Origin of the sequence: Roseateles aquatilis, from assembly GCF_002205645.1 — a bacterium.
GTDB lineage: Bacteria > Pseudomonadota > Gammaproteobacteria > Burkholderiales > Burkholderiaceae_C > Roseateles > Roseateles aquatilis.
Genome location: NZ_NIOF01000001.1, coordinates 1 through 230,686 on the forward strand (window position 1 = coordinate 1; position 230,686 = coordinate 230,686).

Sequence of the window (230,686 nt, forward strand, 5' to 3'; positions counted from 1 at the left end):
GTGTCTTCGCGGCCGGCGACGTGCAGGACCACGTCTATCGCCAGGCCATCACCAGCGCGGGCACCGGCTGCATGGCCGCCCTGGACGCGCAGCGCTTCCTGGAGCAGGAAAGCGCCTGAGCGACGCGGCCCGCGACCGCCCCGCCTCCGGGCGATGCGCGGGGACGCCGATGCCATGACGGGCCCGCCTTTGCGCGGGCCCTGCTGTTTGTGCTACAGTCTCCGTTTTTCCGAACGACACCCTGTGAAGGGCTTCGGTCGGGGAAAGATGGGTTACCGCCACCCTATTGGCGAGGTGAGGCCGCCTTCCGCGGACCGGCAATCAGGCCGGATCGATGGAAGGTCGCTGGATGACAAGTATCGGAGTGTCCTCATGGCACGCGTCTGCGAAGTCACGGGCAAGAAGCCCATGGTCGGAAACAATGTTTCCCACGCCAACAACAAAACCAAGCGCCGGTTCCTGCCGAACCTGCAATACCGCCGTTTCTGGGTCGAGAGCGAAAACCGCTGGGTCCGTCTGCGCATCAGCAACGCAGCCCTGCGCCTGATCGACAAGAACGGCATCGAGGCCGTGCTGGCCGACCTGCGTGCTCGCGGTCAAGCCTAATCACTGAATCAGGAGCGACACCATGGCATCCAAAGGCGGACGCGAGAAGATCAAGCTGGAATCCACTGCCGGCACCGGTCATTTCTACACCACGAACAAGAACAAGAAGACCACGCCCCAAAAGCTGGAATTCATGAAGTTCGACCCCAAGGCACGTAAGCACGTGCTGTACAAGGAAACCAAGCTGAAGTAATTCAGCCGGTGCGCGGGGCCAAAGCCCTGCCCTCCTTGTCAAAAGAAAACCCGCCTCTCGGCGGGTTTTCTTTTTTTCAGGTCGGCACCTTCTTCACATGACCCGTGCCGACCGATCGAATGCAGCCGCCATCAAGGCTTGGCCGCGACACGATCCTTGCCCACCAAATCCTTCTCGACCCAGTCGTCCAGCAGCTTCTTCTCGTAGCGCATCGGCTCGGTATCGAAATAGCGATTGGCGGACATCTGGTAGTTCAGATCGCGCAGCACGGCCTTGCCGGACTTGAGCTCCTTGCCGTTCTCGCTCAACGTGTAGTTGAACTCGAGACGCGGGATCGTCGCCGAGCGCAGCACCCGCACGCGGTCCATGTTCCCGCCGCGCGGCTCGATCTCGCCGGCCAGGTCCACATCGGTGAACTCCACCTTCAGCTGCTTGCCAGGCAGTTGGCGCGCAGCCAAGGCCTCGATGTGATCGGCCAGCTGCTTCATCGCGGTGTCTCGATCGCGGCTGTTTTCACCGATGTCGCTGAAGTTCTCCGGCTTGGTGAACTTGACCTCGGCCTGCGCGTGCGCGGCAGCCGCCAGCGCGCTCAGCGACAGCGCCACCAGCCCGGCGCCCATGCCGCGGATCAGCAATTTCGAGGCAGTCATGTCAGTCTCCTTGTGTGACGATTCCGACAAATTATGGGCGCTCCAATGAAAAAAGGCGCCCGATGTGGGCGCCCTTTGCATTCGTTCATCAGGTGCTCGGTGTCGGCCATCACTCTGGACGACCTCCAAGCCCCGGCAGCGGATCAGGCACGCACGGCGCGCAGGCCCATCGCGAACGACTTCAATTCGGCGATGCCGCTTTCCTCGGCCTTGCGGCACCAAGCTTGCAGATCGTGCACCAGCTGCTCAGCCGACACGTTCGTGCGCGTCCACAGCTGACGCAGCTCTTCGCGCATCGTCACCAGCTTGTCCAGCACCGGGCTCGCGGCACGGGCGCCTTCCAGTTGAGCCTGGAACGCCGCCGGGATCTTCTCGGCATCACGATGCAGCCAACGCTTGGCCATCTTGAACTGGTGGAACTTGACGCTGTGCTCCTCGCCAGCCGCCTTCAGATGAGCCAGCTCCGCCTTGCAGGCGCCACGCAGCCCACGGGCGTAACGCGCCATCACTTCATAGCGGTTGGCGATGATGGCCTCCAGCGTGTCCTTGTCGGCCACCGCCTTGATTTCGCCAGTGCGCATCTGCGGCGCGGTCTTGCGGACCTTGGCCCAGCCGATCATCTCCATCGCGCGGATGTAGCCCCAGCCGATGTCGAACTCGAAGGGCTTCACCGAGAACTTGGCCGACGTCGGGTAGGTGTGGTGGTTGTTGTGCAGCTCCTCGCCGCCGATGATCAGACCCCAGGGCGACACGTTGGTCGACGCGTCCTGCGCCTCGAAGTTGCGGTAGCCCCAGTAATGGCCGACGCCGTTGATCACGCCCGCGGCCCAGATCGGGATCCAGGCCATCTGCACCGCCCAGACCGAGATACCGATGATGCCGAACAGCGACACGTTGATGATCATCATCAACACGATGCCCCACACCGAACGGCGGGAGTACACGTTGCGCTCCATCCAGTCGTCCGGCACGCCGTGGCTGAACTTCTTGATGGTTTCCTCGTTCTTCGCCTCGGTGCGATAGAGCTCGGCACCACGGGTCAGGACGGTCTTGATGCCACGGGTGATCGGGCTGTGGGGGTCTTCCTCGGTCTCGCACTTGGCGTGGTGCTTGCGGTGGATGGCGACCCACTCGCGCGTGACCATGCCGGTGGTCAGCCACAGCCAGAAGCGGAAGAAATGCGACGGGATCGGTCCCAGATCCACCGCGCGGTGCGCCTGGGCACGGTGCAGGAAGATTGTCACCGCGGCGATCGTGATGTGCGTCACCACCAGCGTGTAAACCAGCACCTGCCACCAGCTCGCGCCGGTCAGGCCGTCGATCAGCCAGCTCAGGATGGCGTCGTGCACAGTCATCAAAACGTTCATTAGGTCCTAACCCTGCTCGCGAGGAGCCAGTTGTCCACAGGAAGGCTCGATTGTAGGCGAGGCACTCTAGATTTCGCCCACGATCAAGGTCGCAAAGATGACGGTCTTTTGACGGTTCCGGACCGGAACCCCCTGACGGCGTGATTGATTGGGCGCCTGATTTCCCCTCGATTCCATGGGGCTTTCGCCCGAACAAGCCCGGGACGGACGCTCCACCCGGGCAATAGTTCGTTAGCAGAATCCCCTTCTCCGGAGAATCCCGCAGCACCGCAAGAGCTTATTTCTTGCGTTCCCAGACCGCGGCGAAGAAGCCATCGCTCTGATGCCGGTGCGGCCACAGGCGCAGATAGCCGTTCTCGGTCAGTTGACCGGCCTGTGCCGGATCGACCTGCGCATGCGCCAGAACGTCCTGGGCCGGCAGTAGCGTGAAGTCCGGATGCGCCTCGGCAAAGGCCTGGGCCACTGCCTCGTTCTCCTCGTCCAACAGGCTGCAGGTCGCGTAGACCAGGCGACCGCCCGGCTTCAGCATCCGCGAGGCGCTGTTCAGGATCGCGAGCTGCTTGTCATGCAGTTCCGTCACGCCGGCGGCGGACTGGCGCCACTTCAGGTCGGGATTGCGGCGCAACGTGCCCAGGCCGGAACACGGCGCGTCCACCAGCACCCGATCGATCTTGCCCACCAGGCGCTTGACGCGGTCGTCGCGCTCATTGGAGATCTGGACCGGGTAGACGTTGGACAGCCCACTGCGCGCCAGGCGCGGCTTGAGCTTGTCCAGCCGGTACCCGGACACGTCGAACGCATACAGCCGGCCGGTGTTGCGCATCGCCGCGCCCAGCGCCAGCGTCTTGCCGCCCGCGCCGGCGCAGAAGTCCACCACCATCTCGCCGCGCTTGGCCTCGGTGAGCAGCGACAGCAGCTGACTGCCCTCGTCCTGCACTTCCACCTGACCGCTGGTGAAGACGTCCAGCTTCTGCAGCGCCGGCTTGCCTTCCAGACGCAGGCCCCACGGCGAATACGGCGTCGGTGTCGATTTGAAGCCCTTGGCCTCCAGCGCCGCCTGCACGTCCTCGCGCTTGGCCTTCAGCGTGTTGACTCGCAGATCCAGCGGCGCGGCCTCGTTGACGGCATCGGCCAATTGCCAGAACTGCTCGTCGCCCAGGCGCTGCTGCAGCGGCTCGACCAGCCATTCGGGCAGGTTGTGACGCAGCTTGGCGGGCAGCTTGGCACGGTCGATGGACTCGACCTGCTTGAGCCAGTGCAGCTCCTGATCGTTCAGCGCACCGCGCAGGAAGGAATCGCTGCCGGCCCAGGCCAGGATCGCCAGCCGCCGGGACATCGGCCCACGGCCGGACTGGGCCAGATGCTGCAGCAGCGCGCGCTTGCGCAGCACCGTGTAGGCGGTTTCGGCCAGGGCATGGCGCTCGCGCTGGCCCAGGGTCTTGCGGTTGCGGAAGAATTCGGAAACCAGGGAGTCGGCTGGCTTGTCGAACAGCAGCAGGCTGTCCACCAGTTCGGCGCAGAGTTCGAGAAGGGCATTAGGATGCATCCCCGGATTATCCCCGGGTCCGCGCGGTTCCCCCGCCCCCTCGCTTTCTCCGCCTCCGCACCGACCATGAGCGCTGTCACGCCCGCCGACGATTCGAAGCCCGCCGAGACCGTCGCGACGGACCCTACGGCGCATGGCGCCGGCGATCCGCTCGCCCCGCTGCCCGAGGCGCCACCGGGACGCTACCGCCACTACAAGGGCGGCGAGTACGAAGTGCGCGGCGTCGTCCGCCACAGCGAGACGCTGGCGCCGCTGGTGCTGTACGCGCCGCTCTACAACGACAGCGGACTGTGGGTCCGCCCCTACGACATGTTCTTCGGCAACGTCGAGATCGACGGCCGCGTCCAGCCCCGCTTCGCGCGGCTGCCGGACTGAGCCGCCCGCCATGCCGCTGCTGCACCAGATCCAGCGCCGCCCTCGCCTGCTGATCGGCGCCGCGATCGGCGCGCTGCTGGCGACCTGCTGGCCGGTCGAGATCCCCTGGCACACCCGCGCGCTGCTGGGCTGGAGCTCCGGCGTGTGGAGCTACCTGCTGATGCTGGGCTGGATGATGTACCGCACCAGCGCCGAGGATGTCGAGGAGCAGGCGCGCGCGCTCGCCGACGGCGTCATCACCGTGCTGGTGCTGGCGACGATCGGCGCGGCGGCCAGCATGGCGGCGATCGCGCTGGAGCTGGCGCAGGTCAAGACGGCCGGCCTGGTCGCGGCCTGGCCGCACCTGCTGGTGGCGTCGGCGACGCTGACGGGATCCTGGCTCCTGCTGCCGGTGGAGTTCGCCCTGGCCTACGCGGCACTGTTCCACAGCGGACCGCAGGCGCCCCATGGGCTGGAATTCCCCGGCGACGAGGAAGCCCCCGACTACACCGACTTCGTCTACTTCGCCGTCACGGTCGGGGCGACGTCCCAGACCTCCGACGTGCAGGTCAGTTCGCGCCCGATCCGCCGCCTGGTGCTGGTCCAGGCGGTGCAGGCCTTCGTGTTCAACACCGTCGTGCTGGCGCTGACGATCAACTTCCTGGCCGGGATGCTGGGCTGAGCCTCCGACCCCGCTGGATCGGCGAGCCCCTCTGGATCGGCTGGATCAGCTGAACATCTGCGGCTCGCCGCCGCGATGGCGCACGCGGGCGCCGTCGACCGCCAGCTTGTCCTCCACGAACCATCGCACCACGCTGGGATACATGCGGTGCTCCAGCGCCAGGATGCGCGTCGCGAGCGCTGATTCGTCGTCCCCATCCAGCACCGGCACCACGGCCTGCGCCACGATCGGACCGTGGTCCAGCTCGGCGGTCACGAAATGGACGGTGGCGCCGGCGACGCGGCAGCCGGCCTCGATCGCGCGCCGATGCGTGTGCAGGCCCGTGAAGGCCGGCAGCAGCGACGGGTGCACGTTGAGCATGCGGCCCGCGTAATGCGCGGTGAAGCCCGGCGTCAGGATGCGCATGAATCCGGCCAGCACGACCAGGTCGGGGTCGAAGCCGTCGATCACGCGCTGCAGCTCCGCGTCGAACGCGACACGCGCCGAATCACCCTTGCCGAAGGCCTGATGGTCGACGACGGCGGTCGCGATGCCGTGCGAGCGGGCGAATGCCAGACCGGCCGCGTCGGGCCGGTTGCTGATCACCGCGGCGATGCGCGCCGGCCAGCCGCCGGCGCCGCAGGCCTTGACGATGGCTTCCATGTTGGAGCCTCGCCCGGAGATCAGGATCACGATGTTCTTCATGGGGCGGCAGTATAGCCAAGGCACCGGCCGGGCCCAACGGCACGGGACGCGCGGCGCGGCGATCCCTACAATCGCCCTCCCGCCGCCCAGCCACCACCCGGCCGCCTCGCCGCCGCGGAATACCCCGGACCTCGCGCCCATGACCGATCTCGCCCCTTCCGCCCCTCGCCAGCGCGTGCTGTCGGGCATGCGCCCCACCGGCGCATTGCACCTCGGCCATTACCACGGCGCGCTGAAGAACTGGGTGCGGCTGCAATCGGCGTACGACTGCTTCTTCTTCGTCGCCGACTGGCACGCGCTGACGACGCATTACCAGCACCGCGAGGGCCTGGAGCAAAGCGTCTACGACATGGTCGTGGACTGGCTGGCCGCGGGCATCGATCCGGCGCAGGCGACGCTGTTCATCCAGAGCCGCATGCCGGAACACGCCGAGCTGTTCACCCTGCTGGCGATGAGCACGCCGTCGAGCTGGCTGGAGCGCATGCCCAGCTACAAGGACATGGTGGCGGAGAACCGCGAGCTCGCGACCTACGGCTTCCTCGGCTACCCGCTGCTGCAGGCGGCGGACATCCTGATCTACAAGGCCGCCTTCGTGCCGGTGGGCGAGGACCAGGCGCCGCACGTCGAGGTCACGCGCGAGGTGGCGCGCCGTTTCAATCACCTGTACGCGCCGTTGCTGCCCGAGCCGCAGGCGCTGCTGACCGAGACCTCGCGGCTGCCCGGCCTGGACGGCCGCAAGATGAGCAAGACCTACGGCAACGCGATCGCGATGCGCGACGCGCCGGAGGTGGTCGCCGAGAAGGTCCGCCGCATGCAGACCGACCCTCAGCGCGTGCGTCGCGGCGATCCGGGCGAGCCCGAGCGTTGCCCGGTGTGGGCGCTGCACAAGGTCTATGCCGACAGCGACACCCGCGCCTGGGTCGAGTCCGGCTGCCGCAGCGCCGGCATCGGCTGCCTGGACTGCAAGCAGCCGCTGATCGATGCGATCCACGACGAGCAGGCGCCATGGCGCGCCCGTGCCGACGAGTTGCTGGCCGATCCGAAGAAGGTCCACTGGATCGTCGAGGTCGGCACGGAGCGTGCCCGTGCCGTGGCACGCAAGACGCTGCGCGAGGTGCGTGGCGCGATGGGACTGGACTACTGACCGCATGGCCGGACTGCACATCACCGACATCGAATCCGCCATCAACTGGTGGCGCCGGCACGCGCCCGGCGACGGCGTCGAACTCACGCCGCCGTTGCATGCGCTGGCGGAGGTCTACGCGTTGATGGTCCACCACCACGAGACCACCTGCGACGAGGACACCATGCCGCACGCGGCGCGCGACGCCTGGCTGGCCTGGTACGACACGACGCCCGACGCGCCCTGCATCGCGATCTGCTCGACCAGCCAGGGCGACGAGCTCTGCAAGGGCTGCGGCCGCAGTTTCGACGAGGTGCAGAACTGGCCGGTCTTCACGCCCGGCGAGAAACGCGAGACGTGGCGCCGCATCACGCTCGAGGGCACCGCGTGGCGCTTCAACCGCTATGCGGAACGGGCGATCGAGAACCGCGGCACGACGTCCGGCGCGTCCGGCGCGACGTCCGGCGCGGCGTCGGGGATGACGTCCGGCGCGGCAACAACGGCGCCGTCAGCGGCGACGCCCAGTGATGGCGTGCCCTCCGGAGCGCCCGCGCCCGCCGGCCCGGGCAAGGACCCGGCTTGAGCGCGCGCCTGCAGAGCCTGCGCCAGATCCTGCCGCTCGCCTGGCCGGTCTTCGTCGGCCAGTTGGCGGTGCTGGCGTACTCGACGATCGACACGCTGCTGGTGGCCCGGCATTCGGCGACCGACCTGGCGGCGCTGGCGGTCGGGTCGGCGGTCTACACGTCGGTGTTCGTCGGCCTGATGGGCGTGGTGCTGGCGATCTCGCCGGTGGCCGGCCAGCTGTTCGGCGCCAAGCGCATGGCCGAGGCCGGCGACAGCCTGCATCAGGCCGCGTGGCTGGCCCTGGCGCTGACGGTCCTCGGCGAACTGGTGCTGTGGTTTCCGCAGCCGTTCCTGGCGATCTCGCAGGTCAATCCGGAGATCGCCGCCAAGGTGCGCGACTACCTGCGCATGCTGGGCGTCGCGCTGCCGGCGGCGCTGCTGTTCACCGCTTATCGCGGCTTCAACACGGCGGTGTCGCGACCCAAGGCGGTGATGGCGCTGCAGATCGGCGGGCTGGCACTGAAGTTTCCGGCGAGCGCGTTGCTGATCGGCGGGTTCTCGATCGGTCCCCTGCAGGTGCCGGCGCTGGGCGCGGTCGGCTGCGCGATCGCGACGGCGATCGTGATGTGGAGCCAGTTGCTGATCGCGCTGCTGGTGCTGCGCCGCGATCCGTTCTACGCGGACTTCGGCTTCGCGCGCACCGGCCTGCACCGCCCAAGCAAGGACACGCTGCTGCGGCTGACCAAGCTGGGTGTGCCGATGGGCGCGTCGGTGCTGATCGAGGTGACGGGCTTCACCTTCATGGCGATCTTCATCGCGCGGCTGGGCACGACGCCGGTGGCCGGCCATCAGCTGGCCGCCAATCTGGTGGCGATGATGTTCATGATGCCGCTGGCGCAGGCCAACGCCTGCAGCACGCTGGTGGCGCAGGCGCTGGGCGCGCGCGACCACGCGGCGGCGCGGCGCCTGGGCTGGCACGGCCTGGAGATCGCGCTGGCGATCGCCTTCGTGATGGGGGCGCTGATCTTCACCCTGCGCGGGCAGGTGCTGGGGCTCTACACCAGCAATGCCGCCATCGTGGCCGCGGCACTGCCACTGCTGGGCTGGTTGTGGCTCTTCCACGTGGCCGACGCCGGACAGACGGTGGCCGCCTTCGTGCTGCGCGCGCATCACATCGCGACGGCGCCGATGCTGATCTACGCCTTCGCCATCTGGGGCCTGGGGCTGGGTGGCGGCTACTGGCTGGCCTTCGGCGACCATGCCATCGCGTTGCCGGCCTTCATGCGGGGCGCGATGGGGTTCTGGAGCGCGGCCTCCGCCGGATTGGCCGCCGCCGCGATCGGATTGGGGGCGCTGCTGGCCTGGGTGCACAGGCGCGAGGCATCGGCCTCTCGCTGACGCCCGGCCGGTCAGATCTCGATCGGACCGGGATCCAGCCGGAGGCTCGGACCGGCCCTCGTCTCCTGCCATCGTCGCAGGTCGTTGTCTTGGGCCGCGTTGTTTTCGGCCGTTGTTCCAAGTCGTCAGATCAGGCCATCACCTCGCGCCGTTACCTCGGGCCGTCGCCTCAAGCCGTCGCCTCGGGCGCTCGCCTCAGGCCGTCGCGAGCGGCAGATCGACGACGAAGCAGCTGCCGCCGCCTTCCCGCGCCTCGCAGCGTACCGTGCCTTGATGGGCGGTGGCGATCTGCTTGACGAGGTTCAGGCCCAGCCCCACCCCGCCCGACACTTCCGCGTGACCGGGCAGGCGGAAGAAGGCCTCGAAGATGCGCTCGCGCATCGGCTCGGGCACGCCCGGGCCGCGGTCGCAGACCTGGATCTCGATGCGCTGCTGGCCGGCACGGCGCAGCTTCACCTCCACCACCGGGCCGCCGTAGCGGCGCGCGTTCTCCAGCAGATTGCGCAGCGCACGGCGCAGCAGCCGGTCGTCGGCATTCAGCGTCAGCTGCTCCAGGCCGGGCTCGACCTCCAGCTCGGCGCCGGCCTGCGCGGCGGACTCCGCGGCGATGGCGATCAGGTCCACCGGCTCGCGCCGCAGCGACTGCGCGCCGCCCTCCAGCCGGCTGGCCAGCAGCACTTCCTCGACCAGCGCGTCCAGTTCGGCGATGTTGGTGTTGATCTCCTGCCCCAACCGCGCGCGCTGCGCGGGGGACGCGTCGTCCAGCATCGCGAAGGCCATCTTCATCCGCGCCAGCGGTGACCGCAGCTCATGGCTGGCGTTGGCGAGCAAGCTCTTGTGAGAGCGCAGCAGCGTCTCGATCTGCTCGGCGGCGCGATTGAAACTGGTGGCCAGCGCCGCGACCTCGTCCTTGCCAGCGTCCTGCACGCGGAAGCTCAGGTCGCCGCCGCCGAACTGCTCCATGCCGGCCTTGAGCGATTCCAGCCGACGCGTCAGCCGGCGCACGACCGGGAAGGCCGCCCCGGCGACCGCCAGGAAGAGCACGGCCAGCAACACCGCCAGCGCCTCGCCGCTCGGGCGCGGGAACCAGCCGGGGAACCATGAGCCGTTGGCCGCTTCCTCGCGGCGCTGCTGCTCCAGCCGGTCCAGCATGCGCTGGCGCATCGATTCGGTTTCGGACCGGGGCTCGCGCTGGACTCGCTCGCGCGCGACAGGCGGGGGACCCGCCCCGTCGATGAACGGATCACGCGGGCCGAAGCGACGCGGCCCGCTCGCGCGACCGCCAGGCTCCATCGCCACGCCCTGACCTGCCGGCGCCGAGGCTCCGGGCGGACGCGCCAGGCGCAGGAACAGCAGGTGCCGGCCGTCGTCCAGCGGAATGCGCTGGATGCGCGTGCCGGGCAGGTCCTCGCGGCGCTCGAACAGCGGCGACGCGCCGATGCGGCGGCCGCGCGAGTCCTCCAGCGCCAGCGCCATGCGCAGCCGCTGGCCCCAGTCCTCGACCGCGTCGGCCTGCTCGTCGGAGGAGGCGGTCGCGGGCGGCAGCGCGCGCTGCACCAGCACCGCCAACGCGACCAGCCGCTCCGAGGCGGCCTGCTCGAAAGTGCCGCGCTCCTGCTCGATGCGGCCCTGGAAGAGCCACGCCGAGCCGAGCGCGAACGCCAGCAACACCACCACGACGGTGATGTAGATCCGAAGGTACAGCGACTTCACTGATTCACTCGAAGCCTTCGGCGTCCTGCTTGCGAGCGAACACGTAGCCGGCGCCGCGCACCGTCAGCACGCGCCGCGGGTTCTTGGCGTCGTCCTCGATGACCGACCGGATGCGCGAGATGTGCACGTCGATGGAGCGGTCGAAGGCTTCCAGCGGATGTCCCTTCAGCGCGTCCATGATCTGGTCGCGCGACAGCACGCGGCCCGGGCTCTGCGCCAGCACGACCAGCAGGTCGAACTGGTGGCTGGTCAGGTCGCAGGCATTGCCGTCCAGACGCACCTGGCGCGCGGCCAGGTCGATCTCCAGGCGGCCGAAGCGCAGCACCTCGTCGCCCATGGCCTGCGGCTCGGTGCGGCGCAGCAGCGCCTTCACGCGGGCCTGCAGCTCACGAGGCTCGAAGGGTTTGGGCAGGTAGTCGTCGGCACCCAGTTCCAGGCCGAGGATGCGATCCATCGGCTCGCCGCGGGCCGACAGCATCAGCACCGGCAGCCGGCGCCAACGCTTGTCGCTGCGCAGTTGCCGGCAGAACTCCAGCCCGTCGCCGTCGGGCAGCATCAGGTCGAGCACCAGCAGCTCGAACTGGCCGCCCTCGAGCTCCGTGCGGCCCTGCGCGAGCGAGCCGGCGAAGCTGACGTCGAAACCGGCGCTGCTGAGGTAGTCGCCCAGCATGGCCGTCAGGCGGGCGTCGTCGTCGATCAGGAGCAGTCGTGGATTCATCGGTCGTTGCGAAGCAGCCACCGCCCTGGCCTGATCGGCCAGGGTTCGAGCCGCGGACTCATCGAAAGTCTGAAGCATAGCTGGCCTTCCCGCTCAACGTTCGGTGAAAGGAGCCGGCAGGGGGTTGTCCGGATGCTGGGACGCATCCTTGCGGTGCTCCATGCGTTGCTTCATGCGGTCCTTCATCTTTTCCTGGCGCTGCTTGATCAGCGCCGCGATCTTGACGCGCTGGTCGGGGCTGAGCACGCGGGACGCATCGATCATCGCCAGGCTGATGCGCTTGGAGGCCACGTCGCGCTGCGCGGCGATCTGCTGGCGGACCTGCTCGACGGCGTTGGCGTCGACGTTGGGCGCGGTGAACAGCGCCTGGGCGCGTTCATGAAGCTGGCGCATCGTGTCGCGCTGGCCCTTCAGGTCATTGCGGGCGGCATCGAAGATCTGCTTGATCTGCGCGCGCTGGGCATCGGAGACGCCGGCTTCCTTCAGCAGACGGCCGTCCATCATCGGGCCGTGACCGCGGTGCATGCCGTGCATGCCGGGAGGCGGGGGCGGCATGCCGGCGCCAGGAGCGGATTGGGCCTGGGCGGACAGCGCGGCCAGGCTCACCATCGCGGCGATGCCCAGCATCTTCAGGGGGTGGGAGAAGCGCTTGACCATCTCTGTACTCCAGTTTGTTCGGGGGTGAAGAGATCGTCGCCGGGTGACGTTAGGAGGCCGTGGGCGCCCTGTAAAGAAACTTGAAATGAATCGAAGAGACTTGACGCGCGCCCCGGTCGTGGACACGAAGGTGTCGCGCCGGTTGCGGGTCAGGTCTTTCCCGACAGGTTCGGAGACCTGGCCAGACGGTGCTCAACGTCCGTCATCGGGCCGCATCGCCCACAGCGCGTTGAAGCCGAAGTTGGACAGCAGCACCAGCGCGGTGACGATCGGCTGCGCGACATACGGATGCAGCCCCAGCCGCAGCAGGCCCCACATGCCCAGCGCGTTCAACATCCAGCCCAGGCTGGCGACCGCCGCGAAGCGCGGCGCATGGTGGCCGTGCCGGCCGCGCACGCCGAAGGTGAACCGCGCGTTCAGCACATAGCTGGCGATCGCGCCGACGAAGGCGCCGCCCGCCGACGCGGCGACCGCGCCCCACCCCGCCAGATGCAGCAGCAGGAGCGCGACCAGGTAATGCACCGCGGTCGCGGCGCCGCCGACCAGCACGAAGCGCCCGAAGCGCCCCAGGGACAGCGCGTGCCATGCCTGGCGCGCCGCGGGCGCTTCGTGGGGTGTCGGGGACGGGGAGTCCGCCATCGCGTCGTTCCTCGGCCGCGCCGGACGGTGCGGCCTGGTGGACAGCCCGGGAGGGCGTCAGGCGATGGGCTTGAAGCGCACGCGCTTGGGACGCGCGCCTTCCTCGCCCAGGCGCTTCTTCTTGTCGGCTTCGTACTCGTGGAAGTTGCCGTCGAAGAAGAACCACTGCGAGTCGCCCTCGCACGCCAGGATGTGGGTGCAAATGCGGTCCAGGAACCAGCGATCGTGGGAGATCACCATCGCCGAGCCGCCGAACTCCAGCAGCGCCTCTTCCAGCGCGCGCAGGGTTTCGACGTCCAGGTCGTTGGACGGCTCGTCGAGCATCAGCACGTTGCCGCCCTGCGCCAGCGTCTTGGCCAGGTGCAGGCGGCCGCGCTCGCCGCCGGACAGTTGGCCGACCATCTTCTGCTGGTCGTTGCCCTTGAAGTTGAAGCGGCCGATGTAGGCGCGCGACGGCATCACGAACTTGCCCACGATGATGTTGTCCAGACCGCCGGAGACGTCTTCCCAGACCGTCTTGTTGGCGTCCAGGCTCTGGCGGCTCTGGTCGACGAAGGCCAGCTTGGCGGTCTTGCCGATCTTGACGGTGCCGCTGTCCGGCTGCTCGACGCCCTGGATCATGCGGAACAGCGTCGATTTGCCGGCGCCGTTCGGGCCGATGATGCCGACGATCGCGCCGGGCGGCACCTTGAACGACAGGTTGTCGATCAGCACGCGGTCACCGAAGGACTTGGTGACGCCTTCGAACTCGATGACCTCGTTGCCCAGGCGCTCGGCCACGGGGATGAAGATCTCGTTGGTCTCGTTGCGCTTCTGGTATTCGACGTCGCTCAGTTCCTCGAAGCGGGCCAGACGCGCCTTGCTCTTGGCCTGACGGCCCTTCGCGTTCGAGCGCACCCACTTCAGTTCTTCCTTCATCGCCTTGGCGCGCGCGTCCTCGGACTTCTGCTCCTGTTCCAGGCGGCGTTCCTTCTGGTCCAGCCAGTCGGAGTAATTGCCCTTCCACGGGATGCCGTGGCCGCGGTCCAGTTCCAGGATCCATTCGGCGGCGTTGTCCAGGAAGTAGCGATCGTGGGTGATCGCGACGACGGTGCCGGGGAAACGCGACAGGAACTGCTCCAGCCACTCGACCGATTCGGCGTCCAGGTGGTTGGTCGGTTCGTCGAGCAGCAGCATGTCGGGCTTGGACAGCAGCAGGCGGCACAGCGCGACGCGGCGCTTCTCGCCGCCGGACAGCACGCCGATGTTGGCGTCCCAGGGCGGCAGGTTCAGCGCGTCGGCGGCCAGCTCCAGCTGCAGGTCGGTGTTCTCCGAGCCGGCGGCGGCGATGATGGCTTCCAGCTCGCCCTGCTCGGCGGCCAGGGCGTCGAAGTCGGCGTCCTCCTCGGCGTAGGCGGCGTAGACCTCGTCCAGGCGCTTCTTGGCGGCGAGCACGCCGCCGATGCCTTCCTCGACCGCTTCACGCACGGTCTGGTCCGGGTTCAGCTGCGGCTCCTGCTCCAGGTAGCCGATCTTGATGCCGGGCATCGGCACGGCCTCGCCCTCGATCTCCTTGTCGACGCCGGCCATGATCTTCAGCAGCGTGGACTTGCCCGAGCCGTTCAGGCCCAGCACGCCGATCTTGGCGCCGGGGAAGAAGGACAGCGAGATGTTCTTGAGGATGTGGCGTTTGGGAGGAACCGTCTTGTTGACGCGGTTCATCGAAAAGACGTATTGAGCCATGGCGATGGTTCTTCAGCGTTTCGTGGGTTACCGGGGCCGGTCGGCGGCCTGCGAAAGAGGCGCCGTGGCGAGCATGGGCGCAGCGTCGCCCGGGCAATAGTCGCGCATTGTCGCAGCTTCCGCCCCTGCCCCTAAACTCGATCGCCTCGCCCCCTGCCTCCCCCGGCCTCTCCCGCCCCGCCACCGAGATGTCCACCATGCCGTCCCCCTCCCTCTCCGCCCGTTCCCACCGCCGCGCAGGTGCGGCGGCGCCCGCGCTGGTCGCGACGCTGTGCGCCGCGCTGGCCCTGTCCGCCGGCGTCCAAGCGCAGACGCTGCGCTGGTCGACCCAGGGCGACATGCAGACCGCCGACCCCCACGCGCAGAACGAGATCATCACCAACGCGATGAACGGACAGGTCTATGAGCGCCTGGTCTCGCGCGACCGCAACCTCGCCCTGGTGCCGGGTCTTGCCACCGAGTGGACGCAGGTCAAGCCGACGCTGTGGCGCTTCAAGCTTCGCCAGGGCGTGAAGTTCCAGGACGGGACGCCCTTCACCGCCGACGACGTGGTGTTCTCGGTCAACCGCGCCAAGGACCCGAACTCGCAGATCAGCGTCTACGCCGAGGCGGTGGGGACGCCGCGCAAGATCGACGACCACACGGTCGAGTTCCAGCTCGCCAAGGTCAATCCGATCTTCCTGCAGCACATCGACCTGCTTTTCATCATGAGCCGCAAGTGGAGCGAGGCACACAACGTCGCCAAGCCGCAGAACTTCAAGGACAAGCAGGAGACCTACGCCGCGACCCACTCGAACGGCACGGGCCCCTACGCCATGGTCAGCCGCGAGCCCGGCATCAAGACCACCTTCAAGCGCAACCCGGCGTGGTGGGGCAAGTTCGAGGGCAACGTGCAGGAGGCCGTCTACACGCCGATCGGCAACGACGCGACGCGGCTGGCCGCGCTGGTCTCGGGCGAGATCGACTTCGTGCAGGACCCGGCGCCGCGGGACATCCCGCGCCTGAAGCAGACGCCGGGCGTGAAGGTGCAGGAAGGGCCGGAGAACCGCATCGTCTTCATCGGCATGGACCAGGCCCGCGACAAGCTGCTGTACGGCAAGGTGCCCGGCGACAGGAACCCGTTCAAGGACCTGCGCGTGCGCCAGGCGCTGTACCAGGCGGTCGACATCGAGACGCTGCGCGCCAAGCTCATGAACGGCCTGAGCCTGCCCACGGGCGGGCTGACGCCGTCGCCGCTGGGCGCGTTCGGGGATCCGCAGCTGGAAACGCGGCTGCCCTTCGACCTGGCCGCGGCGCGCAAGCTGATGGCGGACGCGGGTTATGCCAACGGCTTCGAGGTCACGCTCGATTGCACCAACAACCGCTACATCAACGACGAGCGCATCTGCCTGGCGCTGGCCTCGATGTGGGCGCAGATCAAGGTGAAGGTCAACGTCAACGCGCAGCCGCGGGTGCTGATGTTCCCCAAGCTGGAGAAGCTGGACACCAGCCTCTACCTGTACGGCTGGGGCGGCAGCATCACCGACGCCGAGACGGCGCTGACGCCGCTGATGCGCAACCGCGGCGACAAGTCGGTGGGCCAGTACAACTTCGGCAACTGGAAGGACGACCAATTCGACCAGTTGGCCGCCGCCTCCAGCGAGGAGGCCGATCCGGCCAGGCGGCAGGCGCTGATCAAGAGCGCGCTGCAGGCATTCCGCGCGCAGGTGCACCTGATCCCGCTGCACCGCCAGATGATCCCGTGGGCGACGCGGGCGAACGTCACCGTTGCGCATCGCCCGGACAACTGGTTCGAGCTGAAATGGGCGAGCGTGGCGGCGAAGTGACGCCGGCCACGCCCGATCGCCCGATCGCCCGACCGCTCGATCGCTCGATCGCTTGATCGCTTGATCGCGCCCGAGCGGGCCTTGGGCGCGTGCCCCGAACGCGGGCCTGGAGCGACGGGCCTTTGAGCCTGCCCCTGAGGCCCGAGGGCCCGAGCCACTCGCGGACTCAGGCCGGCACGGCGACGCCGGCGATCGTGTCGTTGCTGCTGCCGGAGCCGCTGGACGAGGCGGCCGCGGTGCCGATCGTCGAGCTGCCCGTCGAGCTACCGGACGAACTGCCCGACGACGAGGACGAGCCGCCGCCGTGATGGTGGTGATGCCCGTGGTGCCCGCGCGCACCGCCCGCGCCACCGGGACCGCCCGGCCCTTGCTGGCCCTGCTGGCCCTGCTGGCCGTCCTGCGCGACCTGCGTCGACGGGCCCGCGCCGTCCTTGGCCGCCTCCAGCACCTGCTTGAAGGCATCGATCTCGTCGCTGCCGAGCTTGCCGTCGCCGTTCGTGTCGATAGCGTCGAACAGCTTCTTCGCGGCCTCCTGAAGCGAGATCGAGTCGGACGACGACGCGGTGGACGACGTCGCCGCCGCGCCGCTGGTCGCTCCGGTCGCATCGCTCGACGGCGACGAAGAGCTCCCGTCCGACGCGCCGTTGGACGCGAACTGCTGCGTGCTCAGGAACATCAGGAACTCCGGCGGCGGGCCCGACGGCGGACCGGACGGGCGGCCATCCCGCGCGTCGTCTGCGCTGTCCGTGGGTTGCGAGCCACCGGTGCTCGCGGTGGCGGCGGTCGAGGTCGTGGCGGCGGCGCCGCCGACGTTCAACCATTGGCCGGCACGCTGCCAGCCACCGCCCGAGGATGAGGTCACGTTCATCAGGGAACTCCTACGCGGTGAATGGTCATGGACACCTGCCCGCACCGCGACGGCGGCAGCATCCTCTCGGCCAGTGTTTCGGCCGATCGGGGAACCCGTTGATGGCGAAGATGTAGCGGCGCCGTGTCCAGATCGACACAAACCCGCGCGCCGGCCGTCGCGAACGGCCCGCGCGCGCGGCTACCGCAGCGGCGGATCGAAGAGATACCCGATGCCGCGCACCGTGCGTATCAGCGGCGAGCTCGGGTCGTCGTTCAGCTTCTGGCGCAGCCGCGAGACCATCAGGTCCACGCTGCGCTCCAGCGCCGTGACACCGTCGCCGCGCGCCAGGTGCAGCAGCTCCTGGCGTTGCAGCACGCTGTGCGGGCGCTCCAGGAAGGCCCGCAGCAGCTTGTATTCGCTCTGCGAGAGCACCACGCAGAACCCGCCCGGGCCAGTCAACCGCCGCGTCATCGGCTCCAGCCGGAAGCGGCCAAACAACAACACCTCCGCCGCGTCGCCCTCGCGGGGCCGCAGCAGCGCGCGGATGCGGGCCTGCAGCTCGCGCGGCTCGCCGTCCTTGCCCAGCACCGAGTCCGCGCCGCGCTCCAGCGCCAGCACCCGCTCCAGCGTGCTGTCCTGCTGCAGCAGCACGATCACCGGCAGCCGCGATCGCTGCCGCAGCCGGGTCAACGCGCCCCAGCCCGCCTCGCGGGCATCGCTGGGATCGAGCAGCGCCAGGTCCACCGGCAGCAGCGGCACGCGGTCCAGCAGCGCCGGCTCGCTGCTGTCGGTGACACGGTAGCCCCAGGCCCGCAGCAGCGCGGCGCACCGCAGGCGCGCATGGCTGTCGGGGTCCAGCAGCAGCAGGTGGGTACCCGCGGCGGGATCGGGAAACGGGGCGGTCATGGGCAACTGCTTCAAGTGGGCACTGGCGCAAGACTATGCCGCCGCAAACCCGCCGGAAGCTCGATCTGGACGGGCCTCGCGGTGCTTTTTACCCGCGCTTAACCGACCTGAAACACGGCTGCGGACGCTGACACGTCGCGCCCCCGAACGAGGCGTTTTTTGCCCGATCCACCCTGATCGGCGCCTTGCGCGCGGCTTGCGCGAAGCTGTCCGCGGCCGATTCACGCGGTCCATGCCGACGGCGTCACGCGACGGCGATCGGCATGGCGCCGCGTCGCCGCCTGGCCTGGGATTTCCTGCGCGCGCGCCTCCATGGGCGGCAGGCCTTGACACGGCGCGACGGACCCCGCTCGGCTACAATGCGCCCCATCGCCGTGGCTCAGTCTTGCCACGGCTTTCATGTTTTTGAGCTCACGCTCCCACGGCAGCCGAAGACTGGCGTCGCTCCTCCCCGGACCGACGTGCTGCACAAAAGCTCTCTCGAGCAAAGAACAAAGCGGCCTATGAGTTTTGATGCACTGGGACTGTCCCAGCCTATCCTCCGCGCGATCGCCGACGCCGGTTACACCTCCCCCACCCCCATCCAGAGCCAAGCGATTCCCGCCGTCCTGTCCGGCGGCGACCTGATGGCCGGCGCCCAGACCGGCACCGGCAAGACGGCCGGCTTCACCCTCCCCGTCCTCGAGCGTCTGTCGGCCGGCAAGCCGATCCGCGATGCCCGCGGCCGCACCGCGATCCGCGCGCTGGTGTTGACGCCCACGCGCGAGCTCGCCGCGCAGGTCGAGGAAAGCGTGCGCACCTACGGCAAGTACCTGCCGCTGACGAGCATGGTCATGTTCGGCGGCGTCGGCATGCAGCCGCAGATCGACAAGCTGCGCAAGGGCGTCGACATCCTGGTGGCCACGCCCGGCCGCCTGCTCGACCACGCGCAGCAAGGCACGCTGGACCTGTCGCAGGTCCAGATCCTGGTGCTGGACGAAGCCGACCGCATGCTCGACATGGGCTTCATCCACGACATCAAGAAGGTGCTCGCGCTGCTGCCCAAGAAGAAGCAGAGCCTGCTGTTCTCGGCCACCTTCAGCGACGACATCAAGGCCCTGGCCGACCGCCTGCTGGACAAGCCGGGCCTGATCGAGGTCGCCCGCCGCAACGCGACGGCCGACACCATCGCGCAGAAGATCCACCCGGTCGACCGCGACAGGAAGAAGGACCTGCTGGCCCACTTGATCCGCGAGCAGGACTGGCATCAGGTGCTGGTGTTCACGCGGATGAAGCACGGCGCCAACCGTCTGGCCGAGTTCCTGGACAAGCAGGGCATCACCGCGATGGCGATCCACGGCAACAAGAGCCAGGGCGCCCGGACCAAGGCGCTGGCCGAGTTCAAGAGCGGCGACCTGCAAGTGCTGGTGGCGACCGACATCGCCGCGCGCGGCATCGACATCGACCAGTTGCCGCACGTCGTCAACTACGAGCTGCCCAACGTCGCCGAAGACTACGTGCACCGCATCGGCCGCACCGGCCGTGCCGGCGCGCAAGGCGAGGCGCTGTCGCTGGTCTGCATCGACGAGGAAGGCTTCCTGCGCGACATCCAGAAGCTGATCAAGCGCGAGATCCCGCGCGAGGTCGTGCCTGGCTTCGAGCCGGATCCCAACGCCAAGCCCGAGCCGATCGTGCTGGGCCGCATGGTGCTCAACGGCGGCCTGGGCAAGTCGTCGGGCTCGCCGCGTCCGTCGGGCGGCGGCGGTCGTCGCGGTGGCGGCGGTGGCGGTGGCGGCCGTTCGCAGGCGCAGGGCCAGGGCCGTCCGCAAGGCGGCGGCCAGGGTCAGGGCCAGCAGCGTCAGGCCCAGGGCGGTCAACGCCAGGGCGGCCAGCCGCAAGGCCAGGGCCAACGTCAGGCGCAAGGCCAGGGCGGTGGCCAGGGCCAGGGCCAGGGCCAGCGTCAAGGTGAACGCCGCGGTGGCGGCGGCCATGGCAACCAGGGCAACCGCCCGGCCGGTGCCGCGCTGACCCGCCCCAAGTCGAACTCCTGATCGACCGTTGCCGCGTTCCGGGCCGGACCCGGGCGCGGCATACTCGCGGCCACCTCATGAGCTCATGAAGACCGCGCCCATCGTTCCAGCCCGCGTCGATTTCTCCGGCGCCGCGGCTCCCCACTCCCCCGATTTCGACGACGTGTATCACGCGCCGTCCGGTGCCTTCACGCAGGCGCGACACGTCTTCCTGGACGGCAACGGCCTGCCGGGACGCTGGGCGGGCCGCACGCGTTTCGTGGTGCTGGAAACCGGTTTCGGACTGGGCAACAACTTCCTCGCCACCTGGGCCGCCTGGCGCGACGATCCCCGGCGCTGCGAGCGGCTGGTCTTCCTCAGCGTCGAAAAACATCCGCTGACACGCGTCGATCTCGCGCGCGCGCATGCGGCGTCGCCCGAGCCCGGGCTCGCCCGCCAGTTGCTGGACGCCTGGCCCACGCTGACGCCCAACCTGCACACGCTCGACTTCGAGGCGGGCCGCGTCCGGCTGATGCTGGCCTTCGGCGATGCCCGCGACTGGCTGCCGGAACTGGTGGCGCAGGCCGACGCCTTCTACCTGGACGGTTTCGCGCCCGCGAAGAACCCGGAGCTCTGGGACGAGACCGTGTTGAGGCAGGTCGGCCGCCTCGCCGCGCCCGACGCCACGGCGGCCACCTGGAGCGTCGCCCGCAGCGTGCGCGACGGGCTGACCGCGGCGGGCTTCACGGTGAAGAAACGGCCCGGCTTCGGCGGCAAGTGGCAGATCGCCACGGCCGTCTTCGCGCCGCGGCATCGCGTGCCGGTGGCACCGGGCCGCATGCCGATCGCGCCCGACGCCAGGACCGCGCTGATCATTGGCGCCGGACTCGCCGGCGCGGCCTGCGCGCGGGCGCTGTCGCGCGCGGGATTGCAATGCACGGTGCTGGAGGCCGGCCCGTCCGTGGCGGCGCAGGCCTCGGGCAATCCGGGCGGCCTCTTCCACGGCACGCTGAACGCGGACGACGGCATCCATGCCCGCTTCAACCGCGCCGCGGCGCTCGCGACCGAGCGCGAACTGCGCCGCGTCGCCCCCGCCCTGCCCTGGCTGCAACGGGGCCTGCTCCGCGTGGAGCGCGAGTCGGACGCGCTCGACGCGATGCGCGCGTTGCAGGCCCGATGCGGCCTGCCTGACGACTATGTCCAGGCCCTGAGCGCCGAGGAGGCCAGCGTGCTGGCTGGGGTCGCGCTGGCGCGGGCCGCCTGGTTCTTTCCCGGAGGCGGCGCGGTGTCGCCGCCGGCGCTGGTTCAGGCATGGCTGGACGAGACCGCCGCCATGGGAACACTCGACCTTCGATTGAACACGCCGGTCTCGACGCTACGCCGCGACAAGGCCACCTCGCGGTGGTCGGCGCTGGGGCCCGATGGCGAGGTCATCGCATCGGCGGATGCGGTCGTGGTGTGCGGGGGCATGACCAGCGCCGCCGTGATCGCCGACATGACCGCGGGGCCGGCCTGGCCCTGGGTCTCGCAGCGCGGTCAGCTCAGTTGGCTCTCCAGGGACCAGTCACCGCCGACCTTGTCGATGCCGGTCGCGGGTCTCGGGTATGCGCTGAGCCTGCCGGACGGCGGCCTGTGTTTCGGCGCCAGCGCCGACGCGGGGGACATGGAACGCGCGCTGCGCGAGGCGGATCAGGCGCAGAACCTGGCGCGGCTGCGGCAGTTGCTGCCCTCGGCGTCGCTGCCCGATCACGCCCCGCTCGCGGGTCGCGTCGGCTGGCGCAGCCTCGCGCCGGATCGCTTGCCGATCGTCGGCGCCATCCCCGCCGAGGAGCCCGCGCGACGCGCGGAGCAGGCGCGGTTCTGGCCGCGTCAGCCGGGGCTGATGGTGGTGAGCGCCCTCGCCTCGCGCGGGCTCACCTGGGCCACGCTCTGCGCGGAGCTCGTCACCGCGCAATTGACCGGAGCCCCCTGGCCGGTCGAGGCGAGCCTGGCGGAAGCGGTGGATCCGGCGAGGTTCGGGGCCCGAGCGGTGCGAACCCAAGGCTGACCCTCCGCGTCACTCCAGCTCGACCTCATCGGCGGGCTCGCTCAGCGCCACCCTCAGGTGCGCCGGAGCGACCCGCGTCACCGAGAAACTCGCGATCGCCAGCCCGACCGTGCAGAAGGTGAGCATCAATCCAATCAACCAACGCGCGGTGCGGGACTGCCCTTCCCGCAAGCCCTTCAACTCGTTGTTCACACCGATCAATACCTGATTCACCTCGGCGCGCAAACCGTTGATCGCCAGGTTCATGTCGGTGCGGACCTTGCCGATCTCGTCCTTCAGCTCCAGTCGGACTTGAACGATGTCCCCCTTCAGTTCCGTCCGCAGCGACCCGACTTCTTCCTTCAACTGCGCGCGCGTGGCCAGGGTGGGAATCACGAGATCCCATTTCATCTCCAGGCTCTTCAACCGCTCCGACGTGTCCACGTCTCGCGCCTCACGCACCTCGCGCCTCGTCAGCTCCTGATCACACCTGTCCATCGACTGCTCCACCGCGGGCCCCTGCCCACGCAGACCCGTCACTCTGCCAGCGCCAGATCCGCCCAACTGCAAACTCGCAGATTCACAACAGCCGCATTCGCTGATTCCTTGCGCATCGTCAACTGTCGCCTGCAACCCGCCCACAACCCCGATGAACACGGGGATCCGCGGCCTCAGACCTTGTCGGCGTCCAGCGGCTTGCCATCCGGTCCGGTGTGGACGACATAGCTGGTCACCTCGCGCGAGACCAGCATCGGAATGATCGTGCCGAAGCCCAGTCGCTGGAAATGCCCGGAGGCGCGGTGGTCGTCGAGCCCGCTCGCATCGGTGTACTGCTCCAGGATCACGAAACGGTCCGGATCCTGCGGCGAGCGATAGAACGCATAGGCGAGGTTCTTCGCCTCCCGCCGCGTGGCCGTGGTCAGTTCCGCGAGCAGCGCGGCGACCTGATCGCCCAGGCCGGGCTTGACGTGGTAATGGGCGATCACCTGCAGGAAGGCGGCGCGTCGATCGACATCGCCGTTCGTGACAGGAATGAGGTTCTGGTCGGACATGCGCACACCCGGTCGTGAAGGATGCCGCATTGTGCGAGGCCCCGGCGGACCGCCGTTTAAGTTTTCACACCCACCGTCGATAGAGAGCGGAAGCGCCCGCAAAGGTCGCGGACATCACATCTCTGGGGACATTCATGATTCATCTCGTGGCGGGCCGCTCCATCGGCCAGCGACTCGGTCTGGTGCTGGGCCTCGTGCTGCTGATCTCGTTCGTGGGCTCCGGCCTGAGCTATGTCGCGCTCGGCCGCGTGGCCGTCGAGACGGACACCATGCTCAACCAGGACCTGGCCGCCGAACGCACCGCGTCGGACTGGCACCGCAACATCACCAACGGCGTCAACCGCACCAGCGCGATCGCCGTCAGCGCGGACCCCAGCCTGGCGCAATTCTTCGCGGCCGTCTCCGCCGAATCGACCAAGCAGTCCGGCGAACTGCAGAAGAAGCTCGAGACCTACATGGTCACGCCCGAGGAACGCAAGATGTTCGACACGCTCAGCGAGGCCCGCAAGGGTTACCTGAGCACGCGCGACGCCGTCTCCGCCGCCAAGAAGGCCGGCGAGGCCGACAAGGCGCGCGAGGTCTTCGACCGCGAGTTCCAGCCCGCCGCCGCCAAGTTCCAGGAGGCCATCCAGGCCATCGTGCAGCACAAGCGCACGCTGCTGGACGACGCCGCCCGGCACCTGGACACGACCAATTCCCGCGCGCGCACCGCGCTGCTGGTGTTCTCGCTGGTCGCGCTGGCCCTGGGCCTGTGGTTCCTGGTGATGCTGACGCGGTCCATCACCCGTCCGCTGCAGGGCGCGGCCGACGTCGCCGACGCCATCGCCAACTTCGACCTCAGCCGCAACGTCCCCAAGGGCGGTGGCGACGAGACCGGCAAGTTGCTGGGCTCGCTGGGCGGCATGCAGGAGCAACTGCTCAAGTTGATCGGCGAGGTGCGCGGCTCGGCCGAGAACATCGGCACCGCCAGTGCCGAGATCGCCACCGGCAACCATGACCTGAGCGCCCGCACCGAGCAGACGGCCTCCAACCTGCAGGAAGTGGCTGCGTCGATGACGCAACTGACTGGCACCGTGAGGCAGACCGCCGACTCGGCGATGACGGCCAACCAGCTGTCGAGCTCCGCCGCCGAGACCGCGCAGCGCGGCGGCTCGGTGATGAGCCAGGTGGTGAGCACGATGGGCGAGATCAGCAACAGCTCGCGCAAGATCGCCGACATCATCGGCGTGATCGACGGCATCGCCTTCCAGACCAACATCCTGGCGCTGAACGCGGCCGTCGAGGCCGCCCGCGCCGGCGAGCAGGGCCGCGGCTTCGCGGTGGTCGCGAGCGAGGTGCGCTCGCTGGCGCAGCGCAGCGCCGAGGCGGCCAAGCAGATCAAGACGCTGATCGGCGCGAGCGTCGAGCGCGTGGATTCGGGCTCGCGCCTGGTGCAGGACGCCGGCGGCGCGATGACCGAGATCGTTGCCAGCGTGCAGCGCGTGGCGGACATCATCGGCGAGATCAGCGCCGCGGCCCGCGAGCAGAGCGACGGCATCAACCAGGTCAACGCCGCTGTCGGTCAGCTCGACCAGATGACGCAGCAGAACGCGGCCCTCGTCGAGGAATCCGCCGCCGCAGCGGAGAGCCTGAAGGACCAGTCCCAGCGGCTGGCCACGGCGATCTCGGTGTTCCGGCTGCGCTGAGGCGGGGGGCTCGCCGCAGCGCGTTCGAATGCGCGTTCAAACGACGACGGGGCCGAGGCCCCGTTTTTCGTTGGCCAGGGATTCAAGCCTGGAACGGCCTGCCCGGCGACGCGACGCTCAGAACGTCAACGTCCTGACGCCCTGCCCCGTCCCCAGCAGGCAGACGCTGGCCTTGTTGCGGGCGAAGACGCCGACGGTGACCACGCCGGGCCATTGGTTGACGTCCGCCTCGAAGGCCGCCGGATCGGTGATCCGCAGGCCCTTCACGTCCAGGATGTGGCAGCCGTTGTCGGTCACGCAGCCCGCGCGCAAGGTCGCCTCGGCGCCCATCGCGTGGAAGCGGCGCGCGATCTGCGCGGCGGCCATGGGGATCACCTCGACCGGCAGCGGGAACTTGCCCAGCGCGTCGACCAGCTTGCTCTCGTCGGCGATGCAGACGAAGGTCCGGGCCAGGTCCGCGACGATCTTCTCGCGCGTCAGCGCGGCGCCGCCGCCCTTGACCATGTAGCCCCGGCCGTCGATCTCGTCGGCGCCGTCGATATAGACCTGCAGCGCGTCGACCTCGGCCGCGTCCAGCACCGGGATGCCCAGCGCCTTCATCCGCTCGGTGCTGCGCGACGAGCTCGACACCGCCCCGGCGATCCGGATCCCGCTGGCGGCCAGCGCGTCGATGAACTTGTCCACCGTCGAGCCGGTGCCCACGCCCACCACCGTGTCCGGCGTCACGTACTGCAATGCGGCCTGGCCGACCAGGGTCTTCAATTCGTCTTGGGTCATGGGAGCAAGCTCGGAGCTGGAAGCTGGAGGAGGAAGCCGCGATTATCTCCGCCGCCTCCGCCGACCGCCCCGGTCGCACGCCTGGCCGACGCCTGGATCGCGCGCCCGGCCCGGCATCTCTGGCCAGGCAAGGGCGCCAATGCCCATGCCCATGTCCATGTCCGGCACGGCGCCCCCGCCCCGGACCCGGTGCCTCAAGCCGGATAGAAGCGCCCGTGAAATCCCAGCGGCGCCCAGTACGGCAACCACGCCCGGGCCAGCGGACCGTCGGCGAGCCGCTGCGCGTCGAACACCGTCGCGAAGCTGCGCTGGCGCTTGACGTCGTAGCCCAGGCCCAGCAACCAGCCCTCGCCCTCGCGCGTCGAGCCGGGTCTGGGCACCAGCAATTGCTCCTCCAGCAGCACCTGCTCGTCGAACTGGAAGCGCTGCCGCGCGCCAGTGTCCAGGTCCAGGCGCATCACGCCGTCGAAACCCCAGCGCGACGGGTCGTCGATGCGCACCGGGTAGTAGACGAAGCGATGCCGCCGACCGACCACCCGCGGGTCGACGACGGGGAACTCCACCGCTTCGTCGCGCCGCTCCAGGCGCGGCTCGCCGCCGCTCAAGGGCAGGCGCAACAGACGCGGCTGCGACGGCGCCTCGACCAGGCGGCGCCCGGCCATCAGGTTGGCGATGCGCGCGTTGAATTCGGGCAGCGGTGGTGCCTCCACATAGTCCAGCGCCAGCTCGTCGCCGTCGTCCCAGGCATTGCCGAAGTGGAAGACCAGGCTCGCCGGCAACTGGAACCAGCGCGGCGTCAGCGTCGCCTTGTCCAGCACCAGCACCCGCGTGCCCTGCTCCGGCCGCCACCGCATCGCGGCGGACATGCTCGATCCGGCGCGCACCTGTGCCATGTCCAGCGAGATCGGCGCCAGCAGGAACGTCAGGAAGCGCTGGGACACCGCGAAATCATGGACCATCGCCGCCATCGGCAGTTCCAGCAGCTGTTGCCGGGCCAGCGCGCCGTCGCGCCCGATGCGGTAGATGAGCAGATGCCGCGAGGTGGTGCCGAAGTTCCAGACGGTGCCGTCCGGCTCCACCTTCGGATGCGCGGAGAACGGCATGCCGCGCAGTTCCGGCGACCAGGCCTTGGGACCGACCGTGGCAAGCGACCCGGCGTCCAGCTCGTAGGCGCTGCCGCCCTCCCAGAGCGCATAAAGACGGTCCTGCAGCCGCAGCACGCTGGTGTTGGCGACGTTCAGGCTGTCCGAGCCGGTCACCGGGCGCTGCGGCGGAATCGCGGTGCCCAGCGCCGGCAGCAGGAAACGGCCCGCCTCCTGCTCGGCGCGGAACTTGGCGGTCCGCACGAATCGCGCCTGGTGGCTGGCCCGGCCGTCCTCGAAACGCCAGGCCTGGATCAGGCCGTCGCCGTCGAACCAGTGGCGGTAGCGCTCGCCGGCGCGGCTCATCAGCCCCGGCCCGTTGCGATAGAGCGTGCCGCGCAGCTCGCGCGGCCAGCGGCCCTCGATGCGCAGCTCGGTGGCGGCGCGGTCCTCGCCGTCCCAGCCGCGCAGCGGCAACAGCTCCGGCGCGGTGGCCAGGGCCCGTTCGAAATCCTCGGCGCTGAGCGCCGCGGCGCCGTTGACCAGGTGGGCGCTGGTGGCCAGCGCCTGGCCGGCCCGGGCCAGCGCGGTGGCGGAAGCGAGGTCGGTCAGGCCGACGGCGGTCAGCGCCGAGGTGGCGCCGGCACGCAGCAGATGGCGGCGGTCCATGGTGGGCTCCTCAGGGCGCGGGCAGGCGGATCGCGTGGCGCGTGACGCCGGCTTCGAGCACGGCCTGCTCGAAGCTCGGCGGCCCGAAGTTGCCCTGCGCCTGGCGCGAGAACGCGAACGGCTCGATGGGCATGCCGATCATGTTGCTGTCGAGCTTGCCGTTGCCGTTCATGTCCTGGAAGACGGTGATCGCCACCGGCCCGGCGGGCAGCCCCGTCAACCGCACCGTCACGACTCCGCCGCGCGCGTCGGCCAGCGCGGCCTTGCCGGTCGCGACCGGCTGCTTCAGCCAGCTCGACGCGCTGGAGAAGGCGGCGACCATCACCTGCCCGGCCGGCGCGGCGGCTTGCACGGGCGTCAGGCCGCTGATCTCGACCTCCAGGTCCGCGGCGAAGGCCGGCACCCCGGCCGCGGCGAGCAGGATGCCCAGGGCCACGGCGCGCGAAGCCACCGCCCGCGACATGGCGGGACGGCGGGGATGCTCGGCGGCGCGGTCGGGACGGACGGACTTGGCGAATGGGATCGGCATCGGTGGCTCCAGGAAATGACCCCGGCTGGGATCGATGGAGGCACTCTAGGCAACCGAAGCCGCACGGGCCGCCGCGTTGAGACGAAACGCTCCGCCGTGGCGCGAGTGGTCAGCGCGCGTCGCGAACGGCACGGGCCGCGAGAGGGAGAGGGAGAGGGAGAGGGAGAGGGAGAGAGCGAGGGACAACCAGGACGCCGCCACGGCTCACGGCGCACCGCCCCATCGACGGCTCCGTGCCGCGGGCCCCGCCCGCCGTCCGCCGCCAGCTCAGACGACGGCGATCCAGCGTCCGCAGACGATCACCGTGACCCACAGTCCCAGGGACAGCAGGCACTGCCATCGCGCCATGCGGTCCTGCGCGCGCACACCGCCGCGCCAGTGAAACCACAGCGCGTTCGCGCCCGCGATCAGGATGAGCGCCATCTTCAGGCGCAAGGCGTTGCTGACCCAGAGCTCGTCCGCATGCGCGGAAAACAGCGCCACGCCGGTCACCGCGCACAGCGCGAAACCCGCCAGCGCCACCGGCACCGACAGCCGCGCCAGCGCCGACGGATCGAGCGCCGTGGCGCGGCCCAGCATGCGCAGCTCGAAGATCAGCAAACCGCCGAACAGCGCGGCCAGCCCCATCAGGTGGAGCGTCTCCAGCGCCGGATAGATCCACGGATGGGACAGCACCAGCGCCGCCAGCCCGTTCCACAGGCTCACCATGCGTCAGCGGGCTCGGCTCATCGGCGTCCTCGACTCTGCGCGGGCGGCGGGACCGGTCAGGCCGCCCGGCGCTCGCGGCGCTGGCGCACGGCCTTGGCCAGATCGCGCAACAGCGGCTCGGTCTGGCTCCAGCCCAGGCAGGCGTCGGTGATGGACACGCCCGGCCGCAGGTCGGCCTTGGTCTGGCCCTCCAGCAGGTCCTGGCGGCCCGGCTGCAGGTGGGACTCGACCATCACGCCGGTGATGCGCGCGTCGCCACCGGCGATCTGCGCGCCGACGTCATGGCCGACGTCGATCTGGCGCTCGTACTTCTTCGACGAGTTGGCGTGCGAGAAGTCGATCATGAGCTGCTCGCGCAGCCCGGCCGCCTTCAGCACCTCCGCCGCCGCCTGCACCGAGGCCGCGTCGTAGTTGGGCGCCTTGCCGCCACGCAGGATCAGGTGGCAGTCGTCGTTGCCGCGGGTCTCGAAGATCGCGGCCAGGCCCATCTTGGTCATGCCCATGAAGGCGTGGCTGGCGCGCGCGGCCAGCACCGCGTCGGCGGCGATCTTCACCGAGCCGTCGGTGCCGTTCTTGAAGCCCACCGGGCACGACAGACCGGAGGCGAGCTGGCGATGGCTCTGGCTCTCGGTGGTGCGCGCGCCGATGGCGCCCCAGGCGATCAGGTCCGAGATGTACTGCGGCGACAGCAGGTCCAGGAACTCGGTGCCCGCCGGCAGGCCCAGCGCCGTCACGTCCAGCAGCAACTGGCGCGCCAGGCGCAGGCCCTCGTTCATGTGGAAGCTGCCGTCCAGGTGCGGATCGTTGATGTAGCCCTTCCAGCCGACGGTGGTGCGCGGCTTCTCGAAGTAGACGCGCATCACGATCAGCAGGTCGTCCTGGAGCTCGTCGCGCAGGTTCTTGAGCAGGCGCGCGTAGTCCATCGCCTGGCCGTGGTCGTGGATCGAGCACGGGCCGACGATGCACAGCAGCCGGTCGTCCTGGCCGTGCAGCACGGCGCTGATCTCGTGGCGGGCCGACTCGACCACCTGCTGCGACGCCTCGGGCAGCGGCAACTGGTCCAGCAGCAGCGCGGGCGAGATGAGCGGGCGGACCGCATCGATGCGGGTATCGTCGGTGCGGGTGTCGTCGCGGGTGCTGTCGGCGGTGCCGACTTCGCGATCGTGCTGCGGATGGTCGAGGTTCTTCATGGCGTCGGGCGCGCCCCGAAAGGAGCGGTGAATTAGCCAGGGATTATCTGCCCGCGCGCGTCATCGAGGCCAGTCCCACCGCAATGGCCGTCAGAACGAAGCCGGCGACCGACAGCGCGCCCAGGTGCTCGCCCAGGAACGCGGCGCCCATCAGCGCCGAGACGCCGGGGACCAGGTAGAACAGCCGCGCCACCGCGCCTGCCTGCCCGCGCCGGATCATCACGAACATCAGGCTGAACGCGCCGATCGAGTTCACCAGCGCCAGCCACAGCGTCGAAGCGATCAGCTCGACGCTCCAGTCCGGCATCGCCTGCTCGCGCCACAACGCCAGCCCGAGCACCGCCAGCGTCGACACCGTCATCTGGATGCCGCTGCCGGTGCGCAGGTCCATGCCGGCGCAGTAGCGCTTCTGATACAGCGTGCCGGCCACCAGGCCCGCCAGGCCGAGCAGCCCCGCGCCGTAGGCTTGCCACGCGCCGCCGCCCATCGGCCGGCCGGCGATGACCAGCGCCACGCCGGCCAGCCCGCCCAGCAGCCCCAGCCACTGGCGGCCGGCGAGCCGCTCCGACAGCCACAGGTGCGCGCCCAAGGCCGTGGCCAGCGGCATCAGGCCGATCATCAGCGCCGCGATGCCGGCCGGCAGCCCCCATTGCAGCGCCGCGTAGATGCCGGAGAAATGCAGCACCTGCATCAGCAGCCCGACCACGGCCAGGTGGCCCCACTGCCGCGCCGTCTTCGGCCACGGCGCGCGCGTCACCACCGACACGGCCAGCAGCACCAGCGCCGCCAGCCCGAAACGCAACGTGAGCAAGGTGAAGGGGCCGGCGTGCGGCAGCGCCAGCTTGCCGGCGATGTAGCCGGTGCTCCAGAGCAGGATGAACAGCACCGGCAGGCTGAGCGCCACCAGCGCGGCCAGGCCACCGGTGCCGAACGCCTGCGACGACGCCCCGGCCGCCGGCCGGGTGGACATCCGGGTCGTCGTCCGGTTCAGCATCCTGGTTGGCGTCGGGCTGACGGCGGCGCCGCCGGCGTCGCGCCCCTCACGGAACGCAGCGGTCACGGGGACGGCGGGGGTCGGTGGACGGGGAATCGAGGAGATCGAGGGGATCGCGGTGGTCGACATGGCGGGCTCCAGGAAATGAATGCCGTGGATCGCACTCTAGGAAGGACGCCTTCAGGACACAATCCGGCGTTCATTCGTTATAGAGTTTCCAGATCGAGAACAATCAGCCACCGGCCGCGGATCCCTCGCGGCCGTCGAGGAGACGACGGATGGGACGACTGGAAGACTTGCAGGCCTTTGCCCGCGTCGTCGACGCGCGCAGCTTCTCGGGGGCGGCCAAGTTGCTGGGCGCGACCAAGTCCGCCGTCAGCAAGCAGGTGGCCAGGCTGGAGCAGCAGCTCGGCACGCGCCTGCTGCACCGGACCACCCGCAGCATCAGCGCCACCGCCGAGGGGCGCGGCGTCTACGAGCGCGCGCTGCGGCTGATCGAGGAGGCGCAGGCGCTGGACGCCGAGCTCGCCGGCCAGCGCGAGCAGCCACGCGGCGTGCTGCGGCTGAGCACCTCCACCGCCTTCGGCAACCTGCAATTCACCGCGCTGCTGGTGGAGTTCTGCGCCCGGCATCCGCAGCTGCAGGTGGTGCTGGGGCTCAACGACCGTTACGTCGACCTGGCCGAGGAAGGTTTCGACGTCGTGTTGCGGCTCACCGGCCGACCCAGCCCGGGGCTGGTGGCGCGGCGGCTGGCGGACATCCGCTTCGTGCCCTGCGCGTCGCCCGCTTATCTCGCCGCGCAGGGCACGCCGCGGGTCGTCGCCGACCTGGCCGATCACCGCTGCCTGCGTTTCGGCTACCTGCACGCGCCGGAGCGCTGGCGCTTTCGCCATGCGGTGGACGGCGAGGCGGAGGTGGAGATCTCCGGCACGCTCCGCTTCGAAAGCGGCCTGACCGCCAACAGCAGCGAATCGCTGCGCGTGGCGGCGCTCGCCGGCATGGGCGTGGCGGTGCTGCCGACCTATGCCATCGGCGCCGACCTGCGCGCGGGCCGCCTGACCGCCCTGCTGCCGGACTGGACGCCGCTGGGCGGACCGGCGGAGGCGAACGTGCTCTACGCGGTCTACCTGCCCAGCCGCTTCCCCAGTCCGAAGGTGCGCGCGCTGATCGACTTCATGGTCGAGCAGTTCGGCGACGTACCGCCGTGGGATCGGCCACCGAGCGACGAGCCCGGCGTCGATCGGGCCGCGGCGCCCGGCGCGGGCTGAGAAATCCCGCCGCGTCAAGCCTGCAACGGCCCGAACGAGCTAGGGCGAGTCCCCCATCACCGTTCGCACGCCGTGAGTAGCCGGGCGACGGGCGATCCAGGGGCCGATGAGACAATGCCGCCCCATCATGTCTCTGATTCCCTACGGCCTCGCCCGTCCCTTCCTGTTCGGCATGGATCCCGAACATGCCCACGAATTGACGCTGGGCAGCATCGCCCGCCTCCAGAACACGCCCGCCCAGTGCGCCTGGGCGCAGGCCCGGGTACAGGACCCGGTCACCGTCGCCGGCCTGACCTTCCCGAACCGCGTCGGCCTGGCGGCCGGGCTGGACAAGAACGGCCGCTGCATCGACGGCCTGGGCGCGATGGGCTTCGGCTTCATCGAGGTCGGCACCGTCACGCCCAAGGCGCAGCCGGGCAACGACAAGCCGCGCATGTTCCGCCTGCCCGCCCGGCAGGCGCTGATCAACCGGCTGGGCTTCAACAACGAGGGGCTGGACGCGTTCATCGCCAACGTGAAGCGCTCGCACAGCTTCCGGCATCACGGCGGGCTGCTGGGCCTGAACATCGGCAAGAACGCGGCCACGCCGATCGAGCGGGCCGTCGACGACTACCTGATCGGCCTGGAAGGCGTCTTCCCGCACGCCGACTACATCACCGTCAACATCTCCAGCCCCAACACCAAGAACCTGCGCCAGCTGCAGAGCGACGAGGCGCTGGATGCGCTGCTCGGCCCGCTGCAGACTCGCCGGCTGGCGCTGCAGGACGCCAGCGGCCGCACGGTGCCGCTGTTCGTGAAGATCGCTCCCGACCTGGACGAGGATCAAGTGGCCGTCATCGCGGCCAGCCTGCAACGCCACGGCATCGACGGCGTGATCGCCACCAACACGACGATCGCCCGCGACGCGGTGCAAGGCCTGCCGCATGCGAACGAAACCGGCGGCCTGTCCGGCGCGCCGGTCTTCGAGGCCAGCAATCGCGTCATCCGCCTGTTGCGCTCGGCGCTGGGCGGCGGCTTCCCCATCATCGGCGTGGGCGGCGTGCTCAGCGGCGAGGACGCACGCGCCAAGCTGCAGGCCGGCGCGGACCTGGTCCAGCTCTACACCGGCCTGATCTACAAGGGCCCGGCGCTGGTGCCGGAATGCGCGAAGGCGCTGGCGCGGCTCTGAAGGCGGCCCGCTGACACCTCGTCGCGGCGAGCCGAGCCGAGCCGAGCCGAGCCGAGCAGGATGCCATCGCGGCATCACGGCATCACGACGAGCAGACGACCTCAACGGAAAACGCCGGCGCAAGGGCCGGCGTTTTTCATGGGGCGAGGCCCGGCCGCGAGGATCAGCCGGTGATCAGGCGCAACGGCTTCTGCATCACGTCGGCCGGCTTGCCCTTCTTCGCGCGCTTGCCTGCGAAGGCAGCCAGCGACACGCCCTTGAGCATCTCGTCCTTGGGCTTGCCGCCACGCGCGGTGCCGCTGACCAACAACTGCGTCGTGAAGGCGGCCACGCTCAGGAGCAGGTCCTTCGCGTCCAGGTCGATCAGCGTCAGGCCACGCCCGCCCTTGGGCTGGTGCTTGAGCTCGTCGATCGCGAAGGTCAGCAGACGCCCCCCCACGGTGAGGCAGGCGACCTGCACGCCGGCGACCGCGCCGGCGGGCACCACGGCCGGCGGCAGCGGACGTTCCTCGCCTTCCAGGCTGAGGAAGCTCTTGCCGGCCTTCTGCCGGCCGACCAGGTCGCCGACCTCCGCCACCAGGCCGAAGCCGCCGGTCCCCGCCAGCACCAGCCGCTGCGTCGCCGCGCCGGCGAAGTAGTGCGCGATCTGCGAGCCCGACTCCAGCTCGATCAGCGTCGTGATCGGTTGGCCGTCGCCGCGCCCGCCCGGCAGCGCCGAGACCGGCACCGAGTAGGCCCGGCCGTTGGTGCCCAGCACCACCAGCGGATCGACGCTGCGGCACGGGAACACGCCGTACAGCGAGTCGCCCGACTTGAAGGCGAGCGCCGCCGGATCCACCTCGTGACCCTTGAGCGCCCGCACCCAGCCCTTGAGACTGACGACGACCGTCACCGGCTCGTCGACGATGCGCACCTCGGCCACCGCGCGCTTGTCCTCCAGGATCAGCGTGCGGCGATCGTCGCCATACTGCTTGTGGTCGGCCTCGATCTCCTTGATCACCGTGCGGCGCAGCACCGACGGATTGCCCAGGATCTCCTCCAGCTTGCCGGCTTCCTCGCGCAGTTGCTTGAGCTCCTGTTCGATCTTGATGAACTCCAGTCGCGCCAGTTGGCGCAGCCGGATTTCGAGGATGTCCTCGGCCTGGCGCTCGCTGAGCTTGAAGGTCTCGATCAGCGCGGGCTTGGGCTCGTCCGAGTTGCGGATGAGCGCGATGACCTCGTCGATGTGCAGCAGGATCTGGTGGCGGCCTTCCAGGATGTGGATGCGGTCACGCACCTTGTCCAGGCGATGCTGCGTGCGCCGCGTCACCGTGTTCAGCCGGAAGCCGATCCACTCGGTGAGGATCTTGCGCAGCGTCTTGGGCATGGGCCGGCCGTCGTCCCCGACCATCGTCAGGTTCATCGACGCCGAGGTCTCCAGGCTGGTGTGCGCCAGCAGCGTGTTGATCAGCTCCTGCTGCTCGACCGCACGGCTCTTGGGCTCGAACACCAGCCGCACCTTCGCGTCCTTGTTGGACTCGTCGCGCGCCTTGTCCAGCACCGCCAGCACCGAGCCCTTGAGCTGCAACTGCTCGGCGGTCACCGTCTTCTTGCCGGTCTTGACCTTGGGATTGGTCAGTTCCTCGATCTCCTCCAGCACCTTCTGCGTGCTGACGCCGTGCGGCAGCTCGGTGACGACGAGCTGCCACTGGCCGCGCGCCAGGTCTTCGATCTTCCAGCGCGCCCGCAGCTTCAGGCTGCCCCGGCCGGAGTTGTAGGCCGCGCGGATCTCGTCGGCGGAGCTGATCAGCTGACCGCCGCCCGGATAGTCCGGGCCCTTGATCTTGTCGAACAGCTCATCGTCGCTGGCGTCGGGCCGCTTGAGCAGCAGCACCGCCGCCTCGGCGACCTCCCGCAGGTTGTGGCTGGGGACTTCCGTCGCCATGCCCACCGCGATGCCCGACGCACCGTTCAGCAACACGAACGGCAGCCGCGCGGGCAGCTCCCGGGGTTCCTCGAAGGAGCCGTCGTAGTTGGGCTGGAAGTCGACCGTGCCCATGTCGAGCTCGTCCAGCAGCAGCCGCGCGTAAGGCGACAGGCGCGCTTCCGTGTACCGCATCGCAGCGGCGCCGTCACCGTCCCGGCTGCCGAAGTTGCCCTGGCCGTCGACCAGCGGATAACGCTGGCTGAAGTCCTGCGCCATGCGCACCAGCGCGTCGTACGCCGCCTGGTCGCCGTGCGGGTGGTATTTACCGAGCACGTCGCCCACCACGCGGGCGCTCTTCACCGCCTTGGCGCCGCTGGTGCCGGAGAACACCAGCCCCATGCGCTCCATCGTGAACAGGATGCGGCGCTGCACCGGCTTCTGGCCGTCGCTGTAGGCCGGCAGCGCGCGGCCCTTCACCACCGACAGCGCGTACTCCAGGTAGGCCTGCTGCGCGTACTGCGCCAGCGTCAGCGCATCGCCCGACGGCGATTGACCGCCGGGTCCGCCCGCGCCGCCCTGCGTCTCGAAATCAAAAGTCTCTTGGTTCATCTCTCTCTTCATGCCGGCCGGGACCGGTCGTTCGAATCTCTCTAAGGGCGCCGCCTCAACGCTGCGGGACGACGACCATGGTCATTTGCTTGGCCTGCGCGCCCAGGCTGCGCTGCAGCAGCGCCCAGTACAGCTCCAGCACCAGATGGACGTGAGCTTGCGTCTCGTCGATGTCGGGCATTTGACCGCCAGCCCGTCGCACCGCGCCCTCGCCGGCGTTCCAGGCGGCCAGCGCCGCGTCGATGCGGCCGAATCGCCGCGTCAGGTCGGCCAGCATGCGCGCGCCGATCAGCACGTTGGTGCGGGCCTCCAGCAGCGGCGCCGGGCGGCGCAGTTCCTCGGCCGTCGCGTAACGCTGCGCCGTCGCGGGCGTGATCTGCATCAGCCCGGTGGCGCCGCGCGGCGAGACCGCGTCGGCCTTGAAGCCGGACTCCACCGCGATGATGGCCTTGAGCAGCTCCACATCCACGCCGGTGGCCGCGGCGGCCTCGCGCAGGTAGGGCTGCACCGCCTTGGCCTCCGGCGCGATGTCCAGCCAGGTCAGCATGCGCTGGCCATGGTCGGTCTTGCCCGGCACGCGCTGGATGCCGCCCAGCGCCCCCATCACCGGCTGGAAGCGGCTGTCCACCTGCATCGGCGCGAAGTGGGCGATGCCGTCGGCGTCGACGTAGCCCCACAGCTCCGCATGCGCCGGCGCCGCGCCGGCCGCGAAGGCGGCCGCGATCGCGGCCGCGAGGCGACGTCGGCGGCTCATGCCTGCCCCAGCCCTTGCGCGAGGCGCGCCTCGTACTCGCGCCGCAGCAGCGACATCACGATCAGGTCGTCATAACCCGCGCCGTCGCCGATGTCGCCCTCGGCCGGCTCGACCCGCACGCATTCGCGCAGGCGACCTTCCTCGACATACCCCTCGCTGCGGTACAGCGCCTGCGCGCGCGTGTTGCGGCCCTTCACATCCAGCCAGAAGCGATGCGCACCGAGCTGCTCGAAGGCCATCTTCTGCAGCAGCCGCACGCAGCGTCGACCGATGCCCTGCCCCTTGGGACCGAGCACGATGCGCTTGAGCTCCACCGAGTGATTGGGGTTGCGACAGCCCTGCAGGATGACGAAGCCGGTGCGTTGCGCATCCAGCTCCACGATGAAATGCCGCGCGTCCGGAAAACGGATCGCGCCCTCGTGCTGCGTGCGCTCCCACGGCGTGATGAAGGGCCGGTTGCCCGCGTCCTGCTCCACGCCGACGACGAAGTCCAGGTCGGACAGCATCGTCGGGCGCAGGGTGACGCGGTGGGCGGTCATCATGGTCGTCAGACGTCGACCTCGATGGCGTCGCCGTGCAGCTCCATCAGCTCGCGCCGCGCCGCCGCCTCGCCCTTGCCCATCAGCTTGTTGATCGCGCCCTCGGTGTCGCCGAAATCGAAATCGCCGTAGCGCACCTGCAGCAGCCGGCGCGTCTCGGGATTCAGCGTGGTGTCCCACAGCTGCTCGGCGCTCATCTCGCCCAGGCCCTTGAAGCGGCTGATGCTCCAGCTGCCCTCGCGGGCGCCTTCCTTGCGCAGCTTGTCCAGGATGGCGGTCTGCTCGCCCTCGTCCAGCGCGTAGAGCTTGGCGGCCGGCTTCTTGCCACGCGCCGGGGCGTCGACGCGGTACAGCGGCGGACGCGCCACGTAGACGTGGCCGGTGGCGATCAGCTTGGGGAAATGGCGGAAGAACAGCGTCAGCAGCAGCACCTGGATGTGGGCGCCGTCGACGTCCGCGTCCGACAGGATGCAGATCTTGCCGTAGCGCAGGCCGGAGAGGTCCGGGTCGTCGTTCTTGCCGTGCGGGTCGACGCCGATCGCCACCGAGATGTCATGGATCTCGTTGTTGGCGAAGAGCCGGTCGCGCTCCACTTCCCAGGCGTTCAGCACCTTGCCGCGCAGCGGCAGGATGGCCTGCGTCTCCTTGTCGCGACCGAGCTTGGCGGAACCGCCGGCGGAGTCGCCCTCGACCAGGAACAGCTCGTTGTGCAGCAGGTCGGTGCTTTCGCAATCGGTCAGCTTGCCGGGCAGCACCGCCACGCCGGAGCTCTTGCGCTTCTCGACCTTCTGCGCCGCGCGCTGGCGCGTCTGCGCCTGCTTGATGACCAGCTCCGCCAGCTTCTTGCCGTGCTCGACATGCTGGTTCAGCCACAGCTCCAGCGCCGGCTTCACGAAGGCCGACACCAGCCGCAACGCGTCGCGCGAGTTCAGCCGCTCCTTGGTCTGGCCCTGGAACTGCGGGTCCAGCACCTTGGCCGACAGCACGAAGCTGGCGCGCGAGAACACGTCCTCCGCCATCAGCTTGACGCCCTTGGGCGCCAGCGCGTGCATCTCGATGAAGCCCTTGATGGCGCCGAACAGGCCGTCCTTGAGCCCGGACTCGTGCGTGCCGCCGGCCACGGTGGGGATCAGGTTGACGTAGCTCTCGCGCATGACCTGACCCTCCTCGGTGAAGGCCACGCACCAGGAGGCGCCCTCGCCCTCGGCGAAGTTCTCGCTCTCGGAGGCGGTCGCGTACTGCTCGCCCTCGAACAGCGGAATCAGCGGATCGGCCGGCAGCGACTGCATCAGGTAATCGCGCAGGCCGCCCTTGTAGATCCAGGTCTGCGTCTCGCCGGTTTTCTCCTGCGTCAGCGTCACCGTGACGCCGGGCATCAGCACGGCCTTGGAGCGCAGCAGGTGCACCAGCTCGCCCTTGGGCAGGTCGGCGCTCTCGAAGTACTTCGGGTCCGGCCAGACGCGCACCGTGGTGCCCTGCTTGCGGTCGCCGGAGCGGGGCTCGGCCTTGCGGGTCGCGACCGGCTCGACCACGTCGCCGCCGGAGAAGGCCAGCGTCGCCACCTGGCCCTCGCGGTAGACCGTCACCTGCAGCCGCTTGGCCAGCGCGTTGGTCACCGACACGCCGACGCCGTGCAGGCCGCCGGAGAAGCTGTAGGCGCCGCCCGAGCCCTTGTCGAACTTGCCGCCGGCGTGCAGCCGGGTGTAGACGATCTCCATCACCGACACGCCCTCCTCGGGGTGCAGGCCGAAGGGGATGCCGCGGCCGTCGTCCTCGATCGTGACCGAGCCGTCGGTGTGCTGGATGACCGCGATGCGCTTGCCGTGTCCGGCCAGTGCCTCGTCGGCCGCGTTGTCGATCACCTCCTGGATGGTGTGCAGGGGGTTGTCGGTGCGGGTGTACATGCCCGGGCGTTGCTTGACGGGCTCCAGGCCCTTGAGGACGCGGATCGAGCCTTCGCCATAACTGCCTGGGGCGCTGCCGGGGGTCGTGACTGCTTTGGTTGCCATGGGGCGCGATTCTATGCAGGCCGGTCCGGCCTGCCGATGCTTCTCCCTCCCCAGATGGATTCGAGGGGATGCCGGGGGGATTCCAGCCCGCGGACGCGCACCAGCATTCCCCCGCCGCCACTCGAAGCCCCCCCTCGATGCCGTCGCATCGCAAGCATTCGTCCGCGCCGCGCACGGATGCGGCGCGATGGCACGTCCGGTTACCTCCAGGAGGGGAATGGGCTTGTCATGCTGTCGTAGCATCCGCGGCTACTTTCCCGGGGAGGCCCGTGGCGCGACCGCGCCCAGGCCCGAGCTTGCGCGCCTGCGAGGGCGGCCCGGACGGACGACAACGGACACGGATTGATGCACGACTCGATGCACGGAATGCTGCGCGCGCTGGGCGCGGCGGCGATGGCGCTGGCGGCGGTCCTGGCGGGCCCCGCCCCGGCTCGCGCCGAGGATTACAAGGCCAGCCCGGCGATGGCGATGGAACTGCGCCATGCGCGCTGGTTCGACGGCGAGAAGCTGCAGAGCGGTTCGCTCTACGTCGAGGACGGGCGTTTCGTCGCCCAGCGCCCGCGCAAGGTCAACCGGCTGCTGGAACTGCGCGGACAGACGCTGGTACCGCCACTGGCCGACGCCCACAACCACAACCTGCAAAGCACCTGGGGCCTGGAGCGCTTCGGCCAGGACTACCTGCGCGACGGCGTGTTCTATGCCGCGATGCTGTGCGCCGACCCGGCCGCCGTGGCACCGCTGCGCGAGCGCATCGATCAGCCGGAAACGCCGGACGTGCTCTTCGCCACCGCCTGCATCACCTCGTCGGACGGCCAGCCGCTGGCGATGCTGCAGTCCGGCCAGCCGCCGATGACGCTGGAGCAGATCGTCGACAAGGCGGTGCTGATCATGGACACGCCGGAGCAGGTCGGCCAGAAATGGCCGCTGATCCAGGACCGGCGCAGCGACCTGGTGAAGGTCATCATGAGCTATCACGACCGCCCCGAGTTGCGCCAGCAGCCGGAGCAGCGCGGCCGGCTCGGCGTGACGCCGGAGGTGGTCGCCGAGGTGGTCCGCCGCGCCCATGCCGAGGGTCGCCGCGTCGTGGTCCACATCGAGAGCGCCGCCGACTTCGAGGCCGCCGTGCGCGCCGGCGCCGACTTCATCGCCGAGTTGCCCGGCTACTTCCCGCAGCACGGCGAAGACCCCGAGACCCACCTGATCCCGCCCGCCGTCGCCGCGCTGGCCGCCGAGAAACAGATCGGGATCATCACCGCAACCGTCGCGACGCGGCTGTTCCTGCCGGTGCCCGAGCTGCTGGCGCGCATCGAGGCCGTGCAGAAGCAGAACCTGGAGCGCCTGAAGGCGGCCGGCGCGCGGCTGCTGGTCGGCTCCGACCTGTTCACCGGCAACGCGTTGAACGAGGTCCATCACCTGGACCAGCTCGGCGTGCTGGACAAGGCGACGCTGTTGCGCCTGGCCGCCATCGACACGCCGCGCGCGCTGTTCCCTCAGCGCCGCATCGGCTGCTTCCAGCCCGGCTGCGAGGCCAGCTTCCTGGTGCTGGCGGGCAATCCGCTGGAGGACCTGGACGCGCTGGACAAGCCGCTGCTGCGCATCAAGCAGGGCCGCGTGCTGACGCAGCTGGAGGACGTCGCCGCCACGGCGGGCGACGCGGAGAACGCACTGAACGGCAAGGCCGGCGCGTCGTCCAAGGCCAAAAAGGCGACCGGCAAGAACGCGGGCGCCAAGGGCAAGGCCGGCGGCGCGACCAAGGCCAAGCCGAGCTCGTCGGGTAAACCCGGAACAAGCGGCAAGGCGACCACGAAAAAGGCGACCACCGCCAAGGCCCAAGTCAAGAAGGCGTCATCCAGCGCTTGACGAAGCCGCTACATTGGCCGGATGAGCGCCTCCCCCCTCTCTTCTTCCCGGCCCGCGCGCGCGTCTCCGGCCCTGACGATGCGGCAGGTACTGATCTGCGGCGCCGCGATCGTCACGCTGTCGATGGGCATCCGGCACGGCTTCGGGCTGTGGCTGACGCCGATCACCGTCGACCGCGGCTGGACACGCGAGGCGTTCTCGCTGGCGCTGGCGGTGCAGAACCTGGCCTGGGGCGTGGCCGGACCGTTCGCCGGCATGCTGGCGGACCGCTTCGGCGCGCTGCGGGTGCTGATCGCCGGCGCGCTGTTCTACGCGGCGGGGCTGGCGCTGATGGCGGTGTCGTCGTCGGCGGCGGGCTTCCTGGGCAGCGCCGGGGTGCTGATCGGGCTGGCGCAGTCGGGCACGACCTACGCCGTGATCTATGGCGTCATCGCACGCAACATCGCGCCGGAGAAACGCTCCTGGGCGATGGGCGTGGCGGCGGCGGCCGGGTCCTTCGGGCAGTTCCTGATGGTGCCGGTCGAGAACTGGCTGATCGGCTACACCGGCTGGCAGAACGCGCTGTTCGTGCTGGCGCTGGCCGCCTGCCTGATCGTGCCGCTGGCCTTCGGCCTGCGCGAGCCGGCCCGGACCAGCGCCCACGGCGGCCCCCACCAGAGCATCGGCCAGGCCCTGCGCGAGGCCTTCGGCTACCGCAGCTTCCAGTTGCTGATGCTGGGTTACTTCGTATGCGGCTTCCAGGTCGTCTTCATCGGCGTGCACATGCCCAGCTACCTGAAGGACCACGGCCTGTCGCCGCAGGTCGCCACCTACGCGCTGGCGCTGATCGGGCTGTTCAACGTCTTCGGCACCTACGCGGCCGGCACGCTCGGCCAGCGCTTGCCCAAGCGCCATCTGCTGTCAGGCATCTACCTGCTGCGCTCGATTGCGATCGTGATCTTCCTGAGCGTGCCGCTGACGCCCGTCAGCGTCTACGTCTTCGCGGCGGTGATGGGGGTGCTGTGGCTGTCCACGGTGCCGCCGACCAACGCCATCGTGGCGCAGATCTTCGGCGTGCAGCACATGTCGATGCTGGGCGGCTTCGTGTTCCTGAGCCACCAGATCGGCAGCTTCCTGGGCGTGTGGCTGGGCGGCAAGCTGTATGACGCGACCGGCTCGTACGACGTGGTCTGGTACCTGGCGATCGGGCTGGGCGTGATGGCGATGCTCGCCAACCTGCCGGTGCGCGAGACCGCCATCCCGCGGCAGCCCCAGCCCGCCGCGGCCTGACAACGCCTGACACCGCGCGAGACCCCATGACGCCACGACACGCCGGCCACGCGCCCCTCCCCCAGGCGCCCCGCATGAAACCCACCCGCCCCTGGCGCCGCGCCGCGGCCTGGACGGCGGCGCTGCTGGTGCTGGCGGCGGTGTTCCTGGCCTACACGCAGCCTTCGTTGATGCAGCAGATGGCAGACCGGCTCTGGGCCTGTTTCTGACCCGGTACCGGTTCTTGCCCCTTCACTCCCGGCCCCGTTCCAGGGAACGGCCAGCCTCAGCAACCCACACCCCGAAGAGGGCGGAGACAACATGGTCGTGATCATCACCGGCGCCTCGGATGGCATCGGCGCCGAACTGGCGCGTCAATGGGCGCGGCGCGAGGGAGCCAAGCTCTCGCTCGTGCTGGCGGCGCGCAGCGTCGACAAGCTGGCCGCGGTGGCGGCGCAGTGCGAGGCGCTGGGCGCGCGCACGCTGGTGCAGCGCTGCGACGTCGAGTCGCAGGAGGACTGCCAGGCGCTGATCCACGCCGCGCTGGGCGCGTTCGGCGCCATCGACGTGCTGGTCAACAACGCCGGCATGTCGGCGCACGCGCTGTTCGACCAGGTCAAGGACCTGGCCTGGTACCAGCGCCTGATGCAGATCAACCTGTGGGGCTCGGCCTGGTGCACGCAGGCGGCATTGCCGGCGATCAAGGCCAGCCGCGGCCGGATCGTGGCGGTGTCCAGCCTGGCCGGGCTGCTGGGCATCCCGGGCCGCACCGCCTACAGCGCCAGCAAGTTCGCGATGACCGGCTTCTTCGAGGCGCTGCGCACCGAGGTCGCGCCGCACGGCGTCAGCGTGACGATCGCCTACCCGGGTGTCGTCGACACGCAGATCCGTTATCGCGGCTTCAACGCGCAGGGGCAGGCGTCCGGGCTGAGCAGCCTGGACGAGCGCGGCGCGATGACGGTCGAGGAATGCGCGCGGCTGATCCTGGACGGCACGCTCGCCCGCGAGCGCGACATCGTCATGACCGCCAAGGGCAAGCTGGGCCGCTGGCTGAAGCTGCTGGCGCCGCGGATGGTGGACCGGATGGCGATGAAGGCGCTCAAGAAGGAGCAGCGGCCCGCATGAGCGCGACCGCCCCACCCTCCTCCGCGCCGCCGACCCCGCGGGCGCATGGTGCCAGCGCCCCGAGCGACTGGGTGCTGCGCTGGTCGCAGGCCTGGCGCGACCGCCCCGGCGCGACCGCGCTGGACCTGGCCTGCGGGTCCGGCCGCCATCTGCGGCTGCTGGCCGGCGCCGGGCTGCACGTCACCGGCGTGGACCGCGACGCGGCGGCGCTGGCGGCACTCGCCGCGCAGGCGCCGGTGCCGGACGGCGACGGCCCCACCGGGCTCGTCGAGCTGGTGGAGGCCGACATCGAGCAAGACCCCTGGCCCCTGGGCGAACGCCGTTTCGACCTGGTCGTCGTCACCAATTACCTGTGGCGCCCGCTGCTGACGCGCATCGGCGAGACGGTGGCGCCGGGCGGCTGGTTGCTTTACGAAACTTTTACTGATGGCCAGCAGACGATCGGGCGGCCGTCCAGGCCCGATTTCCTCTTGCGCCCCGGTGAATTGCTCGGCGCCTTCGACGGACTGCGCATCGTGGCTTACGAGGACGGTTTCCTCGACGCCTCGCCGGGTGACGCGACGAGCGGCGGGGTGGGCGGTGCGGTCAACGGGCGCCACGTCCAGCGCGTTGCTGCCGTTCGCGAAAGCCGGCCGCCCGAGACCCCGTCCGGGAGCCCTTCGCCTGGGGTCTACCCGCGTTATCGACTGCTCTGAACGCGGAGCCCCGGAAGCGCGTGCCGCTTCAGTAGAATCCGCCGATCCAGAGGAATCCTGAATGAACGCAATTGTTGGCAGCATCGTCGCGCTGGTCACGCCGATGCATGAAGACGGCCGCATCGACTTCGATGGGCTGCGCGGCCTGATCGACTGGCACCTCGACCAGGGCACCGACGTGATCGGCGTCGTCGGCACCACCGGCGAATCCCCGACCGTGACGATGGAAGAAAACCGCGAGGTCATCCGCGTCGCCGTCGAACACGTCAAGGGCCGCAAGCCCGTGCTGGCCGGCACCGGCGCCAACTCCACCGCCGAGGCCATCGAGCTCAGCCGCTACGCCAAGCAGGTCGGCGCCGACGCCACGCTGTCGGTCGTGCCCTACTACAACAAGCCCTCGCAGGAAGGCATCTACCAGCACTTCAAGGCGATCGCCGAAGCGGTGGCCATTCCGATGATGCTGTACAACGTGCCCGGCCGCACGGTCGCGGACATGGCGCCCGAGACCGCACTGCGCTGCGCCTCGCTGCCTGGCGTGTTCGGCGTCAAGGAAGCCACCGGCAACATCGAGCGCGCCGCCTGGCTGATCAAGAACGCGCCCAAGCACTTCGGCATCTATTCCGGCGACGACGGCACCGCCATCGCGCTGATGCTGCTGGGCGGCCGCGGCCATGTGAGCGTCACCGCCAACGTCGCGCCCAAGGCCATGCACGAGATGTGCCTCGCGGCCATCGAAGGCCGCGTGCGTGAAGCCACCGAGCTGCACTTCAAGCTGCTCGGCCTGCACAAGCAGTTGTTCTCCGAGCCCAGCCCGGCCCCCACCAAATGGGCGCTGAACCAGTTGGGCCGCTGCGGCAATCACTTGCGCCTGCCCCTGACGCCGCTGACCGGTGCCGGCCAGCCGCTGGTCGAGGCTGCCATGCGCGAAGCCGGCCTGCTCTAATCACGGCCGGCGCCTGCCTCGTCGGCTGTCCGCATTTGCTGTTCCCATTCGTTTTCCTGCCAGCGGCCCCGGGCCGCAGTGAACTACCTCGGAGATGTCTAGCGTGACTCGTTCCCTTATCGAAACCGGCGCCTCCACCCCGGTGCGCGTGGCCTGCCTGATGGCGGTGGCCTCGCTGACGGCGTGCAGCACGTTCGACAGCATGACCTCCGGCGACAAGGTCGACTACCGCACCCAGGCCCGTCAGACGACCGGCCTGGACGTGCCGCCCGACCTGACCCAGCTCCCGCGCGAGAACCGCCCCACCGGCCCGATCAGCGCCGCGCAACTGGCCGCGCAACCGACGGCGCAGCGCCAGGTCGTTTCGGCCGGCTCGCCCAACTCGATCGCGCTGGACAAGGCCGGCGTCGTCGAATACCAGCGCCTGGGCAATGCCCGCTGGCTGCACAGCAGCCTGCCGCCAGAACAGCTCTGGCCGCAGATCAAGGCCTTCTGGCAGGAACGCGGCCTGGTGGTCGAATCGGAAGATCCGGCTGTCGGCGTGATGGAAACGAACTGGGCCGAGAACCGCGCCAAGCTGCCGCAGGATTTCATCCGCAAGACGCTGGGTTCGCTGCTGGATTCGATCTACTCGACCGGCGAGCGCGACAAGTACCGCACCCGCCTGGAACGCAACGACAAGGGCGGCACCGACATCTACGTGACGCATCGCGGGATGGTGGAGGTCTATACCAACTCCCAGCGCGACGAAACCGCCTGGCAGCCGCGGCCGTCCGATCCGGAGATGGAATCCGAGATGCTGTCTCGCCTGATGCTCAAGCTGGGCGGCAAGGAAGACGACGCCAAGGCGCTGGCCACCGCCAAGCCCGAGGCGCAACCCGGCCTGACCGACACCGGCCGCGCCGGCCCCGTGCCGCGCTCGCTGGCCGAGGTGCCCGACCAGTTGCAGATCAACGAGGACTTCGACCGCGCCTGGCGCCGTGTCGGACAGTCGCTGGACCGCCACGGCTTCACCATCGAGGACCGGGACCGCAAGCAGGGCCTGTTCTTCCTGCGTTACGCCGACCCCAACCAGGCCGGCAAGGAAGAACCGAACTTCTTCCAGAAGCTGTTCGGTGCCACCGGCTCCGCCTCGGCCGTGCGTTATCGCGTGTCGGTCAAGTCCGAAGGCAGCAAGTCGACGGTCAGCATCCTGGACGACAAGGGCCAGCAGCAGACCAACGAAATGGCCAAGCGCATCCTGCAACTGCTGATGGAAGACATCCGCTGAGGCGGCGACTTAACCGTACGGCATCAGTTTGCGCCAAACAAAACGCCACCCTCGGGTGGCGTTTTTCATTGCTTCGCAGGAACCGGCAATATCCAATCGAATATCTCCGGTCGGTCACCCCACGCAGAAACAAACGAGCAAAGAAAAAGCCGCAAGGGCGAACCCATGCGGCTTCTTCAGGACGAAAAAAGATCGTCTTAGTTGCTGGCGGCCGAAGCGGGAGCCGAAGCGTCCGAGGCAGCCGAAGCTTCCACGGCAGGCGCCGAAGCTTCCACGGCGGGAGCCGAAGCTTCCGGAGCCGGGGTCGCCACGGGAGCGGCTTCTTCCTTCTTGCCGCAAGCGGTCAGTGCAACAGCGGCCAGCAGGGAGGCCATCAGGATCGACTTTTTCATACTTGTCCTCAAGTAACTTTTAGACGAACAATCAATTACCGGTAATTAATGAAGTCGTACCAGAGTACGAGTACGAGCTTCAGCAGACCAAGACGTGAGAAACCTCGAGCGCTTCCCTCGCCTAGCCCGCAATTATAGCCACCAGTTTGTAATCTCCTTACAACCCTAGGGTGCTGCTGGCGAACGATGTGGCAGACCGTTGCTCAATTGCGTCAAACCACTCACGTGCCATGGCTTCTTCCCGTGCGTCGCGCAGGCTGAGCGAGGCGCGCACGGGCGTCCACAACTTCATCACCAGCAAGCCGGGTGCCAGCACCACGCCCTGCGGAGAAGGCTGGCTGCGCTCCAGGGCGTCCGCCGGATCATAGGCGCCGGCGGTGATCACGTGATCGTGGAACTGGCGCCACTGGACGAAACGAGGATGGACACGGCGCAGCGGTTCGTAGTCGGTCGCCAGCAGGTGCAGGCGACGATGCGGCAGGGCCCACCGGCTGAGCGCCTCCAGCAAGGCCGGATCCGACAGCGGCCATGTGGCGAAGTCCGCATCCAGCCAGCACAGCTCCCGGCCGCCCTGCTCCGCCGCGAGCAGCAGCGCTTGCCGCAGCATTTTCCGAACTTCCTCGGCCGATTCGACGATGCCGGCTTGCGGCTCTTGAGGCGCGGTGGATTCGAGCGACATGGCGGGGATCTCCTGTTGCGTGCGAAACGGACGAGGCAAAAACCAGGCAGGCGATCAGGCCGGCTCGACCCAGCCGTCCTCGGCCCATTGGTCGAGCAAGTCGCGTGCGCCCTCGCTGAGGCGGGCCACGTCGGCCGCGGCGAGCGATCGCTGATCCGCCAGCCGGCGCATCAGCGTCGCGTCGCGCCCGCCGGCGCGGAACGAGGCACCGTTGATGAACACATGCGCGGCGTCGTACATCATCCGCGTCCGGGCGACGAGGTGCGCCCCCTGGCCTTTCGGCAGCGCCTGGCCGGGCTCGAAGAACACGCGTGGCTTGGGTTCGGTCAGCGCCTCGCCGAGCGCACGTTCCAGCGCCAGCGGCTGCGCGGCGGCCTTCAATACCGCCTCCCGGGCGAATGCCAGCAGCGCCTCGGGAATCCGCCCCGGCTCGTCGGTGGCGGCCTGACGGGGATCGACATACATCTTGTCGCCACGCGGGGCTTCCTCGTCGTCGGTCAGGCGGACCAGCATCTCGTTGGCCAACTCGCTGCGCCACGGCGAGCGGAAGCCCACAGACGCCGTCATGCAGTCGCCGCCGACGGCCACGCCATCGTGCGCCCAGCCGGGCGGCAGGTACAGCATGTCGCCAGGCTCGAGCACGAATTCCTGCTCCGGCTCGAAGTCCGCCAGCACCTTCAACGGTACGCCCTCGCGCTGCGCGCCGGTGGTCGACACACCCAGCCGGCCGATGCGCCAATGGCGCTTGCCGCTGACCTGGATGAGGAACACGTCATACGAATCGAAGTGGGGCCCGACCCCGCCGCCCTCGCTGGCATAGGACAGCATCAGGTCGTCAAGGCGCGCCTCGGGGACGAACCGGAAGCGGCTCAGCAGTTCATGCGCGGCCGGGACGTGCATGTCCAGCCCCTGCACGAGCAGCGTCCATCGCGGCCTGCTCCAGGCCGGCAGCTTGGCGATGGGCCCCTGGCGCAGCGTCCAGCGGTCGCCGGCCTGCTGCGATACGAGCCGCGACTCGACCTCGTCGCTGGCCGCCAACCTGGCCAGGCCCGCGCGATCGATGGGGGGGCGCACGCCCGGCAGCGCCTGACGGACCAGCAACGGCTGCTTCTGCCAATGGCGCTTCATGAACTGCGCGGGGCTCAGGCCGCCCAACAGCGGTGTCTTTTCGGCGATGGCGATCGGCATGGCGGGGGTGGAGGATGTCGAGGGAGTCGCGGTCATGGGGGCGCATTGTCCTTCGGCTCGGGTCGGTTCGGCGCGATGGCCGCTCGTGTCAACAAGGACCCACGGCCGCAACGGTCCGGCCGCTGATGCGAGAATCGCGCGATGCAAATCACTGCCCCCTGCGTCGTCTCCCTGACCTGGAGACTGGAGGACGCCCAAGGCCAATCCGTCGAGGTCCTGGACCCGCCGATGGAATTCTTCTACGGTGGCGAAGACCTGTTCGCGAAGGTCGAGGAAGCTCTCGTCGACAAGGTCTCCGGCGACGAAGTCAGCGTCGCGCTGCAGCCCGAGGACGCGTTCGGCGACTATGACAGCGCCCTGGTCTGCTTCGAGCCGCGCGATGTATTCCCCGACAACGTCGAGGTCGGCATGCAGTTCGAAGGCCTGCCCGAAGGCGCCTCGACACCGGACATGCCTGCGGATCGGATTTATTCGGTGACCGAGGTCTATCCGGCCCACGTCGTGCTGGACGGCAATCATCCGCTGGCCGGCATCGGCCTGCGCATCCACGTGACCGTCTGCGACGTGCGCGAGGCAACTGAAGAAGAGATCGAGGCCGGCACGCTGGGCGACTCGGGCTTCAGCGTCACGAACGGCCCGCCGCCGGACGAGCCGATTCATTGAACGGTCTCCGAGCATGACAAGGCCCCGCGATGCGGGGCCTTGTTGCTTGGGGGCACGTGCGCCTGGAACGCCATGCCGAAGACAAGCCGGACGACTCACCGTCCCTGATATTGCCGTGCGGATCGACTCGGGCTCAATCATCGACGCCCCGAGCGCCGCAAGAAGAATCGGTATTTGACAAGACCGCTTCGGCTGCCCGAATTGCCAGGCGATCCCGAAACTCCCGCTGATCCCATGCCGACGGCGGTCGTACCACCGGGGCCGCTGACATCAAAACTCACGCAGTTCCGATGCCATGACACCGCCCGAATCCCGCGAGCACAGCCGCCGATAGAGATCGAAGATCTTTGCCTCGAGTTCCAACGGACTGCCGCAGGCCCGAGCACCGATCAGGCGCGCGCGGTAGTTGTGAATCTGCTCGCGGACCGCATGCGACCAGCTGTGCCCGCTCGGCGTCAGATCGAAGGTGCTGGAGCGCAACACATGCAACCACCCCAGCAGCACGTCATGAGGGAAGCCGGCGAACACGTCGGTGAGCGTCGTTGGCGGACGTTCCGCTCGGGCATAAAGGCGCTGGAGCGTCAGCAGCCGGATCACCAGCGCGGGATCCGCCGCCGCGGCCATCGCCAGCGCATCGTGCGGCACGCCCTGGCGCGCGAGCTTGTAGAGCCGCGTCAGCGTGTCGACGTCGCAACTCGGTAGCGCGCGGGGCGTTTCCTCCTGCGCCGGGGTGATCAGGTCGCCCTGGAAATAGCGCAGGCCCAGCGCCTTGAGGCGCAGGTAGTCCGTCGGATCGGCGAGCCGGTCGGCGATCGGCACCACGCCGGCCTGCCTTGCGAGCGCCAGGAATGCGGGCCACCCGGCCGGCGAGGCCAGCGACACGTCGAGCTTCGCGAACGACATCATCGGCAGCCACTCGCCGCGTGGATCCTCGGGCGCCGCCACGTCGGCGAGCGCGAAGCGATAACCGCGCGCGTGCAGTTGAGCGATGCGACGCGTGATCGGCTCCTGCACCGGCAGGTCCGAGGAAAGCTGGATCACGCCGAGGTGGCCGCACAACACTTCCGCGATCGGGCTCAGCAGCGTGGGGCCGTCCATCTCGACGAACAGGCAACCGGGCCGCCGGTGCGCGAGCCCACCATCGAGCAGGGCCTGGCTCAGCAGCATGCTGGTCGCATAAGGACTGGGCGGGGGCTGCGTTCGACGCGGGCCGTCACTCCAGCGGAAGGACAGCTCCTGCCCCATCGGCTCGACGGAGCCATCGACGATGGGCTGACGCGCGAAGCGCACGCGAGCCGGTTCCGGACGGATCAGCAAGCGGGCCAGCGCGACGCCGCTGCGGGAGGGACGGGAGGTGTGCATGGCCGGAGCTGAAAACCGGTAGGCCCGGGGGATCGGGCGGGTACCCAGTATTTCCAGGATCGGCCTGGCGTTCGATGGCTCAGCTCAGTGGCATTGCGGGCGCGGCCCACTGGGAACTGTCGCCGACCGACTCGTTTCCCGGACTCGCGGTCGTCAGCGGCAGGCGCAGGCGGGTGCGGGCCCCCTGCGACGTGCGCTCGAAATGGAAGCAGCCACCGATGCCCTCCGCGCGACGCCGCAGCCCCGACAGGCCGCTGCCGCCAGAGAGCGGCGAGTCCGCGCGCCCGCCATCGCAACCATCGACGAAGGCCGGCTCCGCGACATCGGCCTGACCGTTGTCCTCGATCAGCACTTCGAGGACCTCGCCGTGGATCACCGCCATCCGGATCGACAGCCGGCTGGCGTTGGCGTACTTGATGGTGTTGGCCACCGACTCTTCGACGATGCGCATTACCTGCTTGGACAGATCGGTCAACAGCACGATTTCAGGGCCCTCGGAGATGTCGTACTCGATCTGGAAATCCGCCCGGCTGAGCGATTCGTCGAGGTTGCTGCAATAGGTGAACAGTACGTCGTGGATGCTGCGCTGTTCACGGACCTCCGTGACCGAGATGATCTCGCGCAGATCCCGCAACGCGTCCATCAGATGCGACTCGAGGCGGGGATGATCGATGTCGCGATCACGCACGCTGAACAGCGTCGTCACGAGCTTGGAGCCGATGCCGTCGTGCAGGTCGCGATAGATGCGATCGCGCTCGGTCTGCGCGGCGGCCTCGTTCTCCATCTCACGCTGGCGGTTGTAGCTGACGAGCAGCTCGCGCTCGCGCTGCTGCAGGGTGTCCGTGAGGATCCGGTTGTTGTCACGGATGCGCTTCACGTTGGACTGGAATTTCGCCAGCAGGATCTGCGCGACGACAAAGAGCAACAGCGGCACGCTCAGGTGGCTCAGGAACACCGGCGTCACCAGCAGGTGCGACAGCGACCAGCCCGCGTCCGGCATCTGGAAGCTGATCAGATGCAATATCGCGTTGTGATCGCGTAGCGCGAAGACCTGCGCCAGCACCGACTGGAACAGCAACGACATTGCCGTGCGCGATCGCGTCCGCGCCACGTGCAAGGCCAGCCGCGAGCAGGCGGACAGGTGGAACAGCAGCAGCACCGGCAACCAGTACGCATCGAGCCACTCGCGCCCCTGTAGCCCCAGCAGCGGATATGCCAGCGCCGCAGCGCTCGCGGCTCCGAACAACGCGATCCGCCTGGCGCCCCCCAGCGGCTCGCCGACGAAGGCGAAGATGAACAGGGTCAGCACCGCCACCACCGCGCCCAGGCAGGCGTACTGGGCCCAGGTCCACAACGAGACGAGGCCCGCCGGCACGTAGGGCATCAGGATCAGCGAGAACAGCACCGACCACAGCACCGTCGTCGCGCCGGCATGCAGGAAGATGGCACCGTCCTTGCGGCTGGCCAGCCAGGCGCCCAGCATGAACATCCCGGCCAGCAGGCAGAAGACGTTGGAAGCGTTGGCCAGCGACGAGCCGATGAAGTAGGTCAGCTCGTAGATGTAGGCGACGGTATCGATGTCGCCGAGATAGATCGGCGCCAGCTGGATGTAGGGGTCCCAGGTGGTCAGCTCGATCGTCAGGACGTTGCCTTCCGGCTTGAGGAGCCGACGCGCCAGCGGTGCCTGCAGCGGCCGATACCACTTGTAGCGGGCCGTCGCGTCGGACTTGGGCAGGCCGCCGATCCAGACGTCGTTCAGGTAGACGTCCATCCCGTCGAGCGCCTGGCTGACCAACAGGCTCTTGCGCGGAATGCGTGCCTGGCCGCGCGGGAACGGGTCGCAGCACGGCGCGGGACGATCAAGGTAGCGATCCAGGTCGATGCGAAGGCGGATCCGCTTGAGGCCGTCGACCTGGCTCACGTCGCGGAAGTAGGGGAGCGCGACCTTGGGCTCGTCGGCGACGAAGCCGCCCTGCAGACGCGGTGCCTCGGGCCCCGCATCACGCGAGTCCGGCGCGGCGCGCACGATCTCCAGGTCCTGTGCGCCCTCGATGCGGTGGACCCGCGTCGCGAGGCTGCTGGTGGCCACCACCAGCAATGCCAGGATGAAGAAGGTCAGCCAGAAGCAGACCGACTTCAGCGACCCGCGCCTGCGGTTATTCATCGATCAACCCGTGGACCCGCGCGGCGTTGGCGGCCATCGCCCGCGACTTCACCCCGAGCTTGCGGTAGACGCTGCGCAGGTGCTGATTGACGGTGTGATGGGAGATGCTCAGCCGCCGACCGATCTCCACGATCGGCAACCCCTCGGCGAGGTGATGCAGGACTTCCCACTCGCGTTCGCCCAGGCCCAGTTCCTTGAGCACCTTCTGCCGGTCGACCTGCGGCCGCACGTTGTTCTCTAGTGAAGCGATCCGGTCCACCACCAGTTGAGCGACCGCCGGGCTGAGCGGGGCCTGCCCGTTGTGCGCGCTGACCAGCTTGTCGACCAGCGAGGGATGGATCTCCTCCTTGAGCAGGTAGCCGCTGGCGCCGGCGCGCAGGCTGCGCATCACATGCTTGCTGTCGCCGAAGGTGCTGACGACGACGCTGCGCGCCTCGGGACACTTTTCCCTCACCAGCCGGATCAGGTCGACACCGTCCACGTCTGGCAGGCCCAGGTCGACCACATACAGATCGGCGCGGTTGGCAAGGATCGCGGCAACCGCCTCGCCCCGGTTTCTTGCGATACCGACCACTTCACAGAAACTGCTCATTGAAATCACGTCCACCAGTCTTTTCATGATGGTTTGATCGTCTTCGATGATCACGACGGCGATGCTCATGGGTTTTGCTCCTTCTCACTCGTTGTCCCGTTGCCCAAAAGGCGGGCTCAGTTTCGCGGGCGAGCGGAAACGGACAATCACCGAAGCAAGTAAACCCGAAATCGCCAGACTGCAAATTCAATGGTGGTCGAAAACACGTGGCGCGCGCTGCTTCCAACCGGGGTCGTCAGCCTGCGAAGCCCGGCGCCGTCGGGCTTTCAGCCAGGATTCGACGGTGGCCGCCAAACACATCGTCAGCAGGATCAGACCGCCGGCACCCAGCAAGTAACCAATAGCAGTCAGCTCATATGAGGGACCCACAGGGATGACTCTCTCGATCAAAGTGCTTGCGACACCCGCAGCGATCAGCCCCAAGGACACGGCGTACATATTTCTCATGGCATAAATCCATCCGCAAACTCCACGCCAGTGTTGCCCACCGACATCCGATTGCTAATCACCCATAACAATCACATTTCTACTCAAACTTGCTATCGCATCAGGAATTCCGTGAAGAAACCCACGCCAGACATCGGTCGGTCGGAATATCAAGCCGGCGATGTTGACAATTGACAATCTCGGCGATCAGCGATTGGGCTTCGAACGGAAAACTCGCTGCCAAATGCGCGTGCCGTGGAATTCGTGGGCGTTCAATTCCCCTAACGAACCGGCCGTGCGAGGGGCCGGGCTGGCCATTGCAAGTGAAATATACACGGACAAGTGATAAAAATGATACCCAGGTCGGTCGATCACTGAGATTTGTCAGCTGCGCTTGTCTGGTGAACGACGGCGGTCGAATCTGCACCGACCGGCATGCCTCGGGTCGAGGAGCCGGACGACCGCCGCCAGTTGGCAGGGTCACGCCTGGGCGACCCGTCCGTGAGTACCGAGCCCCTGGAGGCTGGACGACACATTGCGCCACCCGCGGCCGCAGGAAACCCGGCGCGGGACACGCGCTTCGCGAACCGGCGGCGCGGTGCGGATGAACAGCCAATGACGATCAGGCCGCCTCCCTCCCGGGAGCGGCCCTGCGTTCGCGACTGCGGTGCTGAAAGTCCGAGGGCGACGATCGATCGCCCGTGGCGTCCGGGGACAAAGCCCCGGCGCCTTCAATGGCAGTCGGTGAGGCGCTCGAGGGCGACCTGGTACTGGTGCCCGGCGAGTTGCCCGCGCACCGGCTGCACCCAGGCGCCGGGAACGCCGGTGTACAGCGACTTCAGCGCGAGCACCTTGACGACCTCGGCCTGGCTCGGCTGCTTGGGGTCCAGCGACCACCAGCCGTCGGGCACCACGCAGGTCATGCCAGGCCCCACCCCATGCGTCGCCTCGGCCCGAGCGGGCGCCGAGGCGGTCAAGTTGCCGGCGGCGATTACTTCAGCGGAAGCGGCAGCGCCGGCCATCTGGGGGCCCAAGGCCACGGCAGTGGCCAGAACCGGCCCCAACAAAGTCAAACGCACGACATCTCCCCAAGAAAGCTAACGAATGTAAGTGAGGCGACACCTTCGTAACTGGATGGAATCACGGCAACCGCCCAGGCGTGCCCCCCTTGTTCAAGGGGTCAGGTCTGACCACCGCGGGCGAACGGCCTGCCGGTCAGCCCCAGCGGCGTCGGGCTCTTCCGAGTGGTGGATGGCAAGCGACATCCCTTCTCGGTACATTGGTTGGTTTTCCCCGGGCCGACCACATCGCCGCCCGGCGCCGTGCCGCCCTTCTCGCCACTGGAGACCACCATGTCCCGCAAGACCCCCATCGAGCACTACCGAAACATCGGCATCTCGGCGCACATCGACGCCGGCAAGACGACGACGACGGAGCGCATCCTGTTCTATACCGGGGTCAATCACAAGATCGGCGAAGTCCACGATGGCGCCGCCACGATGGACTGGATGGAGCAGGAGCAGGAGCGTGGCATCACCATCACGTCCGCGGCGACGACCTGCTTCTGGAAGGGCATGGACCGCTCCTATCCCGAGCATCGCATCAACATCATCGACACCCCGGGGCACGTCGACTTCACCATCGAGGTGGAGCGCTCCATGCGCGTGCTGGACGGCGCGGTGATGGTGTACGACTCGGTCGGCGGCGTGCAGCCGCAATCCGAGACCGTCTGGCGCCAGGCCAACAAGTACAAGGTGCCGCGGCTGGCCTTCGTCAACAAGATGGACCGCGTCGGCGCGGACTTCTTCCGCGTGCGCCAGATGATGGTTGACCGCCTGAAGGCCAACCCCGTGCCCATCGTGCTGCCGATCGGCGCGGAAGACCAGTTCAAGGGCGTGATCGACCTGCTCAAGATGAAGGCCATCTATTGGGACGACGCCTCGCAGGGCATGAAGTTCGAATACAGGGACATCCCGGCCGAGCTCAGGGCGCAGGCCGACGAGTGGCACGAGAAGCTGGTCGAGGTCGCCGCCGAGGCCGACGAGGAGCTCATGAACAAGTACCTCGAGTCCGGCACGCTGACCGAGGAAGAGATCCGCCGCGCGATCCGCCAGCGCACCATCGCCGGCGAGATCCAGCCCATGCTGTGCGGCACCGCCTTCAAGAACAAGGGCGTGCAGCGCATGCTGGACGCGGTGATCGACTTCATGCCGTCGCCCATCGACATCCCGCCGGTGCACGGCACCGACGACGATGAGCAGGACACCGTCCGCAAGGCCGACGACAACGAGAAGTTCAGCGCCCTCGCCTTCAAGCTGATGACCGATCCGTATGTGGGTCAGCTGACCTTCGTGCGGGTGTACTCGGGCATCCTGAAATCGGGCGACGCGGTCTACAACCCGACGCGCGGCAAGAAGGAACGCATTGGCCGCATCCTGCAGATGCACGCCAACCAGCGGGAGGAGATCAAGGAGATCCTGGCCGGCGACATCGCCGCCTGCGTGGGCCTGCGCGACGTCACCACCGGCGAGACCCTGTGCGATCCCGAGGCCATCATCACGCTGGAGAAGATGATCTTCCCGGAGCCGGTGATCTCGCAGGCGGTGGAGCCCAAGACCAAGGCCGACCAGGAGAAGATGGGCATCGCGCTGGGCCGCCTGGCCGCGGAGGATCCGTCCTTCCGCGTGCGCACCGACGAGGAGTCCGGCCAGACCATCATCTCCGGCATGGGCGAGCTCCATCTGGAAATCATCGTCGACCGCATGAAGCGCGAGTTCAGCGTCGAGGCCAACGTCGGCAAGCCGCAGGTGGCCTACCGCGAGACCATCCGCAAGCGGGTCGAGGACGTGGAGGGCAAGTTCGTGCGCCAGTCCGGCGGCAAGGGCCAGTACGGCCACGTCGTCTTCACCGTCGAGCCGCAGGAGCCGGGCAAGGGCTTCGAGTTCGTCGACGCGATCAAGGGCGGCGTGGTGCCGCGCGAGTACATCCCGGCCGTCGAGAAGGGCGTCATCGACACCCTGCCCAACGGCGTGCTGGCCGGCTATCCGGTGGTGGACGTCAAGGTGACGCTGACCTTCGGCTCGTACCACGATGTGGACTCGAACGAGAACGCCTTCAAGATGGCCGCGTCCATGGGCTTCAAGGAAGCCTGCCGGCGCGCCAGTCCGGTGATCCTGGAGCCGATGATGGCGGTCGAGGTCGAGACGCCCGAGGACTATGCCGGCACCGTGATGGGAGACCTGTCCAGCCGTCGCGGCATGGTGCAGGGCATGGACGACATGGTCGGCGGCGGCAAGACCATCAAGGCCGAGGTGCCGCTGTCGGAGATGTTCGGGTACTCCACCTCGCTGCGTTCGGCGACGCAGGGTCGCGCGACCTACACGATGGAGTTCAAGCATTACAGCGAGGCGCCGAAGAACGTCGCCGACGCCATCGTGACATCGCGGGCGAAGTAAGCCGTCCACCTCGCTTCATGAAGGGCGCCGCGCGCAAGCCGGCGCCCTTTTGTCGCGCCTCACGCGCGCTGTCGCACGCCCATCGCACCGCCATTCGTCATGCCCAGGCAAACCCGGTCGGGGTCGCGCCGGGGCGGCGTCTATGCTGCCGGCACTCTTCATCCCAGGGTGCCCCATGCCGAACAAGACGCTCACGAAGCGGGCCGCGATCTCTTCTCTTTCGACCCGTTTCTCGACCCGCTTCCCCGTCACGCCCGCCCGCGCGGGCGTGATCGCTTTCGGCCTGGTCCTGCAGGCCGGTGCCGCCTTCGCGGCCGAGAGCCCGTCGGCCACGCCAACCACCACGCCCGCCACCGCGGCCTCGGCGCCCGCGGCCAAGTGGAACGTCAACCAGCCGCCCGGCGAGAAGCGCATCGCCCAGCTGGACGTGCGCACCGGCACCTGGATGTCCGTCGACGTGAGCCCGGACGGCAAGCAGGTCGTGTTCGACCTGCTCGGCGACCTGTATGTGATGCCCATCGCGGGAGGCGAGGCCAAGGCGCTGACGCATTCGATCGCGTGGGAAATGCAGCCGCGCTTCTCGCCCGACGGCAAGCAGATCGCCTACGTCTCCGACGCCGGCGGCGGCGACAACATCTGGGTCATGAACGCCGACGGCAGCAACGCCCGCGCGCTGACGACCGAAGACTTCCGCCTGCTCAACAACCCGGTCTGGCATCCGGGCGGCAAGTACATCGCGGCACGCAAGCACTTCACCGGTACCCGCTCGCTGGGCAGCGGCGAGATCTGGCTCTATCACGTCGACGGCGGCAAGGGCCAGCAGCTCAACGAGAAGCCCAACTGGCAGAAGGACCTGGGCGAGCCCGCCCTGTCGCCCGATGGCAAGTTCCTGTACTACTCGCAGGACAGCACCCCGGGCCGCACCTTCGAGTACAACAAGAACAGCACCGGCGAAATCTTCCGCATCTACCGCCAGGACCTGAGCGACGGCACGACCGAGTCCTTCGTCAGCGGCCCCGGCGGCGCGATCCGCCCGACGCCCTCCCCCGACGGTCGCTACCTCGCCTTCATCCGCCGCCTGCGCAACGACGCAGGCAGCCAGACGACGCTGTTCCTGAAGGACCTCAAGACCGGCCGCGAGTTCCCCGCCTGGACCGGCATGGAGCGCGACCTGCAGGAGTCGTGGTCGGTGCACGGCGTCTATCCGGGCATCGCCTGGATGCCCGACAGCAAGCAGGTCGTGGCCTGGGCGCAGGGCAAGCTGTGGCGCATCGACCCGTTCAAGTCGACCGTCGCCGAGATCCCCTTCCATGTGAAGGACGAGCGCCAGGTCACGCCCGCGTTGCGCTTCGCGCACGAGGTCGCGCCGGCGACCTTCGAGTCGCGCATGATGCGCTGGGTCAAGGTGGCGCCGGACGGCAAGCGGGTGGTGTTCTCGGCCGCCGGGTATCTCTATGTCAGCGAGTTGCGTGACGGCCTGCCGGTCGGCGAGGCTCGCCGGCTGACGAAGCAGACCGATCGCTTCGAGTACTTCCCCGCGTTCTCTCGCGATGGCGGGCGGATCGTCTACGTCAGCTGGAACGACACCGAGCAGGCACGCGTGCGCACGCTCGATCTGGCCAGCGGCCGCGAGAGCGTCGTCACGCCGGAGCCGGGCAAGTACCTGTCGCCGGCGTTCTCGCCCGACGGCAAGACCATCGCCTATCAAAAGGCCAGGGGCGGCTACCTGACTTCCCCCTGGAACAGCCTGGAGCCCGGCATCTACGTCGCCTCCGCCGACGGCAAGGGCCAGCCGCGCCGCGTGACCAAGGACGGCGAAGCGCCGCAGTTCGGCGCCGACAACGACACGCTCTACGTCACCCGGTTGCAGCGCACCGGTGAGGTCGATTCCAACCATCAACTGATCCGCCTGGGCCTGACGGAGCGCAGCGAGCTCGCCGTCGCCAAGAGCGAGTTCGCCACGACCTTCACCGTATCGCCGGACGGCCAGTGGCTGGGCTTCTCGGAACGCTTCCACACCTACATCACGCCGCTCGCGCCCAGCGGCAAGCTGCAGACCATCGGCCCCAAGGCCGACGCCATGCCGGTGAAGAAGCTGGACGTCAACGCGGCCGACGACCTGCAGTGGTCGGGTGACAGCAAGTCACTGCACTACGCGCTGGGCAATGAGCTCTTCAGCGTGTCCATCGAGCAGGCCATGAAGCCCGGCTTCAAGCCCTCGGAACACGGCGCGAAGATCGCCCTGACGCTGACCGCGGACAAGCCGCGCGGCCGCGTCGCCGTCGTCGGCGCGCGCATCGTCACGATGAACGCGCAGCGGCCCGACGAGGTCATCGAGGACGGCGCCATCCTGGTGGAGAACGACCGCATCGTCGCCATCGGGCCGCGCGCGTCGGTGACCCTTCCGGCCGGCACCGAGGTGATCCAGGCCGCGGGCAAGACGGTCATCCCCGGGCTCATCGACGCGCACTGGCATGGCACGATGGCGGAGAGCGAGATCATCCCGCAGCAAAGCTGGATCAATTACGCCTCGCTCGCCTTCGGGCTGACGACGCTGCACGACCCGTCCAATCGCACCAGCGATATCTACACCCAGTCCGAGATGCAGCGCACGGGGCGCGTGGTGGCGCCGCGGATCTATTCCACAGGCACGGTGCTGTACGGCGCGAAGGCGGACTTCTCGGCGGTCATCAACAACCTCGAAGACGCGCAAACCCATCTGAAACGGCTTCGGGCGGCGGGCGCAATCAGCGTCAAGAGCTACAACCAGCCGCGACGGGATCAGCGCCAGCAGGTGCTCGAAGCCGCGCGCGGGACCGACATGATGGTCGTGCCGGAAGGCGGGTCGCTGTTCCAGCTCAACATGAACATGATCGTCGACGGCCACACCGGCATCGAGCACGCGCTCCCCGTCGGCAAGGTCTATGACGATGTGAAGCAGCTGTGGCCGCAGACGCAGGTCGGCTACACGCCGACGCTCAACGTCGCCTATGGCGGCCTCGACGGGGAACACTACTGGTACGCCCGCACCGATGTCTGGCGCCATCCCATCCTCAGCCGCTATGTGCCCAAGGCCGTGCTGGAACCCCGCAGCGTGCGGCGCGAAACAGCACCCGAGGAAGACTTCAACGTCATCCAGGTCGCCAGGACCGCGACAGAACTCCAGCGTGCCGGCGTGCCCGTCAATATCGGCGCCCATGGGCAGCGGGAAGGTCTCGGGGCGCATTGGGAAATGTGGATGATGGGCCTCGGTGGAATGACCTCGCTGGAAGCCATCCGGACCGCAACGCTCAATCCGGCGCGCTACCTCGGGCTGGACAAGGACATCGGGTCGTTGGAGCCAGGGAAGCTGGCCGACCTGGTCATCCTCGATGGGGACGTGCTCAAGGACATTCGGCAGAGCGACCGCATCAGCAAGGTCATGCAGGGGGGGCGTGTCTTTGACATCCCGTCAATGAACGAGATCTGGCCGGTGAAGAAAAACCGGCGGCCGTTCTTCTTCGATGGGGTGAATGCTAGCGCGCCAGTGGATGCGGATGCGGCTGGGGTGGAGACGGGTCACGGGCATGGGGATTGATGGGTTCTTCCCCCCCCTCTTTCGCTTTTGCCAGAGCCCGCCGGGATTTCGCCCCGGCGGGCGAGTCCCTTTCTGGTCGCGCCCAGAAAGGAACCAAAGAAGCGCTTGGACTCCCGGCGAGCTTGCTCGCTGACACGCGGTCCGTCGCTCGTCACTGCGCTCCGAGACTCGTCCAGCACTGCTACTGGAACCCCCACCACTCGCTGACGTCCCACCGCCTCGCTGCGAAGGCTTGCCCGCTTTCGCGGGACGCGCCCACCGAGCTAATCAGCACCTCGCTGGCGCGCATTCGCCTCTCTGCAAATACTGGCTGCGGTGTGGGCGGCCATTGAGCGGTCGAGCCTCTCGCTGCGGTTCGTTCGACTCGTGGCAGCGTGGGCTGCGGCGCGGGGCGCGGCCCGCGTCAAGCCTGGCTCGTCTCAGGCTTTGCCGGTCGAGCCGAAGCCGCCCTCGCCACGCGCCGACATGTCGAATTCTTCGACAACCCGGAAAGCCGCCTGCACCACGGGCACGATGACCATCTGCGCGATGCGCTCCATGGGCTGGATCGTGAACGCGTCCTTGCCGCGGTTCCACACGCTGACCATCAACTGACCCTGGTAGTCCGAGTCGATCAGGCCCACCAGGTTGCCCAGCACGATGCCGTGCTTGTGGCCCAGGCCGGAGCGCGGCAGGATCATCGCGGCCAGGCCAGGGTCGCCGATGTGAATCGCCAGGCCGGTCGGGATCAGCGTCGTGTCGCCAGGCGCGAGCACGATCGCGTCGTCGAGGCAGGCGCGCAGGTCCAGGCCGGCGCTGCCCGTCGTCGCGTAAGCCGGCAGTTGCTCGGCCATGCGGCGGTCCAGCACTTTCAGGTCGATGGTGGTCATGAGGTCGGGAGGGAAATACGAATGAGCCGACGCCGCCTGGGGCCGGCGCCGGAAGAAGGCCTGCGGATTCAGGCGTTGTAGGTCGTCAGCCGCTGCGCGATCTCGCGCACCAGCTCGCGGGCCAGGGTCAGCTTGTCGGCGCGAGAGAGCTCGCGTTCGCCGCGGGCGTCGACCAGGGTCAGGGCGTTGTCGTCCTGGCCGAAGGTGGCCGGTCCGACGTTGGCCACGATCAGCGGGACGTTCTTGCGCTGGCGCTTCTCGCGGGCATGCTTGATCAGGTCCTGGCTCTCGGCCGCGAAACCCACGCACATCGGCGGATGCGGCAGCGCCGCGACGGTCGCCAGGATGTCGGGGTTCTCGGCCAGTTCCAGCCCGGGCGCGACAGCCTCGCCCGCCTTGGCGTTCTTCTTGATCTTGTGTTCGTGCGTCTGCGCGGGCCGCCAGTCGGCCACCGCCGCGGTGGCGACGAAGGCGTGATGCGACGCCGCCAGCGGCAGCACGGCGTCGAGCATCTCGCGCGCGCTCTGCACGTCGATGCGCCGCACGCCCAGCGGCGTCGGCAGGTGGACCGGACCGGCGACCAGCGTCACCTCGGCGCCCGCCTCCGCCGCGGCGCGCGCGACAGCGAAGCCCATCTTGCCGCTGGAGCGGTTCGTGATACCGCGCACCGGGTCGATCGCTTCGTAGGTCGGGCCCGCGGTGATCAGGACCTTGCGGCCCACCAGCACCTTGGGCTGGAAGTGCGCCACGACGTGCTCCAGCAGTTGCTGCGGCTCCAGCATGCGGCCGTCGCCGACCTCGCCGCAGGCCTGGTCGCCAGACCCCACGCCCAGGACCTTGGCGCCGTCGGCCTCGACCTGCGCCAGATTGCGCTGCGTCGCCGGGTGGGCCCACATCTCGCGGTTCATGGCCGGGGCCAGCAGCAGCGCGCAGCGCTGGGCGGGACGCGCCAGCGCCGTCAGCGACATCAGCTCGTCGGCGCGGCCCTGCGCCAGCTTGGCGATCATGTCGGCGCTGGCCGGCGCGATCAGCATCACGTCGGCCTCGCGGGTCAGGTTGATGTGCGCCATGTTGTTGTCCGGGCGCGCATCCCATTGGCTGGTGAACACGGGACGGTTGGACAGCGCCTGCATGGTGACCGGCGTGATGAAGGCCTGCGCGGCCTCGGTCATCAGCACCTGCACCGTGGCGCCGGCCTTCACCAGCAAGCGGGTGAGCTCCGCGATCTTGTAGCAGGCGATGCCGCCGGAGAGCCCCAGCAGGACATGCCGGCCGGCCAGTGAATTGGATTCGGACATGGGGCGGAACTCTACCAGCGGCCACCGCGCGGGGCGGCGCCGCACGCCTTCGCCCCCACCGCGGTCCTGACCTTCGTCATGCGCCGGGCGCGTCGGCCTTGCGCCGGAATACCAGGTCCCACACCCCATGCCCCAGCTTCAGGCCACGGTGCTCGAACTTGGTCAGCGGGCGGTAGTCCGGCTTGTCCGAGTAACCGTCGGCGCGCGCCGACGTGTTGACCAGGTCCGGATCGGCGCTCAGCACCTCCAGCATCTGCTGGGCATACGGCTCCCAGTCCGTCGCCAGGTGCAGGTAGCCGCCAGGGGCCAGGTGTCGCACCAGCTTGGCGACGAACTGCGGCTGGACCAGCCGACGCTTGTTGTGGCGCTTCTTGTGCCACGGATCGGGGAAATAGATGTGCACGCCCGCCAGCGATCCCGTGGGAATCATGCCGTCCAGCACCTCGACGGCGTCGTGCTGGAAGATGCGGATGTTGGGGATCTCCTGCTCGCCGATCAGCTTCAGCAAGGCGCCGACGCCCGGCTCGTGCACCTCGCAACCGATGAAGTCGTGGTCCGCCAACGTGCGCGCGATCTGCGCCGTGGGACCGCCCATGCCGAAACCGATCTCGAAGACCACCGGCGCCTTGCGCCCGAACGTCGCCTCGAAGTCCAGCGGCTCCGCCTTGAACGGCAACACGAATCGCGGCCCGAGCTCGGCGAGCGCCTTGATCTGCCCCGTCCCCATGCGCCCCGCGCGGACGACGAAGCTGCGGATGCGCGCGCGCGGATGCGATGCCCCTTCCCGACCCGCATCCTCGTGATCGCCCTCGCCAGCACCCGCATCGGCGTCATCGCTGTTGTTGGCGACATCGCCACCGGTGGCGTCTTGATGGGGCTGGGCGGGGTGATTCATGGCGAAGGTTGGAAGCGCTGGAGGGGCGAGAGACATGCGAGAAGCGAGAGCGTTTCGGTCGGAGGGATCCCAAAGGGCGCCCGTCCGATCCTGGGACTTGTGAGGACGGGCGCCTCCGGACTCCGGAGACGTCTCGGTCTATCCGAGTTCCGCCATCACCAGCGAGGGAGCCTTCCACGGCGCCCCGGCGTCCGCGATTGTCACAGCAGCCGTCACCTGCGCGATCGCCCGATCGGCGGCCGCCTCGTCGGCGGCGTGGACGAAGGCCATCGGCTGGCCGGCGGAGAGGACTTCGCCGAGCTGCGCCATCCGATCGAGCCCGACACGCATGTCCAGCGTATCGCTGGGCAGGCGTCGGCCGCCGCCGAGTTCGACGATGACCAACCCGATGTCACGGGTCTGCATGCCCGTGATCCGGCCGGCGCGCGGCGCGGGCACGGGTTTCACGACCGGCGCCGAAGGCAGGTAGGCCTGAGGGCGTTCCAACAGATCGACCGGCCCACCCAACGCCGCGACCATCCGGGCAAAGCGTTCCGCCGCGGCGCCGCTGTCCAGCGCCGCCTGCAGCTTCACGCGCGCGGCGCCCACATCCGGGGCCAAGCCCCCCAGCACCAGCATCTCCGCGCACAGCGCCAGGGTCAGCTCATGGGTGCGAGCCTCTCGTGGCTTGTCGCCCTTCAGGTAGTCGATGACGCCCTGCACCTCCAGCGCATTGCCCACTTCCCGGCCCAGCACCTGGTTCATGTCGGTGATCAACGCGCGGGTACGCAGCCCGGCGCCGCCGGCGACCTCGACGATGCTCCGCGCGAGTTCCTGGCCGAACTCCGGCGTCGCGGCGAAGGCGCCGTTGCCGCACTTGATGTCCATCGCCAGGCCCTGCAGGCCGGCGGCGAGTTTCTTGGAAAGGATGCTGGCCGTGATCAGCGGCACGCTCTCGACCGTCGCGGTCACGTCGCGGGTCGCGTAGAAGCGCTTGTCCGCGGGCGCCAGATCGCCGGTCTGGCCGATGATGGCGCAGCCCAGCGTGCGCACGATGCGGTCGAAATCGGCCGGCGCCGGCGCGGTCGAGTAGCCGGGGATGGCCTCGAGCTTGTCCACCGTGCCGCCGGTGTGTCCCAGGCCGCGGCCCGCGATCATCGGCACGTAGCCGCCGCAGGCCGCCACCATCGGCGCCAGCATCAGGCTGATCTTGTCGCCAACGCCGCCGCTGGAGTGCTTGTCCAGCACCGGGCCCGGCATGTCGGGCCAGCTCAGCACGCGGCCGCTGTGCATCATCGCGCGCGTCAGCGCCACGGCCTCGGCGCGGTCCATGCCGCGCAGGAACACCGCCATGCCCAGCGCCGCCACCTGGCCCTCGCTCCAGCTGCCGTCCACCAGGCCGTGCACGAAGTGCTGGATCTGCGCCTCGTCCAACGCCTTGCCCTCGCGTTTGGTGCGAATGATTTCCTGAACCAGCATGGTGCCTTCTGTCCTTGTGATCGCCGCGCCCACGCGCGACACGTCTCGTCTGTTCTGTCTCGCCGCCGTGTCGGTCGCGCGCGCCACCTCGCGACGCCGCGTGCCGGGCCTCGGCCCGGTGGCGTCAGTACGCCGAGCTCACCGCCGCGCTGTCCTCGCCGGCCAGCACGGCCTCGATGTCGCTCAGCAGGCCGCTGGCGCCGAAGCGCATGCGTTGCGGCGTCAGCGCGTCGATGCCGAGCTCGGCGGCGGCAAGCTGCAGATAGCCTCTCGCATCCGCCACCGAGCGGATCCCGCCCGAGGCCTTGAAGCCCGCGTTGCCCAGTCCGCTGACGGCGATCTCATGCAACATCGTGGCCGCCGCCGCGGGCGTCGCCGACACCTTGGACTTGCCGGTGCTGGTCTTGACGAAGTCCGCGCCGGCCATCAGCGCCAGGCGCGTCGCCTCGGCGATGCGCTCGCGCGAGGCCAGCTCGCCCGATTCGATGATGACCTTGAGCGTCAGGGGTCGCGTGGCGTGGCGCACCTCGGCGAGGAACTCCGCCACGTCGCTCGACCGGCCCGCCATCAGCGCGCGGTACGGCAGCACCACGTCCACTTCCTGCGCGCCGTCCTGAGCGATGCGGTCCACCTCGGCCAGCACGCGCGGCAGGTCCAGGCCGCCGTCGGGGAAATTCGCGACCGCCGCGACGCGGATGTCCGCCGGCAGCGCGGCGCGCGCCTGCGCGACGAAGCGGGGCCAGACGCACACGGCGGCCACGTGGCCGCGCGACGGCGCGCCGATGGCACGCACGCACAACGCGTCGATGTCGGCGGCGGTGTCGCCGTCGTTGAGGCTGGTCAGATCCAGGCACCGCAGCGCCAGACGCGCCGCTTGTTCGAGACTCATGTCGGTCTTCATTTACTGCTCCCTGCTGCTTGACTGCGTCGATCCCGCGCGCGCGGATCGACATGGCGCCGAGCGGGCGAGGCGGCCCCGGCGGCGCTCACGCCGCGACGCATCGCGACATGCCGCCCGGGCCTGCCGGCCCGATCTTGCGCCGGCCGGATCAGGCCTTCACCGATGCCAGCGTCGCCAACGAGGCCAAGTACTGGCCCAGGAAGGCGGCGGCGCGCTCGCCCGACAGCTTGGCCTGCTGCAGCGTCAACGCGTGCGTCAGGGCCTCGTCGGACATGCCGGCGGCCATGTTGGTGATCAGCGCCAGGCCGGCGACGCGCAGGCCGGCATGGCGGGCCAGGATGGTCTCCGGCACGGTGCTCATGCCGACGGCGTCCGCGCCCCAGGCCGCGAACATGCGGATCTCGGCCGGCGTCTCGAAGTGCGGGCCGACGGCCCACACGTACACGCCCTCGGTCAGCACCATGTTGTGCTGGCGGGCGATCTTGAAGCCCTGCTCGCGCAGCTCGGCGTCGTAGGCGACGCTCATGTCGGTGAAGCGGTCGTTGCCCGGCAGGCCCGTCAGCGGCGAGCGCTGCGGCGCGTTGATGTGGTCCGCGATCAGCATGAGGCTGCCCGGCGGCTGGTGCGAGCGCAGGCTGCCCGACGCGTTGGTCAGCACCAGCACCTTCACGCCCCAGGCCTTCAGGCTGCGGATCGCGCCGGCCATGCCGGTGCAGTCGCCGCTTTCGTAGGTATGGGCGCGGCCGCGCAGCATCGCCACGCGTTGCTGGCCGACGCGGCCCACGGTGATCTCGGCGACGTGGCCCTCGACCTTGGGCTGCGGGAAGGCCGGCAGTTGTGCATACGGCAAGTGCTGCTGGTCCTGCAGCTGGTCGACGGCGCCGGACCAGCCGGAGCCCAGCACCACGGCGACTTCGGGAGCCTGCTCGCCGAAGGTCGACTTCAGGGTGGCGATGCTGGAGGTGATGGCGGCGTCGAGGGCCGCGCCTTGCAGGGGCAGTGACATGGGAAGTTCTCCTCGTCGCGGCGCGGGGGGCCGCGCATTGACGTCAGTTTTTCAGATGGTCCGGACCGAAGCTCGCCGGCAGCAGTTGCTCCAGGGTCCAGTGCGCGCGCACGCCGCTGGCGTCGCCCGCGATCACGATCAGGTCTTGCGGTTGCGCGAACTCGCGCAGCTTCTGGCGGCAGCCGCCGCAGGGCGTGATGATTTCCGAGCCGGCGCCGGTGACCATCACCGCCCGCGCGATGCGTCCGCCGCCCATGATCATGTGACCCAGCGCGTTGGTCTCCGCGCACCATCCTTGCGGGTAGGCGGCGTTCTCGATGTTGCAGCCGGCGTGGATGCGGCCGTGCTCGTCCAGCACCGCGGCGCCGACGTGGTACTTCGAGTACGGCGCGTGGGAGTGCTGGCGCGCGTCCAGCGCCGCCTTCAGCAGGCGCTCGACGACGTCCCGGGGCAGCGCGATCGAGGACAGGAGGTCGGACATGATCAGCGCTCCTTCACGTACGGCTTGCTGAGCGCCTTGGGCGCGATGGCCTGGCCGATGAAGCCGGCCAGCAGCACCACGGTCAGGATGTAGGGCAGCGCCTGGATCAACTGCACCGGCACCTCGCCGATGCCCGGCAGGGACACGCCCTGCAGGCGGATCGCGACGGCGTCCAGGAAGCCGAACAGCAGGCAGGCGCACAGCGTCGGCACCGGCTTCCACTTGCCGAAGATCATCGCGGCCAGCGCGATGAAGCCGCGGCCGGCGGTCATGTTGGGCGAGAACGAGGCGTTCTGCGCCAGCGTCAGATAGGCGCCGCCCAGGCCGCAGAGCACGCCGTTGAGCGCCAGCGCGGTATAGCGCAGCCGCGGCACGGACACGCCGGCGGCATCGACCATCGCGGGGTTCTCGCCGACGGCGCGCAGGCGCAGGCCCGGGCGCGTGCGCTCCAGGAAGAACCACACCAGCACCACCAGCGCGAAGGCCAGGTACACCAGCGCGTTGTGGCTCAGCAGCCCATGGCCCACCACCGAGGCGAACCAGCTGCCGGGCGCCGGCTCGGCCCATTGCGGCAGCAGCCCGGTGATGCGCTGCGCGGTGTCGATCGGCGGCGTCTGTCCGCCTTGCGCGAACCACGCGATGCCCAGCACCACCGTCAGGCCGGCGGCCACCATGTTCAGCGCCACGCCGGACACCACCTGGTCGCCGCGGTGCGTCACCGTCGCGAAGCCGTGGATCATCGACATCGCCACCGCCACGCCCATCGCGGCCAGCAGGCCCAGCGCGGTGGAATGCGACACGCTGGCCACCGCCGCGGCGGCGAAGGCCGCGCCGAGCATCTTGCCCTCCAGGCCGATGTCGACCACGCCCGAGCGCTCCGACAGCAGGCCCGCGAGCGCGGCGAACAACAGCGGCGTGGTGACGCGCAGCGTCGAGGCCAGCACCGACCCGATCAGCACCTCATCCATGGGTCTTCTCCCCGGCGGCGCGCCGTTGGCGGGCCACCATCGCATAGAGCTTCGCGAACATCGGCGCGCTCACCATCGCCATCGCGCCGGCGAACAGCACGATCAGGCCCTGCACCGTCACCACCATCTCGCGGCTGAAGCCGGGGACCTCGAAGGACACCTCGACCCCGCCCTGATACAGCGTGCCGAACAGCAGCGAGGCCAGCACGATGCCCACCGGGTGGTTGCGCCCCATCAGCGCCACGGCGATGCCGGTGAAGCCGGCGCCGGCGACGAAGTCCAGCGTCAGCTTGCCCTGCACGCCGGCGATCTCGTTGACGCCGACCAGCCCGGCCAGCGCGCCCGACAGGCCCATCGCCGCCAGCACCTGCCAGCGCGGCCGGATGCCGGCGTAATGCGCGGCGCCGGGATTGGAGCCGACGGCGCGCAGCACGTAGCCGGCGCGGCTCTTCCACAGGAACCACCAGACGAAGACGCAGGCCAGCAGCGCCAGCACGATGGACAGGTTGAGCGGCGACGACGGCCACTCGATGCCCAGCCTGGCGAGCAGCTCGTGCACGGCGGGGATGCGGGCGGACTCGGCGAAGGCGTCGCTCTCGACCGACATCGAGCCGTTCGGGCGCAGCCAGTTGACCAGCAGGTAGCCGTTCAGGCTGGCGGCCAGGAAGTTGAACATGATGGTCGTGATCACGACGTGGCTGCCGCGCCAGGCCTGCAGGTAGCCGGGCACCGCGGCCCAGGCCATGCCGAACAGCGCGGCGGCGACGACCGCCAGCGGGATCATCACGAAGGCAGGCAGGTGCGGCGCGAGCCACAGCGACAGCAGCGCCACGCCGATGCCGCCCAGCGTCGCCTGCCCTTCCCCGCCGATGTTGAACAGCCCGCCGTGGAAGGCGATCGCCACAGCCAGGCCGGTGAAGATGAAGGTCGTCGTGTAGTACAGCGTGTAGCCCAGGCCGCGGGCGCTGCCCAGGGCGCCGTCCAGCAGCACCGTCAGCGCCTGCGCCGGGCTGGCGCCGATCAGCAGCACCACGCCGCCGGCCACCAGCAGCGCGATCAGCAGGTTCCACAGCGGCAGCAGCACCAGGTCCATCCAGCGCGGCATTTGCAAGGCTTGGCTACTCATGGGGCGGTCGCCGCTTCGGCAGCGGTCTTGTCATGGGTCGGAGAAGCGGCCATCAGCAGGCCCAGGTTTTTCTCGGAGCACTCGTCGATGGCGAGCTCCCCGGTGATGCGGCCGGCGTTCATGACGACCACGCGGTCGGCGAGCGCCAGGATCTCGTCCAGCTCGCTGGACACGAGCAGGATCGCGCAGCCGGCGTCGCGCAGGCGGCGCAGCTGGTTGTGGATGAATTCGATCGCGCCGATGTCGACGCCGCGCGTCGGCTGGCCGACCAGCAGCACGGCGGGGTGCTGGCCGATCTCGCGCGCCAGGATCAGCTTCTGCTGATTGCCGCCGGAGAACTTCGACGAGCCCAGGTCCGCGTTGCGCGGCCGGACGTCGAATTGCTCCATCATCGTCGCCGTCTGCGCGCGCAGGTGGCGCTGGTCGATGCCCAGGCCGAAGGGGCCGGCGCGGTACTGCGCCTGCTCGTGATAACCGAGCGCGGCTGTTTCCCAGGCCGGGAAGCTCAGCACCATGCCCAGCGCGTGGCGGTCTTCCGGCACGTGCGCCAGCTTGAGGTCGCGCGCGGTGCGCGGGTCCAGCCAGGCCGCCGCGTGGAAGTCGCGGCCGGCCAGGTGCAGCGTGCCGGCGTCCGGCGCGCGCATGCCGGCCAGCACCTCCAGCAGCTCGCTCTGGCCGTTGCCGGAGACACCGGCCACGCCGACGATCTCGCCGGGCCGCAGGGCCAGGCTCGCGTTGCCCAGCAGGTGCACGCCGGAGCCCGCGTCGCCCGCGACGGTCAGGCCCTCGGCCTTCAGCACCGGAGTGTCCGACTGCGGCTTCGCCGCGCCGCCCGCCCGGCCCAGGTTGACCTTGCGGCCGACCATGCTCTCGGCCAGGTCCTCGGGACTGGTGTCGCCGATGGCGCAGGTCTTGATGACGGCGCCCGCGCGCATCACCGTGACCGCGTCGCACAGCGCCATCACCTCGCGCAGCTTGTGGGTGATCAGCAGGATGGTGGTGCCGCGCGCGCGCAGGCGGCGCAGCACCTCGAACAGTTGGTCCGTCTCCTGCGGGGTCAGGACGGCGGTGGGCTCGTCCAGGATCAGGATGCGGGCGCCGCGGTACAGCGCCTTGAGGATCTCCAGCCGCTGCAGCTCGCCCACGGGCAGCTCCGCGACGGTGGCGTCCAGGCGCACCGTCAGGCCGGTGTCGCGCATCAGCGCTTCCAGCTCCTGGCGCACCTGGCGCTTGGCGCGCGACAGGAAGAACGCCGGCTCCGCGCCCAGCATCACGTTGTCCAGCGCCGAGAGCGTGTCCACCAGCATGAAGTGCTGATGGACCATGCCGATGCCCAGCGCGATCGCCTGTTGCGAGCTGGCGATGGCCACGCGCTGGCCGTCGACCTCGATGTGGCCCTCGTCGGCGTGGTAGTAGCCGTAGAGGATCGCCATCAGCGTGCTCTTGCCGGCGCCGTTCTCGCCGACCAGGCCGTGCACCGTGCCGGGCGCGACCGCCAGGCTGACGGCCCGGTTGGCCTGCACCGCGCCGAAGCGCTTGGAGATGTCGCACAGACGGACCGCGGGCGCGGCGCCGCCGCGGGAGGACTCTGTCATGGTGGGGAAGAAGCTGGCGAAGCCCGAAGAAAGCTCGTGGGGATGCGGCCGGGGCCGGATCAGTTCTTGCAGGCGTTGTCCGCCATGTAGTCGGCAACCTTGATCTTGCCGGCGACGATGTCGGCCTTGTAGGCGTCCAGCTTCGCCTTGATCGCGGGCGGGATCAGCTTGGCGTTGTTCTGGTCGACGGCGTACTCGACGCCGCCTTCCTTCAGGCCCAGCACGCTGATGCCGGGCTTCCATTCCTTGAGCACGTTGTAGACGGCCACGTCCACGCGCTTGACCATGGAGCTCAGCATCGTGCCGGGCTGCAGGTGGTTCTGGTTGCTGTCGACGCCGATGGCGAACTTGCCGGCGTCCTTGGCCGCCTGGTACACACCCACGCCGGTGCCGCCGGCCGCGGCGAAGACCACGTCCACGCCCTTGGCGAACTGCGCCTTGGCGAGCTCGCCGCCGCGGGTCGGGTCGTTCCAGGCCGAGGCCGTGGTGCCGGTCATGTTCTTGAAGACCTCGGCCTTGGGATTGGCGGTCTTGGCGCCCTGCTCATAGCCGCACTCGAACTTGCGGATCAGCGGGATGTCCATGCCGCCGATGAAGCCGACCTTGCCGGTCTTGCTGGTCAGCGCGGCCAGCGCGCCGACGAGGAAGCTGCCTTCCTGCTCCTTGAACAGCACCGACTGCACGTTGGGCTGGTTGACCTTCTCGTCGATGATGACGAACTTGGTCTTGGGGAAGTCCTTGGCCACCTGGTTCAGCGCCGACGCCTGCGCGAAGCCGACCGAGATGATCGGGCTGGCGCCGCGCTCGGCCATGCGGCGGATGGCCTGCACGCGCTGGGTCTCGTTGGAGATCTCGAACTCGAGGTACTTGCCGCCGGTGTCCTTCTTCCACTGCTCGACGCCGCGATAGGCGGCCTCGTTGAAGGATTTGTCGAACTTGCCGCCCATGTCGAAGATCACCGCCGGGGTGGTCTGCGCGACCGCCGCGCCGGAGGCCATCGCCAGGAACAGGCCGGCCAGCGTGAACGAGGAGGACAGGGAAGGCTTCATCATTGCGGTCTCAATGCGACAAGTAGGGGACCCGCCAGCATGCACGATTCGGGCCATCGAAACCACCTCGACCTGCCGTGGCGGCAGGCGCGTCGGCAAGTCCAAGGGCTGTTCGAAGGGCTTGGGGCGGAGCAGCGGCGCATTCTAAGAAGGCGCGAGTGTAAGCGACCTCAAGGAAAACGCTAAACGTTTGCGACCTCGTCAAAACCAGAGGCCAGACCACCAATTTGAGTCATTGCGAACCTCGGCGACAGCCGATCTCGATCATTCCCACCGCGGCGACCGCAGTGCGCCCCAGGATTCACCGAAACATCACCTCGGCGAGTCAAAGCAAGTTGAGAATCACTATCATTTAGAATCTTCCGCTTCGCATGGTCCGCAGGCTTCCCCCGATATGAGCGCTGTCCTTCCCATCCCCACCCTCGCCCAGGCCGCCATCGGCCGGCCGCACCGCGTCAAGGCGCTGCTGGCGCCGGCCCACGCGCCGGAATGGAAGCAATGGCTGGAGGAGCTCGGCTTCGTCGCCGGGGAACATGTCGCCGTGCTGGCGCGCGCGATGCCCGGGGACGACCCGATGGTGGTGCGCATCGGCCAGTCGACCTTCGCGCTGCGCAAGGCGGAGGCGGACTGCGTGCAACTGCAGTCCGACATCGCGGCCGACGCCGACCATCCGGGAGCCGCCCGTGCGTGAGTCCGTCGTCCACGTCCACCCCGCCGGGCCGCTGCTGGCGCTGGTGGGCAACCCGAACTGCGGCAAGACCGCCCTGTTCAACGGCTTGACCGGCAGCCGCCAGAAGGTCGCCAACTACGCCGGCGTGACCGTCGAGCGCAAGGAAGGCCGGCTCAAGACCGCCGCGGGCAAACTGCTGCGCGTGCTGGACCTGCCGGGCACGTACTCGCTGTACCCGCGCTCGCCGGACGAGCGCGTCACTGTCGACGTGCTGGCCGGCCGGGCCCACGGCGAGAAGCGCCCCGACCTGATCGTCTGCGTGCTGGACGCGACCAACCTGCGCCGCAACCTGCGCCTGTTCCTGTCGGTGCAGCGCCAGGGCCTGCCCTGCGTCGTCGCGCTGAACATGGCCGACCTGGCCCTGCGCCGCGGCATCGAGATCGACACGACGCGCATGGCCCAGTTGCTCGGCGTACCCGTGATCCGCACGGTGGCCACCGACGGCGACGGGCTGGACGACCTGCGCGCCGCGCTGGACCAGCCCGATCTCTGGAAGGCCGCGCCCGTGGTGCCCGAGGGCGACGACACCGAGCGCATCAATCACATCCTCAAGGAACTCGGCCTGGACGCGCTGCAAGGCGAGCTGCCCAGCGACAAGATCGACCGCCTGGTGCTGCATCCGGTGGCGGGGCCGATCATCCTGGCGGTGCTGCTGTTCTTCCTGTTCCAGGCGGTCTTCGCGTGGGCCGAGGCGCCGATGGGCTGGATCGAGGCCGGCACCGGCTGGCTCGGCGAGCAGGCCGGCGCGCTGCTGCCCGAGGGGCACCTGCGCAGCCTCGTCGTCGACGGCCTGATCGCGGGCGTGGGCGGCGTGCTGGTGTTCCTGCCGCAGATCCTGATCCTGTTCTTCTTCATCCTGATCCTGGAGGAGTCCGGCTACCTGCCGCGCGCGGCCTTCCTGCTGGACCGGCTGATGGGCTCGGTGGGCCTGTCGGGCCGCAGCTTCATCCCGCTGCTGTCGAGCTTCGCCTGCGCGATCCCCGGGATCATGGCCACGCGCTCGATCGCCAACGCGCGCGACCGGTTGGTGACCATCCTGATCGCGCCGCTGATGACGTGCTCGGCGCGGCTGCCGGTGTACGCGCTGCTGATCGGCGCCTTCATCCCGCAGCGCGAGCTGTGGGGCGGCATCGAGCTGCAGGGGCTGGTGCTGTTCGTGCTGTACTTCGCCGGCATCATCGCGGCGATGGCGGTGGCCTGGGTGCTCAAGCGCTTCACCGATTCCGGCCGCCAGGTCCGTCCGCTGATGATGGAGCTGCCCAGCTACCACTGGCCGCATGCGCGCAATGTCGCCATCGGCCTGCTGCAGCGCGCGGAGATCTTCATCAAGCGCGTGGGCGGCATCATCCTGGCGCTGACCCTGCTGCTGTGGGTGCTCTCGACCTTCCCCGGCGCGCCGGAAGGCGCCACCGGCCCGGCGATCGAATACAGCTTCGCCGGCTACCTGGGCCGCGGGCTGGCGATGATCTTCGAGCCGATCGGCTTCAACTGGCAGATCAGCCTGGCGCTGGTGCCGGGCATGGCGGCCCGCGAGATCGCGGTGAGCGCGCTGGGCACGGTGTACTCGCTGTCCGCCACCGGCGACGAGGCCGCGCAGGCGCTGACGCCGCTGATCGCCTCCACCTGGGGCCTGCCGACGGCGTTTTCGTTGCTGGCTTGGTTCGTCTTCGCGCCGCAATGCCTGTCGACGATCGCGGCCGTCAAGCGCGAGACCGGCGGCTACAAGATCCCGGCGATCATGCTGACCTACCTGTTCATCCTGGCCTACGTGGCATCGTGGCTGACCTTCCACATCAGCCGGGCGCTGCTGACCTGATCGCCGGCTGATCGGGCCACCGCCGCGCGCGCCGCGGCAACAGCCAGGACACACGAGGGCGGCCGTCGCAACGACGGCCGCCCTTCGCTTTTGCGCCGCCGCGGCGACGGCTATGCTGGCGCCCCATGATGAACCGCCCCACCCTCTCCTCGATGACGCTGGCCGTGCTGGTGTCGATTGGCGCGATCGCGTCGATGGCCGCCGCGTCGGATGCGCGGGCCGCCGGCAATGCCGCTCCGGCCGCCAAGGCCGCAAGGACCGGCAACGCGGACGCGACGGCCGCGTCCGATGCGGAGCTCGACGCCGACACCCGCTTCCAGCGCCTGGCCAACGACTACATCGAGGCGCTGTGGCGCCAGGACCCGGACGCGGCCATCAGCGCCGGCCGCTATGAATTCGCCGACCGGCTCCCCGCGCCCGACCGCGCCAATCGGGCACGCGCCCTGGTCTTCGCCAGCCAGTGGCTCCAGCGCTTCGAGGCGGTGGACGCGAAGACGCTGAGCGCCGCGTCGCGCACCGACCTCGGCCAATTGCTCAACAAGCTGCGCGGCGACCGCTTCCAGTTGACCGAGCTGCGCGAGTTCGAATGGAATCCCTCCCTCGTCAACGTCGCCGGTCCGCTGGACTACATCCTGGCGACCGACTACGCGCCGCTGCCGGTGCGGCTGAAGGTGATCTCGGCGCGATTGGCGCAGGTGCCGGCGTACTACCGCGCCGGCGCGGCGCTGCTGAAGCAGCCGACGCTGGAGCACACCCAGCTCGCCATCGACCAGGCGCCGGGCGTGCTGAGCGTGCTGGACGAGATCGCCAAGGCCGCGAAGGGTCCGGACGCCGCCTCGCTGACGGCCGCCGAGCAAAAGCAACTGGCCGACCGCATCGCCGCCGCCAAGGCCGCGGTCGACGGCTACCGTGCGCAGCTGACGAAGCTGCTGGCGGACGGCAAGGCCAGCGGCAAGGCGCGCGGCTTCCGCCTCGGCAAGGCGCTGTACGAGAAGAAATTCGGCTACGACATCCAGTCGGCCCACACCGCCGCGCAGATGTACGACAAGGCGATGGCCGCGCGCGAGGCGCTGCTGACGCGCATGGACCAGCTGTCCGACGAGCTGTGGACGAAAACGCAGGGCGACGCGCCCAAGCCGTCGGATCGTTTCGCCAAGATCGGCGCGGTGATCGGCAAGCTGTCTGAGCAGCACGTCAAGCGCGAGGACTTCGTCCAGGAGATCCGCGCGCAGATCCCGCAGCTGGAGCGCTGGATCACCGACCACGACCTGCTCACGCAGGACGCCTCCAAGCCGCTGATCGTGCGCGAGACCCCGGTCTACCAGCGCGGCGTGGCCGGCGCCGGCATCGAGGCGCCCGGCCCGTATCGGCCACAGGACCGCACCTACTACAACGTCACCCCGCTGGACGACCTGACGCCCGAGCAGGCCGAAAGCACGCTGCGCGAGTACAACCGCTGGATCCTGCAGATCCTCAACATCCACGAGGCGGTGCCCGGCCATTACACGCAGCTGGTGCATGCCAACAAATCGCCGTCGCTGGTCAAGGCGTTGTTCGGCAACGGCGCGATGGTCGAAGGCTGGGCGGTGTATGGCGAGCGGATGATGCTGGAGTCCGGCTACGGCGACAACGCGCCGGAGATGTGGCTGATGTATTCCAAGTGGAACCTGCGCAGCGTCACCAACACGATCCTGGACTACAGCGTGCACGTGCTGGGCATGCGCGAGGACCAGGCGCTGGACCTGCTGATGCGCCAGGCCTTCCAGACCGAGCGCGAGGCCCGCGAGAAATGGCGCCGCGTGCAGCTCACGTCGGTGCAGCTGACGAGCTACTTCAGCGGCTACAGCGACATCATGGAACTGCGCGAGCAGCGCAAGCGCGCGCTGGGCGCGGCCTTCAAGCTGAAGGACTTCCACGAGCAATTCCTGAGCTATGGCAACGCGCCGGTGCCGGTGATCGCGGAGCTGATGTCGTCGCCGACACCGCCGCGATCCTCGCCCTGATCGCGGCCCGGCCGCATCGCCATCGTCCGCCCCCTTCGTCGCCGACCTCCACCATGCCGCTCCACATCGAAACACCGCTGATCGTCTCCCGCCCGCTGAGCCTGCGCACCGGCAAACAGGTCTGGCTGAAGCTGGACGCGCTGCAGCCGCCCGGCTCCTTCAAGCTGCGCGGCATCGGCCTGGCCTGCGAGACGCAGGCCGCGCGGGGCAAGCGGCGTTTCGTGTCCTCGTCGGGCGGCAATGCCGGCATCGCGGTGGCGTACGCGGGGCGTGAACTCGGCATCCCCGTCACCGTCGTGGTGCCGGAGACCACGACGGCCCACGCGCGTCACCTGATCGCTCAGGAGGGCGCGACGCTGGTGGTCCACGGCGCGTCCTGGCAGGAGGCGAACGCCCAGGCGCAATCGCTGCTCGACGCGGACACCGCGTTCATTCACCCGTTCGACGACCCGCTGCTGTGGACCGGCCACGCCACGCTGATCGACGAGGCGGTGCGGTCCGGCGCGCGCTTCGACGCGGTGGTGGTCGCGGTGGGCGGCGGCGGGCTGATGTCCGGCGTGATCGAGGGCCTGCGCCGCAATGGTCTGGGCCGCCTGCCGGTGGTGACGGTCGAGACGCACGGCGCGGACTCGCTGGCGCAGGCGGTGCGGGCCGGCGAGCGCGTCACGCTGGACGCGATCCGCAGCGTCGCCACCTCGCTGGGCGCCAAGCAGGTCTGCGAGCAGGCCTTCGCGCTGGCGCGATCGCATGACGTGCGCTGCCACGTCGTGACGGACGGCGCCGCGCTGGACGCCTGCGCGAAATTCCTGGAGGACCATCGCCTGCTGGTCGAGCCGGCCTGCGGCGCCGCGCTGGCGGCCGCGTACGAAGCGGACGCGCCGGCGCTGGCGGGCATCGAGGCGCCGCTGATCGTGGTCTGCGGCGGCGCCACGGCGACGCTCGATCAGCTCGCGGCGTGGCGCGCCGCCCTGCCGCCCGCGGCATGCCCGGCGACACCCTGAGCAGCCCGGAGACATCCGAAGCGTCCGGCGCATCCGGATGCGCCGGCGTCATCATCGATGTTCCAATCCGCCCCATGACCGCGATCGATTCTTCCCAGGCGCCCGACGCGGCGCCGACCGTCCATCAGCTCGAGGCCCGCATCACCGAGCTCGAGATCAAGGCCAGCTTCGCCGAGGACCTGATGGACCACCTCAACGCGCAGGTCGCGCGGCAGCAGGAGCAGATCGAGGTGCTGGTGCGCGAGATCACGCAACTGCGGCGCCAGGTCCCCGAGGGCCGCGGCGACGGCCAGGGCACGCTGCGCGACGAGCTGCCGCCCCACTACTGACGGACCTGCGCGCCGCGGCGCGCGCTTCGTTTCAGCGCTGACATAAAGACGATAAGCGCGCGACAAGCACGCTCTATCCAATGCGGGACATCGCATCCAGGCCCCCGGCCTTCGGAAGTCCCCATGCAGCCTCATCGCCACGCCGCCGCCGACATCGTCGCCGGCCCCTCCGCCGCCGCCCACGACCACCACGATCACGACCACGGCCTGGCGCATGACCTCGCGGTGCTGCTCCAGCGCCGCCGCGCGCTCGGCGTGCTGGCCGGCCTGGCGGGCATCGGCGGCCTGACGCTGATCGGATGCGGAGGCGGCGGCACGGATGCCGGCACCAGCGCGGCGGGATCCAGCAGTTCATCGGGATCGAGCGGCAGCGGCTCCACCGGCTCGGGCAGCAGCGCCGGCTGCAGCGTGATCCCCGAGGAGACCGCCGGCCCGTACCCCGGTGACGGCTCCAACAGCAACGGCAGCGGCATCGCCAACGCGCTGGCCCTGAGCGGCATCGTGCGCGCCGACATCCGCGGCAGCATCGGCACCGCCAGCGGCGTCGCGGGCGGCGTGCCGCTGACGCTGACGCTCAAGCTGGTCAACACCGCCAGCAGTTGCGCGGACCTGTCCGGCTACGCCCTCTACCTGTGGCATTGCGACCGCGAGGGCCGCTACTCGCTCTACAGCGCCAGCATCGTCAACGAGAACTACCTGCGCGGCGTGCAGAGCACCGGCAGCGACGGCACCGTCACCTTCACGACGATCTTCCCCGGTTGCTACGACGGCCGCATGCCCCACCTGCACTTCGAGGTCTACAAGAGCGCCAGCGCGGCGACCTCGTACGCCAACAAGGTCAAGACCTCGCAGATCGCCTTCCCGACCGACGTCTGCACGACGGTCTACACCACGGCCAGCGGCTACGGCGCCAGCCTGACCAACTTCAACCGGATCAGCTTCGCCACCGACAACGTCTTCAGCGACGGCTATTCGACGCAACTCGCCACGCTGACCGGCAGCGTGAGCGCCGGCTACGCGGCGACGCTGACGGTCGGCATCGCGGCCTGACGCGCGATGGGGCACGACGGGACACGACGCGGGACAAGGCCATGATCGACGACACCACCATCGGCCGCGCCTGGGGCGGCGAGCGCGCCCGCGACGGCTGGCGCCGCCTGGGCGGACCGGACGGCGATCCATCGCCGCCCGCGGTGCTCGCGCGGCTGCAGTCCGGCGCGGGCCGTGGGGGCGCTCGTGTATCGTGCGGCGCAGGGGCCGGCAGCGGGTCGGTCCCGGTCGTGGAGGAGCGCATGACGCGGTGCCTGGTGGTGGATGACGACGCGGAGATCCGCGACTCGCTGCAGGACTATCTGCAGAAGTTCGGCGTGACGGTGAGCACCGCCGCCGATGGGCGCGAGATGCGCCGGCTGATGACCGCGCAGGCCTTCGACGTCGTCGTGCTGGACTTGATGCTGCCGGACGAGAACGGCCTGACGTTGTGCCAGTGGATCCAGCAGCATCACGCCAACGTGCCGGTGATCATGCTGACGGCGCATGGCGATCCGATCAGCCGCGTGCTCGGCCTGGAGATGGGCGCCGACGACTACCTGTCCAAACCCTTCGAGCCGCGCGAGCTGGTGGCCCGCATCCATGCCATCCGGCGCCGCGCGCGGCGCGGCGAGAGCGAGTCGCAGACGCGGCGCGAGGTCCGCTTCGAGGGCTGGAGCTTCGACCGGCTGCTGCGCCAGCTGGTGTCGCCGCAGCAGGTCGTGGTGCCGCTCTCGAGCGCGGAGTTCCGCATGCTGACCGCGCTGGTCGAACGCCCCGGCCGCGTGCTCAGCCGCGAGCAATTGATCGAGCTGACCCGCGCCCCCGGTGTCGAGGTCAACGACCGCAGCGTGGACCTGACGATCTCGCGGCTGCGGCAGAAGCTCGGCGACTCGCCGAAGGAGCCGCGCCTGATCCGCACGATGCGCGGCGAGGGCTACCTGTTCGACGCCCAGGTGCAGAGTTGAGCGCCTCACCAGGGAAGTCGGCGCCGCCCGCGACGCCCGCCCCGTCGGCATCGGACGGCGGCTTGAAAGGCTTCCTTCGGTCGGCGGGCCGGCGCCTCGGGCGCGCGCTGGGCGACACGCTCGCGCGGCGCATCTTCCTCCTGCTGTGGGTCACGCTGGTGGCGGCGCAGGCGCTGGCCATCGGCATCGTGACCTGGGTCCGGGGCGACTTCATGGTCTACCGCGTGCCGGCCGCGCCCAGCCTGCCGCCGATACCCGGCCTGATGCGCGGTCCTCGTCCGGACCTGCCGCCGCGCAGTCCCAGCGACGCGCCGGGCGACGACCGCGCCGGTCCGGACTTCAACCGCCCGCACGCTCGCTTCGGCCACGAGTTCCGCGACGCGCCGCTGCCCGGCGACATGGTCGGCGAGCCCGGTCCCGACTTCCGTCCGATGCCGCAGGCCAGGCTTCCGGGGTTCCGCGGCATCACGACGAAGGAGTTGATGCTGGACTACGGCATCCGCCTGCTCGTCACCGGCCTGGCGGCGTGGCTGGCCTCGCGCTGGCTGGCGCGGCCGATGCGGGACCTGGTGCGGGCGTCGCAGGCGCTCGGACAGTCCCTGCATCAGCAGGAGAAGCTGCCGCTGCTCGACGAGCAGCGCGGCACGCTGGAGGTTCGCGAGTCCGCGCAGGTCTTCAACGCGATGGCGCGGCAACTGCGCCGCCAGTTCAACGAACGCGGGCTGATGGTCGCCGCCATCTCCCACGACCTGCGCACGCCGCTGACGCGCCTGCGCATGCGGCTGGAAACACTGGACATCGAGGAGATCCAGCGCCAACGCTCGGTGGAGGACATCCACGAGATGAATGCGCTGGTGGACGCGGTGATGGAGCTGTTCCGCGGCGACGGGCCGGCCTCCGCCGAGCCGCTGCAGGACCTGGACCTCCATGCGCTGGCGCAGGCGATAACGGACGACCTGCTTGAACAGCACCGGCCCGTGAGCCTCGCCGGCGGCCACGAGCCGGTGCTGGCCAAGGGCCAGCCGATGGCGCTGCGGCGCATCGTCGACAACCTGGTCGGCAATGCGCTGCGCTACGGTGGGCGCGCCGACATCAGCGTGGGACGCGACGCGCAAGGCGCCTGGCTGCGGGTCGCGGACACGGGGCCAGGCATCCCGGAGGCACAACTGGAAGCCGTGTTCCAGCCGTTCTTCCGGCTCGATGAATCCCGCAACCGCCACACCGGCGGCGCGGGCCTGGGGCTCTACATCGCACGGGAACTGGCGCTGCGGCAGAAGGGCTCGCTCGTGCTGTCGAACCGTCCGGAGGGCGGGTTGGTGGCGGAGCTGCGACTGGGCTGAAGTGCGTCAGCCTTCCATGCGGCAGCCGCTGTGCCAGATCCCTGCTCACGGTCCGTGTGCCAGTCCGCGGGCTGATCGGCCTGCCGATCCATGTGCCAGTCCGCAGTCCGTGCGCCGGTCGGTGTGCGGATCGGTGCGCGGGCCCCGTCGACGGCACGCCTGACGCGAGGCGCCACCCGGCGGACGATGCCCGGCGCCTCGGTCAGGCGACCAGACGCGGTGGCCCGGGAGGATTCGGCGGTATCTGCAACGCGAAGCCCCCGGCCCGCCGGCGCATCGCGGCCGGATCGACCTGCGGCGCCTGGGCCGGCCAGTCGAAGAACTTCTGGATCTCGCTGCGGCGCGCCAAGGTATCGGCCATGCCCAGTGTGATCAGCTCGTTGGTGTACTCGGGCTCGAAGAGCAGATAGCTGACCAGCGCCGAGCCGCTCGCATTGGCGCCCTCCCCGGACACGCCCACGCTGCGCAGCATCGCGCGGATCGGCGGCGGCAACGCGCCCTGGTGCTCCGCGGCGAGCGAATCGAGCGGCCGGCTGGGTGCGATCACCAGCGCCTCGATCGGCTTGAGCGGCGTGTTGCGCAGGGCCTCCTCGGGCAACAGCGCCAACGTGCTGTTGATGCGCTTGAGCCGCTCGATGTCGACCGCCAGGGCATCCAGGAAGATGTTGGACAGCGCGTGCCCGGCGATCTGCGCCAGGCTGGGGTGGCCGGTCGGCGTCGGTCCGTGATGGCCCTCGCCGCCGCTCTCGTGCATGCGGCCGGCGCCGATCACCAGCACCTTCTCCGCGCCCAGATGCACCGCCGGCGAGATCGGCGCCGTCTGCCGCATCGAGCCGTCGCCGAACCATTCCACCTGCCCGGAGAGCTCCAGCGGCTCGGCCGGAAAGATGAACGGGATCGCGGAGGACGCGATCAGGTGCTCTATCGACAGCCGCGGCGTGCGCACCGCCAGCCGCTGCGTGCGCACCCACGGCTCGCGCTGCTGATGCGTCTGGTAGAAGGTGACGTGGTGCCCGGACGTGTAGCTGGACCCGGTCACCGCGAGCGCATCCAGATGGCCCTGCGCCAGCATGTCGTCCAGCCGGTCCAGCTTGATCCACTGAGCCAGCAGGCCGCGCAAGGGCGTGTTGTCCAGCAGGCTGCGCGGTCGGGTCCTGCGCCACCGGTTCAGCGCCCAGCCCACGCTCATCATCGTCAACCAGCGGGCACCCGACCGGATGACGCCGAACGAATCGGCCGCGTAGACCTGCTCGGCATGGATGTTCTGCCAGATGTACATCAGGCCGTCGACGGCGGAACAGAAGTCGTCCGCCTGACAGGCCAGCGTCGCCGCGTTGATCGCGCCGGCCGAGGTGCCGGAGATGACCTGGAAGGGGTTGTCGCCCGTTGTGCACGCATCCCGCCGCAACTGCGCGATCGCAGCCAGCACGCCGACCTGGTAGGCGGCGCGCGCTCCTCCCCCCGTGAGGATCAGGCCGGTCTTGGGCTTGACGTCCATCATGGGCGGCAGCTTACGCCTGCACACCCCAATGAGTCATGGGAAATGCCCCCGCCAAACGGGGGATGGCGGGATCTCCTTCGCCCCCTATGGCGCTACTCAGCGCCGTTCACATCCGGTGCTGACGGAGAGGACGCGGCCGTTGTCGGGGGATTCTGAGGTTGGAGACCCATCGGAGCGGGGGATGCCCCCGATCACCCACCCGCGTCGTACACGATCTCCGCCGGCGCCAGCTTCTCCATGGCCTCGTCGCTGGGCCAGAACTTGCCCGCGCCGCCCAGGCCGAGTTCCGCCACCGCGCCGTCGCGGCGGATCGGGATGCGCAGTTCCAGGCCCTGGCTGAGCACGCCCTGCTCCGTCTCGACGCGCTTGGCTGGCCAACTGCGGATCAGCTCCAGCACGGCCGCCGCCGGCAGGTTGGGCGCCGTGCGCAGGTAGCGGCCGAAACGCGCCCGCGCCGCCGCCAGGCCGAAGACCTGCTGCACGTTCATCCGCAGACCGCCGGAGAACCGGTCGTTCTGCACCTTGCCGACGGCGATGATCAGCTCGTCCTCGGCCAGCAGCTCCTTGTTGGCGTTGAGCAGTTCCTCGTTGGCCACGGCCTCGATCGCGTGGGTCTTGTCGTCGATCTTGAAGATCGCCACCCGGCCGCGCTGGCCGTTGATCACGCGCATGTCGGACACGATGCCCGCCACCGTCGTCGGCTCGCGGCTGTCCTGCAGGTCGACGATGCGGCGCTTGACCATCTTGCGCAGCTCCGTCTCCGCCTGGTCGAACAGGTGGCCCGACAGGTAGAAGCCGAGCGCGGTCTTCTCCAGGCTCAGGCGCTCCTTGATGCCCCACTCGGGCACGTCGACCAGGTCCGGCTCCGCCGTCGACGAGCCGTGCGTGTCGGCGAAGTCGAACAGGCCGCCCTGGTTGACGTTCTGCGCCAGGTTGTCCGCGTAGGTGTAGCCCAGCCCGACGCTGGCCAGCAGCCGCGCCCGGTCGGGCTGCAACTGGTCGAAGGCACCGGCCTTGATCAGCGCCTCCACCACGCGCTTGTTGACCGCCTTGCGGTCGACGCGGGCGCAGAAATCGAAGAAGCTCTTGAACGGGCCGCCCTCGGCGCGCGCGCGCACGATCGCCTCGATCGCGCCGGCGCCGGTGCCCTTGATCGCGCCCAGGCTGTAGTTGATCTTGCGCGCACGCGGCGTGGTCCCGGCCTTGCCTTCCTTGGCCACCGACCTGGAGGTGCCCTCGTCCGCGCTCATCGGCTCGAAGCGGCCGACGCCCAGGTTGATGTTGGGCGGTTCGAACTCGATGCCGAACAGCTTGGCATCGTTCATCAGCACCTTGAGCTTGTCGGTGTCGTCCGATTCGATGGTCATGTTCGCGGCGAAGAACTCCGCCGTGAAATGCACCTTGAGCCAACCCGTGTGATACGCCAGGAGCGAGTACGCGGCCGCGTGCGACTTGTTGAAGCCGTAGCCCGCGAACTTCTCCATCAGGTCGAAGACCTCGTCGGCCTTGTTCTGATCGATGCCCTTCTCGGCCGCGCCCTTGCGGAACAGGTCGCGGTGCATGGCCATTTCCTCGGCCTTCTTCTTGCCCATCGCGCGGCGCAGCATGTCCGCGCCGCCGAGCGAGTAGCCGCCCAGCACCTGCGCGGTCTGCATCACCTGTTCCTGGTAGACCATGATGCCGTAGGTCTCGGCCAGCACCGGCTCCACCAGCGGATGCGGGTACTCCACCACCTCCTTGCCGTGCTTGCGCGCGACGAAGCTGGGGATCAGGTCCATCGGGCCCGGTCGATACAGCGCGTTCAGCGCGATCAGGTCCTCCAGGCGCGACGGTTTCGCGTCCTTGAGCATGCGCTGCATGCCGCTCGATTCGAACTGGAACACCGACTCCGTCAGACCGTCGGAAAACAGCTTGTAGGTCCGCTTGTCGTCCAGCGCGATGGTCTCGAACGCGAAGTCGGCATGCTCGGGATACCGGGCGACGATGAAGTCCTTGGCCAGCTCCAGGATGGTCAGCGTCGCCAACCCCAGGAAGTCGAACTTGACCAGGCCGATGGCCTCGACGTCGTCCTTGTCGTACTGACTGACCGCGGAGGTCGAGCCGGGCTGCTGGTACTGCGGACAGAAGTCGGTGATCTTGCCCGGCGCGATCAGCACGCCCCCGGCATGCATGCCGATCGAGCGCACCGTGCCCTCGACCCGCGCCGCCATCTCCAGCAGGCCGGCGACCTCCTCGTCCTGCTGCTCGCGCTGCTCGATCTCGGGCGACTCGTGGCGCGCGTAGACCATCTTGGCCTTGTCCGGATCGAAGTCCGGCGGCAACTTGGCCAGCGTCACCGTCTTGCCCGGGGGCGCCGGCACCAGCTTGGCGATCGAGTCGACATGGCCGAAGCCCATGCCCAGCACGCGCCCGATGTCACGCAGCGCGCCCTTGGCGGCCATCGTGCCGAAGGTGGCGATCTGGCTCACCGCCGGGCGGCCGTACTTGTCCTTGACGTACTCGATGACGCGGTCGCGGTTGCCCTGGCAGAAGTCGATGTCGAAGTCGGGCATCGAGACCCGCTCCGGGTTCAGGAAGCGCTCGAACAGCAGGTTGTACTGCAGCGGGTCCAGGTCGGTGATCAGCAGCACGTAGGCGACCAGCGAGCCCGCGCCCGACCCCCGCCCCGGGCCGACCGGGCAGCCGTTGTTCTTCGCCCAGCCGATGAAGTCGCCCACGATGAGGAAGTAGCCGGGGAAGCCCATCTTGATGATGGTCACCAGCTCGAACTCCAGCCGGTCGACGTAGCGCTGCCGCACCGCCTCGCGCTTGGCCTCGTCGGGATAGAGCAGCTTCAACCGATCCTCCAGCCCCTCGTACGAGAGCTGCCGGAAGTACTGCTCCATCGGCATCGGCTGGCCGTCGGCCTGGATCGGCGTCGGGAAGTTGGGCAGTTGCGGCTTGCCCAGCACCAGCGTCAGGCTGCAGCGCCGGGCGATCTCCACCGTGTTGGCGACGGCGCTGGGCAGGTCGGCGAAGAGCTTCTCCATCTCCGCCTGCGTCTTGAAGTACTGGCTCGGCAGGAAGCGTTTGATCCGCTTGGGGTTGGACAGCGTGTCGCCGTCGGCGACGCAGACACGCGCCTCGTGCGCCTCGAAGTCGTCCTCCTCCAGGAACTGGATCGGATGCGTCGCCACGACCGGCAGCTTCGCCTTCGCGGCCAGCGGCACCAGTTGGCGCAGCAGCGCCTCCTGCCCGGGCAGGCCGGCGCGCTGCAGCTCGACGTAGAAGCGGTTCGGGAAGATCGCGGACAGGCGCCGCGCCCAGTCCAGCGCGCGGGCCTCGTCGCCGGCGATCAGCGCCTGGCCGATCGGGCCGAACTGCATGCCGCCCAGGCAGATCAGCCCGGCGTTCAGCTCTTGCATCCACTCCAGCTTCAGCAGCGCCTGATTGCGCTGCACGTTCTGGATCCAGGCGCGCGACAGCAGCTCGCTCAGGTTCAGGTAGCCCTGGTTGTCCTGCACCAGCAGCAGCACGCGGCTGGGCGGCTTGTCGCTGGAGTCCGCCTCCAGCCAGACCTCGGTGCCCAGGATGGGCTTGACGCCCTGCTTGCGGCAGGCGTTGTAGAACTTCACTCCGCCGAACAGGTTCGCCAGATCGGTCAGGCCCAGGGCGACCTGGCCGTCCTTGGCCGCGGCCTTGGCGGCGTCGTCGATGCGCAAGGTGCCGTCGACAACGGAGAACTCGGTATGGATGCGGAGATGAACGAAAGACATGGGCGGGATTGTAGGGATGCGAGGCCGGGTGACCGGGCAAGGCCGGGCGCTATGCTGCACTCCCATCGAACACTCCGGAGCGGATGGATGAAGACCCTGCCCCTGCTGGCCACGATGGCCGCGATCGCCGCGCTGACGCTGAGCGCCCCCTTGCCGTCGATCGCCGCCGACGCCGCGCCGGCTCCCGCCGCGCAGAAGCCGGCGGCCAAGCCCGCCGCCAAGGCAGGCGCCCGCGCGGCCGCCAAGCCGGCGCGCTCCACCGCCGACATCATCGCCACCGCCCCCGCCGCGGACTGGCGTGACGTGGACCCGGACAACCTGCTGCTGATGACGCTGCCGCAGGGTCAGGTCTTCATCGAACTGGCGCCGCGTTTCGCGCCGGCCCACGTCGACAACATCCGCGCGCTGGCCCGCGGCGGTTATTACGACGGGCTGGCCATCGTGCGGGTGCAGGACAACTTCGTCACCCAATGGGGCGACCCGAACGCCGATGACGAGGACGCCGGCATCAAGGGCAAGGCCAAGCCCTTCCCCACCGGCGCCAAGGATCATCTGCCGGCCGAGTTCTCCATCCCGCTCAAGGGCGTGCCGCTGACGGTTTTGCCCGATGTCGACGGCTGGGCGCCGCGCGCCGGCCAGGTGGACGGCTTCCCCGCCGCCGCCGACCCCAGGACCGGCCGCGCCTGGCTGGCGCATTGCTACGGCAGTGTCGGCGCCGGCCGCGGCAACGCGGTCGACTCCAGCACCGGCGCCGAGCTCTACGCCGTCATCGGCCACGCGCCGCGCGGCCTGGACCTGAACATCACCGTCGTCGGCCGCGTGCTCAGGGGCATGGAGTTCCTGTCCTCGCTGCCGCGCGGCGGCGCGACCATGGGCTTCTACGACAAGCCCGAGCAACGGCTGGGCATCGAACGCGTGGCGCTGGCCTCGGCGCTGCCGCCGGACGAGCGGCCGGCGCTGCAGGTGCTGCGCACCGACACCCGCACCTGGCAGGAACTGCTGGAGGCGCGCCGGCACCGCGGCGGCTGGTTCGTGCACAGCCCGGAGCACACCGACGTCTGCACCGCCGCCGCGCCGGTGCGCACGCGACCGGTGGACGTCAAACTCAACGAGCCCAAATCGCCGGCGGTCAAGTCCTGAACGCCTGCGCGGGCGCCGGCGCGGTCCGGCCAGCGCCCCGACGCGGCCTACAATTGCCGGCTTTCGCTGATCCCAGGCGGGCCCGAACCCGCAGCGCCGGCATGACCAGTCCCGCCTCGCCCGAGCCCGCCCCGGCCTCCGTCCTCAACATCTCCTGCTACCTGTTCGTCGCCATCGAAGCGCCGCACGCGTTGCGGGATGCGCTGCACGAGCGCGCGCTGGCGCTCGGCCTGCGGGGCACGGTGCTGATCGCCGAGGAAGGCATCAACCTCTTCCTGGCCGGCCCCGGCGACGCGGTGCGCGCCTGGGTCGACACGCTGCGCGCCGACCCGCGCTTCGCCGCGCTGGCGCCCAAGGAAAGCTGGAGCGACACGGTCCCGTTCCGCAAGCTGCTGGTCAAGGTCAAGCCGGAGATCATCCGGATGAACCACCCCACCATCCGCCCCGACCAGGCGCCGCGCGCGCCCGCCCTGCCCGCCGCGACGCTGCGCCGCTGGCTGGACCAGGGGCATGACGACGACGGCCGGCCGGTGGTGACGCTGGACACGCGCAACGCCTTCGAGGTCGACGTCGGCGCCTTCGACGGCGCGATCGACTGGCGCATCACCAAGTTCAGCGAGTTTCCCGAGGCCGTCCAGGCCCATCGGGCCGAGCTGGCCGGCAAGACGGTGGTCAGCTACTGCACCGGCGGCATCCGCTGCGAGAAGGCCGCGCTCTACCTGGAACAGCAGGACCTGGACGCCAAGGTCTATCAGCTCGAGGGCGGCATCCTGAAGTACTTCGAGGAAGTCGGCGGCGCCCATTACCACGGCGACTGCTTCGTGTTCGACGAGCGCCGCGCGCTGGACCCGGCGCTGGCGCCGTCCGACGTCGAGCCCGCCGCCGACGCGCTGGGCCTGGCCGCGGCGCTGGCGCCCAAGGCCGCCTGAGCCCCCCCGCCACGTTGCACGATGCGCCGCAGCCCCTCCCGCGCATGATCGAACGCCCCACCCTCGGCGCCCGGCTGATGAAGCTGCTGGGCCTGGCCGTGCTCGCCACGGCGATCCTGGCGATGGCCTTCCGCGCACCGGACCGATCGCTGGAGAGCCTGGTGGCGCGCTGGGCGCCCCCGCCGTCGGACTTCATCGAGCTGAAGCTGCCCGGCGGTCAGACCCAGTTGGTCCATCTCCGCGACGAGGGTCCGCGGACCGACACCACCCCCATCGTGCTGCTGCACGGCACCGCCTCCAGCCTGCACACCTGGGAAGGCTGGGTGAAGACGCTGAGCGCCACGCGCCGGGTGATCACGATCGATCTGCCGGGGTTCGGGCTCACCGGACCGTCGTCCGTAGGCGATTACAGCGACGATGCCTATGGCCTGTTCCTGCAAACGCTGCTGAGCGAGTTGCAAATCAGCCGCATGGTGCTTGGCGGCAACTCGATGGGGGGCGCCATCGCCTGGCAGTACGCGGCGCGGCATCCGCGGCAGGTGGCCGCGCTGATCCTCGTCGACGCCGGCGGGCTGGACGTGCCCGGCGACGCGCTGCCTGGCGCCTTGCCGATACCGCCCTGGCGCGTGGTGCACGAGCTGGCCGGCGTCTTCCTGCCGCGCCCGCTGGTGGACCGCGCCGTGCGCGAGGTCTACGGCGACCCGTCCCGCGTCAGCGCGGCCGTGGTGGACCGGTACTTCGAGCTGACGCTGCGCGAGGGCAACCGCGCGGCGCTGGCGCAGCGTCTGTCGCAACGCCAGCCCGGCCGATACGCCGCGCTGCTGCCCGCCATCCAGGCTCCGACGCTGATCCTGTGGGGCGGCAAGGACCGCCTGATCCCGCCCGCCGCGGCCGAGGTTTTCCACCGCGCCATCCCGCGCAGCAGTGTGCAGATGTATCCCTCGCTGGGCCATGTCCCGCAGGAAGAGGACCCGGCGTCCACCGTCTCTACAGTCAGCACGTTTTTGCACTCTCTTTAACCCTGATGGCCGCCGCACGTGCGGCATTGCAACAATCCGGGCTTCGATCCGGCAATCACCGGCATCGAATCGCACCGGATCTGCGATTCCACGAATCCTGCTCAACACAAGGAGTCTTCATGCAACGACGACAACTGATCGCCCGCGCCGCCCTGACGGCCTGCGCCCTGCTGGCCACCGCCGGCGCGCAAGCCCAGGCCCCCGACTGGAAGAAGATCCGCATCGGCGTCGAGGGCGCCTACCCCCCGTTCTCCGAGGTCGGCGCGGACGGCAAGCTCAAGGGCTTCGAGATCGACCTGGCCAACGCCCTGTGCGCCGAGATGAAGGCCGAATGCACGCTGGTGCAGCAGGACTTCGACGGCCTGATCCCCGCCCTGCAGTCGCGCAAGATCGACGCCGCGATCGCCTCGATCTCGATCACCGACGAGCGCAAGAAGGTCATCGCCTTCTCCAACCCCTACTACAACACGCCGGCCCGCTTCACCGCCAAGGCCGACGCCAAGTTCGACTTCTCCCCGGCCGGCCTCAAGGGCAAGAAGATCGCCGTGCAGCGCGCGACCATCCATGAGAAGTTCGCGACCGAGACCTTCAAGCAAAGCGAGATCGTCCGCTACGCGACGCAGGACCAGGCCTTCCTGGACCTGAAGTCGGGCCGCGTGGACCTGACGCTGGCGGACCTGGTCGCCTCCGACCTGGGCTTCCTGAAGACGCCGAGCGGCAAGGGCTTCGCCTTCGTCGGCCCGAGCTACACCGACGTCAAGTACTTCGGCACCGGCAGCGGCGTCGGCCTGCGCAAGGCGGACGAGAAGACGCTGGGCAAGAAGTTCAACGACGCCATCGCCGCGGTGCGGGCCAACGGCACCTTCAAGAAGCTGAACGACAAGTACTTCGAGTACGACATCTCGGCCAAGTGAGCCGACGCGGGCGCTCCTTCCGCCCGCTTTCCCCCGCCGTCCGGCGCTCCGCCCGCGATCACCGTCGTCGTCGCGACCGCCGGGACACCGGACGGCCCCCAAGATTCCTGAACGTCCCCGAAGGACCGTCGAATGTTCCTGCACGGTTATCTGCCCAGCCTGCTCGAAGGCGCCGTTCTGACCCTGTGCGTGGCGGTCACCTCGATGGCGCTGGCCATGGTGCTGGGCCTGCTCGGCGCACTGGCGAAGCTGTCGAAGTGGCGCCTGGCCAAATGGATCGCCACCGTCTACACGACGCTGATCCGCGGCGTGCCCGACCTGTTGCTGATGCTGCTGATCTTCTTCGGTGGCCAGGTGGCGGTGAACCACATCGCCGCCTCGCTCGGCCATGACGAGTACATCGACATCAACCCCTTCGTGGCCGGCGTTTGCACCATCGCGTTCATCTTCGGCGCCTACCTGACGGAGGCCTTCCGCGGCGCCTTCCTCGCGGTGCCGCCCGGCCAGCGCGAGGCCGGCCTGGCCTTCGGCATGAGCCCTGCCCAGGTGGCCTGGCGCATCACCTTCCCGCAGATGTTCCGGCATGTGCTGCCGGGGCTCTCCAACAACTGGCTGGTGCTGATCAAGAGCACCGCCATCGTGTCGGTCATCGGGCTGCACGACCTGATGACGCGCGGCTCGCAGGCGGCCGGCAACACCCGCGAGCCGTTCGTGTTCTACCTGGCGGTGGCGGTGATCTACCTGCTGTTCACGTCGCTGTCGGAGCTGTTCTTCGACCGCCTGCACAAGCGCCTGTCCATCGGCGTGCGCCGCCACTCGCTGTGAGCGCGGCCACGACCGATCGCCACGGCAAGGCCGCGCCTCACGCCGCCGGCCCGCGCCGTTTCACCCGTCTCCCATCGGTCCCGCCGTCGCTGGCGGGCCGCACCTCGCCATGAACGTGGACACCATCGTCGAGAACATCCCGCGCTACTTCCAGGGCGCACAGACCACCCTGGCGCTGCTGGCGGTATCGCTGCTGATCGGACTGGCGATGGCCATCCCGCTGGCGGTGCTGCGCACGCTGCCCAACCGGTGGCTGTCCCGCGCGGTCTGGGTCTACACCTACGTCTTCCGCGGCACGCCGATGCTGGTGCAGCTGTTCCTGATCTATTACGGGCTGGGCCAGTTCGAGTGGATGCAGCAGAGCGCGTTGTGGCCGCTGTTCAGCTCGGCCTGGTTCTGCGCCTGCCTGACCTTCGTGCTGAACACCTGCGCGTACACGACGGAGATCATCGCGGGGTCCATCCGCGCGCTGCCCCACGGCGAGATCGAGGCCGCCAAGGCGCTGGGCATGAGCCGCGCGGTGATGCTGCGCCGCATCGTCCTGCCGGCGGCGCTGCGCCGCGCGCTGCCCGCCTACAGCAACGAGGTGATCTTCATGCTGCACGGCACGGCGCTGGCCAGCGTCGTGACGATCATGGACCTCACCGGCGTGGCCCGCGACATCAACGCCACCTACTACATCCCGTTCGAGGCCTTCATCACCGCGGCGATCTTCTACTTCGCGATGACGCTGGTCCTGGTCGGCCTGTTCCACAAGGCGGAGGCACGCTGGCTCAAGCCGCTGATGCCGCGCTGATCGTACCGAGATCGCGCTGATATCCCGCTGATATCCCGCGGCCATCGCGTCGATATCGGCCGCCCCGCCAATGTCCCGCTGAATCGAAGAACCGACGGATCCCGATGCAAGTCAGACAACACCCCCTGCCGAGCCCCGCGCCCGGCACCCGGCGCGAGCTGGTCTCGCTGCACTACGGCCAACCGGGCCAAGGACAGAAGGTCTACATCCAGGCCTCGCTGCACGCCGACGAGTTGCCCGGCATGCTGACCGCCTGGCACCTGCGTCGCCAGCTCGACGCGCTGGAGGCCGCCGGCCGCCTGGCCGGCGAAGTGGTCCTGGTGCCGATGGCCAACCCGATCGGGCTGTCCCAGTGGTGGCTGCAGTCGCACCTGGGCCGTTTCGAGAGCCTGTCCGGCGAGAACTTCAACCGCCACTACCCCGAGTACATCGAGGCCGCCGCCCACGTCGCCGAGGCCCGCCTGGGCGCGGACCCGACGCAGAACGTCGCCGTGCTGCGCGCCGCGCTGAAGACCGAGGTCCAGTCCGCCCCCGCCGACACCGAGCTGAAGGCGCTGCGCAAGACGCTGATGCTGCTGGCCTGCGACGCCGACGTCGTGCTGGACCTGCACTGCGACGCGCAGGCGGTGATGCACCTCTACACCGAGACGCCCTGCTGGCCGCAATGCGAGCCGCTGGCCGCCTTCCTCGGTGCCGGCGTCACGCTGCTGGCGACGGACTCGGGGGACAACCCGTTCGACGAGGCCTGCTCGCAGGTGTGGTGGAAATGGGCGCGGCACTTCGGCGACCGATTCCCGATCCCGCAAGCCTGCCTGTCGGTGACGGTGGAACTGCGCGGCCAGCAGGACGTGCACCACGACCTGGCCGAGAAAGACGCGCAGGCGATCGTGGACTTCCTGACCTGGCGCGGCGTGATCGCCGCCGACGGCGCGGCGCCGGTGGTGCCCGCGGCCGTCGGTGACGCGCGGCCGCTGGCGGGCTCGATGCCGATCCAGTCGCCGGTCGCCGGCGTGCTGACTTTCCTGCGCGAGGTCGGCGAGACGGTGCGGGCCGGCGACGTGATCGCCCATGTCATCGATCCGATCACCGCATCGGTCACCGAATTGAAGAGCCCGGTCGACGGGCTGCTGTTTGCTCGCGACACGCTGCGCCTGGTCACCACCGGCGCGCGGGTTGCGAAAGTCGCCGGTCGCGAAGCGACCCGTATCGGAAAACTGTTGGGAGCGCGTTGATGTCCGCGGCCAGTCTCGTTGTTGAAAATCTGCACAAGCGCTACGGCGATCGCGAAGTGCTCAAGGGTGTCTCCCTGTCCGCCCGGACCGGGGACGTCATCACGCTGATCGGGTCCAGCGGCTCGGGCAAGAGTACCTTCCTGCGCTGCCTGAACCTGCTCGAACAGCCGCACGAGGGCAGCTTGCGCCTGGGCGGCGACGAGCTGTCCCTGGTGCGCGACCGCGACGGCAGCCTCAAGGCCGCCAACGCGGCGCAGCTGCAGCGCTGGCGGGCGCGGCTGGCGATGGTGTTCCAGAACTTCAACCTGTGGGGTCACCGCACGGTGCTGGAGAACGTCATCGAGGCGCCCATCCACGTGCTGGGCCAGCCCCGCGCGCAGGCCATCGAGAAGGCCGAGGCGCTGCTGGCCCGCGTGGGCGTGTCGCACCGCAAGGATGTCTACCCGGCGCAGTTGTCCGGCGGCGAGCAGCAGCGCGTGGCGATCGCCCGCGCGCTGGCGGTCGACCCCGAGGTGATGCTCTTCGACGAGCCGACCTCGGCGCTCGACCCCGAGCTGGTCGGCGAGGTCCTGAAGGTCATGCGCGACCTCGCCGCGGAAGGCCGCACGATGATCGTCGTCACGCACGAGATGGGTTTCGCGCGCGAGGTCTCGACGCACACGATGTTCCTGCACCAGGGACGCGTGGAGGAGCAAGGCAACCCGCGCGAGGTGCTCGCCAAGCCGCAGAGCGAGCGATTGAAGGCGTTCCTGAGCGGCGGGTTGAAGTAGTCTCCGCCGACTTGAAACGAAGGACGGCCCGGGCATGCCCCGGGCTTTCTTCATCCTGCGTCAGAAGACGGCGCGCACCCCTCGGTCGCGCAGGATCCGCAACAGCCTCAAGGTCGGGCCTTTCGGCTTGTTGAACCCCTGCTCCCAGCGCCGCAGCAAGCGAGGCGACGTGTTCAACATGTCCGCGAAGGTGTCGAGCTCGAGGTTCTCGCTCTCTCGGATCGCACGCACCTCCTCGGGAAGCAACGGGTCGGGCGGCTGCATGCCGACCCATTCCCATTGACGCATGTCTTCGTCACCCATCATGCCGCAGGCACGCCAGCGACGGCCCATTCGGAGCATCTGCTCAATTGCTTCGGACTTCCGTTTTCGCATCACAGTCCACCTCTTTCAATTCGCCTTCAAGCAACGCACTCTGTCTTTCGCCACCAGTCATTGCAGTCAACCTCATCGCGGCCATGCGACGCAGTCTGAGCTGCTTCTCGCTGACGTTCGCCCGACTACTCTTGGCGAAACCATCGATGAAAAACCACGCGCCTCCACGACGATTGGCGACCAGGACTCGATATCCACCACTCTTGCCCGCGCCAGATCTCGCCACTCGCTTCTTGAGCAGTCCACTACCGAGATCCGCGTCGATCAACCCGCCGGCCATTTCGGCCACAGCGCGGCACAGATCGATATCGCGCAAGACTTGCCTGCGCATCCATCGGCGGAATCCTTCGACCACATACACCGGCTCGGCCATGTCGACCTCCACGCATCGCTGCGATGAAGATCAGTGCCAGGTCTTGCTGTCCTGATTGGCGTCCCGAAGTGGGCCTTCCGATGGGGGATCGCGAATGTCGATGAATCGACTGAAGACAGCTGAATGTCAGCGTCGGAGCCGAGACCACCATTGGTCACCCTGTCTCACGGGAAGACCGATTCGATCCCTCTGTCCCGGACCATCCTCAACAGCCTCAACTCCGATCCCTTCGGGCGACCGAAGCCTTGCTCCCAACGGCGCAGTTGCCGCGCTGTCGTGTTGAAGATGCGCGCCAGGATGTAGACATCAAGATCGGACTGTTCACGCAGGATGCGGATGTCCGCGGGAAGTAGCGGCTCGGGCGGCGACATGCAGGCTCGCTCATACAGTCGCATCCTTTCGTCGCTGATGATGCCGATGGCATGCCAGTCCCGGCCTTCGCGCAGGATCCTGGTGACCAACTTGGATTTACGCTTTCGCATCACACTTCACCTCTTTCAGTTCACCGTTTGATAGCGCCTCGGAGATGTCCGTCGCGGACATCGACAACAGCGACGCGGCATGAACGCGACACAACGCCAATGCCATCCCGTCGACGCTGTCTCGCTCACTCTTCGCGTACCCCTGGACAAAGAACCAAGGCCGGTCGCGACGATTCGCGACGACGGCTCGGTAGCCCCTGCTCTTGCCAGCGCCGGATCTTGCGATTCGCTTCTTGAGCAGTCCACTACCGAGATCTGCATCGATCAGCCCACGTGTCATTTCGGCCACGGCTCGACACAGGTCGAGGTCGCGCAGGACCTGCTTGCGCATCCATCGATGGAATCCCTCGATCACATACACCGGCTCGGCCACATCGACCTCCACGCATCGCTGCGATGAAGGTCAGTGCCAGGTCTTGCCCGAGCGATTGGCGTCCTGAAGTGGGCCCTCCGATGGGGGCATCGAAGCCTCGGGAATCTGCATCCCGATCCGCATCTCGAATCGACGCCGCGAATCGGAAAGAAGAAAGCCGCGCATCAGCGCGGCTTTCTCATGAAGCGGAATGAATCGGCGCGGACCGCCTCAGTCGTAGACCGACACCTCCGGCCGCCGCGCCAGCACCGCGATCGGGGGCGCCCAGCGCTCGCCGCGCGGCTTCTTGCTGGTGACCAGCGTGATCTCCGACGGCTCGAAGACCTCGACGTTGTGCGTGATCGGCGTCGTCAGCAGATACTGCGCGCGCGTGCTCTTGAGGAAGTGGCCCACCAGCTGAATGTTGCGCACGTCCAGATGCGCGAAGGGCTCATCGATGAAGACGAAACCTCCGGCGGCGTCGTCGTCCTTCATCAGTCCCACCAGCAGGATCAGGCTCTTGAGCACCTGCTGGCCGCCGGAGGCCTCGCCGTCGTTCAGCCCCACCTCGCCCTTGCCGTCGAAGTTGAACTTCACGTGCAACCCCGCCTGGGCCAGCACCGTGTCGTCGTTGTCCAGATGCGGCAACTCGGCCTGCGCGTGCACGCCGGCGAGTTCGCCCAGCTCCTGGACATTCTTCTTGTAGCGCCGCACCGTCGCGCGCAGCACGTCGATGTAGCGCTCGCGCGCGTTGAACGCGGCGATGCGGGCCATCTCGTTGCTGGCGCGGCGGTCGTCGAGCTGCGTGGTCTGTTCCAGCACCGCCATCTGCATGCGCGCGTGGCGCTCCTGCACCTGCGGGTCGGTTTCCCAGACGCCGGTGTCCAGCTCCTGCTGCACGTGGCGAGACGCGATCTCCGCCTGCTTGGCGTTCTCGAATTCATCGCGCAACGCGACCAGCCGCATCGGATGCACCCAGGCTGCGGGGAACTGGCCCTTCGCCTCGCGCGAGGCGCGCGCCAGGCCCAGCAGGTCGTCGCGCCGCGAGGCCCAGTCGCGCTCGGCGCGCAGCACGTTCTCCTCGCTGGCCTTCAGGCCTGCCTGTGCGGCTTCGTAGTCGCGCTCGGTGCGCGTGGACGCGGCCACCGCGCGATCATGCGCCTGGTCCAGCGAGCCCATGCGCGTCGCCGCCTCGATGCGCGCCTGGCGCAGGCCCGGCAGGCGTGCGCGCGCCTCGGCGAACTCCTCCGACCGCTCGGCCAGCTCCTGCGCCGCCTTGTGGCCTTGCGCGGCCCGCTGCGCGTCCTTCAGCTGACGCTCGATCTCCAGTTGCTCCTTGGCGAGCTTGGACAGCTCCAGGTCGTAGCGCGTCAGTTCCTTCTCGAGCGAGGCCCGGCGCGCGTCCAGCGCGGAGTCGCCGAATTGATAGTCGCGCGGCTCGACCCACAGGCTGCGGCCGCCGCGGCCGTCGCGGTAATAGGCATCGGGCGTGATCCATTCGCCGCCGGCCTGCGCGCCCTTCTCGGTGTCCCCGACGCAGCGGATGGACGCCAGCTGGCGCAGCAGCCAGCCCGGCGCCTTGGCGTTGAGCTTGAGGACCGACAGCAGGCTGTCCTTCGGGCTGACCGTCGGCGCGTGCTCGGCGTCGGCGACGACGTAATGCCGGTAACGCTCGCGCGAGGCGATGCGATAGGCCTGGCCCTCGTCGCCGGAACGCGCCAGCACCACCACCCAGCGCGACGGCCGCAGGAAGCCCTCGGCCGCGGCGCGCCAATGGTCGTCGGCGATGTCGATGCAATCGGCCAGCACGTGATGCGCGATGCCGGCCTCGTCGAGCGCCTTGCGGAAGCGCGTCACCTCCACCGGCGGCGGCGGCAGGCGTTGCCCGGTCAGATCGTCGAGCGCGGCTTGCGCCTTGCGCTGCTGGTCGTTCTGACGCGTGAAGCCCTCGCGCAACTGATGCTGGCGCGTGCCCAGCTCCTCCAGCTTGGCGGTCAACGCGGCGCCGTCGGTCTCCACCGCGGCCAGCGCCTTCAGGTCCTCCTCGCGCTTGGCGAGCTGCTCCATCGGCCGCTCGCCGTCACGCGCCGCCTCGAAGGCCTGGCGCGATTCCTTGCGCTGCGTCTCCAGCTCCGACAGCTTGTTCCGGGCCGCGTCCTGGGCCTGGAACAGCGCCAGCAGGTGCGCGCGCTTGTCGCTGATGCCGCGCTCGTCGGAGCGGGCGAACAGGCGCTGGCGGTGCATCTCGCGCAGTTGCTGGGCGGTGCGCAGGCGCTGCTCGCTCCACTGCAGCACCGGCACGACCTCGGTCGCGAGCCGCTCGCGCTCCTTCAAGCGCAACTGGTACTGCTGATAGCTGGTGACGCGGTTGGCCAGGTCGGACAACTGCGCCTGCGCGTGCGAGAGCTCGTGCGTCGACTGGTCGACTTCCTTCAGCAACTGCTGCTGGTGATTGCGCGCCAGCTCGTAGCGATCCAGCACCTCCTGGTCGCCGAAGACCTCGAAGACCAGCCGCAGCAGCTCCTTCGACGACAGCTCGCACAACCGGTCGGTCTGGCCCTGCTCCAGCGCCAGCACGCGACCGATCGCGCGCGTCAGGCCGGCGGCCTCCAGGCGCTTCTTCCAGGCCTCGATGCCGAGCCAGTCCTTCTCGGGCCGCGTCTCCAGCGCCTCGATCTCCTGGACGCCGTCGGCGACGACGTAACGGCGCACCCAGTCGCCGCCCTGACGCGAGATGCGGCAGGCCAGCGTCACCTGGTCGGCGTACAGCAGCGAGCTGGAGAACGGCCGGCTGCTGTTCTGACGCCCGCGCGGCCGGTTGTCCACCAGCGCGCGCAGCCAGGCGGTCTCCGCGTTGGCGTGGCGCGCATAGGTCTTGTAGGTCCGTCCGCCGGAACACTCCAGGCCCAGCAGCGTCCGCATCGCGTCGAGCAGCGTCGTCTTGCCCGAGCCGTTGGGCCCGGCGATGGTGATGATGTTGCCGTCCAGCGGCATCGAGACGCGGCGGCAGTAGTCCCAATGCAGCAGTTCCAGGGATTGCAAATGAAACATCAGGCGTCGCTCAGGTCGGATTCTTCGTTGTGGCGGGCGGCCAGGATCGCGGTCAGCATCGGGCCGGCCTCGCCGTCGGTGCTGCGGGCCAGCACGTCGGCCAGCGCGCCGTCCAGGATGCGCGGCGCCAGCGTGTCGTAGTCGAGCAGCAGATCCAGCAGCGGCCCTTCGGCGATGTCCTCGCCCTTGCGGGTGATGAACCCCTGGCGCTCCAGCAGCTTCAGGTTGGAGTCCAGCCGCATCTTCTTGCCCAGCTGGTTGCCGAAGTCGACCAGCAGGCTGCGGTAGGACAGTGTCGGCGCGCTGCTCGCGGCGCTGGGCAGGGGCTTGTCGGTCGCGAACATCTCGCCCTGCCCCTCGGCGGCCTCCTCGGCGCGCGCGAGCTGGCGCTGGCGCTTGGGCAGCACGATCAGCGCCCACAGCACCACCAGCAGCGCGACGCCGTCACGCGGCAGGTCGAGGTTGTTGTTGGCCGCCAGACCGGTCTCGCCGAACACGGCGACCTCGGCCGGACGCAGCATCGCCAGGGTGATGTGGTCGGCGTAGACGTTGTCCACGATGCGCAGGCCGACGGCGGACAGGCGCTCGTTCACGGCGCGCCAGAGCTCCTGGTCGATCAGCGCGCGCTTGACCAGCGGCTGGTTGCGCGGCAGCCAGCGGCGCGCCAGCAGTTGGGCCGCCAGTTGGGCGGCGTCGTCGAGTTGGTTGCTCATGCCTGGGAAGGAGTGTCGGCGGCGGCGTCATGACGGGCCGCGTCGGTCGCGGCCGCGTCGTGCATGTCATGCGCGCCATGCGCCTCGGCCATGGCGGCCGATGTGTCGGAAGGCGCGACGGCCTCGGCCGTCGCGGGAGAAGAGGCGTCATCGCCGGCGGCGGCGTCACCGGCCGTGGCGGCGACCGTGCTCGCGGCGGTCTTGCGTCGCGAGCGCTTCGGCGGATCGGCCGCGGGCGTCGCCTTGGGCTCGGGCTCCGGCTCGACCGGCGGCTCGACATCGGTCGAGTGCAGCACGCCCTGGCTCATCCAGGAGACGAACTCGTCGGTCACCGGCCCCTGCTGCGCGGACCAGCGCACGCGCCAGGGCTGGCGCGCCATGTCGCCGGTCGCGCCGGCCAGATGCTGCGCCTGCGGATCGCCGAGCAGCGGCAGCAACTGCGCGCGATACGCCGCGCGCGCGTAGCTGCCGCCCAGCACCGCCGGCCGCAGATCGTTGGTCGACACGCCGTCGCCGGTCCAGCGGCCCAGCATCGCCTGCAGCAGGCCCATCTCTGGCGGCAGGCTCATCACGGCCAGCTCACCCTCCGGCGCGGCCATGCCGGCGGGCAGCGGCTCGGGCGCGGGCGGCACCGGGCGGTCGCGCTCGAACTCGGCCTCGCAACCGTCCAGCAGCTCATGCTGCGCGACGAAGATCGGATGCACCGGCCGAGACAGCGCGCCCAGCGCGAGGTTCTCCAGGAAGGGCACGTCCTGCAGCCAGCGCCGCACGTCGGTCGTCGTGATGCCGGTGGAGCCCAGCGTGACGCGTTGGCGGTCGGCCTGCTGCAGCGCGCGGTTGAACTGGCTGGCCATCGCGAGCAATCGCGCCTGCGCCAGGCCCAGCTCGCGCGCGAGCCGCTCCAGCCGCGCGTTGCCCTCGGTCTGCGCCTGCTGGATGATCGCGGAGAGCGCGTCGCCGGCTTTCTCGACCAGCTTCAGCGCGCGCTCGAAACGCATGCGCGCGCGACGCAGGTGGAACTCCGAGCCGGACGCGATCGCGTCGGCGAACTCGTTGTACAGCCGCGAGAGCTGCGCCAGCAGATGCTGCAACTGCGCGGGTTCCAGCGTGCCCAGCTGCTGCGCGCCGGCCACGTTGGCGAGCAGCCCGGCCAGATCGCCGTCGTGACCGGGGCCCTGCGTCAGCGGAGACACCACCGCCATCAGCTGCTGAGCCAGCGGCGTCACGCCGTAATGCTGGTTCGACGGGTCCCAGGCCAGCAATTGCGCGTCGCGCAGGCGCTTGAGCACGAGCTCCAGCGCCTCGTCGCGCAGCACGTGGAAATGGCGGTTCAGGTCGTCGCGGGTGAGCCGCGAATGCGGCAGGGACATCAGCTCGATGAACACCCACACGCGCAGGCGCACCAGCGTGGCCGGGCCGTGGAACAGCGCGCGCTGCGCCGTCACCAGGGCCTCGTTGCGTTCCAGCTGCCACCACAGGAGCGAGTCCTGCGGCAATTGGCCCTCGCGGAAATAGTCTTCGAAGGATGGTTCGGGGAGATCGTCGCGCAGAGCCTCGTCCGCGCCTCCCGGGATCGCTGTCATAGCCGGCGATTATCCCAGCCCCCGACCCCTCCCCCGCTCACCCGAGAGCGGGATAACCCGCAGTCCGGACAACACGGCGAAACAAGCGACATCGAAGGAAAGAATCATTGACGACCGGCCGCGCGCGGGACCACGCGATGCGCCGGGACGGCATCAGACGGGCCGCAGCGTGCGACGCATCAGGTGCGCGTCGGGACCGAAGCTGGCGAGCTTGGCGGCCACCGCCGGCGACGACGCGTCGGACTCCTGGAAGCCCTGGCGCCGCCAGTACTCGCGCGAGCCCTGCACCGCGATCAGCGCGACCTGCGTCAGGCCCATGTCCTGGGCACGCCGCACCACCTGCTGCACCAGCTTGTGGCCCAGGCGCTGGGCGCGGCCCGCCGGCGACACCGCCAGATCGTGCAGGTACAACGTGCGCGGCGCGCGGGCTGGCGCCACCGACGATGCGTCGAGCGCCGGCAGTTGACCGTCGTCCACCGGCAGGCTGACCACGTAGGCCAGCGGCTCGCCGGCCTGGACCGCCAGGAAGGAGCAATGCAGATGACGGGCCGCCTGCAGCTTGGCCTCGAAGGCCGCGGCGCTTTCCAGGAACTCGGGCCCATAACACTGGGCCTGCAAGGCGAGCACGGCGGGCACGTCGGCCGTGTCGATGATTTTCAGCTGCAACATCAGACGGAGAAGCCGCCCAGTCGCGCGTTCCAATGGTCGGAGAGCCCGGAGAAGAACGGCGACAGCAAGGGCGTGTAGAGAAAAATGAAGCCGAGGATGTTGAGGACGACGCTCAACCAGAACACGCGCCGGAAGCCCGGCTTGGCGCTCTTGTGCCTCAGCAAGTGCTGTGCCAGCAATGCGCCCGGCCAGCCGCACAGCAACGCCAGGCCGTGCAGGGTCGCCTCCTTCACGCGCCACTGGCCCAGCCGGGCCGCGCGCTTGTCCAGCGCGTAGACGATGAAGGTCGCCAGGCTCATGGCCATGTAGAACCCCCAGAGCCCGCGCGGCAGGGGCCAGGCCAGGTGCGTCAGCAGCACCAGCAAGGCGAACGCCGGCACGAGCCAGAGCGCGGCGCCGGTGTCCGCGGAAGCGGCGGAAGAGGACGAGGGAGAAGAGGAAGCGGCGCGCGGAGCCGGCGCCGGTCGGGAGCGCCGCCCCGCACGGGACGGCGTGTCGGCCTGTGGCGGCGGGCCGGCGGGGGCCGGCTTCGCCTCGAGGCTCTTGATCTTCAGCGCGCGGGGCTTGCCCTGCGCGTCGGTGCCGGGCTCGTAGCTGACGTGCTCGCCGACGTAGGGTCGGCGAGGCCGCAGACCGAAAGCGCCGATGTGCGCGAATCGCTTCGGTCCGCCGTCGGACGGCGCGATGAAGCCGTAGCCCTTCGCGTCATCCCACTGGACGATCCGACCCTCGATGCGCATCGGTCAGTTGCCGCCGATCTCGTCAGTTCCGTGGCCGCGAGCGGCTCAGAACTTGCGCGGACCCTTGCGGGCCTGGAAGCCGCCACGGTCGTCGCCGCGGTCGCCACCGGCCGGGCCTCGGCCCGGACCCTTGCCGAAGGCCGGCTTGGCCGGACGGCCTTCGAAACGGGTGTCGCCGCCCTTGCTGAAGGCCGGACGCTCGGCACGCGGGGCATAGCGGTCGTTGTTGTCGGCCGAGCGGTCGAAACCACCGGCGTTGCCGCCGAAGTCGCGCTGCGGACGGTCCTGGAAGCCACCGTCGCGGCGTTGGCCGAAGCCCTGGCCGTCACGCTGCGGACGGTCGCCGTAGTTCGGACGGTCACCGAAATTCGGGCGGTCGCCTTGCGGGCGATCACCGTAGTTCGGGCGCTCGCCGAAACGCGGCGCGTCGTTGCGACGCGGCTCGAAGCGGTGGCCCCCCTGCGGGCCTTGACCGCCGCCGAAACCCCCTTGCGGACGATCGCCGAAGGCCGGACGGCCTTCCGGACGCTCGAAGCGGGCGGTGTTGTCGAAGCGGTTGTCATTGCCACGATAGCCGCCGCCTTGCGGACGGTTGCCGCCGAAGCCGCCACGATTGCCGCCGCCGAAACCGCCGCGGTCGTTGCCACGATAGCCGCCGCGATCACCGCCACGGTCGCCGCGATCGGCATAGCCGCCCGGACGCGGCGGGAAGATGCGCGGCTCTTCGTTGCGCGGCTCCAGGCCCGTGATGCGGGACACCGGGATCGGCTGCGTCGTGAACTGCTGGATGCGCTTGATCATCGACAGGTCCTGGCGCTCGGCCAGCGTCACCGCGATGCCGGAGCGGCCGGCGCGGCCGGTGCGGCCGATGCGGTGGACGTAGTCCTCCGCCTTCATCGGCAGGCCGAAGTTGATGACGTGGGAGATCGTCGGCACGTCGATGCCGCGGGCGGCCACGTCGGTGGCGACCAGCACGCGCAGGTCGCGACGGCGCAGCGCCATCAGCGTGCGGGTGCGCTTGCCCTGCGGCATGCCGCCGTGCAGCGCGGCGACACGGTGGCCGATGGCGGCCAGTTGCTCCGCCAGCCACTCGGTGTCCTGCTGGGTGCTGGTGAAGACGACGGCCTGGTCGACGTCACGCTCACCCAGGATGTGCTCCAGCAGCTTGCGCTTGTGCTGGCCATTGTCGGCCCAGTGCAGACGCTGCTCGATGCTCTCGTGGGTGTCGGTATGGCCCGACACGTCGATGCGCTGCGGGTCCTTCATCAGCTGCGACGCCAGGCGGCCGGTGTTGCCGGCGAAGGTCGCGCTGTACATCAGCGTCTGGCGCGTAGCCGGGATTTGCTGGGACACGAACTCGATGTCCTCGATGAAGCCCATGTCGAGCATGCGGTCGGCTTCGTCGAGCACGAACATCGTCACGCTCTCCAGCTTGCAGCGGCCGCTGTTGATGTGGTCCAGCAGGCGACCCGGGGTCGCGATCAGGATGTCGAGCTGGCCGGCCAGCGCGCGCAGCTGCTGCGCGTAGGGCATGCCGCCCAGCACGGTGGCCACGCGCAGGCCCTGGATGTGGCGGCCGTAGGTCATCGCGGACTTGGCGACCTGCATCGCCAGCTCACGCGTCGGGGCCAGCACCAGCACGCGCGGGCCGACCACCTTGGTCTTGTCGCCGGCGGCACGCGCGGCGCGGGTGTTCAGCACCTGCTGCAGGGCGGGCAGGATGAAGGACGCGGTCTTGCCCGAGCCGGTGCGCGAGGAAACCATCAGGTCCTTGCCTTCCAGCGCCGGCGGGATCGCGCGGCCTTGCACCTCGGTGGCGTTCTCGTAGCCGGAATCCTTCACGGCGCGCAGCAGCGCGTCGTGCAGGCCCAGCGTGGCGAAGGCGACGCCGGTGGGCTCCGCCGCGGCTTCCGTCTCCACGGTGTCGACGGTCAGGTCAAGCTCGACGTCGTTTTGTTCGATGTTCTGGGCGTCGGCGTTCAGGTCGTGTTCGAAACTCATATGCAGTCCAAGAGCGCGCAGCAACGCATATGCCGAGGTCATCAGCATCTGCGCCGAAGCGCTGTTCCACCGCGCGAAATCAAAGGCGTCGCGGCGGAAAGTGATGTCGCTGGGAGAAAGCTCGCGTCGATCACCAGAATGGAAAGCACATGCGCGGCGCGGCTCGCAAGCGGCGGAACGGCATGACGGGCCTGGTGAGGCGCCGGGGAACAGTCAAGCGACGGCATCGCCGCCGACCGAACCCGAGGGTATGCAGTGCACGGTCCCAGGCGATGGGAGCGCGGCAGCGGCAAGGTGCCGGTGCCTGCGTGGTGCTCGAATTCGAGTACCGGCGCAGCGGACTGCAAGAGGTCAGAGGAGACGTACGAAGCACCGCCCGTAGCGGTGAAGCCCACGACTATAACGCAGTTTGGGGTTTTCACCTAGCGCAAATGCAGAAGGGCTCCCAGGCCACCTGTCGCGCCCGCTTGGGGGATGGTCTGATCACCTCCCACGCCCGCCACAGCCTCACTTCGGGCGCCCCGCGGCGTTGCGGCGCATCGCGAATCGGCGCCGCGTCAGCCGCGGCAAGTCATGCAGACCTTCCCTAAGTCGAATGGATCCATTCCGGACTTAAACTGGTATTCGATTGGACTCTCTCGAAGTCCACGACACCGTTCGGGGAGACGACGGATGGACAGACGGCGATTCTTGGCGGCGGGCGCGGGCGCGCTCGCCAGCGGGTGGCTGGCCGGATGCGGCGGCGGGGGCGGCGCCGCCGGCACGCCGGTCTCGCCGCCGGGCACGCCGCCGACATCCGGCGGCCCGGACTGGAGCGCGCTCCGGCCCCAGCTGCAAGGCCAGTTGCTGTTGCCGACGGACGTGGACTTCAACACCCTGCGCCTGCCCGCCAACGCGCGCTACGACGGCACCGTGCCGCTGGCGCTCGCGCGCTGCGCGCGCACCGAGGACGTGGCGGCCGCCCTCGCCTTCGCCCGCGCCAGCCAGTTGCCCTTCACCCCGCGCAGCGGCGGCCACAGCTACCTCGGCGCGTCCACCGGCACCGGCCTGATCGTGGACACCGGCCCGATGGACGCCGTCCGCATGGACGGCGACATCGCTGTCGTCGGCGCCGGCGCGAAGCTCGCCGACGTCTACCGCGCGCTGCTGGCGCTGCCCTCGCCGCGCGTGCTGCCCTCGGGCAGTTGCGTGACCGTCGGCATCACCGGCATCGCGCTGGGCGGCGGCTTCGGCTACTTCCAGCGCCTGCACGGACTGACTTGCGACGCCCTGGTCGGCGCGACCGTCGTCGACGCGAACGGCAGGTCCCTTGTCTGCGACGCCACGTCCAACACCGACCTCTTCTGGGCCCTGCGCGGCGGTGGTGGCGGCCAGTTCGGCATCGTCACCGAACTGCGTTTCCAGACCCGGCCGGTGACCGCGATGAGCTCGGCATCGGTCTCGTTCGCCGCCGTGGACGCGACCCGGGCGCTCGCCGCCTGGCAGGCATGGAGCGCCGCGCAGCCCGACACGGTGTGGTCGCAGGGGGTGCTGGGCGTCGACTTCACCGGGACCTTGGGCCTGGGCATCAACGCCGTGGCGATGGACACCGCCGATGCGCTGCAGGCGACCTGGGGGCCCTTGCTGACGGCGATCGGCGCCATGCCCGTCGCCCGGACCGCGCCTCAGGCGCTGACGGCCCAGGCGCTGCTGCTCGCGTCCTGCAACGGCCTCACGGCGACGCAGTGCCATTTGTCCTCGCAGGTGCCGGGCGGCGTGCTGCAGCGCGTGGCGATGTCCGCCAGCTCCGACTTCTTCAACCAGCCGCTGCCGGCCGCCGGCATCCAGGCGCTGACCGATGCGCTGCTGGCGCGCGCACGCGCCGGCCGGAACAGCGCGGTGATCCTGGACCAGATGGGCGGCGCGATCAGCCGCGTGGCGGTGGACGCCACCGCCTTCCCGCATCGCGCGGCGCGCTTCAGCGCCCAGTACCTGACGGAGAGCATGCGCGGCACGTCGGCCGACCTGCTCGACGCCGACGCGAGGTGGGCCAACGGCATGCGCGACACGATGAAGTCCTGGTCCAGCGGCGGCGCCTACGTCAACTACCCGGACAAGGCCATCGCCAATCCCGGCGATGCCTACTACGGCGGCAACCTCGCGCGGTTGCAGTACATCCGCGCGGCGGTCGATCCGAACCGGGTCTTCAAGTCGGGCGTGGTGTCGCTCTGACGTCTCCCACGCCCCCGACCGCTCACAGCCCGTCGAGCAGCGCCGGCAGCACGTCCATCAGCGCCTCGAGCTGATCCGCGTCCAGCCACGCGGGCGCGCTGTCCAGCCAGGCCGGGAAGGCGATGCCTTCGCGCTGCGCGCGCAGCATGGCCGCATCCAGCGACCCGTCGATCAGCAGCAGCGCCGACGGCACCCCGCAAGCGTCCCCGCCACGGAGCGCATCCAGACGCGCGCCGAGCACCTCGGCGCGCCACGGCAGGTCCGCGTGCACGATGGCGACGCGATCCTCGACCAACGCATCCGCGTCGAGGCCGCCCAACGCGTCGTCGCTGGCCAGCAGCACGCCGGCCTCGGCCGCGCGCCATGCCGACAGCGCGGCCTCGCGCACCTCGGGCGAATCGCCCGCACGCAGCCGCTGCGGCGGCAGTCGACGCAGTTGTGGCGACATCGACAAGCTGTCCAGCAACGTCTCGGAGCGCGCGCAGACGACCAGGCGCGCGGCGGCCGGCACGGCGCCCTGGATCCATTCGCGACGCAGCGCGAGCACCGCCTCCGCCTTGGCGGCCAGCGCCTGACGAGACGCGGGCGGCAGCAGGGCCAGCGCTTCCAGCAACTGCTGCTGCTCGGCGCTGCCGAGGTAACGCAGCGCCGTCCAGCGCTCGATCAGGTGGCGCAACTGCTTGAGCGGCGCCGCAGGCAGGCTGGCGCCGGCGGCTTCCAGCCACAGCGGCGTCAGCAGCGCGCCTGGCAGGCTGTCGGTCAGCTCACGCTTGCGGCGCGACAGGACGACCGATTGCAGCGCTTCACGCCGGTGTTTCTTGCCGGCGTCGGCGGGCAGCGCACGCAGTTGCGCGAGCGGTCCGCGGCGGGCGTCGTCGAGCCAGTCGACCCAGGCGTCCAGGCGCGCGTCGCCCAGTGGCTCCTGATGCGCGATCAGCAGCAGGTGCGCGGCGGGCAGCGCGCACAGCGCGGCCAGGCGCTCCGCGTCGACCGTCTCGATGCCGTCGACGACGAGCAACCCCGGCGCCAGCCTGGCCGGCGGCTCGACGGCCAGTGCGACCGACGTCGCCTCGTCGCCGAGCCAGCGCCTCAGGTCACGACGCCATGCCGCATGCGCGGCCTCGGGCGCCACTACCAGCGCCGGCTTCACGCCGAAGAGCTCGGACCACAGGCGGATCGCGGCGATCGCCGCACCACGCTGGCCCAGCCCCAGGTCGTCGGCCACCAGCGCCCGGCCGGCGCAGACGGCGAACAGCGCCGCTTCCCAGGCATAAGCGGGCAGCTCGTCGCGCAGCAGCGCACGCATCGCCACGCCGTCGCTCATCAGCGATTCCAGACGCAGCACGCGTGCCTGCGCATCGCGACCGCAGGACAGTTGCGGCCACACCGGCGCGTCGACGCGCAGTACCACGCCCAGCGCGCGGGCCTCGGCCAGCACCTGCTGCAGCCAGGCATGCGAGCCTTCAGCGGCGCGGCGCTGCTGCCGGTCCAGGCCGGGCTGATCGCGCAGACGCTCGGGGACATCGCGGCCGCAGACCCATTGCACCTGGCGCGCGGCGCCCGGCACCAGCCAGACTTCGGCCTCGCGCGCGGGCCAGCCGGCGTCGAGCGCCTGTCGCTGGGCTCGATCGAGCAGTGCCAGCAGTTGCTCGCCGTGCTCGCACGCGCCCTGCTCCAGGTAGCCGGCGCAATCGCAACGCCAGGTCTGGCGGCCGAGCAGCCGCAGGCGGAAGGTGCCGCCGGTTTCGATGTGACGCAACTCGTAGTCGCCGAAGACGCCGTCGTCCTCGCGCGGGCCCAGCGTGAAGCGTGGCGGCTCGGGTGGCACGACGGGAACGGCCTCGATGGCGTCGATGGGCGCCTCGCCATCCAGGCCTTGCTCGGTGTTCTCGGCTGACTCCGCCTGCTCGGTCGAATCCGTTTTCGCCTTCGTCCTTCGACGCCCCTTGCGGGCCGGCGCGCCCTCACGCGCCAAGTCGTCCGCCGTGGCCGAGGCCTCGCTCACCGGCGTTGCCGTGGCAGCTTCACCGGTCTGGTCGACCCCCTCGGCTTGGCCGATCCTGGCGGCATGGTCGGCCCGGTCGTCCTCGGCGGCTTGATCGGCCGGGTCGGCCCGGTCCACCTGATCGGTCTGGCCAGTCAAGAGAGGCTCGACGGGGTCGACCGCCGCATCGGCGTCGACGATCGGCGCACGCTCGGCGGCACTCGCGCGCTTGCGGGCAGACCTGGATTTCGTGGCGCGTGGACTCGGCCGCTCGTCGCCGGATTCGACAGCGGCCGTACCGCCGTCAACTGCCGCATCCCGCGCGTCGGCGGCACGCGCAGCCTGGGCGGGGTCGGTGGCATCGACGGCGTCGATGGCGGGCTCGCTCGCCCGACTCCGGGAGGCGGGCGAGGTCCATTTTGTCCAGGACACGGGCGCTTCCTCGGGCTCGTCGGCGATCGGCTCGGCGGCCGATTTGTCGGGCACCCCCGGGGCCGATTCGCCGGTCGACTCGCTCGGCGCCTCGTCAGCCACGGCCGGCACGCTGGCGCGGCCCCTCGGCGCACGCTTGCGCGCGGGTTTCGGAGCAGGAGCGGCTGCGGGCTCGGCCAGGACCTCGGGCATCGGCGCGGTCGCCGTCTCGGCGGCGGCGGCCGTCGCGGCCTCGACCGCGGCGTCCGTCGCCGGCGCGTTGCTGGCGTCAGCCTCGCGGGTCGTGCGGGTCTTGCGCGCCGCCGGGCGGCGCTTGGGAGAAGTCGTCATGAAGATCCTCGTGCCGCAGCCGCGCCTCGCGCCAGCCCCGGACACTGTTGAAGATGGCGAGCGCATGCGCTCGCCGCAAGTCGTCCAGGGTCAGTCGCGCCTCGCGCAGCCGGCCCTGTTCCAGCAGTTCCTCACGCAGCGTGCCGGGCAGCAGGCCGGCGTCGACGCGCGGCGTCAGCCACGGCCCGTCCGGCTCCCGCCGCAGCGCGAGGTTGGTCAGGCAGCCTTCGGTCAGCTCGCCGTCCCGGTTGAAAAGCAGCACGTCGAAGCAGTCCGCCGGCTTCGCGTCCAGGAAGGCCTGGTACACCTCGCGGCGCGTCGTCTTGTGCTGGATGAATTCAGCGGCCGGGCCACGCGTGTCGATCGGCGTCGCGGCCAGCGCCACGCGCACGGGACCGGTCTCCGCGACGGGCAGCGCCTGGACCGAGTCCGTCAACGCGCCGTCGCGCGCCAGCGTCAGGCGCACGCGCCAGGCGCCGCGCGGATGCATCGCCGCCAGGCTCACCAGACGCAGCTTCACCGCATCCACCTGCCAGACCAGCCCGAAGTGCCGCGCCGTGCGCTGCATCCGCGCCACGTGCCGCGCCGCGTGCTCGAAGACGCCGTCCTCCAGGCGCAGCGTCTCCAGCGCCTCGACCGGCGCCTGCGCGCGGGTCAGGAAGCGCGACTTGGCGCGCCACTCGTCGATCTCGTCGCGCGACGACGAATCGAGCGTGATGCCACTGCCGACACCGCAGCGCAGCGCGGCGCCCCGCTGTTCCACCGTGCGGATCGGCACGTTGAAGCTGACCGCGCCGCCGGGCTGCAGCAGCCCGAGCGCGCCGCAGTACCAGCCGCGCGGGCCGGGCTCCAGCTCGTCGATGACTTCCATCGCGCGTTTCTTCGGCGCGCCGGTGATCGAGCCGCACGGGAACAGCGCGGCCATCACGTCGTCCAGCGCCAGGCCGGCGCGGCTGACCGCGCTGATGGTCGACGTCATCTGCCAGACCGTCGGCAGCGCATGCAGCTCGAACAGCCGCGGCACGCGCACCGATCCCGGCACCGCCACGCGCGACAGGTCGTTGCGCAGCAGGTCCACGATCATGAGGTTCTCGGCGCGCTCCTTGGCGCTGGTGCGCAGGTAGGCCTGCGCGGCCTCGTCGCCGGCGCGGTCGCGGCCGCGCGGCGCGGTGCCCTTCATCGGTTGCGCCGACAACAGCCAGGTGTGGCTGGCCTGGGGTTGTTCCGGCAACGGGCGCCAGTCGAAGAACAGTTCCGGCGACACGCTCGCCACCGTGCCGTCCTCGGTCCGCATGAAGAGCGCGAAACCACCCGGCTGCGCCGCGTGCAGGGCGAAGAAATGGGCGGCGGCATCGAAGCCCTCGCCCGCCTCGGCGTGCAATCGCGTCGTCAGATTGACCTGGTAGCAGTCGCCCGCGCGGATGTACTCGCGGATGTGCTCGACCTGCGCCTGCTCGCGCGCGTCCGTCTGCTCGTCGCGCCAGGCCGACATCGCCTGAGCCCGCCGCGCGCCCTCGGCCGCGAGTTGATCGGGCCACGGCCGCGGCGGCTCCTCCCAGACCAGGAACTCCGCCAGCGGCGCGTCGCCCGCGGGCCGAGTCCGCAGCGCCGGCTCCAGCGCGCCGGCCGCCTCGTAACGCAAGCCGCCGAGCACCCAGGCACCGGCGCGCGCCGCCATGTGAGCCAGGCGCAGCACGGTGCGCAGGCGATCCGGATCGCGCGCGATCAGGCGCTGCGCGGGCGGCGCGAAGAAGACGCCGCGCACGCGTTCGCCGTCCTCGCGCGCCAGCGGATGGCGCGGAAAGTCGAAAGCCGCCCACAGGTCCTGGGGGCGGTGCGAGGTATCCATCGGGGTCTCAGTCGCGCGGTGGGCGGTGCGTCGGATCGGCCATGGGGCCCGGCATCCGGGCGATCAGTCCAGCTTCAGGAAGCGTTCGCGGTAATGGATCAGTTCTTCGATCGACTCGTGGATGTCGGCCAGCGCGGTGTGGGCCTGCGCCTTCTTGAAGCCGTCCATCGCGGACGGCTTCCAGCGGCGCGCCAGCTCCTTCAGCGTGGACACGTCCAGGTTGCGGTAATGGAAGAACGCCTCCAGCTTGGGCATGTAGTTGGCCAGGAAGCGGCGGTCCTGGCAGATCGAGTTGCCGGCCATCGGCGACTTGCTGGCCGGCACGTAGGCCTTGAGGAAGTCGATCACCTGCTGCTCGGCGTCGGCCTCGGAGACCGTCGACGCCTTGACGCGGTCGATCAGGCCGCTCTTGCCGTGCGTGCCCTTGTTCCAGGCGTCCATGCCGTCCAGCGTCTCGTCGGACTGGTGCACGGCGAAGACCGGGCCTTCCACGCGCACGGTCAGTTGCGGGTCGGTCACGACGACGGCGATCTCGATGATGCGGTCCTTGTCGGGGAACAGGCCTGTCATTTCCAGGTCGATCCAGATCAGGTTCTGGTCGTTGAAGGCAAGCGTGGGCGCCGCGGCGCCGGCGACGGTGGTGGCTGTCGTCATGGAGGGTTGTCCTTTGCGTTGGGCGCGATTGTCGCCGAGCCCGCGAGCCTCCGACGAGGAAACCCCGCGAGGTCCACCCCTCTACACTCCGGCCCATGCAAGTCTCTTCCGCGCTGCTGACGCAGTCGCCCCTGATCCTGACCGCCGCGTTCGTCGCGGCCGTGATCCTGTCCTTCCTGCTGAAGCTGTGGCTGTCCTCGCGGCAGATGCGGCACGTGGCCCGGCACCGCCGCGAGGTGCCGACGGCCTTCGTCGGCACGGTGCCGCTGTCGGCGCACCAGAAGGCCGCCGACTACACCGTCGCGCGCGGCCGTTTCGGCACGCTGCACCTGGCCTGGGACACCGCGCTGCTGATCGGCTGGACGCTGCTGGGCGGGCTGGACCTGCTGAACCAATGGGCGCTGACGTGGCTGCCGCACCTGGGGCCGATGGGCTACCAGCTCGGGCTGCTGACCGCGTTCGCCCTGGTCTCGGGGCTGCTGGACCTGCCCTGGTCGCTCTACAACACCTTCCGGCTGGAGGAGCGTTTCGGCTTCAACCGCACGACGCTGAAGCTGTTCATCGCCGACGGCGTCAAGGGATTGGTGGTGGGCGCGCTGATCGGGCTGCCGATCGCGGCGCTGATCCTGTGGCTGATGGCCAAGGCCGGCGGCGCCTGGTGGCTGTGGGCCTGGGGCGCGTGGATGGGCTTCAACCTGCTGATGCTGGTGCTGTACCCGACGGTCATCGCGCCGCTGTTCAACAAGTTCCAGCCGCTCGAGGACGCCGTGCTGCGCGAGCGCGTGCAGACGCTGATGGCGCGTTGCGGCTTCGCCGCCAAGGGTCTGTTCGTGATGGACGGCAGCAAGCGCTCGGCGCATGGCAATGCCTACTTCACCGGCCTGGGCGCCGCCAAGCGCGTGGTGTTCTTCGACACGCTGCTGGCGCGGCTCGCGCCGGCGGAGGTCGAGGCGGTGTTGGCTCACGAGCTGGGCCACTTCAAGCGCCGCCATGTGCTTCAGCGCATGGCGCTGATGTTCGCGCTCAGCCTGGCCGGCTTCGCACTGCTGGGCTGGCTCAGCACGCAGGTCGGCTTCTACCTCGGCCTGGGGGCCCGCCCCAGCCTGGACGCGCCCAACGACGCGCTGGCGCTGCTGCTGATCATGCTGGCGCTGCCGCCCTTCACCTTCTTCCTGACGCCGCTGATGTCCCACTGGTCCCGCAAACACGAATTCGAGGCCGATGCCTACGCCTGCGCCCAGGCCAGCGGCGCCGACCTGTCGAACGCGCTGCTCAAGCTGCATGAGGACAACGCCGGCACGCTGACGCCGGATCCGCTGTTCGCGCGCTTCTACTATTCGCATCCCCCGGCCAGCGAGCGGCTCGCGGCGATCGCCACGGCGGCGGCGTCGGGCCCGCGCGGCGCCATGGGACAGGCGGCATGAGCGCCGCCGGGCAAGGTCGCCAGACCGGGCTGGTGGTGCGCGGCCACGGCCGCCATTACCTCATCGAGGACCACGACGGCCAGCGCGTTCACTGCCTGACGCGCGGCAAGAAAAGCGATTGCGTCGTCGGCGACCGCGTGCGCTGGCAGCGCAGCAGCGAGCACGAGGGCGTGATCGAGTCCGTCGAGCCGCGCCGCAACCTGCTGTTCCGGCAGGACGAGTGGAAGACCAAGAGCTTCGCGGCCAACCTCGACCGATTGCTGATCCTGGTCGCGGTGGAGCCGCAGTTCTCCGAGTCGCAGCTCACGCGCGCGCTGATCGCCGCGTCCAGCGCGGGCATCGAGGCGGACATCGTCCTCAACAAGACCGACCTGCCCGGCGCCGATGCGGCGCGCGCGCGGCTGGCGCCCTACACGGCGATGGGTCAGCGGGTGCTGGAGCTCAGCCTCAAGGGGCGTCCGGAGGCGTCGCGGGAGGTGCTGATGCCGCTGCTCGACGGCCAGGCCACGCTGGTGCTGGGCCCCAGCGGCACCGGCAAGAGCACGCTGATCAACCTGCTGGTGCCGGATGCGAAGGCGCAGATCGGCGAGATCTCGCAGGCGCTGAATTCCGGTCGGCACACGACGACGACGACGCAGTGGTACTGGATGGACGCGGCGCGCAAGAACGCGCTGATCGACTCGCCGGGCTTCCAGGAATTTGGACTGCGGCAGATCGCCGCGCCGGACCTGGCGAGCTACATGCTCGATTTCAAGCCGTATCTGGGCGAGTGCCGCTTCCACAACTGCAGCCATCGGCACGAGCCGGGCTGCGCGGTGCTGGTGGCCGTCGAGGCGGGCAGGATCAGCCCGTCGCGGTACCGGATCTATGACGAGCTCTGGAACGAGCTCAGCAGTCCGCCGAAGTATTGAGCGACCCGGACGCGGCGCGCCGGGTTAGGCGCGAAGGCGGACTTGGTCAGCGCGGCGTGGATGCGATCGGTCGGCGCGCTCGATCGGTGCGTTTCGCCCGCTCAGCGCTCCAGGCGCGGATCCGCGTTCGGGACTTCGCGGACCTCGACGTCCACGACCTCGCCCTGCGGCGCGCGGCCCGGGCCGGCGCCCATGCCGCCTCGGGCGCCACCGGCGCGGAACGCCTGCGATCGGAACTGCTCGGCGCGGCGGAACGCCGCCGTGTGCAGCGTCGGCTTGCGGCCGCGGATCAGGCTCCACAGCACCACGACGGCAAAGATGACCAGCCCCGCGGCGAGCACCACCAGGAACAGCAGCAGCGAGGCGGCCACCAGCACGACGCGGGCGACCAGGTTCAGAAGTGCGGAGAAAACGTTCATCGTCTTTCGGAGATGCGTCGGTTGTGCGTCAGTTCAAGGGTCTGTCGGGAACGATCAGCCTCGGCCAATGTAGGGCATCTTGGTCGCCATCACCGTCAGGAACGGCACGTTGGCCGACAGCGGCAATTCCGCCATGTAGAGCAGCGCGCTGGCGGCATGGTCCACGTCCATCACCGGCTCCACCATCGTGCCGCCGTGCGCTTGCGGCACACCCTGCTTGAAGCGTTCGGTGAGGTCGGTCTCGGCGTTGCCGATGTCGAGCTGGCCGGCGGCGATGTCGTGCTTGCGGCCGTCCAGCGCCAGCGTCTTGGTCAGGCCGGTGATGGCGTGCTTGGTGCTGGTGTAAGCGATCGACCCGGGCCGCGGCGCGTGCGCCGAGATCGAGCCGTTGTTGACGATGCGACCGCCTCGCGGCGCCTGCCGCTTCATCAGCCCGAAGGCGGCGCGCGCGCACAGGAAGCTGCCGGTCAGATTGACCTCGACAACGGCGCGCCAGATGTCGATGCCGAGCTCGTCGATGTCCGACGCGGGTGCGCCGCGACCGGCGTTGTTGAACAGGAAATCGAGACGGCCGAAACGCTGCTCGATGGCCGCGAAGGCGGCGGCGACCTGCGCCTCGTCGGCGACGTCGGTGGGCAGCACGAGGGCCCGCTCCGGCGCGACCGAGGCGGTCTCCTGCAGCATGTCCTCGCGGCGCCCCAGCAGCGCGACCTGCCAGCCGGCCTGCATCAGCCGGCGCGCGGCGGCGCGACCGATGCCCGAGCCGGCGCCGGTCACGGCGGCGATGCGGAACATGGGAACGGAGGGCCCGGGCGAGGCGACCGGCTCGGGCGAGACGGTCACGTCGGCAGCGAGGGAATCGAGCGGGGCGTCGGCAATGTCCATCCGGCCATCATAGGCAGCGGGGCCATCCGCGGCTGACGCGGGGCTGAAACGGACGAGGCCGGTGCGCCCTGCGCGCGCGACACCAACGGATGCGCCGGCCAGGACAGGCGCAGGCCGCGGTCGGCCTCCCGCTCGGACAGCGACGCCTTGGCCACCGTCGTCATCGCCGTCATCGCGACGGCCCGGCCCAGGACGATGCCGCTCATCGCGCGGCCACCTGCTGGCCGTCGATGCGGCGGCCGGTGATGACCACCGTCGGCAGCGTCCGCACTTCGGCGGTCTTGATGGACTTGCCCGAGATGACCACCGTCGGCAGCCGCTGCGCCTGAGGCTGCTCGGCACGCGCCGGCAGCGCCAGCAGCAGGCCGGCGGCGACGCCGGTCGCCACGCCGATCAGGGCGGCGATGCGCTTGGCGTTGGAAAAACGGTCGTAGCAGCGAATGGTGTTCATCTCGGTCCTCCTGTGCCGCTTGAGGTGTGGTTGCGGCATGGGGTGGACTGTGCCGGGGGTTTTCCCCTAGCAAAAGTGTGCTGCGACCAACCTGTTGTTGCGGGCGACGAATTGCGGATGAGCGCGATGAATGGCGCTGGAGTTCAGGGTTAACCCCAAACGAAGAAGGCCCCGGATGGGGCCCTCGGTTCGCTTTTCGCCCACGGGGCGATCCGCCGGAGCCGGTCCGGCGTGACCCGCTCATGGGGGTGCGCGTCAGGCGGGGATCAGCCCTCGCCCCTTCAGCATGGGCTCGACGCGCGCGTCCCGCCCCCGGAAGGCGCGGTAGGTGGCGCCGGGCTCGCGGCTGTTGCCCACGGCCAGGATGTTGTCCAGCACCGATTGGGCGACCGACCGGTCGAACGGATCGCCGGCCTCGACGAAGGCCTCAAAGGCGTCGCAGTCCAGCACCTCCGCCCACAGGTAGACGTAATACCCGGCCGCGTAGCTGCTGCCGGAGAACAGATGCTGGAAGTGCGTCAGCCGGTGATTCATGCCGATGCCGGGCGGCAGGCCCAGCCGCTCCATCGTCTCGCGCTCGAAGGCGACGATGTCCGGCGCTTGCGGCTGCTCCAGCGCGTGGATGGCCAGGTCGACCAGCGCCGACGCGCAGTAGCGCACCGTCTCGTAGCCCTGGTTGAAGGTGGCGGCGGCCTTGAGCTTCTCCAGCAGCGCGTCCGGCACGGGCTCGCCGGTGCGGTAATGACGCGCGTGGCGCTTGAGCACCGTCGGCTCCGCCATCCAGTGCTCCATCAGCTGGGACGGCAGCTCGACGAAGTCGCGCAGCACCTGGGTGCCGGACAGCCGCTCGAACTCGACTTCCGAAAGCAGCCCGTGCAGGCCGTGGCCGAACTCGTGGAACAGCGTGCGCGTGTCGTCGAAGGACAGCAACGTCGGCTCACCCGGCGCACCCTTCGCGAAGTTGTTGTTGTTCAGGATGATCGGCAGCGCATCGATGCCGTTGCGGGCCTGCCAGCGCAGCGCGTTCATCCAGGCGCCGCTGCGCTTGGTCGGGCGCGCGAAGTTGTCCTGGACGAAGATCCCGCGCAGCGACCCGTCGGCGCGCTGCACCTCGTAGACCTTCACGTCGGGGTGATACCCGCGCACCTGCGGCTGCGCGACGAAGCGCAGGCCGTAGAGGCGCTCGGCGCAGTCGAACATCGCCTGCACCATCGCGTCGAGCGGGAAGAACGGCTTGACCTCGGCCTCGTCGAGCTGGAAGCGCTGCTGGCGCACCTTCTCGGCATACCAGCGCCAGTCCCAGGCCTCAATGGCCTGCTCGTGGCCGAGCTGGGCGCGAACGTCCTCCAGCATCGCCCGCTCGCGCGCGGCGGCGGCCTTGGCCGGCTCCCAGACCTGGTCGAGCAGCCCCTGCACGGCGGACTGGCGGCCGGCCATCGTGTCGGCCAGCGCGTAGTCGGCATAACTTGCATGGCCATGCAGCGCGGCCTGCTCGCGGCGCAGCGTCAGGATCTCGCGGACGATCTCGCGGTTGTCGGTGGCCTCGTCGCCGCCGGCACCGCCATCGCCCCGGTCGACCCAGGCGCGCCAGGCTTGCTCGCGCAGGTCGCGGCGCTCGCTGAAGCTCAGGAAGGGCACGATCAGCGAGCGCGACAGCGTCACCACATGCACGCCCTCCTCGCTCAGGCCGCGATCCAGCGCGGCCTGGCGCGCGGCGGCGCGGACGAAGTCGGGCAGTCCGGCCAACTCGGCCTCGCCGCGCAGCACCAATTGATAGCCGCTCTCGTCGGCCAGCACGTTCTGCGCGAAGCGGGTATTCAGTTCGGCGAGCCGCTCCATGATCGCGGCGTAACGCGCGCGGGCGTCGCCCTGCAGGCGTGCGCCGGCGCGGACGAAGTCGAGGTGCACGCGCTCCAGCAGGCGCAGTTGCTCGGGCGCGAGGCCCAGCGACGCGCGCTGCTCGTGCAGCTGCTCGACACGGGCGAACAGCGCGGCGTCCAGATAGATGGCGTTGTTGTGCGCGGCGAGCGGCGCGGCCATGCGGCGCTGCACGGCTTGCAGCTCGGGCGAGCTGGCGGAAGAGCTGAGCGTCGAGAACAGGTTCTTCAGCGACGTCAACACGCGCCCGCTGCGATCGAAGGCCGCGAGCGTATTGGCGAAGGTGGGGGTCGCGTCCTGCGTGGCGATCGCGGCGAGTTCGGCGCGATGCGCGGCGAGCGCGGCCTCGAAGGCGGGCTCGAAGTGTTCGGCGCGAACCGCGTCGAACGGTGGCAGGCCATAGGGCCCGGACCAGACGGACAGGAGGGGATTGGTGCTCATCGTGACTCCGAAGGCACCACCCCGACAGCGACACGGCTCGGTAGGAGCCAGCGGAAACCGGGGGGCGCCGGCCGATTTTGGAACTTGGGAGGCCGGTGCCCGCCGGGTTTCGCTGGCGGGCACCGCGCTCGGTCGAAACGCGCGTCCGCCGGAACCGTGACCCGATTCCAACGATCACTCGCTCAATTCATCATTCGATCCATCATTCGATCGATCGATTCAATGCTCGATCGAATCCGGGACCCGATCGACCGGACGTTCAAGCGGACCACCCGCCCGAACGCCTGAAGCGGCTTACTTCTTGCCAGCCGCCAGTTCCTTCTTGATCGCGATCTCGTCGGCCTCGTCGTAGGCCTTGTTGCCGCACTTCAGCTTCCACTCGTTGCGCTTGTCGGCCAGTTCCTCGACGTTGTCGTTGAACTCGTCCAGCGACTTGAGCTGCACGTCGACGCGGTCGTTGAACGCCTTGTTCTTCTCGACGCGGTCGGCGCGCGCCTTGTTGAACGCATCGATGCGGGGTTGCAGCGCGTTGGCGCGGGCCGAGTACTCGTCCTGCTTGGCCTTCAGCGCGTCCTTCTCCATCTTGGAGGCGCCGGCTTCGATCTCGGCGCCGAACGCCTTCACGGCCTCGATCTCCGCCTTCAGCGCGGTGCCGGTGGCCTGCAGGTCGGCCTCGGCCTTGTCGGACTCGACCTTGGCGGCCTTGAGCGAATCGCGCTCGGCGAGGACGCCGCTCTCACGCTTCTTCAGCGCGGCGCTCTGGTCCTCGATTTCCTGGTTGGAGGCCATGCAGGCGCGCAGTTCGTCGCGCGTCATCAGCTTGCCCTTGGGCTTGGCGGCCGGCGCGGCGGCGGCGGCCGGAGCAGCGGTCTTGGCGGGCGCGGCGGGCTTGGTCGTGGTGGTCTGGGCAGTGGCCAGGCCGCAGGCCAGCAGGGCGGCGACCGCCAGGGTGGTGCGAATTGTGTTCATGTCGGCTCTCGGGTCATTGCACCCGGTGGGGTGCTGTCTCGTCGATACGTCGGCCGCCGCGCGGCCCGACTGGGCGATGCGGCGCTGCGGCCTGCGAGGCTCGTCCGGCCTGGGCCGGGCGGCGCGGTCGGCATGATGCCACGACCCGGATAATGCGCCGCTTCAGATCGTTTCCGCGGCCCCGCCGCGGGGGCGGACACCGTCCAACGCATGCATCCCGGCACTCCACCATGGCGCTCAAGGCCACCATCCACAAAGCTCAGCTGAATATCTCGGACATGGACCGCCATGTCTACGGCGAGCACAACCTGACCGTCGCCCGCCACCCGTCCGAGACCGACGAACGGATGATGATGCGCATCCTGGCCTACGCGTTGAACGTGCCCGCCGACGACCTGCGCGGCAGGCTCGAATTCAGCAAGGGCCTGTCCGACGTCGACGAGCCGCCGCTGTGGCAGCTCGACCTGACCGGCGAGGTCGTGCACTGGATCGAGCTCGGCCAGCCCGACGAACGCCGCCTGCGCCAGGCGCACGGCCGCGCCGACCGTGTCACCGTGATCGGCTACGCGTCCAGCACGCCGGTGTGGTGGGCCGGCATCCAGAACAAGCTGCAGCGCACGCCCAAGCTGGCGATCTGGCAGGTGCCCGCGGACCAGTCGCAGGCGCTGGCCGCGCTGGCCGAGCGCGGCATGCAGTGGCAGATCAGCATCCAGGACGGGACCGCCTACGTCACCACCGACAAGGGCGCCGTGGAGATCACGCCGCAACTGCTGAAGGAACGCGAGGAGTAAGGTCGGGTTGTCGGGCCTCCGGGCACCCGCCCGGCAAGGCACGCGACCTGCCGGAGACGACCGTTCACCGCCCACCACGCCGCCCAGGAGATCGTTGTGCCGCAACCCGTGCCCCCCCCTGCCGACGCCATCGTCGCCAACGCCGCCGCTGACGCCGCCGGCGCCGGCCTCGGCGCCGACTCCGATGCCGATCCCTTCCTGTGGCTGGAGGCGCTCGATGGCGCCGACGGCGACCGCGCGCTGGCCTGGGTCCGCGAGCGCAACGAGGCGACGCTCGCGGCGCTGAGGGCGCAGCCCCAGTTCGAGCCCATCCGCGAGGAGCTGCTGCACATCCTCAATGCCCGCGACCGCATCCCCCATGTCGCGCGGCGCGGCGAGTGGTTCTACAACCTGTGGCAGGACGAGGCCCATCCGCGCGGCCTGTGGCGGCGCTGCACGCTGGAGGAGTTCCAGCTCGCCGAGCCGCCCTGGCGCCTGGTGCTGGACCTGGACGCGCTCGGCCGCGCCGAGGATCGCAGCTGGGTCTTCCACGGCGCGACCGCGCTGGCGCCGGCCTACCGGCGCTGCCTGGTGTCGCTGTCCGACGGCGGCGCCGACGCGCACGAACTGCGCGAGTTCGACCTTGAGACGCTGCGTTTCGTGCCGCCGTCCGAGGGCGGCTTCTTTGTCCCCGAGGCCAAGAGCGACGTCGAATGGCTGGACGAGGACACGCTGCTGGTCGGCAGCGACTTCGGCCCGGACTCGCTGACCGACTCCGGCTACCCGCGCCAGATCCGGCGCTGGGCGCGCGGCACGCCGCTGGACGCGGCGCCGGTGATCTTCGAGGGCGAGACGGGCGACGTGTCGGTCACCGTCTCGGTCGACCGCACCCCGGGCTTCGAGCGCGTCGTCTTCAGCCGCGCGCTGGACTTCTACAACGAGGCGCGCTTCCTCTGGCGCGACGGCGCCTTCGTCCTCATCGACCTGCCCAGCGACATGAGCGTCCACCTGGATGGCCCATGGATGCTGCTGCGCCCACGCACCGACTGGGCCATCCCGCACGGTCCGACCTACCCGTCGGGCTCGCTGCTGCTGATCGAGGAGGCCGCGTTCTGGCGCGGCGACCGGCATGTGCGGGTGATGTTCTCGCCCACCTCGGGCCGCTCGCTGGAGGACTACACGCTGACGCGGCATCACCTGCTGCTCAACGTCAGCGAGCATGTCGCGAGCCGGCTTGAAGAGTGGGACCTGTCGCGCCATCCGCCGACGCTGCGCCAGGTCAAGGCGCCCTTCCCTGGCACGCTCAGCCTGCAGAGCCTGCACGACCCCGAGCTGCCGCAGGACCGGCTGGGCGACCGCTACCTGCTGCATTACAGTGACTTCCTCAGCCCCGACAGCGTCAGCCTCGCCACCGCGGGCAGCGACGCGCGCGAGCCGCTGAAGCAGCGCGGCGCGCAGTTCGACGCCCATGGGCTGGCGGTGCGGCAGTACTTCGCCACCAGCCCGGACGGCGAGAGCATCCCCTACTTCGTCATCGGCCGGCCCGAGCTCGGCGCGGACACGCCCACGCTGCTCTACGGCTACGGCGGCTTCGAGGTCTCGCTGCAGCCCTGGTACTCCGGCGGCAACGGCCGCGCGTGGCTGGCGCGGGGCGGCCGGCTGGTCGTGGCCAACATCCGTGGCGGCGGCGAGTACGGCCCGCGCTGGCACCAGGCCGCCACCGGCGAGTACAAGCAGCGCAGCTTCGACGACTTCATCGCCGTCGCCGAGGACCTGATCGCGCAGGGCCTGACCCGGCCGGCGCGCCTGGGCATCATGGGCGGCAGCAACGGCGGGCTGCTGGTCGGCGCCTGCATGACGCAACGACCGGAACTCTTCGGCGCCGTCGTCTGCCAGGTGCCGCTGCTCGACATGAAGCGCTACCACCTGCTGCTGGCCGGCGCCTCCTGGATGGCCGAGTACGGCGACCCCGACGACGCGGACGACTGGGCGCACATCGCCGCCTACAGCCCCTACCAGCAGCTCAAGGCCGGCGTCGCGTATCCGCGGGCGCTCTTCGCCACCTCGACGCGCGACGACCGCGTGCATCCCGGCCATGCGAGGAAAATGGCGGCACGCATGGCGGCCCTCGGACAGCCGTGCTTCTATTACGAAAACATCGAGGGCGGCCACGGCGGCGCTGCGGACAACCAGCAGCGCGCGCTGTTGCAAGCCCTCGAGTTCAGCTACTTGTGGCTGCAACTCGGCAGGGAGCTCCAACATGGAGTCGCGACGTGAACCTCGTCATTCAGCATCACCCCGACGCACGATGCTTTCTCGCCCAGCCCCAACCCGGGCTGCTGTGCCGCCTGGACTATGAGCGCCACGGCGAGCAACTGATCATCACCCACACCGGCGTGCCGGCCCAGTTGCGCGGCCTGGGCCTGGCCAGCCAGATGGTGGAGACCGCCGCGCGCTGGCTGGCGCCCGTCCCGCTGCAACTGGTGCCGGGCTGCAGCTACGTGCGCCACTGGTTGCTGCGGCATCCGAGCTGGCGGCGGCTGCTCACGCCGGCCGCGGCGCAGCGTGTGCTGAACGAGTGGTTCGGCGTGCCCGGCGACGAGCAGGACGGCCAGATCCAGTCCCAGTGGTTCCAGAAGGACGACGCCTTCGACGCCTCGCTGCGCGAGCGTTTCGGGCCCGTCGTCGAGCAGGCGTTGCGCGGCGAATTGCGCGACTGGGACTCCACGCCCTGGGGCGCGTTGGCGCGCATCCTGGTGCTGGACCAGTTCACCCGCAACATCTTCCGGGACACGCCGCGCGCCTTCGCCGGCGACGCGCTGGCGCTGTCGGCGGCGCTGACACTGCTGCCGCGCGCGCAGGAGCTCGGCACGCTGGAGCGCTGGTTCGCGACGATGCCGCTGGAGCACGCGGAAGACCTCGCGATGCAGGACCGCAGCGTCGCCGAATTCGAGGCGCTGGCCGCTGAGGACACGCGCCTGGACGACGCATTGGACTATGCCCGCAGGCACCGCGACGTCATCGCGCGCTTCGGCCGTTTCCCACACCGCAACGCGATCCTGAACCGCGCCAGCACCCCCGAGGAAATCGAGTTCCTGAAGCAACCCGGATCGCGCTTCTGACCCCTCGCGCAGGGTCGCGTCCCGCGTCCGCCCCGCCCCAGGCAGAACCGACCAACACATCCGAGTCCCTGCACAAGATCCGATCGCGCCCCGTCAAAGACTGGGCCGACCAAGTCACCGAGCCCTCGGGCAGGGCCGGGGCAGGCGACGAAGTCGTGCCGTCAAGACTGACTGGCGCGTTCTGTTTGAGCGCAGTGAACTGAAGGTGAACGGAGCCGAGTTGAGCGCCCGAGGCACGACGGGAGTCGCCTGCCCCGGCCCTGCCCGAGGGCGCTCTGGGCCGACCCCGTCGCTACTGGTTTTCCTTCTCCTGAAGCAAACGCCACATCACCTTCCCCGACCCTGACTTGGGCAACGCCTCCACGAACTGCACCAGCCGCGGCGCCTTGTACGCGGCCATATGCTCATGGGCCCAATCGACGATGTCCTGCTCGGTCGTCGTGCCTTTGGCCTCGGCCCGCAGCACCACAACGGCCTTGACCGTTTCGCCGCGATAGGCGTCCTTGGCCGCGATGATGCAGGCCTCCTGCACGGCGGGATGGCGATAAAGCAGCATCTCGACCTCTGACGGCCAGACCTTGTAGCCGCTCGCGTTGATCATGCGCTTGAGCCGGTCGGTGATGAAGAAGTAGCCTTCCTCGTCCATTCGTCCGAGATCGCCGGTGCGGAAGAAGCGTCGGCCGTCGAGCTCGACGAACGCGGCGTCCGTCGCCTCGGGCTGACGCCAATAGCCGTGGAAGACCATCGGCCCGTGGGTGATGATTTCGCCGACCTCGCCCACCGGCAGTTCCTCCAGCGTGGTCGGATCCACGATGCGCGAATCCACGCCGAAGATCGGGATGCCCAGGCACTGCAGCTTCGCGCGCTCGGGCGGATTGCCATGGCTGGGCGCGGCCGTCTCGGTCAGCCCGTAGCCCTCGGCGAAGGTCAGGCCGAACTCTTCCTGCAGCCGCTCCGCCACCGCCTTGGGCATGGCCGCGCCGCCGCCGCTCAGATAGCGCAGGCTGCCCAGCTGGAAGCTGCGGTAGTTGGGGCTCGCGAAGAGGTCGATGATCATCGTCGGGATGCAGGTCCAGTGCGTGACCTGATGGCGCGAGATCAGACGCCCGCACAGCTCGCGATCCCAGCGCGGCATGATCACCAGCGTCATGCCGGTGAAAACCGGCCCCAGCACGCCGTACAGCGTGCCGGTGATGTGGAACATCGGCACCACCGCCAGCCCCACCGACTCCGCGCTCGCGTAGCCCCACTGGCAGCCGCCGCAGCTGTTGGACATCAGCGTCGCGTTGGTATGCATGCAGCCCTTGGGCAGGCCGGTCGTGCCCGAGGTGTAGGGCAGCATCGCCAGATCGTCGGGCCCGGCGGTGTGCGGCCCGGGTGCATGTCCCGCGGCCAGCGCGTCGCGCCAGTCGGTCGCGCCGGGCGGCAGCTCGTGCCGCGCGGTCAGCCAGGCGCGCATCGGCTCGGGCGCGCCGCAGTCGGGATCGGGGCCGCCCTCGGGCAGCATCTGCCAGTACTGCGTGACCAGCACCGCTCGCGGCCGCCGCTCCACCGGCAGGCGGTCCTGGGCGGCGGCGACGATGCCCGCCAGTTCGCCGCTGCAGATCACGACCTTGGTCTCGGGGTCGGTCAGGTAATGACCGAACTCGTCCTCCCGGTTCATCGGATTGACCGGCACCACGACCGCGTCGGCGCGATTGACCGCGTAGAAGGCGACCAGGTATTGCGGACAGTTCTGCATGAACAGCGCGACCCGGTCGCCCTTGCCCACGCCCTGCGCCTTCAGCCAGCCAGCCAGCGCCTCGGACTGCCGGCGCAACTCGCCGTAGCCGAGCGTCGCGCCGAGGAACTGCGTCGCGGCCTTGTCGCCGTAGCGCGTCGCGGCGACGTCGAGGTTGAACCACAGCGAGGTGCGGGGAATCGCGAGCCGCCGCGGCAGGCGGCTCGGCCAATGGCTGTACTGCACATCGGCGTTCTCGGGACGAGGGGTGACCACGCGCGTCATCGGTGCTGTCTCCTTGCTTGTCGCGGGGCCTCAGGTGGGCCCCCGCTGTTTGGTCGGATCTTCTGCGCGGCGCCGGCCAGCGCTTGTCGCCGCAGCGACAAGGCCGCGCACGACGGGCCGCCACGCGACCGCCGGGCGCATCGTCATGGGGGTCCGGACCCCAACCGCCGACTGTGGCGCAAATCCGACTGGTGCCCCATCAATCGAGTGGTCCTGGCGAGCGTGCGCCGGTGTGCCGCGCGTAGCATTCGGGCTTTCACCCATGCCCTCCGCCCGCTGGCGCGTTCATCGCGCGGCGTGGCTCCGCTCTTCGTCCATGCCGACCGTGCGCCGTATTGCCCTGCTGGGCCTGCTGACCTGCCTCTTGTCGATCGGATCGCCCGCGTGGGCGCTGCTCGCCGAGCAGCCGCTGGACGCGCCTGCCGGCCCCGTCGTGCTGAGCATCGGCGGCGCGCCGCGTCACGCCAACAAGGACGGGCGGGCGGTCTTCGACATGGCCATGCTGGAGCGCCTGCCGCAGATCAGTTTCAGCACCCAGACGCCCTGGTATCCGGGCACCCGCAAGTTCACCGGACCGCTGCTGCGCGACGTGCTGGCGGCCGCGGGCGCGCAGGGCCAGACGATCGAGGCGCGCGCCCTGAACGACTATCGCGTCAGCATCCCCTTCGCCGACAGCCGCCAGTACGACGTCATCGTCGCGCGCCTGATGGACGACAAGCCGATGACGGTGCGCGAGAAGGGCCCGCTGTTCCTGATCTATCCCTTCGACCGGCACGCCGAGCTGCGCACCAGCGTCCACTACGGCCGCTCCGCCTGGCAGCTCACCAGCCTGGAGCTGCGCTGAGCATGCGCCGGTCCCCCTCCGCGATCCTCAAGCAGCGGCGCTGGCGCGTCCTGGTGACCGCCATGGGGCTGCTGCTGGTGCTGGCGCTGGCGGGGGTCGCCTGGCTGCAGGCTCGGCAGTACCAGGCGCTGAACGGCACGCGGCGCTACCAGGACGACTACCTCGTCTGGAGCCTGTTCCAGTTCGAGACCGAGTCCCTCAAGCTGCGCCTCGCGCTGGAGCAAGCGGCCGGGCCCAGCATGGCGGTCGATCCGGAGCAGGTGGCGCAGCGCTACGAGATCTTCGTCAGCCGGCTCAACCTGGTCGAGAGCGAGCACGCCGCACTGGTGCTGGCCCAGCACGCCGACTACCAGCGCACCGTCGCCCGCGCGCAGGACTTCGTCCGCTGGGCCGACGCGCTGCCGCTGAACGCCGGCTTCATCCGCGAGCATCCCGAACGGCTGGCCCAGGTGGTGGACCGCCTGGAGACGCTGGCCGAGCCGATCCGCGATCTGTCCCTGACGTCCACCCATCACGTCGCCCAGGACGTCACGCAGCGCAACGAGATCATCCGCAAGCAGAGCCTCGTCAGCCTGGGCCTGACGGCGGCGCTGTCGGCGATGGCGTTGCTGTTCGCGGCCATCATCTACCGCCAGTTCCGCGGCCTGGAGCGCTACGGCGACAAGCAGCAGGCCCTGGCCGGACGCCTGCACGAGGCGCAGCGCGAGGCCGAATCGGCCAACCGCGCCAAGACCGTCTTCCTCGCCAACATGAGCCACGAACTGCGCACGCCGCTGCAGGGGCTGCTGGGCATGCTGGGGCTGATCAAGGAAGCGCCGCTGACGCCCGCACAACAGGAACAGCTGAAGGCCGCCAATGATTGCGCCCGGCATCTGCTGGCGGTGCTCGGAGACATCCTGGACGTGACGCGGATGGAGGCCGGCGGCCTGTCCATCGCGCCGGAGCCGCTGCAGCTCAGCGCGCTGATGAACGAGCTGGAGGCGCTCAGCCGGCCGCAGGCCGCGGCCAAGCGGCTGACGCTGAACTTCGGCATCGACGACGACGTCCCTCACTGGGTGCAAGCCGACCCGACGCGGCTGCGCCAGATCCTGCTCAACCTGCTCAGCAACGCGCTGAAGTTCTGCGACCGTGGTCAGGTCGGCTGCCAGCTGCGGCGCGGCATCGGCGGGCTGGGCGAGGACCTGCTGCTGTTCGACGTCAGCGACACCGGGCCCGGCATCGACGCGGCGACGCAGACGCGCCTGTTCCAGCGCTTCAGCCAGGGGGACGCGAGCACCTCGCGGCGCCACGGCGGCGCGGGCCTGGGGCTGGAGATCTCGCGGCGGCTGGCGCGCGCCATGGGCGGCGACATCCACGTGCAGAGCGTGCCCGGCCAGGGCGCCCGCTTCACGCTGGCGCTGCCGCTGCGCGCGGGTGCCGCGGTGCGGGCCGGCCGCGCGGGTATCGACGTCAGCACCGCCGCCGCGACGGCCGCCGACATCACCACGCCGGTGACCGGACTGCGCGTTCTGGTCAGCGAGGACAACCCCACGAACCGCATCGTCATCGAGGCAATGCTGGAGCGGCTGGGCCATCGCGCGACGCTGTGCGAGAACGGCCTGCAGGCGCTGCACGCGCTGCGGCAGCAGCCGTTCGACATCGTGCTGATGGACCTGCACACGCCGCAGATGGACGGCTTCGAGGCGACGCGGGCCATGCGGGAACTGCCCGCGCCGCGCGGCCGCCTGCCCATCGTCGCCCTCTCCGCCGACACCTTCGAGGAATCGCGCCAACGCGCCGACGAGGCCGGCATCAGCGCCTTCGTCGCCAAGCCCGTCGAGCTGGAAACGCTGCAGGCCTGCCTGCAGTCGCTGGTGCCCCACCCTGCCCGGCCCGAAGCGGCCTGAGGCAGCGCCGGATCAGACGACCACCGGCTCCGGCTCCAGCCGGATGCCGAAGCGCCCGTAGACGCTCTCCTGAATGGCGCGCGCCAGCGTCACCACCTCGGCGCCGCGCGCCTCGCCGCGATTGACCAGCACCAGCGCCTGCTTCTCGTACACGGCCGCGCCGCCAACGCTCTTGCCCTTCCAGCCGCAGGCGTCGATCAGCCAGCCGGCGGCCAGCTTGAAGTTGCCATCGGGCATCGGGTAATGAACGATGTGCGGATCGCGCGAGATGATGTCGCGGCACTGGTCCGCGGTGACGACCGGGTTCTTGAAGAAGCTGCCGGCGTTGCCGATGCGCGCGGGATCGGGCAGCTTGGCGCGGCGGATCTCGCACACCCAATCGAAGACCTGGCGCGCGTCGGGCGACGCGATGCCGGTCTCCGCCATCTTGCGTTCCAGGTCCAGATAACCGAGCTGCGGTTGCCACGGCTTCGGGCAGCGCAGGCGCACCCGGGTGATCACGCTCTTGCCGGCCAGGCCGCCGTAGCCGGTCTGCTTGAAGACGCTGTCGCGATAACCGAAGCGGCACACCGACGCCGGCAGGGTCACGCGCCGGCCGGTGGTCAGGTCGACAACATCGACGTTCTCCAACCGGTCCTTCAACTCGATGCCGTAGGCGCCGATGTTCTGCACCGGCGCGGCGCCCACGGTGCCGGGGATCAACGCCAGGTTCTCCAGCCCCGGCACGCCCTGCGCCAGCGAGAACGCCACCGCCTCGTGCCAGGTCACGCCGGCGCCGGCTTCCACGATCCAGCAATCGGACCGCTCCTCGACGCTCAGGCCGGGGATCTCGATCTTGAGCACCACCGCGTCGACGTCGCGCGTCAGCACCAGATTCGATCCGCCGCCGAGCACGAACTTCGGCGCGCGGCCCAGTTCCGGATGGTCGACGACGCGGCGCACGTCGAGCTCCTCGCGGATGCGCACCAGGCGGCGCGCGGTCGCGGGCAGGCCGAAACTGTTGTACGGCTTCAGGTTGACGTCGGTCTCGACGAGCAGGCCATCGCGGCGCTCGGTCGGGGGGGTCGTGGGGGAGGACTGCATGGCAGAATTCTCGCCCAAGATCCCCCCAAGGCAGGACCGCGCCTTCCCGCATCTCGAACCATCCCACCCGCGACAAGCAATCCGAACAACTCGGTACCAAAACGGTTGAAGGACGGTGATGGTTGGGGACGGCAGAGCATGGGTTTTTGCGCAGGCAAAGGCCCCATGCCCTGGCGGCCAACGCGCCACGCGCCATTGGTCGAAGGAGTGTTCGTCGAAGTAACGCCCGCGAAATAGCTCCCGTCCTTTCGACAAGCGCAAGACCCGGTCCACCGATCAACCCTCTCAACGAGCCAAAGACAAACAAGATGCCCAGCTTCGACACCGTTCTCGAACCCGACATGGTCAAGGTCCGCAACAGCGTGGACGCCAGCGCCAAGGAAATCTCCACGCGCTTCGACTTCAAGGGCACCAGCGCCTCGGTCGAATGGAAGGACAAGGAAAAGGAAATCCACGCCACCGGCGATGCCGAGTTCCAGCTCGAGCAGATCGAGGCCGTGCTGTACGCCAAGCTGACCAAGCAAGGCGTGGTGCTGGGCTTCGTGGACAAGCAGGACAAGATCGAGAAGCTGGGCGGCGATCGCGTCAAGCAGGTCTACAAGATCAAGAACGGCCTGGAGGCGGCGGAAGCCAAGAAGGTCGTGGCCGCGATCAAGGAAAGCAAGCTCAAGGTGCAGGCCCAGATCGAGGGCGACATCGTGCGCATCACCGGCAAGGCGCTGGACGACCTGCAGGCCGCGCAGGGCGCGCTGCGCAAGGCGCTGCCGGACCTGCCGCTGAGCTTCGACAACTACCGCAAGTGACGGCCGGCGGGCTCCGGCCAGGGCCGCGACCGCGACCGCGACCGTGACCGACCGGACCCGGACCGCCCAGCCGCCGGTCGGCGCGAGGCCACGGCGCGAGCATCGACAAAACAACGCATCCGGGACGACCCGGGACGAGGGACGGACATGAGCTCATTCCGATGGCACGCCCCGGCCGCCGCCGCGTTGCTGGCGGCCTGCGCCACGCTCGCGCACGCCGACAGCGCGAAGGCCTCGCGCTACTACGAGGACGCGCTCAAGCGCTTCGAGCGCCGCGATGTCGACGGCGCCATCATCCAGTTGAAGAACGCGTTGCAGCAGGACGCGCGGATGCTGTCGGTGCACGTGCTGCTGGGCAAGGCGCTGCTGTCGCGCGGCGAGGCCGCCGCCGCCGAGATCGAGTTCAACGAGGCGCTGTCCCAGGGCATCAACCGGGCCGAGGTCGCCGTGCCGCTGGCGCAGGCGCTGGTGGCGCAGGGCAAGCAGATCGAGGTGTTCAAGCAGCCCTCCCTGGTGCCCGACGGCCTGCCCGATCCGGTCCGCAAGGCGCTGCTGCTGGTGCGCGCCGGCGCGGCGTCGGACATGGGCGACGCCGCGCGCGCCCAGTCGCAGATCGAGGCCGCCCGCGCGATCCCGCCCGATGACGCCGACACCTGGCTCGCCGAAGTGCCGCTGCGCCTGCGCGCGCGCCAGTTCGACAAGGCCGCCATCGCCGCCGACCGCGCGGTGCAACTGGCCCCCACCAACGGCGAGGCGCTCTATCAGCGCGCCACCGTGCCGCATGTGCAGGGCCGGATCGACGAGGCGCTGAAGGGCTACGAGCGTGCCATCGCCGCCGAGCCGCGTCATGTCGAGGCGCAACTGGCCCGCGCCGGCCTGCTGCTCGACATGAACCGCGATGCCGATGCGCTGGCGCAGGTCCAGACGCTGCTCAAGCTGGCACCGACCGAGCCACGCGTGCTCTATCTCAACGCCGTGCTGGCCGAGCGCCGCCATGACTCCGCCACCGCCAAGGCCTCGCTGACGGGCATCACCGCGCAGCTCGATCCGGTGCCCATCGACTTCATCCGCTATCGCCCGCAGGCGTTGATGCTCAACGGACTGGCGCATTACGGCCTGGGCCAGATGGAGAAGGCCAAGCCCTATCTGGAGTACGCCCAGCGTCAGACGCCCAACAGCCCGCTGTCCAAGCTGCTGGCGCAGGTCTACGTGGCCGAGCCCAACCTGGACCGTGCCGCCGACGTGCTGGAGGCCTACCTCAAGGCCTTCCCCGGCGACGGCCAGGCGCTGGTGATGATGGCCTCGCTGCAGATGGCGCAGGGCCGCCACGCGCGCGCCGCGACGCTGATGCAGGAGGCGCTGCGGACCAAGGATGCCCCCGAGTTCCACACCGCGCTGGGCCTGTCGCTGATGCGCGGCGGCCAGTCGGGCGGCGCGGTCGATGAGCTGGAGAAAGCCTTCCAGCGCGATCCGCGCCAGAACTACGCCGGCATGGCGCTGGCCACGCTCTACCTGCGCAACGGCCAGGCGGCCAAGGCCGTCGCGGTCGCCGAGCGGCTGGTCAAGCAGGAGGCGAGCAGCCCCAACGCATGGATCATGCTCGGCGTCGCGCGACGCGCGGCCAACGACTTGAACGGCGCGCGCGAGGCCTATCAAAAGGCCAATCAGCTCGACCCCAGCCTGGCCGAACCGAAGCTGGGCCTGGTGCGCGTAGACATCGCGCAGCGGCAGTTCGACGCCGCGCAGGCGCGGCTGGATGCGCTGATCAAGATCGACGAGCGCAATGCCGACGCGCTCTACGAGCTGGCCCTGCTGAGCGAGGCCCGAGGCCAGACCGCGGACGTGCAACGCTGGCTGGCGAAGGCCGCCGACGTCAGCGGCGCGCGCAACACACGCGCCGATCAGGCGCTGGTCGCGTGGCTGCTGCGTCAGGAACAGCCCGGACCGGCGATGGAGGCCGCCAAAAAGCTGCTGGCCAAGGCCCCGGACGACCCGCAGGCGATGATCACCTACGCGCGGGCGCAACTGGCCAACCGCGACGCGCCCGGCGCGCGGGCGACGCTGACCAACGCCGCGCGGCGCTCGGGTTTCGGCCCGGACCCGCTGACCCAGATCGCCGCGTTGCAGCTCGACGCGCGCGACCTGCCCGGCGCCGCCTACAGCCTGGACAAGGCGCTGCAGGCCGCGCCGCAGCATGCCGGCGCGCTGGCGCTGTCGTCCACGGTGGCGCTGCAGCAAGGCAACGTCGCGCTGGCGGAGAAGCAGGCCCGGCAAGTCATCCAGCAACGACCGACGCAGGCGCTGGGCTACACGTTGCTGGCCGACGTCGCCCAGGCGCGCAATCAACCGGCGCAGGCCATCGAGTCCCTGCGCAAGGCCCACGAGGTGCAGCCGTCCAGTGGCAGCCTGCTGGCGCTGATGCGGGCGCTGGGCCGGCAGGATCCGACGGGGCGCGGCGCGCAGGACCTGGCGGAACGCTGGCTCAAGACCCGCCCCACCGACGTCGCCGCCTGGAAGGCGCTGGGCGATGCCCAGGCCCGCGCCGGCGCCTACCCGGCCGCGCGGCGCAGCTACGACGAGGCGTTGAAGCTGCGGCCGAAGGACATCGAGGCGCTCAACAACCAGGCCAGCGTCATGATCCGGCAGGGCGAAGCCGCCGCCGCGGCGCAGGTCGCCGAGAAGGCGCTGGCGCTGGACCCGCGTAACGCCGTCGTGATCGACACGGCCGGCTGGGCGCACCACCTGGCCGGCAATGCCGACCGCGGCCTGCAGTTGCTGCGCGACGCGCGCCTGCGCGAGCCCGCCAGCCCCGACATCCGCTATCACCTGGCCGCCGCGCTGGCCAAGGCCGGCCGCAAGGCGGAAGCGCGCGAGGAATTGGACGCGGCGCTGCGCGCCAAAGGTTTCGAAAGTCACAAGGACGCGCTGGCGCTGGCCCAAACCCTCAGGTGAGGGGCTTCGTGTCCTGTCAGAAAAACTTACATTCACGTCACATTGACTGGCATGCCTTGCAGCAAGTGCTTGTCGGGCAAGGGAATCACTCGGTTGGCCCAGGCCTTGCTTTATCCCTGGCAACCGATTCAGAAAGATCCGGCGTTGCCGGGTATCGAGGGCACACCATGCGAAATGTTCAACACCGCTTGATTGGAATGGCCGCCGTGGCACTGGCGTCGCTGCTGCCGCTGAGCGCGCATGCGATCTCGACCTGGACCGCCAGTTCGTGCGTATCGAACTGCAGCGAGACCGGCGATCTGGCCCCGAACGTCAGCTACTCGGCCTACTCGGCCCAGATCAACCAGACGTCCAACGGCACGTACTCCAGCACGGGCGCCTTCGCACAAAGCACGCTGAACTACTTCAGCGGCAGCGGCTTCGGCGTCGCGGCCCCCAGCGGTGACGCCCAGTCGCCGAATCACGCGATCGACAATTTCGGCTATCAGGATCTGGTGCTGCTGAAGTTCGACGATCTGGTGAAGCTGACCTCGGTGAACATCGGCTGGTGGCAGAACGACAGCGACATCACCGTGCTGGCCTACACGGGCTCGACCACGGGCGTCGACGTGGCGAGCACCATCGCCGGCAAGACCGCCGCCACGCTGAAGTCGGCCAACGGCTGGTCGCTGGTGGGCAGCTATGCCGACGTCGGCCAGGGCGGCGGCACGGCGGCGATCAACTCGCAGGGCCTGAGCTCCAGCTGGTGGATCATCACCGCCTACAACTCGCAGCTGGGCGGCGCGACGACCGGCAGCGACGGCACCGCCAACGGCCTGACCCGCGGCACCGGTACCTCCAGCTATGCGGGCTATGACTTCGTGAAGCTGTATTCCGTGTCCGGCACCAAGGGCACCCCGCCCGGAACCAACAACGGCTCCGTCCCCGAACCGGCCTCGCTGGCCCTGGCCTCCCTCGCGCTGCTCGGCGTGATCGGCGTGCGCCGCCAGCGCGGTAAGCAGTCCCAAAGCTGAGCCTCCCTGCTCCGCGGAAAGCGACCTTCGGGTCGCTTTTCTTTTTGGTCGGGCGGGGGCACACACCCTCGCCCGCACCACCCCCACAAGACAAAGCGCCCGAGGCATCGCTGCATCGGGCGCTTTTCAGCATGAGGTTGGTGCGCAGGCACGGGCCTCATGCCCTGGCGGCGGCCAACGCCCGGACCTTCGCAGTCCAGGGGCCGCGGCCGCCTCAGGCAGTTTTAGCGCGAAGCGCGCTTGCGCTCGTTCTCCGTCAGGTGACGCTTGCGCAACCGCACCGACTTCGGGGTGATCTCGACCAGTTCGTCGTCCTCGATGAACTCGACGCCGTATTCGAGCGTCAGTTCGATCGGCGGCGTCACCTTGATCGCGTCTTCCTTGCCGCTGACGCGGAAGTTGGTCAGCTGCTTGGTGCGGGTGGCGTTGACGATCAGGTCGTTGTCGCGGTTGTGGATGCCGACGATCATGCCTTCGTAGACCGGGTCATTCGGCTTGACGAACATGCGGCCACGATCGTCCAGCTTGCCCAGCGCGTAGGTGAAGATTTCACCGGCGTCCATCGAGATCAGCACGCCGTTCTTGCGACCGGCGATGTCACCCTTGTGCGGCTCGTAGCCGTCGAAGATGTTGGAGATCAGACCCGAGCCACGCGTCAGGTTCAGGAACTCGTTGCTGAAGCCGATCAGGCCTCGCGCCGGGATGCGGTATTCGAGGCGCACGCGGCCACGGCCGTCCGGCTCCATGTTGACCAGCTCGCCCTTGCGCTCGCCCAGTGCCTGCATCACGCCGCCCTGGTGGGTTTCCTCGACGTCGGCGGTGACCAGCTCGATCGGCTCGTGCTTCTCGCCGTTGACGTCGTGGAACACCACGCGCGGCTTGGACACGGCCAGCTCGTAGCCTTCACGGCGCATGTTTTCCAGCAGGATGGTCAGGTGCAGCTCACCACGGCCCATCACTTCGAAGATGCCGTCCTCGTCGGTTTCCTTGACGCGCAGGGCGACGTTGCTCTGCAGTTCCTTCTGCAGGCGGTCCCAGATCTGACGGCTGGTGACGTACTTGCCTTCGCGACCGGCCAGCGGGCTGGTGTTGACGCAGAAGTTCATCGTCAGCGTCGGCTCGTCGACCTTCAGCATCGGCAGCGGCGCGGGATTGGCCTGGCTGGTGATGGTCACCCCGATGCCGATCTCGTCGATGCCGTTGATCAGCACGATGTCGCCGGGGCCGGCCTCGGTGACCTGCACGCGGTCCAGACCCTGGAAGGTCAGCACCTGGTTGATGCGGCCCTTGAAGGACTTGCCGTCCGGACCTTCCATCACCAGCACGTCCATGCTGGGCTTGATGGTGCCCTGGCTGATGCGGCCCACGCCGATGCGGCCGACGAAGGTGGAGAAGTCCAGCGCCGAGACCTGCAGCTGCAGCGGCGCGCTGGCGTCGCCGGTCTGGGCCGGCACGTGCTTGAGCACGGTGTTGAACAGGGCCGACATGTCGGGGCCCCACTGCTCGCCGGGCGCGCCCTCTTCCAGCGAGGTCCAGCCGTTGATGCCGGAGGCATAGACGACCGGGAAGTCCAGTTGCTCGTCGGTGGCGCCGAGCTTGTCGAACAGGTCGAAGGCGGCGTTGATGACGGCGTCCGGCTTGGCGCCCGGCTTGTCGACCTTGTTCACCACGACGATCGGCTTCAGGCCCAGGGCCAGCGCCTTCTTCGTGACGAAACGGGTCTGCGGCATCGGGCCTTCCTGGGCGTCGATCAGCAGCACCACGCCGTCGACCATCGACAGCGCGCGTTCGACTTCACCGCCGAAGTCCGCGTGTCCCGGGGTGTCGACGATGTTGATGTGCGTGCCTTCCCAGCTGACCGCGCAGTTCTTGGCCAGGATGGTGATGCCACGCTCGCGCTCGATGGCGTTGTTGTCCATCACCGTGTCCACGACTTTCTCGTGCTCGGCGAAGGTGCCGCTCTGGCGAAGGAGCTGGTCCACCATGGTGGTCTTGCCATGGTCGACGTGGGCGATGATGGCGATGTTGCGGATTTGCTTGCTCATGGGGCGGCTTTCGCTTGGAGGGCTTTCTCTGGAATCGGAGGAAGTCGGGAAATTCGAGGATCTCGGTGAACGGGGTCGGTCCGGGCCGGCTCAGACGGCCTGCACCAGCATCGAGGCAATTTCGATCGGGCTGAGCAGACGGTCGGCGATCAGCTCGCCGCCGGCGACGTGGCCGCTGCCCAGGAACGCGCGCGGCAACTGGCCGTAGACGCGCACCTGCGGCATGTCGGCCAGCGCCACCCGGCGGCGCATGCCGGACAGGAAGCGGCCGGCCTCGTCGTTGCTCAATTCGACCTCGGGCCATTCGCCCAGCAGGCTGTCGGGCGCCTTCAGCAGGGACAGCCGGGCATCCTCGTCCAGGGCCTCCAGTTGCTCCAGCGTCACCGCCTGCGCGACGTCGACCGGACCGCTCGCGGTGCGGCGCAGGCCGGCCAGGTGGGCGCCGCAGCCGAGCCTGGCGCCGATGTCCTCGGCCAGCGTCCGGATGTAGGTGCCCTTGGAGCAGCGCACGTCGATGACGAGCAGCAGCTCGGCAGCCTGCCACTGGACGATGTCCAGCACATGAATCGTCACGGCGCGCGGCTGGCGCTCGACGGTCACGCCCTCGCGGGCGAGCTCGTACAGCGCGCGCCCCTGGTGCTTCAGCGCCGAGTACATCGGCGGCATCTGCGAGATCGGGCCCTTGAACTGGTCGCAGGCGGCGCGGATCGCCGCCAGGTCGACGCCGCGCGCCACGTCGTCGCGCTGGTCGACGATCTCGCCCTCGCCGTCGCCGGTGGTGGTCGTGATGCCCAGGCGCAGCGTCGCGCGGTAGCCCTTGTCGGCCTCCAGGCTCACCTGGCTGAACTTGGTCGCCGCGCCGAAGGTCAACGGCAGCAGGCCGGTGGCCAGCGGATCCAGCGTGCCCGTATGGCCGGCCTTCTCCGCGCGGAAGAGGCGCTTGGCCTTCTGCAATGCGTCATTGCTGGTCAGGCCGAGTGGCTTGTCCAGCATCAGCACGCCGTGCACGGCGCGCTTCACGATCTTGGGGCGGGGGGCTACTGCGCTCATCACAAATCGCGGCGGCCGTTGGGCCGCCAACTCAATCCTGAAACGAGGAACTCAGTCCTCGGTGGTCTCGTCGTCCTTGGCACGCGACGCGTTGGCCTTGGAGATCAACGCGCTCATTTCGGCGGCGCGCTCGATGGTGCGATCGAAGTGGAAATGCAGGCTGGGCACGGTGTGGATCTGCAGCCGCTTGAACAGGCCGTTGCGCAGGAAGCCGGCAGCCTCGTTCAACGCCTCGCCGGTGGCCTCCGGATCGCCGACCAGCAGCGAGAAGAACACCTTGGCGTGCGCATAGTCGGGGGTCACCTCGACCGCGTTGATCGTCACCATGCCGACGCGCGGGTCTTTCAACTCGCGGATCAGCTCGGCCAGGTCGCGCTGGATCTGGTCCGCCACGCGCAGGCCGCGGTTGGGGATGGATCGCTTGTGGCGCATGGCAATTTCCTCAATCTCTCAAACAACAAAGCCCGGCGGTGCGACCCGCCGGGCATCGGGCAACGGCGCGCTGGATTACAGCGTGCGCGCGACCTCCTTGATTTCGAAGACTTCCAGTTGGTCGCCTTCCTTGATGTCGCTGTAGTTCTTCAGCTTGATACCGCACTCGAAGCCCTCGCGGACTTCCTTGACGTCGTCCTTCAGGCGCTTGATGGACTCGATCTCGCCGGTGTAGACCACGACGTTGTCGCGCAGCAGACGGAAACGCGCGTTGCGGGTCACGTGGCCGCTGGTGATCATCGAGCCGGCGATGGTGCCGATCTTCGTGGCCACGAACACGGTGCGGATCTCGGCGGTGCCGATGATCTCCTCGCGCTGCTCCGGAGCCAGCATGCCGGCCATCGCCGCCTTCACCTCATCCACGGCGTCGTAGATGATGTTGTAGTAGCGCAGGTCGACGTCGTTGTGCTCGGCCACCTTGCGCGCGCCGGCATCGGCACGCACGTTGAAGCCGATCACGACGGCCTTGGAGGCGATCGCCAGGTTGATGTCGGACTCGCTGATCGCGCCGACCGCCGCGTGGACGATCTGCACCTTGACCTCTTCGGTCGAGAGCTTGAGCAGCGACGAGGCCAGCGCTTCCTGCGAGCCCTGCACGTCGGCCTTGATGATCAGCGGCAGCGTCTGCACGTCGCCGGCGGTCATCTCGGAGAACATGTTCTCCAGCTTGGCGGCCTGCTGGCGAGCCAGCTTGACGTCGCGGTACTTGCCGGCGCGGAAGGTCGCGATTTCACGCGCACGACGCTCGTCGGACAGCACCATGAATTCGTCGCCGGCACGCGGGACCTCGGTCAGGCCCTGGATCTCGACGGGGATCGACGGGCCGGCCTCGGTGGCGGGCTTGCCGTCCTCGTCCAGCATGGCGCGGACACGGCCGTAGGTCGAGCCGGCCAGCACCACGTCGCCGCGCTTGAGCGTGCCGGACTGCACCAGCACCGTCGCGACAGGACCGCGGCCCTTGTCCAGCTTGGCTTCGATGACCAGACCCTTGGCCAGCGAATCCTTCGCCGCCTTCAGCTCCAGCACTTCGGCCTGCAGCAGCACCTGTTCGAGCAGGCTGTCGATGCCCTGGCCGGTCTTGGCGGAGACCGCCACGAACGGGGACTCGCCGCCGAACTCTTCAGGCACGACTTCCTCGGCCACCAGCTCGCTCTTGACGCGTTCCGGATTGGCATCGGGCTTGTCGATCTTGTTCATCGCGACCACGATCGGCACGCCGGCAGCCTTGGCGTGGTGGATCGCTTCCTTGGTCTGCGGCATGACGCCATCATCGGCGGCCACGACCAGGATGACGATGTCCGTCGCCTTGGCGCCGCGGGCACGCATGGCCGTGAAGGCCTCGTGACCCGGGGTGTCGAGGAAGGTGACCATACCGCGCGGCGTGTCGACGTGATAGGCGCCGATGTGCTGCGTGATGCCGCCAGCCTCGCCAGCCGCCACGCGGGCGCGGCGGATGCTGTCCAGCAACGAGGTCTTGCCGTGGTCGACGTGACCCATCACGGTCACCACCGGGGCGCGCGGCAGCAGCTCGTGCTGCGACTCGGTGCCGCCCTCTTCTTCCAGGAACGCGTCCGGATCGTCCAGCTTGGCGGCGAACGCCTTGTGGCCCATTTCCTCGACGAGGATCATGGCCGTTTCCTGGTCCAGCTGCTGGTTGATGGTGACCATCTGACCCAGCTTCATCAGCTGCTTGATGACCTCGGAGGCCTTCACCGACATCTTGTGCGCCAGATCGGCGACCGAGATGGTCTCGGGGATGTGGACCTCCTGGATCACCGGTTCGCTCGGTGCCTGGAAGTTGGACGAGGACGCGCCGCGATCGTTGCGGTCGCCGCCTCGGCGGCCGGCCGGACCACGGCCCGGCGCACGCCAGCCCGCGGGACGGGCGCCGCCGCCAGCGGGCGCGTCGGTGCGGCCCTTGACCGCGCCGCGCTTCTTGGCGTCGTCGGCCCAGCTGGACGACAGCTTCTCGGACTTGACCGACTTCTTGTCGCCCGGCTTGGCGCCGGCGCCAGCGGTGGTCGTCGTCGCGCCCGGAGCGCCGCCCGGCTTCTTGTGGATGGTGCCCTTGATGCCGGCCGCGGCCGCTTCCGGCTTGGGCTCTTCCTTCTTCGCGACCAGCACCTTCTTGGGTGCGTTCATCATCGCGCGGATGGCGGCGGCCTCAGCCTCGGCGGCCTTGCGGCGGCGCTCGAGCTCGACCTGGCGGGCCTTCTCGTCGGCGGCGACGTCGGCCGCCTTCACCACGCGCAGCACGGGCTTGGCGGGTTCGACGGGCGCGGGGGCCGGCACCGGCGCGGCGACCACGGGGGCCGGCGCGGGCGCGGCGGCCTTTTCCGTCTTGTCGGCCTTGTCCGCACCCTTGTCCGCCTTGGACGACTTCGCGGCCTCGGCGGCCTTGCGGGCCTCTTCCTCGGCGGCGGCCTTCGCGGCGGCTTCGGCGGCGGCCTGGGCTTCACGCGCCAGACGCTCTTCCTCGCGGCGCTTTTCCTCCGCTTCGCGAGCGGCGCGTTCAGCCTCCTCGCGTTCGCGCATCTTGCGGGCGAGTTCTTCTTCCTGCTGACGCAGCGCCTCGGCTTGCGCCTGGGCTTCTTCCTCGCGACGCTTCAGTTCGGCGTCCTCGGCGGCTTGCACCGCGGCGTCGTCCATGTTGTCGTCACGCTTGACGAAGACGCGCTTCTTGCGCACCTCGACCTGGATCGTGCGGGCCTTGCCGGAAGCGTCGGCCTGCTTGATCTCGCTGGTCGACTTGCGGGTCAGCGTGATCTTCTTGCGCTCGGCGCCGGCGGTCGTGCCATGCGCATGGCGCAGGTGATCCAGCAGGCGTTCCTTGTCGCTCTCATTGAGGGTGTCCTCGGCGGACGCCTTCTTGACGCCCGCGGCTTGCAGCTGCTCAAGCAGTGTGCTCGCAGGCCTGTTCAGCTCTGCGGCAAGCTGGGCGACGGTGGTCACGGCCATTGTTGAAATCCTTAAATCTTATGTGGGGCGGAGCGGACTGGTTCTGGGCGGCGCGTTATGCGTTGAACCAGTGCTCGCGCGCCTTCATGATCAAAGCGCGTGCCTCTGCCTCGTCCAGGGCGGAAATTTCGACCAGCTCGTCCACGGCCAGGTCGGCCAGGTCGTCGCGGGTATGGATGTCGCCAGCGGCCAGCTTGGCAATGAGATCGGGGGTCACGCCGTCGAGGTCGCGCAGGTCTTGCGACACTTCCTCGACCTTCTCCTCACGGGCGATTTCCATCGTCAGCAGCGCGTCCTTGGCGCGGGTGCGCAGCTCGTTGACGGTTTCCTCGTCGAAGGACTCGATCTCGAGCATTTCCTGCATCGGGACGTAGGCCACTTCTTCCAGGCTGGCGAAGCCCTCGGCGATCAGGATGTCCGCGACTTCCGCGTCCACGTCGAGCTTGTCGACGAACAGCTTGCGCACCGAATCGGATTCCTCGGCCTGCTTGGCGGCGGATTCCTCGGCGGTCATGATGTTGATCTTCCAGCCGGTCAGCTCCGACGCCAGACGCACGTTCTGGCCGCCGCGGCCGATGGCGATCGCGAGGTTCTCCTCGTCGACCACCACGTCCATCGCGTGACGCTCCTCGTCGACGACGATCGACTGCACGTTCGCCGGCGCCAGCGCGCCGATGACGAATTGCGCCGGATCCTCCGACCACAGCACGATGTCCACGCGCTCGCCGGCCAGCTCGTTGGTCACGCCGTTGACGCGCGAACCACGCACGCCGACGCAGGTGCCGATCGGATCGACGCGCTTGTCATGCGAAACCACGGCGATCTTGGCGCGGCTGCCGGCGTCGCGGGCGCAGCTCTTGATCTCGAGCAGGCCCTGCTCGATCTCGGGCACTTCCTGCGCGAACAGTTCCTTCATGAACTCGCCGGACGAACGCGACAGCATGATCTGCGGGCCGCGCTGCGTCGGATCCACGCCCAGGATGACCGCGCGGACGCGGTCGCCGGTGCGCAGGTTCTCCTTGGGGATCATCTCGCCGCGCTTGAGGCGCCCTTCGACGCGGCCCGACTCGGCGATGATGTCGCCCTTGTCCAGGCGCTTGACGGTGCCGACGAAGATGCGCTCGCCGCGCGACATGAAGTCGTTCAGCAGTTGCTCGCGCTCGGCGTCGCGGATCTTCTGCAGGATGACCTGCTTGGCGGCTTGCGCGCCGATGCGGCCGATGGGCACGGACTCGACGCTTTCCTCGATGTGGTCGTCCACCTCGATGTCGGCGATCTGCTCCTGTGCCTCGAACAGCAGGATTTCGGCGTCGGCGTTCTGCAGGCCGGCCTCGTTGGGCACGACGTGCCAGCGACGGAAGGTCTCGTACTCGCCGGTATCCCGGTCGACCGCCACGCGGATGTCGACCTCGCCGCCGCCAAATAACTTCTTGCTGGCCGAAGCCAGGGCCGCCTCAACGGCGCCGAACACCACATCGCGCTCCACGCTCTTCTCGCGCGAGATGGCGTCCACCAGCATCAACAGTTCGCGGTTCATTGATCGAGACCTCCGTCAACCTTGTCATCCGTCTGCCGGGACTTGGCATTGCTCTTCTTCTTCGACGCCTTGGGCTTGACCGCCGCGGTGCCTGAAGATTCGGAAGCTTCGGGCGCCAAGCCCGTGTTCTTTTTTGCCGGGGCAGCCTTGCCCACGGCGTCGCCGTCCGCCTTCTGCGAACGGCCCTTGAAAACGATCGCCGGCACCAGCTTGGCCGAGCGCACTTCGTCCAGCGCGAAATCGAGCGCCTGCTCCGTCTTGCCGTCGCTGAAGATCACCCGCCAGGCGGTGTTCAGCGGCAGGGAGTCCTCGTCGGCGCCTTCGCCGGCCGCGAGCACGCCACGGTATTTCTTGCGGCCCTGGAAAGCCTCGCGCAGGGTGATTTCGACGTCATGACCGGTGAACCGCGCGTAGTCGCTGGCCTTGTTCAACGGACGGTCGAGACCGGGCGTGGAGACCTCCAGCCGCTGGTAATCGCATTCCTCGACTTCCAGCACGTAGCGGAGCTGACGCGTCACGCGCTCGCAGTCCTCGACGTTCACCGGCTGCTCCGGCTCCTGACCATTGACCAGCGGTTTGTCGATGTACACGCGAAGCAAGCCCACGGCGCTGCGTTCGCAGCCCACCACTTCGTAACCCAGTCCGGTCACGGTTTTTTCAACGACGGCTTGCCAGCTCAAATTCATCGACGACAGTGTCAATCCTGTATAGATCAGGGGGAGTACATTCAAATTGGCTGAGCGATGACCTTCATCGGGTGACATCCGGCACAAACCGGGCAACACGGAATGAGGACAAGCAAAAAAAATGGGCTGGATGAATCCGCCCACCGTTCACTTTCTCAGCGAAGCTCGAAGTGTACTATGCAAACACCATGCCGACAAGGCGGTGGACTGCCGTCGCGCAACGCGTGCGAGAATCCTGCGCTTCCCCGGCGCCCGGCGGAACCGACCGCCGAGGCCCACCACCGCCGGCGCCGATTCTCGGCGCGCCGCGCGACTCAAAGACACCAGGAGCAGACATGGGATTTCTTGCCGGCAAGCGGCTGCTGATCACGGGCGTGCTGTCCAACCGCTCGATCGCCTACGGCATCGCCAAGGCCTGCCACCGAGAAGGCGCCGAACTCGCGTTCAGCTACGTGGGCGAACGTTTCAAGGATCGGATCACGGAATTCGCGGCCGATTTCGATTCCAAGCTGGTATTCGATTGCGATGTCGGCGACGACGCCCAGATCGAACGCCTGTTCGAGGATCTCGGCCAGCATTGGCCCGAATTCGACGGCTTCGTGCATTCCATCGGTTTCGCGCCCCGCGAAGCGATCGCCGGAGAATTCCTGGACGGCATGACGCGCGAGAACTTCCGCATCGCCCACGATATTTCCGCCTACAGCTTCCCGGCCATGGCCAAGGCCGCGCAATCGCGGCTGCGCCCGGGCTCCGCGCTGCTGACGCTGTCCTACCTGGGCGCGGACCGCTTCGTGCCCAACTACAACACCATGGGCCTGGCCAAGGCCTCGCTGGAAGCCAGCGTGCGCTACCTGGCCTACGGCCTGGGCACCAAGGGCATCCGGGTGAACGGCATCTCGGCCGGCCCGATCAAGACGCTGGCCGCCTCCGGCATCAAGGACTTCGGCAAGCTGCTCAAGCAGTTCGCCGAAAGCGCCGCCATCAAGCGCAACGTCACGATCGAGGACGTGGGCAACACCGCCGCCTTCCTGCTGTCGGACCTGGCGGGCGGGATCAGCTCCGAGATCGTCTATGTCGACGGCGGGTTCAGCCATGGGGCGATGGCGGGGACGGACTGATCCCCACCCTGTTCGCCCTGGCCTCGCTCGTTGGCGCAGGCTGGGGCGAGCGGCCGAACGGGGGCGGCAGGCAGCGGCTCCGCCTTCTCTGACATCGCCCGCCGGCGCAAGCCGGGCGAACGGCCGAATGGGAGCGGCAGGCGACGGCTCCGCTTTCTCTGACCTCGCCCGTCGGCGCAAGCCGGGGCGGGGTCTCCTCATACGCTGACGCAAATCCTCGACCCCACCCCGGCTTGCGCCGACGGGATCGTGGAGGTCGAAAAAATGGGACCCTCGGGTCCCATTTTTTTGGTGTGCGGCGTGTTGCGCTGGCGGGTGTGCGGCGCTTACTTGGCCTTGCCGTCGATGACGCAATCGACGTAGTACCGCGTCACGCCGTCGTCGCCCTTCTCCGCCACGAGGCCGTGGACGTCGGTGGCGAAGCCCGGGAACTTCGCGTTGAAGTCCCGCGTGAACTTCAGGTAGTCGACGATGCGCTTGTTGAAGCGCTCGCCCGGGATCAGCAACGGGATGCCCGGGGGATACGGCGTCAGCAGCGCGGTGGTGACGCGCCCCTCCAGCTTGTCGATCTCGACCCGCTCCGTCTTGCGATGCGCGATGTGCGCATAGGCATCGCTGGGCTTCATCGCCGGCTCCAGCTCGGACAGATAGACCTCCGTCGTCAGGCGCGCGATGTCGCCGGACGCATAGGCCTCGTGCACGCTCTGGCTCAGGTCGCGCAGACCCATGCGCTCGTAGCGCGGGAACGCGGCGACGAAGTCCGGCAGGATGCGCCAGATCGGCGCATTGCGGTCGTAGTCGTCCTTGAACTGCTGCAGCGCGGTCAGCAGCGTGTTCCAGCGGCCCTTGGTGATGCCAATGGTGAACATGATGAAGAACGAGTACAGACCCGTCTTCTCCACCACCACGCCGTGCTCGGCCAGGAACTTGGTGACGATGCTGGCCGGGATGCCGGTCTTGGCGAACTTGCCGCTCATGTCCAGCCCCGGCGTGATGACCGTGGACTTGATCGGATCCAGCATGTTGAAACCGGCCTCGATCGGCCCGAAGCCATGCCACTTCTCGTTGGCCTTGAGCATCCAGTCGGCCGCCTTGCCGATGCCGTCGGTGGCGAGCCGGTCCGGCCCCCAGACCTTGAACCACCAGTCCTTGCCGTAGTCCTTCTCGACCTTGCGCATCGCGCGGCGGAAGTCCAGCGCCTCGGAGATCGACTCCTCCACCAGCGCGGTGCCGCCCGGGGGCTCCATCATCGCGGCCGCGACGTCGCAGCTGGCGATGATCGAGTACTGCGGGCTGGTCGAGGTGTGCATCAGGTACGCCTCGTTGAACAGATGCTTGTCCAGCTTCACGTTCTGCGAGTCCTGCACCAGCACCTGCGATGCCTGCGAGATCCCGGCCAGCAGCTTGTGCGTCGACTGGGTCGCGTACACCATCGCCGTCTTCGGCCGCGGGCGATGCTTGCCCATGGCGTGGTACGAGCCGTAGAAGTTGTGGAAGGCCGCGTGCGGCAGCCACGCCTCGTCGAAGTGCAGCGTGTCGATCCAGCCGTCCAGCTTGGACTTGATGGTCTCGGTGTTGTAGAGCACGCCGTCGTAGGTGCTCTGCGTCAACGTCATGATCCGCGGCTTGGCCTTCTTCGCGTCCACGCCCTTGAGCAGCGGGTTCTTGGCGATCTTCTTGCGGATGGTCTCGGGCGAGAACTCGCTCTCCGGGATCGGGCCGATGATGCCGTAGTGATTGCGCGTGGGCGTCATGAAGACCGGCACCGCGCCGGTCATGATGATGCTGTGCAGGATGGACTTGTGGCAGTTGCGGTCCACGACCACGATGTCGCCCGGCGCCACCGTGTGGTGCCAGACCATCTTGTTGGACGTCGAGGTGCCGTTGGTGACGAAGAAGCAATGGTCCGCGTTGAAGATGCGGGCGGCGTTCTTCTCGCTCTCGGCCACCGGACCGGTGTGGTCCAGCAGTTGGCCGAGCTCTTCCACCGCGTTGCACACGTCGGCGCGCAACATGTTCTCGCCGAAGAACTGGTGGAACATCTGGCCGACCGGGCTCTTCAGGAAGGCCACGCCGCCGGAATGCCCCGGGCAGTGCCACGAGTACGACCCGTCCTGCGCGTACGCCATCAGCGCCTTGAAGAACGGCGGCGCCAGGCCGTCGAGGTAACTCCTCGACTCACGGATGATGTGACGCGCCACGAACTCGGGCGTGTCCTCGAACATGTGGATGAAGCCGTGCAGCTCGCGCAGGACGTCGTTGGGCAAGTGCTGCGACGTGCGTGTCTCGCCATAGACGTAGATGGGGATGTCCGCATTCTTGAAGCGGATCTCCTGGATGAACTTGCGCAGGTTCAGCACCGCGGGGTCCAGTTCCGCGCCGTCGGTGGAGGAGAACTCCTCGTCGTCGATCGACAGGATGAAGGCGCTGGCGCGGCTCTGCTGCTGCGCGAACTGGCTCAGGTCGCCATAGCTGGTCACGCCCAGCACCTCGAAGCCCTCCTTCTGGATGGCGTCAGCCAAGGCGCGAATGCCCAAACCCGAGGTGTTCTCGGAGCGATAGTCCTCGTCGATGATGACGATGGGGAAGCGGAAACGCGGCGTCATGGGGCCTCCGGAACGGGGCGGTCAAACAAGAAAGGCGCGAAGTGTAGGGCTACAGCCGCGTCACGCAAGTGTCCATCCCGGTTTGTCGCGCAAACAGAACGTCGGCCGTGCGCTGGTGTCAATGCCTGGTGAGCGCTAGCGCGTTTCGGGGACGGTTTTGCGGTCGGTTTCGGGGCCGGCATGGCGGAGCGATGGGCGCGCGGGACGCGAGCGTCCATCACCCCTTGGCAGGACAACTGTCAGGCCATCCCGAAATGATCCGGGGCGTACACTGGTTCGAGTCAAAACGACCGGGCGGCCAGGGAGCCGGCCGGCGCAACCTGGAGGATGGAATGGATTGGAGCCTCTCCACCTGGTGGTGGGTCGTGTGCGGCGCGCTGATCGTGGCCGAGCTGGCTACCGGCACGACCTTTTATCTGCTGATGCTGGCGCTGGGCGCCGCCGCGGCCGCGCTGACCGCGCACCTGGGCGGCCCGCTGTGGCTGCAGTTCGTCGTCGCCGCGATCGTCGGCGGCGGCGCGGTGAGCTGGTGGCATGCCCGCCAGCGCCGCCACCCCCGCCGACCGGCCAATGAGAACCCCGATGTCAACCTCGACATCGGCCAGAGCCTGGATGTCGGCCAGTGGCGCGCCGACGGCACCGCCGAGGTCCGCTATCGCGGCGCCGCGTGGCAGGTCCGTTTCATCGGCACGGGCGTCCCGCACGCCGGCCGCCATGTGATCCGCGCCGTCGAAGGCAGTTGCCTGCTGCTGGAAGCGACCTGAACCCGAGGGCGGATGGCGGCGCATGCCCGCCCCCCCCCCGCCCGCCCCCGCCTGTTGTCCGTTCTGTTCCGAGGAGGAACCCCCGTCATGGAAATCATCGCCCTGGTCCTGCTGTTCGTGGCCATCGTGTTCGTCGTCCAGTCCGTCAAGGTCGTCCCGCAACAGAACGCGTGGGTGGTCGAGCGGCTGGGCAAGTACCACGGCACGCTGACGCCCGGTCTGAGCATCCTGGTGCCCTTCGTCGACCGGCTGGCCTACAAGCATTCGCTGAAGGAGATCCCGCTGGACGTGCCCAGCCAGATCTGCATCACCAAGGACAACACGCAGCTGACGGTCGACGGCATCCTGTACTTCCAGGTGACCGACGCGATGCGCGCCAGCTACGGCTCGAGCAACTACATCATCGCCATCACGCAACTGGCGCAGACCACCCTGCGCTCGGTCATCGGCCGCATGGAGCTGGACCGGACCTTCGAGGAGCGCGACGTCATCAACAGCTCGGTGGTGCAGGCGCTGGACGAAGCGGCGCTGAACTGGGGCGTGAAGGTGCTGCGTTATGAGATCAAGGACCTGACGCCGCCGGCGGAGATCCTGCGCTCGATGCAGGCGCAGATCACCGCGGAGCGCGAGAAGCGCGCGCTGATCGCCGCATCCGAGGGTCGCCGCCAGGAGCAGATCAACATCGCCACCGGCGAACGCGAGGCGGCGATCGCCCGCTCCGAGGGCGAGAAGCAGGCCGAGATCAACAAGGCGCAGGGCGAGGCGGCCGCGATCACCGCGGTGGCCGACGCCAGCGCCGACGCCATCCGCAAGATCGCCGCGGCGATCCAGCAGCCGGGCGGCGGCGACGCGGTGCAGTTGAAGGTCGCGGAGAAGGCCGTCGAGGCCTTTGCGCAACTGGCCCAGAAGAACAACACCATGATCGTGCCGGGCAACATGAGCGAGGTGTCGGGCCTGATCGGCACGGCGATGGCGCTGATCAAGAACGACAAGATCATCCATCCGGGCCGGTGATGGCGGACGGCGGATGACGTGTCCTGGGGAGGGTCCGCCGCGCGCTCCTCGCGCATGCGGCGTCTCCCGACACCCCGTCGCGCCGTGCAAGCGATCGATCTTCTTTTCAGCCTCGAAATCTGCGCTATGATGGCGGGCTTCGGAGAGATGGATGAGCGGTTTAAGTCGCACGCCTGGAAAGCGTGTGTAGGTTAATAGCCTACCGAGGGTTCGAATCCCTCTCTCTCCGCCAGACATCCAGAGCAAACGGGCCTTGAGAAATCAAGGCCCGTTTTGTTTTGTCGGCCCGGCCATCCCGTCATCAGGGACATCGCCCAGACCGCCCGATTTCCGCGACGATGACCGCCGCCCGCAGCGGCATGTCGATTGCCACTGAGCGCGCTTGTTCATCTCCAGGAGATCCGCATGAACCTTCGTCCTCTGTTGGCCGCTTCCCTGCTCGCCTGCCTGCCCGCGACCGCGGCGCTCGCCGCCGAGGCCACCGTCACGCTCAAGGTGGCCACCGTCCAGGGCGAAGCCGGGCCGATCGGCACCGTGACGATGGAAGACACCAAGTACGGCCTCGTCTTCACGCCCAAGCTCACCGGCCTGCCGCCCGGGCTGCACGGCTTCCACGTGCACGCGAACGCCTCGTGCGCCGCCGCCGACAAGGACGGCAAACCCTCCCCCGCCGAAGCCGCCGGCGGCCACCTCGATCCGCAGAAGACCGGCAAGCATGGCGAGCCCTGGGGCGACGGCCACCTCGGCGACCTGCCGCCGTTGTATGTCGACGGACAGGGTCAGGCGATGCAGCCGGTGCTGGCGCCCCGGCTCAAGCTGTCCGACGTCAAGAACCACGCGCTGATGGTGCATGCCGGTGGTGACAACCACTCCGACCATCCGGCCCCCTTGGGCGGTGGCGGCGCGCGCATCGCCTGCGGCGTGATCCAGTGACCCCGCGCGCCTGAAGCACCCCTGCCGCGAGGCGTCGGCACAGCGCCGCGCGGTAGGCCACCGCGCCGTTCACGCCTCTTTCACGCAGTCACCTGCCCAGGCATGTGACTTGCCAAGTTGAAACGTCCAGTTTCATAACTTGTAGAGGGGAACATCCTATGAATCGCCCAGTCGGCCCGGTGGCCAGTGTCGGCCCCGTTGCATCGGCCCCCTTGCTGGCGTCCGCCGGCTTCTCCTCGAATGACCAGTCCAAGGCCTTGCAGCGCCATCTGATCCAGTGCGCCAAGGCGCGAGGACGATGGTTCAGCGTCGCGCTGATGGCGGAACGCGTCCAGGACGTCGTCCTTCCCCGCTTGGCCACGACAGCCGCCCTCGGCGCGATCACCCTGGGATTGTTCGCCCACTGGCTATGACAAGTTCCGAGCGCGCGCAGGAGACCGTCCCACAACCGGAAATTGCGGAAGAACTTGCGTTGCTGAATCCGGGGCTCGGCACGATCGAGCCGCCGGTGCGCGCCGTGCTGTTCGGCATGGCTCGTTTCGAACAGCATGGGCGCAGCCTCGCGCAGGCGCAGGCGGTGCAGGGAACGGCCGGCGCCGGCCAGTTCTTCCCGCGGCTGGACGACAACGTCGCGATGCTGCAGCAGACGCGGCGCCTGATCGAAAAACGCCACCGCGACTTCCGGCACCTCGGCGCCGCCGGCAAATGGCTGCTCGACAACGCCGCGCTCATCGACGAACAAACCCATCAGGTCCGCCGCGGCCTGCCGCGCAGCTTCTTCCGGCTGCTGCCGCGGCTGCGCGACGAGCCGCTGGCCGGCCTGCCCCGCATCTACGGCATCGCCTGGGCGTGGGTGGCGCACACCGATGGCGGTTTCGACATCGACCTGCTCGCCGCCTACCTGCGCGCGTACCAGGAAGAGCGCCCGCTCTCGCTCGCCGAGCTCTGGGCACTGCCGACGACGTTGCGCGTGGTGCTGGTCGAGAACCTGCGCCGCCTCGCCGAACGCTTCGCCACGCTGCAGGCCGCGCGCGACGTCGTGCATCACTGGTACGACGGCCACCCCGTGCAGGCGGGCCTGGCCCATCTGGACGAGCTCGAAGTCCGCATGAAGGAACGCGGCGTCGTCGAAGCCTTCTGGCTGCAGCTCGACCACCGCATGGAGGAGCTGCCCCAACCGCTGCTGGGCGAGGTCGGCGCCTGGCTCAGCACCCGACTCCCCTCCCCGGCGCAGTCGCTGGCGCAGCAGCAGGACGATTCGATCCACGATCTGCAGAGCATCCGCAACGCCATCACCGCGCTGCGACGCATCGATCAGACCGATTGGCGCAAGCTGATCCAGTCGGTCAGCCCGGTGATGCAGACGCTGGCGCAATCGCCGGTCTACGCGGCCGAGGCCGCCGACACGCAAGACCTGACACTGCATGAGATCGAGCGCCTGGCGCGCAAGAGCGCGCACGGCGAGCTCGACATCGCCCGGCAACTGCTGGAACTCACGCGTCGCGCCGGGCCGGCCGAGGACGGCGAGCCCGATCGCCGCAGCGCGCCGATCTATTGGTGGCGCGGCGCCGGCCGCCCCACGCTGCATGCCGCGCTGGGCCTGAAGGAACGCCGCTGGCAGCCGCATGACACCGAGCAGCGCCAGCGCTGGTCCGCCAGCGCCTACCTGGCCGGGCTGCTGGCGCTGGGCCTGATCGGCCTGTTCTGGCTCATGAACCAGGCCCGCCCCGACGCCGCGCCGTGGCTGCTGTGGACGGCCGCCATCCTGGCGACCGGTCCGATCAGCGAGGCCGTGGTCGCGCTGACCAACCGCTGGATCAGCGAGCTGGCCAGCCCGGCGCGCCTGCCGCGGCTGGACTTCTCCGCCGGCCTGCCGGACGACGAGCGGACGTTGGTCGTGATGCCGGTGCTGCTGCCCAGCGAGGCCTCGGTCGCGCCGCTGATCGCGCAGCTGGAGCAGCACCACCTGGCCAATCCCGAGCGGCTGGTGCAATTCGCGCTGCTCAGCGATCACGCCGATGCCTACGAGGAACACCAGCCCGGCGACACGATGATCGTCGTCACCGCGGCGGATGCGATCTCCGCGCTGAACGAGCGGCACGGCCCCCTGGCCGACGGCAGCCCGCGCTTCCTGCTGCTGCATCGCGCGCGCGAGTGGTGCCCGACGGAGCGCCGCTGGATCGGCTGGGAACGCAAGCGCGGCAAGCTCGAGCGTCTGCTGCGCACCCTGGCCGCGGGGGGCGGCGTTTCGCCGTTCGTGGAGCTCGGCGCGATCTCGACCCCCGCGGTCGGCGTGCGCCACCTGATCACGCTGGATGCCGACACCGACATGCCGCCCGGCCGCCTGCGCGCGCTGGTCGGCACGGCCGCCCACCCGATGAACCGGCCCCGCGTCGACGCCGCGCGCCGCCGCGTCGTCGAGGGCTACGCGATCCTGCAGCCGCGCGTGCTCGCGCCCATGCCCGACGACAAGGAGAGCACGCCGTACCACCGCCTGTTCGTCGGCCAGTTCGGCATCGACTCCTACAGCGCGGTGAGCTCGGAGATCTTCCAGGATCTGTTCGGCGAGGGCAGCTTCACCGGCAAGGGACTGCTGGACGTGCGCGCCTGCCATGCGGTGCTCGACGGCCGCCTGCCCGAGGGCCAGGTGTTGAGTCACGACCTGCTGGAGGGCAGCATCGCGCGCTGCGCCGGCGTGTCCGACATCACGCTGGTCGAGGACTCGCCGATGCACGCGGACGTCGCCCACGCGCGGCTGCATCGCTGGACGCGCGGCGACTGGCAGTTGCTGCCCTTCATCGCGCGCGCCGGCAAGTACGGCATCGCGCCGATCAATCGCTGGAAGCTCTTCGACAACTTGCGGCGCTCGCTGGTCGCGCCGATGTCGCTGGGCCTGATGCTGCTGGTGCTGGGCAGCCAGGTGCTGCCCTTCGGGCTGACGCTGGCGGTCGTGGCAGCCGCCTTCTGCATCGGGCCGCTGGTCGGCGCGCTGGCCGGCCTGGTGCCCGGCCGCGACGGCCTGGCGCTGCGGCATTTCTATCGCGAGACCGGCCATGACGTGCTGCGTGCCGTCAGCCTGGCGGTCTGGCATGTGGCGCTGCTGCTGCACCTGTCGCTGCTCTACCTCGACGCGATGGGCCGCGCGTCGTGGCGCCAGTGGGTGACGCACCGCCGCCTGCTCGAATGGACCACGGCCGCCGCCTCGCAGGCGTCGGCCAGGCGCGAGCTCCCGGCGCTGATCGCGCAGCACCTGCGCGTGCCGATCGCCGCGACGGTGCTGGGCGGCGCGCTGCTGCTGGCGGCGCTGCTCGGCGCGCCGGTGCACGGCTCGGCGGCGATCGTGCTGCTGGTGGTGTGGGCGCTGTCCCCGGTCTGGATCTGGTGGGCCAGCCTGCCGCGCGCGCCGCTGCTGCGCGGCGAGACCGAGCTCGATCCGCAGGGTCGGGACTACCTCTGGCACCTGGCCCGCGACACCTGGCGCTTCTACGACGCGCACGTCGGCGCCGCCGACCATCACCTGCCCCCGGACAACGTGCAGCTGACGCCGCATCTGCTGGTGGCGCACCGCACCTCGCCGACCAACATCGGCCTGTACGTGCTGACCGTCGCCTGCGCGCGCGAGCTGGGCTTCATCGGCCTGGTGACGATGACCGAGCGCCTGTCCGCCACGCTGGACACGCTGGAGCGGCTGCCGCGCTGGAACGGCCATTTCTACAACTGGTACGACACCGAATCGCTCGCGGTGCTGGCGCCGGGCTACGTGTCGGCGGTCGACAGCGGCAACTGCTCGGCGCATCTGATCGCGGTCGCGCGCGCCTGCGAGATGGCGGCGGACCTCACCCCCGAGCAGGCCGCCACCGCGCCGCGCCAGGCGCTCGCCCGGACGCTGCATCGCCTGCGCGTGCTGCAGCCGCCGCTGGCCAACGACGAGGCGCTGCCCGCCGGCGCCGCGCTGGTCGCCGCGCTGATCGATCCGGAGAACGCGCGCGCGCCCGCCGAAGAGCAGCAAGCCGTGCTGCGCGCCCAGGTGGCGCAGGCGCGCGAGGAGCTGGACGGTCTGGCCGCCGCCGAGGCCTACGAGGCGACCTCGGCGCACTGGCTGCTGCGCGACCTGATCGCGCAGCTGGAGTCCTACTGGCGCGATCACGGCGCCGCGTTCCACGAGGCGCGACTGAGCCTGCGCGACCTCGCGCGGCGGGCGCGTCGCCTGGGCCTGGAGGCGGACTACCGCCCCCTCTTCGATCCCGAGCGCCGCCTGCTGCGCATCGGCTGGCGCGGCGACGCGCAGCAGCTCGACGAGAACCACTACGACCTGCTCGCCAGCGAGGCCCGCCTGACCAGCCTGGTGGCGATCGCCAAGGGCGACCTGCCGCCGGAGCACTGGCGCGCGCTGGGCCGCCCGTTCTTCTCGCGCGACGGCAGCGGCGATTCGCTCGGGCTGAAGTCGTGGACCGGCTCGATGTTCGAGTACCTGATGCCCTCGCTGGTGCTGCGCGAGCCGGCCGGCAGCGCGCTCGGCCGCGCGATCCGCACCGCCGTGGCGGAGCAGCGCCTGGAGGCGCGCGGCAAGGGCACGCCGTGGGGCATCTCGGAATCGGCGATCGCGGGCCAGGACCACACCCTCGCCTACCAGTACGGCCCACAGGGCGTGCAGACGCTGGCGCTGGCGCGGCTGGCCGCCGACGAGCGCGTGATCGCGCCCTACGCGGCGGTGATGGCCGCGCTGGTGGCACCGGTGCCGGTGGTGTCCAACCTGCAGGCCTACGAGCGCCTGGGCGCGCGCGGCGCATTCGGCTTCATCGAGGCGATCGACTACACGCCGCAGCGCCAGACCGCCGGCGCCGGCTTCACGCTGGTGCAGACCTACATGGCGCACCACCAGGCGATGGGGCTGGTGGCGCTGACCAACCTGCTGGCCGACGACGCGCCGCGCCAATGGCTCATGACCGATCCGCACCTGAAGGCGGTCGCGACGCTGCTGCACGAGCGCGCGCCGCGCGAGGTGGCGCCGCTGTCGGTGCCGCCGACGGAGCTGCTGCCGCGCAAGCGGCAGGTGCGCAAGACCCGCATGGTGCGCGAGGCCGACCCGATGGACGAGTCGCTGGCGCTGACGCACATGCTGACCAACGGGCGCTACTCGGTGGTGCTGCGCAGCCACGGCGGCGGCTACAGCAACTGGGACGGCACGGCCATCACGCGCTGGCGCGACGACCTGCTGCGCGACCAGCACGGCAGCTTCGTGTTCCTGCGCCGCGCCGGCGAGGACGACTGGTTCAGCACCACCGCCCGCCCCGCGCCCGATCCCCGCGCCCGTTACGAGGCCCGCATGCAGGCCGAGCGCGTGCTGCTGGACGCGCGTTGGCGCGACCTGCAAAGCGCCACCACCGTGTGGGTCAGCCCGGAGGACGACTGCGAGCTGCGCCAGGTCGAGCTCACCAACCACGGCGACCGCCCGCTGGCGCTGGAGCTGGTGTCCAGCTTCGAGGCCACGCTCGCGCCGCAACGCGGCGACGAGGCGCATCCGGCCTTCTCCAACCTGTTCATCCAGGCCCGCTGGGAGGAAGCCTGCCACGCGTTGCACCTGCGTCGCCGGCCGCGCCTGTTCGACGAGGCCGCGATGCGCGCGGTCTTCTTCCTCGCCGGCATCGATGACGGCGCCGCGGGCGTCGCGGCGTCGCATCGGCGCGCCCACGGCGCCGGGGTGCCGGCCGTCGCCGCGCCGGCTTCCGCGCATGCCGCCACGGCGGCGACCACCGCCGTCGGCTACACCGTGCACCACGTCCAGCCGATCGCCGATCGCGCGCGCTGGCTGGGCCGCTACGGCAGCTCGACGCGCCCGGTGGGCGACGCGCAGCCCGTGTTCGTCGACGACGAGGCCGACGTGAGCGCCGAGGGAGAAGCGGGCCGGCTGCTGGACACCGGCCTCGATCCGGTGGCGGGCCTGCGCGTCGGGCTGGAGCTGGCGCCCGGCGCGACGATACGTCTGACCTTCTGCACCGCGGCGTCCCGCGACGCGGACCTGCTCGGCGCGCTGGTCGACAAGTACCGTCAGCCGGCGCACGTTGAGCGGTCGGCCTCCATGTCGCACACGATGGGCGGCATCCGGCTGCGCGAGCTGCAATTCGACACCGCCACCTGGGGCGCGCTGCTGCAGCTCAACACCCTGATCACCGGCCAGGCGGCGCGCGAGCCCACCCATGTGCGCGACCCGCAGGCACGCTGCGACCGCCGCGCGCTGTGGCGCTTCGGCATCTCCGGCGACCGTCCCATCCTGATGGTGACCATCACTGGCGAGGAAGGCATCGACCTGGTCCGCGCGCTGAAGAAGGCGCTGCGGATGTGGACGGCGCACGCGGTGGGCGTCGACCTGGTGGTGCTCAACGAGGAGCCGCAGTCCTACCTGGCGCCGGTGCAGCAGGCGCTGCAAGGCTTGCAGGCGCGGCTGCAAGGCCAGAACCAGGGGCGGCCCGCGAATCTGTGCTCCGCGCTGCACATGCTGAGAGAGGCCGACCTGCTGCCCGACGAGCGCTTCACGCTGCAGACGCTGACGCGCATCCGGCTGCAGGCCGACGGCCGCGGCCTGGCGCAGCAGATCGAGCGCTGGATCGAGGACATCCGGCCCGCCGCCGGCGTGGCCCGCCTGCGCGTCGCGCACGCCCTGGCCGAGCGCCCCCTACCGGACGCCGCCCCGCGTCCGCCCGAGGGCCGCTTCGATCCGGAGCACGGCGGCTTCGCCTTCGAGGTCTCGCCGGAGCGGCATCCGTCGCGGCCGTGGGTCAACGTGCTGGCCAATCCGGACTTCGGCTGCCAGGTCACCGAGATCGGCGCCGGCTACACCTGGGCGGGCAACAGCCGCATGCACCAGATCACGCCGTGGTCCAACGATCCGCTGCTGGATCCACCGGGCGAGTGGCTGTTGCTGCACGACCTGGACCACGACCGCGTCTGGCCGCTCGGCCGCCACCTGCACCGCACGGCGCCGCTGTCCATCGAGCATGGCATCGGCTACTCGCGCAGCCGGCAGCATGTGGACGACCTGACCATCGAGCTGTGCTGGTGCGTCGACCGCGACGCGGCGGTGAAGCAGGTGCAGGTCTCCATCCGCACCGACGGCCGCGCTCGGCGGCGGCTGCGGCTGGTCGCGCTGGCCGAGTGGCAACTGGGCAGCGCGCGCAGCGAGCGACTGTCGGTGACCACGCACAACGACTGGCTGACGACCGGCCCGCTCGGCGCCGGCCTGCCGCAGCCCGAGCGCGCGCTCTCGTTGCAGGCGACGCAGCTGGATCACCTCGGCGGCTTCGGCAATGCGACCGCGGCCTTGTGCATCCGCCCGAAGCCGTCGCGCGAGACCGCGCGGGTACGGCTGGACACGCAGGACTGGACCTGCGACCGCCGCGAGTTCTTCGATCCGGCCGGCCAACTGGTGCTGCCCACGTCGCTGAGCCGGCGCTGTGGCAGCGGGCTCGATGCCTGCGCGGCCCTGGCGGCGCGCATCGAGCTGGACGGCGGCGGGCAGGCGGCGGAGCTCGCCGTGCTGCTGGGTCACGGCCCGTCGCCCGAGGCGACGCATGCGCTGATGGAAGCGGCCTGGGCGATCGACCCGGCCGACCGGCTCGAACGCCAGCGGCGCCAATGGCCGGAGCTGCTCGGCGGCCTGCAGGTCAGCACGCCGGATCCGCGCTTCGACGCGCTGGTCAATCACTGGCTGCCGTACCAGACGCTGGTTTGCCGCATGTGGGCGCGCGCGGGCTTCTACCAGGCCGGCGGCGCCTTCGGCTATCGCGACCAGTTGCAGGACGCGATGGCGCTGGCCGACGTCGCGCCCCAGTTGCTGGCCCAGCAGATCCGCCGCAGTGCCGCACGCCAGTTCCCCGAGGGCGACGTGCAGCATTGGTGGCACGAGCCCGGCGGCGCGGGCGTGCGCACGCATTTCTCCGACGACCGGCTCTGGCTGCCCTACGCGCTGGCCCACTACCTGGCGCGCACCGGCGACCTGACGCTGCTGGACGACACGGCGCCCTTCCTGGTCGGCCAACCGGTGCCGGAAGGCGCCGAGGACATCTACGAGAGCCCGCGCACCGACGGCCCGATCGCCTCGATGTACGAGCACGCGGCGCGGGCCATCGACCGCAGCCTGGGCAGCGGCCCGCACGGGCTGCCGCTGTTCGGCACCGGCGACTGGAACGACGGCATGAACCGCGTCGGTCACGAGGGCAAGGGCGAATCGGTGTGGATGGGCTGGTTCCTGTGCCAGGTCATCGAGGACTTCGCGCCCGTCGCCACGGCGCGCGGCGAGCACGAGCGGGTGCAGCGCTGGAAGGCGGCGCGCGACGGCTGGGTGCGCGCGCTGGACGGTCCCGGCTGGGACGGCCGGTGGTACCGGCGCGGCTTCTTCGACGACGGCTCGCCGCTGGGGTCGGCCGAGAACTCGGAATGCAAGATCGACCTGATCGCCCAGAGCTGGGCGGTGCTGACGGCGGCCGCCGATCCGGCGCACGCGCGGCAGGCGATGGCCAGCGCCTGCGCGTACCTGATCGATCCGGTGGCGAAGCTGGCGCGGCTGCTGCATCCGCCGCTGGCGGTGGCGCAGCCCAGCGCGGGCTACATCCAGTCCTACTTCCCCGGCGTGCGCGAGAACGGCGGCCAGTACAACCACGCCGCGGTGTGGTCGCTGATGGCGCTGGCCAAGCTGGGGCAGCGCGACCTGATGTGGCAGGTCTACACCGGCCTGAGCCCGGCGCACCGCTGGGCCGATCCGCGACTGGGTCCGCTCTACGCGATCGAGCCCTACGTGATGGCCGGGGACATCTACTCGCACGCGCCGTGGGTGGGCCGCGGCGGATGGAGCTGGTACAGCGGCTCGGCGGGCTGGCTGCTGCGCGCGTCGCTGGAATCGATCTGCGGCGTCGTCGTCGAGCAGGGCCGGCTGCGCGTGAATGCGTGCCTGCCGGTGCACTGGGACCAGGCGGAGGTCCGCATCCGCCACGAGGGCCGCTGGCTGCGCGTCGTGATCTGCGCCAACGAGACGGCCTGCCGCGCCGCCACCGCACGCGATCCAGGCGCGCGGCGCGAGAAGGCGGGCGAGGCGGTCGAGCTGGCGTCGCTCTCGCCGGACCAGGCGCTCATCGTGCTGAGCGTGCCGGAGATGCTGAAGTTGCCGGAAGCGACGGCGTCGATGTAACGGCGTGGCCGCAGGCGCCGGCTCGAGCCCCGACCGGCCCTCCATCAGATCCGGACCGGCGCACGTCGGGCAAACATCGGGCGGCGCGGGGGTGAGCGTCGACCGCATCACGCGAAGCTGCCGACGTTCGGCGAGGGCATCGATGTCCTCCATCAGGTCCTCGCCGAGTCCGCGCCCGCTGGGAAGAGAGGGATTCCACTGACCCGTCCTCGCGAGCGGGCGCGGCCAGAATGGCGCCACCCGGGCTCCACAGACCAGCGCGACGCCGTCGACGTGGCACGAGCCCTTCCCCCACTTGCTCCCGCGTCGCGGCTGTCATCGCCGCGTCGTCACCCGCCCATGCATCCACCGCAGACGCCGCGCGTCGCCCCGCCTGCTCACCCTCCGAGCGACACGCGTGACCTTCGCCCCCGCTTCCTCGCCGACCTGCTGACCAACCGCCACAACCGGACCATTCTCGAGCGCTGGGACGCGCTGGCGCTGCCCGATGGCTGGCTGGTCGCCGGCTGCCTGTTCCAAACCGTCTGGAACCTGCACACCGGCCGCGCGCCCGAGGCGGACATCAAGGACTACGACCTGTTCTACTTCGACCCGGACGACCTGAGCCGTGACGGGGAACTGCGCGTGCAAGCCCGCGTCGAGGCGGTGCTGGGCGACCTGGGCGTCACCTTCGAGGCCGCCAACCAGGCTCGCGTGCACCTCTGGTACGAGCAGGACTTCGGCCAGCCCTACCAGGCCCTGCACAGCTCGCGAGACGGCATCGAGCGCTTCCTTGTGCCGTCCACCTGCGTCGGCGTGCGTCCGGGCGAGATCTACGCGCCATACGGCCTCGCGTCGATGTACGAGGGCCGTCTGACGATGAATCCGCTGGTGCCGCATCGCGCGCTCTTCGAGCGCAAGGCGGCGTCGTACCAGCGGCGCTGGCCGTGGTTGACCATCGTCAGGCCCGAGGACGAACCGGGCACGGCAGCCGCCTGAACGCCGGACCGACGCGCGACGGGACCGCGCGACGAGGCCACGCGAATTCCATGTCCGGAAACGGCGCGCGCCCGCGCGCCGTCGTCCCTATCGTGAGCGCCTCACCACCTGGACGGCGACCGCGCCGCGCTCACATGGACTTCCGCATCCTGGGTCTGGACCCCGCCCCGTTCCGCCCACTCTTCAGCCTGTCCGACGAGGCGCTGCGCGAGCGCGGCGTGCTGCGCGTCCGCGTCGACCAACCGCGGGCCGCGCCCGACCGCATCGGCCTGGACGACGCGGCGCCGGGCGACACGGTGCTGCTGCTCAACTACGTCTATCTGGACGTCGACACGCCTTACCGCGGCACCCATGCGATCTACCTCCGCGAAGGCGACGGCGAGCGCTTCGATCGCGTCAACGAGGTGCCGCCCGCGCTGAGGCGCCGGCTGCTGTCGCTGCGCGCCTTCGACGAGGCCGGCATGATGGTCGACGCCGACGTGACGGACGGCGATCAGGTCGAGGCGCTCATCGAGCGGCTTTTCCGCCACCAGCACGTGAGCTACCTCCAGGTGCATTTCGCGAAGCGGGGGTGTTATGCGGCAAGGGTGGAACGGGGATCGCACGCCGTCGATTGATTCTTCGCGCTTCGATCGCTTGCATGGCGACGGATCGGAAACCCATCGACGAGAGACGCGAGTGACTGGGGAACGCGTACGACCGACTGCCCACCGAGCGCCGCGGCGCCCCTCAGGACCCCGCGCCCTTCCCCGCCCCGCCCTCCGCCAGATCGAAGCCCGCCTTGCGCGCCTCGTCCTCGATGCGCGGATTCAGCTTGCGCGCCGCGTCCAGGTCGCCACGGGCCTTGTCGGCCTCGTTGAGCCGCTGTTGCGCCAGGCTGCGGCCATACAGCGCGAAGGCCAGCGGCTGCAGCTCGATCGATGCGTCGAAGGCCTTCTTCGCGCGGGCGGCATCGCCCACGCGAAGGTAGGCCCAGCCCAGGCTGTCCTTGTAGACCGGGGATCCGCCGTCTTTGTCCACCGCGCGCTGGCAGTCCTCGACCGCCAGCGGCAGGTCCAGGCCCATCCGGGCGCGCAGCCAGCAGCGCCCGTTGTAGGCATCGGCCAGGCGCATGTCCGACGGGTGGGTGCCGATCCAGAGCTCGTACTGCCGCAAGGCCTCGGGCACCTGGTTGAAGTGCGCATAGACGCTCGCCATCTCGGCACGGGCGTGGGCGGACGGCGGCAGCGCCGCGTCCAACTCCGCCAGGTCCGCCTGCGCGCCGGCACGGTCGTTCTTCGCGGCCCGCAGCCAGGCGCGGCGCGAGCGGGCCTCGGCCAGCGACGGGTCCAGCCGCAGCGCCTCGTCCAGGTCGGCCAGCGCCAGGGCGGACTGGCGTAGCGCCTGGTGCACCCGCGCGCGGATGAAGAAGTAATCCGCCACGCCGGGCGCCAGCTCGCAGGCGCGGTTCAGGTCCACCAGGGCGCGCTTGTGGTCGCCCACCGCGGTCGCGGCGGCGCCGCGTCGCGCCAGGCCGTCGGCGTCGTTGGCGGCCACGTCCTTGGGGATCGCGGCATAACGCGGGTCGTAGTCGCCCGCCGTCGCGGCGCCGCGCGCGAAGACCGGGCCGCCGTTCCACGTCGCGTAGACCTTGTCCTGCAGCCGCGACACGTAGATGCGGTGGGCCAGGAAGTAGTCCAGGCCCAGCAGCATGCCGTGCTCGGCGCTCTCGGTCTGGTCGATGTACAGCGTGTTGTTGGCGACCTTCTCGCCGCCGAACTCGAACAGCGCGACCTGGCTGATCCATGTGCTGACCCGGCCGGCGCCCGCGCCGCCGGTGCGGCCGGCGGGTTTCATGTCCGCTTCCTCGATGCCGGCGCGGCGCGCCGACCGCCAGGACAGCGCCGTGCGCGGCGCCCCGGTGTCCATCAGCGCCACCACGGAACGGCCGTTGATGCTCACCGGCACCTTGATCGCCGTCTCGCCGCGATGGCTGGGGGTCTCCATGTCCGCCAGGATCACCGGCGCGTCGCCGGCCCAGTACGCGAGGTTGGACTTCTTGCAGTCCCCTTGCGGAAAGACCAGACGCACCACGCCGTGCGCGAGGTCGTACTCGGTGTCGGCCACCGACAGGATGTTGCGCCCCAGGATGCCCATGATGCCGGCGCCCAGCTCGTTGCCGCCGACGATGAACTCGATGTTGGAGAGCTCCGAGCCGACCAGCCCGACTTTCTCGACCTTGGTGCGGCGGGCCTCGATGCGGCCGGTGTAGCCCTGGATGCGATAACCCGCCGGCAGGCTGCGCGTGGGCAGGTTCAACTGCGTGGCCGTCGACGCGCTGAGCATGCTGAAGAAGGCGCCGCTGTCGACCAGCATCGGCACGTCGGTGCCGTTGAGCTTGAGCGTCGCGATCGGGCGCGAGTCGATGATGCGGACCGGGATCTCCATCGTCGTGATCGAGCAGCCGTCCGCCCAGGCTGGCGACGCACCGACAGCCGTCAGCGATAGCAGCAGCGCCGAGGACAGGCGGCGCATCATGCCCATGCCCATGCCCATGCCTGAGCCTGAGCCTGCGGCAGCGTCGGATGCGGATGCGGATGCGGCGCCCAGCCGCGAGTGACGATCATGGCCTCGATTCACGGTTCCCCCTGCGATGCTTTTCTTGCGCCGAGAGCCTCGATGGCGGGCTCGCGGTGCGCGCACTCTACTACCGCGCCGGGGTAGTTTCCGCGGGATCAGCCCGCCTCGCCGGAACCGCCCGGACCTTCGAGCATCGCCTTCAAGTGCAAGGTCAACTCCTGCGCCTTGGCGGCGGACGGCGCCCGCGCCACGGCGGCTTCCGCCGCGTCGCGGCTGTCGGCGAAGCGGCCGAGGGCGTAGAGCGCCTCCGCCTGCACCACGCGCGTGAGCCAGTGGTCCGGCTTCGCGGCCAGGGACGGCGCGATCGCGGCGAGCGCCTGCTCCGGCGCGCCCGCGATGACCAGATGATTCGCCAGGAAGTAGCGCGCGATCAGCAGTGCGATGCCACCGTCCGCCTCGCCCAGCGCCAACTCGCCGTCGACCGCCTGCGTGTACTGCGCGGTCGCGCCCTCGACGTCGCCCAGCGCGGCCAGCACCCCGGCCAGTTGTCCCTTCAGGCCCGGCTCGGCGGAATGCCCGGGATCGATCAGGGCGAGCGCGGCCAGGTAGTGCGAGCGGGCTTCCTCCAGCCTGCCGGCACCCCAGCAGTCGAGGCCCAGGCTGGCCAGGCGGTTGATGTCGGAGGAGGCGATCATCACGGGCTCCTTCGCAAGGCGTGCACGCGTCAGCGTGAGGACGGGGCCGACGCCTCTGCCTTCGCGGCGTCGGAGGATGCGGTCGATTCTGCCGTCCCCGCGCCGACGCTGGCACCGACGCCGACACGGGCGCTGGCGTTGCTGCCGCCGCTGTTGGCAGTGGCGCCGATCGCGGCTCCGGAGGCCGCGGCGGCGGGCGCCAGCGCCTGCGCCCACAACGTGGCGGCCTGCGCCGCGCCGGCGGCGGTGAAGTGACAGCCGTTGCGCAGCGGGATGCTGAGCTTGTCGGTGTCCGGTCCTTCGACGAAGCCGCTGCCCGGGATCACCAGCAGCTCCCGCACCGCCTCGCGCACCTGTCCGCCGTCGGTCGGCGGGCAGTAGGTCGATCGCGCCAGCCACCACGGCGCGTCGACGCCGCGCGCGGCCACGCCGGCGCGCAGCGCCGCCAGCGCGTCGCGGTAATCGGCCATCGCCGTGCGGTCTCGTGCGTCCGCCTCGCCCTGCTGCCACAGCACCGCCGCCACCGGCCAGCGGGTGCCCTTGATGCGGTCCACCTGCGTCTGCCAGTGCTTGCGCAGCGGGCCGTCGGCGGTCCACTCGCCGATCGAGCTGCCTTCCACCGCGATCACCGCCCACACGATCGGATGCCCTTGCCAGCGCCCGTGCAGCGCCTGGTTCACCGCCGGCCAGAGGCTGCCGCCGGTGCCGGTGCCGCCCGGCAGCGGCGCGCCCGACAGGCCGCAGCCGCCTTCGTGAAGCACCGGCATCGGCGCGATCGGCGGCGCGGCGGCATTGGCCGGATCGGCATGGTTGGCGGCATTGGACTGCCCCATCACCAGCACCACCACCGGCTGCTCGCCGCGGAACACCGCGCCGCAGTCGGGCGCCGTGACCGGCATGCCGTGGATGCCGTCCAGGCGCCGGATCAGGTCGTCGGCCGGCGTCGCGCTCTTGGGCGCGCGCAGCATGGCCACGCCCGTGGCGAGCATGCCGGCGCACGACAGCACCGCCACGGCGACGATCGCCGCGCCCAGCAGGGGATTCTTCCGTTCTTCAGTCATCAGCCCTCAACCGTCCAAGGTGAACGGCGCATTGTCGACGCGCGGCGGACGACCGTCAGCCTTGCACCGCCGTGGCTTCGGGACGGGATATCCGGGCGCGATGGCGGGCGCGGATCCAGCGCATCGCGGGCTGCTCGACGAAGGTCGTCAGCGCGTGCGCCAGCGCGGCGCAGAGCGCGATCGTGACCAGGATCGCGACGTTCACGTCCAGGCCCCAGGACTCGAAGCGGCGCAGCAACGCCCAGCCGATGTTCTCGTGCAGCAGGTACAGCGTGTACGAGATCGCTCCCAGCCACAGCAGCACCGGGTGCTCCAGCCAGGTCCAGCGGCCGCGCGCCGCGCCGTGCAGCACGGCGAAGAAGGCCACCGCCAGCGCGGCCTCGACCGGCTTGTCCACCACCCCGATCACCGCGGCCGCGGCCAACGCCAGCGCCCAGTCCAGGCGCGAGCCGGCGTCCGCGCGGCTCAAGCGGTAGATCGCCACGCCGAGCGCGAACCAGCAGATGGTCGGCAGCAGCAACCAGCGCTGCCCCATCCACGGCAGGTCGACGCCGAGGAAGACCTGCGCGCCCGCGTACACCAGCCGCAGCGCCAGGCAGGCGAAGAGGAAGTGGCGCAGGCCGGCGGCCGCGCCGAGCCGGAAGCTCAGCAACGCCCAGAAGTAAAAGAGCAGCTCCACTTCCAGCGTCCAGTACACGCCGTCCACGTGCGGCACGCCGAAGAAGCCCTGCACCATCGTCACGTTGACCAGCAGCGTCTCCCAGCCCACCGTCTTGCCGGGCAGGCCGATCGCGTGCGTCAGCGCGAAGGTCAGCAGGATCGCGCCCCAGTAGGCCGGATACAGCCGGCTGAAGCGCGACACGACGAAGTCCATCGGCCGCGCGGTGCGCTCCAGCGTCATGAAGATGACGAACCCGCTGATCATGAAGAACAGGTTGACCCCGAGGTAGCCGAAGGGCACCGAGAACAGCGGCTGGACCGGATGGCCGAAGACCTGGTCGTACCGGGTCGTGTAGTGGAACAGCACCACCGCCAGCGCCGCGATGCCCCGCAGGGCATCGAGTTGCGCGAGCCGCGGCGCCTTGCTCACACCAGGACCTCGCCGGCCGCCGGATGGCTCAGGAAGCCTTGCGGGCTCGCCGTGATGCCGTAGGCGCCGGACTGGAACACGACCACCAGGTCGCCGGGCCGCGCGTGCGGCAGGCTCATGCGCTCGCCCAGCAGGTCCAGCGGCGTGCACAACGGGCCGACGACGGACACGCCGGCCTCGACCTCGCCGTCCATGCGATTGCCGATGGCCACGGGATAGTTCTTGCGGATCACCTGGCCGAAGTTGCCCGACGCGGCCAGGTGGTGATGCAGGCCGCCGTCGGTCACCAGATAGACCTGGCCGCGCGAGACCTTGCGGTCCACGACGCGGGACACGTAGACGCCGGCCTCGCCGACCAGGTAACGGCCCAGCTCGACGACCAACTTCGCCTGCGGCAACTCGACCGCGGCGCGCTCGATCAACGCGGCCAGGTTGGCGGCGATCGGCGCCAGGTCCAGCCGCTGCTCGCCCGGGAAATACGGGATGCCAAAACCGCCGCCCAGGTTCAACACCTTGACCGGCGCCGGCGCGTCCTGCGCCAGCCGCAGCGCCAGCTCGAAGCTCTTGAGCTGCGCCTCCACGATGGCCTCCGGCTTCAGGTTCTGCGAGCCGGCGAAGAGGTGGAAGCCCTCGAAGCCCAAGCCCGCCTCGCCGATGCGCGCCAGCAGCTCGGGCACCTGCTCGGCGTCGACGCCGAACTGCTTGGGCCCGCCGCCCATCTTCATGCCGGAGGACTTCAGCTCGAAGTCCGGGTTGACGCGCACCGCCACGCGGGCCGCGTAACCGGTCTCGGCGCACAGGCCGCGCAGCAGCTCGACCTCGCGGAACGACTCGATGTTGATCAGGATGCCCGCGGCCAACGCCTGCTTGAGCTCCAGCGCGCTCTTGCCGGGACCGGCGAAGCTGATCTCGCGCGGATCGGCGCCGCCGTCCAGCGCCACCTGTAGCTCGCCGGCCGAGGCCACGTCGATGCCGTCCACCAGTCCCGCCATGTGCGCCACCAGCGCCGGCATCGGGTTGGCCTTCATCGCGAAGTGCAGTTCCAGCCCCGCCGGCAGCGCCGCGCGCAGCGCCTCGACGCGGCGCGTCAGCAGACCGCGGTCGTAGGCGTAGAACGGCGTGCGGCCGACACGGTCGGCCAATCGCGTCAGCGCCTGACCGCCGATCTGCAGCACGCCGTCGCGCACGTCGAACTGGTCCATCGGCGCGTGTTGCGGAGCGGCCTTGGCGGGTGCGGTCATCTTGGGGTCAATGCTCACGGTGGATGCTTGCGGTCAATGCGGTCAATGGGGTCGATGCGGGCCTGCGGCGCGGTCGGCGGGGCCGGCCGTCACGGCGCCTCCTGCTGGGCGACCCATTCGGTGCTGAGCAGCTTGCGGTCGATCTTGCCGTTGGGGTTGCGCGGCAGCGGGCCGGCCTTCTCCACGAACCCGGCCGGCACCATGTACGCCGGCATGCGCGCGCGGCACGCGGCCAGCAGCGCGGCGGCGTCCAGCGCGTCCGCCCCGGCGGGCGGCGTCGCGATCACCTGGATGGACTGGCCCAGCGTCGCATGGTCGACGCCGAAGGCGACGCATTCGCCCACCAACTGCGTCGTGTACAGGATCTCCTCGACCTCGGTCGGGCTGACGCGGTAGCCGGAGGTCTTGATCATCTCGTCGCGGCGGCCGATGAAGTACAGGAAACCTTCCGCGTCCATGCGCACGTTGTCTCCGGAGAAGACCGCGTACTCGGGCAGCTGCAGGCCGGCCTCACGGCCCGCGGCGCCGGCCGGCAGCAGCTTGTAGCGCTCGGCGGTCTTCTCGGCGTCGTTCCAGTAGCCCATGCCGACCAGCGCGCCGCGGTGCACCAGCTCGCCGGGCTCGTCGGGCGCGCAGGGCGTGCCGTCCTCGCGCAGCACCAGGATCTCGGCGTTGGGGATGGCCTTGCCGATCGAATCGGGCCGGCGATCGACCTCCTCCGGCGGCAGGTAGGTCGAGCGGAAGGCCTCGGTCAGGCCGTACATCAGGAAGGGTTTCGCCGACGGCACGCGCTGGCGCAGCAGGCCCAGCGTCTCGCGCGGCATGCGGCCGCCGGTGTTGGCGAAGTAGCGCAACCGGGCGTCGATCGCGGCCGGCCACTCCAGTTGCGCCAGCTGGATGTACAGCGGCGGCACGGCGGTCAGGCCGGTGATGCAGTCGCGCTCCAGCGCCTTGAGCACGTCGCGCGGCATCAGGTAGTTGAGCAGCGACACCGACGCGCCGGCGTGGAACGCCGTCGTCAACTGGCTGAAGCCGGCGTCGAAGGACAGCGGCAGCGCCGCCAGCAGCCGGTCGTCGGGGCGGTTGCCCAGGTAGCTGGCGACGCTCTTGGCGCCCGCCACCATGTTGCGGTGGGACAGGACCACGCCCTTGGGCCGGCCGGTCGAGCCGGAGGTGTAGAGGATGGCCACCATGTCGGTGTCGATGACCCGGTGCGCCGCCCGCGCGGGCGCGTCCAGCAGGTCGCTGTAGCGGACCCAGCCGGCGGGCTCGGCGTCCGGCGCGGGGTCGACCAGCACCACGTGCCGGATCGACGGGCATTGCGCCAGCACCGGCTGCAGCGACGCGAAGCGGTCGCGCGAGGTGATCAGCACGCGGACCTCGCAGTCGCGCACGATGAAGCCGACCTGCTCGGCCTTCAGGATCGGATTGATGGGCACGAAGACGCCGCCGGCGGCCGGCGCCGCGAAGCTGGCCACGACCGTCTCCAGCCGCTTGTCCAGGTAGATGCCGACCCGTTCCGCGCGCGCCAGGCCCAGCGACAGCAGGCCGCTGGCCAGCGCGCGCACCTGGGCGGCCAGCTCGGCGTAGTCCAGCGCGCGGGCGCCGTCGCGCAGCGCGGGCGCGGCCGGGTCGCGGTCGGCGCTGTGCCAGATCAGGTGCGGGAGCAGGTGGCTGTCGGTGGCGGATGCGGTCACGGTGCGGTCGCTCGGGGCGGTGGCGGGGCATGCGAAGGGGCCGATCCTCGTTCAAGGCGGCCCCGGCGGCGCTCGAAAAAAAAGTATCTCACGCGCTCCGGCGGCAAGACCTCACGAACGGGCGCGGATCCCCTTGGGATAGGGGGGCGCCACGGGGGGCGCCAGAGGGGGCCACAGTTAAGATCCGCCCCGACCATGAACACCCAACAACACCTGCTCGCCATCCTCGACGACGTCCTGAGCCTGGAAGGCCGCGCCAAGGACTTCACCGTCGACACCGCGCTGCTGGGCGCGATCCCGGAACTCGATTCCATGGCGGTCGTCAGCCTGATCACCGCGCTCGAGGAACAGTTCGGCATCGTCGTCGACGACGACGAGATCGACGGCGCCACCTTCGCCACCGTCGGCGCCCTGCTGGACTTCGTCAACGGCAAGCTGGCCGCCTGACCGGCGCCGCCAGCGTCCGCCGCGCCGCGCCCTCCGCCATGACCGCCGCGAGCACCGCCTTCTTCCTGGATGCCGGTGCGCGCGGCCAGCGCCTGTGCGTGCACACGCCCGCCGCGTCCCTCGACGGCGCGGGCGCGCCGCTGGGCCAGATCCTGCTGCTCCCCGCCTTCGCGGAGGAGATGAACAAATCCCGCCGCATGACCGCCCTGGCCGCGCGTGCCTTCGCCGCCGCCGGCCTGGAGGTGCTCACGCTGGACCTGCTCGGTTGCGGCGACAGCAGCGGCGACTTCGGCGACGCGAGCTGGGCCGACTGGCAGGACGACGCCCGGATCGCCGCCGCCTGGCTCGACGGGCGCGCCCTGCCCGGCCCCGACGGCGCCAAGCCGCCGCTGTGGCTCTGGGGCCTGCGCGCCGGCGCCCTGCTCGCGCCCGCCGCCATCGAGGCCGTCGCCGACCGGTCGGTGCGCCTGCTGCTCTGGCAGCCGGTCACCACCGGCAAGCTGCAGCTGCAGCAGTTCATGCGGCTGCGCGTCGCCGCGGACCTGATCGGCGGCCAGGCCAAGGGCGCCGTGCAGGCGATGCGCGACCAGCTCGCCCGCGGCGAGTCGGTCGAGATCGCCGGCTACCGGCTGTCCCCGGCCCTGGCCCACGGCCTGGAGGCCGCGCAACTGAAGCCGTCGCCGCGCGTCTCGCGGGTGGCCTGGCTGGAGCTCTCCACGCGCGAGGACGCCGGCCTGACCCCGGCCGCCTCGATGGCCGTCCAGGCCTGGCAGGCGCAAGGCGCCGAGGTCCGCGCCGCCGTCTGCCAGGGCCCGTCGTTCTGGGCCGCGACCGAGATCGAAGAAGCCCCGCGCCTGATCGAGGCCAGCCTCGCCGCGCTGACCGCGGGCGACGACTTCGCGACCCAACCCGCCGTGCCGCCCGAGGCCGTCGCCGCATGAGCGCCGCCCCGCGCCATCACGACAGCGTGCTGTCCATCGCCTGCGACGGGCTGGCGCTGGTCGGCCTGCTGAGCGAGCCCGCCATCGCCACCGGTGCGGCCAACGCGGCTGATCGGGCCGATGGCTCGGCCGAGGAAACACGCGATGGCGGCAAGGCCGACGCCGCATCCGGCCACATCGGCCGCGGCAGCGGGATCGGCATGCTGCTGGTCGTCGGCGGCCCGCAGTACCGCGTCGGCAGCCACCGCCAGTTCACGCTGCTGGCCCGCGCGCTGGCCGCCGACGGCGTGCCCTGCCTGCGCATCGACTACCGCGGCATGGGCGACGCCGAGGGCGACCAGCGCGGCTTCGAGCAGGTCGACGCCGACATCGCCGCGGCCCTGGACGCCTGGCAGCGCGAGCGCCCGGCGCTGCGCCGCGTCGTGATCTGGGGCCTGTGCGACGCCGCGTCGGCCGCGCTGCTGTACGTGCACCGCCGCCGCGACCCGCGCGTCGCCGGCCTGTGCCTGGCCAACCCGTGGGTGCGCACCGAGGCCAGCCTGGCGCGCACGCAGGTCAAGCACTACTACCTGGACCGGCTGCGCCAGCCCGCCTTCTGGCGCAAGCTGCTGAGCGGCCGCGTCGGCCTGTCCGCCGTGCGCGAGCTGCTGGGCAAGCTGGCGCAGAGCCGCGCGACGGCCCCGTCGTCGGCCGCGTCGACCGCCGCGCGCGCCGGGGCGGCCGGGGACACCCGCCACTACACCGAGCAGATGGCTGACGGCCTGCGCGCCTTCGGCGGCCCGGTGCTGCTGATCCTGTCCGGCGACGATTACGTCGCCAAGGAATTCCTGGACCGCTGCCGCGACGGCGGCCCGGCCTGGCACGGGTTGCTGACCCGCCCCGGGCTGCGCCGCGAAGACCTGCCCGAGGCAGACCATACCTTCTCGACCGCCGCCTGGCGCGCGCATGTGGAGCGGCTCACCGCCGGCTTCGTGCGCGACGCGTCGCCGGCCTGACGGAGCTCCCGCACCATGACGCCCATCCGACATCAACTCCGCCGCCTCGGCCGCGGCGCGCGCACCGCGCTGCTGGGCGCCTGCGCGCTGGCCACGACGCTGGCGCTGGCGCAGTCCAACGACGGCTGCGGCCCGCTCGAGAACAACTTCGGCCCCTACGACTATCGCGACTACAAGGACGCGCCGGCCAAGAACCGCGACAGCGGCGAGAGCTCGCCGCTGTTCCTGGTCGAAAGCGCCCACTTCCTGGACACCTGCGAGGCGATGGTCTACTGCGCCGCCGGCACGCCCGGCCGCGAGTTCGACTACACGCTGCGCGCCTTCCCCAACCACCACCGCGCGCTGGTGGCGATGATGCGGCTGGCCGCGCGCACCAAGACCGAGAAGGCCGTCGACGCGCGCTACACCGTCAGTTGCTACTTCAACCGCGCGATGCGCTGGCGTCCCGACGACATCGTGGTGCGGCTGATCTACGTCGTCTATCTCAACGACAACGGCCGCACCGAGCTCGCCCGCCAGCAGGTGCGCGAGGCGCAGAAGCTCAACCCCGAGAACCCGTACAGCCTCTACAACCTCGGCATGGTCGCGCTGGACGTCAACGAGGTCGACATCGCCGTCGAGTCCGCCCGCAAGGCCTATGCCGCCGGCATGGCGCAGCCGATGCTCAAGCAGCGCCTGGTCGCGATCAAGCGCTGGACCGACGCCGACGAGCAGGCCTCGCAACCGGGCGCCGCCGCCAGCGCGCCCGGAGCCCCCGCGTCCGCGCCGCCCGCCGCCACCGCGGCGTCCGCGCCCGCCCCGGCCGCCAGCCGATGAGCGCGGCCGCCCCGCGTCCCGGGTCAGGCGCCGTCAGACCGTCCGTTGCAGGAGCCCCGCCCGTGACCGCGCCGATGATCCCCGCCCCGCGTCTGCCGGTCGTCGGCTGGAACACCTTCTCGGGTCCGGCCGAGGCGGCGGTGCCGACGCTGCTCGCGCATCCGCGCCACGTGCTCACGACCAGCGGTCGCGCCGCCATCCTGCTGGCGCTGGAGTGCCTGGCCGTCGGACCGGGCGACGTGGTGCTGCTGCCCACCTATCACTGCCCGACGATGGTCACGCCGGTGAAGACGCTGGGCGCCGAGGCCGTCTTCTATCCGATCGACGAGCGCGGCGCGCCGCGCCTGGACTGGTTGTCCGCGCATGTGCCGCCCCGGACCAAGGCGCTGCTGGTGCCGCATTACTTCGGCCTGCCGCAGACCATGGACGCGGTGCGCGCCTGGTGCGACAGCCGCGGCATCGCGCTGATCGAGGACTGCGCGCACGCGATGTTCGGCCGCAGCGGCGAGCGCCCGATCGGGTCCTGGGGCGACGTCTCCATCGCCAGCCTGACCAAGTTCTTCCCGACGCCCGAGGGCGGCGTGCTGGCGCTCAACCGCGCCGACCTGTCGCTGCCGGCGCTGACGCCGGCGTCGCGGATCGAGCAGGTCAAGGCCGCCTCCGACATCCTGCACATGGGCGCGAGCCACGACCGCCTGACCGGCCTGAACGGCCTGATCCGCGGCGTCTTCGCGCTGCGCGGGCTGCTGCGCGGCGCGCCGCGCGGCCAGGCGACCCCGGTGCCCAGCCGCCACGGCGATCTGGACGAGGAGGAAGAGATCGACGCCAACATGGCGCTGATCGACCTGCCGCTGTCGCACCGGGCGCTGACGCGCGCCAGCGGCTGGATCTCGACGCGGGTGCCGCGGCGTCGCATCGTCGAATCCCGCCGCCGCAACTACGAGTTCTTCACCGCCGCCTTCGCCGGCTGCGAGGGCGTGCACGCGCTGCTGCCGGCGCTGCCGGCCGACTGCGCGCCCTACGTCTTCCCGCTGTGGGTGCGCGCGCCCGATCCCGGCTACCTGGAGATGCGCCGCCTGGGCGTGCCGGTGTCGCGCTGGGACCGCCTGTGGCCCGGCGTGCCGGCGCTGCCCGGCGACGTCGGCAAGGCGTGGTCGCACCATGTGCTGCAGCTCGCCTGCCACCAGGACTTGACCGACGCGGACCTGCGCCGCATCGTCGAGCAGGTGAAGCGGTTGTTCACCGGCCCGGCACAGCCGGCCAACTCGGCCAACCCGGCTCGCCAGGCCCACGCGGCCTGACGCCGACCCCGCCCATGAAGCGCGTCCTCATGATCTCCTTCCAGTTCCCGCCGATGGCGGGGACCAGCGGCGTGCAGCGCGCCTTGCGCTTCGCGCAGCAGTTGCCCGCGCAGGGCTGGGAGCCGAGCGTGCTGACGGCGCATCCGCGGGTTCATGAATACACCGGCGACGACCTCGTGGCCGAGATCCCCGCCGGCATGCCGGTGCGCCGCGCCTTCGCGCTGGACGCCGCCCGGCACCTGTCGATCGGGCGCCGTTATCCCGGCTTCCTGGCGCGGCCGGACCGCTGGCACAGCTGGCTGCTGGGCGCCGTGCCGGCCGGGCTGAAGCTGATCCGCGAGACGCGCCCGGACGCGCTCTGGAGCACCTACCCGATCCCGACCGCGCACCTGATCGGCTACTGGCTGTCCCGGCTCAGCGGCCTGCCCTGGGTCGCCGACTTCCGCGATCCGATGGCGCACGACGGCTACCCGGCCGATCCGGTGCTGTGGCAACGCTTCGCGGCGATCGAGCGCCGGGTGTTCTCCCGCGCGACACGGTTCACCTTCACCACCCCGGGCGCGGCGCGGCTGTACGCGCGGCGCTTCCCCGAGGCCGCCGACCGCATCCGCGTGATCGAGAACGGCTACAGCGAGGACGCCTTCCAGCAGGCCGAGCGCGCGCTGCGCGACGCCGCCCCGGCCGCGCCCGCCGGCCCGCGCGTGCTGCTGCACAGCGGCATCGTCTATCCCGACTGGCGCAGCCCGGTGCGCCTGTTCGAGGCGCTGGCCGCCGCCAAGGCCGAGGGCCGCGTCGACGCCGCGCGGCTGCGGCTGCGGCTGCGCGCCTCGGCGCACGACGACTTCCTGCGCGCGATGGCGCGGGCCCACGGCATCGAGGACCTGGTCGAGCTGGCGCCGCCGCTGCCCTATGCCGACGCGCTGGCGGAGATGCTGCGCGCCGACGGCCTGCTGCTGCTGCAGTCCAACGACTGCAACGACCAGATCCCCGCCAAGGCCTACGAGTACCTGCGCGCCCGCCGCCCGATCCTGACGCTGGCCGATCCGGCCGGCGACACCGCCCAGCTGATGCGCCGCGCCGGCCTGCCCCACCAGGCGGCGCTGGAGGACGGCCCGGGCGTGGACGCCGCCTTGCGCCGTTTCCTGGACGACCTGTTCGATGCCCGCGCCGCGTTACCCGCGCCGCAGGCCGTCGCCGCCGCCTCGCGTGAGTCCCGCACCGGCGAACTCGCCCGCGTGCTCGACGAGGTCGGCGCCCCTTCCATGCCCACCGCCGAAGCCCGCCCATGACCTGGACGCTGTACCCCCTGCCCGACGCCGCCGCCTTTGCCCCGCATGCCGCCGCGTGGGACGCGCTGCAGGCGCGTGTCGCCGGCCTGCCGTTCCTGGAGAGCGGCTTCATCGCACCGCTGCTGTCCGTCTTCGGCACCGGCCGCGAGCGCCTGGCGCTGCACGGCGACCCCAAGGCGCCGGACGCCGCGGCCATCGTCGTCAAGAGCGGCCGCGGCCAATGGGCCACCTTCCAGCCTTCGCAGCTGCCGCTGGGCGCGTGGCTGAGCGCGCCGGAAGCGCCGCTGGAGCCGCTTGCCGCCGGCCTGCTGCGCGCGCTGCCCGAGCCCGCGCTGGCGCTGGGCCTGACGCAGATCGACAGCCTGCACCACCCGCGCGCCGCGGACCAGGCGCGCTGGCGCGGCCAGGACTACATCGACACCGCCTGGGTCGACCTGGACGGCGACTTCGAGACCTATTGGGAAGCGCGCGGCAAGAACCTGCGCCAGAACCTGCGCAAGCAGCAGAAGAAGCTGGACACCGCCGGCACCGTCACCCGCATCGAATGCCTGACCCGGCCCGAGGACGTGGCCCCCGCGCTGGCGCACTACGGCCGGCTGGAGGCCAGCGGCTGGAAGGGCCAGGAAGGCACCGCGATCGCGCCGGGCCATCCGCAGTACGAGTTCTACCGGACCATGCTGGAAGCCTTCGCCCACCAGCACCGCGCCCGCATCTACCAGTACTGGTTCGACGACCAGGTCGTGTCGATGGACCTGTGCATCGAGGCCGGCGCCAAGATCGTCATCCTCAAGACGGCCTACGACGAAGCGCACAAGGCCGTGTCGCCGTCGACGCTGATGCGGCAGCTGCAGTTCCAGCAGCTGTTCGAGGCCGCGGCCGCGGGCGGCCCGATCCGCCGCATCGAGTTCTACGGCAAGGTCATGGAGTGGCACACCCGCTGGACCGCCACCGCCCGGCCGATCTATCACGCCACGCGTTACCGCTGGCGCTGGGTGCCCGCCCTCAAGCGGCTGCTGAGCGGCGACGCGCCCGTCGCCGACGGCGCGTCCGACCCCACGCCCACAGCCGCGTCCGCCGCGGCGCCCGACGCCCCCACCGAGGCCGCGCCGGCGCCCGGCGCGCGAGCGCAAGCCCAGGGAGCCCCCCAATGAGCCACATCCCCTCCGCCGCCCCGGCGCCGTCCGCCGCGCAGGTCACGTCGACGGCGCCGATCGCGCGGATAGCCGTCGTCATCCCCCACTTCCAGCGCCAGCCCGGCCTGCTGGCCAAGGCGCTGGCGTCGGCCTTCGCGCAGACGATCGCCGACCGCATCCACGTCATCGTCGTCGACGACGAGTCGCCGATCAGCGCGCAGTCCGAGGTCGACGCCCACCCCGAGTTCCCCCGCCACCAGCTCACCGTGCACCGCAAGGCCAACGGCGGCGCCGGCTCGGCGCGCAACAAGGCGCTGGACCTGGTGCCGCCCGGCACCACCCACGTCGCCTACCTGGACTCCGACGACGACTGGCGGCCGCATCACCTGGAGAACGCGCTGGCGGTGATGGGCGACCGCTTCGACGCCTACTTCGCCGACTGGTGGTCCTTCAACTACCCGGACCAGACCAACTTCGAGCGCATCGGCACGCTGGACAAGCCGCACACCGCCGTCAGCACGCAGCCGCCCGGCTTCGACCTGGGCGTGTCGCCGCTGGAGCACATCCTGAGCGACGGCGGCGGCGTGATCCAGACCTCCACCGTCGTCTACCGCTTCGACCGCTTCCCGCAGTTGCGCTTCCGCGAGGAGTTCTTCAACGGCCAGGACTTCTTCTTCTGGATGGACCTGGGCGCCGGCGGCGCGACCTTCTGCTTCTCCACCGCGGTGGACTGCAACAACGGCGAAGGCATCAACATCTACCAGGGCGCCGGCTGGGGCACGGAGCGCTCGCTGAACCGGCTGCGCAACGAGCTGTTCGTGTGGACCTCGGTGCCGCGTTTCTACCGGCTCACCGACACGCAGCACCGCAACAACCAGCGCACCATCCGCAACCTGCAGCAGGACGTGGTGCGCGACCTGCTGCACCGCGTGCGCCACGGCAAGTCGATCAACATGAAGCTGGTGAAGGACATCCTGCGCTTCGATCCGACCGTCGTGTTCTTCGCGGCGTCGGTGCCGTTCCGGGTGCTGGGCGAGAAGCTCTTCCGCCGCTCCGGGAGCGCCCCCGCATGAACGCCACCCGCGGGAGCCGCGCGTGAACGCCAAGGTCCGGGGCGCCCTCGTCTGGTCCTTCGCGGAGCGCTACGCGAGCCTGCTGGTCAACATCGGCTCCACGATGGCGCTGGCGCGCCTGCTGACGCCGCAGGAGATCGGCATCTACTCGGTCTGCGCCGCGTTCGTCACCATCGCCACGGTGCTGCGCGACTTCGGCATCAGCGAGTACCTGATCCAGGAGAAGGAGCTCACCGAGGACAAGATGCGCGCCGCCTATGCCGGCGCGATCGCGATCGGCTGGTCGGTCGGCCTGGTGGCGATGCTGGCCCGCCATCCGCTGGCGGTCTACCTGAAGGAGCCGGCGGTGATCGAGGTCATCGGCATCCTGGCGCTGAACTTCGCCATCCTGCCCTTCGCGTCGCCGGCCTTCGCGCTGCTGAACCGGAACATGGAGTTCCGCAAGATCTTCATCATCCAGTTCTCGTCGTCGATGGTGCATGCCTGCACCGGCGTGCTGCTGGCGATGCACGGCTACGGCTTCCGCAGCCTGGCCTGGGCCAGCGTGGCCAACACCACCTTCCAGGCGCTGCTGCTGCTGATCATGCGTCCGCCGGGCACGCTGCTGCTGCCGGGGGTGAAGGGGCTCAAGCATGTCTTCGGCTACGGCTCGTTCTTCGTCACCAGCCGGCTGATCGAGACCTTCACGCGCAACGCCCATGAGTTCATCATCGCGCGCCAGTTCGGCCTGACCTCGGTCGGCCTGTTCAGCCGCGCGCTGGGCCTGCTGGAGATGTTCTACACGAACGTCACCTCGGCGGTGCTGCGCGTGGCCACGCCGGCCTTCGCCAACCACCACCGCCAAGGCGGCGACCTGCCCGCGCTGTATGCGCAGGGCACGGCGATGATGACCGCGATCGCCTGGCCGTTCTTCGGCTTCGTGGCGCTGATGGCGGGGGACATCATCCGCGTGCTGTTCGGTCCGCAATGGGACGAGGCCGCGCCAATCTGCACGCTGCTGGCGCTGGCGATCATGCCGACCTACCTGTACAGCCTGGGGCCCAACATCCTGGGCGCCACCGGCAACGTGTCCAAGCGGCTGCGCATCACGCTGCTGTACAGCCCCGTGCATCTGGTGGTGCTGCTGATCGCGTCGCGCATCAGCCTGCCGGTGCTGGCGGCGTCGTGGGTGGTGAGCCACCTGGTGGCGCTGGCGCTCTACGTCTATTACCTGCGCACGCTGCTGAACACGACGGTGCGCACGCTGCTCGGCCCCAGCCTGCGCAGCGCGCTGGTGGCCGCCGGCTCGATCGCGGCGCAGGCGGTGGTGGCGCAGACCTCGCACCATTACCAGCTGCCGCTGCTGATCGGCCTGCTGCTGACCGGCGCCGCCGGCCTGGCCGGGCTGCTGGTGACGGCCCAGGCGCTGCATCATCCGCTCGCGCACGAGGTGATGCGCGCCCTGCAACATGTCCGCAAGCGGGCCCTGCCATGACGCACCCTGCCACGCCCCCCGTCCTGCCGCCCTCCCTGCCCGACGTCGCCTGCGTGATCGTCAGCTTCAACGGCGCCCCGTGGATGGCCGACTGCCTGCGCGCGCTGCGCGCCAGCACCGTGCCGCTGCGCGTGATCGTCGTCGACAACGCTTCCGGGGACGACACCCGCGACATCGTCGGCCGCTTCCCCGAGGCGACGCTGCTGCCGCAGGCGGAGAACCTCGGCTTCGGCCGTGCCAACAACATCGGCATCGCGCGCGCGCTGGCCGACGGCGCACAGCAGGTCTTCATCCTGAACCAGGATACGGTGCTCGCGCCCGACGCGATCGAGCACCTGCGGCGCGAAGCCGCGGCCGACGCCAGCCTGGGCATCCTGTGCCCGCTGCAACTGGACGGCGACGGCGGCGCGATGGACCCGACCTTCCTGCGCTACTACGCCGCGCCGCATGCCACGGCCTACCTGACCGACGCGGTCATGGGCCGCCCGCTCGCCGGCCACTACCGCGCGCACTCGCTGCCGGCGGCGGCGTGGCTTCTGACGCGCGAGTTCCTGGAGCAGGTCGGCGGCTTCGACCCGCTGTTCTTCCTCTATTGCGAGGACGACGACCTCTGCGCCCGCGCGCGCCATCACGGCTTCGGCATCGCGCTGGTGCCGACGGCCACCTTCCGCCATCTGCGCGGCTTCCATGTGCCGGCCTCGTCGGAGCCCACCGGCAAGCGCTTCAGGAAGCGCCGCTCGCGGCTGCGCTCCATCGTCGTCAACGAGATCAAGAAGCCGGAAGGCCGCTTCGGCCGCAACGTCTGGTACGCGCTGGCGTCGCAGACGTTGCAGGGCGCGATGCAGCTGTTCGTCTACTTCAACTGGCTGGAGGCCGTCGCCGGCTGGGCGGCCGTGCTGCGCGTGCTGCCCGAGGTGCCGCGCATCCGCCGCCACCGCGACGCCTGCCTCACGCGCGGCCCGCATTGGCTGGACCTGCCGGCGACGGCGCCCTTGCCTGCCACCGCCTCCTCGCCTGCCACCGCGCCCCGCGCCTCGACCGATCCCGCCGATCCTTCGTCCGCTTCCCCGACCCGGCCCGTACAACAATGACAAGCACCGCCCCCTTCCTGTCGACCGGCCAGCCGAGCCTGCCCGGACTCCCCGCCGACGCCGCCCCGGCCCAGCGCGACGCGGCCTGGCGGCAACTGCTGTCGCAACCCGATCCTGCCCAGGGCCTGGCCAAGGTCGGCGGGCGTTTCTCGGTGGCTTGCCGGCTGCCGGACGGCCGCACGGTGCTGGCGACGGACCGCTTCGGCATCGAGCCGCTGTGCTACCGCATCGTCGGCCACGAGCTGCATTTCGCGACGCGGGCGGACGACCTGGCCGGCGACGAGGTCGACCTCGATCCGCAAGCGCTGTTCGACTATCTCTACTTCCACGTGATCCCGTCGCCGCGGACGGTGTTCCGCAACATCTTCCGGCTGCCGCCGGGACACGTGGCGATCTTCGAGCGCGGCGAGCTGCGCGTCACGCCCTACTGGACGCCGACCTTCCGCGCCGACGCGGCGCCCCGGCTCGACGACCTGAAGGACGAGTTCAAGCAGATCCTGGAGCGCTCCGTGCAGCGCGCGATGCACGCGCCGGACGCCGCCTGCTTCCTGAGCGGCGGCACCGACAGCTCGACGGTCGCCGGCATGCTGAGCCGGGTCGCGGGCCGGCCGGTGGACACGTACTCGATCGGCTTCGAGGCCGAGGGGTACGACGAGATGGCCTTCGCGCGCATCGCGGCCAAGCATTTCGGCTGCCGGCATCACGAGTACTACGTGACGCCCAAGGACCTGGTCGACGGCATCGCGCAGGTGGCGTCGCACTACGACCAGCCCTTCGGCAACAGCTCGGCGCTGCCGGCCTATTACTGCGCGCGCCGCGCCCACAACGACGGCGTGCGCCACCTGCTGGCCGGCGACGGCGGGGACGAGCTCTTCGGTGGCAACACGCGATATGCCAAGCAGACGGTGTTCTCCTGGTACGACCGCGTGCCGGGCCCGCTGCGGGAGCACCTGCTGCGCCCGGTCTTCGAATCCCCGATCGGCAAGCTGCCGCTGCTGAAGAAGGGCGCGAGCTACATCGACCAGGCCCGCGTGCCCATGCCCGACCGGCTGCAGAGCTACAACCTGCTGACGCGGCTGGGCATGAACGACGTGCTGGAGCAGGAGTTCCTGCGCCGCGTCGATCCGCTCGGCCCGCAGAAGCAGCAGCGCCAGGTGTGGAGCGCGGCCAAGACCGGCACGCTGGTGGACCGCATGCTCGCCTTCGACTGGCGCTACACGCTGGCCGACACCGACCTGCCCAAGGTCGTCGGCACGACCGGGCTGGCCGGCACGACGGTCGGCTTCCCGATGCTGGACGACGAGCTGCTGGCGTTCTCCGAGCGGCTGCCGGCGAGCTACAAGCTGCGCGGGCTGAAACTGCGCTGGTTCTTCAAGGAGGCGCTGCGCGGCTTCCTGCCGGACGAGATCATCGTCAAGAAGAAGCAGGGCTTCGGCCTGCCCTTCGGCGTCTGGGCCACGCGCGACGAAGGCCTGCGGGCGCTGGCGACGGACTCGCTGGGCAGCCTCGCCACGCGCGGCATCGTCAAGCCGGCATTCATCCAGAGCCTGCTCAAGGAGCGGCTGCCGGAGCACCCCGGGTACTACGGGGAGATGGTGTGGATCCTCATGATGATGGAGCAGTGGCTGAGGAGCCGGCGGCCGAATTACCGGATCTGACGCGGCCGGCTCACCAGAGGAGCCGCGGCCGTGCCCGGCCGGGCGCCGTGCCCGGCGCGGGCAGTTCGTCCATGCCCACGCAGAAATCAGGTCCCGGGTGATCCGCGACGCGAGGTCTCGTCGTTGAAAGATGCGGCTGACATCCGCGGTTTCGGGCGCGGAGCGCTGGATCAGGCGCAGGATCGAAACGGTGGGTTTGCGGCATGTGGGTCCTTCACCTCAAGGCCGCGAACGCTTGGATCGCCGGACTCTGAACGACCGGCGGCATGGCGAGTTCCAGATCGACCAACCAGTCGGCGAACTGGCTCTCCTCCAGAACATGGGGCCCGTCGCCGCACCACACCAGTCTGGCGTCGCACAGCCGGGCGAGCGACGCGCGCACCGCCGTCGCGGAGACGTCGCGCACCGGCGCCGCGGGCATCGCCGCCAGCATTGCCGACAACCGCCGTTCCGCAGGTGGAAAGAATGGCGAGAACCGCGCCCCGTCCTCGGCCATCAAACGCAGCACCGCCTGATCCAGTGGGTCCAGCAGAAGGACACGCACCTCGAGCTTGTGCTTCTCGGCCTCGATCGCGGCCTGGGCCGCATGGAGCAACGCCCGCTCCTGTGCCGGACCGGGCAGAGGGGCCATCGCGGCGGTCTCTCGACAGCAGACGCGAAAGACCTCGGGACGGCGAAGACAAAGGTCGAAGGCCTCGGCCATCGCGGCAAGCCCGGGCCGGAAGGCGGGGCCGTGCGAGGTCCGTTCCCATGCCAGGAAATCCTCGCCTCCCAAGGTGGGCATCACCTCCAGCGGCGCGCAATAGAACGCCTGATGCTTGTCGCTGACCAGGCGCTCGATCTTCTCCTTGTGCGAGCCCGTGGCCAGCAGCCGGAACAGGATGCGGTCCCTCCCATTCAATTGGTCGCGGGCGGACTTGAGCATGTACAGAACGTGGCGTCCGTACGCGGTCGTCTGCGTTTGCTGCGCCTCGTCGATGATCAACACGACCGTTCTGCGCGACAGGTCCGACAGCCGCTCCAGCGACTGCTTCAACGAGGGTGGCCGCTCCTCGTCGGTCTTCGTCAGGTCCAGCTCCAGGCCCGGGATGCGAAGACGGGACAGGCTCAGCCGACGCATCGTCTTCGCGACAAGGCGCTCCTGTGTCTTCACCGCCTCCCGCACCAGTCCCACGATGACCGCCCCCGGGTCCTCGTCCCCCCGCTCCCAGAGATCGACGTACAAGATCAGGGCCTGATGCTCGCGCTCCAGCGTCGGGCAGAGGTCGTTCTTGACGAAGGTGCTCTTCCCGGTACGTCGAGGCCCGGTCAGGAACATGCCGGACGCGTGCGATCGGGACAGTAGATCGGCCGCCATCCGGCTTGCCAGATGAGGCCTGTGAAAGATTTCGCTCGGCTCCCGGGAGCGCATGCGTCGGTCGGGCTCCGAGGAGGAGCGGATTCGGTCGAGGATCTTGCGGACAACTTGCAGCATGGAACACCTCCAGGCCACGAATTCTCGAACCGCCCTCCTCTTCACACACCGCTCGAAGCACGTTTGGCGGGGTCAGTTCTTGCGCTTTCGCAAGGTTTTGACGGACCCGTTCGCGAGCCGTTTTTCACCCGACACCATCGAGGTTCTCTCCCGAAAACCTCTTCTCCGATCGGCGAACGAAATGCCGGTCAGACCACCGCCGCCGGCCCGCCCATCCGCGCGTTGCGCATCATCCGCGCGGCAAACATCGTGATCGAGTCGCCCCATGGGGTGTAGCGCGGCAACTGGAACGGATCGGCCCCAGCCACCGCCACGCCGGCCGAGGTGCTCACCGCCGCCTCGAAGCCGAGCTCGCGCAGCATCGCCGCATGGCCGGCGTCGTAGTCGCGCACGGGGCGGCCGTTCGGATACGCGAAGCTGCGGACCGGGCGGCCCAGCAGCGCTTGCAGGTGGTCCCGGCCTCGCGCGACCTGCTCGCGCGCGCCGTCCGGCGTGAGCGTCGTCAGCACCGTGTGGTTGACGGTGTGGCCGCCGATCTCGTGGCCGGCGTCGGCAAGCTGCCGCAGCTGCGCGTCGGTCAGCATCAGGTCGTCCGGCATCGCGCCGACCGGCCGCGCCGCCAGCATCCGCCGCACCTGCGCGTCACGCTCGTCCGGCGCCAGGTACTTCAGCTGCACCTGCAGCGCGGTGATGGCCTTCAGGCGCTCGTCCACCGTGCCCACCGGGTGCGTGCCCATGCCGACCGACGTCAGGTCCAGCACCGGGCCCGGCACCAGCCGCACGAATTCGATGACGGTGTCGCTGAACATGCGGCCGCCGTTGAGGTAGCCGGTCGCCACGAACACCGTCGCGCGCGCGCCATGCCGCGCCAGGATCGGATGGGCGACCGTCCAGTTGTCCGCGTAGCCGTCGTCGAAGGTGATGCACGCGGCGCGGCGCGGCAAGCGGCGCTCGCGCAGCGCGGCGGCGGCGTCGCTGACCGTCAGCAGCTCGAAGTGCTTCGACAGGAACGACAACTGGGCCTCGAACAGCGCCGCGTCGATCTCGCCCGGCCGCAGCGCGTCCGGCGCCGGCAGCACGCGGTGATAGATCAGGATGCTCAGCGCGGGCTCGCCGCGCGGCCATCCGAGCAGGCTCAGCGAGGCCAGCATCACGCGCGCTCCCAGTACGGCGAGTGCACGTCCCGCGGCGCCTGCCCCGACGCGATGGCGACCTTCTTGCGATCGTCCATCTCCTTGGCCACGACGCGGTCCACGACCACGACGATCAGCACCAGGTAATACGGCAGGTCGAAATACACCAGACTCAGGAACGCCCCGCCGGTCGCGTAGCCGATCAGGCCGACCTGGCACATCGCCGCGAGGTCGCGCGCCCATTGCAGCTCGGCCACGCCCTTGCTGCGCTGGATCGCCGCGCTGGCCCGTCGCCAGGTCAACACGAAGATGCCGACGAAGATGATCAGCCCGGCGAAGCCGTGCTCGCCCAGTGCCTGGAAGTAGATGCTGTGCGCCGTCAGCGGCACCGACGGATCGGGCGCGTACTTGGCGAACGCCGCCGGCCCGGCCACGGTGAAGCCGCCGCCGAACGGGAACAGGTCCAGCGCCATCCGCCACGCCGTCTGCCACGCGTTGATGCGGCCGAGGGCGGACGCGTCCTGGTCGTAGGTCTTGATGGTGCTCATGCGCTCGGACCAGCTGTCCGGCATGAACACGAAGATCAGCGGCAGCGCCACCAGCACCACCAGCGCCAGCGGCAGCTTGTTGCGGCTCTTCATCCACATGAAGAAAGACATCGCCATGATCGCCAGGAAGGCCCCGCGCGATTGCGAGCCCACCGCCGAGGCCATGCACAGCAGCATCGCCGCGCTGGCCAGATGGCGCTGCCACTTCTTCGTCGCCTGCAGTTGCAGGTAGCGGATCAGCGGCACCGTCATGATGGTGGCCAGCGCCAGGGAGTTGTTGTCCTCGATGAACGAGCCCTCCGGCCCCCACACGCGCGCGGCGCCGCCGGTCAGCACGGTGAACACGCCGCCCTTGATGCCGTAATAGGCGATCGACACCACCAGCACCATCACCAGCCAGTCCAGGTCGCGCCGGCGCTTGATGACCAGCAGCGACACCAGCACCATCAGCAGCACCTTGAAGGCGCGCGACCAGAAGTTGAATTCCTTGTCCGGATAGAACGAGAACAGCAGCGGGGAGACCCCGATCCACAGGATCCAGATCGACAGCAGGATCGTCACCCCGTTGACCGGGAACCTGACCAGCTTGTCGCGGTGCAGCAGCAGGCTGAGGAACAGCGCCAGCGCGATGATCATCGACCACGGCGCGTCGTGCGCGAAGCCGTAGGCCAGCCGGTGCGGGTTCATCACCCCCATCCAGACCCAGCCCAGCACGCCCCACACCGGGTCCTTGAAGGTCTGGTAGATCAGGGCCAGGAACAGCCCGAGGATGACGAGGTCACGCATGGCGCAGCTCCGGCGACCGCCGCGCGGCCAGGATGCGGTGGAACAGGTCCAGCTGGCCTTGCGTCGTCGCGTCCCAGCTGAACTGCTCGGCATATCGGCGCGTGGCGGCGCGGTCGCGCGGCGCGGCGCGCAGCCGGCGCACGGCCTCGGCCACGCCGGCCGCGGTGCGCTCGGGCATCAGCTCGCCGGCCTCGGGGCTGGCCACCACCTCCGGCGTGCCCCAGACGTTCGACGCGGCCACCGGCGTGCCGCAGGCCATCGCCTCCAGCAGCACGTTGGCCCAGCCCTCGCGGCTGGAGGCCAGCACCAGCGCGTCGCAGCCGGTGTAGACCTCGCGCAGCCGTGCCTGCGGCAACGCGCCCAGGAAGCGCACCCGCGCGCCCACGCCCAGCGACCCGGCCAGGCGGCGCAGGGCGCCCTCCTCCGGGCCCGCGCCGGCGATCAGCAGGTCCACGTCCGGCAGCTCGGCCAACGCGCCGATGACCAGTTCGTGGCCCTTGCGCTCGATCAGGTGGCCAACGGACGCCAGCGTGAAGCGCCCCGGCGCCAGGTTCAACGCGGCGCGGGCCTCGTCGCGGCCCGACGGGTTGAACAGCGCCAGGTCCACGCCGTTGCGCAGCGCGGTCACCTTGGACGCGTCGGCGCCCAGGCCGACCAGCTCGTCCTTGAGCGCCTCGCAGACGGTGATCATCGCGTCGGCCTGCGCCGCGGCGCGCAGGATCAGCTTGCGCGGGAAGGCATGCTGCGGGATCAGGTTGATGTCGGTGCCGCGCGCGGTGATCACCAGCGGCTTGTTCAGCGCGCGCGCCACGATCGCCGCGGCCACGCCGTCGGGATAGAAGTAGTGCGCGTCGATCAGGTCGAAGTCGTAGCCCTCGCGCTGCAGCTGGCGCGCCGCGCGCAGCGCGGTCCAGGCCAGCGTGTACGGCGCGCTGCTCATGCCGACCTTGGGCAGGCGGACGAAACGCGGATGCGTCACCGACAGCCCGTTGCGCGATTCCTTCGCGGGCGTGGCGGCGAACTTGCCGTACTCGCCGTAGCGCTCGCCCTTCAGCGGGAACCACGGCACCGGCGCGATCACGCGCGACTGCGCCTGGCCCGAGGCGATCAGGTGCCGCAGCCGGGTCTCCACGAAGATGCCGTGACTGGGTATCACCGAGCTCGGGTACAGCGTCGAGAAGGTCAGCAGCTTCAACATCGCTCAGGCCTTCACGTCCTTGGCGCCGTCCGCATTCGTCGGGTTCGTCGCATTCATCGGGCCTGTCGGGCTCATGACCTGCGTCGCAGGCGTCGCCGGGCCCGGGCCGGCCTCCGCCCCCCCTGCGCGCAGCGACTGGCCCAGCGCCACGACGCGCTGCGCGTTGCCCAGCCAGGTCAGGTGCAGCCTCCCGATGGTCGCGTGCGCGCCCTCGCCCAGCCGACGGCGCAGCGCGGCGTCGGACGCCAGCCGCGCCAGCAGCGTTTCCAGCGCGCCGGCCTCGGCCGGATCGAAGAGCAACGCGTTGACGTCGTCGTCCAGCACTTCCTCGATGTTGGGCTGGCGCGGCGCGACGATGGCCTTGCCCAGCGCGAGGTACTCGAACAGCTTCAGCGGCGACGCGTAGGCCACCACCGCCGGTTGCAGCGCGATGTCGAAGGCGGCCACATGGCGCGGCACCTCGTCGCGCGAGATCACGCCGGTGAAGCGCACCCGCTCGCCCAGCCGCAGCGCCAGCGCCAGACGCTCCAGGTCCTCGCGCGCAGGGCCGTCGCCGACCACCAGCAGGCGCGCGTTGCCCGGCGCCGCGTCGGTCGCCATCCAGCGGATGACGCGGTCCATGCCATGCCAGTCGCGCACAAAACCGGTGAAGCCCAGCACCAGCGCGCCATCCCAGCCGAGCGCCTGTTTGGCGTCCTCGGGCGACGGGGCGGCGTCGAAGTGTTCCTCGTTGATGCCGTTGGGAATCACCACCAGCCGCTGCGGCGGCACGCCGCGCGCGGCGACCATCGCGCCCAGCACCTTCGTCACCGGCAGCACGGCATCGGCGCCGCGCCAGACCACGCCCTCGGCCCAACGGGCCAGTCGCGGCAGCGCCAGGCCGCCGAACTTGTCGCGCTCGTCCGCCAGCGGCGCGTTGACCTCCAGCAGCAGCGGCAGGCCCAGGCGCTTCTTCAGCATCAGGCCCGAGAGCAGGTAGAGGTTGTAGCGCTCGTAGATCAGGTCGGGCTGGAAGACCTTCGCCGCGGCGGCCAGGCGCCGGTAGGCCACCAGCGAGTACGCCAGCTCCAGCAGCTCGTAGACCCACTTGGGCAGCCGCGCGCGCAGGCGATGCACCCAGCCGGCGTCGTCGCCCATGCGGGCCTTGTCCTCGGGGGCGGACTCGCCGCCCGGCGCCACGACATGCACCTCGTGACCGAGCGCGCGCAGCGAGCCGATCATCTCCTCGATGTGGACCGCCTGGCCGTCCTTGGACGCGGTGCGATGGTGATACAGGATCTTCATGCGGGGGATCTGCTTCCTGGCGCGAGCCGGTTCAGGCGGCTTCGCGCAGCGACGCGGCGCCCATCACGTTGCGCAGGAACGCGTCGTACATCAGCAGCGTCCACAGCGGCGTGCTGTGATCGCGGCTGCCGTTCTCGTGCTGCTCGACCATCTGGCCGACGGCCTTGAGGTCGAACAGGCCCGAGTCCGCCAGCGGACCGCCCAGCAACGCGCCGCGCACGCGCTGGCGCAGCGGGCCGCGGAACCAGCGCGACAGCGGCACCGCGAAACCCATCTTCGGCCGGTACAGCACGTCGCTCGGGAGGTGCGGCTCCAGCGTCTTCTTGAACAGGTACTTGCCCTCGCCGCCGCGCAGCTTCAGGTGGGACGGCAAGGTCGCCAGCCACTCGACCAGCGGGTGGTCCATCAACGGCTCGCGCACCTCCAGCGAATGCGCCATCGACGCGCGATCGACCTTGGTGTTGATGTCGCCGACCAGGTAGGTGTGCGTGTCGATGTACTGGATCATCGCCAGCGGATCGTCGGTGCCCGCGCGCTCGGCGTGGTGCAGGAACACCTCGCGGGCGTTGTAGCCGCCCAGCTCCGACTTGAAGCGCGCGCTGTACAGCGGCATGCGCTCGGCGTCGCGGATCACGGACATGGTGTGGAAGTAGGCCTCGACCGAGTTGCGGGCCAGGGCCTGGAAGGTCGTCTTGGCGCGCAGCACGCGCGGCGCCCAGTCGGCCTTCGGATAGATCCGGCCCAGTGTGCCGAACAGCGGCTTGCGCAGGCCCAGCGGCAGGCTGGCGCGCATGCGCTCTTCCATCATGTGCAGCTTGTAGCGGCGGTAGCCGCCGAAGCTCTCGTCGCCGCCGTCGCCCGACAGCGCCACCGTCACGTGCTTGCGCGCCAGCTGGCAGACCCGGTAGGTCGGGATCGCGGAGCTGTCGGCATAGGGCTCGTCATAGAGCCGCGCCAGCGTGTCGATCAGGTCGAAGTCGTCGCTCTGCACGGTCTCGACGTGGTGGTCGGTCTTGTAGCGGTCCGCGACCATCTGCGCGAACTCGGACTCGTTGTACTGCGGGTCATCGAACGCGATCGAGCAGGTCTTCACCGGCCCGCTGCTCTCGCCCGCCATCATCGCCACCACCGCGCTCGAATCGACACCGCCCGACAGGAAGGCGCCCAGCGGCACTTCCGCGATCATGCGCAGCTTGACCGACTCGCGCAGGCGGCGCGTCAGTTCCTCCCGGGCCTCGACCTCGTCGATCTTGCTGTCGACGCTGAAGTCGACGTCCCAGTAGCGACGCGGCTGGCCGACCGGCTCGCCGCGGCGGATCAGCAGCGTGTGCCCCTGCGGCAGCTTGAGCGCCTGGCGGAACACGGTGCGCGGCTCGGCGACGTAGCCCAGCGCGAAGTACTGCTCGACCGCCTGCGGATCGATCTCGCGACGCAGTTGCGGATGCGCCAGCAGCGCCTTCAGCTCGGAGCCGAAGACCAGCGCGCCGTCATCCAGCACCGCGTAGAACATCGGCTTGACGCCGAGCCGGTCACGCGCAAGGAACAGCGCGTTGCGGTGGCGATCCCAGAGCGCGAAGGCGAACATGCCGCGCAGGTGCTGCACACAGTCCTCGCCCCAGGCGGACCAGGCGTGCACGATGACCTCGGTGTCGCTCTTGGTGCGGAACTGGTAACCCAGCGCCTGCAGCTCGCTCATCAGCGCCTGGTAGTTGTAGATCTCGCCGTTGAAGACGATGCCCACCGACTGGTCCGCGTTGAACAGCGGCTGCTGGCCGGTGGCGATGTCGATGATGGACAGCCGGCGGTGGCCCAGGGCCAGGCCCGGCTCCAGGTGGATCGAGCCCTCATCCGGGCCGCGGTGGTGCAGCGAGTCGTTGATGCGATGCATCAAGCCGCCGTCGAAGTCGCGACGACCCCGGGTGTCGAAGATTCCGCTGATTCCGCACATGGTCGTTCCCGTTCAATCCGTGGTGGCGGCGCCGGCATCATGCCCGCGCAGCGTGTCATACAGGCCTTGGTAGCGGGCGACCATGGCCCGCATGCTGAAGTCCGCCTCGACGCGTCGGCGGCCGGCCTCGCCCATCGCGGCGGCCTCGGCCGGGTCGCGCGCCAGCCGCAGCAGCGCGGCGGCCATCGCCTCGGGCCGCGCCGCCGGCACCAGCAGGCCGCTGCGGCCGGCGGTGACCAGGTCCCCGTTGCCGCCGACCTCGGTCGCCACCACCGGCAGGCCGCTGGCCATCGCCTCGAGGATGGTGTTGGAGATGCCCTCCGCCAGCGACGGCAGCGCGAAGACGTGCAGCCCGCGCATCACCGCCGGCACGTCGGTGCGCTCGCCCGGCAGCCAGGCCAGGTCGGCCACGCCGGCGGCTTCGAGCAGCGCCTGGCACTGCGCGCGCAGCGGGCCGTCGCCGATCATCACCAGGCGCGCCCGCGCGCGCAGCTCCGGCGCCTGCGTCAGCAGCTCGACGAAGGCACGCGCCAGCATCGTCTGATCCTTGACCGCCTGCATGCGCCCGACGGTGCCGATCAGCCAGTGCGCGGCCGGATCGAAGGGGCAGCCCGGGATGGGCTCCACGCCGTGGCGCTGGAAGCGCGACGTGTCCACGCCGTTGACGAACTGGCTGACCCGCCCCGCCGGCACGCCGACGGGACCGGTCAGGTAGTCGCCCAGGTCCCGCGACAGCGCGATGTAATGGGACACGAAGGGCTTGTAGAAGCGACGCACGCGCTGGTAGGCGCGGTTGCGGCCGTCCAGGTCGCCGACATCGCGGCCGTGCTCGCCGTGGATGCGCACCGGCACGCGCGCGGCCCACGCCGGCAACTGCACCTCCAGCGCGGCCAGGTTGCGGCTGTGGACGACGGCCGGCCGCAGCTCGCGGAACAGCCGGTACAGCTTGGGATAGAGCCAGAAGCCCTGCCCCGGCGGCTTGTGCAGCGCGAAGCACTCGACGTCGTCACGCTGCAGGCGCTTGCGGAAATCGGTGACCTCGGTCAGCGCGACGATCGCATGGCGGTACTCGCGCGCCGGCATGTGGTTGATCAGGTTCACCACGCCGTTCTCGAGACCGCCGGTGTCGAAGCGGTACATCACGTGCAGCACCAGCGGGCGGGGGTCGACGCTCCGCGCGGCGCGATTGACGCTCAGGCCGGCGCTCATCGGGCCGCCTCCGCGCCGCCCTGGCGGCCGGCGTCGCGCACGCGGCGCAGTTCCGCGTCGATGGCGTCCCAGTGCTGGCTCAGGAAGGCGCCGAGCCGCTGCGACGCGCCGTCGTCCTGCGTCGTGTAGACGAGCACCAGCGCGGCGTCGTCGCCCTTGCCCTGCATGCGCTGCAAGGCGCCCCAGACGCGGGCGCGCCAGTCGCTGGTCATCGGCTGGCCGTTGATCCAGTAGACATGCCAGACCAGCATGCGCGGCGCGGTGATCGCATCGAGCGAAGAGGCGCGCACCTGCGTCGTCAGCGCGGCGACCGAGCCGCCGCCCGTGGGCGTGAAATCGGCGACGCCGCGGCCGGTCACGGCCCAGTGCTTGTCCTCGGGCGACACGACGGCGTTGCTGGAGCTGACCAGCTTGCGCTCGTAGTCCTGATCGCGGAAGTACTGCAGGTGCAGGCCGACGAGGGGTTGCGGCGTCGCGGAGACCGACGGCGCCGGGGATGCCGACGCGGCCTGCGCGGACGCCGCCGCCCGCAGGAAATGCTGGTGCAGCGCGACGTTGGCGCCCTCGAAGTCTGGCGTCCAGGCGTCGGACGGCACGGGTCGGTCCTGCCAGCCGGCGCCGGCCGCGATCGCGGGCAGGTCGGCCAGCGGCACGGCGTGGTTCTGGCGCAGCCACAGGCCAGCCGCCTGCGGCAACACCACCGCCAGCGCGACGGCGGCGATCGCCGGCCAGCCGGCCGATGCGCGCGGCGCCGCGACCGGGGTCGGCGGCACCAGCGGCAGGTCCGGCTGCGCCCAGCGCGCGCCGATCATGAACATCGCCAGCATCACGACGCCGAAGAACACCCAGCCGTAGATCAGGTGGTCCACGCCCACCGCGAGCGTATTGCCCGACAGGTGGCCGATCATCACGATCAGGTAGGCGCGTGCCCAGTTGGCCGCCAGCGGCAGCGCCAGCGCGAAGGCGATGAAGGCCAGGCGGCGGCGCGTCGAGTGATAGCTGAGGTAGGCGTAGAGCGTGCCCACCATGCCCGAGGCGATCAGGTAGCGCACGCCGGAGCAGGCTTCCACGACCGACCACTGGCCGCTCGGGATGATGAACTGCAGCCCCTCCTGGTAGACCGGGATGCCGCTCATGCGCAGCGCGATGACGGTGAACTTCGCTGTCCAATCCATCAGCTGCGGCAGCAGGAATTCGCCCACCGGCACGCAGAAGAACAGGAAGCCGAGCGGGAATGCCATCTCGCGCGCGACCGCCCAGCCCAGCACCGCCGGCACCAGCAGCACCAGCATCGCGACCAGCGCGAACTGCGTCGCCGCGTTGATCGCGGCGAAGTCGGCGAACAGCCAGACCGCGCCCAGCGCCACGATGGGCAGCGCCAGCCACGGCACCGGCCGCGGCGTCAGCGGCGCGACCATCGCGCGACGCCGCCAGGCCAGCCAGATCACGATCGGCGGCACCAGGAAGGCGTGGGTGAAGGTGCCGGAGCGCCACCAGATCGTCACCATGCCCAGCGCCGTGTGGCGATAGAGCACCAGCAGCGCGACGACCAGCAGCACCAGCACCGCCAGCGGACGACGCCAGGCCTGGGGAATGCCGCGATCCTGGATCGCGGAGGGGGTCGTCGCGCTCATGCGGGCTGCTCCTGCGGCAGGTAGCCGTCGAGCTTGGAGAGATGGGCCTGCCAGCTGAACTGCCGCAGCACCCGCTCACGCGCCTGCTGGCCGATGGCCTGGGCGCGGGCCGGCGCGCTCAGCAGCGCGTGCAGCAGTTCGAGATAGTCCCCGGCGCTGTCGGCCGCGAGCAGGTCCTGGCCGGCCAGCACGCCGTCGGCGCCGAGCGCCTCGACGCAGCTGCGCGCCGCGACCACCGGTCGGCCGACCGCCATCGCCTCCAGGATCTTGTTCTGCACGCCGCGCGCCAGCCGCAGCGGCGCCACGACGGCGGCCGCGTGCTGCAGGTAGGGCCGCACGTCGGGCACGGTGCCGGTGACGCGGATCGCGTCGCCGGCCAGCGCCAGCACGGCCGGCGTCGGCGCGCGGCCGACGATGGTGAAACGCAGCGTCGGCCAGCGCTGGCGCAACTGCGGCAGCACCTCGGCGGCGAACCACTGCACCGCGTCGACGTTGGGCCAGTAGTCCATCGCGCCGGTGAAGACCAGCGGCAGCTCGTCGGCGTCGAAGGGGCTGGCCTGCTGCGGCAGCGGCGCGAAGTAGCCGCTGTCGACGCCGTTGCCCAGCGCCTCGATCGGCGCGTCGGTGGCGGACAGGCGCTGGAACAGCGCCTTCTCGCCCTCGGTGACGAAGAACGAGCAGCGCGCGCGCTCGGCGACGCCGCGCTCGTAGGCCAGCAGCTCGCGCCCCTCGCGGCGGTACAGCCACGACATCGGCCAGCGCCGCGCCTTGGCGTAGTCGGTCCACTTGGCGGAGTCGACGTCGACGAAGTCCACCAGCATCGGCAGCGGTCCGGCGACGGCGCGCAACTGCTCGGCGTACTGCGCCATCGTCGACGAGAACACCACCACCGCGTCGAAGCGCTGCGTGCGCGCGACGCGATCGACCCAGTCGCGCATCGCGCGGTCGCGGTAGTACGGCAGGCTCAGCGCCTCGCCGGTCAGCAGGCCGCTCAAGCTGGCCACGCGCGAGGTCAGCGGGTTCAGCCCGGCGGCGAACAGCTCCTCGCATTGCTCGCGCACCGCGGGCACGTGGGCCCAGTCCTCGGCGTCGTCGACGAAGGTGCCCAGCCAGACCTTGTGGTGCGCGGTCAGGTGCTTGAGCAGGTGGTACGAGCGCAGCTTGTCGCCCTTGTTGGGCGGATACGGCAGCCGGTGGACCAGGTAGAGGATGTTGGCCATGGGGCGACTCGGAGGTCCTCAGCCGAGGCTGCGGACGATGTGCGGACCCAGCCAGTTGGCCACCGAGATCGGCAGGCGGCGCCATGCCTTGATCATGAGCTGGTACTTGGCGTTGCTCGGGTTGTTCTGCGGCACCGCCTCGCGCTTGTAGAGGCAGTACTCGTAGTTCAGCGGCGTCGGCTCGAAGCCCCAGTTCTTCTTGAACGAGAAGCTGCCCGTGCCCTGCTTGCTGCGGCCGTAGTCGAAGACCTTCAGGCCGCGCGCGCAGGCGCGGCGCATCAGCTCCCAGTACTTGAAGTCGTTGGCGGCCAGATCGCGCGCGGCGACCGCGTCGCCGGCGTAATACGGCAGCACCTCGTCGCGGAAGTAGAAGCTCAGCACGCCGGACAGCGGCTCGCCCTGCTCGCTGCTGACGATCAGCACCTCGGCGGCATCGCCGAACTCGTCCAGCAGCGCCTGGAAATAACGCCGCGGCATCGCCGGCGTGCCGTGGCGATGCACGTTGTCGGCGTACAGCGCGAAGAAGCGGCCGACGTCGCGGTCCAGCTCCGCCCTCAGGTTGTTCTTGATGCCCTTGCGGACCATCGCGCGCTGCTTGCGCGGGATGGCCAGCATGTTGGCCTCTTCCTCCGGCAGGATCTCCTTGCGGAAGGTGACGTACAGGTCCTGATGCGGCCAGTCCTCATGGCGACGCCGCACGTTGCGCAGCTCCAGGTGCTCGACACCGAGCTTGCGCGCCTGCGCCTGCGCCGCGTCCTCCAGCGCGCGCGCCGCCTCCTCGTTGTCCGCGGCGACACCGCCGTAGACCGCGAACGGCAGGCCGATCAGCGCATGGCCGAAGAGCCGGCTCTTGTTCTCGGCCAGCGGCAGCACGCCCTCGATGCGGCCGTCGCGCTCGGCGTAGAGGAAGTAGCCCTCGTGGCCGAACTGCTGGCGGATGATCCGCTGCCAGGCCGAGAGGTGGAAGAAGGTCGCCGACGCATTGCCCTGCACGAAGGCGTCCCAGCGCCGCGCGCCGTCGGCGTCCTTCGCCGCGAGGCGCCTGACCTGCAACGCACCGTTCATGCCGCTCATGCCGCGAGCCGCTCAGCGCCGGCCGGTGGGAGGAAGAGTTCATCCATCCGCGCCCACTCGAAATCGGCCAGCAGTTGCGCGATGCGCGCCTCGGTGCGGCCGATGTTGACGTAGTGGCGGAAGCGCGTCTTGGCGTCGATGCCGGGAATGCGCGGCTGCTCCGGATCGATCTCCCAGGGGTGGAAGTAGAAGACCGCGCTGCGACCCTCGATGCGGTTGAAGCGTTCGATCATCCAGCGCGTCACGCCGTAGGGCAGCAGGCGGAACCAGCCGCCGCCGCTGCTCGGATAGTTCTTGCCCCGGAAGCGCAACGTGGTGACCGGCACCTCGATCAGGCCCGGTCGCACCTCGTGCGCGAAGCGCGGCGAATCGGGCATGCCGTAATGGTCGTGCTGGATCGGATAGACGCTGGAGCTGTAGCGGTAGCCGCACTCGGCCAGCACGTCGAAGGCCCAGAGGTTGCCCTCGCCGATCGAGAAGCTGGGCGCGCGATAGCCCTTGACCTCGACGCCGCCCAGGTCCTCCAGCAGCAGCTTGGCGTCCAGGATGTCCTTGCGGAAGGCGTCCGGGGTGAGGTCGCTGGCGCGCTCGTGGCCGAAGCCGTGGCTGGCCAGCTCGTGGCCGCGGGCGACGATGTCCTTGACCAGTTGCGGGTAACGCTGCGCGATCCAGCCCAGCGTGAAGAAGGTCGCCTTGACGCCGCGCGCGTCGAGCAGGTCGAGGATGCGCGAGACGTTGCGCTGCACGCGGCATTCGCGCCGGTCCCAGTCGCCGCGGTCGATGTAGGGGGCGAAGGCGGAGACCTGGAAGTAGTCCTCCACGTCGATGCTCATTGCGTTGCGCACCCGCGTGATCCTGCCCGTGCTCGTCGCCGCGCCCGCGCCGTTCGTGTCGTTGGTGCCGCTCATGACTTCACCGCTCCCACCAGTTTCTGCAGCAGCATCAGCGTCTGCTGGTTGATGCGCTCCAGGCGCGTCAGGCTGTCCTCGATGCGCTGCAGGCGCGCGTCCTGGCCGTCCAGGTTCATGCCGGCCAGTTCCTGGGCCAGCGCGCCGAAGTCGCCCGCCCCGTCCACGCGCGCGCGCAGCCGGGTCAGGTCCAGGTCCAGCGCGACGTCGCCGTCCTGCCCGCCATGCCCGTTCAAGCCGGCGTGCGCGCCGTTCACGCCCCGCAGGGCCGGCGGCGGCGCCGAGGCCGATTCGCTGGCCAGGTCCTTCACCACCTCCTCCACCTCGGCGGCGCCCAGGTGCGGGTTCTCGTGCATGTAGCCCAGCAGCAGCAGGCGGTCGCACAGCGTGTTGATGCGGCGTGGGATGCCCTGGCTGGCGCGGTGCAGCGCGCCGAAGGCGTCGGCGTCGAAGCTCGGCTTGCCGTCGGCGCCGGCGCACTTGAGGCGGTGCTCGACGTAGCGCTGCGTGTCCTCCTCGTCCAGCGGGCCGATGTGGCAGCTGGCCGCGATGCGCTGGCGGAACTGCTCCATCTCCGGGCGCTGCAGGATGGCGCGGAACTCCGGCTGGCCGACCAGGAAGGTCTGCACCAGGGACTGGTTGCCGAACTGGAAGTTGGACAGCATGCGCAGCTCCTCGACCGCGCGGGCGGTCAGGTTCTGCGCCTCGTCGACGATCAGCAGGCAGCGCTTGCCGCGGCTGGCCTCGCTGACGAAGAAGGCCTCCAGCGCCATCAGCAGCTCGCTCTTGGGCAGGTCCTTGACCCGCACGCCGAAGGCGGCGCCCACCAGGCGCAGCGTGTCCTCGGCGTCCAGCTGCGTGGTGACGATGTTGCCGATCACCACGTTGCTGCGGTTCAGGCTGTCCAGCAGGCCGCGCACCAGCGTGGTCTTGCCCGCGCCGATCTCGCCGGTGATGACGATGAAGCCGTCGCTGCGCAGCACGCCGTAGTCCAGATAGGCCTTGGCGCGGCGATGCTGCTTGCTGCCGAAGTAGAAGCTGGGATCGGGACTGAGCTGGAAAGGCTTGCTTGCCAGCCCGTAGAAGGCCTCGTACATGGCGGTGACTGCTTAGAAACGCTGGGTCAGGGACGCGAAGAGCGCGTTCTCGCGATAGCCGGAGTTCGCGAACACGCCGTCGTCATAACGCGTGTGGCGCAGCCCGAGGTTGGCATCGCTGCGCGGTCCCAGGCGGATCGCGACATTGGCCATCAGCGACTTCATGTCGGTCGAGCCGATGTCGTCGCCGACGGTGTGCTGGCGGGTGTAGGTGAGGTTGCCGCTGCTCAGCGGCGTGAAGCGGTAGGCCAGGCTGATCGACGCGCCGCGCTGGCGGATGCGGTTGGTCAGCGACAGGTCGCCGGTGCCGGTGGGCGACACGCCCAGGCGGGTCGTGGTGCTGTCGTTGGCGGCCAGCGTCGCGACCAGGCGCGGGCCGTTCCAGCCGATCGACACCTCCGTGCGCTTCTGCAGCATCGCGGTGTTGCTGATGAAGCCGTTGCCGGTCAGCGCGTCGCCGTTCAGGCCCATCGCCGCCAGCACGGCGCGCACCAGCGCGTCGCGCTTGACCGGATCCGGCTCGATGCCGCTGAACTGCAGGTCCAGCAGTTGGTAGTTGGAGGCCTGGCCCGTCGGCGCGTCATTGGTCGTGACGCTCTGCGAGTTGGACGCCCGCAGCGCGATCTGCGTCATGCGGTGCTCGATCGACAGGTTGTGGCTGTCGCCGTAGCTGTGATGCTGCCAGTCGCCCTCGATGCGGGTGCGCGGCGTCGGCGTCCACTTGGCGCTGAAGCCGTAGACCGTCGAGGTGTCGCTGCCGAAGTAATCGCTGCGCTCGCGGCCGACGTTGGTGCCCAGCGTCCAGTCGATGTCCGGCACCCAGGTCAGCGACCCCTGCACCGTCGTCGTCCGGTTGTCGATGCCGGTCTGGTCGAAGTGGATGCGGCGCGTGCTGGCCTGCAGTCCCCAGTTGAGCACCCGGCCCTGCGGGCCGCCGATGTTCAGGCTCAGCGAGCCGTCCTTGCTGTCGCCGCTGTTGGCGCCCACGCCGCCGATGCCGCTGGTGTTCTCGCTCGAGTTGCGGATCTGCCCGGCGGCGCGCAGCTCGAAGTTGGCCAGGCTGCCCAGCGTGCCGCGCCAGTAGGGCGAGACCTGCAGCGTGCGCATCTCCGTGCGGTTGGGATTGTCCAGCTGGTTGCTCGGCGCCTGCTGGCCGAAGGCGGACACCGACTGCTGGCTGATGTTGCCCTGCACGTCGACGAACAGCGCCTGCGGCACGAGCTCCGCGGTGCCGCGGGTGTTGAGCTGGTTCTGCAGCCGGCTCTGGCGATCGCTCTTGAGGTAGACCAGCCCGTCGAGCGTGTAGTCGAACATGCCGCGCACGGCGCCGCTCTGGCTGCTGAGGGTGATGCCGGGCGAGACCTGCGTGATCAGCGCCTTGTCGCGGGAGCCCGCGGGCGACAGCGCCAGGTTGTCCGTCCAGGTCTCGGTGACCGACACGCGCGGCACCACGGTGAAGCCCTTGCGCTCGGTGCCCTGGCTGGCGGTGTCCGCCTCTTGCGCGCGCGCGGCGCCGTGGGCCAGCGCCAGCGCCGCCAGCGCGGACAGCGCCGCGGCGCTGGCCAGGGACAGCGGCCGGCGGCGGAAAACGGGGGTGCCCGTCATTGCGTCAGGCCTTGCCCGGGCCCAGCGGGGCCTCGCCGTCGGTCTGCCCGTAGCCGTAGCCATACCCGTAGCCGTAGCCGTAGCCATAGCCGTAACCGCCGCTGGGCTTGTTGCTGGCCTGGTTGAGCAGGACCATCTTGAGCGGGCAGTTCTCGATCGCGGCGATGGCCTGCTGCACGGCGCTCTGCGCGGTGCGCTCGGCCTGCACGACCACCACGACCTGGCCCATGTGGGAGGCCAGCACGCGGGACTCGGTCGTCAACAGCAGCGGCGGCGAGTCGAAGATGATGATCCGGTCCGGATATCGATTGGCCATGTGGTCCAGCAGCCCGCTCATCGCGTCGCTGGCCAGCAGTTCCGTGGCGCGCGGATGCGAGCGGCCGCTGGGCAGCAGCGTCAGCTTGTCGACGTTGGTGCGGAGCAGGACGCTGGCCATGTCCACTTCCTTCTCCAGCACGTCCAGCAGGCCCGGGCCCGGCGGCAGGCCGAGCATGCGCAGCATCGACGGGCGGGCGACGTCGGCGTCCACCAGCATCACGGTGTTGTCGAACTCGGCCGCGATCGACATGGCCAGGTTCAGCGAGGTGAAGCTCTTGCCCTCGCCCGGCAAGGCGCTCGTCACCATGATCAGGTTGGCGTGATTGAGCGACGAGGCGCCCTTGTTCATCGCGTTGCGGATCAAGGGGCGCTTGATGTTGCGGTACTGGTCCGCCATCACGCTGCGCGGCGCATTCGGGGTCAGGAAGCCCTGCGCGGCGAGCGCGTCCAGGTCCAGCTCGACGCGCTTGGAGCCGCTCTCGGCCGGCGCGCGGATCACCGCCGGCGCGGCGACCGCGGCCTGCGTCGGCGCCAGTGCCGGCGCGGGCACCGCGACGGGAGCCGCCGCGACCGGAGCCGGCGCGGGCGGCGTGCCGACGTCGACGCCGGCCTGCTTCAGTTGTTCCAGCCGCTGGGCGGCTTGTTCGATCAGGCTTGTCATTCGGTCAACCCCCTTGGCGGCTCAGCCAGATCGCCATGCCGATCAATCCCAGCGCATACAGGCTCACCAGGCTGCCGGACGCCACGCCGAAGCGCAGCAGGTCCACCTTCGCGCGGCGCCGGTCCTCCGACGTCTCCTGGCGGGAGACGGCGCCCAGGATGGGCAGCTCCAGGCGATGGCGCAGTTCGTTCAGGTCATGGAACACCGGGCGCACCTGGCTCGCGGCGAAGGCGGCCACCAGGCCGGCCAGCAGCGCCACGACCATGCCGCCGGCCAGCAGCATCAGGCGATTCGGCGCGACCGGCTTGGGCGAGGCGCGCGGCGGATCGATGATGCGGAAATCGGCCACGCCGGAGGTGTTGTCCAGATCGGTCGACAGCGAGGCCGACTCGCGGCGCTCGACCATCTCGGTGTAGTTCTTCTTGATGATGTCGTAGTCGCGATTCAACTGCGCGAACTCGGCCTCCAGCTGCGGCGCCAGCTTGATCGCGCCTTGCGCCGAGTTGTAGCGGGACGAGAACTCGTCGACGCGGGCCCGTGCCTGGGCGACCTCGACCTCCTTGGTCGCCAGCGTGCGGGCCAGCTCCTGGTTGGCCAGGCTGTCGTTGCGGCCGCCGGCCGCGGCGGGCGATGCCAGCGCGGCCTTTTGCAGGTCGGCGACTTCCTTGCGGCGCTGGTCTTCCAGGTCCTTGATCTGGCGCTTGGTGTTGAGCACGTCGGGATGCTGGTCGGTGTAGCGCTGCTGCAGTTGGTCCAGGTTGCGCTTGAGCTCGCTGATGCGGTTGTCCAGCTCCGGCGTCGCGAACTTCTGGGCGCTTTCCTGCATCAGGCTGGCCAGGCTGCCGCCGGTGGCGCTGCGCTTTTGCTCGATGTCCAGCAGCGAGCGAGCGGAGTCGCGGGCGCTGACGGCCTCGCGCAGTTGCAGGCGGGCGGCTTCGAGCTGGTTGCTGGCCTCGGCCAGGCGCGCGGCCGAGTCCTTACCGTCGGCGGCGGTCAGCTGCAGGTTGCGCAGGCGGAACTCCTTGCGGCGCGCCTCGGCTTCCTCCAGCTTGGTCTCGTAGTTCTTGATCTGCTCGTTCAGGAAGGTCGCGGCGGTCGTGCTGTCGCGGCGGCTGGTGCCCAGGCTGGACTCCATGAAGATCGACAGCAGCGAGGCGACGACCTTCTTGGAGATCTCCGGCGACGAGTCGCGGTACGACAGGATGTAGAGGTTGTTGCTGCCGCCGCTGGCCGTCTGGATGGACAGGTTGCGGGTCACGCGCTCGATCAGCGCTTCCTGGTCGGACTTGCTGGTGGCGCGCAGGTCCAGGTCGGCCATGCGGACCAGCTTCTCGACGTTGGGCCGGCTGATCAGCGTGCGGCTGAGCATGTTGACCTGCTGCTCGGTGTTGGAGAGCACCGCCACGCCGGACATCAGCGGCTTGAGGATGGACTGGGTGTCCACGTAGACGCGCGCGCTGGCCTCGAAGCGGTCGGGGACGACGAACACGACCACGGCCGCGACGACGCCGACCACCCAGGCGGCGATCAGCCCGGGCCAGCGGTAGCGCCACATGCGCTTGAAGACGGCCATCAATTGCGCGATGAGGGAATCCATGCGGCGATCTCTCTTCAGCCGGCCTCATGCCGGCATGGCCCGCGCGGGCGAGCCGTTACTACGGTTGACTGCTGCGGATGCGGACGCGTGGCCGACCCCGGCTGGGCGCCGGGATGCGGCCGACCGGGTCCGGTCAGAAGAAGCTCTGCGGAATGATCAGGATGTCGCCGGGACGCATCTCGACGTTGGCGGACACGTCGCCGCGGCGGATCAGGTCCTTCAGGCGCACCGAGTACTGTTTGTTGCCCTCGGCGGTGCGCAGGATGGTGGCGGAGTTGCCGGACGCGAAATCGGTCAGACCGCCGACGGCGATCATCACGTCCAGCAGCGTCATCTTTTGCTTGTAGGGCAGGAACTGCGGCTTGGCGGCTTCGCCGACGACGCGGATCTGCTCGCTGTACGGCCCGACGAAGCTGGTGACGATCACGGTCACGACCGGATCACGCACGTACTTGCCGAGCTGCTTCTCGATGTCGCGGGCGATCTCGACCGAGTTCTTGCCCTGCACGGGCAACTCGTCGATCAGCGGCGCGGCGATCTTGCCGTCGGGGCGGACCGGCACCGTCAGCGACAGCTCCGGGTTGCGCCACACGATGATGTTCAGGTTGTCGCCAGCACCGACGACATAGCTGTAATCGCCCTGGGAGGCGGCGCTCGGCGCGGGCGGCAGATTGCCGGTGGTCGAGCAGCCGCTGAGCGCCAGCGTGGCGGTCACCAGCGTGGCCACGCAGGCCTTGACGGAAGCGATCTTCAATCCAGTCTTCTTCAACATGTCCACCCCTCTGGAAGCTAGCGGGATTGCACCTCAGCACCGCGCGGCGTGGAACCCCCCGGACCGAGGGCACCCCCCCTCTGACGTGACGGAATTCCGTGCTAGCGGCGAATCGCCGAACGTACCCGGTTACGACAGTTCCTGGAAGCCCTATCGGCACCCCAGGGAAACCCCGAGGCTCCACTCCCCGCAAAACCCGGCCAGCGCCCCGCGCATAACTGCTTCATAACCCTGCGAAGCGTGGCCATCCCCGCTCGTTTTCGGCCGGATTCAGGATCCCTTGAGCACCGGCTTGATGAAAGCCACAAGCAGCCGCTGCAGCGGATGGGCATTTCCCCAAGGACGCCAGGTGTGCTTGAGCACGCCGCGATAGGCATCGAAGTGCATACCCCAGGGCGCGGCGCGGAGCGGGCCGCGATTCAGCAGCAGCTTCAATACGTTGGTACCCATGAGGCCGGCGCACAACTCGCAGGCCATGCCGGTGGAAGGACCGCGTCGCTCCTTGAAATTGACCGCCTCGGGGGCCACCAGATATTGGCGGCTGAGCATCGCGGGCGAAACCCCGGCGATGAAGCGCGCATATTGGTCGTCGTGGGCCAGACCCTCGACCTTGAAATAGTCCTCGAAACTCATGCCGGTGGGGCTGAAGTAGAGGAACGCGGTGCCCATTCCCAGAGGGGCGGCGGTCATCGCCGGAATGCCCAGCTCGCGGCAACGGCGAAACACCTTGCGGCGGACCTCCAGCACGAAGAAATCGAGGCTGTCGACATACACGTCGACGCCCTTCAGGAATTCATCGAGGTTGGCGTCCGTGACGCCGTCCCTGAAAAGACGGACATCGCTTTCGGGATTGATGTCGCGGACCATTTCGGCGACGACCTCGATCTTGGGGCGCCCCATCGACGACATGAATGCGGCGGCCTGGCGATTCATGTTGTGGACGTCGAATTCATCGAAATCCGCAATATTGAAGTTGGCGACCCCCAAACGGGCCATCGCGATCGCATGCGCGCCGCCGACACCGCCCAGCCCGGCGATCGCGACGCGGGCTCTGCGCAGGCGCTGCTGCTCGTCCTTGGTGACCCAGCCGATATTGCGAGAAAAGGCGCGGTCGTAATCGAAGACGAAACCGGGCGCGGCGGGCATGGCCGCATTTCGCGCGGTGGCGTGGTTCACATTTCCGATGGAATTGCCGGAAACATCACCAGGGGGAGCACCGGCCGGAGCGGCGTCGGTGGCGGCAAGCGGTGCGGCGACAGGCGCGCCGGAGGGGCCCAAAGCGCTGGTCATGGTGGTCTCCCGGGATCTCGATTCGATGGGGTCGGCGCGGCCTCGCGGCAACATCACAGGGCATGCGCTGCGGCGAGTATGCGCCTGCACCCCCGCGAGCGATCGCCCGAAAAGCACGGCGTGGGCGGCGCATGGGGCACCGCACCCGGGCGCGAATGGCCTTTGGAGGCGACCCACGATGGCTCCTGATGTCGTCCTGGTGAAGCCGCGGTGGCGCGAACGGGTCGGCCGGCCTGTCGAGAAACTTGACAACGAGCGTCCAGGATTCCCGGGTCGGAATGTTAAGTCGTTGATTTCAAAAGGCGACGAGGTACTGGCACGGTCTCTGCTTTGATATCGGCCAAGGAGCTGGCAAGTGCCGCTTCCGAATGTGCATCTGGCAAGACGCATCCTCAAGGAGAGACACATGATCAAGCAAGCAAAGCTCGCACTGGCAGCCCTGGCGCTGACGGCTGCGGCGATTCCGGCGATGGCAGCCCCGCTGTACATCGACACCGGCGCCGATTTCGCGGCGGACCCGAACGGCTCGACCCGCACGGCCAACTTCACCACGCTGGGTTACACCGGCACGTTGGCGACCTCGATCTACCTGGGCTCGCCGGCGACGCCTGGCACCACGGTGATCGACACCAACATCCCGTCGGTGATGAATTTCTACGGCTTCAGCGCTGGCACGCACACCACGCTGTCCGGCGGCACGGCGTCGTTCAACTACCCGAACTTCCCGTCGCAGAACAACATCGACTCGCTGAACAACCCGTCGTCCACGGACCTGAACGGCTTCACGGGCGGCGCGAGCTTCCCGCAGTACGGCTTCGGCAACGTCGGCGGCGTGGGTGGCGCGTGGGGTCTGACCTACTCGTACCAGATCGTCGGCAAGACCGTGGACCGTGACGGCGACGGCGTGTCGGACTATGTCCAGTACACCGGCGGCATCTTCAGCCTGATCTATCAGGGTGGCGCGTCCGACCCCAACACCGGCAAGGAAGTCCTGCGCCTGATCGTGACGGGCTCTGACATCCAGCTGACCAACCTGAATGTTTCGGGCTACGTCGACTACAGCACCAACGGTGGCGACACCTTCGTTCAGAACTTCTTCAACTCTGGCGACGGCCTGGGTTCGCTGTACAGCAACTGGCTGCTGAACAACATCTCGGTGAGCTGGGTGCTGAACACGAACGTGGATCCTCCGATCCCGACCGCGTCGCAGCTGTGGAACACCGGCAGCGCGCTGATTCGTCAATCGGACCTGAACGGTACGCTGGCGATCAATGTTCCGGAACCTGGCAGCCTGGCGCTGGTGGGTCTGGCTCTGGCTGGCCTGGGTTTCGCCCAACGCCGCCGCGCCCTGCGCAAGTAATGAGTTGAAGCGAGGCTCACGCCTCGCTTGCCAGAAGCCGCCCCTCGGGGCGGCTTTTTCGTTTCTGCCCCAGACAGCCACGTTCCCCGCCAAATGCTGGTTGCCTCGGCAGGCGCATCCCGCGCAAGCGAACAAGCCTTCGCATGTCGTTTCTGCCCCAGACACCACGTTCACCGTCAAATGCTGGTTGCCTCGGTCGGCGCGTCCCGCGCAAGCGGGCAAGCCTTCGCAGCGAGGGGATGGGACGTCAGCGAGTGGTGGGGGTTCCAGTAGCAGTGCTGGACGAGTCTCGGAGCGCAGTGACGAGCGACGGACCGCGTGTCAGCGAGCAAGCTCGCCGGGAGTCAGCGCTTCTTTTGCTTCCTTTTCTGGGCGCGACCAGAAAAGGGAGTCGCCTGCCGGGGCGAAATCCCGGCGGGGTGCATCGAGGAGAGGTCAAAGCCAGAAAAGGACGCCAAAGACAAAACGCGCCGCAGATCCCTGGGCGCGCTTGAAAGCGATGATCAACGTCCGAGGACGTCGAAGGAGAGGAGGTGCCTCACCGCAGCGGTGTCACCACTCCCCTCCCCTGCGACCAAATAATCGCCACGACTTGCTGCGCGTCGTACAGCGCATTCACGTGAGAGATCCGCATCGAGTAGTAATCCCCCTCGGCCGCCATCACATCGAACAGTGACCGCCGCCCGAGCTGCTGCCACTGCTGCAGCGTGAATCCGCGGACGCGTTCGCTGTTCCTCAGGATATCAACCAGCCGACGCGACCGATCAAGGGACGACTGGGCCGCCTCATACATTTCCTGCACGCGATACCGTTTCGCGTCGATGGTTTCATCGCGCTGGAGGGAGGCGGCCTGAGCGCGCCGACGCGCCGAGGTCAGCGCGGAGTCCGCGCCGGGTTGAACGATGGGGATATTGACGGTGACCCCGCCGATCCAATCGCTCTGCCGCGCCTGCCCGACGGTGGTGTTGCCGGTGACCAGCAAGCTGACGCTGGGCTGCTGCCCCGCCCGCACGGATTCTGCGTAGCTGCGCTGAGCCTGAGCGGTGGCGGCGGCTTGGGAGACGTCTGGCGAGGCCATGACATCGGCGAGCATTTCATTGAGGTCGGGCAGACGGGCGAGGACGGCGCTCATGGACGCACCGCGAGGCAGATCGTCGCCGACATAGCGTTTGAGGCGGACCTCGGTCTGCCGCAGGGCGGAGGTGGTCTGCTCGTAAGACAGGTCGGCCTGCTGCAGGCTCTTCTGTGCCTGGACGAGCTCGCTGGCCCGTCCGCGGTCGGCCTTGGTGATGATCTCGAGCGCGTCCACCAGGCAAGCCATCTTGCGGACGTACTGGCTGTAGACCTGGGCCTGAAGCTGATAGCGCCCGCGGTCGAGCGCCAGCGACACGGTCTGCAGCGCGACCTGTTCTTCCGCGCTGGACTGGCCGTAGCGCGCGGCGTCGGCCAGTTGGGAGCGCCACTCGGTGAGTTTGGTGATGCGTCCGGAGTCGTAGATGGGCGCGGTGACGCTGAGCGTGCCGCGGCCCTGGAGACCGCTGGTGCGGGTGCCCGGCCCGTCGCCGGGCAGCACGGTCCCGGTGTGCGCACCGGTGACGCCGAGCGTGACGGTGGGCATGCGCTGCGCCTTGGCCTCCTCGAAGTCGGCTTCCGCGGCCTGCGTGAGCAGGCGGGTGGCGCCGAGGGCCTTGCTGCGGTTGAGGGCCCGTTGCACGAGCTCCTGGAGCTGCGTGCGCGGATCCGAATCGCCGATTTCCAGCAGCGCGACGTCCTTGGCGGACAGTTGCGCGGGTGGCAGCGACCGTTCGTCGGAGCACCGGCTGGGGGGTGGATCCTGCGCCCAGGCCGGCGTGCCGGCGATGCCGAGCGCGGTGATCGCCAGGGCCGGAAGGATGGACATGGAGGGGCGCCGCATCCTGTGGCGCGAGGTCGTGTCGGTCATGGTCACGCGTACTGCAAGCAATTTCCCATGGCCTCTACTGGACCAGTTCGGCGGGAAACTGAAGCGTGGATAAGGCGGCGCGGGACGGGCCTGTTCGAGGTGCCGCGTGGACCGCGGCGGCCACGCTGGCTCAGCGCTCGCGCAGCGCCTCGCGCGACTTGAGCATCGGCCGCAGGATGTAGCTCAGCACCGAGCGCTCGCCGGTGCGGATCTCCACGGAGGCGGTCATGCCGGGGATGACCGGCAGCGGCTCGCCTTTGGCGCGCAGCGTGTTGCGCTCGGCCGCGACGAGGGCACGGTAGTAGGTGCCGTCGTTGTTCTTCTCGGTCTCCCCGAGGGCGTCGGGGCTGACGTACTCGATCTTGCCGTGCAGGCCGCCGTTGACGTTGAAGTCATAGCCGGAGAGCTTGACGATCACGCTCTGGCCGACCTGCAGGTAGCCGATGTCCTTGGGCTTGATGCGCGCCTCGATGAGGATGCGCGGGCCGATGGGGACGATCTCCATGATCGGCGCGCCGGACGCGACGACGCCGCCGACGGTGTTGAGCTTGATGTTCTTGACCAGCCCACGCACCGGCGACTTCAGCACCGAGCGCGTGACCGCGTCGCGGCGCACCACCAGTTGCTCGTCGAGCTGAGCCAGGTCGGTCTGCGCCTTGGACAGCTCGGTGCTGGAGTCCTGGCGGAAGCGGCTGATGCGCTCGTTGCGCTGCTGCTGCAGCTCGTTGACCTGGCGGGTCACGCGCATCACCTCGACGTTGGACATCAGGCCCTTGGACGCCATGTCCTGGGCCAGCTTGAGCTCGCTGGACAGCAGGACCACGCTGCGGTTGATGCTGGAGACGGCCTCGTCGAGCACGCGGCGGCGGGTATCGAAGACCTCGGTCTCGCTGTCGATCAGGCGCTGCACCTGCCGCACCTCGTCCGGGAACTTCAGCGGCACGCCCAGCGCCTCGGCGCGCAGCCGCGCGACCTGCGCCATCAGGCCCAGGCGCTTGACCTGGCTCTCGTTCTCGGCGGCCTCGGCGCGGGTCGGATCGAGCTCGGCGAGCGCCTGGCCCGCCTCGACCTCCTGGCCCTCGTGGACCAGCAGCCGGCCGAGCGTGCCCGATTCCAGGCTCGCGATGACCTGCTCCTTGCCGTCGGGCACCACGCGGCCGTCGCTGCGGGTGACCTCGTCGACGGTGGCGATCGAGGACCAGACGATGCCCACGAGCAGCACCGCCGCCAGCAGGTACAGCGCCCAGACGGCGCGCGGCAGCGGCTCGTCGATCAGCGCCGACTGGACGCTGCCGACGAACAGGCCTTCTTCACGGCTGAGGGTGCGTTGCTGTGACATGGGGGACGACGGTCGGCGTCAGACGGACGCGGCGCGATTCACCGCCTGCGCGGCGGGATGCACATGGAGATTGGCGCCCTGGGCTGGCGCGGCTTGCGGCTGCTGGCCGGGCTGCGCGCCCGGCGCGCCGGGGCGCACGCCCGACAGCGCGGCGAGGACCTGATCGCGCGGACCGTCCATCACCAGACGGCCGGTGTCGACGACGACGATGCGGGAGACCAGCTCCAGCACCGCCGGCCGGTGCGTGACCATGATCAGCGTGCAGGTCCCGGCGGCGTCGCGCAGCTGACGCAGGAAGGCGATCTCGGACTGGGCGTCCATCGAGCTGGTGGGCTCGTCCATCAACAGGATCTGCGGCTTGGTGACCAGGCTGCGGGCCAGCGCCACCAGCTGGCGCTGACCACCGGACAGCAGCGAGCCCATCTCGCCCACCGGCAGGTCCCAGCCCATCGGATGGCCCGCGACGACCCGGTCCAGGCCCGTGAGCTTGGCCACCTCGACCAGCCGCTGGGCGTCGACATGGCGACCCATCAGCACGTTGTCCCGCAGCGTGCCGTGGAACAGCCGCGGCTCCTGCGACACGAAACCGACCTTGCCGCGGAACTCCGCCGGATCGACCTGGCGCAGGTCGATGCCGTCGACGTCGACCATGCCCTCGGTCGGCTGGTAGAGCCCGGCCAGCATGCGCAGCACGGTCGACTTGCCGCTGCCGATGCGGCCGAGGATCGCGACGCGCTCGCCCGGCTGGATGCGCAGCGTGACATTGCGCAGCACCTTGGGCGACTGGGCGTCGCCCTGCGCGGGATAGGAGAAACCGACGTCGACCAGGCCGATGCGGCCGGTGATCTGGTTCAGCGGAACGTAGTTGCGGGTCGAGTCGCGCTCGACCGGCGCGCTCATCACCGAGTTCAGCGACAGCATCGCCGCGCGGGCGCCTTGATAGCGCGTCGCCAGGCTCACCAGACTGTTCAGCGGCACCGTGGCGCGGCCGGCGAACATCACCGCGCCGATCAACGCGCCGGCGGTGATGACGCTCTCCTGGATCAGGTAGACGCCCCAGACCAGCATCACCAGGTTGATGATCTGCTGCATGGACATCGAGATGTTCATGCTCCAGCTGGCCATCGTGCGGGCGCGCAGCGCCGACTCGGCGACGATGGCGGTGCTGTGCTCGTAGCGGCGCAGGAAGCGGCCCTCGGCGCCGGTGGTCTTCAGGTCCTCCAGGCCCTCCAGCGCCTCGACCAGCGTGCCGTGCAGGTCGGCCGCCTCGGTCAGGTTGGTGCGCATCGCGCGGCGCAGGTAGCCCTGGATGCCGAAGCTCATCAGCAGCATCAGCGGGATCGCCAGCACCAGCACCCAGCCGAGCGGGCCGCCGATGACGAAGGTCATCACCACGAACAGGACCACGAACGGCAGGTCGGTCAGCACCGACATCGTGGCCGAGGTGAAGAAGTCGCGCACGACCTCGACCTGGGCCAGGTAATGGGCATAGGAGCCGGCGGACGCAGGCCGGTGTTCCATGCGCACGCCCAGCGTCTGGCGGAACAGCTTGGCGCCGACGATCAGGTCGGTCTTGCGGCCGGCCAGGTCGATCAGGTGGCTGCGCAGCTGGCGGGCGAACAGATCGAAGATCAGCGCCAGGCCGGCGCCCACGGCCAGCGTCCACAGCGTGACGAAGGCCTGGTGCGGGATGACCTTGTCGTAGATGACCGAGGTCACCAGGCCCGACACCATCATGAGCACGTTGCTCAGCAGCGCGGCGAGCATCGCCGAGCGGTAATAGGGCATGAAGCGCCGCAGCGTGCCGAACAGCCAGTGCGAGTCGGGCTGCAGCAGCGGTGTCTCGCCGGGGCCGCTGATGGGCTTGGCCTGGGACTTCTCCTGCGGCGTGACCGCCAGGATGAAGCCGCTGTATTCCTGGTCCAGCTCGGACGCGGGCGCCACGCAGCTGGCGGACTCCGGCCCGGGGAACACGACCTCGTAGCGGGCGCCGCCCTCGGGCGCGTCGTCCAGGCGGCGCACCAGCACGCAGGCGTCGCCGCCGTTGAGCAGCAACACCGCGGGCAGCAGCAGCTGGTGGATCTCGTCGATGCCCTTGCGCAGCAGGCCGGCGTTGTAGCCGGCTTCGCGCATCAGGCGGATGCCCTGGTCGGGGCTCAGCACGCCCTCGACCGGCGCGCCGGCGCGCAGCGAATCGGCGGAGCGCGCGCGGCCGTGATGCTGGGTCAGCCAGGCCAGGCATTGCAGCAGCGGGTCGATGGCCGGCTGCTGCGCCAGGTCGGCCAGCGGATCGACCGGCTCGTCGGGCATGCCCGGCGCGCGATGGCCGTCCTCGGCGGCCAGGCGCAGGCCGGGGCGGCGGGCGCGCTGGTCACCGTCGAAGAAGGGGTCGTGCGGCCGGTCCATGATCGGATCTTGTCTGGTTCAGCCCCGATGGGCGAGGGCCAATTGCTCGAATTCGCGCTCGATGTCACGAACGATGGCCGGCATGTCGAAAAGTGCGCTGGCGCGGCCCTGGTCGCGCAGGTAGCGCTTGTAGGACCTGGCGCGACCGGGGTTCTGCCCGATCTGGATGGCGCGCTGGACATATTCGTCCAGGGAGAAGGTGATCAGGTCCGGCAGGCCGACGGCGGTCAGCAGGCTGCCGCACATGCGGGAGATGTAGCTGCGGCCCGAGCGCGTCAGGATCGGCGTGCCCATCCACAGGCAGTCGCTGGCGGTGGTGCCGGCGTTGTACGGGAAGGTGTCCAGCACCAGGTCCGGCAGCGTGAACCGCGCCAGGTAATCCGGCGGCGCCACGCGCGGCGCGAAGATCAGCCGCTCCGGATCGACGCCGGCGTCACGCGCCTCGCGGCGCAGGTTGGCCTTGGCCCACTCGTTGTCAGCCAGCAACCAGAGCACGCTGCCGGGCACCGCCTGCAGGATGCGCATCCAGGCGCCGAACATCTCGCCGTTCATCTTGTGGTTGTTGTTGAACGAGCAGAAGACGAAGGCGTCCTCGGGCAACTGGTACTGGGCGCGGGTCGGGTCGGGGCCGACTTCGCGCTTGCGATCGCTGACCTGGTAGCAATGCGGCAGGTAGATGGGCTTCTCGCTGCAGTACGGCAGGTACTCCGGCGGCATGGTGAAGCGGTCCGCGATGATCCAGTCCACCCCGGGCAACAGCGAGGTCGCGGGCAGGCCCAGGTAGCTGACCTGCGCCGGCGCCGGGCGGTGCGCCAGGATGTTGGGGCGGGCACCGCTGGTCAGGCCCTGCAGGTCGACCAGCACGTCGATGCCGGCCTGAGCGATGACCTTGGCGGCGGTGGCGTCGTCCATCGCGTTGATGCGCCAGACCTTGTCCATGGACATCAGGATGCGCTTGCGCAGCGCGGTCCCGTCGTCGCGGCTCCAGTCGAAGGCGTGGATCTCGAATTTCTCGCGGTCGTGCAGCTCATACAGCTCGGCGGTGAGCAACCCCACCGCGTGCATGCACAGGTCGCCGGACAGGTAGCCGATCTTGATCCTGCCCTGCTGGCGCGCGGCCACGGAGGCCGGATGGCGCCACAGCACGTCCTTCTGCTTCGTCACCTTCTCGTGGACGAAGCGCTGCGCGGCACCCATCTGCAGCGCCGGATCGTCGGTGGCGCTGAGCGTGGCCAGCAGCGAGGTGGCCAGCAGCAGGTCGTTGTGGCTGACCTCGGCGAAGGGCTGGTACACCGGCCACTTGCACTGCTTCTGGCGGATGTGGACGTAATGCTGCATCACGTCGTTCTGCGCCGGATCCAGGGTCAGGCTGCGCACCATCAGCGCTTCCGACTCCTCATAGCGGCGCTGCAGTTCCAGCAGGCGCGCGGCATTGTTGAAGGCATGGGTGCGCAGCCCGGTCTGGTCGGCGCCCAGCGCCTCCATCGGCTGCGTGCCGTCGTACACGGCCTGCCAGGCGGCCAGCGCGTCGTCGACGCGGCCGAGGTGCTCCAGCTGATGGCCCAGGTTGAGCCGCGCCTGGGCGAAGGTCGGGCTGATGGACAGCGCCTGCAGGTAGACCTGCTCCGCCTGCTCATGGCGCTGGATGTTGCCCAGCACCGTGCCCCAGTTGTAGAGGGCGACCAGGCGCGCGGCCGGGGGATGGTCGTCGCGGGTCAGCCAGATTTCGTACAGATGCGCGGCGGCCTCGCCCAGGTTCTGGCCCTGGAAGAAATTGCCCCGGTCCATCAGTTCCGGCAAGGGCAGCGCGCCGTCGCGGGCACGGGTCAGCAGTTGCTCCCATTCCGGGGCCAGCGGGGCGGGAACGCTCAGTTGCTGCATGCTGGGTCGGGCGATGTCCATAGGGTCGGGCTTTCGGCACGGGGGCGACGAGGCGCGGCGGGCGCGGCCGGACGAGCCGGCCAGGCCTTTCGGCCGCCTATACGGCATTGTGTCCGCGTGATCCGGCGGGCATCCCGGCAAATGGACGGCCGGGACCCGCCAATTCGCTGCTTGGCTCCGCGACGGAGCCCCCGCGACGGGCACGCCGCGGACACCGCCGGCGGCCCATTCAGCCCGATATCGGCCGCCGGAACGAGAACTTGAGCACGATATGAGCCCCCCGCGGCCGCCTTATCGGGGCTTCGTCGTGATAGGGCGAATTCCACAATCGTCTCGCGATCTTGGCCGAGGGAAGGCCTGCATGGCGCGCCGCGACCGACGCGGCCGGCGATGCCAGCCTTCCCCCAGATGCCGGGACGCCGCGCGAGGAAGTCCGAAGGACGTCGAGGGACGCGCGTTGATCAACGCCACCAAGAAATCACCATGAAGGCGATTCCGAGTCTGTCTCGTTGGGATGAGATCGTCGACGCGGCCGAGGCCGCCGAGCTGGAGGACCTGGAAGACATGGAAACCCGCGCCGTCGATACCTTGACCTGGGTCGAGCCCATCGCGTCGCGACTGGCCGGCGCCGGCGCCGCGGCGATGAACGACGCCCCCACGCGTCGGCGCGGCGGCGACTCCATCTTCCAGAGCCTGATGCGCCTGTGGCCCGGCGAGGGCCGCCGCCCGCTGGCCAGCGCCCGCGCCATGGCCCGACTGCGCGGCGCCTTCCGCGCCAGCGTCGTCGACCTGGCCGACCGCGCCGAGGCCGCGGCCGACCCGCTGGGCCAGGAGCGCGTCCGCGCCCTGCTCCGCAACATCGTCCACAGCCGCCACCCGCAGGACCTGTGGCACCTGCGCACGGCCATCTACACGGAAGTGGCCCGGTGCTTCGACCAGGCCGAGGCGGAAGCCCGCCTCGTCGCCCTGAACCGTCAGCTGGAACAGAACAAGAGCCTGCTGCGCCGGCTCATCGGCTGACCCTGGCCGGCCTCAGGAACGCCCGAGGAAATCCATCTTCCCGATCGGCACCCCGGCGTGCCGCAGCAGCGCGTACAGCGTGGTCGCGTGGAAGTAGAAATTCGGGGTCGCGAAGAACCGGATGAAATCCTCGCCCTGGAACCGGTGGGGTTCCTTGTCCCGGCGCGGCACGGTGATCGCCCGCGTCTCGCTGCCGTCGATCTGCGCCGCCGACACCGACGTCACGAAATCGCGCGTCTTCTGCAGGCGGGCGATCAGCTCGTCCAGCGTGGCCTCGTCATCCGGCCAGCTCGGCACCTCCATCCCGGCCAGACGCCCCACCGCACTCTTGGCGGAGTCGCTGGCGATCTGGATCTGGCGCGACAGCGGCAGCATGTCGGGCACCAGGCGCAGCGTGAGGTAAACCGACTCGTCGAAGCCCTTGGCCTTGGCGTGATCGCGCGCGATGCGCACCCAGGTTTGCATGTTGCCCAACATGCGGTCGAACACCGGTACCGTGACGGCGTACATGTCCATGAAGATCTCCTCGTCGTTGATGTCTGGCGAATGCCGAAAGCGCCCTCCTGGGGCGCCGGATGCGAAGCGGGGCGGATGCTAGTCCTTGTTCCGATCTGTTGCACGGCGGCTTCGCGAAGGCCTTGGGCGTGGTCAAGTGACGCGGTTAGGATGGGGTCCGCACGCCTATGAACATCATCATCCTCGACGACTACCAGGACGCTGTGCGCAAGCTGCCTTGCGCCACCAAACTGGACGCGCTGAACGCCAAGGTCTTCACCAACACGGTCAAGGGCATCGGACAGCTGTCGGTCCGGCTGCGGGACGCCGAAGTGCTGGTAACGATCCGCGAACGGACCCACTTTCCCCGGCAACTGCTGGAAAAGCTGCCCAAGCTGAAGCTGATCTCCCAGACCGGCCGCGTCGGCAAGCACATCGACCTGGACGCCTGCACCCGGCTGGGCATCGCCGTGGCGGAGGGCGGCGGCTCGCCGATCGCGCCGGCCGAGCTGACCTGGGCGCTGATCATGGCGGCGATGCGGCGCCTGCCGCAGTACATCGCGACGCTCAAGCACGGCGTGTGGCAGCAGTCGGGCTTGAAGTCCGGCTCGATGCCGCCCAACTTCGGCCTGGGCATCGTGCTGCGCGGCAAGACGCTGGGCATCTGGGGCTACGGCAAGATCGGCCAGCTCATCGCCGGCTACGGTCGTGCCTTCGGGATGCACGTGCTGGTCTGGGGCAGTGAGGGCTCGCGCCTGCGCGCCCAGGCCGACGGCCATCAGGCGGCGGAGAGCCGCGAGGCCTTCTTCGAGCAGGCCGACGTGCTGTCCCTGCACCTGCGCCTGTCCGATGAAACCACCGGCATCGTCACCGCCGAGGACCTGGCGCGGATGAAGCCGACCTCGCTGTTCGTGAACACCTCGCGCGCAGAACTGGTCGCCGACGGCGCGCTGGTCTCCGGGCTGAACCGCGGCCGTCCCGGCATGGCCGCCGTCGACGTGTTCGAGTCGGAACCCATCCTGCAGGGCCATCCGCTGCTGCGCCTGGAAAACGCCGTGTGCACGCCGCACATCGGCTATGTCGAGCAGGACAGCTACCAGATGTACTTCGACGCGGCCTTCGACAACGTGCTGAGCTACATGGCCGGCAAGCCGACGAACATCGTCAACCCGGATGCGCTCAAGGTGCTGCGGTGAGCCTGGCGCCGCCGCCCTCCCCGCCCTCCCCGCCGGCACCCGCCGAGTCCGCCCCCGCCGATCCCGCCCCTCCCGAGCCTTCTCCCGCCCCGGGTGACGCGGCCAGCCCCCAGAGCGTGGGCGAGCTGTTCTGGGCCTTCAACCGCCTCGCGCTGCAGGGTTTCGGCGGCGTGCTGGCCGTCGCGCAGCGGGAGCTGGTGGAGCGCCTGGGCTGGATGTCCCGCGAGGAGTTCGTCGAGACCCTCGCCGTCGCGCAGGTGCTGCCCGGCCCGAACATCGTCAACATCTCGCTGATGATCGGCGACCGCTTCTTCGGCATGCGCGGCGCGATGGCCGCGCTGGCCGGAATGATGGTGGTGCCGGCGATCATCGTGCTGACGCTGGCGGCGCTGTCCACGACCTGGCTGGCCTCGCCGCGGATGACCGGCGCGCTGCGCGGCATGGGGGCCGTGTCGGCGGGCCTGATCCTGGCCACCGGCCTGAAGCTGCTGCCGTCGCTGAGGAAGAACCCGGTCGGCCTCTGGCCCGGCCTGGCCCTGGCGAGCCTGGTGTTCGGCGCGACCGTGTGGCTGAAGCTGCCGCTGTTCTGGATCGTGCTGAGCGTCGGCGGCCTGGGCATGGCGCTGGCGCTGATCGCGCTGAGGCGGAGCCGCCGATGAGCCCCTCCCTGAGCGTGCTGACGGGCGCCCTGAGCTGGCAGGACCTGGGCGCGCTGTGCCTGCACTTCCTGATGCTGTCGCTGCTGTCGATCGGCGGCGCGATCACCACCGCGCCGGACATGCACCGCTACCTGGTGGCCGAGCGCCACTGGCTCACCGACACGCAATTCACCAGCTCGATCGCGCTGGCGCAGGCCGCGCCTGGGCCCAACATCCTGTTCGTCGCGGTGCTGGGCTTCAACGTGTCGGGGCTGGCCGGCGCCGCGGCGGCGATGCTGGGCATCATGTTGCCGTCGACCTTGCTGGTCGTGGCCGCGACGCGCTGGGCGCGGGCCAACCGGGACCACATCGGCGTGCGCTCGTTCACCGTCGGCATGGCGCCGCTGACGCTCGGGCTGATGATCGCGACCGGCTGGCTGCTGGCCGCGCCCTATGTCGTCGAGCCCGGCCACCGCTGGGCCACGCTGGCGCTGATGGCCGCCACGCTGTTCCTGACGATGCGCACGAAGCTGGGCATCGTGTGGATGGTGCTGGGCGGCGGCGTGCTGGGAGCGCTGGGGGTCGTTTGACCCCGGCCTCCCGATCGCCGCCGAAGATGCTCAGGCGTCCTTCGTCCCGAAGATCTTGTCCCCGGCGTCGCCCAGGCCCGGAATGATGTAGCCCTGCTCGTTGAGGTGGGAGTCGATCGCCGCGGTCCAGCAGCGGACTTCCGGATGGGCCTTGCCGAGCGCCTCGACACCCTCGGGCGCCGCCACCAGCACCAGGGCCCGGATGTCCTTGCAGCCGCGCTTCTTCAGCAGATCGATCGTCGCGATCATCGAGCCGGCGGTGGCCAGCATCGGGTCGACGATCAGCGCGGTGCGCTGGTCCAGCTGGCCGACGAACTTCTCGAAGTAGTTCACCGGCTGCAGCGTCTCGTGGTCGCGCGCCAGGCCGACGACGCTAACCTTGGCGTTGGGCATCATGTCCAGCACACCGTCCAGCATGCCGATGCCGGCGCGCAGGATGGGCACCACGGTGACCTTGCGGCCGGCGATCTGGTCGACCTCCACCGGGCCGCACCAGCCGTCGATCGTGGTCTTCTCCAGCGGGAAGTCCGACGTCGCTTCGTAGGCCAGCAGGCGCGCCACCTCGCCGGTCAGCTCGCGGAACTTCTTGGTGGACATGTCACCCTCGCGCATCAAGCCGATCTTGTGCTTGACCAGGGGGTGTTTGACTTCGATGACGGGCATGGCGGTGGGGCAGGCTGATGTGGGAGCGGCTCCTCGCGGAGCCGGAATGGGCGCGATTATCTCGCGGCGGGCTCAGCCCTTGGCGCGGCGCTGGCGCAGCGCCTCGTACAGGCACACGCCCGCGGCCACCGACACGTTCAAGCTTTCCACCGCGCCCTGCATCGGGATGCTGACCAGCTCGTCGCAAGTCTTGCCGGTGAGCTGCCGCATGCCCTCGCCCTCGGCGCCCAGCACCAGCGCCACCGGGCCGGACAGGTCCAGGTCGTACAGCGTCTTGGTCGCCTGGTCGGAGGTGCCGACGATCCAGATATCGCGCTCCTTGAGCTCGTTGAGCGCGCGCGCCAGGTTGGTGACCATCAGGTAGGGCACCGTCTCCGCCGCGCCGCTGGCCACCTTGGCCACCGTCGCGTTGAGCCCGACCGCATGGTCCTTGGGCGCCACGACCGCGTGCGCGCCCGCGCCGTCGGCCACCCGCAGGCAGGCGCCGAGGTTGTGCGGATCGGTCACGCCGTCCAGCACCAGCAGCAGCGGCGGGCCTTCCACGTTGTCCAGCAGGTCGTCCAGCGAATGCTGCTGCGCCACCGCCTTCACCCGCGCCACGACGCCCTGGTGGCGCGTCGTGCCGCACAGCTTCTGAAGCCGGTCGTCGTCGCTCTCGACCAGGCGCGCGCCGGCCGCCTCGGCCTTCTCCAGGAAGCCGCGCATGCGCTGGTCGCGACGGGTGGCGTCGAACAGGACCTCGTGCACCGAGGCGGGCGCGGTCTTGAGCCGCACGGTCACGGCATGGAAGCCGAACAGGATCTGGGTCTTGCCCGACGCGGACGCCGGCTCGGAGCCGGCGGCGGGCTTGGAATGCTTGGGGGTGGCGCTCATGGGGCCGGATTGTCGCCGCTCCGGCGGGCGGCGCTCAGATCCAGCCCATTTCCCTGGCGCCCATGAGCGCGCCGATGAGCACCGGCTGATGCAGCATGTAGTACGACAGCGACCACTGCCCCAGCACCGCCAGCGGTCGCAGCGTCACCCGCAACGGCCTTTGCAGCCAGGCGCGCACCGCGGCCGTCCGCGCCAGCGCGCAGCCCCACAGCATCGGCCCCAGCCACGGCAGCAGCGGCACGTAGTCCTCGGTCAGCGGCTTGTGGGTCACCAGGCCGACCCAGTTGGTGGTGCGGGTGTCGAAGAAGGGATGCGCCACCACGAAGGGCAGCAGCAGCGCCACCGCCCCCAGCACCCACAACGCGCCGGCCGGCAGGCGCGAGAAGCCGAAGCGCACCAGGATCAGCATCAGCGCCATGCCGTGCAGCACGCCGAAGCTGATGAACGAACGCGGGAACATCCACCACGACCCCAGCGACACCAGCAGCGCGCAGGCCATGATCTGGCCCCACCGGCGCCAGAAGCGATAGGCCGACTGCCCCTGCGACGTCGCCACCGCCTGCCCCATGCCGGCGCACAGCAGGAACAGGCTCACGATGGCGCTGCGCTGCCAGGTCCAGAACGGATCGCGATAGAAGTCCTCGACGATGACCTTGAAGTAGGTCAGGTCGAAGCAGAAGTGGAAGGCGGTCATCCAGACCATCGCCAGGCCGCGCAGCGCGTCCAGGCGATCGAAGCGCGGCGTGACCTCCGGCGGGGGCGCCGCCTCGGCGCGGACGGCGGGGTCAGGCGTTGACGGGGGGTGTCGGTCCGGCGGATTCATCGGGGTGGAAGTCTACATAAGGCCGGTGGCCCGCCCATGACGGTGGTGGTTCGACATCACAACAAGCGACGCCACGCCTTGAACGAGTCATGACAACCCCACTCCCAGGTCAGGCGCCCTGTGCGTGACTACCAGTGACGGTCATTGAGAGCAGAAGCCGTCGATTCGACCATCGCGGTTTCGTCCACGCCTTTCAATCCACATGTCCTTGCACTCCCTGTCCGAACCCTCGTCGCGCGTGCTGCCCCGCGCTCGCTCTTCCACCCTTCGTCTCGGCGCCCTCGCGCTCCCGTTGCTGCTGTCGGCCTGCTTCGGCGGCGGCGACGACAAGGCCCAAACCGCGGCGGTGATCGAACCGTCGGAAGTCTCGCCCTGCCAGGTCCTCAAGGTGACGCCGGAAGCCTCCGTCACCGACGCCTTCGTCGATCCGCTGCTGACGCTGACCTACACCGCGCCGACCGCCGGCACCTGCAACAACTTCGCGCTGGTCGACCGCGGCCAGTCGCCCGTCCCCACCCGGGTGGTGGCCGCCAGCGAGTGGCCGCATCCTCAAGGCGGCTTCGTGGGGACGCTGACCCTGGAGCCGGTCGACGCGCTGGCGCAGAAGGCCGGCTACGGCCTGAAGCAGAACGGCAAGACGATCTCCCTCTTCACCACCGGCACGGAGCGCCGCGGCAGCCTCGCGAAGGTCGAGGACCAGCCCGTCCACCTGTCGCCGCTGCCCGAATCCGCGCGCATCGGCAAGGACGACATCAACGGCGTGGTCGACGCGCTGGCAGAGCGCATCACCGAAGGCAACAAAGGGCTCGCGTTCCTGCTCAAGGCACTGCTGAAACGAGAGCTCCCGCATCTGGCGGATCCGCAGGCCCGCTTCGCCGCGCGTGTCGGCAAGCTGACCTACCGCAGCGTCGACGCGACCGGCGCGCCCGTGACGCTGAGCGGCCTGCTGGTCTATCCGGAGCAGGACGGCGGCGGGGCCCCCATGGACTACAACGGCCTGCCCATCGTGATCGGCCAGCGCGGAGCCGGCGACAACGACAGCGAGGCCCCGTCCTCGGGCGCCCACATCATGACGGTGCCTGGACTGTTGGCGGCGGGCAAGGGCCACGTGTACATCGCGCCGGACCTGATCGGCATGGGCGACACGGCGAAGTCGCCCCAGGCCTACCTGATGGCCAAGGACACGGCCGCGCAGACGCAGGACATGCTGCGGGCCGTCCGCGAGTACTTCCTCCAGCAACACCGCGCGCAGCTGGGCCGCGACCTGCGGATCGTCGGCGCCTCGCAAGGCGGTTTCTCGTCCATCGCCCCGCTGCCACACCTGTCGCTGGACGGCACCGTGCGGCTGGTTTCCGCCGCGGAAGGCCCGTACGACGTGCACCGCACCTTTCACTCCTCCGTCCTGGCCGTGGGCGGCGCGGCGCGCGACGCCTACTCCGAGCACGAGGACCTGAAGTTCGTGCCCAGCCACGTGCGCGACGTGATGGAGAGCTTCCAGACCTACCAGGGCTACCGCTTCGATCCGAAGGCGGTCTTCGCCGAGGACGGCTCGCTGCTGCCGTCCTTCCTGCAGGACTACAAGGACGGCAAGTACAAGGACTTCGTCGCCCATCTCGGCGCCAACAGCCTTGCCAGCAACACCCAGCAGTACAACCTCCCCGAGGCCAAGGTGAAGCTCTATCACTTCACGAAGGACTCTCTGGTGCCGTCGCAGAACACGGTGGACCTGCTGGCCAAGCTGAGCGCCGCGCCCAACCGGTTGGCAAGCGTCGAACGCGGCAACTGCCACGAGAGCTCGGAGATCGTGAAGCTGGTCCTGCAGTTCAGCAAGAGCTCGCTGAAGACGCACATCATCTGCGTGCCGTTCCAGATCGACGACCTCGTCGGCGAGCTGTAAACAAGCGCTGAGCAATGCGGGCCGCCCGGTCGTGCCGAGGCGGCCCTGTCATTGCCTGATCACCCGGTCCGCCTCAAGAGCCCCAACGTCCGCCGAGCGCGCGCAGCAGTTCGACGCGATTGACCTGCTCCGTCTGCCGCAGCGTCACCAGCACCTGCCGCGCGGTCGCCAACTGGCGTTGCGCATCGAGCAGCTCCAGCTGGCTGAACCCGCCGAGGCGATAACTCTGCTCCGCCAGGCGGAACGCCTGCCGCGCCGCCTCCACTTGCGCCTGCTGCGCATCCAGCCGCTCCGCAAGCTGGTCGCGCACCGCCAGCGCATCCGCCACCTCCCGGAAGGCCGACTGCAATGACAGCTCGTAGCTGGCCATCGCCTCGCGCCGGGTCGCCTCGCTGACCTGGACCTGCGCGCGCCGCGCGCCGCCGTCGAAGATCGGCAGATCGATCTGCGGCACCAGGCTCCAGACGCCGCTGCCGCTCTTGAACAGCCCATCCAGCTCGGGGCTGCGCGTGCCCGCGCTGGCCGTCAGCGTCAGCCGCGGGAATCGCGCCGCGCGCGCCGCGCCGACGTCGAACGCCGCCGCCTGCAGGCGCTGCTCCGCCGCGCGCAGATCGGGGCGCTGCAGCAGCACCTCGGCGGGCAGACCGGCGGGGATCTCCGGCAGCGCCGTCGCGGCGGTCGTGTCCTGCTCGCCGGGCAGCATCTCGTCCGGCAGGGGTTGGCCGGCCAACAGCTCCAGCGTCAACCTGGCCTGCGTCACCGTGCCGACGATGCGTGCCGCGTCGCCGCGCGCGGATTCGAAGGCGGCGCGCGCACGGGACCGATCCAGGCCCGACGCGGCACCCAACTGGTACCTGCGCTCGGCCAGCGCCAGCGTGCGTTGCTGGCTGTCGCGCAGCTCCAGGGCCAGCGCCAGGCGCTGCCGCTCCGCGGCCAGCGCGAGCCACGCGTTCGCGACCTCCGCGACCAGACTCAACCGCGTGCTGCGCTGCGTTTCCTCCTGGGCGAGGAACCGCGCCAGCGCCGCGCCCTCCAGGCTGCCGAGACGATCGAACAGGTCGATCTCGTAGCTCGCCAGACCCAGGTTGACGCCATAGGTCGTCGTCGCGCCCTGCGCGCCGGTCGTGCGCTGGCGTGTCGCGGACGCGCCCAGGCCGATCTGCGGCAGATCGTTGGCGGCGACGATGCGGTACTGCGCCCGGACGCGTTCGACCGCGGCGGCGCTTGCGCGCAGGCTGCGGTTCTGGCCCAGCGCAATCCCGACCACCTGATTCAGACGCGGATCCGCGAAGAACCCGGACCAGTCATGCACCGCGACCGCGGCCGCATCCACGGCCGCCGCCGTTGGCCCCGAGGCGGTGCTCGTCGGACTCGACGCCCCTCCCGCGGCGGCGACACCCCGGAAGGCCTCGCGCATCGGCGGCTTCGGCGCATCGTTCGCCGGCACGAGGCTGCCGCAGGCGCTCAACCCGAGCAGCAAGGGCAACAGTCCGGGCAGGAAGCGGCCCGTGCCGCTCGTCATCCTGGCACTCCTGGCACTCCTGGCACTCCTGGCACCCGCAGCCTGGATGGTCCTCCGAGCCGAGTCGGCGGAAGCCGGGCCGGGGGTGACGATTTGCGTCAGCGTATGAGGAGCCCCCGGCCCGGCTTCCGCTGACGGGCGGAGTGCGCCACTCGCGGCAAACGAGGCAATCGTGGCACCCGCAATCTGGATGGTCCTCCGAGCCGAGTCGGCGGAAGCCGGGCCGGGGGTGGCGATTTGCGTCAGCGTATGAGGAGCCTCCGGCCCGGCTTCCGCTGACGGGCGGAGTGCGCCACTCACGGCAGAACACGCAATCGTGGCACCCGCAATCTGGATGGTCCTCCGAGCCGAGTCGGCGGAAGCCGGGCCGGGGGTGACGATTTGCGTCAGCGTATGAGGAGCCTCCGGCCCGGCTTTCGCTGACGGGCGGAGTGCTCGTTGGGAGTTAGTCATGCCTGCCCCTCCGGCTTCGGATCCACGGCAGACGGCGGCACCTGAGCAGCCTCACCGGCCGCCCCCTGCTTCCCCACCCGGCTGAACCGCTGCTTCACCCACAGATAGAACAGCGGGACAAAGAAGATCCCGAGCAGCGTCGCACTCGCCATCCCGCCGAGCACGCCCACGCCGATGGCGCGTTGCGATCCCGAGCCTGCGCCGCTGGAGAAAGCCAGCGGCAGCACGCCCATCATGAAGGCCAGCGAGGTCATGAGGATCGGCCGCAGTCGCTGCCGGCAAGCTTTGAGCGTCGCCTCGACGAGGCTCATTCCCTGCCCCAGCAAGGTCTCGGCGAACTCCACGATCAGGATCGCGTTTTTCGCCGACAACCCGACCGTCGTCAACAAACCCACCTGGAAGAACACGTCGTTCAACTGCCCGCCGAGATGGCTGGCCGCCAGCGCGCCGATGATGCCCAGCGGCACGACCAGCATGACGCTGAACGGCACCGACCAGCTTTCATAAAGGGCGGCCAGGCACAGGAAGATGAACAGCACCGACACCGCATACAGCAGCGGCGCCTGATCCCCCGACAGCCGCTCCTGATAGCTGCGCCCCGACCACTCGAAGCCGACGCCGGGCGGCATCTCGCGCAGGATCGATTCCATCGCCGCCATGGCCGCGCCTGAGCTCACGCCCGGCGCCACCTCGGCCTGGATCTCATAGGCGGCGCTGCCGTTGTAGCGCACCAGCTGACGCGGCCCGTTCTGCCACTTCGCCGTAGCGAAGGCGTTGAACGACACCATCGCGCCGCTGGCATTGCGCACGTACCAGTAGCGCAGCGCGTCGGGGTCGGCGCGATAGGCGCCCTCGCCCTGCACCAGCACCCGCTTGACGCGGCCCCGGTCGAGGAAGTCGTTGACGTAGGCGCTGCCCAGCGCGATCGACAGCGTGTCGTTGATCGTCGTCGTCGACACGCCCAGCGTCCCCGCCTTGTGATCGTCGATGTCGATCTGCAGTTGCGGCGTCTCGGCCAGGCTGTTGATGCGGGCGCGGCTCAGCTCGGGGCGCCGGTTGGCCTCGTCGATCAGCCGGTCGCGCGCGGCGGCCAGCGCCTCGGGGCCGACGCCGCCCAGATCCTGCAGGAACAGCTGGATGCCCGAGCTGCCGCCCAGCCCGCGCACCGTCGGCGGCTGCACGATGAAGATGTTGGCGTCGCGCACCCGCTTGCCCAGCTCGCGGCTGAAGCGCTCGGCCAGCGCGCCCGCGCTCTGGTTGCGATCCGGCCTGTCCTTCCAGTCCATCAGGCGGATGAAGCCCTGCCCCGAGCCCTGATCGCCGTTGGCGCCGCGCACGAGGTTGTAGAACAGCACTTCCTTCTGGTCGGCCAGGTAGGCCTCCATGCTCTGCGCCACCGCTTCCATGCGTTCCGCCGTGGCGCCCGGCGCCATGCGCACCTGGATCTGCAGGCTGCCCTGGTCCTCGTCCGGCAGGAACGACGTCGGCAGGCTGCGGTACAGCAACGCCATGCCGGCGATCAGCAGCAGGTAGACCATGAAGCTGCGCACGCCGCGCGCCGTCAGCCATCGCACGCGGCCGACGTAGCGCTCGGTGAAGCGGTCGAAGAGGCGGTTGAAGCCGCCGAAGAACCAGTCCAGCTGCTTGCCGAAGGGGCCACCGTGAGCCGCGTGCTCGCCCTGATGGACGGGCTTGAGCAGCGTCGCGCACAGCGCGGGCGACAGGCTCATCGCCACCAGCACCGACAGCACCATCGCGCTGACCACGGTGATGGAGAACTGCCGATAGATGATGCCGGTCGACCCGCCGAAGAAGGCCATCGGAATGAACACCGCCGACAGCACGACCGCGATGCCCACCAGCGCGCCGCTGATCTCCTTCATGCTGGCGCGGGTCGCGTCGCGGGGGCTCAGGCCCTCCTCGCGCATCAGGCGCTCGACGTTCTCGACCACCACGATCGCGTCGTCCACCAGCAGGCCGATCGCGAGCACCAGCCCGAACATCGTCAGCGAGTTGATCGAATAACCCGCCACCGCCAGCACCCCGAAGGTCCCCAGCAGCACCACCGGCACCGCGATCGCCGGGATCAGCGTCGCGCGCAGGTTCTGCATGAACAGGTACATGATGGCCACCACCAGCACCATCGCCTCGATCAGCGTGTGCACGACGCCCTCGATGGACACGCTGATGAACGGCGTCGTGTCGTAGGTCGTGGTGATCTTCATCCCGTGCGGGAAGAACGGCGCCAGCTCGGCCAGCTTGGCCTTCACCAGCTCGGCGGTCTTGAGCGCGTTGGCGCCGCTGGCCGGCAGGATGGCCATGCCGGCGGCGGTCTGCCCGGTGCTCTTGACGTTGGTGGTGTAGCTGTCGCGGCCCAGCTCGACGCGGGCCACGTCGCCCAGGCGCAGCGCGGAGCCGTCCGGCTGCACGCGCAGCACGATGGCGCGGAACTGCTCCGCCGTCTGCAGCTTGGCGCGCGCCGTGATGATGGCCGTCAGGCGCTGGCCCTCGGGCGCGGGCTGCGCGCCGAGCTGGCCGGCCGAGACCTCGGTGTTCTGCGCCAGCAGCGCGGCGCGGATGTCGCCGGGCACGAGCGCGTAACGCTGCAGCTGCGCGGCGTCCAGCCACACCCGCATCGCATAGCCGGAACCGAAGACGTTGATGTCGCCCACGCCCTCGATGCGGCTGATGATGTCCACCAGCGTGCTGGACAGGTAGTCCCCCAGGTCCGCGGACGTCACCGACGGGTTGTCGCTGGTCAGCATCACCACCATCAGGTTCTCGGTGCCGGCCTTGGTGACGCGCACGCCCTGCGCCTGCACCGCCTGTGGCAGCCGCGACAGCGACTGCGAGACCTTGTTCTGGACCTGCATCTGCGCCAGGTCCGGATCGGTCCCGGCGACGAAGCTCAGCACCGTGCCGGCGCCGCCGGAGGCGTTGCTGGTGGACTCGATCGAGAACAGGCCGTCGATGCCCTTGAGGTTCTGCTCGATGACCTGCGTGACCGAGTCCTCGATCGCCTTGGCGGACGCGCCGGGATAGCTGGTGTTGATCGAGATCCGCGTCGGCGCGATGTCGGGATACCGCTCCAGCGGCAGCATGTGCACGGCGGCGGCGCCGGCCAGCATGATCACGATCGCGATGACCCACGCGAAGATGGGTCGGTCGATGAAGAAGGAGGCCATGGTGTCAGCGCCCCGGGTTGGCCGAAGCGCCCGCGGCGGCGCTCGAAGCGTCCGATGCGCCTGAAGCCCCCGAGGCGGCGGCACCCGCCGCCTTCTTCGCGCCGGCCGCGACCGGCGTCACCTTCTGCCCGGCGCGGGCGCGCTGCAGGCCTTCGATGGCCAGCTTGTCGCCGACCTTCAACCCGCTGGCGACCAGCCACTGGTTGCCCACCGCGCGGGCCAGCGTCAGGCGGCGCAGCTCCAGCTTGTTGTCGGCGCCGACCACCAGCGCGGTGGCCTCGCCCGTCGGAGAGCGGCTCACGCCCTGCTGCGGGACCACGATCACGTCGCTGTCCACGCCGGCCAGCAGCCGGGCGCGCACGACCATGCCGGGCAGCAGCGCGCCGTCGGGATTGGGCACCACGGCCCGCAGCGTCACCGCGCCAGTGCCGCGATCCACGGTCACGCCGCTGAACTGCAGCACGCCGGGCCGCGCGTACGCGGTGCCGTCCTCCAGCACCAGCTTCACCTGCCGGCTGCCGCTGCGGCCGTCGAGCTGGCGGCGCAACTGCAGGATCTCGGCGCTGCTCTGCACGATGTCCACATGCATGGGATCGAGCTGCTGCACCGTCGTCAGCGCCTGCGTCTGGTTGGCGGTGACCAGCGCACCGGCGGTGACCGTCGAGACCTCGATGCGGCCGCCGATCGGCGCGTCGATGCGGGTGCGGGCCAGTTGCACGCGGGCGGCGTCCAGAGCCGCCTTGGCCACGGCCACGTCGGCGCGCGCCTGGTGCAGCGCGCTGGCGCTGTCGTCGGCGCTCTGGCGGCTCAAGGCGTCGGCCTTCAGCAGCTCGGCATCACGCTCGGCCCTGGTGCGGGCCACGGCGACCTGCGCCTCGGCCTTCTGCAGCGCGGCGGCGGCGCGGGCGCGCTCGGCCTCGTAGGTCGCGGCGTCGAGCTGGTACAGCGCCTGGCCGGCGCGGACCGTGGAGCCCTCGGTGAACAGCCGCTGCAGCACGATGCCGCCGACCTGCGGGCGGATCTCCGCGACCTGGCTGGCGGACAGCCGGCCGGGCAGCTCCAGCGACAGCGGCGCGTCCTGGGCGCTGACCACCACCACCCCGACTTCCGGCGCCGGCGGCGGGCCGGCCTTGGTGTCCTTGGCGTCCTTGCAGGCCGCCAGCAGCACGACCGGGATCAGCAGCGACAGCGACAGAGCGACGCGAGGGCGGAACGCGCGGGGACGGGACGCGCGCGCGCGGGGTGTGAGAATCTTGGGGAGGTCGGCCATGGCGGCGCATCCTGACCGCCGAATGTGGAGAGACCTTGAAGGTCGCGCCACGCGGTGGGGGATGACTTGATGCGACGGGCGCGGCGCGGTCATCATGCGCCGCCAATCGCCCCGAGGCGACAGCAACCATCCCGAAAGTCACCCCGCCGCGCCGCCCGCCCCGCTGCCCCAACGTCTCCAGCAACGTCTCCCGCCCCTTCGACGCCCGCCGTCCCCATGAAGCTTCCGCGCCCGCTCCGATCGATCCGGTTCAACCTCGCCGCCCGCCTCTTCGCCGCCGTGTTCAGCACCGCGATGGCGGTGGCGCTGGCGATGGGCGTGTTCTCGCACATCAACCTGAACCGCGACTTCATCGGCTACCTCAACGAGCAGGCCGTCAATCGGCTGGAGCTGGCCCGCACCAGCGTCACCGCCGGCTATCGTGAGAACGGCCGCAGCTGGGACTTCCTGCGCGAGCGGCCCGAGCTCTGGGGCCGCCTGCTGCGCCCGCTGGTGCCGGAGGCGGCGCAGCCCGCGGTCAAGCACGGCCCGGCCGACCTGACCGGCGCGACGCGGCGCTTCACGCTGTTCGACGCCAACCGCGAGCGCATCGCCGGCTACGCCGGCCCGGCCGAGCCCGCCATCGAGCGGCCCATCATCGTCGACGGCCTGACCGTCGGCTGGCTGGCGCTGACGCCGATCGAATCGGTCAGTCCCGGCGCCGAGAAGCACTTCTACGACGCGCAGTTGCGCTCGGCCTGGGTGGTCGGCGGCGCGGCGGTGCTGCTGGCCGGCGGCGTGGCGTACTGGATCTCGCGGCGGTTGCTGCGGCCGGTGCGGCGGGTCGCCGAGGCCACGCACCGGCTGGCCGCCGGCGACTTCGCCATCCGCGTGCCGGAGAGCCGCGGCGACGACGACATCACCCGGCTCGGCCACGACTTCAACCAGCTCGCGCTCACGCTGCAACGCAACGAGGCGATGCGGCGCGAGTTCATGGCCGACGTCTCGCATGAGCTGCGCACGCCGCTGGGCGTGCTGCACGGCGAGCTGGAAGCGATCGAGGACGGCGTGCGCCAGCCCGACGCGCAGGCCCTGCGCTCGCTGCAGGGCGAGGTCGCGATCCTGCACAAGCTGGTCGACGACCTGCACGAGCTGTCGCTGGCCGACGTCGGCGCCCTCGCCTACCGCAAGGCCGAGCTCGACCTGCGCGAGCTGATCGGCGTCACCGCGGGCGCCTTCAGCGAGCGGCTGAACGGCAGCGGACTGACACTCGGCCTGGACCTGCCCGAGCAGCCGCTGCGCGTCTTCGGCGACGAGCGCCGCCTGCGCCAGTTGCTGGCCAACCTGCTGGAGAACAGCTGCCGCTACACCGACGCCGGCGGCACGCTCAGCATCAGCGCGCGGCGCAGCGGCAAGGTGGCGGTGCTGGACGTGCAGGACACGGCGCCCGGTGTCGCGCCGGAGCACGTGCCGCGGCTGTTCGAGCGTTTCTTCCGCGTCGACGCGTCGCGCAGCCGGCGCGGCGGCGGCTCGGGCCTGGGGCTGTCGATCTGCCAGCGCATCGCCGAGGCGCACGAGGGCCGCATCGAGGCCATGCCGTCGCCGCTGGGCGGCTTGTGGCTGCGGGTGGAGTTGCCGCTCCATGGCTGACGCGCCGATGCCGATGGAGCCCGGACCGGCGCGCGTGCTGGTCGTCGAGGACGAGCCCAAGCTGGCCGCGCTGTTGGCCGACTACCTGCGCGCCGCCGGTCACGCGCCCGAGTGCGTCGCCGACGGCCGCGAGGTGCTGCCCGCGTGGATCGCGCGCCGGCACGACCTGATCCTGCTGGACCTGATGCTGCCCGGCGTCGACGGGCTGACCCTGTGCCGCGAGCTGCGCGCGATCAGCAGCGTGCCCATCCTCATGCTGACGGCCCGCGCCGAGGAGATCGACCGGTTGACCGGGCTGGAGCTCGGCGCCGACGACTACATCGCGAAGAACCCGTTCAGCCCGCGCGAGGTGATGGCGCGGGTCAAGGCCGCGCTGCGCCGCAGCCGCGCGGCCGAGGCGCACGGACCCGCCGCCGTCGCGACGCCCCGCGACGCGCTTCAGTTCGACGAGCAGGGCTGGCGCGCCACCTGGGCCGGCCAGGCGCTGGACCTCACGCCGATCGAGTTCCGCCTGCTCCACATCCTGGCCTCTCAACCGGGCCGCGTGTATGCGCGGACCCAGTTGCTGGACCTGCTGCATGTCGACGCGCGCGACGTCACCGAACGCGCGGTGGACAGCCACGTCAAGAACCTGCGCCGCAAGCTCGAGAAGGCCGGCGCGGGCAGTGATCGGATCCGGTCGATCTACGGGGTGGGCTACCGCTTCGACGCGTGACATCGCGCGGGGCGCGTCGTCGAGCGGGCACGGCTCACGCCTGAATGCTGCGTTCACCGCGTTCACCGCGTTCGCCGCCACCATCGCCGCTTCTTTTTTCGGTGGCAACATCCGCGGCAGGACCAGGCGCCAGACCTGGGTCCTTGAGGGAGACCATCCATGCTTCGTTTCAGTTCCCGCCGCCGCGCCGCCGCATGGCGCGGCGTCACCACGGCGCTCGCCGCGCTGCTGCTTTCGGGCGGCGCCGCCGCCCTGTCGCCCGTGATGGTGCCGCCCCCGCCGCCGCGGCCGGACCTCAAGTCCCCGCCACCACCACCGCCGGTCCGCTGGATCGCCTTCCGCTCGGCGGAAGCGCGCACGCCGATCCGGATCGAGCAGGTCGCGGTGCAAAGCCGCATCAGCGGCAGCTCCGTCGTCTCGCGCGTGGAGCTGAAGGTGTTCAACCCCAATGGGCAGATGCTGTCCGGCGACCTGCAGTTCCCGCTGGGCGACGGCCAGACCGTCACCGGCTTCTCGCTGGACATCAACGGCCATCTGCGCCGCGCCGTGCCGGTCGAAAAGGCCAAGGGCCGGCAGGTCTACGAGGACACGGTGCGCCAGCGCGTCGACCCGGCGTTGCTGGAGGTCACCGAGGGCAATGTCTACAAGCTGCAGGTCTATCCGCTGCCGCCCGGCGGCTCGCGCCGCGTGGTGCTGGAGATCCGCGAATCGCTCGCCGCCACCGCTGAGTCCGCGGCGCCCGTCTGGCGGCTGCCGCTGCAATTCAGCGGCGCGGTCGATCGGATGACGGTGGACGTGCTGGTGGACGGCCTCGCGCCGTCCCTGCTGACGGCCGACTGGGGCGCGCAGCCGGTGGCGATCACGCCGACCGCCGACGGCGGCAGCCGCCTGCGCCTGCAACGCGAGGCCGCCGAGACCGTCGGCGAGCTGCGCGTCACGCTGCCGGCCCGCCTCGCCACGCCCGCCGTCACCACCGAACGATTCAAGGGCAAGACCTACGTACTGGCCGAAGTGCCGGTCGACGTCGCGGCCTGGCCCCGCAAGGCGCCGCGCACGGTCGGGCTGGTCTGGGACGCGTCGGCCTCGGGCGCGACGCGCGACCACGATCGCGAGTTCGCGCTGCTGGAGGACTGGTTCAGGACGCTCGGCGATGTCGAGGTCCGATTGAAGGTGGTGCGCCACGAGGCCGAGGCGGTCGAGCGCTTCACCGTGCGCGGCGGCGCCTGGCGCGAGCTGCGCCAGCGCCTGGAGCGGCTGCCGTATGACGGCGCCACCGCGCTCGGCGCGATGGACTCGCCCAAGGGCAGCGACGTGACGCTGCTGTTCTCCGACGGTATCGGCACCTGGGGCACGGGCGCGTTGCCCACCACGGGCGGGCCGCTGTTCGCCTTCTCCGCGTCGGCGGGCGCGGCGGACACGGCCTTGCGCCGCGCCGCCGAAACGCGGGGCGGCGCCTACGCCGACCTGCTGTCGACAGGCACCGCCGACGTCCTGCGCCTGCTGGCCGAGGAACAGCCGCGCGTGCTCGACGTGACGGGCCTGGGCGCCGGGGACTGGGAGCTGGGCTCGCTCCACCCCGTCGGCGGCCGCGTGCTGGTGGCCGGCGTCATGACGCAGGCGCAAGCGCGCATGACGCTGGTGCTGTCCACGACCCATGGCACGCCGCGCGTCGTCGACGTGCCGCTGCGCGTGCCCGCGCCCGAGGCCGCCGCTGACGCGTCGGCCGCGTCGGCCGCGGCATCCACCGTCGCATCGGCATCGGCATCGGCGTCGGGATCGGGATCGGGATCGGGATCCGCTGCCGCATCGACCTCGACCTCGACCTCTGTCCCCACGTCCGCCGGGGACGCAGCGGCGCCGATCGGCCTGGCCGCCCACCGCTGGGCCAGCTTCCGGCTGGCACGACTGGATGCCGATCGCTCGGCGCAGCGCCAGGCGGTGCGCCGCCTGGGCATGGAATTCGGACTGGCGACCCGCGAGACCTCGCTCATCGTGCTCGACACCGTGCGGGACTACGTGCGCCACGACATCGAGCCGCCCGCCGAATTGCGTGGCGAATGGGAGCGCCTGCGGCGCGCGCTGGGCGCGTCGCTGCAGCAGGAGCGCGGCGCGGCCCAGGCCGAGGTGCTGCGGCGCTTCGAGCAGAAGCTCGAATGGTGGAGCGTCACGCCCCATATGCGGGAGGCGACCCAGCGCGCGCTCAACGCGTTGGAGGCGGAGCACCAGCGGCAACAGGACACGAGCGGCTTCACGCCGCCGCCGGTGGTGGCCTACCGACCGACCCCTTCCGCGCCGAGCACGACGGCGGCATCGCCAGTCGAGCCGCCCATGCCGGCTCCGGTGCCGCCGCCGGTGCACAGCCCCGCGCCGGCGATGCCCATGCCGGCGCCCTCGCCGATGGTCGCGCCCGCGCCCGCACCGATGGCGCCGGCCGCGCCGCGCCCGGGCAATTCCCCTGTCACGGCCACCGCGGTCGGCATCGCCCTGCGCGGCGTGCAACCGGACGAGCCCTACGCGCTGCGCCTGAAGGCGGCCTCCGACGCCGACCTCTATGCGATCTATCTGGACGAGCGGCCGGCCTACCTGCGCAGCCCGGGTTTCTTCCTGGACGTCGCCGATCGCCTGATCGAACGCAAGCAGACCGCGCTGGCCATCCGCGTGCTGTCCAACCTGGCCGAGATGGACCTGGGCAACCGGCAGTTGCTGCGAATCCTGGCCTACCGTCTGCAGCAGGCGGGCGACGTGCGCGATGCGCTGCCCGTCCTGGAAGAGGTCCTGCGCCTGGCGCCGGATGAACCCCAGTCCTATCGCGACCTCGGCCTGGCGCTGGCCCAGGCCGGCCAGCCGCAACGCGCGGTCGACATGCTGGCGGAGGTGGTGAACCGGCCCTGGCAGAACCGATTCCCCGAAGTCGAGCTCATC

183 protein-coding genes, 1 tRNA gene and 1 pseudogene (1 of these 185 cut by a window edge) are annotated in these 230,686 nt (G+C 69.7%); 79 read left to right on the forward strand and 106 right to left on the reverse strand.

Annotation, left to right across the window (positions count from 1 at the left end):
- The first annotated feature begins 372 nt into the window (after positions 1–372).
- Together rpmB and rpmG are read left to right on the forward strand one after the other, a co-directional pair.
- The gene (gene rpmB, locus CDN99_RS00005) at positions 373–606 is read left to right on the forward strand and encodes a 50S ribosomal protein L28 (RefSeq protein ID WP_088382085.1); all 234 of its coding nucleotides are present in this window, start codon (positions 373–375) and stop codon (positions 604–606) included.
- Between the two features lie 22 nt (positions 607–628).
- On the forward strand, positions 629–799 hold the full coding sequence (rpmG, locus tag CDN99_RS00010) for a 50S ribosomal protein L33 (RefSeq protein ID WP_067273562.1): 171 nt from the start codon (positions 629–631) through the stop codon (positions 797–799).
- A 131-nt stretch (positions 800–930) separates the two neighbouring features.
- Here rpmG and CDN99_RS00015 read toward each other — a convergent pair whose 3' ends face one another.
- From CDN99_RS00015 to CDN99_RS00025, 3 genes are all read right to left on the reverse strand, one after another.
- Positions 931–1,449, reverse strand: a complete 519-nt coding sequence (locus CDN99_RS00015; protein ID WP_158218712.1) for a DUF3016 domain-containing protein — start codon at positions 1,447–1,449, stop codon at positions 931–933.
- Positions 1,450–1,592: 143 nt separating this feature from the next.
- Entirely contained in the window at positions 1,593–2,804 is a 1,212-nt protein-coding gene (locus CDN99_RS00020) for a DesA family fatty acid desaturase (RefSeq protein WP_238139291.1), read from the reverse strand.
- 289 nt (positions 2,805–3,093) lie between these two features.
- Positions 3,094–4,362: an RsmB/NOP family class I SAM-dependent RNA methyltransferase gene (locus CDN99_RS00025; protein ID WP_088382088.1), complete on the reverse strand. Its 1,269-nt coding sequence runs from the start codon at positions 4,360–4,362 to the stop codon at positions 3,094–3,096.
- 159 nt (positions 4,363–4,521) lie between these two features.
- Between CDN99_RS00025 and CDN99_RS00030 the strand changes: the two genes are divergently transcribed.
- Together CDN99_RS00030 and CDN99_RS00035 are read left to right on the forward strand one after the other, a co-directional pair.
- The gene (locus CDN99_RS00030; RefSeq protein ID WP_238139365.1) at positions 4,522–4,737 is read left to right on the forward strand and encodes a DUF1653 domain-containing protein; all 216 of its coding nucleotides are present in this window, start codon (positions 4,522–4,524) and stop codon (positions 4,735–4,737) included.
- Between the two features lie 10 nt (positions 4,738–4,747).
- Positions 4,748–5,398 (forward strand): DUF1345 domain-containing protein, encoded by a 651-nt coding sequence (locus CDN99_RS00035; protein WP_088382090.1) that lies wholly within the window; start codon positions 4,748–4,750, stop codon positions 5,396–5,398.
- A 45-nt stretch (positions 5,399–5,443) separates the two neighbouring features.
- On the opposite strand, the gene purN is transcribed toward CDN99_RS00035, so the two are convergent.
- Positions 5,444–6,082, reverse strand: coding sequence for a phosphoribosylglycinamide formyltransferase (gene purN, locus CDN99_RS00040; protein WP_088382091.1), 639 nt, complete (start codon positions 6,080–6,082; stop codon positions 5,444–5,446).
- Positions 6,083–6,221: 139 nt separating this feature from the next.
- Between purN and trpS the strand changes: the two genes are divergently transcribed.
- From trpS to CDN99_RS00055, 3 genes and pseudogenes are all read left to right on the forward strand, one after another.
- Positions 6,222–7,226: a tryptophan--tRNA ligase gene (gene trpS / locus CDN99_RS00045; RefSeq protein WP_088382092.1), complete on the forward strand. Its 1,005-nt coding sequence runs from the start codon at positions 6,222–6,224 to the stop codon at positions 7,224–7,226.
- A gap of 4 nt (positions 7,227–7,230) precedes the next feature.
- Positions 7,231–7,629, forward strand: a pseudogene (locus CDN99_RS00050) (DUF3717 domain-containing protein); the annotation flags it as partial.
- Positions 7,630–7,784: 155 nt separating this feature from the next.
- Entirely contained in the window at positions 7,785–9,167 is a 1,383-nt protein-coding gene (locus CDN99_RS00055) for an MATE family efflux transporter (protein ID WP_238139292.1), read from the forward strand.
- 195 nt (positions 9,168–9,362) lie between these two features.
- Here the strand turns inward: CDN99_RS00055 and CDN99_RS00060 are convergent, their stop codons facing one another.
- The 5 genes from CDN99_RS00060 to ettA all read right to left on the reverse strand — a co-directional run bounded on the left by CDN99_RS00060 (position 9,363) and on the right by ettA (position 14,616).
- Entirely contained in the window at positions 9,363–10,880 is a 1,518-nt protein-coding gene (locus tag CDN99_RS00060; protein WP_169727024.1) for a sensor histidine kinase, read from the reverse strand.
- A 4-nt stretch (positions 10,881–10,884) separates the two neighbouring features.
- Positions 10,885–11,598 carry a response regulator gene (locus tag CDN99_RS00065; protein ID WP_088382094.1) on the reverse strand — a complete coding sequence of 238 codons (714 nt, stop codon included), beginning with the start codon at positions 11,596–11,598 and terminating at the stop codon, positions 10,885–10,887.
- Positions 11,599–11,691: 93 nt separating this feature from the next.
- Positions 11,692–12,255, reverse strand: a complete 564-nt coding sequence (locus CDN99_RS00070) for a Spy/CpxP family protein refolding chaperone (RefSeq protein WP_088382095.1) — start codon at positions 12,253–12,255, stop codon at positions 11,692–11,694.
- 192 nt (positions 12,256–12,447) lie between these two features.
- On the reverse strand, positions 12,448–12,894 hold the full coding sequence (locus tag CDN99_RS00075; protein WP_088382096.1) for a GtrA family protein: 447 nt from the start codon (positions 12,892–12,894) through the stop codon (positions 12,448–12,450).
- A gap of 57 nt (positions 12,895–12,951) precedes the next feature.
- Positions 12,952–14,616 (reverse strand): energy-dependent translational throttle protein EttA, encoded by a 1,665-nt coding sequence (gene ettA, locus CDN99_RS00080; protein ID WP_088382097.1) that lies wholly within the window; start codon positions 14,614–14,616, stop codon positions 12,952–12,954.
- Positions 14,617–14,813: 197 nt separating this feature from the next.
- Here ettA and CDN99_RS00085 point away from each other — a divergent pair, with 197 nt between their 5' ends.
- Positions 14,814–16,442 carry an ABC transporter substrate-binding protein gene (locus CDN99_RS00085; protein WP_088383234.1) on the forward strand — a complete coding sequence of 543 codons (1,629 nt, stop codon included), beginning with the start codon at positions 14,814–14,816 and terminating at the stop codon, positions 16,440–16,442.
- Between the two features lie 166 nt (positions 16,443–16,608).
- Here the strand turns inward: CDN99_RS00085 and CDN99_RS00090 are convergent, their stop codons facing one another.
- Positions 16,609–17,310: a hypothetical protein gene (locus tag CDN99_RS00090; RefSeq protein WP_088382098.1), complete on the reverse strand. Its 702-nt coding sequence runs from the start codon at positions 17,308–17,310 to the stop codon at positions 16,609–16,611.
- 180 nt (positions 17,311–17,490) lie between these two features.
- On the reverse strand, positions 17,491–18,198 hold the full coding sequence (locus tag CDN99_RS00095) for a winged helix-turn-helix domain-containing protein (protein ID WP_088382099.1): 708 nt from the start codon (positions 18,196–18,198) through the stop codon (positions 17,491–17,493).
- Positions 18,199–18,701: 503 nt separating this feature from the next.
- On the opposite strand from CDN99_RS00095, the gene CDN99_RS00100 reads away from it, so the two are divergent.
- Together CDN99_RS00100 and mnmC are read left to right on the forward strand one after the other, a co-directional pair.
- The gene (locus CDN99_RS00100; protein ID WP_088382100.1) at positions 18,702–20,228 is read left to right on the forward strand and encodes a DEAD/DEAH box helicase; all 1,527 of its coding nucleotides are present in this window, start codon (positions 18,702–18,704) and stop codon (positions 20,226–20,228) included.
- A gap of 64 nt (positions 20,229–20,292) precedes the next feature.
- Entirely contained in the window at positions 20,293–22,233 is a 1,941-nt protein-coding gene (gene mnmC / locus CDN99_RS00105; RefSeq protein WP_088382101.1) for a bifunctional tRNA (5-methylaminomethyl-2-thiouridine)(34)-methyltransferase MnmC2/FAD-dependent 5-carboxymethylaminomethyl-2-thiouridine(34) oxidoreductase MnmC1, read from the forward strand.
- Between the two features lie 9 nt (positions 22,234–22,242).
- Here the strand turns inward: mnmC and CDN99_RS00110 are convergent, their stop codons facing one another.
- On the reverse strand, positions 22,243–22,722 hold the full coding sequence (locus tag CDN99_RS00110; protein ID WP_141100572.1) for a hypothetical protein: 480 nt from the start codon (positions 22,720–22,722) through the stop codon (positions 22,243–22,245).
- Positions 22,723–22,883: 161 nt separating this feature from the next.
- On the reverse strand, positions 22,884–23,264 hold the full coding sequence (locus CDN99_RS00115) for a putative quinol monooxygenase (protein WP_088382103.1): 381 nt from the start codon (positions 23,262–23,264) through the stop codon (positions 22,884–22,886).
- A 134-nt stretch (positions 23,265–23,398) separates the two neighbouring features.
- On the opposite strand from CDN99_RS00115, the gene CDN99_RS00120 reads away from it, so the two are divergent.
- The gene (locus tag CDN99_RS00120; protein ID WP_088382104.1) at positions 23,399–24,949 is read left to right on the forward strand and encodes a methyl-accepting chemotaxis protein; all 1,551 of its coding nucleotides are present in this window, start codon (positions 23,399–23,401) and stop codon (positions 24,947–24,949) included.
- Between the two features lie 117 nt (positions 24,950–25,066).
- Here CDN99_RS00120 and rpiA read toward each other — a convergent pair whose 3' ends face one another.
- From rpiA to CDN99_RS00150, 6 genes are all read right to left on the reverse strand, one after another.
- On the reverse strand, positions 25,067–25,726 hold the full coding sequence (gene rpiA, locus CDN99_RS00125) for a ribose-5-phosphate isomerase RpiA (protein WP_088382105.1): 660 nt from the start codon (positions 25,724–25,726) through the stop codon (positions 25,067–25,069).
- A gap of 194 nt (positions 25,727–25,920) precedes the next feature.
- Positions 25,921–27,477 (reverse strand): carotenoid oxygenase family protein, encoded by a 1,557-nt coding sequence (locus CDN99_RS00130; protein ID WP_088382106.1) that lies wholly within the window; start codon positions 27,475–27,477, stop codon positions 25,921–25,923.
- 10 nt (positions 27,478–27,487) lie between these two features.
- Positions 27,488–28,006: a DUF2141 domain-containing protein gene (locus CDN99_RS00135; protein ID WP_088382107.1), complete on the reverse strand. Its 519-nt coding sequence runs from the start codon at positions 28,004–28,006 to the stop codon at positions 27,488–27,490.
- Positions 28,007–28,273: 267 nt separating this feature from the next.
- Positions 28,274–28,714: a hypothetical protein gene (locus tag CDN99_RS00140; protein WP_238139293.1), complete on the reverse strand. Its 441-nt coding sequence runs from the start codon at positions 28,712–28,714 to the stop codon at positions 28,274–28,276.
- Between the two features lie 56 nt (positions 28,715–28,770).
- A complete protein-coding gene (locus tag CDN99_RS00145) occupies positions 28,771–29,904 on the reverse strand; it encodes a 3-deoxy-7-phosphoheptulonate synthase (protein ID WP_088382108.1) in 1,134 nt (377 codons plus the stop codon).
- A gap of 43 nt (positions 29,905–29,947) precedes the next feature.
- A complete protein-coding gene (locus CDN99_RS00150; RefSeq protein ID WP_238139294.1) occupies positions 29,948–31,027 on the reverse strand; it encodes a DMT family transporter in 1,080 nt (359 codons plus the stop codon).
- A 149-nt stretch (positions 31,028–31,176) separates the two neighbouring features.
- Between CDN99_RS00150 and CDN99_RS00160 the strand changes: the two genes are divergently transcribed.
- Both CDN99_RS00160 and CDN99_RS00165 read left to right on the forward strand, forming a co-directional pair.
- Positions 31,177–32,166, forward strand: coding sequence for a LysR family transcriptional regulator (locus CDN99_RS00160; RefSeq protein WP_088382111.1), 990 nt, complete (start codon positions 31,177–31,179; stop codon positions 32,164–32,166).
- 127 nt (positions 32,167–32,293) lie between these two features.
- Positions 32,294–33,334 (forward strand): quinone-dependent dihydroorotate dehydrogenase, encoded by a 1,041-nt coding sequence (locus CDN99_RS00165; RefSeq protein WP_088382112.1) that lies wholly within the window; start codon positions 32,294–32,296, stop codon positions 33,332–33,334.
- A gap of 163 nt (positions 33,335–33,497) precedes the next feature.
- Here the strand turns inward: CDN99_RS00165 and parC are convergent, their stop codons facing one another.
- Genes parC through CDN99_RS00185 form a run of 4 tightly spaced genes read right to left on the reverse strand, consistent with a single transcriptional unit; the run spans position 33,498 to position 39,151 of the window.
- A complete protein-coding gene (gene parC / locus CDN99_RS00170; RefSeq protein WP_088382113.1) occupies positions 33,498–35,849 on the reverse strand; it encodes a DNA topoisomerase IV subunit A in 2,352 nt (783 codons plus the stop codon).
- A 55-nt stretch (positions 35,850–35,904) separates the two neighbouring features.
- Positions 35,905–36,603, reverse strand: coding sequence for a lytic transglycosylase domain-containing protein (locus CDN99_RS00175; RefSeq protein WP_088382114.1), 699 nt, complete (start codon positions 36,601–36,603; stop codon positions 35,905–35,907).
- Positions 36,600–37,142 (reverse strand): GNAT family N-acetyltransferase, encoded by a 543-nt coding sequence (locus CDN99_RS00180; protein WP_238139295.1) that lies wholly within the window; start codon positions 37,140–37,142, stop codon positions 36,600–36,602. The genes CDN99_RS00175 and CDN99_RS00180 overlap by 4 nt, the downstream gene beginning before the upstream one ends.
- 8 nt (positions 37,143–37,150) lie before the next feature.
- Positions 37,151–39,151: a DNA topoisomerase IV subunit B gene (locus tag CDN99_RS00185; RefSeq protein ID WP_088382116.1), complete on the reverse strand. Its 2,001-nt coding sequence runs from the start codon at positions 39,149–39,151 to the stop codon at positions 37,151–37,153.
- Positions 39,152–39,496: 345 nt separating this feature from the next.
- On the opposite strand from CDN99_RS00185, the gene CDN99_RS00190 reads away from it, so the two are divergent.
- From CDN99_RS00190 to bamC, 7 genes are all read left to right on the forward strand, one after another.
- The gene (locus CDN99_RS00190) at positions 39,497–41,011 is read left to right on the forward strand and encodes an amidohydrolase family protein (RefSeq protein ID WP_141100573.1); all 1,515 of its coding nucleotides are present in this window, start codon (positions 39,497–39,499) and stop codon (positions 41,009–41,011) included.
- Positions 41,012–41,032: 21 nt separating this feature from the next.
- A complete protein-coding gene (locus tag CDN99_RS00195; RefSeq protein WP_238139296.1) occupies positions 41,033–42,280 on the forward strand; it encodes an MFS transporter in 1,248 nt (415 codons plus the stop codon).
- Positions 42,281–42,354: 74 nt separating this feature from the next.
- Positions 42,355–42,489 carry a hypothetical protein gene (locus tag CDN99_RS29485; protein WP_259374704.1) on the forward strand — a complete coding sequence of 45 codons (135 nt, stop codon included), beginning with the start codon at positions 42,355–42,357 and terminating at the stop codon, positions 42,487–42,489.
- 91 nt (positions 42,490–42,580) lie between these two features.
- Positions 42,581–43,384 (forward strand): SDR family oxidoreductase, encoded by an 804-nt coding sequence (locus tag CDN99_RS00200; RefSeq protein WP_088382119.1) that lies wholly within the window; start codon positions 42,581–42,583, stop codon positions 43,382–43,384.
- Positions 43,381–44,079 (forward strand): class I SAM-dependent methyltransferase, encoded by a 699-nt coding sequence (locus tag CDN99_RS00205; protein WP_088382120.1) that lies wholly within the window; start codon positions 43,381–43,383, stop codon positions 44,077–44,079. The genes CDN99_RS00200 and CDN99_RS00205 overlap by 4 nt, the downstream gene beginning before the upstream one ends.
- Before the next feature lie 61 nt (positions 44,080–44,140).
- Positions 44,141–45,022, forward strand: coding sequence for a 4-hydroxy-tetrahydrodipicolinate synthase (gene dapA / locus CDN99_RS00210; protein WP_088382121.1), 882 nt, complete (start codon positions 44,141–44,143; stop codon positions 45,020–45,022).
- A 103-nt stretch (positions 45,023–45,125) separates the two neighbouring features.
- The gene (gene bamC / locus CDN99_RS00215; protein WP_238139297.1) at positions 45,126–46,292 is read left to right on the forward strand and encodes an NlpB/DapX family lipoprotein; all 1,167 of its coding nucleotides are present in this window, start codon (positions 45,126–45,128) and stop codon (positions 46,290–46,292) included.
- A gap of 197 nt (positions 46,293–46,489) precedes the next feature.
- Here bamC and CDN99_RS00220 read toward each other — a convergent pair whose 3' ends face one another.
- From CDN99_RS00220 to CDN99_RS00230, 3 genes are all read right to left on the reverse strand, one after another.
- Positions 46,490–46,684 carry a hypothetical protein gene (locus CDN99_RS00220; protein WP_088382122.1) on the reverse strand — a complete coding sequence of 65 codons (195 nt, stop codon included), beginning with the start codon at positions 46,682–46,684 and terminating at the stop codon, positions 46,490–46,492.
- 157 nt (positions 46,685–46,841) lie between these two features.
- The gene (locus tag CDN99_RS00225; RefSeq protein WP_088382123.1) at positions 46,842–47,363 is read right to left on the reverse strand and encodes a hypothetical protein; all 522 of its coding nucleotides are present in this window, start codon (positions 47,361–47,363) and stop codon (positions 46,842–46,844) included.
- A 54-nt stretch (positions 47,364–47,417) separates the two neighbouring features.
- Entirely contained in the window at positions 47,418–48,587 is a 1,170-nt protein-coding gene (locus tag CDN99_RS00230; protein WP_375134336.1) for a JmjC domain-containing protein, read from the reverse strand.
- 105 nt (positions 48,588–48,692) lie between these two features.
- On the opposite strand from CDN99_RS00230, the gene CDN99_RS00235 reads away from it, so the two are divergent.
- Positions 48,693–49,214 carry an FKBP-type peptidyl-prolyl cis-trans isomerase gene (locus tag CDN99_RS00235; RefSeq protein WP_088382125.1) on the forward strand — a complete coding sequence of 174 codons (522 nt, stop codon included), beginning with the start codon at positions 48,693–48,695 and terminating at the stop codon, positions 49,212–49,214.
- A gap of 270 nt (positions 49,215–49,484) precedes the next feature.
- Here the strand turns inward: CDN99_RS00235 and CDN99_RS00240 are convergent, their stop codons facing one another.
- From CDN99_RS00240 to CDN99_RS29055, 5 genes are all read right to left on the reverse strand, one after another.
- Positions 49,485–50,576, reverse strand: coding sequence for a YuxH family protein (locus tag CDN99_RS00240; RefSeq protein ID WP_088382126.1), 1,092 nt, complete (start codon positions 50,574–50,576; stop codon positions 49,485–49,487).
- A 79-nt stretch (positions 50,577–50,655) separates the two neighbouring features.
- A complete protein-coding gene (locus CDN99_RS00245) occupies positions 50,656–52,740 on the reverse strand; it encodes a sensor histidine kinase (RefSeq protein WP_088382127.1) in 2,085 nt (694 codons plus the stop codon).
- A complete protein-coding gene (locus CDN99_RS00250) occupies positions 52,733–53,401 on the reverse strand; it encodes a response regulator (RefSeq protein ID WP_088382128.1) in 669 nt (222 codons plus the stop codon). Before CDN99_RS00250 ends, CDN99_RS00245 begins: the two co-directional genes overlap by 8 nt.
- Before the next feature lie 117 nt (positions 53,402–53,518).
- A complete protein-coding gene (locus tag CDN99_RS00255; protein WP_141100574.1) occupies positions 53,519–53,779 on the reverse strand; it encodes a hypothetical protein in 261 nt (86 codons plus the stop codon).
- Between the two features lie 710 nt (positions 53,780–54,489).
- Complete coding sequence (locus tag CDN99_RS29055; protein WP_088382130.1) at positions 54,490–54,681, reverse strand: hypothetical protein; 192 nt, start codon at positions 54,679–54,681, stop codon at positions 54,490–54,492.
- A gap of 429 nt (positions 54,682–55,110) precedes the next feature.
- Here CDN99_RS29055 and fusA point away from each other — a divergent pair, with 429 nt between their 5' ends.
- Positions 55,111–57,213 carry an elongation factor G gene (gene fusA / locus CDN99_RS00265; RefSeq protein ID WP_088382131.1) on the forward strand — a complete coding sequence of 701 codons (2,103 nt, stop codon included), beginning with the start codon at positions 55,111–55,113 and terminating at the stop codon, positions 57,211–57,213.
- Between the two features lie 175 nt (positions 57,214–57,388).
- Entirely contained in the window at positions 57,389–60,790 is a 3,402-nt protein-coding gene (locus CDN99_RS00270) for an amidohydrolase family protein (protein WP_088382132.1), read from the forward strand.
- A gap of 419 nt (positions 60,791–61,209) precedes the next feature.
- On the opposite strand, the gene dut is transcribed toward CDN99_RS00270, so the two are convergent.
- The 11 genes from dut to CDN99_RS00325 form a co-directional block, all read right to left on the reverse strand.
- Positions 61,210–61,659, reverse strand: a complete 450-nt coding sequence (gene dut / locus CDN99_RS00275) for a dUTP diphosphatase (protein ID WP_088382133.1) — start codon at positions 61,657–61,659, stop codon at positions 61,210–61,212.
- 68 nt (positions 61,660–61,727) lie between these two features.
- Positions 61,728–62,957, reverse strand: a complete 1,230-nt coding sequence (gene coaBC / locus CDN99_RS00280) for a bifunctional phosphopantothenoylcysteine decarboxylase/phosphopantothenate--cysteine ligase CoaBC (protein WP_088382134.1) — start codon at positions 62,955–62,957, stop codon at positions 61,728–61,730.
- Positions 62,958–63,033: 76 nt separating this feature from the next.
- Complete coding sequence (gene trmB, locus CDN99_RS00285) at positions 63,034–63,852, reverse strand: tRNA (guanosine(46)-N7)-methyltransferase TrmB (protein ID WP_088382135.1); 819 nt, start codon at positions 63,850–63,852, stop codon at positions 63,034–63,036.
- A 138-nt stretch (positions 63,853–63,990) separates the two neighbouring features.
- The gene (gene deoA, locus CDN99_RS00290) at positions 63,991–65,310 is read right to left on the reverse strand and encodes a thymidine phosphorylase (RefSeq protein WP_088382136.1); all 1,320 of its coding nucleotides are present in this window, start codon (positions 65,308–65,310) and stop codon (positions 63,991–63,993) included.
- Between the two features lie 124 nt (positions 65,311–65,434).
- Entirely contained in the window at positions 65,435–66,199 is a 765-nt protein-coding gene (deoC, locus tag CDN99_RS00295; RefSeq protein WP_088383240.1) for a deoxyribose-phosphate aldolase, read from the reverse strand.
- A gap of 160 nt (positions 66,200–66,359) precedes the next feature.
- Positions 66,360–67,217, reverse strand: coding sequence for a purine-nucleoside phosphorylase (locus tag CDN99_RS00300; RefSeq protein WP_088382137.1), 858 nt, complete (start codon positions 67,215–67,217; stop codon positions 66,360–66,362).
- Between the two features lie 43 nt (positions 67,218–67,260).
- Positions 67,261–67,698 (reverse strand): cytidine deaminase, encoded by a 438-nt coding sequence (gene cdd / locus CDN99_RS00305; RefSeq protein WP_088382138.1) that lies wholly within the window; start codon positions 67,696–67,698, stop codon positions 67,261–67,263.
- A 2-nt stretch (positions 67,699–67,700) separates the two neighbouring features.
- On the reverse strand, positions 67,701–68,666 hold the full coding sequence (locus CDN99_RS00310; protein ID WP_088382139.1) for an ABC transporter permease: 966 nt from the start codon (positions 68,664–68,666) through the stop codon (positions 67,701–67,703).
- Positions 68,659–69,792: an ABC transporter permease gene (locus CDN99_RS00315; protein ID WP_088382140.1), complete on the reverse strand. Its 1,134-nt coding sequence runs from the start codon at positions 69,790–69,792 to the stop codon at positions 68,659–68,661. Before CDN99_RS00315 ends, CDN99_RS00310 begins: the two co-directional genes overlap by 8 nt.
- Positions 69,789–71,387, reverse strand: coding sequence for an ABC transporter ATP-binding protein (locus CDN99_RS00320; RefSeq protein ID WP_088382141.1), 1,599 nt, complete (start codon positions 71,385–71,387; stop codon positions 69,789–69,791). The genes CDN99_RS00315 and CDN99_RS00320 overlap by 4 nt, the downstream gene beginning before the upstream one ends.
- Before the next feature lie 59 nt (positions 71,388–71,446).
- A complete protein-coding gene (locus CDN99_RS00325; protein ID WP_158218762.1) occupies positions 71,447–72,436 on the reverse strand; it encodes a BMP family lipoprotein in 990 nt (329 codons plus the stop codon).
- 394 nt (positions 72,437–72,830) lie between these two features.
- Here CDN99_RS00325 and CDN99_RS00330 point away from each other — a divergent pair, with 394 nt between their 5' ends.
- The 8 genes from CDN99_RS00330 to CDN99_RS00365 all read left to right on the forward strand — a co-directional run bounded on the left by CDN99_RS00330 (position 72,831) and on the right by CDN99_RS00365 (position 81,652).
- Positions 72,831–73,127, forward strand: a complete 297-nt coding sequence (locus CDN99_RS00330; RefSeq protein ID WP_088382143.1) for a FeoA family protein — start codon at positions 72,831–72,833, stop codon at positions 73,125–73,127.
- Positions 73,120–74,982 (forward strand): ferrous iron transporter B, encoded by a 1,863-nt coding sequence (feoB, locus tag CDN99_RS00335; RefSeq protein WP_169727023.1) that lies wholly within the window; start codon positions 73,120–73,122, stop codon positions 74,980–74,982. Before CDN99_RS00330 ends, feoB begins: the two co-directional genes overlap by 8 nt.
- Before the next feature lie 128 nt (positions 74,983–75,110).
- On the forward strand, positions 75,111–76,985 hold the full coding sequence (locus CDN99_RS00340) for a DUF885 domain-containing protein (protein ID WP_238139298.1): 1,875 nt from the start codon (positions 75,111–75,113) through the stop codon (positions 76,983–76,985).
- Positions 76,986–77,038: 53 nt separating this feature from the next.
- Complete coding sequence (locus CDN99_RS00345; RefSeq protein ID WP_088382146.1) at positions 77,039–77,986, forward strand: pyridoxal-phosphate dependent enzyme; 948 nt, start codon at positions 77,039–77,041, stop codon at positions 77,984–77,986.
- A 74-nt stretch (positions 77,987–78,060) separates the two neighbouring features.
- Positions 78,061–78,315, forward strand: coding sequence for a SlyX family protein (locus CDN99_RS29490; protein ID WP_088383242.1), 255 nt, complete (start codon positions 78,061–78,063; stop codon positions 78,313–78,315).
- A gap of 123 nt (positions 78,316–78,438) precedes the next feature.
- The gene (locus CDN99_RS00355) at positions 78,439–79,365 is read left to right on the forward strand and encodes a peptidase associated/transthyretin-like domain-containing protein (RefSeq protein WP_088382147.1); all 927 of its coding nucleotides are present in this window, start codon (positions 78,439–78,441) and stop codon (positions 79,363–79,365) included.
- Between the two features lie 41 nt (positions 79,366–79,406).
- Positions 79,407–80,312, forward strand: coding sequence for a response regulator (locus CDN99_RS00360; protein ID WP_310732456.1), 906 nt, complete (start codon positions 79,407–79,409; stop codon positions 80,310–80,312).
- Positions 80,313–80,374: 62 nt separating this feature from the next.
- Positions 80,375–81,652 carry an ATP-binding protein gene (locus CDN99_RS00365; RefSeq protein WP_088382148.1) on the forward strand — a complete coding sequence of 426 codons (1,278 nt, stop codon included), beginning with the start codon at positions 80,375–80,377 and terminating at the stop codon, positions 81,650–81,652.
- A gap of 202 nt (positions 81,653–81,854) precedes the next feature.
- On the opposite strand, the gene CDN99_RS00370 is transcribed toward CDN99_RS00365, so the two are convergent.
- Together CDN99_RS00370 and dnaE are read right to left on the reverse strand one after the other, a co-directional pair.
- A complete protein-coding gene (locus CDN99_RS00370; protein WP_088382149.1) occupies positions 81,855–83,153 on the reverse strand; it encodes a patatin-like phospholipase family protein in 1,299 nt (432 codons plus the stop codon).
- A 191-nt stretch (positions 83,154–83,344) separates the two neighbouring features.
- Positions 83,345–86,908, reverse strand: a complete 3,564-nt coding sequence (dnaE, locus tag CDN99_RS00375) for a DNA polymerase III subunit alpha (RefSeq protein ID WP_088382150.1) — start codon at positions 86,906–86,908, stop codon at positions 83,345–83,347.
- Between the two features lie 87 nt (positions 86,909–86,995).
- On the opposite strand from dnaE, the gene CDN99_RS00380 reads away from it, so the two are divergent.
- From CDN99_RS00380 to CDN99_RS00415, 8 genes are all read left to right on the forward strand, one after another.
- A complete protein-coding gene (locus CDN99_RS00380) occupies positions 86,996–88,048 on the forward strand; it encodes a peptidylprolyl isomerase (RefSeq protein WP_202820205.1) in 1,053 nt (350 codons plus the stop codon).
- A gap of 101 nt (positions 88,049–88,149) precedes the next feature.
- Positions 88,150–88,977: a sulfurtransferase gene (locus tag CDN99_RS00385; protein ID WP_088382151.1), complete on the forward strand. Its 828-nt coding sequence runs from the start codon at positions 88,150–88,152 to the stop codon at positions 88,975–88,977.
- 44 nt (positions 88,978–89,021) lie between these two features.
- Positions 89,022–89,996, forward strand: a complete 975-nt coding sequence (locus CDN99_RS00390) for an alpha/beta fold hydrolase (RefSeq protein WP_193531669.1) — start codon at positions 89,022–89,024, stop codon at positions 89,994–89,996.
- A 119-nt stretch (positions 89,997–90,115) separates the two neighbouring features.
- Complete coding sequence (gene aotJ, locus CDN99_RS00395; protein WP_088382152.1) at positions 90,116–90,910, forward strand: L-arginine-binding protein AotJ; 795 nt, start codon at positions 90,116–90,118, stop codon at positions 90,908–90,910.
- 132 nt (positions 90,911–91,042) lie between these two features.
- Entirely contained in the window at positions 91,043–91,735 is a 693-nt protein-coding gene (locus CDN99_RS00400) for an ABC transporter permease (RefSeq protein ID WP_088382153.1), read from the forward strand.
- Between the two features lie 109 nt (positions 91,736–91,844).
- A complete protein-coding gene (locus tag CDN99_RS00405) occupies positions 91,845–92,531 on the forward strand; it encodes an ABC transporter permease (protein ID WP_088382154.1) in 687 nt (228 codons plus the stop codon).
- Between the two features lie 104 nt (positions 92,532–92,635).
- On the forward strand, positions 92,636–93,763 hold the full coding sequence (locus CDN99_RS00410; RefSeq protein ID WP_088382155.1) for a succinylglutamate desuccinylase/aspartoacylase family protein: 1,128 nt from the start codon (positions 92,636–92,638) through the stop codon (positions 93,761–93,763).
- Positions 93,763–94,533: an ABC transporter ATP-binding protein gene (locus CDN99_RS00415; RefSeq protein ID WP_088382156.1), complete on the forward strand. Its 771-nt coding sequence runs from the start codon at positions 93,763–93,765 to the stop codon at positions 94,531–94,533. Before CDN99_RS00410 ends, CDN99_RS00415 begins: the two co-directional genes overlap by 1 nt.
- Before the next feature lie 60 nt (positions 94,534–94,593).
- On the opposite strand, the gene CDN99_RS00420 is transcribed toward CDN99_RS00415, so the two are convergent.
- The 10 genes from CDN99_RS00420 to CDN99_RS00465 all read right to left on the reverse strand — a co-directional run bounded on the left by CDN99_RS00420 (position 94,594) and on the right by CDN99_RS00465 (position 104,872).
- Entirely contained in the window at positions 94,594–94,866 is a 273-nt protein-coding gene (locus CDN99_RS00420; protein ID WP_088382157.1) for a helix-turn-helix domain-containing protein, read from the reverse strand.
- A gap of 13 nt (positions 94,867–94,879) precedes the next feature.
- Positions 94,880–95,281 (reverse strand): type II toxin-antitoxin system RelE/ParE family toxin, encoded by a 402-nt coding sequence (locus CDN99_RS00425; protein WP_088382158.1) that lies wholly within the window; start codon positions 95,279–95,281, stop codon positions 94,880–94,882.
- Positions 95,282–95,445: 164 nt separating this feature from the next.
- A complete protein-coding gene (locus CDN99_RS00430; RefSeq protein WP_141100575.1) occupies positions 95,446–95,766 on the reverse strand; it encodes a helix-turn-helix domain-containing protein in 321 nt (106 codons plus the stop codon).
- Positions 95,750–96,148 carry a type II toxin-antitoxin system RelE/ParE family toxin gene (locus CDN99_RS00435; RefSeq protein WP_088382160.1) on the reverse strand — a complete coding sequence of 133 codons (399 nt, stop codon included), beginning with the start codon at positions 96,146–96,148 and terminating at the stop codon, positions 95,750–95,752. Before CDN99_RS00435 ends, CDN99_RS00430 begins: the two co-directional genes overlap by 17 nt.
- 198 nt (positions 96,149–96,346) lie before the next feature.
- The gene (locus CDN99_RS00440) at positions 96,347–99,166 is read right to left on the reverse strand and encodes an ATP-binding protein (protein ID WP_088382161.1); all 2,820 of its coding nucleotides are present in this window, start codon (positions 99,164–99,166) and stop codon (positions 96,347–96,349) included.
- Complete coding sequence (locus CDN99_RS00445; protein WP_238139299.1) at positions 99,166–99,879, reverse strand: hypothetical protein; 714 nt, start codon at positions 99,877–99,879, stop codon at positions 99,166–99,168. The genes CDN99_RS00440 and CDN99_RS00445 overlap by 1 nt, the downstream gene beginning before the upstream one ends.
- Positions 99,876–101,462 (reverse strand): hypothetical protein, encoded by a 1,587-nt coding sequence (locus tag CDN99_RS00450; RefSeq protein WP_088382162.1) that lies wholly within the window; start codon positions 101,460–101,462, stop codon positions 99,876–99,878. Before CDN99_RS00450 ends, CDN99_RS00445 begins: the two co-directional genes overlap by 4 nt.
- A gap of 153 nt (positions 101,463–101,615) precedes the next feature.
- On the reverse strand, positions 101,616–102,131 hold the full coding sequence (locus CDN99_RS00455; protein WP_088382163.1) for a GNAT family N-acetyltransferase: 516 nt from the start codon (positions 102,129–102,131) through the stop codon (positions 101,616–101,618).
- Entirely contained in the window at positions 102,131–102,871 is a 741-nt protein-coding gene (locus CDN99_RS00460; protein WP_088382164.1) for a DUF1294 domain-containing protein, read from the reverse strand. Before CDN99_RS00460 ends, CDN99_RS00455 begins: the two co-directional genes overlap by 1 nt.
- A 45-nt stretch (positions 102,872–102,916) precedes the next feature.
- A complete protein-coding gene (locus CDN99_RS00465) occupies positions 102,917–104,872 on the reverse strand; it encodes a DEAD/DEAH box helicase (protein WP_088382165.1) in 1,956 nt (651 codons plus the stop codon).
- Positions 104,873–105,544: 672 nt separating this feature from the next.
- Between CDN99_RS00465 and CDN99_RS00470 the strand changes: the two genes are divergently transcribed.
- Positions 105,545–107,083 (forward strand): FAD-binding oxidoreductase, encoded by a 1,539-nt coding sequence (locus CDN99_RS00470; protein ID WP_158218715.1) that lies wholly within the window; start codon positions 105,545–105,547, stop codon positions 107,081–107,083.
- A gap of 22 nt (positions 107,084–107,105) precedes the next feature.
- On the opposite strand, the gene CDN99_RS00475 is transcribed toward CDN99_RS00470, so the two are convergent.
- From CDN99_RS00475 to orn, 3 genes are all read right to left on the reverse strand, one after another.
- Positions 107,106–109,829, reverse strand: coding sequence for a hypothetical protein (locus tag CDN99_RS00475; protein ID WP_088382167.1), 2,724 nt, complete (start codon positions 109,827–109,829; stop codon positions 107,106–107,108).
- Positions 109,768–111,678 carry a chorismate-binding protein gene (locus CDN99_RS00480; RefSeq protein WP_088382168.1) on the reverse strand — a complete coding sequence of 637 codons (1,911 nt, stop codon included), beginning with the start codon at positions 111,676–111,678 and terminating at the stop codon, positions 109,768–109,770. The genes CDN99_RS00475 and CDN99_RS00480 overlap by 62 nt, the downstream gene beginning before the upstream one ends.
- 63 nt (positions 111,679–111,741) lie before the next feature.
- Positions 111,742–112,332 carry an oligoribonuclease gene (gene orn / locus CDN99_RS00485; RefSeq protein WP_088382169.1) on the reverse strand — a complete coding sequence of 197 codons (591 nt, stop codon included), beginning with the start codon at positions 112,330–112,332 and terminating at the stop codon, positions 111,742–111,744.
- A 95-nt stretch (positions 112,333–112,427) separates the two neighbouring features.
- Between orn and CDN99_RS00490 the strand changes: the two genes are divergently transcribed.
- Complete coding sequence (locus CDN99_RS00490) at positions 112,428–113,756, forward strand: M48 family metallopeptidase (protein WP_088382170.1); 1,329 nt, start codon at positions 112,428–112,430, stop codon at positions 113,754–113,756.
- Complete coding sequence (gene rsgA / locus CDN99_RS00495) at positions 113,753–114,667, forward strand: ribosome small subunit-dependent GTPase A (RefSeq protein WP_088382171.1); 915 nt, start codon at positions 113,753–113,755, stop codon at positions 114,665–114,667. The genes CDN99_RS00490 and rsgA overlap by 4 nt, the downstream gene beginning before the upstream one ends.
- A 101-nt stretch (positions 114,668–114,768) precedes the next feature.
- Here the strand turns inward: rsgA and CDN99_RS00500 are convergent, their stop codons facing one another.
- From CDN99_RS00500 to CDN99_RS00525, 6 genes are all read right to left on the reverse strand, one after another.
- Positions 114,769–115,086: a hypothetical protein gene (locus CDN99_RS00500; protein WP_088382172.1), complete on the reverse strand. Its 318-nt coding sequence runs from the start codon at positions 115,084–115,086 to the stop codon at positions 114,769–114,771.
- Between the two features lie 54 nt (positions 115,087–115,140).
- Positions 115,141–115,881, reverse strand: a complete 741-nt coding sequence (locus CDN99_RS00505) for an SDR family oxidoreductase (protein WP_088382173.1) — start codon at positions 115,879–115,881, stop codon at positions 115,141–115,143.
- A gap of 44 nt (positions 115,882–115,925) precedes the next feature.
- Positions 115,926–116,177, reverse strand: a complete 252-nt coding sequence (locus CDN99_RS00510) for a hypothetical protein (protein ID WP_088382174.1) — start codon at positions 116,175–116,177, stop codon at positions 115,926–115,928.
- On the reverse strand, positions 116,174–116,422 hold the full coding sequence (locus CDN99_RS00515; protein ID WP_088382175.1) for a hypothetical protein: 249 nt from the start codon (positions 116,420–116,422) through the stop codon (positions 116,174–116,176). Before CDN99_RS00515 ends, CDN99_RS00510 begins: the two co-directional genes overlap by 4 nt.
- A gap of 255 nt (positions 116,423–116,677) precedes the next feature.
- A complete protein-coding gene (locus tag CDN99_RS00520; RefSeq protein ID WP_088382176.1) occupies positions 116,678–118,741 on the reverse strand; it encodes a M3 family metallopeptidase in 2,064 nt (687 codons plus the stop codon).
- Positions 118,742–119,035: 294 nt separating this feature from the next.
- Positions 119,036–119,710: a hypothetical protein gene (locus CDN99_RS00525; protein ID WP_088382177.1), complete on the reverse strand. Its 675-nt coding sequence runs from the start codon at positions 119,708–119,710 to the stop codon at positions 119,036–119,038.
- Between the two features lie 230 nt (positions 119,711–119,940).
- Here CDN99_RS00525 and CDN99_RS00530 point away from each other — a divergent pair, with 230 nt between their 5' ends.
- The 3 genes from CDN99_RS00530 to CDN99_RS00540 all read left to right on the forward strand — a co-directional run bounded on the left by CDN99_RS00530 (position 119,941) and on the right by CDN99_RS00540 (position 123,602).
- Complete coding sequence (locus CDN99_RS00530; protein ID WP_088382178.1) at positions 119,941–120,501, forward strand: YaeQ family protein; 561 nt, start codon at positions 119,941–119,943, stop codon at positions 120,499–120,501.
- 96 nt (positions 120,502–120,597) lie between these two features.
- Positions 120,598–122,757 (forward strand): prolyl oligopeptidase family serine peptidase, encoded by a 2,160-nt coding sequence (locus CDN99_RS00535; RefSeq protein WP_238139300.1) that lies wholly within the window; start codon positions 120,598–120,600, stop codon positions 122,755–122,757.
- A complete protein-coding gene (locus tag CDN99_RS00540; RefSeq protein ID WP_238139301.1) occupies positions 122,754–123,602 on the forward strand; it encodes a DUF924 family protein in 849 nt (282 codons plus the stop codon). Before CDN99_RS00535 ends, CDN99_RS00540 begins: the two co-directional genes overlap by 4 nt.
- Positions 123,603–123,894: 292 nt before the next feature.
- Here the strand turns inward: CDN99_RS00540 and CDN99_RS00545 are convergent, their stop codons facing one another.
- Positions 123,895–125,607 carry a long-chain fatty acid--CoA ligase gene (locus tag CDN99_RS00545; protein ID WP_088382180.1) on the reverse strand — a complete coding sequence of 571 codons (1,713 nt, stop codon included), beginning with the start codon at positions 125,605–125,607 and terminating at the stop codon, positions 123,895–123,897.
- Between the two features lie 316 nt (positions 125,608–125,923).
- Between CDN99_RS00545 and CDN99_RS00550 the strand changes: the two genes are divergently transcribed.
- Positions 125,924–126,451: a putative pterin-binding protein gene (locus tag CDN99_RS00550; protein WP_141100576.1), complete on the forward strand. Its 528-nt coding sequence runs from the start codon at positions 125,924–125,926 to the stop codon at positions 126,449–126,451.
- A 2-nt stretch (positions 126,452–126,453) separates the two neighbouring features.
- Positions 126,454–128,337: an ATP-binding protein gene (locus CDN99_RS00555; protein WP_088382181.1), complete on the forward strand. Its 1,884-nt coding sequence runs from the start codon at positions 126,454–126,456 to the stop codon at positions 128,335–128,337.
- A 12-nt stretch (positions 128,338–128,349) separates the two neighbouring features.
- Here the strand turns inward: CDN99_RS00555 and murB are convergent, their stop codons facing one another.
- On the reverse strand, positions 128,350–129,420 hold the full coding sequence (gene murB / locus CDN99_RS00560) for a UDP-N-acetylmuramate dehydrogenase (protein WP_375134355.1): 1,071 nt from the start codon (positions 129,418–129,420) through the stop codon (positions 128,350–128,352).
- A 308-nt stretch (positions 129,421–129,728) separates the two neighbouring features.
- On the opposite strand from murB, the gene CDN99_RS00565 reads away from it, so the two are divergent.
- The 3 genes from CDN99_RS00565 to xdp1 all read left to right on the forward strand — a co-directional run bounded on the left by CDN99_RS00565 (position 129,729) and on the right by xdp1 (position 134,188).
- Complete coding sequence (locus CDN99_RS00565) at positions 129,729–130,223, forward strand: YajQ family cyclic di-GMP-binding protein (RefSeq protein ID WP_088382182.1); 495 nt, start codon at positions 129,729–129,731, stop codon at positions 130,221–130,223.
- A gap of 147 nt (positions 130,224–130,370) precedes the next feature.
- Positions 130,371–133,175: an XrtA/PEP-CTERM system TPR-repeat protein PrsT gene (prsT, locus tag CDN99_RS00570; protein ID WP_088382183.1), complete on the forward strand. Its 2,805-nt coding sequence runs from the start codon at positions 130,371–130,373 to the stop codon at positions 133,173–133,175.
- 167 nt (positions 133,176–133,342) lie between these two features.
- A complete protein-coding gene (gene xdp1, locus CDN99_RS00575) occupies positions 133,343–134,188 on the forward strand; it encodes an exosortase-dependent surface protein XDP1 (protein ID WP_141100577.1) in 846 nt (281 codons plus the stop codon).
- A gap of 224 nt (positions 134,189–134,412) precedes the next feature.
- On the opposite strand, the gene typA is transcribed toward xdp1, so the two are convergent.
- The 6 genes from typA to rimP all read right to left on the reverse strand — a co-directional run bounded on the left by typA (position 134,413) and on the right by rimP (position 142,956).
- A complete protein-coding gene (gene typA, locus CDN99_RS00580) occupies positions 134,413–136,233 on the reverse strand; it encodes a translational GTPase TypA (protein WP_088382185.1) in 1,821 nt (606 codons plus the stop codon).
- Positions 136,234–136,323: 90 nt separating this feature from the next.
- A complete protein-coding gene (gene truB, locus CDN99_RS00585) occupies positions 136,324–137,283 on the reverse strand; it encodes a tRNA pseudouridine(55) synthase TruB (RefSeq protein WP_088382186.1) in 960 nt (319 codons plus the stop codon).
- Between the two features lie 51 nt (positions 137,284–137,334).
- On the reverse strand, positions 137,335–137,715 hold the full coding sequence (gene rbfA, locus CDN99_RS00590; protein ID WP_088382187.1) for a 30S ribosome-binding factor RbfA: 381 nt from the start codon (positions 137,713–137,715) through the stop codon (positions 137,335–137,337).
- Between the two features lie 75 nt (positions 137,716–137,790).
- Positions 137,791–140,733 (reverse strand): translation initiation factor IF-2, encoded by a 2,943-nt coding sequence (gene infB, locus CDN99_RS00595; RefSeq protein ID WP_088382188.1) that lies wholly within the window; start codon positions 140,731–140,733, stop codon positions 137,791–137,793.
- Between the two features lie 55 nt (positions 140,734–140,788).
- On the reverse strand, positions 140,789–142,270 hold the full coding sequence (gene nusA / locus CDN99_RS00600) for a transcription termination factor NusA (protein WP_088382189.1): 1,482 nt from the start codon (positions 142,268–142,270) through the stop codon (positions 140,789–140,791).
- Entirely contained in the window at positions 142,267–142,956 is a 690-nt protein-coding gene (gene rimP / locus CDN99_RS00605) for a ribosome maturation factor RimP (protein ID WP_510632396.1), read from the reverse strand. The genes nusA and rimP overlap by 4 nt, the downstream gene beginning before the upstream one ends.
- Positions 142,957–143,291: 335 nt before the next feature.
- On the opposite strand from rimP, the gene fabI reads away from it, so the two are divergent.
- Positions 143,292–144,074, forward strand: coding sequence for an enoyl-ACP reductase FabI (gene fabI / locus CDN99_RS00610; RefSeq protein ID WP_088382190.1), 783 nt, complete (start codon positions 143,292–143,294; stop codon positions 144,072–144,074).
- A gap of 326 nt (positions 144,075–144,400) precedes the next feature.
- Here the strand turns inward: fabI and CDN99_RS00615 are convergent, their stop codons facing one another.
- The gene (locus CDN99_RS00615) at positions 144,401–146,680 is read right to left on the reverse strand and encodes an arginine/lysine/ornithine decarboxylase (RefSeq protein WP_088382191.1); all 2,280 of its coding nucleotides are present in this window, start codon (positions 146,678–146,680) and stop codon (positions 144,401–144,403) included.
- A gap of 332 nt (positions 146,681–147,012) precedes the next feature.
- Here CDN99_RS00615 and CDN99_RS00620 point away from each other — a divergent pair, with 332 nt between their 5' ends.
- The 8 genes from CDN99_RS00620 to CDN99_RS00650 all read left to right on the forward strand — a co-directional run bounded on the left by CDN99_RS00620 (position 147,013) and on the right by CDN99_RS00650 (position 160,167).
- Positions 147,013–147,444 (forward strand): NfeD family protein, encoded by a 432-nt coding sequence (locus tag CDN99_RS00620; RefSeq protein WP_088382192.1) that lies wholly within the window; start codon positions 147,013–147,015, stop codon positions 147,442–147,444.
- Between the two features lie 87 nt (positions 147,445–147,531).
- Entirely contained in the window at positions 147,532–148,458 is a 927-nt protein-coding gene (locus CDN99_RS00625) for an SPFH domain-containing protein (protein ID WP_088382193.1), read from the forward strand.
- Positions 148,459–148,599: 141 nt separating this feature from the next.
- A tRNA-Ser gene (locus CDN99_RS00630) sits at positions 148,600–148,690 on the forward strand.
- 173 nt (positions 148,691–148,863) lie between these two features.
- Positions 148,864–149,391, forward strand: a complete 528-nt coding sequence (gene sodC, locus CDN99_RS00635; protein WP_088382194.1) for a superoxide dismutase family protein — start codon at positions 148,864–148,866, stop codon at positions 149,389–149,391.
- A gap of 212 nt (positions 149,392–149,603) precedes the next feature.
- On the forward strand, positions 149,604–149,804 hold the full coding sequence (locus CDN99_RS27985; RefSeq protein WP_141100578.1) for a hypothetical protein: 201 nt from the start codon (positions 149,604–149,606) through the stop codon (positions 149,802–149,804).
- Positions 149,805–149,863: 59 nt separating this feature from the next.
- Positions 149,864–158,572 (forward strand): GH36-type glycosyl hydrolase domain-containing protein, encoded by an 8,709-nt coding sequence (locus CDN99_RS00640; RefSeq protein WP_141100579.1) that lies wholly within the window; start codon positions 149,864–149,866, stop codon positions 158,570–158,572.
- A 339-nt stretch (positions 158,573–158,911) separates the two neighbouring features.
- Positions 158,912–159,550, forward strand: a complete 639-nt coding sequence (locus CDN99_RS00645) for a nucleotidyltransferase family protein (protein ID WP_088382196.1) — start codon at positions 158,912–158,914, stop codon at positions 159,548–159,550.
- Between the two features lie 134 nt (positions 159,551–159,684).
- Complete coding sequence (locus CDN99_RS00650) at positions 159,685–160,167, forward strand: DUF1203 domain-containing protein (protein ID WP_088382197.1); 483 nt, start codon at positions 159,685–159,687, stop codon at positions 160,165–160,167.
- Between the two features lie 112 nt (positions 160,168–160,279).
- Here the strand turns inward: CDN99_RS00650 and CDN99_RS00655 are convergent, their stop codons facing one another.
- The 6 genes from CDN99_RS00655 to CDN99_RS00680 all read right to left on the reverse strand — a co-directional run bounded on the left by CDN99_RS00655 (position 160,280) and on the right by CDN99_RS00680 (position 167,893).
- Positions 160,280–162,085 (reverse strand): aspartyl protease family protein, encoded by a 1,806-nt coding sequence (locus CDN99_RS00655; protein ID WP_088382198.1) that lies wholly within the window; start codon positions 162,083–162,085, stop codon positions 160,280–160,282.
- A gap of 179 nt (positions 162,086–162,264) precedes the next feature.
- A complete protein-coding gene (locus tag CDN99_RS00660; protein ID WP_088382199.1) occupies positions 162,265–162,804 on the reverse strand; it encodes a hypothetical protein in 540 nt (179 codons plus the stop codon).
- 29 nt (positions 162,805–162,833) lie between these two features.
- On the reverse strand, positions 162,834–163,865 hold the full coding sequence (locus tag CDN99_RS00665; protein WP_088382200.1) for a sialate O-acetylesterase: 1,032 nt from the start codon (positions 163,863–163,865) through the stop codon (positions 162,834–162,836).
- 55 nt (positions 163,866–163,920) lie between these two features.
- Positions 163,921–164,955 (reverse strand): acyltransferase family protein, encoded by a 1,035-nt coding sequence (locus CDN99_RS00670; RefSeq protein ID WP_088382201.1) that lies wholly within the window; start codon positions 164,953–164,955, stop codon positions 163,921–163,923.
- Complete coding sequence (locus CDN99_RS00675) at positions 164,952–166,196, reverse strand: pyridoxal-dependent decarboxylase, exosortase A system-associated (RefSeq protein WP_088382202.1); 1,245 nt, start codon at positions 166,194–166,196, stop codon at positions 164,952–164,954. Before CDN99_RS00675 ends, CDN99_RS00670 begins: the two co-directional genes overlap by 4 nt.
- 89 nt (positions 166,197–166,285) lie before the next feature.
- Positions 166,286–167,893: an acyl-CoA ligase (AMP-forming), exosortase A system-associated gene (locus CDN99_RS00680; RefSeq protein WP_088382203.1), complete on the reverse strand. Its 1,608-nt coding sequence runs from the start codon at positions 167,891–167,893 to the stop codon at positions 166,286–166,288.
- A gap of 195 nt (positions 167,894–168,088) precedes the next feature.
- Between CDN99_RS00680 and CDN99_RS00685 the strand changes: the two genes are divergently transcribed.
- From CDN99_RS00685 to CDN99_RS00735, 11 genes are all read left to right on the forward strand, one after another.
- Positions 168,089–168,340, forward strand: a complete 252-nt coding sequence (locus CDN99_RS00685; RefSeq protein WP_088382204.1) for an acyl carrier protein — start codon at positions 168,089–168,091, stop codon at positions 168,338–168,340.
- Positions 168,341–168,378: 38 nt separating this feature from the next.
- Positions 168,379–169,281, forward strand: a complete 903-nt coding sequence (locus CDN99_RS00690; protein ID WP_088382205.1) for a hydrolase 2, exosortase A system-associated — start codon at positions 168,379–168,381, stop codon at positions 169,279–169,281.
- Positions 169,278–170,276, forward strand: coding sequence for a hydrolase 1, exosortase A system-associated (locus CDN99_RS00695; protein WP_088382206.1), 999 nt, complete (start codon positions 169,278–169,280; stop codon positions 170,274–170,276). The genes CDN99_RS00690 and CDN99_RS00695 overlap by 4 nt, the downstream gene beginning before the upstream one ends.
- A gap of 15 nt (positions 170,277–170,291) precedes the next feature.
- Positions 170,292–171,092 (forward strand): hypothetical protein, encoded by an 801-nt coding sequence (locus CDN99_RS00700; protein WP_088382207.1) that lies wholly within the window; start codon positions 170,292–170,294, stop codon positions 171,090–171,092.
- 62 nt (positions 171,093–171,154) lie between these two features.
- A complete protein-coding gene (locus tag CDN99_RS00705) occupies positions 171,155–172,393 on the forward strand; it encodes a DegT/DnrJ/EryC1/StrS family aminotransferase (protein ID WP_158218716.1) in 1,239 nt (412 codons plus the stop codon).
- Positions 172,394–172,407: 14 nt separating this feature from the next.
- Entirely contained in the window at positions 172,408–173,682 is a 1,275-nt protein-coding gene (locus CDN99_RS00710) for a glycosyltransferase (RefSeq protein WP_088382209.1), read from the forward strand.
- Complete coding sequence (locus CDN99_RS00715; protein ID WP_088382210.1) at positions 173,679–174,833, forward strand: GNAT family N-acetyltransferase; 1,155 nt, start codon at positions 173,679–173,681, stop codon at positions 174,831–174,833. The genes CDN99_RS00710 and CDN99_RS00715 overlap by 4 nt, the downstream gene beginning before the upstream one ends.
- The gene (locus CDN99_RS00720) at positions 174,830–175,888 is read left to right on the forward strand and encodes a glycosyltransferase family 2 protein (RefSeq protein ID WP_088382211.1); all 1,059 of its coding nucleotides are present in this window, start codon (positions 174,830–174,832) and stop codon (positions 175,886–175,888) included. The genes CDN99_RS00715 and CDN99_RS00720 overlap by 4 nt, the downstream gene beginning before the upstream one ends.
- Positions 175,889–175,910: 22 nt before the next feature.
- A complete protein-coding gene (locus CDN99_RS00725; RefSeq protein ID WP_088382212.1) occupies positions 175,911–177,362 on the forward strand; it encodes a lipopolysaccharide biosynthesis protein in 1,452 nt (483 codons plus the stop codon).
- Complete coding sequence (locus CDN99_RS00730) at positions 177,359–178,453, forward strand: glycosyltransferase family 2 protein (protein WP_158218717.1); 1,095 nt, start codon at positions 177,359–177,361, stop codon at positions 178,451–178,453. Before CDN99_RS00725 ends, CDN99_RS00730 begins: the two co-directional genes overlap by 4 nt.
- Positions 178,450–180,111 carry an asparagine synthetase B family protein gene (locus CDN99_RS00735; protein ID WP_088382213.1) on the forward strand — a complete coding sequence of 554 codons (1,662 nt, stop codon included), beginning with the start codon at positions 178,450–178,452 and terminating at the stop codon, positions 180,109–180,111. Before CDN99_RS00730 ends, CDN99_RS00735 begins: the two co-directional genes overlap by 4 nt.
- A gap of 214 nt (positions 180,112–180,325) precedes the next feature.
- On the opposite strand, the gene CDN99_RS00740 is transcribed toward CDN99_RS00735, so the two are convergent.
- From CDN99_RS00740 to CDN99_RS00820, 17 genes are all read right to left on the reverse strand, one after another.
- Complete coding sequence (locus tag CDN99_RS00740; protein WP_088382214.1) at positions 180,326–181,585, reverse strand: AAA family ATPase; 1,260 nt, start codon at positions 181,583–181,585, stop codon at positions 180,326–180,328.
- A 188-nt stretch (positions 181,586–181,773) separates the two neighbouring features.
- Positions 181,774–182,736, reverse strand: a complete 963-nt coding sequence (locus CDN99_RS00745) for a polysaccharide deacetylase family protein (protein ID WP_088382215.1) — start codon at positions 182,734–182,736, stop codon at positions 181,774–181,776.
- Positions 182,736–184,052, reverse strand: coding sequence for a putative O-glycosylation ligase, exosortase A system-associated (locus CDN99_RS00750; RefSeq protein WP_158218718.1), 1,317 nt, complete (start codon positions 184,050–184,052; stop codon positions 182,736–182,738). The genes CDN99_RS00745 and CDN99_RS00750 overlap by 1 nt, the downstream gene beginning before the upstream one ends.
- Positions 184,045–185,247: a glycosyltransferase family 4 protein gene (locus CDN99_RS00755; protein WP_088383258.1), complete on the reverse strand. Its 1,203-nt coding sequence runs from the start codon at positions 185,245–185,247 to the stop codon at positions 184,045–184,047. Before CDN99_RS00755 ends, CDN99_RS00750 begins: the two co-directional genes overlap by 8 nt.
- Positions 185,248–185,253: 6 nt before the next feature.
- On the reverse strand, positions 185,254–186,534 hold the full coding sequence (locus CDN99_RS00760) for a glycosyltransferase family 4 protein (RefSeq protein ID WP_088382217.1): 1,281 nt from the start codon (positions 186,532–186,534) through the stop codon (positions 185,254–185,256).
- A 31-nt stretch (positions 186,535–186,565) separates the two neighbouring features.
- Positions 186,566–188,482, reverse strand: a complete 1,917-nt coding sequence (locus CDN99_RS00765) for an XrtA/PEP-CTERM system amidotransferase (protein WP_088382218.1) — start codon at positions 188,480–188,482, stop codon at positions 186,566–186,568.
- A gap of 12 nt (positions 188,483–188,494) precedes the next feature.
- On the reverse strand, positions 188,495–189,691 hold the full coding sequence (locus CDN99_RS00770) for a TIGR03088 family PEP-CTERM/XrtA system glycosyltransferase (protein WP_088382219.1): 1,197 nt from the start codon (positions 189,689–189,691) through the stop codon (positions 188,495–188,497).
- Complete coding sequence (xrtA, locus tag CDN99_RS00775) at positions 189,688–191,325, reverse strand: exosortase A (protein ID WP_088382220.1); 1,638 nt, start codon at positions 191,323–191,325, stop codon at positions 189,688–189,690. The genes CDN99_RS00770 and xrtA overlap by 4 nt, the downstream gene beginning before the upstream one ends.
- Positions 191,322–192,545 carry a TIGR03087 family PEP-CTERM/XrtA system glycosyltransferase gene (locus tag CDN99_RS00780; protein WP_088382221.1) on the reverse strand — a complete coding sequence of 408 codons (1,224 nt, stop codon included), beginning with the start codon at positions 192,543–192,545 and terminating at the stop codon, positions 191,322–191,324. The genes xrtA and CDN99_RS00780 overlap by 4 nt, the downstream gene beginning before the upstream one ends.
- Before the next feature lie 18 nt (positions 192,546–192,563).
- Positions 192,564–193,619 carry a FemAB family XrtA/PEP-CTERM system-associated protein gene (locus tag CDN99_RS00785; protein WP_202820206.1) on the reverse strand — a complete coding sequence of 352 codons (1,056 nt, stop codon included), beginning with the start codon at positions 193,617–193,619 and terminating at the stop codon, positions 192,564–192,566.
- On the reverse strand, positions 193,616–194,452 hold the full coding sequence (locus CDN99_RS00790) for an XrtA system polysaccharide deacetylase (RefSeq protein WP_238139368.1): 837 nt from the start codon (positions 194,450–194,452) through the stop codon (positions 193,616–193,618). Before CDN99_RS00790 ends, CDN99_RS00785 begins: the two co-directional genes overlap by 4 nt.
- 71 nt (positions 194,453–194,523) lie before the next feature.
- Entirely contained in the window at positions 194,524–195,624 is a 1,101-nt protein-coding gene (locus tag CDN99_RS00795; RefSeq protein WP_088382224.1) for an XrtA/PEP-CTERM system-associated ATPase, read from the reverse strand.
- 12 nt (positions 195,625–195,636) lie between these two features.
- On the reverse strand, positions 195,637–197,229 hold the full coding sequence (locus tag CDN99_RS00800) for a TIGR03016 family PEP-CTERM system-associated outer membrane protein (RefSeq protein ID WP_158218719.1): 1,593 nt from the start codon (positions 197,227–197,229) through the stop codon (positions 195,637–195,639).
- 4 nt (positions 197,230–197,233) lie between these two features.
- On the reverse strand, positions 197,234–198,208 hold the full coding sequence (locus CDN99_RS00805) for an XrtA-associated tyrosine autokinase (protein WP_088382226.1): 975 nt from the start codon (positions 198,206–198,208) through the stop codon (positions 197,234–197,236).
- A gap of 4 nt (positions 198,209–198,212) precedes the next feature.
- Positions 198,213–199,805, reverse strand: a complete 1,593-nt coding sequence (locus CDN99_RS00810; RefSeq protein WP_088382227.1) for an XrtA system polysaccharide chain length determinant — start codon at positions 199,803–199,805, stop codon at positions 198,213–198,215.
- A gap of 133 nt (positions 199,806–199,938) precedes the next feature.
- The gene (locus tag CDN99_RS00815; RefSeq protein WP_375134371.1) at positions 199,939–200,559 is read right to left on the reverse strand and encodes an XrtA/PEP-CTERM system exopolysaccharide export protein; all 621 of its coding nucleotides are present in this window, start codon (positions 200,557–200,559) and stop codon (positions 199,939–199,941) included.
- Between the two features lie 288 nt (positions 200,560–200,847).
- Positions 200,848–201,867, reverse strand: coding sequence for a ThiF family adenylyltransferase (locus tag CDN99_RS00820; protein ID WP_238139302.1), 1,020 nt, complete (start codon positions 201,865–201,867; stop codon positions 200,848–200,850).
- A gap of 406 nt (positions 201,868–202,273) precedes the next feature.
- Here CDN99_RS00820 and CDN99_RS00825 point away from each other — a divergent pair, with 406 nt between their 5' ends.
- Positions 202,274–203,227 (forward strand): PEP-CTERM sorting domain-containing protein, encoded by a 954-nt coding sequence (locus CDN99_RS00825; RefSeq protein ID WP_088382230.1) that lies wholly within the window; start codon positions 202,274–202,276, stop codon positions 203,225–203,227.
- Positions 203,228–203,765: 538 nt separating this feature from the next.
- Here the strand turns inward: CDN99_RS00825 and CDN99_RS00830 are convergent.
- The 4 genes from CDN99_RS00830 to CDN99_RS00845 form a co-directional block, all read right to left on the reverse strand.
- On the reverse strand, positions 203,766–205,169 hold the full coding sequence (locus CDN99_RS00830) for a TolC family protein (RefSeq protein WP_088382231.1): 1,404 nt from the start codon (positions 205,167–205,169) through the stop codon (positions 203,766–203,768).
- A 130-nt stretch (positions 205,170–205,299) separates the two neighbouring features.
- Positions 205,300–206,508, reverse strand: a complete 1,209-nt coding sequence (locus CDN99_RS00835) for an HlyD family type I secretion periplasmic adaptor subunit (protein WP_088382232.1) — start codon at positions 206,506–206,508, stop codon at positions 205,300–205,302.
- Positions 206,509–206,526: 18 nt separating this feature from the next.
- A complete protein-coding gene (locus CDN99_RS00840) occupies positions 206,527–208,914 on the reverse strand; it encodes a type I secretion system permease/ATPase (RefSeq protein ID WP_088382233.1) in 2,388 nt (795 codons plus the stop codon).
- An 18-nt stretch (positions 208,915–208,932) separates the two neighbouring features.
- Positions 208,933–210,816: an O-linked N-acetylglucosamine transferase, SPINDLY family protein gene (locus CDN99_RS00845; RefSeq protein ID WP_238139303.1), complete on the reverse strand. Its 1,884-nt coding sequence runs from the start codon at positions 210,814–210,816 to the stop codon at positions 208,933–208,935.
- A 462-nt stretch (positions 210,817–211,278) separates the two neighbouring features.
- Between CDN99_RS00845 and CDN99_RS00850 the strand changes: the two genes are divergently transcribed.
- Positions 211,279–211,815 (forward strand): hypothetical protein, encoded by a 537-nt coding sequence (locus CDN99_RS00850; RefSeq protein ID WP_088382235.1) that lies wholly within the window; start codon positions 211,279–211,281, stop codon positions 211,813–211,815.
- Positions 211,816–211,827: 12 nt separating this feature from the next.
- Here the strand turns inward: CDN99_RS00850 and CDN99_RS00855 are convergent, their stop codons facing one another.
- Positions 211,828–212,331 (reverse strand): DUF1993 domain-containing protein, encoded by a 504-nt coding sequence (locus CDN99_RS00855; protein WP_310732457.1) that lies wholly within the window; start codon positions 212,329–212,331, stop codon positions 211,828–211,830.
- A gap of 167 nt (positions 212,332–212,498) precedes the next feature.
- Here CDN99_RS00855 and CDN99_RS00860 point away from each other — a divergent pair, with 167 nt between their 5' ends.
- Genes CDN99_RS00860 through CDN99_RS00870 form a run of 3 tightly spaced genes read left to right on the forward strand, consistent with a single transcriptional unit; the run spans position 212,499 to position 214,734 of the window.
- The gene (locus CDN99_RS00860; RefSeq protein ID WP_088382237.1) at positions 212,499–213,506 is read left to right on the forward strand and encodes a D-2-hydroxyacid dehydrogenase family protein; all 1,008 of its coding nucleotides are present in this window, start codon (positions 212,499–212,501) and stop codon (positions 213,504–213,506) included.
- Positions 213,503–214,165 carry a chromate transporter gene (locus CDN99_RS00865; protein WP_238139304.1) on the forward strand — a complete coding sequence of 221 codons (663 nt, stop codon included), beginning with the start codon at positions 213,503–213,505 and terminating at the stop codon, positions 214,163–214,165. Before CDN99_RS00860 ends, CDN99_RS00865 begins: the two co-directional genes overlap by 4 nt.
- A complete protein-coding gene (locus CDN99_RS00870; protein ID WP_088382238.1) occupies positions 214,162–214,734 on the forward strand; it encodes a chromate transporter in 573 nt (190 codons plus the stop codon). Before CDN99_RS00865 ends, CDN99_RS00870 begins: the two co-directional genes overlap by 4 nt.
- Positions 214,735–214,764: 30 nt before the next feature.
- Here CDN99_RS00870 and upp read toward each other — a convergent pair whose 3' ends face one another.
- The 3 genes from upp to CDN99_RS00885 all read right to left on the reverse strand — a co-directional run bounded on the left by upp (position 214,765) and on the right by CDN99_RS00885 (position 217,093).
- Entirely contained in the window at positions 214,765–215,397 is a 633-nt protein-coding gene (gene upp, locus CDN99_RS00875; RefSeq protein ID WP_088382239.1) for a uracil phosphoribosyltransferase, read from the reverse strand.
- Between the two features lie 72 nt (positions 215,398–215,469).
- A complete protein-coding gene (gene rlmB, locus CDN99_RS00880; RefSeq protein WP_088382240.1) occupies positions 215,470–216,270 on the reverse strand; it encodes a 23S rRNA (guanosine(2251)-2'-O)-methyltransferase RlmB in 801 nt (266 codons plus the stop codon).
- Between the two features lie 34 nt (positions 216,271–216,304).
- The gene (locus CDN99_RS00885; protein ID WP_088382241.1) at positions 216,305–217,093 is read right to left on the reverse strand and encodes an acetyltransferase domain-containing protein; all 789 of its coding nucleotides are present in this window, start codon (positions 217,091–217,093) and stop codon (positions 216,305–216,307) included.
- A 202-nt stretch (positions 217,094–217,295) separates the two neighbouring features.
- Here CDN99_RS00885 and CDN99_RS00890 point away from each other — a divergent pair, with 202 nt between their 5' ends.
- Positions 217,296–218,990, forward strand: coding sequence for a hypothetical protein (locus CDN99_RS00890; protein WP_141100581.1), 1,695 nt, complete (start codon positions 217,296–217,298; stop codon positions 218,988–218,990).
- Positions 218,991–219,063: 73 nt separating this feature from the next.
- On the opposite strand, the gene CDN99_RS00895 is transcribed toward CDN99_RS00890, so the two are convergent.
- The 3 genes from CDN99_RS00895 to CDN99_RS00905 all read right to left on the reverse strand — a co-directional run bounded on the left by CDN99_RS00895 (position 219,064) and on the right by CDN99_RS00905 (position 225,420).
- Complete coding sequence (locus tag CDN99_RS00895; RefSeq protein ID WP_158218720.1) at positions 219,064–220,512, reverse strand: efflux transporter outer membrane subunit; 1,449 nt, start codon at positions 220,510–220,512, stop codon at positions 219,064–219,066.
- A 449-nt stretch (positions 220,513–220,961) separates the two neighbouring features.
- Positions 220,962–224,150, reverse strand: coding sequence for an efflux RND transporter permease subunit (locus CDN99_RS00900; protein WP_088382244.1), 3,189 nt, complete (start codon positions 224,148–224,150; stop codon positions 220,962–220,964).
- Between the two features lie 4 nt (positions 224,151–224,154).
- Positions 224,155–225,420: an efflux RND transporter periplasmic adaptor subunit gene (locus CDN99_RS00905; RefSeq protein ID WP_088382245.1), complete on the reverse strand. Its 1,266-nt coding sequence runs from the start codon at positions 225,418–225,420 to the stop codon at positions 224,155–224,157.
- A 216-nt stretch (positions 225,421–225,636) separates the two neighbouring features.
- On the opposite strand from CDN99_RS00905, the gene CDN99_RS00910 reads away from it, so the two are divergent.
- The 3 genes from CDN99_RS00910 to CDN99_RS00920 form a co-directional block, all read left to right on the forward strand.
- Positions 225,637–227,049 carry an ATP-binding protein gene (locus tag CDN99_RS00910; protein WP_202820207.1) on the forward strand — a complete coding sequence of 471 codons (1,413 nt, stop codon included), beginning with the start codon at positions 225,637–225,639 and terminating at the stop codon, positions 227,047–227,049.
- On the forward strand, positions 227,042–227,764 hold the full coding sequence (locus tag CDN99_RS00915; RefSeq protein ID WP_238139305.1) for a response regulator: 723 nt from the start codon (positions 227,042–227,044) through the stop codon (positions 227,762–227,764). The genes CDN99_RS00910 and CDN99_RS00915 overlap by 8 nt, the downstream gene beginning before the upstream one ends.
- 159 nt (positions 227,765–227,923) lie before the next feature.
- Positions 227,924–230,686, forward strand: the 5' portion of a protein-coding gene (locus CDN99_RS00920; RefSeq protein WP_088382246.1) for a DUF2135 domain-containing protein. 465 nt of this gene lie beyond the right edge of the window; 2,763 of the gene's 3,228 nt are visible here — the first part of the coding sequence; it begins with the start codon at positions 227,924–227,926; its stop codon lies off the right edge, out of view.

Excerpts from the sequence above, each read along its gene's own strand:
- CDN99_RS00810 (WP_088382227.1), bottom strand. The coding sequence starts at position 199,805 with ATGGATTCCCTCATCGCGCAATTGATGGCCGTCTTCAAGCGCATGTGG.
- CDN99_RS00550 (WP_141100576.1), top strand. The coding sequence starts at position 125,924 with ATGCCGACCGTGCGCCGTATTGCCCTGCTGGGCCTGCTGACCTGCCTC.
- murB (WP_375134355.1), bottom strand. The coding sequence starts at position 129,420 with ATGCAGTCCTCCCCCACGACCCCCCCGACCGAGCGCCGCGATGGCCTG.
- CDN99_RS00710 (WP_088382209.1), top strand. The coding sequence starts at position 172,408 with ATGAAGCGCGTCCTCATGATCTCCTTCCAGTTCCCGCCGATGGCGGGG.
- CDN99_RS00545 (WP_088382180.1), bottom strand. The coding sequence starts at position 125,607 with ATGACGCGCGTGGTCACCCCTCGTCCCGAGAACGCCGATGTGCAGTAC.
- CDN99_RS00355 (WP_088382147.1), top strand. The coding sequence starts at position 78,439 with ATGCAGCCTCATCGCCACGCCGCCGCCGACATCGTCGCCGGCCCCTCC.
- CDN99_RS00690 (WP_088382205.1), top strand. The coding sequence starts at position 168,379 with ATGACCGCCGCGAGCACCGCCTTCTTCCTGGATGCCGGTGCGCGCGGC.
- rlmB (WP_088382240.1), bottom strand. The coding sequence starts at position 216,270 with ATGAGCGCCACCCCCAAGCATTCCAAGCCCGCCGCCGGCTCCGAGCCG.
- CDN99_RS00405 (WP_088382154.1), top strand. The coding sequence starts at position 91,845 with ATGAACGTGGACACCATCGTCGAGAACATCCCGCGCTACTTCCAGGGC.
- CDN99_RS00255 (WP_141100574.1), bottom strand. The coding sequence starts at position 53,779 with ATGAGAAATATGTACGCCGTGTCCTTGGGGCTGATCGCTGCGGGTGTC.
- CDN99_RS00915 (WP_238139305.1), top strand. The coding sequence starts at position 227,042 with ATGGCTGACGCGCCGATGCCGATGGAGCCCGGACCGGCGCGCGTGCTG.
- rpiA (WP_088382105.1), bottom strand. The coding sequence starts at position 25,726 with ATGACCCAAGACGAATTGAAGACCCTGGTCGGCCAGGCCGCATTGCAG.
- CDN99_RS00200 (WP_088382119.1), top strand. The coding sequence starts at position 42,581 with ATGGTCGTGATCATCACCGGCGCCTCGGATGGCATCGGCGCCGAACTG.
- CDN99_RS00195 (WP_238139296.1), top strand. The coding sequence starts at position 41,033 with ATGAGCGCCTCCCCCCTCTCTTCTTCCCGGCCCGCGCGCGCGTCTCCG.
- CDN99_RS00345 (WP_088382146.1), top strand. The coding sequence starts at position 77,039 with ATGCCGCTCCACATCGAAACACCGCTGATCGTCTCCCGCCCGCTGAGC.
- CDN99_RS00675 (WP_088382202.1), bottom strand. The coding sequence starts at position 166,196 with ATGACCGCACCCGCCAAGGCCGCTCCGCAACACGCGCCGATGGACCAG.
- CDN99_RS00100 (WP_088382100.1), top strand. The coding sequence starts at position 18,702 with ATGAGTTTTGATGCACTGGGACTGTCCCAGCCTATCCTCCGCGCGATC.
- CDN99_RS00735 (WP_088382213.1), top strand. The coding sequence starts at position 178,450 with ATGACAAGCACCGCCCCCTTCCTGTCGACCGGCCAGCCGAGCCTGCCC.
- mnmC (WP_088382101.1), top strand. The coding sequence starts at position 20,293 with ATGAAGACCGCGCCCATCGTTCCAGCCCGCGTCGATTTCTCCGGCGCC.
- CDN99_RS00020 (WP_238139291.1), bottom strand. The coding sequence starts at position 2,804 with ATGACTGTGCACGACGCCATCCTGAGCTGGCTGATCGACGGCCTGACC.
- dapA (WP_088382121.1), top strand. The coding sequence starts at position 44,141 with ATGAACGCAATTGTTGGCAGCATCGTCGCGCTGGTCACGCCGATGCAT.
- CDN99_RS00505 (WP_088382173.1), bottom strand. The coding sequence starts at position 115,881 with ATGTTCCGCATCGCCGCCGTGACCGGCGCCGGCTCGGGCATCGGTCGC.
- CDN99_RS00390 (WP_193531669.1), top strand. The coding sequence starts at position 89,022 with ATGATCGAACGCCCCACCCTCGGCGCCCGGCTGATGAAGCTGCTGGGC.
- CDN99_RS00380 (WP_202820205.1), top strand. The coding sequence starts at position 86,996 with ATGAAGACCCTGCCCCTGCTGGCCACGATGGCCGCGATCGCCGCGCTG.
- CDN99_RS00120 (WP_088382104.1), top strand. The coding sequence starts at position 23,399 with ATGATTCATCTCGTGGCGGGCCGCTCCATCGGCCAGCGACTCGGTCTG.
- CDN99_RS00360 (WP_310732456.1), top strand. The coding sequence starts at position 79,407 with ATGATCGACGACACCACCATCGGCCGCGCCTGGGGCGGCGAGCGCGCC.
- CDN99_RS00245 (WP_088382127.1), bottom strand. The coding sequence starts at position 52,740 with ATGAATAACCGCAGGCGCGGGTCGCTGAAGTCGGTCTGCTTCTGGCTG.
- CDN99_RS00625 (WP_088382193.1), top strand. The coding sequence starts at position 147,532 with ATGGAAATCATCGCCCTGGTCCTGCTGTTCGTGGCCATCGTGTTCGTC.
- CDN99_RS00095 (WP_088382099.1), bottom strand. The coding sequence starts at position 18,198 with ATGACCGCCCCGTTTCCCGATCCCGCCGCGGGTACCCACCTGCTGCTG.
- CDN99_RS00835 (WP_088382232.1), bottom strand. The coding sequence starts at position 206,508 with ATGTCACAGCAACGCACCCTCAGCCGTGAAGAAGGCCTGTTCGTCGGC.
- CDN99_RS00090 (WP_088382098.1), bottom strand. The coding sequence starts at position 17,310 with ATGAACGTGACCTCATCCTCGGGCGGTGGCTGGCAGCGTGCCGGCCAA.
- truB (WP_088382186.1), bottom strand. The coding sequence starts at position 137,283 with ATGAGCGCAGTAGCCCCCCGCCCCAAGATCGTGAAGCGCGCCGTGCAC.
- CDN99_RS00770 (WP_088382219.1), bottom strand. The coding sequence starts at position 189,691 with ATGAGCGCCGGCCTGAGCGTCAATCGCGCCGCGCGGAGCGTCGACCCC.
- CDN99_RS00840 (WP_088382233.1), bottom strand. The coding sequence starts at position 208,914 with ATGGACCGGCCGCACGACCCCTTCTTCGACGGTGACCAGCGCGCCCGC.
- fabI (WP_088382190.1), top strand. The coding sequence starts at position 143,292 with ATGGGATTTCTTGCCGGCAAGCGGCTGCTGATCACGGGCGTGCTGTCC.
- CDN99_RS00270 (WP_088382132.1), top strand. The coding sequence starts at position 57,389 with ATGCCGAACAAGACGCTCACGAAGCGGGCCGCGATCTCTTCTCTTTCG.
- CDN99_RS00135 (WP_088382107.1), bottom strand. The coding sequence starts at position 28,006 with ATGCCGATCCCATTCGCCAAGTCCGTCCGTCCCGACCGCGCCGCCGAG.
- dut (WP_088382133.1), bottom strand. The coding sequence starts at position 61,659 with ATGACCACCATCGACCTGAAAGTGCTGGACCGCCGCATGGCCGAGCAA.
- CDN99_RS00425 (WP_088382158.1), bottom strand. The coding sequence starts at position 95,281 with ATGGCCGAGCCGGTGTATGTGGTCGAAGGATTCCGCCGATGGATGCGC.
- CDN99_RS29490 (WP_088383242.1), top strand. The coding sequence starts at position 78,061 with ATGACCGCGATCGATTCTTCCCAGGCGCCCGACGCGGCGCCGACCGTC.
- CDN99_RS00450 (WP_088382162.1), bottom strand. The coding sequence starts at position 101,462 with ATGACAGCGATCCCGGGAGGCGCGGACGAGGCTCTGCGCGACGATCTC.
- CDN99_RS00515 (WP_088382175.1), bottom strand. The coding sequence starts at position 116,422 with ATGAACACCATTCGCTGCTACGACCGTTTTTCCAACGCCAAGCGCATC.
- deoC (WP_088383240.1), bottom strand. The coding sequence starts at position 66,199 with ATGAGTCTCGAACAAGCGGCGCGTCTGGCGCTGCGGTGCCTGGATCTG.
- CDN99_RS00905 (WP_088382245.1), bottom strand. The coding sequence starts at position 225,420 with ATGGCCGACCTCCCCAAGATTCTCACACCCCGCGCGCGCGCGTCCCGT.
- CDN99_RS00085 (WP_088383234.1), top strand. The coding sequence starts at position 14,814 with ATGCCGTCCCCCTCCCTCTCCGCCCGTTCCCACCGCCGCGCAGGTGCG.
- CDN99_RS00850 (WP_088382235.1), top strand. The coding sequence starts at position 211,279 with ATGAAGGCGATTCCGAGTCTGTCTCGTTGGGATGAGATCGTCGACGCG.
- CDN99_RS00750 (WP_158218718.1), bottom strand. The coding sequence starts at position 184,052 with ATGCGTGACCTCGTCATCCTCGGGCTGTTCCTGGCCCTGATCTACCAG.
- sodC (WP_088382194.1), top strand. The coding sequence starts at position 148,864 with ATGAACCTTCGTCCTCTGTTGGCCGCTTCCCTGCTCGCCTGCCTGCCC.
- CDN99_RS00805 (WP_088382226.1), bottom strand. The coding sequence starts at position 198,208 with ATGACAAGCCTGATCGAACAAGCCGCCCAGCGGCTGGAACAACTGAAG.
- dnaE (WP_088382150.1), bottom strand. The coding sequence starts at position 86,908 with ATGTCTTTCGTTCATCTCCGCATCCATACCGAGTTCTCCGTTGTCGAC.
- upp (WP_088382239.1), bottom strand. The coding sequence starts at position 215,397 with ATGCCCGTCATCGAAGTCAAACACCCCCTGGTCAAGCACAAGATCGGC.
- CDN99_RS00145 (WP_088382108.1), bottom strand. The coding sequence starts at position 29,904 with ATGAAGAACCTCGACCATCCGCAGCACGATCGCGAAGTCGGCACCGCC.
- CDN99_RS00660 (WP_088382199.1), bottom strand. The coding sequence starts at position 162,804 with ATGATCGCCTCCTCCGACATCAACCGCCTGGCCAGCCTGGGCCTCGAC.
- fusA (WP_088382131.1), top strand. The coding sequence starts at position 55,111 with ATGTCCCGCAAGACCCCCATCGAGCACTACCGAAACATCGGCATCTCG.
- CDN99_RS00310 (WP_088382139.1), bottom strand. The coding sequence starts at position 68,666 with ATGGATGAGGTGCTGATCGGGTCGGTGCTGGCCTCGACGCTGCGCGTC.
- infB (WP_088382188.1), bottom strand. The coding sequence starts at position 140,733 with ATGGCCGTGACCACCGTCGCCCAGCTTGCCGCAGAGCTGAACAGGCCT.
- CDN99_RS00780 (WP_088382221.1), bottom strand. The coding sequence starts at position 192,545 with ATGGCCAACATCCTCTACCTGGTCCACCGGCTGCCGTATCCGCCCAAC.
- CDN99_RS00205 (WP_088382120.1), top strand. The coding sequence starts at position 43,381 with ATGAGCGCGACCGCCCCACCCTCCTCCGCGCCGCCGACCCCGCGGGCG.
- CDN99_RS00400 (WP_088382153.1), top strand. The coding sequence starts at position 91,043 with ATGTTCCTGCACGGTTATCTGCCCAGCCTGCTCGAAGGCGCCGTTCTG.
- aotJ (WP_088382152.1), top strand. The coding sequence starts at position 90,116 with ATGCAACGACGACAACTGATCGCCCGCGCCGCCCTGACGGCCTGCGCC.
- CDN99_RS00410 (WP_088382155.1), top strand. The coding sequence starts at position 92,636 with ATGCAAGTCAGACAACACCCCCTGCCGAGCCCCGCGCCCGGCACCCGG.
- CDN99_RS00525 (WP_088382177.1), bottom strand. The coding sequence starts at position 119,710 with ATGAACACAATTCGCACCACCCTGGCGGTCGCCGCCCTGCTGGCCTGC.
- CDN99_RS00910 (WP_202820207.1), top strand. The coding sequence starts at position 225,637 with ATGAAGCTTCCGCGCCCGCTCCGATCGATCCGGTTCAACCTCGCCGCC.
- CDN99_RS00325 (WP_158218762.1), bottom strand. The coding sequence starts at position 72,436 with ATGAAGCCTTCCCTGTCCTCCTCGTTCACGCTGGCCGGCCTGTTCCTG.
- CDN99_RS00760 (WP_088382217.1), bottom strand. The coding sequence starts at position 186,534 with ATGAAGATCCTGTATCACCATCGCACCGCGTCCAAGGACGGCCAGGCG.
- CDN99_RS00160 (WP_088382111.1), top strand. The coding sequence starts at position 31,177 with ATGGGACGACTGGAAGACTTGCAGGCCTTTGCCCGCGTCGTCGACGCG.
- CDN99_RS00130 (WP_088382106.1), bottom strand. The coding sequence starts at position 27,477 with ATGGACCGCCGCCATCTGCTGCGTGCCGGCGCCACCTCGGCGCTGACC.
- CDN99_RS00510 (WP_088382174.1), bottom strand. The coding sequence starts at position 116,177 with ATGAGCGGCATCGTCCTGGGCCGGGCCGTCGCGATGACGGCGATGACG.
- CDN99_RS29485 (WP_259374704.1), top strand. The coding sequence starts at position 42,355 with ATGAAACCCACCCGCCCCTGGCGCCGCGCCGCGGCCTGGACGGCGGCG.
- CDN99_RS00830 (WP_088382231.1), bottom strand. The coding sequence starts at position 205,169 with ATGACCGACACGACCTCGCGCCACAGGATGCGGCGCCCCTCCATGTCC.
- CDN99_RS00890 (WP_141100581.1), top strand. The coding sequence starts at position 217,296 with ATGTCCTTGCACTCCCTGTCCGAACCCTCGTCGCGCGTGCTGCCCCGC.
- CDN99_RS00475 (WP_088382167.1), bottom strand. The coding sequence starts at position 109,829 with ATGACGACTTCTCCCAAGCGCCGCCCGGCGGCGCGCAAGACCCGCACG.
- CDN99_RS00320 (WP_088382141.1), bottom strand. The coding sequence starts at position 71,387 with ATGACAGAGTCCTCCCGCGGCGGCGCCGCGCCCGCGGTCCGTCTGTGC.
- CDN99_RS00190 (WP_141100573.1), top strand. The coding sequence starts at position 39,497 with ATGCACGACTCGATGCACGGAATGCTGCGCGCGCTGGGCGCGGCGGCG.
- CDN99_RS00885 (WP_088382241.1), bottom strand. The coding sequence starts at position 217,093 with ATGAATCCGCCGGACCGACACCCCCCGTCAACGCCTGACCCCGCCGTC.
- CDN99_RS00370 (WP_088382149.1), bottom strand. The coding sequence starts at position 83,153 with ATGATGGACGTCAAGCCCAAGACCGGCCTGATCCTCACGGGGGGAGGA.
- CDN99_RS00870 (WP_088382238.1), top strand. The coding sequence starts at position 214,162 with ATGAGCCCCTCCCTGAGCGTGCTGACGGGCGCCCTGAGCTGGCAGGAC.
- rpmG (WP_067273562.1), top strand. The coding sequence starts at position 629 with ATGGCATCCAAAGGCGGACGCGAGAAGATCAAGCTGGAATCCACTGCC.
- CDN99_RS00800 (WP_158218719.1), bottom strand. The coding sequence starts at position 197,229 with ATGACGGGCACCCCCGTTTTCCGCCGCCGGCCGCTGTCCCTGGCCAGC.
- CDN99_RS00685 (WP_088382204.1), top strand. The coding sequence starts at position 168,089 with ATGAACACCCAACAACACCTGCTCGCCATCCTCGACGACGTCCTGAGC.
- CDN99_RS00490 (WP_088382170.1), top strand. The coding sequence starts at position 112,428 with ATGCAAGTCTCTTCCGCGCTGCTGACGCAGTCGCCCCTGATCCTGACC.
- CDN99_RS00420 (WP_088382157.1), bottom strand. The coding sequence starts at position 94,866 with ATGGGCCGTCGCTGGCGTGCCTGCGGCATGATGGGTGACGAAGACATG.
- typA (WP_088382185.1), bottom strand. The coding sequence starts at position 136,233 with ATGAGCAAGCAAATCCGCAACATCGCCATCATCGCCCACGTCGACCAT.
- CDN99_RS00075 (WP_088382096.1), bottom strand. The coding sequence starts at position 12,894 with ATGGCGGACTCCCCGTCCCCGACACCCCACGAAGCGCCCGCGGCGCGC.
- orn (WP_088382169.1), bottom strand. The coding sequence starts at position 112,332 with ATGACGACAGCCACCACCGTCGCCGGCGCCGCGGCGCCCACGCTTGCC.
- CDN99_RS00785 (WP_202820206.1), bottom strand. The coding sequence starts at position 193,619 with ATGAGCGGCATGAACGGTGCGTTGCAGGTCAGGCGCCTCGCGGCGAAG.
- CDN99_RS00240 (WP_088382126.1), bottom strand. The coding sequence starts at position 50,576 with ATGCACACCTCCCGTCCCTCCCGCAGCGGCGTCGCGCTGGCCCGCTTG.
- CDN99_RS00250 (WP_088382128.1), bottom strand. The coding sequence starts at position 53,401 with ATGAGCATCGCCGTCGTGATCATCGAAGACGATCAAACCATCATGAAA.
- CDN99_RS00480 (WP_088382168.1), bottom strand. The coding sequence starts at position 111,678 with ATGGATACCTCGCACCGCCCCCAGGACCTGTGGGCGGCTTTCGACTTT.
- CDN99_RS00025 (WP_088382088.1), bottom strand. The coding sequence starts at position 4,362 with ATGCATCCTAATGCCCTTCTCGAACTCTGCGCCGAACTGGTGGACAGC.
- CDN99_RS00845 (WP_238139303.1), bottom strand. The coding sequence starts at position 210,816 with ATGGACATCGCCCGACCCAGCATGCAGCAACTGAGCGTTCCCGCCCCG.
- CDN99_RS00150 (WP_238139294.1), bottom strand. The coding sequence starts at position 31,027 with ATGTCGACCACCGCGATCCCCTCGATCTCCTCGATTCCCCGTCCACCG.
- CDN99_RS00460 (WP_088382164.1), bottom strand. The coding sequence starts at position 102,871 with ATGCGCATCGAGGGTCGGATCGTCCAGTGGGATGACGCGAAGGGCTAC.
- CDN99_RS00795 (WP_088382224.1), bottom strand. The coding sequence starts at position 195,624 with ATGTACGAGGCCTTCTACGGGCTGGCAAGCAAGCCTTTCCAGCTCAGT.
- CDN99_RS00555 (WP_088382181.1), top strand. The coding sequence starts at position 126,454 with ATGCGCCGGTCCCCCTCCGCGATCCTCAAGCAGCGGCGCTGGCGCGTC.
- CDN99_RS00385 (WP_088382151.1), top strand. The coding sequence starts at position 88,150 with ATGACCAGTCCCGCCTCGCCCGAGCCCGCCCCGGCCTCCGTCCTCAAC.
- rimP (WP_510632396.1), bottom strand. The coding sequence starts at position 142,956 with ATGAATTTGAGCTGGCAAGCCGTCGTTGAAAAAACCGTGACCGGACTG.
- trmB (WP_088382135.1), bottom strand. The coding sequence starts at position 63,852 with ATGAATCACCCCGCCCAGCCCCATCAAGACGCCACCGGTGGCGATGTC.
- CDN99_RS00720 (WP_088382211.1), top strand. The coding sequence starts at position 174,830 with ATGAGCCACATCCCCTCCGCCGCCCCGGCGCCGTCCGCCGCGCAGGTC.
- CDN99_RS00745 (WP_088382215.1), bottom strand. The coding sequence starts at position 182,736 with ATGCTGGCCTCGCTGAGCCTGCTCGGATGGCCGCGCGGCGAGCCCGCG.
- cdd (WP_088382138.1), bottom strand. The coding sequence starts at position 67,698 with ATGTCCGACCTCCTGTCCTCGATCGCGCTGCCCCGGGACGTCGTCGAG.
- parC (WP_088382113.1), bottom strand. The coding sequence starts at position 35,849 with ATGAACCAAGAGACTTTTGATTTCGAGACGCAGGGCGGCGCGGGCGGA.
- CDN99_RS00765 (WP_088382218.1), bottom strand. The coding sequence starts at position 188,482 with ATGTGCGGAATCAGCGGAATCTTCGACACCCGGGGTCGTCGCGACTTC.
- CDN99_RS00440 (WP_088382161.1), bottom strand. The coding sequence starts at position 99,166 with ATGTTTCATTTGCAATCCCTGGAACTGCTGCATTGGGACTACTGCCGC.
- CDN99_RS00115 (WP_088382103.1), bottom strand. The coding sequence starts at position 23,264 with ATGTCCGACCAGAACCTCATTCCTGTCACGAACGGCGATGTCGATCGA.
- CDN99_RS00790 (WP_238139368.1), bottom strand. The coding sequence starts at position 194,452 with ATGAGCATCGACGTGGAGGACTACTTCCAGGTCTCCGCCTTCGCCCCC.
- CDN99_RS00225 (WP_088382123.1), bottom strand. The coding sequence starts at position 47,363 with ATGTCGCTCGAATCCACCGCGCCTCAAGAGCCGCAAGCCGGCATCGTC.
- purN (WP_088382091.1), bottom strand. The coding sequence starts at position 6,082 with ATGAAGAACATCGTGATCCTGATCTCCGGGCGAGGCTCCAACATGGAA.
- CDN99_RS00645 (WP_088382196.1), top strand. The coding sequence starts at position 158,912 with ATGCATCCACCGCAGACGCCGCGCGTCGCCCCGCCTGCTCACCCTCCG.
- CDN99_RS00700 (WP_088382207.1), top strand. The coding sequence starts at position 170,292 with ATGACGCCCATCCGACATCAACTCCGCCGCCTCGGCCGCGGCGCGCGC.
- trpS (WP_088382092.1), top strand. The coding sequence starts at position 6,222 with ATGACCGATCTCGCCCCTTCCGCCCCTCGCCAGCGCGTGCTGTCGGGC.
- CDN99_RS00650 (WP_088382197.1), top strand. The coding sequence starts at position 159,685 with ATGGACTTCCGCATCCTGGGTCTGGACCCCGCCCCGTTCCGCCCACTC.
- xdp1 (WP_141100577.1), top strand. The coding sequence starts at position 133,343 with ATGCGAAATGTTCAACACCGCTTGATTGGAATGGCCGCCGTGGCACTG.
- prsT (WP_088382183.1), top strand. The coding sequence starts at position 130,371 with ATGAGCTCATTCCGATGGCACGCCCCGGCCGCCGCCGCGTTGCTGGCG.
- CDN99_RS00500 (WP_088382172.1), bottom strand. The coding sequence starts at position 115,086 with ATGAACGTTTTCTCCGCACTTCTGAACCTGGTCGCCCGCGTCGTGCTG.
- CDN99_RS00035 (WP_088382090.1), top strand. The coding sequence starts at position 4,748 with ATGCCGCTGCTGCACCAGATCCAGCGCCGCCCTCGCCTGCTGATCGGC.
- CDN99_RS00615 (WP_088382191.1), bottom strand. The coding sequence starts at position 146,680 with ATGACGCCGCGTTTCCGCTTCCCCATCGTCATCATCGACGAGGACTAT.
- CDN99_RS00860 (WP_088382237.1), top strand. The coding sequence starts at position 212,499 with ATGAACATCATCATCCTCGACGACTACCAGGACGCTGTGCGCAAGCTG.
- CDN99_RS00825 (WP_088382230.1), top strand. The coding sequence starts at position 202,274 with ATGATCAAGCAAGCAAAGCTCGCACTGGCAGCCCTGGCGCTGACGGCT.
- CDN99_RS00070 (WP_088382095.1), bottom strand. The coding sequence starts at position 12,255 with ATGGTCAAGCGCTTCTCCCACCCCCTGAAGATGCTGGGCATCGCCGCG.
- CDN99_RS00235 (WP_088382125.1), top strand. The coding sequence starts at position 48,693 with ATGCAAATCACTGCCCCCTGCGTCGTCTCCCTGACCTGGAGACTGGAG.
- CDN99_RS00820 (WP_238139302.1), bottom strand. The coding sequence starts at position 201,867 with ATGACCAGCGCTTTGGGCCCCTCCGGCGCGCCTGTCGCCGCACCGCTT.
- CDN99_RS00300 (WP_088382137.1), bottom strand. The coding sequence starts at position 67,217 with ATGTCACTGCCCCTGCAAGGCGCGGCCCTCGACGCCGCCATCACCTCC.
- CDN99_RS00330 (WP_088382143.1), top strand. The coding sequence starts at position 72,831 with ATGAGCGCTGTCCTTCCCATCCCCACCCTCGCCCAGGCCGCCATCGGC.
- CDN99_RS00740 (WP_088382214.1), bottom strand. The coding sequence starts at position 181,585 with ATGCTGCAAGTTGTCCGCAAGATCCTCGACCGAATCCGCTCCTCCTCG.
- rsgA (WP_088382171.1), top strand. The coding sequence starts at position 113,753 with ATGAGCGCCGCCGGGCAAGGTCGCCAGACCGGGCTGGTGGTGCGCGGC.
- CDN99_RS00315 (WP_088382140.1), bottom strand. The coding sequence starts at position 69,792 with ATGAGTAGCCAAGCCTTGCAAATGCCGCGCTGGATGGACCTGGTGCTG.
- CDN99_RS00520 (WP_088382176.1), bottom strand. The coding sequence starts at position 118,741 with ATGAGCACCAATCCCCTCCTGTCCGTCTGGTCCGGGCCCTATGGCCTG.
- CDN99_RS00220 (WP_088382122.1), bottom strand. The coding sequence starts at position 46,684 with ATGAAAAAGTCGATCCTGATGGCCTCCCTGCTGGCCGCTGTTGCACTG.
- CDN99_RS00620 (WP_088382192.1), top strand. The coding sequence starts at position 147,013 with ATGGATTGGAGCCTCTCCACCTGGTGGTGGGTCGTGTGCGGCGCGCTG.
- CDN99_RS00895 (WP_158218720.1), bottom strand. The coding sequence starts at position 220,512 with ATGACGAGCGGCACGGGCCGCTTCCTGCCCGGACTGTTGCCCTTGCTG.
- xrtA (WP_088382220.1), bottom strand. The coding sequence starts at position 191,325 with ATGAGCGCGACGACCCCCTCCGCGATCCAGGATCGCGGCATTCCCCAG.
- CDN99_RS00185 (WP_088382116.1), bottom strand. The coding sequence starts at position 39,151 with ATGGCAACCAAAGCAGTCACGACCCCCGGCAGCGCCCCAGGCAGTTAT.
- CDN99_RS00730 (WP_158218717.1), top strand. The coding sequence starts at position 177,359 with ATGACGCACCCTGCCACGCCCCCCGTCCTGCCGCCCTCCCTGCCCGAC.
- nusA (WP_088382189.1), bottom strand. The coding sequence starts at position 142,270 with ATGAACCGCGAACTGTTGATGCTGGTGGACGCCATCTCGCGCGAGAAG.
- CDN99_RS00465 (WP_088382165.1), bottom strand. The coding sequence starts at position 104,872 with ATGAGTTTCGAACACGACCTGAACGCCGACGCCCAGAACATCGAACAA.
- rbfA (WP_088382187.1), bottom strand. The coding sequence starts at position 137,715 with ATGCGCCACAAGCGATCCATCCCCAACCGCGGCCTGCGCGTGGCGGAC.
- coaBC (WP_088382134.1), bottom strand. The coding sequence starts at position 62,957 with ATGTCCGAATCCAATTCACTGGCCGGCCGGCATGTCCTGCTGGGGCTC.
- ettA (WP_088382097.1), bottom strand. The coding sequence starts at position 14,616 with ATGGCTCAATACGTCTTTTCGATGAACCGCGTCAACAAGACGGTTCCT.
- deoA (WP_088382136.1), bottom strand. The coding sequence starts at position 65,310 with ATGCTGGTTCAGGAAATCATTCGCACCAAACGCGAGGGCAAGGCGTTG.
- CDN99_RS00065 (WP_088382094.1), bottom strand. The coding sequence starts at position 11,598 with ATGAATCCACGACTGCTCCTGATCGACGACGACGCCCGCCTGACGGCC.
- CDN99_RS00175 (WP_088382114.1), bottom strand. The coding sequence starts at position 36,603 with ATGAGCCGCCGACGTCGCCTCGCGGCCGCGATCGCGGCCGCCTTCGCG.
- CDN99_RS00665 (WP_088382200.1), bottom strand. The coding sequence starts at position 163,865 with ATGACTGAAGAACGGAAGAATCCCCTGCTGGGCGCGGCGATCGTCGCC.
- CDN99_RS29055 (WP_088382130.1), bottom strand. The coding sequence starts at position 54,681 with ATGACCTGCGTGGTGCCCGACGGCTGGTGGTCGCTGGACCCCAAGCAG.
- CDN99_RS00715 (WP_088382210.1), top strand. The coding sequence starts at position 173,679 with ATGACCTGGACGCTGTACCCCCTGCCCGACGCCGCCGCCTTTGCCCCG.
- CDN99_RS00565 (WP_088382182.1), top strand. The coding sequence starts at position 129,729 with ATGCCCAGCTTCGACACCGTTCTCGAACCCGACATGGTCAAGGTCCGC.
- CDN99_RS00695 (WP_088382206.1), top strand. The coding sequence starts at position 169,278 with ATGAGCGCCGCCCCGCGCCATCACGACAGCGTGCTGTCCATCGCCTGC.
- CDN99_RS00140 (WP_238139293.1), bottom strand. The coding sequence starts at position 28,714 with ATGGTGAGCCTGTGGAACGGGCTGGCGGCGCTGGTGCTGTCCCATCCG.
- rpmB (WP_088382085.1), top strand. The coding sequence starts at position 373 with ATGGCACGCGTCTGCGAAGTCACGGGCAAGAAGCCCATGGTCGGAAAC.
- CDN99_RS00470 (WP_158218715.1), top strand. The coding sequence starts at position 105,545 with ATGGACAGACGGCGATTCTTGGCGGCGGGCGCGGGCGCGCTCGCCAGC.
- CDN99_RS00340 (WP_238139298.1), top strand. The coding sequence starts at position 75,111 with ATGAACCGCCCCACCCTCTCCTCGATGACGCTGGCCGTGCTGGTGTCG.
- CDN99_RS00455 (WP_088382163.1), bottom strand. The coding sequence starts at position 102,131 with ATGTTGCAGCTGAAAATCATCGACACGGCCGACGTGCCCGCCGTGCTC.
- CDN99_RS00655 (WP_088382198.1), bottom strand. The coding sequence starts at position 162,085 with ATGGGCATGGGCATGGGCATGATGCGCCGCCTGTCCTCGGCGCTGCTG.
- CDN99_RS00415 (WP_088382156.1), top strand. The coding sequence starts at position 93,763 with ATGTCCGCGGCCAGTCTCGTTGTTGAAAATCTGCACAAGCGCTACGGC.
- CDN99_RS00230 (WP_375134336.1), bottom strand. The coding sequence starts at position 48,587 with ATGACCGCGACTCCCTCGACATCCTCCACCCCCGCCATGCCGATCGCC.
- CDN99_RS00165 (WP_088382112.1), top strand. The coding sequence starts at position 32,294 with ATGTCTCTGATTCCCTACGGCCTCGCCCGTCCCTTCCTGTTCGGCATG.
- CDN99_RS00180 (WP_238139295.1), bottom strand. The coding sequence starts at position 37,142 with ATGACCGCCCACCGCGTCACCCTGCGCCCGACGATGCTGTCCGACCTG.
- CDN99_RS00900 (WP_088382244.1), bottom strand. The coding sequence starts at position 224,150 with ATGGCCTCCTTCTTCATCGACCGACCCATCTTCGCGTGGGTCATCGCG.
- CDN99_RS00015 (WP_158218712.1), bottom strand. The coding sequence starts at position 1,449 with ATGACTGCCTCGAAATTGCTGATCCGCGGCATGGGCGCCGGGCTGGTG.
- CDN99_RS00855 (WP_310732457.1), bottom strand. The coding sequence starts at position 212,331 with ATGGACATGTACGCCGTCACGGTACCGGTGTTCGACCGCATGTTGGGC.
- CDN99_RS00445 (WP_238139299.1), bottom strand. The coding sequence starts at position 99,879 with ATGAGCAACCAACTCGACGACGCCGCCCAACTGGCGGCCCAACTGCTG.
- CDN99_RS00530 (WP_088382178.1), top strand. The coding sequence starts at position 119,941 with ATGGCGCTCAAGGCCACCATCCACAAAGCTCAGCTGAATATCTCGGAC.